Annotated in this window: 199 protein-coding genes and 3 riboswitches; of the genes, 101 read left to right on the top strand and 98 right to left on the bottom strand. The window is 69.3% G+C overall.

The window, feature by feature from the left end; genetic code table 11:
• Together HGG74_RS00995 and HGG74_RS00990 are read right to left on the bottom strand one after the other, a co-directional pair.
• Nucleotides 1–368 (bottom strand): DUF8189 domain-containing protein (locus HGG74_RS00995; protein ID WP_512698799.1); only part of this gene is annotated, 368 nt, incomplete at its 3' end.
• Between the two features lie 133 nt (nucleotides 369–501).
• Nucleotides 502–2,037 carry a GMC family oxidoreductase gene (locus tag HGG74_RS00990; protein WP_168484478.1) on the bottom strand — a complete coding sequence of 512 codons (1,536 nt, stop codon included), beginning with the start codon at nucleotides 2,035–2,037 and terminating at the stop codon, nucleotides 502–504.
• Between the two features lie 260 nt (nucleotides 2,038–2,297).
• Here HGG74_RS00990 and HGG74_RS00985 point away from each other — a divergent pair, with 260 nt between their 5' ends.
• Nucleotides 2,298–2,744 (top strand): UPF0158 family protein, encoded by a 447-nt coding sequence (locus HGG74_RS00985; RefSeq protein ID WP_168484477.1) that lies wholly within the window; start codon nucleotides 2,298–2,300, stop codon nucleotides 2,742–2,744.
• A 2-nt stretch (nucleotides 2,745–2,746) separates the two neighbouring features.
• Here HGG74_RS00985 and HGG74_RS00980 read toward each other — a convergent pair whose 3' ends face one another.
• The 8 genes from HGG74_RS00980 to HGG74_RS00945 all read right to left on the bottom strand — a co-directional run bounded on the left by HGG74_RS00980 (nucleotide 2,747) and on the right by HGG74_RS00945 (nucleotide 11,306).
• Nucleotides 2,747–3,859, bottom strand: coding sequence for an alanine racemase (locus HGG74_RS00980; protein WP_168484476.1), 1,113 nt, complete (start codon nucleotides 3,857–3,859; stop codon nucleotides 2,747–2,749).
• Nucleotides 3,860–3,943: 84 nt separating this feature from the next.
• Nucleotides 3,944–5,512 (bottom strand): amidohydrolase, encoded by a 1,569-nt coding sequence (locus HGG74_RS00975; RefSeq protein ID WP_168484475.1) that lies wholly within the window; start codon nucleotides 5,510–5,512, stop codon nucleotides 3,944–3,946.
• Nucleotides 5,513–5,539: 27 nt separating this feature from the next.
• Nucleotides 5,540–5,965, bottom strand: a complete 426-nt coding sequence (locus HGG74_RS00970; RefSeq protein WP_168484474.1) for a nuclear transport factor 2 family protein — start codon at nucleotides 5,963–5,965, stop codon at nucleotides 5,540–5,542.
• Nucleotides 5,966–5,994: 29 nt separating this feature from the next.
• The gene (locus HGG74_RS00965; RefSeq protein ID WP_168484473.1) at nucleotides 5,995–6,687 is read right to left on the bottom strand and encodes an ABC transporter ATP-binding protein; all 693 of its coding nucleotides are present in this window, start codon (nucleotides 6,685–6,687) and stop codon (nucleotides 5,995–5,997) included.
• On the bottom strand, nucleotides 6,684–8,402 hold the full coding sequence (locus tag HGG74_RS00960; RefSeq protein ID WP_168484472.1) for a branched-chain amino acid ABC transporter ATP-binding protein/permease: 1,719 nt from the start codon (nucleotides 8,400–8,402) through the stop codon (nucleotides 6,684–6,686). Before HGG74_RS00960 ends, HGG74_RS00965 begins: the two co-directional genes overlap by 4 nt.
• Entirely contained in the window at nucleotides 8,389–9,246 is an 858-nt protein-coding gene (locus HGG74_RS00955) for a branched-chain amino acid ABC transporter permease (RefSeq protein ID WP_168484471.1), read from the bottom strand. The genes HGG74_RS00960 and HGG74_RS00955 overlap by 14 nt, the downstream gene beginning before the upstream one ends.
• 22 nt (nucleotides 9,247–9,268) lie before the next feature.
• Complete coding sequence (locus HGG74_RS00950) at nucleotides 9,269–10,438, bottom strand: ABC transporter substrate-binding protein (RefSeq protein WP_168484470.1); 1,170 nt, start codon at nucleotides 10,436–10,438, stop codon at nucleotides 9,269–9,271.
• 256 nt (nucleotides 10,439–10,694) lie between these two features.
• Nucleotides 10,695–11,306, bottom strand: a complete 612-nt coding sequence (locus HGG74_RS00945) for a TetR/AcrR family transcriptional regulator (RefSeq protein WP_168484469.1) — start codon at nucleotides 11,304–11,306, stop codon at nucleotides 10,695–10,697.
• 229 nt (nucleotides 11,307–11,535) lie between these two features.
• On the opposite strand from HGG74_RS00945, the gene HGG74_RS00940 reads away from it, so the two are divergent.
• The 4 genes from HGG74_RS00940 to HGG74_RS00925 all read left to right on the top strand — a co-directional run bounded on the left by HGG74_RS00940 (nucleotide 11,536) and on the right by HGG74_RS00925 (nucleotide 15,617).
• A complete protein-coding gene (locus HGG74_RS00940) occupies nucleotides 11,536–12,984 on the top strand; it encodes an APC family permease (RefSeq protein ID WP_168484468.1) in 1,449 nt (482 codons plus the stop codon).
• A 49-nt stretch (nucleotides 12,985–13,033) separates the two neighbouring features.
• Complete coding sequence (locus HGG74_RS00935; protein WP_168484467.1) at nucleotides 13,034–13,369, top strand: cupin domain-containing protein; 336 nt, start codon at nucleotides 13,034–13,036, stop codon at nucleotides 13,367–13,369.
• Between the two features lie 22 nt (nucleotides 13,370–13,391).
• A complete protein-coding gene (locus tag HGG74_RS00930; RefSeq protein ID WP_168484466.1) occupies nucleotides 13,392–14,684 on the top strand; it encodes a flavin monoamine oxidase family protein in 1,293 nt (430 codons plus the stop codon).
• A gap of 123 nt (nucleotides 14,685–14,807) precedes the next feature.
• On the top strand, nucleotides 14,808–15,617 hold the full coding sequence (locus HGG74_RS00925; RefSeq protein WP_168484465.1) for a MoaF C-terminal domain-containing protein: 810 nt from the start codon (nucleotides 14,808–14,810) through the stop codon (nucleotides 15,615–15,617).
• Nucleotides 15,618–15,733: 116 nt separating this feature from the next.
• On the opposite strand, the gene nhaA is transcribed toward HGG74_RS00925, so the two are convergent.
• A complete protein-coding gene (gene nhaA / locus HGG74_RS00920) occupies nucleotides 15,734–17,074 on the bottom strand; it encodes a Na+/H+ antiporter NhaA (RefSeq protein WP_168484464.1) in 1,341 nt (446 codons plus the stop codon).
• 115 nt (nucleotides 17,075–17,189) lie between these two features.
• Nucleotides 17,190–17,891: a FadR/GntR family transcriptional regulator gene (locus tag HGG74_RS00915; protein WP_168484463.1), complete on the bottom strand. Its 702-nt coding sequence runs from the start codon at nucleotides 17,889–17,891 to the stop codon at nucleotides 17,190–17,192.
• Between the two features lie 135 nt (nucleotides 17,892–18,026).
• Between HGG74_RS00915 and HGG74_RS00910 the strand changes: the two genes are divergently transcribed.
• Genes HGG74_RS00910 through HGG74_RS00895 form a run of 4 tightly spaced genes read left to right on the top strand, consistent with a single transcriptional unit; the run spans nucleotide 18,027 to nucleotide 23,184 of the window.
• Nucleotides 18,027–19,385 (top strand): SLC13 family permease, encoded by a 1,359-nt coding sequence (locus tag HGG74_RS00910; protein WP_168484462.1) that lies wholly within the window; start codon nucleotides 18,027–18,029, stop codon nucleotides 19,383–19,385.
• A 49-nt stretch (nucleotides 19,386–19,434) separates the two neighbouring features.
• A complete protein-coding gene (locus tag HGG74_RS00905) occupies nucleotides 19,435–20,658 on the top strand; it encodes a CaiB/BaiF CoA transferase family protein (RefSeq protein WP_312856681.1) in 1,224 nt (407 codons plus the stop codon).
• Between the two features lies 1 nt (nucleotide 20,659).
• A complete protein-coding gene (locus HGG74_RS00900) occupies nucleotides 20,660–22,177 on the top strand; it encodes a carboxyl transferase domain-containing protein (protein WP_205761115.1) in 1,518 nt (505 codons plus the stop codon).
• A gap of 50 nt (nucleotides 22,178–22,227) precedes the next feature.
• Entirely contained in the window at nucleotides 22,228–23,184 is a 957-nt protein-coding gene (locus HGG74_RS00895; protein WP_168484460.1) for an Lrp/AsnC family transcriptional regulator, read from the top strand.
• Between the two features lie 111 nt (nucleotides 23,185–23,295).
• Here HGG74_RS00895 and HGG74_RS00890 read toward each other — a convergent pair whose 3' ends face one another.
• Nucleotides 23,296–24,729, bottom strand: a complete 1,434-nt coding sequence (locus HGG74_RS00890; protein WP_312856680.1) for an amidase — start codon at nucleotides 24,727–24,729, stop codon at nucleotides 23,296–23,298.
• Nucleotides 24,730–24,966: 237 nt separating this feature from the next.
• Between HGG74_RS00890 and HGG74_RS00885 the strand changes: the two genes are divergently transcribed.
• The 4 genes from HGG74_RS00885 (at nucleotide 24,967) to HGG74_RS00870 (ending at nucleotide 28,341) form a co-directional block, all read left to right on the top strand.
• On the top strand, nucleotides 24,967–25,713 hold the full coding sequence (locus HGG74_RS00885) for a DUF5058 family protein (RefSeq protein WP_168484459.1): 747 nt from the start codon (nucleotides 24,967–24,969) through the stop codon (nucleotides 25,711–25,713).
• A 28-nt stretch (nucleotides 25,714–25,741) separates the two neighbouring features.
• A complete protein-coding gene (locus HGG74_RS00880) occupies nucleotides 25,742–26,503 on the top strand; it encodes a hypothetical protein (protein ID WP_205761113.1) in 762 nt (253 codons plus the stop codon).
• 3 nt (nucleotides 26,504–26,506) lie between these two features.
• Nucleotides 26,507–27,733 (top strand): amidohydrolase, encoded by a 1,227-nt coding sequence (locus tag HGG74_RS00875; protein ID WP_168484458.1) that lies wholly within the window; start codon nucleotides 26,507–26,509, stop codon nucleotides 27,731–27,733.
• A gap of 233 nt (nucleotides 27,734–27,966) precedes the next feature.
• The gene (locus HGG74_RS00870; protein ID WP_168484457.1) at nucleotides 27,967–28,341 is read left to right on the top strand and encodes a DUF1801 domain-containing protein; all 375 of its coding nucleotides are present in this window, start codon (nucleotides 27,967–27,969) and stop codon (nucleotides 28,339–28,341) included.
• A 3-nt stretch (nucleotides 28,342–28,344) separates the two neighbouring features.
• Here the strand turns inward: HGG74_RS00870 and HGG74_RS00865 are convergent, their stop codons facing one another.
• Complete coding sequence (locus HGG74_RS00865; protein WP_168484456.1) at nucleotides 28,345–29,529, bottom strand: RtcB family protein; 1,185 nt, start codon at nucleotides 29,527–29,529, stop codon at nucleotides 28,345–28,347.
• Between the two features lie 197 nt (nucleotides 29,530–29,726).
• On the opposite strand from HGG74_RS00865, the gene HGG74_RS00860 reads away from it, so the two are divergent.
• Nucleotides 29,727–30,944 carry an NAD(P)/FAD-dependent oxidoreductase gene (locus HGG74_RS00860; RefSeq protein ID WP_205761111.1) on the top strand — a complete coding sequence of 406 codons (1,218 nt, stop codon included), beginning with the start codon at nucleotides 29,727–29,729 and terminating at the stop codon, nucleotides 30,942–30,944.
• A 102-nt stretch (nucleotides 30,945–31,046) separates the two neighbouring features.
• Here HGG74_RS00860 and HGG74_RS00855 read toward each other — a convergent pair whose 3' ends face one another.
• Complete coding sequence (locus HGG74_RS00855; protein WP_168484454.1) at nucleotides 31,047–33,521, bottom strand: GcvT family protein; 2,475 nt, start codon at nucleotides 33,519–33,521, stop codon at nucleotides 31,047–31,049.
• Nucleotides 33,522–33,673: 152 nt separating this feature from the next.
• Between HGG74_RS00855 and HGG74_RS00850 the strand changes: the two genes are divergently transcribed.
• The 8 genes from HGG74_RS00850 (at nucleotide 33,674) to HGG74_RS00815 (ending at nucleotide 40,861) form a co-directional block, all read left to right on the top strand.
• Nucleotides 33,674–34,312, top strand: a complete 639-nt coding sequence (locus HGG74_RS00850) for a TetR/AcrR family transcriptional regulator (RefSeq protein WP_168484453.1) — start codon at nucleotides 33,674–33,676, stop codon at nucleotides 34,310–34,312.
• 173 nt (nucleotides 34,313–34,485) lie between these two features.
• Nucleotides 34,486–35,049 (top strand): helix-turn-helix domain-containing protein, encoded by a 564-nt coding sequence (locus HGG74_RS00845; protein WP_168484452.1) that lies wholly within the window; start codon nucleotides 34,486–34,488, stop codon nucleotides 35,047–35,049.
• Between the two features lie 41 nt (nucleotides 35,050–35,090).
• Entirely contained in the window at nucleotides 35,091–36,212 is a 1,122-nt protein-coding gene (locus tag HGG74_RS00840) for an ABC transporter substrate-binding protein (protein ID WP_168484451.1), read from the top strand.
• On the top strand, nucleotides 36,212–37,132 hold the full coding sequence (locus HGG74_RS00835) for an ABC transporter permease (RefSeq protein WP_168484450.1): 921 nt from the start codon (nucleotides 36,212–36,214) through the stop codon (nucleotides 37,130–37,132). The genes HGG74_RS00840 and HGG74_RS00835 overlap by 1 nt, the downstream gene beginning before the upstream one ends.
• On the top strand, nucleotides 37,129–37,923 hold the full coding sequence (locus HGG74_RS00830; RefSeq protein WP_168484449.1) for an ABC transporter permease: 795 nt from the start codon (nucleotides 37,129–37,131) through the stop codon (nucleotides 37,921–37,923). Before HGG74_RS00835 ends, HGG74_RS00830 begins: the two co-directional genes overlap by 4 nt.
• Complete coding sequence (locus HGG74_RS00825) at nucleotides 37,916–39,028, top strand: ABC transporter ATP-binding protein (protein ID WP_168484448.1); 1,113 nt, start codon at nucleotides 37,916–37,918, stop codon at nucleotides 39,026–39,028. Before HGG74_RS00830 ends, HGG74_RS00825 begins: the two co-directional genes overlap by 8 nt.
• Nucleotides 39,029–39,085: 57 nt before the next feature.
• Nucleotides 39,086–40,459 carry an NAD(P)/FAD-dependent oxidoreductase gene (locus HGG74_RS00820; RefSeq protein ID WP_168484447.1) on the top strand — a complete coding sequence of 458 codons (1,374 nt, stop codon included), beginning with the start codon at nucleotides 39,086–39,088 and terminating at the stop codon, nucleotides 40,457–40,459.
• 51 nt (nucleotides 40,460–40,510) lie between these two features.
• Nucleotides 40,511–40,861: a cupin domain-containing protein gene (locus tag HGG74_RS00815; protein ID WP_168484446.1), complete on the top strand. Its 351-nt coding sequence runs from the start codon at nucleotides 40,511–40,513 to the stop codon at nucleotides 40,859–40,861.
• A 49-nt stretch (nucleotides 40,862–40,910) separates the two neighbouring features.
• Here the strand turns inward: HGG74_RS00815 and HGG74_RS00810 are convergent, their stop codons facing one another.
• Nucleotides 40,911–42,701: an NAD(P)/FAD-dependent oxidoreductase gene (locus tag HGG74_RS00810; RefSeq protein ID WP_168484445.1), complete on the bottom strand. Its 1,791-nt coding sequence runs from the start codon at nucleotides 42,699–42,701 to the stop codon at nucleotides 40,911–40,913.
• A 240-nt stretch (nucleotides 42,702–42,941) separates the two neighbouring features.
• On the opposite strand from HGG74_RS00810, the gene HGG74_RS00805 reads away from it, so the two are divergent.
• The gene (locus tag HGG74_RS00805; protein ID WP_168484723.1) at nucleotides 42,942–44,252 is read left to right on the top strand and encodes a GAF domain-containing protein; all 1,311 of its coding nucleotides are present in this window, start codon (nucleotides 42,942–42,944) and stop codon (nucleotides 44,250–44,252) included.
• 107 nt (nucleotides 44,253–44,359) lie between these two features.
• Nucleotides 44,360–44,899: an HtaA domain-containing protein gene (locus HGG74_RS00800; RefSeq protein WP_168484444.1), complete on the top strand. Its 540-nt coding sequence runs from the start codon at nucleotides 44,360–44,362 to the stop codon at nucleotides 44,897–44,899.
• Nucleotides 44,900–44,911: 12 nt separating this feature from the next.
• On the opposite strand, the gene idi is transcribed toward HGG74_RS00800, so the two are convergent.
• From idi to eat, 8 genes are all read right to left on the bottom strand, one after another.
• Nucleotides 44,912–45,433 carry an isopentenyl-diphosphate Delta-isomerase gene (gene idi / locus HGG74_RS00795; RefSeq protein ID WP_168484443.1) on the bottom strand — a complete coding sequence of 174 codons (522 nt, stop codon included), beginning with the start codon at nucleotides 45,431–45,433 and terminating at the stop codon, nucleotides 44,912–44,914.
• A 161-nt stretch (nucleotides 45,434–45,594) separates the two neighbouring features.
• Complete coding sequence (locus HGG74_RS00790; protein ID WP_168484442.1) at nucleotides 45,595–47,103, bottom strand: APC family permease; 1,509 nt, start codon at nucleotides 47,101–47,103, stop codon at nucleotides 45,595–45,597.
• 39 nt (nucleotides 47,104–47,142) lie between these two features.
• A complete protein-coding gene (locus tag HGG74_RS00785; RefSeq protein ID WP_246262495.1) occupies nucleotides 47,143–47,982 on the bottom strand; it encodes an SDR family NAD(P)-dependent oxidoreductase in 840 nt (279 codons plus the stop codon).
• A 202-nt stretch (nucleotides 47,983–48,184) separates the two neighbouring features.
• Nucleotides 48,185–48,964: a 3-oxoacyl-ACP reductase gene (locus HGG74_RS00780; protein ID WP_168484441.1), complete on the bottom strand. Its 780-nt coding sequence runs from the start codon at nucleotides 48,962–48,964 to the stop codon at nucleotides 48,185–48,187.
• Between the two features lie 45 nt (nucleotides 48,965–49,009).
• Complete coding sequence (locus tag HGG74_RS00775) at nucleotides 49,010–50,392, bottom strand: aldehyde dehydrogenase family protein (RefSeq protein ID WP_168484440.1); 1,383 nt, start codon at nucleotides 50,390–50,392, stop codon at nucleotides 49,010–49,012.
• Nucleotides 50,392–51,123 carry a gamma-glutamyl-gamma-aminobutyrate hydrolase family protein gene (locus tag HGG74_RS00770; RefSeq protein ID WP_168484439.1) on the bottom strand — a complete coding sequence of 244 codons (732 nt, stop codon included), beginning with the start codon at nucleotides 51,121–51,123 and terminating at the stop codon, nucleotides 50,392–50,394. The genes HGG74_RS00775 and HGG74_RS00770 overlap by 1 nt, the downstream gene beginning before the upstream one ends.
• On the bottom strand, nucleotides 51,104–52,477 hold the full coding sequence (locus HGG74_RS00765) for a glutamine synthetase family protein (protein WP_168484438.1): 1,374 nt from the start codon (nucleotides 52,475–52,477) through the stop codon (nucleotides 51,104–51,106). Before HGG74_RS00765 ends, HGG74_RS00770 begins: the two co-directional genes overlap by 20 nt.
• Before the next feature lie 48 nt (nucleotides 52,478–52,525).
• Entirely contained in the window at nucleotides 52,526–53,959 is a 1,434-nt protein-coding gene (eat, locus tag HGG74_RS00760) for an ethanolamine permease (protein ID WP_168484437.1), read from the bottom strand.
• Nucleotides 53,960–54,177: 218 nt separating this feature from the next.
• Between eat and HGG74_RS00755 the strand changes: the two genes are divergently transcribed.
• From HGG74_RS00755 to HGG74_RS00745, 3 genes are all read left to right on the top strand, one after another.
• Nucleotides 54,178–54,894: a FadR/GntR family transcriptional regulator gene (locus HGG74_RS00755; RefSeq protein WP_168484436.1), complete on the top strand. Its 717-nt coding sequence runs from the start codon at nucleotides 54,178–54,180 to the stop codon at nucleotides 54,892–54,894.
• Nucleotides 54,895–54,968: 74 nt separating this feature from the next.
• Nucleotides 54,969–56,606 (top strand): ribosomal protection-like ABC-F family protein, encoded by a 1,638-nt coding sequence (abc-f, locus tag HGG74_RS00750; RefSeq protein ID WP_168484435.1) that lies wholly within the window; start codon nucleotides 54,969–54,971, stop codon nucleotides 56,604–56,606.
• 101 nt (nucleotides 56,607–56,707) lie between these two features.
• Complete coding sequence (locus tag HGG74_RS00745) at nucleotides 56,708–58,114, top strand: GAF domain-containing serine/threonine-protein kinase (protein WP_168484434.1); 1,407 nt, start codon at nucleotides 56,708–56,710, stop codon at nucleotides 58,112–58,114.
• Nucleotides 58,115–58,130: 16 nt separating this feature from the next.
• On the opposite strand, the gene HGG74_RS00740 is transcribed toward HGG74_RS00745, so the two are convergent.
• The 10 genes from HGG74_RS00740 to HGG74_RS00695 all read right to left on the bottom strand — a co-directional run bounded on the left by HGG74_RS00740 (nucleotide 58,131) and on the right by HGG74_RS00695 (nucleotide 68,099).
• The gene (locus tag HGG74_RS00740) at nucleotides 58,131–59,054 is read right to left on the bottom strand and encodes a ribokinase (RefSeq protein WP_168484433.1); all 924 of its coding nucleotides are present in this window, start codon (nucleotides 59,052–59,054) and stop codon (nucleotides 58,131–58,133) included.
• Between the two features lie 40 nt (nucleotides 59,055–59,094).
• Nucleotides 59,095–59,925, bottom strand: coding sequence for a DeoR/GlpR family DNA-binding transcription regulator (locus HGG74_RS00735; protein WP_168484432.1), 831 nt, complete (start codon nucleotides 59,923–59,925; stop codon nucleotides 59,095–59,097).
• Between the two features lie 100 nt (nucleotides 59,926–60,025).
• Nucleotides 60,026–60,808: a triose-phosphate isomerase family protein gene (locus tag HGG74_RS00730; RefSeq protein WP_168484301.1), complete on the bottom strand. Its 783-nt coding sequence runs from the start codon at nucleotides 60,806–60,808 to the stop codon at nucleotides 60,026–60,028.
• Nucleotides 60,805–61,311, bottom strand: coding sequence for a ribose-5-phosphate isomerase (locus tag HGG74_RS00725; RefSeq protein ID WP_168484431.1), 507 nt, complete (start codon nucleotides 61,309–61,311; stop codon nucleotides 60,805–60,807). The genes HGG74_RS00730 and HGG74_RS00725 overlap by 4 nt, the downstream gene beginning before the upstream one ends.
• Nucleotides 61,304–63,082 (bottom strand): dihydroxyacetone kinase family protein, encoded by a 1,779-nt coding sequence (locus tag HGG74_RS00720; protein WP_168484430.1) that lies wholly within the window; start codon nucleotides 63,080–63,082, stop codon nucleotides 61,304–61,306. The genes HGG74_RS00725 and HGG74_RS00720 overlap by 8 nt, the downstream gene beginning before the upstream one ends.
• 74 nt (nucleotides 63,083–63,156) lie before the next feature.
• The gene (locus HGG74_RS00715) at nucleotides 63,157–64,164 is read right to left on the bottom strand and encodes a D-ribose ABC transporter substrate-binding protein (protein ID WP_168484429.1); all 1,008 of its coding nucleotides are present in this window, start codon (nucleotides 64,162–64,164) and stop codon (nucleotides 63,157–63,159) included.
• Between the two features lie 34 nt (nucleotides 64,165–64,198).
• Nucleotides 64,199–65,320 (bottom strand): ABC transporter permease, encoded by a 1,122-nt coding sequence (locus tag HGG74_RS00710; protein WP_168484428.1) that lies wholly within the window; start codon nucleotides 65,318–65,320, stop codon nucleotides 64,199–64,201.
• A gap of 16 nt (nucleotides 65,321–65,336) precedes the next feature.
• The gene (locus HGG74_RS00705; protein WP_168484427.1) at nucleotides 65,337–66,857 is read right to left on the bottom strand and encodes a sugar ABC transporter ATP-binding protein; all 1,521 of its coding nucleotides are present in this window, start codon (nucleotides 66,855–66,857) and stop codon (nucleotides 65,337–65,339) included.
• Complete coding sequence (locus tag HGG74_RS00700; RefSeq protein WP_168484426.1) at nucleotides 66,854–67,513, bottom strand: DUF2291 family protein; 660 nt, start codon at nucleotides 67,511–67,513, stop codon at nucleotides 66,854–66,856. The genes HGG74_RS00705 and HGG74_RS00700 overlap by 4 nt, the downstream gene beginning before the upstream one ends.
• A 112-nt stretch (nucleotides 67,514–67,625) precedes the next feature.
• Nucleotides 67,626–68,099, bottom strand: coding sequence for an alcohol dehydrogenase catalytic domain-containing protein (locus HGG74_RS00695; RefSeq protein ID WP_246262493.1), 474 nt, complete (start codon nucleotides 68,097–68,099; stop codon nucleotides 67,626–67,628).
• 240 nt (nucleotides 68,100–68,339) lie between these two features.
• On the opposite strand from HGG74_RS00695, the gene HGG74_RS00690 reads away from it, so the two are divergent.
• A complete protein-coding gene (locus HGG74_RS00690; RefSeq protein WP_168484425.1) occupies nucleotides 68,340–69,467 on the top strand; it encodes an alcohol dehydrogenase catalytic domain-containing protein in 1,128 nt (375 codons plus the stop codon).
• 133 nt (nucleotides 69,468–69,600) lie between these two features.
• Here the strand turns inward: HGG74_RS00690 and HGG74_RS00685 are convergent, their stop codons facing one another.
• Nucleotides 69,601–70,440 carry an aldo/keto reductase gene (locus HGG74_RS00685; RefSeq protein ID WP_168484721.1) on the bottom strand — a complete coding sequence of 280 codons (840 nt, stop codon included), beginning with the start codon at nucleotides 70,438–70,440 and terminating at the stop codon, nucleotides 69,601–69,603.
• A 299-nt stretch (nucleotides 70,441–70,739) separates the two neighbouring features.
• Between HGG74_RS00685 and HGG74_RS00680 the strand changes: the two genes are divergently transcribed.
• From HGG74_RS00680 to HGG74_RS00660, 5 genes are all read left to right on the top strand, one after another.
• Nucleotides 70,740–71,282 carry an RNA polymerase sigma factor gene (locus tag HGG74_RS00680; RefSeq protein ID WP_312856706.1) on the top strand — a complete coding sequence of 181 codons (543 nt, stop codon included), beginning with the start codon at nucleotides 70,740–70,742 and terminating at the stop codon, nucleotides 71,280–71,282.
• Nucleotides 71,279–72,085 (top strand): hypothetical protein, encoded by an 807-nt coding sequence (locus HGG74_RS00675; protein ID WP_168484423.1) that lies wholly within the window; start codon nucleotides 71,279–71,281, stop codon nucleotides 72,083–72,085. Before HGG74_RS00680 ends, HGG74_RS00675 begins: the two co-directional genes overlap by 4 nt.
• A gap of 219 nt (nucleotides 72,086–72,304) precedes the next feature.
• Nucleotides 72,305–72,667 carry an ArsR/SmtB family transcription factor gene (locus HGG74_RS00670; protein ID WP_168484422.1) on the top strand — a complete coding sequence of 121 codons (363 nt, stop codon included), beginning with the start codon at nucleotides 72,305–72,307 and terminating at the stop codon, nucleotides 72,665–72,667.
• A complete protein-coding gene (locus HGG74_RS00665; RefSeq protein ID WP_168484421.1) occupies nucleotides 72,664–73,167 on the top strand; it encodes an SRPBCC family protein in 504 nt (167 codons plus the stop codon). Before HGG74_RS00670 ends, HGG74_RS00665 begins: the two co-directional genes overlap by 4 nt.
• Nucleotides 73,164–73,667, top strand: a complete 504-nt coding sequence (locus HGG74_RS00660) for an SRPBCC family protein (protein ID WP_168484420.1) — start codon at nucleotides 73,164–73,166, stop codon at nucleotides 73,665–73,667. The genes HGG74_RS00665 and HGG74_RS00660 overlap by 4 nt, the downstream gene beginning before the upstream one ends.
• A gap of 60 nt (nucleotides 73,668–73,727) precedes the next feature.
• Here the strand turns inward: HGG74_RS00660 and HGG74_RS00655 are convergent, their stop codons facing one another.
• Nucleotides 73,728–73,937 (bottom strand): hypothetical protein, encoded by a 210-nt coding sequence (locus HGG74_RS00655; protein WP_168484419.1) that lies wholly within the window; start codon nucleotides 73,935–73,937, stop codon nucleotides 73,728–73,730.
• Between the two features lie 220 nt (nucleotides 73,938–74,157).
• Between HGG74_RS00655 and HGG74_RS00650 the strand changes: the two genes are divergently transcribed.
• The 3 genes from HGG74_RS00650 to HGG74_RS00640 all read left to right on the top strand — a co-directional run bounded on the left by HGG74_RS00650 (nucleotide 74,158) and on the right by HGG74_RS00640 (nucleotide 75,770).
• Complete coding sequence (locus tag HGG74_RS00650) at nucleotides 74,158–74,877, top strand: TetR/AcrR family transcriptional regulator C-terminal domain-containing protein (RefSeq protein WP_168484418.1); 720 nt, start codon at nucleotides 74,158–74,160, stop codon at nucleotides 74,875–74,877.
• A gap of 234 nt (nucleotides 74,878–75,111) precedes the next feature.
• A complete protein-coding gene (locus HGG74_RS00645) occupies nucleotides 75,112–75,447 on the top strand; it encodes a GNAT family N-acetyltransferase (RefSeq protein ID WP_168484417.1) in 336 nt (111 codons plus the stop codon).
• Nucleotides 75,444–75,770 carry a hypothetical protein gene (locus HGG74_RS00640; protein ID WP_168484416.1) on the top strand — a complete coding sequence of 109 codons (327 nt, stop codon included), beginning with the start codon at nucleotides 75,444–75,446 and terminating at the stop codon, nucleotides 75,768–75,770. Before HGG74_RS00645 ends, HGG74_RS00640 begins: the two co-directional genes overlap by 4 nt.
• 115 nt (nucleotides 75,771–75,885) lie before the next feature.
• Here HGG74_RS00640 and HGG74_RS00635 read toward each other — a convergent pair whose 3' ends face one another.
• The 3 genes from HGG74_RS00635 to HGG74_RS00625 are packed head-to-tail and all read right to left on the bottom strand — an operon-like array spanning nucleotide 75,886 to nucleotide 78,259.
• A complete protein-coding gene (locus HGG74_RS00635) occupies nucleotides 75,886–76,482 on the bottom strand; it encodes a histidine phosphatase family protein (RefSeq protein WP_312856678.1) in 597 nt (198 codons plus the stop codon).
• 29 nt (nucleotides 76,483–76,511) lie between these two features.
• A complete protein-coding gene (locus HGG74_RS00630; RefSeq protein WP_168484415.1) occupies nucleotides 76,512–77,807 on the bottom strand; it encodes an MFS transporter in 1,296 nt (431 codons plus the stop codon).
• Nucleotides 77,804–78,259, bottom strand: a complete 456-nt coding sequence (locus HGG74_RS00625; protein ID WP_168484414.1) for a MarR family winged helix-turn-helix transcriptional regulator — start codon at nucleotides 78,257–78,259, stop codon at nucleotides 77,804–77,806. The genes HGG74_RS00630 and HGG74_RS00625 overlap by 4 nt, the downstream gene beginning before the upstream one ends.
• Nucleotides 78,260–78,386: 127 nt before the next feature.
• Here HGG74_RS00625 and HGG74_RS00620 point away from each other — a divergent pair, with 127 nt between their 5' ends.
• A complete protein-coding gene (locus HGG74_RS00620; protein WP_168484413.1) occupies nucleotides 78,387–78,902 on the top strand; it encodes a DUF6328 family protein in 516 nt (171 codons plus the stop codon).
• Nucleotides 78,903–78,909: 7 nt separating this feature from the next.
• Here the strand turns inward: HGG74_RS00620 and HGG74_RS00615 are convergent, their stop codons facing one another.
• From HGG74_RS00615 to HGG74_RS00605, 3 genes are all read right to left on the bottom strand, one after another.
• Nucleotides 78,910–79,359, bottom strand: a complete 450-nt coding sequence (locus HGG74_RS00615; protein ID WP_168484412.1) for a TIGR00725 family protein — start codon at nucleotides 79,357–79,359, stop codon at nucleotides 78,910–78,912.
• A gap of 100 nt (nucleotides 79,360–79,459) precedes the next feature.
• The gene (locus tag HGG74_RS00610; RefSeq protein WP_246262491.1) at nucleotides 79,460–79,690 is read right to left on the bottom strand and encodes a hypothetical protein; all 231 of its coding nucleotides are present in this window, start codon (nucleotides 79,688–79,690) and stop codon (nucleotides 79,460–79,462) included.
• A 123-nt stretch (nucleotides 79,691–79,813) separates the two neighbouring features.
• Nucleotides 79,814–82,588 (bottom strand): S8 family serine peptidase, encoded by a 2,775-nt coding sequence (locus HGG74_RS00605; RefSeq protein ID WP_168484410.1) that lies wholly within the window; start codon nucleotides 82,586–82,588, stop codon nucleotides 79,814–79,816.
• Nucleotides 82,589–82,816: 228 nt separating this feature from the next.
• On the opposite strand from HGG74_RS00605, the gene HGG74_RS00600 reads away from it, so the two are divergent.
• From HGG74_RS00600 to HGG74_RS00580, 5 genes are all read left to right on the top strand, one after another.
• Nucleotides 82,817–83,518, top strand: coding sequence for a type 1 glutamine amidotransferase domain-containing protein (locus HGG74_RS00600; RefSeq protein WP_168484409.1), 702 nt, complete (start codon nucleotides 82,817–82,819; stop codon nucleotides 83,516–83,518).
• Between the two features lie 3 nt (nucleotides 83,519–83,521).
• On the top strand, nucleotides 83,522–84,151 hold the full coding sequence (locus tag HGG74_RS00595; protein WP_312856677.1) for a class I SAM-dependent methyltransferase: 630 nt from the start codon (nucleotides 83,522–83,524) through the stop codon (nucleotides 84,149–84,151).
• A 190-nt stretch (nucleotides 84,152–84,341) separates the two neighbouring features.
• On the top strand, nucleotides 84,342–85,700 hold the full coding sequence (locus HGG74_RS00590; protein WP_168484408.1) for an MFS transporter: 1,359 nt from the start codon (nucleotides 84,342–84,344) through the stop codon (nucleotides 85,698–85,700).
• An 86-nt stretch (nucleotides 85,701–85,786) separates the two neighbouring features.
• Entirely contained in the window at nucleotides 85,787–86,506 is a 720-nt protein-coding gene (locus HGG74_RS00585; RefSeq protein ID WP_168484407.1) for an SDR family NAD(P)-dependent oxidoreductase, read from the top strand.
• Nucleotides 86,496–87,266, top strand: a complete 771-nt coding sequence (locus HGG74_RS00580; RefSeq protein ID WP_168484406.1) for an SDR family NAD(P)-dependent oxidoreductase — start codon at nucleotides 86,496–86,498, stop codon at nucleotides 87,264–87,266. Before HGG74_RS00585 ends, HGG74_RS00580 begins: the two co-directional genes overlap by 11 nt.
• Nucleotides 87,267–87,269: 3 nt before the next feature.
• Here the strand turns inward: HGG74_RS00580 and HGG74_RS00575 are convergent, their stop codons facing one another.
• Nucleotides 87,270–89,141 (bottom strand): helix-turn-helix domain-containing protein, encoded by a 1,872-nt coding sequence (locus HGG74_RS00575; protein ID WP_168484405.1) that lies wholly within the window; start codon nucleotides 89,139–89,141, stop codon nucleotides 87,270–87,272.
• A 134-nt stretch (nucleotides 89,142–89,275) separates the two neighbouring features.
• Here HGG74_RS00575 and HGG74_RS00570 point away from each other — a divergent pair, with 134 nt between their 5' ends.
• Genes HGG74_RS00570 through HGG74_RS00560 form a run of 3 tightly spaced genes read left to right on the top strand, consistent with a single transcriptional unit; the run spans nucleotide 89,276 to nucleotide 92,957 of the window.
• Nucleotides 89,276–90,463, top strand: coding sequence for an alcohol dehydrogenase catalytic domain-containing protein (locus HGG74_RS00570; RefSeq protein ID WP_246262489.1), 1,188 nt, complete (start codon nucleotides 89,276–89,278; stop codon nucleotides 90,461–90,463).
• The gene (locus HGG74_RS00565) at nucleotides 90,460–91,959 is read left to right on the top strand and encodes a flavin-containing monooxygenase (protein WP_168484404.1); all 1,500 of its coding nucleotides are present in this window, start codon (nucleotides 90,460–90,462) and stop codon (nucleotides 91,957–91,959) included. The genes HGG74_RS00570 and HGG74_RS00565 overlap by 4 nt, the downstream gene beginning before the upstream one ends.
• The gene (locus HGG74_RS00560; protein WP_205761109.1) at nucleotides 91,956–92,957 is read left to right on the top strand and encodes an alpha/beta hydrolase; all 1,002 of its coding nucleotides are present in this window, start codon (nucleotides 91,956–91,958) and stop codon (nucleotides 92,955–92,957) included. The genes HGG74_RS00565 and HGG74_RS00560 overlap by 4 nt, the downstream gene beginning before the upstream one ends.
• A 71-nt stretch (nucleotides 92,958–93,028) precedes the next feature.
• Here the strand turns inward: HGG74_RS00560 and HGG74_RS00555 are convergent, their stop codons facing one another.
• From HGG74_RS00555 to HGG74_RS00545, 3 genes are read right to left on the bottom strand one after another with little or no spacing between them, the layout of a single operon-like run.
• Nucleotides 93,029–93,220: a hypothetical protein gene (locus HGG74_RS00555; protein WP_168484403.1), complete on the bottom strand. Its 192-nt coding sequence runs from the start codon at nucleotides 93,218–93,220 to the stop codon at nucleotides 93,029–93,031.
• 35 nt (nucleotides 93,221–93,255) lie between these two features.
• On the bottom strand, nucleotides 93,256–93,489 hold the full coding sequence (locus tag HGG74_RS00550; protein ID WP_168484402.1) for a zinc-ribbon domain-containing protein: 234 nt from the start codon (nucleotides 93,487–93,489) through the stop codon (nucleotides 93,256–93,258).
• Nucleotides 93,490–93,510: 21 nt separating this feature from the next.
• Nucleotides 93,511–93,735, bottom strand: coding sequence for a hypothetical protein (locus HGG74_RS00545; RefSeq protein ID WP_168484401.1), 225 nt, complete (start codon nucleotides 93,733–93,735; stop codon nucleotides 93,511–93,513).
• 266 nt (nucleotides 93,736–94,001) lie between these two features.
• On the opposite strand from HGG74_RS00545, the gene HGG74_RS00540 reads away from it, so the two are divergent.
• The 6 genes from HGG74_RS00540 to HGG74_RS00515 all read left to right on the top strand — a co-directional run bounded on the left by HGG74_RS00540 (nucleotide 94,002) and on the right by HGG74_RS00515 (nucleotide 98,347).
• Complete coding sequence (locus HGG74_RS00540; RefSeq protein ID WP_168484400.1) at nucleotides 94,002–95,093, top strand: YihY/virulence factor BrkB family protein; 1,092 nt, start codon at nucleotides 94,002–94,004, stop codon at nucleotides 95,091–95,093.
• A gap of 276 nt (nucleotides 95,094–95,369) precedes the next feature.
• Nucleotides 95,370–96,119, top strand: a complete 750-nt coding sequence (locus HGG74_RS00535) for a hypothetical protein (RefSeq protein ID WP_168484399.1) — start codon at nucleotides 95,370–95,372, stop codon at nucleotides 96,117–96,119.
• Nucleotides 96,116–96,565 carry a phage holin family protein gene (locus tag HGG74_RS00530; RefSeq protein WP_168484398.1) on the top strand — a complete coding sequence of 150 codons (450 nt, stop codon included), beginning with the start codon at nucleotides 96,116–96,118 and terminating at the stop codon, nucleotides 96,563–96,565. The genes HGG74_RS00535 and HGG74_RS00530 overlap by 4 nt, the downstream gene beginning before the upstream one ends.
• Entirely contained in the window at nucleotides 96,562–96,984 is a 423-nt protein-coding gene (locus HGG74_RS00525) for a hypothetical protein (protein ID WP_168484397.1), read from the top strand. Before HGG74_RS00530 ends, HGG74_RS00525 begins: the two co-directional genes overlap by 4 nt.
• Nucleotides 96,985–97,111: 127 nt before the next feature.
• Nucleotides 97,112–97,915 (top strand): DUF2382 domain-containing protein, encoded by an 804-nt coding sequence (locus HGG74_RS00520; RefSeq protein ID WP_168484396.1) that lies wholly within the window; start codon nucleotides 97,112–97,114, stop codon nucleotides 97,913–97,915.
• A gap of 78 nt (nucleotides 97,916–97,993) precedes the next feature.
• Nucleotides 97,994–98,347: a LapA family protein gene (locus HGG74_RS00515; RefSeq protein WP_168484395.1), complete on the top strand. Its 354-nt coding sequence runs from the start codon at nucleotides 97,994–97,996 to the stop codon at nucleotides 98,345–98,347.
• A gap of 58 nt (nucleotides 98,348–98,405) precedes the next feature.
• On the opposite strand, the gene HGG74_RS00510 is transcribed toward HGG74_RS00515, so the two are convergent.
• From HGG74_RS00510 to HGG74_RS00495, 4 genes are all read right to left on the bottom strand, one after another.
• Nucleotides 98,406–99,218 (bottom strand): shikimate 5-dehydrogenase, encoded by an 813-nt coding sequence (locus HGG74_RS00510; protein ID WP_312856676.1) that lies wholly within the window; start codon nucleotides 99,216–99,218, stop codon nucleotides 98,406–98,408.
• Nucleotides 99,219–99,247: 29 nt separating this feature from the next.
• Nucleotides 99,248–99,832, bottom strand: coding sequence for a cupin domain-containing protein (locus HGG74_RS00505; protein WP_168484394.1), 585 nt, complete (start codon nucleotides 99,830–99,832; stop codon nucleotides 99,248–99,250).
• A 202-nt stretch (nucleotides 99,833–100,034) separates the two neighbouring features.
• Nucleotides 100,035–100,835, bottom strand: a complete 801-nt coding sequence (locus tag HGG74_RS21115; protein ID WP_205761108.1) for a hypothetical protein — start codon at nucleotides 100,833–100,835, stop codon at nucleotides 100,035–100,037.
• 239 nt (nucleotides 100,836–101,074) lie between these two features.
• Entirely contained in the window at nucleotides 101,075–102,643 is a 1,569-nt protein-coding gene (locus HGG74_RS00495) for a cation:proton antiporter (RefSeq protein WP_168484393.1), read from the bottom strand.
• 117 nt (nucleotides 102,644–102,760) lie between these two features.
• Between HGG74_RS00495 and HGG74_RS00490 the strand changes: the two genes are divergently transcribed.
• A complete protein-coding gene (locus tag HGG74_RS00490) occupies nucleotides 102,761–103,219 on the top strand; it encodes a hypothetical protein (protein ID WP_168484392.1) in 459 nt (152 codons plus the stop codon).
• 44 nt (nucleotides 103,220–103,263) lie between these two features.
• Here the strand turns inward: HGG74_RS00490 and HGG74_RS00485 are convergent, their stop codons facing one another.
• Both HGG74_RS00485 and HGG74_RS00480 read right to left on the bottom strand, forming a co-directional pair.
• The gene (locus tag HGG74_RS00485) at nucleotides 103,264–106,377 is read right to left on the bottom strand and encodes a DEAD/DEAH box helicase (RefSeq protein ID WP_205761150.1); all 3,114 of its coding nucleotides are present in this window, start codon (nucleotides 106,375–106,377) and stop codon (nucleotides 103,264–103,266) included.
• A gap of 267 nt (nucleotides 106,378–106,644) precedes the next feature.
• A complete protein-coding gene (locus tag HGG74_RS00480; protein WP_168484390.1) occupies nucleotides 106,645–107,748 on the bottom strand; it encodes a type I restriction endonuclease in 1,104 nt (367 codons plus the stop codon).
• A 405-nt stretch (nucleotides 107,749–108,153) separates the two neighbouring features.
• On the opposite strand from HGG74_RS00480, the gene HGG74_RS00475 reads away from it, so the two are divergent.
• Nucleotides 108,154–108,294 (top strand): hypothetical protein, encoded by a 141-nt coding sequence (locus HGG74_RS00475; protein ID WP_168484389.1) that lies wholly within the window; start codon nucleotides 108,154–108,156, stop codon nucleotides 108,292–108,294.
• Between the two features lie 416 nt (nucleotides 108,295–108,710).
• Here HGG74_RS00475 and HGG74_RS00470 read toward each other — a convergent pair whose 3' ends face one another.
• From HGG74_RS00470 to HGG74_RS00460, 3 genes are all read right to left on the bottom strand, one after another.
• Complete coding sequence (locus HGG74_RS00470; protein ID WP_168484388.1) at nucleotides 108,711–109,364, bottom strand: dihydrofolate reductase family protein; 654 nt, start codon at nucleotides 109,362–109,364, stop codon at nucleotides 108,711–108,713.
• 45 nt (nucleotides 109,365–109,409) lie between these two features.
• On the bottom strand, nucleotides 109,410–110,183 hold the full coding sequence (locus HGG74_RS00465) for an alpha/beta fold hydrolase (protein WP_168484387.1): 774 nt from the start codon (nucleotides 110,181–110,183) through the stop codon (nucleotides 109,410–109,412).
• A gap of 83 nt (nucleotides 110,184–110,266) precedes the next feature.
• Nucleotides 110,267–110,995, bottom strand: a complete 729-nt coding sequence (locus HGG74_RS00460; RefSeq protein ID WP_168484386.1) for a TetR/AcrR family transcriptional regulator — start codon at nucleotides 110,993–110,995, stop codon at nucleotides 110,267–110,269.
• Nucleotides 110,996–111,144: 149 nt separating this feature from the next.
• Between HGG74_RS00460 and HGG74_RS00455 the strand changes: the two genes are divergently transcribed.
• From HGG74_RS00455 to HGG74_RS00445, 3 genes are all read left to right on the top strand, one after another.
• Nucleotides 111,145–112,083 carry an NAD-dependent epimerase/dehydratase family protein gene (locus tag HGG74_RS00455; protein WP_168484385.1) on the top strand — a complete coding sequence of 313 codons (939 nt, stop codon included), beginning with the start codon at nucleotides 111,145–111,147 and terminating at the stop codon, nucleotides 112,081–112,083.
• A gap of 174 nt (nucleotides 112,084–112,257) precedes the next feature.
• Nucleotides 112,258–114,924 carry a RecB family exonuclease gene (locus tag HGG74_RS00450; RefSeq protein WP_168484384.1) on the top strand — a complete coding sequence of 889 codons (2,667 nt, stop codon included), beginning with the start codon at nucleotides 112,258–112,260 and terminating at the stop codon, nucleotides 114,922–114,924.
• Entirely contained in the window at nucleotides 114,921–118,067 is a 3,147-nt protein-coding gene (locus HGG74_RS00445) for a UvrD-helicase domain-containing protein (RefSeq protein ID WP_168484383.1), read from the top strand. Before HGG74_RS00450 ends, HGG74_RS00445 begins: the two co-directional genes overlap by 4 nt.
• 21 nt (nucleotides 118,068–118,088) lie before the next feature.
• Here the strand turns inward: HGG74_RS00445 and HGG74_RS00440 are convergent, their stop codons facing one another.
• Together HGG74_RS00440 and HGG74_RS00435 are read right to left on the bottom strand one after the other, a co-directional pair.
• Nucleotides 118,089–118,787, bottom strand: coding sequence for a GNAT family N-acetyltransferase (locus HGG74_RS00440; RefSeq protein WP_168484382.1), 699 nt, complete (start codon nucleotides 118,785–118,787; stop codon nucleotides 118,089–118,091).
• 20 nt (nucleotides 118,788–118,807) lie between these two features.
• Nucleotides 118,808–119,272: a GNAT family N-acetyltransferase gene (locus tag HGG74_RS00435; protein WP_168484381.1), complete on the bottom strand. Its 465-nt coding sequence runs from the start codon at nucleotides 119,270–119,272 to the stop codon at nucleotides 118,808–118,810.
• 156 nt (nucleotides 119,273–119,428) lie between these two features.
• On the opposite strand from HGG74_RS00435, the gene pdxR reads away from it, so the two are divergent.
• Both pdxR and HGG74_RS00425 read left to right on the top strand, forming a co-directional pair.
• On the top strand, nucleotides 119,429–120,877 hold the full coding sequence (gene pdxR / locus HGG74_RS00430) for a MocR-like pyridoxine biosynthesis transcription factor PdxR (RefSeq protein ID WP_168484380.1): 1,449 nt from the start codon (nucleotides 119,429–119,431) through the stop codon (nucleotides 120,875–120,877).
• Between the two features lie 88 nt (nucleotides 120,878–120,965).
• A complete protein-coding gene (locus HGG74_RS00425) occupies nucleotides 120,966–121,601 on the top strand; it encodes a flavin reductase family protein (RefSeq protein ID WP_168484379.1) in 636 nt (211 codons plus the stop codon).
• A gap of 68 nt (nucleotides 121,602–121,669) precedes the next feature.
• Here the strand turns inward: HGG74_RS00425 and HGG74_RS22070 are convergent, their stop codons facing one another.
• Both HGG74_RS22070 and HGG74_RS00415 read right to left on the bottom strand, forming a co-directional pair.
• Complete coding sequence (locus HGG74_RS22070; protein ID WP_168484378.1) at nucleotides 121,670–123,031, bottom strand: SLC13 family permease; 1,362 nt, start codon at nucleotides 123,029–123,031, stop codon at nucleotides 121,670–121,672.
• A gap of 12 nt (nucleotides 123,032–123,043) precedes the next feature.
• A complete protein-coding gene (locus HGG74_RS00415) occupies nucleotides 123,044–123,862 on the bottom strand; it encodes a maleate cis-trans isomerase family protein (protein WP_168484377.1) in 819 nt (272 codons plus the stop codon).
• 207 nt (nucleotides 123,863–124,069) lie between these two features.
• On the opposite strand from HGG74_RS00415, the gene HGG74_RS00410 reads away from it, so the two are divergent.
• Both HGG74_RS00410 and HGG74_RS00405 read left to right on the top strand, forming a co-directional pair.
• Nucleotides 124,070–124,876, top strand: coding sequence for an IclR family transcriptional regulator (locus tag HGG74_RS00410; protein ID WP_168484376.1), 807 nt, complete (start codon nucleotides 124,070–124,072; stop codon nucleotides 124,874–124,876).
• A gap of 55 nt (nucleotides 124,877–124,931) precedes the next feature.
• On the top strand, nucleotides 124,932–125,282 hold the full coding sequence (locus HGG74_RS00405; RefSeq protein WP_168484375.1) for a nuclear transport factor 2 family protein: 351 nt from the start codon (nucleotides 124,932–124,934) through the stop codon (nucleotides 125,280–125,282).
• Between the two features lie 24 nt (nucleotides 125,283–125,306).
• Here the strand turns inward: HGG74_RS00405 and HGG74_RS00400 are convergent, their stop codons facing one another.
• Nucleotides 125,307–126,347, bottom strand: coding sequence for a hypothetical protein (locus HGG74_RS00400; RefSeq protein WP_168484374.1), 1,041 nt, complete (start codon nucleotides 126,345–126,347; stop codon nucleotides 125,307–125,309).
• A 98-nt stretch (nucleotides 126,348–126,445) separates the two neighbouring features.
• Entirely contained in the window at nucleotides 126,446–127,120 is a 675-nt protein-coding gene (locus HGG74_RS00395) for a TetR/AcrR family transcriptional regulator (protein ID WP_168484373.1), read from the bottom strand.
• A gap of 87 nt (nucleotides 127,121–127,207) precedes the next feature.
• On the opposite strand from HGG74_RS00395, the gene HGG74_RS00390 reads away from it, so the two are divergent.
• The 5 genes from HGG74_RS00390 to HGG74_RS00370 all read left to right on the top strand — a co-directional run bounded on the left by HGG74_RS00390 (nucleotide 127,208) and on the right by HGG74_RS00370 (nucleotide 133,478).
• Nucleotides 127,208–128,866, top strand: coding sequence for an amidohydrolase (locus tag HGG74_RS00390; protein WP_168484372.1), 1,659 nt, complete (start codon nucleotides 127,208–127,210; stop codon nucleotides 128,864–128,866).
• A 13-nt stretch (nucleotides 128,867–128,879) separates the two neighbouring features.
• Nucleotides 128,880–130,256 carry an APC family permease gene (locus HGG74_RS00385; RefSeq protein ID WP_168484371.1) on the top strand — a complete coding sequence of 459 codons (1,377 nt, stop codon included), beginning with the start codon at nucleotides 128,880–128,882 and terminating at the stop codon, nucleotides 130,254–130,256.
• Nucleotides 130,257–130,392: 136 nt separating this feature from the next.
• A riboswitch (SAM riboswitch) is annotated at nucleotides 130,393–130,524 on the top strand.
• Between the two features lie 31 nt (nucleotides 130,525–130,555).
• Nucleotides 130,556–130,915 carry a hypothetical protein gene (locus tag HGG74_RS00380; protein ID WP_168484370.1) on the top strand — a complete coding sequence of 120 codons (360 nt, stop codon included), beginning with the start codon at nucleotides 130,556–130,558 and terminating at the stop codon, nucleotides 130,913–130,915.
• Between the two features lie 210 nt (nucleotides 130,916–131,125).
• Nucleotides 131,126–132,790, top strand: a complete 1,665-nt coding sequence (locus HGG74_RS00375) for an HNH endonuclease signature motif containing protein (protein ID WP_168484369.1) — start codon at nucleotides 131,126–131,128, stop codon at nucleotides 132,788–132,790.
• A 181-nt stretch (nucleotides 132,791–132,971) separates the two neighbouring features.
• A complete protein-coding gene (locus HGG74_RS00370) occupies nucleotides 132,972–133,478 on the top strand; it encodes a DUF2231 domain-containing protein (RefSeq protein ID WP_168484368.1) in 507 nt (168 codons plus the stop codon).
• Nucleotides 133,479–133,555: 77 nt separating this feature from the next.
• Here HGG74_RS00370 and HGG74_RS00365 read toward each other — a convergent pair whose 3' ends face one another.
• The 5 genes from HGG74_RS00365 to HGG74_RS00345 all read right to left on the bottom strand — a co-directional run bounded on the left by HGG74_RS00365 (nucleotide 133,556) and on the right by HGG74_RS00345 (nucleotide 137,977).
• Nucleotides 133,556–134,806, bottom strand: a complete 1,251-nt coding sequence (locus HGG74_RS00365) for an amidohydrolase (protein WP_168484367.1) — start codon at nucleotides 134,804–134,806, stop codon at nucleotides 133,556–133,558.
• Between the two features lie 35 nt (nucleotides 134,807–134,841).
• Complete coding sequence (locus tag HGG74_RS00360; RefSeq protein ID WP_168484366.1) at nucleotides 134,842–135,582, bottom strand: hypothetical protein; 741 nt, start codon at nucleotides 135,580–135,582, stop codon at nucleotides 134,842–134,844.
• A gap of 35 nt (nucleotides 135,583–135,617) precedes the next feature.
• A complete protein-coding gene (locus HGG74_RS00355) occupies nucleotides 135,618–136,382 on the bottom strand; it encodes a DUF5058 family protein (RefSeq protein ID WP_168484365.1) in 765 nt (254 codons plus the stop codon).
• A 213-nt stretch (nucleotides 136,383–136,595) separates the two neighbouring features.
• Nucleotides 136,596–137,600 carry an Lrp/AsnC family transcriptional regulator gene (locus HGG74_RS00350; protein WP_312856675.1) on the bottom strand — a complete coding sequence of 335 codons (1,005 nt, stop codon included), beginning with the start codon at nucleotides 137,598–137,600 and terminating at the stop codon, nucleotides 136,596–136,598.
• Nucleotides 137,582–137,977, bottom strand: a complete 396-nt coding sequence (locus HGG74_RS00345; protein ID WP_168484364.1) for a hypothetical protein — start codon at nucleotides 137,975–137,977, stop codon at nucleotides 137,582–137,584. Before HGG74_RS00345 ends, HGG74_RS00350 begins: the two co-directional genes overlap by 19 nt.
• 115 nt (nucleotides 137,978–138,092) lie before the next feature.
• Between HGG74_RS00345 and HGG74_RS00340 the strand changes: the two genes are divergently transcribed.
• Nucleotides 138,093–138,230, top strand: coding sequence for a hypothetical protein (locus HGG74_RS00340; protein ID WP_168484363.1), 138 nt, complete (start codon nucleotides 138,093–138,095; stop codon nucleotides 138,228–138,230).
• Nucleotides 138,231–138,256: 26 nt separating this feature from the next.
• The gene (locus HGG74_RS00335; protein WP_168484362.1) at nucleotides 138,257–138,709 is read left to right on the top strand and encodes a DUF6640 family protein; all 453 of its coding nucleotides are present in this window, start codon (nucleotides 138,257–138,259) and stop codon (nucleotides 138,707–138,709) included.
• 82 nt (nucleotides 138,710–138,791) lie between these two features.
• Here HGG74_RS00335 and HGG74_RS00330 read toward each other — a convergent pair whose 3' ends face one another.
• Entirely contained in the window at nucleotides 138,792–139,421 is a 630-nt protein-coding gene (locus tag HGG74_RS00330) for a trimeric intracellular cation channel family protein (protein ID WP_168484361.1), read from the bottom strand.
• A 94-nt stretch (nucleotides 139,422–139,515) separates the two neighbouring features.
• Between HGG74_RS00330 and HGG74_RS00325 the strand changes: the two genes are divergently transcribed.
• Together HGG74_RS00325 and HGG74_RS00320 are read left to right on the top strand one after the other, a co-directional pair.
• A complete protein-coding gene (locus tag HGG74_RS00325) occupies nucleotides 139,516–140,073 on the top strand; it encodes a gluconokinase (protein ID WP_168484360.1) in 558 nt (185 codons plus the stop codon).
• Between the two features lie 54 nt (nucleotides 140,074–140,127).
• Nucleotides 140,128–141,762 carry a thiamine pyrophosphate-binding protein gene (locus tag HGG74_RS00320; protein WP_168484359.1) on the top strand — a complete coding sequence of 545 codons (1,635 nt, stop codon included), beginning with the start codon at nucleotides 140,128–140,130 and terminating at the stop codon, nucleotides 141,760–141,762.
• An 82-nt stretch (nucleotides 141,763–141,844) separates the two neighbouring features.
• Here the strand turns inward: HGG74_RS00320 and HGG74_RS00315 are convergent, their stop codons facing one another.
• Complete coding sequence (locus HGG74_RS00315) at nucleotides 141,845–142,078, bottom strand: hypothetical protein (RefSeq protein WP_168484358.1); 234 nt, start codon at nucleotides 142,076–142,078, stop codon at nucleotides 141,845–141,847.
• 253 nt (nucleotides 142,079–142,331) lie between these two features.
• Between HGG74_RS00315 and HGG74_RS00310 the strand changes: the two genes are divergently transcribed.
• The 5 genes from HGG74_RS00310 (at nucleotide 142,332) to HGG74_RS00290 (ending at nucleotide 149,097) form a co-directional block, all read left to right on the top strand.
• Nucleotides 142,332–142,976: a GntR family transcriptional regulator gene (locus tag HGG74_RS00310; protein WP_168484357.1), complete on the top strand. Its 645-nt coding sequence runs from the start codon at nucleotides 142,332–142,334 to the stop codon at nucleotides 142,974–142,976.
• Between the two features lie 104 nt (nucleotides 142,977–143,080).
• Nucleotides 143,081–143,464, top strand: coding sequence for a hypothetical protein (locus HGG74_RS00305; protein ID WP_168484356.1), 384 nt, complete (start codon nucleotides 143,081–143,083; stop codon nucleotides 143,462–143,464).
• 115 nt (nucleotides 143,465–143,579) lie between these two features.
• The gene (locus tag HGG74_RS00300) at nucleotides 143,580–145,049 is read left to right on the top strand and encodes a DUF3375 domain-containing protein (RefSeq protein ID WP_168484355.1); all 1,470 of its coding nucleotides are present in this window, start codon (nucleotides 143,580–143,582) and stop codon (nucleotides 145,047–145,049) included.
• Nucleotides 145,046–145,774: a DUF4194 domain-containing protein gene (locus tag HGG74_RS00295; RefSeq protein ID WP_168484354.1), complete on the top strand. Its 729-nt coding sequence runs from the start codon at nucleotides 145,046–145,048 to the stop codon at nucleotides 145,772–145,774. Before HGG74_RS00300 ends, HGG74_RS00295 begins: the two co-directional genes overlap by 4 nt.
• Entirely contained in the window at nucleotides 145,771–149,097 is a 3,327-nt protein-coding gene (locus HGG74_RS00290; protein ID WP_168484353.1) for an ATP-binding protein, read from the top strand. Before HGG74_RS00295 ends, HGG74_RS00290 begins: the two co-directional genes overlap by 4 nt.
• Before the next feature lie 16 nt (nucleotides 149,098–149,113).
• On the opposite strand, the gene HGG74_RS00285 is transcribed toward HGG74_RS00290, so the two are convergent.
• Both HGG74_RS00285 and HGG74_RS00280 read right to left on the bottom strand, forming a co-directional pair.
• On the bottom strand, nucleotides 149,114–150,316 hold the full coding sequence (locus tag HGG74_RS00285; protein ID WP_168484352.1) for a CynX/NimT family MFS transporter: 1,203 nt from the start codon (nucleotides 150,314–150,316) through the stop codon (nucleotides 149,114–149,116).
• Nucleotides 150,313–151,008 carry a FadR/GntR family transcriptional regulator gene (locus HGG74_RS00280; RefSeq protein WP_168484351.1) on the bottom strand — a complete coding sequence of 232 codons (696 nt, stop codon included), beginning with the start codon at nucleotides 151,006–151,008 and terminating at the stop codon, nucleotides 150,313–150,315. The genes HGG74_RS00285 and HGG74_RS00280 overlap by 4 nt, the downstream gene beginning before the upstream one ends.
• Before the next feature lie 125 nt (nucleotides 151,009–151,133).
• Here HGG74_RS00280 and HGG74_RS00275 point away from each other — a divergent pair, with 125 nt between their 5' ends.
• On the top strand, nucleotides 151,134–151,553 hold the full coding sequence (locus tag HGG74_RS00275) for a MarR family winged helix-turn-helix transcriptional regulator (protein WP_168484350.1): 420 nt from the start codon (nucleotides 151,134–151,136) through the stop codon (nucleotides 151,551–151,553).
• A 45-nt stretch (nucleotides 151,554–151,598) separates the two neighbouring features.
• Here HGG74_RS00275 and HGG74_RS00270 read toward each other — a convergent pair whose 3' ends face one another.
• From HGG74_RS00270 to HGG74_RS00260, 3 genes are all read right to left on the bottom strand, one after another.
• On the bottom strand, nucleotides 151,599–152,846 hold the full coding sequence (locus HGG74_RS00270; RefSeq protein WP_168484349.1) for a plasmid pRiA4b ORF-3 family protein: 1,248 nt from the start codon (nucleotides 152,844–152,846) through the stop codon (nucleotides 151,599–151,601).
• A 73-nt stretch (nucleotides 152,847–152,919) separates the two neighbouring features.
• Nucleotides 152,920–153,555 carry a hypothetical protein gene (locus tag HGG74_RS00265; RefSeq protein ID WP_168484348.1) on the bottom strand — a complete coding sequence of 212 codons (636 nt, stop codon included), beginning with the start codon at nucleotides 153,553–153,555 and terminating at the stop codon, nucleotides 152,920–152,922.
• Between the two features lie 32 nt (nucleotides 153,556–153,587).
• Entirely contained in the window at nucleotides 153,588–154,361 is a 774-nt protein-coding gene (locus HGG74_RS00260; RefSeq protein WP_168484347.1) for an SDR family NAD(P)-dependent oxidoreductase, read from the bottom strand.
• An 88-nt stretch (nucleotides 154,362–154,449) separates the two neighbouring features.
• Between HGG74_RS00260 and HGG74_RS00255 the strand changes: the two genes are divergently transcribed.
• Nucleotides 154,450–155,553 carry an alkene reductase gene (locus HGG74_RS00255; protein WP_205761106.1) on the top strand — a complete coding sequence of 368 codons (1,104 nt, stop codon included), beginning with the start codon at nucleotides 154,450–154,452 and terminating at the stop codon, nucleotides 155,551–155,553.
• On the opposite strand, the gene HGG74_RS00250 is transcribed toward HGG74_RS00255, so the two are convergent.
• From HGG74_RS00250 to HGG74_RS00240, 3 genes are all read right to left on the bottom strand, one after another.
• Entirely contained in the window at nucleotides 155,550–156,896 is a 1,347-nt protein-coding gene (locus HGG74_RS00250) for an MBL fold metallo-hydrolase (RefSeq protein ID WP_168484345.1), read from the bottom strand. The genes HGG74_RS00255 and HGG74_RS00250 overlap by 4 nt on opposite strands.
• Nucleotides 156,897–157,113: 217 nt before the next feature.
• On the bottom strand, nucleotides 157,114–157,608 hold the full coding sequence (locus HGG74_RS00245) for an FBP domain-containing protein (protein ID WP_168484344.1): 495 nt from the start codon (nucleotides 157,606–157,608) through the stop codon (nucleotides 157,114–157,116).
• A gap of 328 nt (nucleotides 157,609–157,936) precedes the next feature.
• Nucleotides 157,937–158,710, bottom strand: coding sequence for a M50 family metallopeptidase (locus HGG74_RS00240; RefSeq protein ID WP_168484343.1), 774 nt, complete (start codon nucleotides 158,708–158,710; stop codon nucleotides 157,937–157,939).
• A gap of 203 nt (nucleotides 158,711–158,913) precedes the next feature.
• Here HGG74_RS00240 and HGG74_RS00235 point away from each other — a divergent pair, with 203 nt between their 5' ends.
• The 5 genes from HGG74_RS00235 to HGG74_RS00215 all read left to right on the top strand — a co-directional run bounded on the left by HGG74_RS00235 (nucleotide 158,914) and on the right by HGG74_RS00215 (nucleotide 161,655).
• Nucleotides 158,914–159,348 carry a DoxX family protein gene (locus tag HGG74_RS00235; RefSeq protein WP_168484342.1) on the top strand — a complete coding sequence of 145 codons (435 nt, stop codon included), beginning with the start codon at nucleotides 158,914–158,916 and terminating at the stop codon, nucleotides 159,346–159,348.
• A 57-nt stretch (nucleotides 159,349–159,405) separates the two neighbouring features.
• A complete protein-coding gene (locus tag HGG74_RS21295) occupies nucleotides 159,406–159,726 on the top strand; it encodes a helix-turn-helix domain-containing protein (protein WP_168484341.1) in 321 nt (106 codons plus the stop codon).
• 5 nt (nucleotides 159,727–159,731) lie between these two features.
• Nucleotides 159,732–160,448: a hypothetical protein gene (locus HGG74_RS00225; RefSeq protein WP_168484340.1), complete on the top strand. Its 717-nt coding sequence runs from the start codon at nucleotides 159,732–159,734 to the stop codon at nucleotides 160,446–160,448.
• 74 nt (nucleotides 160,449–160,522) lie between these two features.
• Complete coding sequence (locus HGG74_RS00220) at nucleotides 160,523–160,792, top strand: DUF3072 domain-containing protein (protein ID WP_168484339.1); 270 nt, start codon at nucleotides 160,523–160,525, stop codon at nucleotides 160,790–160,792.
• Nucleotides 160,793–160,848: 56 nt separating this feature from the next.
• A complete protein-coding gene (locus HGG74_RS00215) occupies nucleotides 160,849–161,655 on the top strand; it encodes a methylenetetrahydrofolate reductase (protein WP_168484714.1) in 807 nt (268 codons plus the stop codon).
• A 48-nt stretch (nucleotides 161,656–161,703) separates the two neighbouring features.
• On the opposite strand, the gene ligM is transcribed toward HGG74_RS00215, so the two are convergent.
• Nucleotides 161,704–163,110, bottom strand: coding sequence for a vanillate/3-O-methylgallate O-demethylase (gene ligM, locus HGG74_RS00210; protein ID WP_168484338.1), 1,407 nt, complete (start codon nucleotides 163,108–163,110; stop codon nucleotides 161,704–161,706).
• Nucleotides 163,111–163,535: 425 nt separating this feature from the next.
• Here ligM and HGG74_RS00205 point away from each other — a divergent pair, with 425 nt between their 5' ends.
• The 3 genes from HGG74_RS00205 to HGG74_RS00195 all read left to right on the top strand — a co-directional run bounded on the left by HGG74_RS00205 (nucleotide 163,536) and on the right by HGG74_RS00195 (nucleotide 167,017).
• On the top strand, nucleotides 163,536–165,293 hold the full coding sequence (locus tag HGG74_RS00205; protein ID WP_168484337.1) for a thiamine pyrophosphate-binding protein: 1,758 nt from the start codon (nucleotides 163,536–163,538) through the stop codon (nucleotides 165,291–165,293).
• 229 nt (nucleotides 165,294–165,522) lie between these two features.
• A complete protein-coding gene (locus HGG74_RS00200) occupies nucleotides 165,523–166,467 on the top strand; it encodes a 2-hydroxycarboxylate transporter family protein (protein WP_312856674.1) in 945 nt (314 codons plus the stop codon).
• A 379-nt stretch (nucleotides 166,468–166,846) separates the two neighbouring features.
• Nucleotides 166,847–167,017, top strand: coding sequence for a hypothetical protein (locus HGG74_RS00195; RefSeq protein ID WP_168484336.1), 171 nt, complete (start codon nucleotides 166,847–166,849; stop codon nucleotides 167,015–167,017).
• A gap of 39 nt (nucleotides 167,018–167,056) precedes the next feature.
• On the opposite strand, the gene HGG74_RS00190 is transcribed toward HGG74_RS00195, so the two are convergent.
• Nucleotides 167,057–167,731: a TetR family transcriptional regulator gene (locus HGG74_RS00190; RefSeq protein WP_168484335.1), complete on the bottom strand. Its 675-nt coding sequence runs from the start codon at nucleotides 167,729–167,731 to the stop codon at nucleotides 167,057–167,059.
• Nucleotides 167,732–167,851: 120 nt separating this feature from the next.
• Here HGG74_RS00190 and HGG74_RS00185 point away from each other — a divergent pair, with 120 nt between their 5' ends.
• The 3 genes from HGG74_RS00185 (at nucleotide 167,852) to HGG74_RS00175 (ending at nucleotide 170,599) form a co-directional block, all read left to right on the top strand.
• On the top strand, nucleotides 167,852–168,361 hold the full coding sequence (locus tag HGG74_RS00185; RefSeq protein ID WP_168484334.1) for a CarD family transcriptional regulator: 510 nt from the start codon (nucleotides 167,852–167,854) through the stop codon (nucleotides 168,359–168,361).
• A gap of 116 nt (nucleotides 168,362–168,477) precedes the next feature.
• Complete coding sequence (locus HGG74_RS00180) at nucleotides 168,478–168,831, top strand: hypothetical protein (RefSeq protein ID WP_168484333.1); 354 nt, start codon at nucleotides 168,478–168,480, stop codon at nucleotides 168,829–168,831.
• A gap of 193 nt (nucleotides 168,832–169,024) precedes the next feature.
• On the top strand, nucleotides 169,025–170,599 hold the full coding sequence (locus tag HGG74_RS00175; protein ID WP_246262531.1) for an MFS transporter: 1,575 nt from the start codon (nucleotides 169,025–169,027) through the stop codon (nucleotides 170,597–170,599).
• A gap of 4 nt (nucleotides 170,600–170,603) precedes the next feature.
• Here the strand turns inward: HGG74_RS00175 and HGG74_RS00170 are convergent, their stop codons facing one another.
• From HGG74_RS00170 to HGG74_RS00160, 3 genes are all read right to left on the bottom strand, one after another.
• Nucleotides 170,604–171,662 carry an App1 family protein phosphatidate phosphatase gene (locus HGG74_RS00170; protein WP_168484331.1) on the bottom strand — a complete coding sequence of 353 codons (1,059 nt, stop codon included), beginning with the start codon at nucleotides 171,660–171,662 and terminating at the stop codon, nucleotides 170,604–170,606.
• Between the two features lie 84 nt (nucleotides 171,663–171,746).
• On the bottom strand, nucleotides 171,747–172,325 hold the full coding sequence (locus HGG74_RS00165) for an NADPH-dependent FMN reductase (RefSeq protein WP_168484713.1): 579 nt from the start codon (nucleotides 172,323–172,325) through the stop codon (nucleotides 171,747–171,749).
• 200 nt (nucleotides 172,326–172,525) lie between these two features.
• Nucleotides 172,526–173,065: an Lrp/AsnC family transcriptional regulator gene (locus HGG74_RS00160; protein WP_246262487.1), complete on the bottom strand. Its 540-nt coding sequence runs from the start codon at nucleotides 173,063–173,065 to the stop codon at nucleotides 172,526–172,528.
• Nucleotides 173,066–173,194: 129 nt separating this feature from the next.
• On the opposite strand from HGG74_RS00160, the gene HGG74_RS00155 reads away from it, so the two are divergent.
• Together HGG74_RS00155 and HGG74_RS00150 are read left to right on the top strand one after the other, a co-directional pair.
• Nucleotides 173,195–174,442 carry an NAD(P)/FAD-dependent oxidoreductase gene (locus HGG74_RS00155; protein WP_168484329.1) on the top strand — a complete coding sequence of 416 codons (1,248 nt, stop codon included), beginning with the start codon at nucleotides 173,195–173,197 and terminating at the stop codon, nucleotides 174,440–174,442.
• An 87-nt stretch (nucleotides 174,443–174,529) separates the two neighbouring features.
• Nucleotides 174,530–176,722 carry a caspase family protein gene (locus HGG74_RS00150; protein ID WP_168484328.1) on the top strand — a complete coding sequence of 731 codons (2,193 nt, stop codon included), beginning with the start codon at nucleotides 174,530–174,532 and terminating at the stop codon, nucleotides 176,720–176,722.
• Here HGG74_RS00150 and HGG74_RS00145 read toward each other — a convergent pair.
• Complete coding sequence (locus tag HGG74_RS00145) at nucleotides 176,719–177,654, bottom strand: LysR family transcriptional regulator (RefSeq protein ID WP_168484327.1); 936 nt, start codon at nucleotides 177,652–177,654, stop codon at nucleotides 176,719–176,721. The genes HGG74_RS00150 and HGG74_RS00145 overlap by 4 nt on opposite strands.
• Before the next feature lie 114 nt (nucleotides 177,655–177,768).
• Here HGG74_RS00145 and HGG74_RS00140 point away from each other — a divergent pair, with 114 nt between their 5' ends.
• The gene (locus HGG74_RS00140) at nucleotides 177,769–179,076 is read left to right on the top strand and encodes a cytochrome P450 (RefSeq protein ID WP_168484326.1); all 1,308 of its coding nucleotides are present in this window, start codon (nucleotides 177,769–177,771) and stop codon (nucleotides 179,074–179,076) included.
• Nucleotides 179,077–179,107: 31 nt separating this feature from the next.
• Here HGG74_RS00140 and HGG74_RS00135 read toward each other — a convergent pair whose 3' ends face one another.
• Together HGG74_RS00135 and HGG74_RS00130 are read right to left on the bottom strand one after the other, a co-directional pair.
• Nucleotides 179,108–179,362 carry a hypothetical protein gene (locus HGG74_RS00135; RefSeq protein ID WP_168484300.1) on the bottom strand — a complete coding sequence of 85 codons (255 nt, stop codon included), beginning with the start codon at nucleotides 179,360–179,362 and terminating at the stop codon, nucleotides 179,108–179,110.
• 31 nt (nucleotides 179,363–179,393) lie between these two features.
• The gene (locus HGG74_RS00130) at nucleotides 179,394–179,696 is read right to left on the bottom strand and encodes a hypothetical protein (RefSeq protein WP_168484325.1); all 303 of its coding nucleotides are present in this window, start codon (nucleotides 179,694–179,696) and stop codon (nucleotides 179,394–179,396) included.
• A gap of 187 nt (nucleotides 179,697–179,883) precedes the next feature.
• Between HGG74_RS00130 and HGG74_RS00125 the strand changes: the two genes are divergently transcribed.
• Nucleotides 179,884–183,234, top strand: coding sequence for a DEAD/DEAH box helicase (locus tag HGG74_RS00125; protein WP_168484324.1), 3,351 nt, complete (start codon nucleotides 179,884–179,886; stop codon nucleotides 183,232–183,234).
• Between the two features lie 58 nt (nucleotides 183,235–183,292).
• Here the strand turns inward: HGG74_RS00125 and HGG74_RS00120 are convergent, their stop codons facing one another.
• Nucleotides 183,293–183,709: a YchJ family protein gene (locus tag HGG74_RS00120; protein WP_168484323.1), complete on the bottom strand. Its 417-nt coding sequence runs from the start codon at nucleotides 183,707–183,709 to the stop codon at nucleotides 183,293–183,295.
• Nucleotides 183,710–183,923: 214 nt separating this feature from the next.
• On the opposite strand from HGG74_RS00120, the gene HGG74_RS00115 reads away from it, so the two are divergent.
• Together HGG74_RS00115 and HGG74_RS00110 are read left to right on the top strand one after the other, a co-directional pair.
• Nucleotides 183,924–185,018 carry an MBL fold metallo-hydrolase gene (locus tag HGG74_RS00115; RefSeq protein ID WP_168484322.1) on the top strand — a complete coding sequence of 365 codons (1,095 nt, stop codon included), beginning with the start codon at nucleotides 183,924–183,926 and terminating at the stop codon, nucleotides 185,016–185,018.
• Nucleotides 185,015–186,352, top strand: a complete 1,338-nt coding sequence (locus HGG74_RS00110) for an MFS transporter (protein ID WP_168484321.1) — start codon at nucleotides 185,015–185,017, stop codon at nucleotides 186,350–186,352. The genes HGG74_RS00115 and HGG74_RS00110 overlap by 4 nt, the downstream gene beginning before the upstream one ends.
• A gap of 85 nt (nucleotides 186,353–186,437) precedes the next feature.
• Here the strand turns inward: HGG74_RS00110 and HGG74_RS00105 are convergent, their stop codons facing one another.
• Genes HGG74_RS00105 through HGG74_RS00095 form a run of 3 tightly spaced genes read right to left on the bottom strand, consistent with a single transcriptional unit; the run spans nucleotide 186,438 to nucleotide 187,987 of the window.
• Complete coding sequence (locus HGG74_RS00105; RefSeq protein WP_168484320.1) at nucleotides 186,438–187,349, bottom strand: LysR substrate-binding domain-containing protein; 912 nt, start codon at nucleotides 187,347–187,349, stop codon at nucleotides 186,438–186,440.
• 9 nt (nucleotides 187,350–187,358) lie between these two features.
• Nucleotides 187,359–187,796, bottom strand: coding sequence for a PIN domain-containing protein (locus tag HGG74_RS00100; RefSeq protein ID WP_168484319.1), 438 nt, complete (start codon nucleotides 187,794–187,796; stop codon nucleotides 187,359–187,361).
• Complete coding sequence (locus HGG74_RS00095) at nucleotides 187,793–187,987, bottom strand: hypothetical protein (RefSeq protein WP_168484318.1); 195 nt, start codon at nucleotides 187,985–187,987, stop codon at nucleotides 187,793–187,795. Before HGG74_RS00095 ends, HGG74_RS00100 begins: the two co-directional genes overlap by 4 nt.
• Nucleotides 187,988–188,013: 26 nt before the next feature.
• Nucleotides 188,014–188,138, bottom strand: a riboswitch (SAM riboswitch).
• 186 nt (nucleotides 188,139–188,324) lie between these two features.
• Between HGG74_RS00095 and HGG74_RS00090 the strand changes: the two genes are divergently transcribed.
• Nucleotides 188,325–189,938: a TM0106 family RecB-like putative nuclease gene (locus HGG74_RS00090; protein WP_168484317.1), complete on the top strand. Its 1,614-nt coding sequence runs from the start codon at nucleotides 188,325–188,327 to the stop codon at nucleotides 189,936–189,938.
• 33 nt (nucleotides 189,939–189,971) lie between these two features.
• Here HGG74_RS00090 and HGG74_RS00085 read toward each other — a convergent pair whose 3' ends face one another.
• Nucleotides 189,972–190,592 (bottom strand): FMN reductase, encoded by a 621-nt coding sequence (locus tag HGG74_RS00085; protein ID WP_168484316.1) that lies wholly within the window; start codon nucleotides 190,590–190,592, stop codon nucleotides 189,972–189,974.
• Between the two features lie 236 nt (nucleotides 190,593–190,828).
• Between HGG74_RS00085 and HGG74_RS00080 the strand changes: the two genes are divergently transcribed.
• The 4 genes from HGG74_RS00080 (at nucleotide 190,829) to HGG74_RS00065 (ending at nucleotide 193,845) form a co-directional block, all read left to right on the top strand.
• Nucleotides 190,829–191,458, top strand: a complete 630-nt coding sequence (locus tag HGG74_RS00080) for an HNH endonuclease (protein ID WP_205761104.1) — start codon at nucleotides 190,829–190,831, stop codon at nucleotides 191,456–191,458.
• Between the two features lie 127 nt (nucleotides 191,459–191,585).
• Nucleotides 191,586–191,769: riboswitch (cyclic di-AMP (ydaO/yuaA leader) on the top strand.
• Nucleotides 191,770–191,773: 4 nt separating this feature from the next.
• Nucleotides 191,774–192,553, top strand: a complete 780-nt coding sequence (locus tag HGG74_RS00075) for a M23 family metallopeptidase (RefSeq protein WP_168484315.1) — start codon at nucleotides 191,774–191,776, stop codon at nucleotides 192,551–192,553.
• A 98-nt stretch (nucleotides 192,554–192,651) separates the two neighbouring features.
• On the top strand, nucleotides 192,652–193,119 hold the full coding sequence (locus HGG74_RS00070) for a very short patch repair endonuclease (RefSeq protein WP_168484314.1): 468 nt from the start codon (nucleotides 192,652–192,654) through the stop codon (nucleotides 193,117–193,119).
• Between the two features lie 33 nt (nucleotides 193,120–193,152).
• The gene (locus HGG74_RS00065) at nucleotides 193,153–193,845 is read left to right on the top strand and encodes an HAD family hydrolase (RefSeq protein ID WP_168484313.1); all 693 of its coding nucleotides are present in this window, start codon (nucleotides 193,153–193,155) and stop codon (nucleotides 193,843–193,845) included.
• 6 nt (nucleotides 193,846–193,851) lie between these two features.
• Here the strand turns inward: HGG74_RS00065 and HGG74_RS00060 are convergent, their stop codons facing one another.
• The 4 genes from HGG74_RS00060 to HGG74_RS00045 form a co-directional block, all read right to left on the bottom strand.
• A complete protein-coding gene (locus HGG74_RS00060; RefSeq protein WP_205761102.1) occupies nucleotides 193,852–194,511 on the bottom strand; it encodes a DUF4190 domain-containing protein in 660 nt (219 codons plus the stop codon).
• Nucleotides 194,512–194,581: 70 nt separating this feature from the next.
• A complete protein-coding gene (locus HGG74_RS00055) occupies nucleotides 194,582–196,261 on the bottom strand; it encodes a thiamine pyrophosphate-binding protein (RefSeq protein ID WP_168484311.1) in 1,680 nt (559 codons plus the stop codon).
• Nucleotides 196,258–197,325, bottom strand: coding sequence for an agmatinase (gene speB / locus HGG74_RS00050; RefSeq protein ID WP_168484310.1), 1,068 nt, complete (start codon nucleotides 197,323–197,325; stop codon nucleotides 196,258–196,260). Before speB ends, HGG74_RS00055 begins: the two co-directional genes overlap by 4 nt.
• Before the next feature lie 147 nt (nucleotides 197,326–197,472).
• Nucleotides 197,473–198,048 carry a helix-turn-helix domain-containing protein gene (locus tag HGG74_RS00045; protein WP_168484309.1) on the bottom strand — a complete coding sequence of 192 codons (576 nt, stop codon included), beginning with the start codon at nucleotides 198,046–198,048 and terminating at the stop codon, nucleotides 197,473–197,475.
• Between the two features lie 187 nt (nucleotides 198,049–198,235).
• On the opposite strand from HGG74_RS00045, the gene HGG74_RS00040 reads away from it, so the two are divergent.
• Entirely contained in the window at nucleotides 198,236–199,759 is a 1,524-nt protein-coding gene (locus tag HGG74_RS00040) for a sodium:solute symporter family protein (protein WP_168484308.1), read from the top strand.
• 110 nt (nucleotides 199,760–199,869) lie between these two features.
• Here HGG74_RS00040 and HGG74_RS00035 read toward each other — a convergent pair whose 3' ends face one another.
• Complete coding sequence (locus tag HGG74_RS00035) at nucleotides 199,870–200,223, bottom strand: DUF202 domain-containing protein (protein ID WP_168484307.1); 354 nt, start codon at nucleotides 200,221–200,223, stop codon at nucleotides 199,870–199,872.
• An 18-nt stretch (nucleotides 200,224–200,241) separates the two neighbouring features.
• The gene (locus HGG74_RS00030; protein WP_168484306.1) at nucleotides 200,242–200,643 is read right to left on the bottom strand and encodes a YidH family protein; all 402 of its coding nucleotides are present in this window, start codon (nucleotides 200,641–200,643) and stop codon (nucleotides 200,242–200,244) included.
• Nucleotides 200,644–201,012: 369 nt separating this feature from the next.
• On the opposite strand from HGG74_RS00030, the gene HGG74_RS00025 reads away from it, so the two are divergent.
• Nucleotides 201,013–202,137, top strand: a complete 1,125-nt coding sequence (locus HGG74_RS00025) for a VIT1/CCC1 transporter family protein (RefSeq protein ID WP_312856673.1) — start codon at nucleotides 201,013–201,015, stop codon at nucleotides 202,135–202,137.
• Between the two features lie 57 nt (nucleotides 202,138–202,194).
• The gene (locus tag HGG74_RS00020) at nucleotides 202,195–203,046 is read left to right on the top strand and encodes a peptidase (RefSeq protein ID WP_168484304.1); all 852 of its coding nucleotides are present in this window, start codon (nucleotides 202,195–202,197) and stop codon (nucleotides 203,044–203,046) included.
• 3 nt (nucleotides 203,047–203,049) lie between these two features.
• Here HGG74_RS00020 and HGG74_RS00015 read toward each other — a convergent pair whose 3' ends face one another.
• The 3 genes from HGG74_RS00015 to HGG74_RS00005 all read right to left on the bottom strand — a co-directional run bounded on the left by HGG74_RS00015 (nucleotide 203,050) and on the right by HGG74_RS00005 (nucleotide 206,633).
• On the bottom strand, nucleotides 203,050–204,246 hold the full coding sequence (locus tag HGG74_RS00015) for an LOG family protein (RefSeq protein WP_168484303.1): 1,197 nt from the start codon (nucleotides 204,244–204,246) through the stop codon (nucleotides 203,050–203,052).
• A 69-nt stretch (nucleotides 204,247–204,315) separates the two neighbouring features.
• Entirely contained in the window at nucleotides 204,316–206,010 is a 1,695-nt protein-coding gene (locus HGG74_RS00010; RefSeq protein ID WP_246262485.1) for an MDR family MFS transporter, read from the bottom strand.
• A complete protein-coding gene (locus HGG74_RS00005) occupies nucleotides 206,007–206,633 on the bottom strand; it encodes a TetR family transcriptional regulator (RefSeq protein WP_168484302.1) in 627 nt (208 codons plus the stop codon). The genes HGG74_RS00010 and HGG74_RS00005 overlap by 4 nt, the downstream gene beginning before the upstream one ends.
• Between the last annotated feature and the right edge of the window lie 195 nt (nucleotides 206,634–206,828).

Here is a 206,828-nt window from a genome sequence, read left to right as displayed (position 1 = left end):
TTGTTCCGCGACACGATCGCCGGTCCGCCGGCAAAGCCGCCCGGAGGCGCCCCGTGGTTGGTCCAGCCGCTCCAGCCGCCGGTGCCGGTCCAGGCCTTGGACCACACATTCCCGTCAAAGCCCCGGGCAAACACGTGCTCGTGGTTGGTCCCCATCGAGCCCGGAGCCGGCTCCGAGGCCAGCGAGGCGCCGTCGTTGTGCCGGCCCCAGGGATGCCAGGACCCGGAGAAGAACGCCCGCTGCCAGAGCGCATTGTCATTGCCCCGGACATAGATATTGCACACCGAAGTGTTCCGCGACACGATCGCCGGTCCGCCGGCAAAGCCGCCGGCCGGTGCCCCGTGACTCGTCCAGCCGCTCCAGGACATAACTGTCTCCTTCGAACCCGCGGGCCGCTTTACTACCGGGGACAGTGTGCTCCGGCACCGTTACAGCGCCGTTATGACATGCGCAGGATCCGGCCAGCACGCCGGATCCTGCGCCTCAGGGCAGCCGGATCCCCTATTGGCCGGCCGGAATGCCGGTGATGAATTCGGCGGCTTTTTCGCCGATCAGCACCGAGGGGGCGTTGGTGTTGCCGGTGGGCACCAGCGGCATGACCGAGGCGTCGGCCACGCGCACGCCGGCCAGCCCGTGGACCTTCAGGCTGCGCGGGTCCACCACGGCGAGGGCGTCCAGGCCCATCTTGCAGGTGCCGACCTGGTGGTGGTAAGTCACGGCGGTTTCGCGCACGTAGCGCTCGAGGTCCTCGTCGCTGTCGGAAACCTCCGGGCCGGGGTAGATTTCCTCCGGACCCCAGTCGGCCAGGGCCTGCGTCCGTCCCATTTCCCGGCACTGGCGGACCGAGGCCACCAGCGAATCGACGTCGGCCTGCTCGGCCAGCGCGCCCAGGTCGATGCGCAGTTCGTCCGCCAGCCCGGGCCCGGTGAGGGTGATCTCGCCGCGGCTGAGCGGACGCACGATGCCGCCGATGAGGGAGAAACCGTTCTCCGGCCCGGTCATCGAGTCCAGGAAGTACATCGGAATGGAGAAGTGGATCGGCTGGGTGTCCGGCACGGCCAGGTCCGGGCTGCTCTTCCAGAAGTGGTGGACCTCGGCCGCACCGACCTGCGACGGCGGCACTTCCTTCTTCGTGGTGGTGAAGATGACCGGGGACAGCAGGTGGTCGTGCAGGTTCTTGCCCACCCCTGGCAGGTGGTGCACCGGATCGACGCCGGCTGCGCGCAGCTCCTCGGCCGGACCGACGCCGGAGCGCAGCAGCACCGCCGGGGTGCCGATGGCCCCGCCGGCCAGGATGGTTTCGCCGGCGGTGAGGGTGTGCCGGGCTCCGTCCTTTTCGTATTCGACGCCGGTGACCGTGCCGTCCTCGATCAGCAGCCGGTGCACGTGCGCGCCGGTGACCAGGGTCAGGTCCGCATTCCCCATCACTGGCTTCAGGTAGGCGTGCCAGGTGTTGAACCGCTTGCCGTTGCGCACGGTCAGCTGCATCTTGGACACGCCTTCGACGTCGCCGGAATTGTAGTCCTCGTTGAGCTTGATGCCGACTTCCTGGGCGGCTTCGAGGATGTCCTCCTGCACCGGATTCATCGGGAAGTCCTTCACCACGTCCAGCAGGCCCGCACCGCCGCGGCTGTCCGAGGCGCCGCCATCGTAGTTCTCGATCGCCTTGAATACCGGCAGGACCTCGTCCCAGCTCCAGCCCGGGCAGCCCAGGTAGTTCCAGGTGTCATAGTCCTGCTTCGCCCCGCGGACCCAGATGGTCGCGTTCAGCGCGTGCGAGCCGCCTGTGACCTTCCCGCGCGGCAGGTGCAGGCGCCGTCCGGCGCAGCCTTCCTGCCCGGTGGTGTAGTAGTCCCAGTCCTCCGGCCCGTGCCACAGCGCCCCGGCGGCGAACACATCGGCGATCACCGGGTTGGTATCCTCCCCGCCGGCCTCCAGCACGGCCACCGTCTTGCCGGCGTCGATCAGCCGGCGGGCCACCACGGCGCCGGCCGACCCGGCGCCGACCACAATGAAATCGAACTCTGCTGCTGTCATCCTTGACACTTCTCCTCAACTGCGTGATGTGGGTCACCGCTTGCGCGTCCCTCCAGTCTTGCGGCGGCGGGCGGGGCTGCGCTTGTAAGTTGGTGCAGGCCGCATGGATACCGGTGCACGACGGCGGCGGGGCCGGTGCCGGCACGCCCGACGGTCCCGCGTGTCCCGGCGCCGGTTGCGCACGAACGGCCGGTGCCCTCCGTAGCATTAATTCGTCCGCAGACCGGAGCCGCCTGGCGGCCGGGGACCGAGGAGTGGCAATGCTGAGGCTGGACGACATCGACCTGGACGACCTGGGCAGCGCCCTCGAGTTCCGGGACGGACTCGAGGAAATGTCCTGGTGGTTCGACCCGGCCAGCGGCGAGACCATCTGGTCAGGCGGCGCAGTCGAGGACGCCGGCTCGGAAGAAGATCTGCTCGGACGCGGCGCCATCCAGGTCGAGCCGATCAGCTCGCAGGAGGGCTACCGGCTGATGGAATCCTTCATCGGGAGCGTGGACAATGGCCGGGCCCGGGAACTGCTGTGGCGGGCCATCGACGGCAAGGGGGCGTTCCGGCGCTTCAAGGACACCTTGTATGAATTCCCCGGCCTGATGGAGCGGTGGCTCGCCTTCCACGACGACTGCGTGCGGCGGTACGCCATCGAATGGCTGGTCGACGCCGGCGTCGTGGACCCGGACGAGGCGGACGACGCCCTGGACGGGTAGCCTCAGAAGGCCGGCCGCCAGGTTTCCACCCGGCCCTCCTGTACGGCCGCCACCTCGCGCCAGCGGTCGAAGACCGAGCAGGGATGGGAAATACCCAGGTCCACGACGTCGCCGACCGCCAGGTGAGCGGCCGGAGTGAGCACCGCGTGGTGGTCGAACAGCTTCGCCACCGTGCCCGCCGCCTCCGGCAGCGCCGCCCCGTCCCGGTACGCCGCCACAACCACCGGCAGCCCGGCGTCGTACGCCAGCTCCCGCTTGCCCGCATTCAGCACCGCCATCCCGGGCTCCGGCGCGGAAACCACCAGGGCCCGCACCACCGCGGCGGCCACCAGTCCGGGCACCGGGGACACCCCCGCATAGGTGCCGTGGTCATGCACCACATAGCAGCCCGAGCGCAGCACATTCACCGCCCCGCCGGGCAGGAACGCGGCGGCCCGGTCCTGGAATGCCGAGCCGCCAATGCTGAAGACGGGCCGGCCGGGCCCGAATGCCGGCCGCAGTGCCTCGAAGACCTCCCGGGCCAGGGCACAGTGCGTGTCCACGCGGGCCAGGTTCTCCGCCGTGCGGGTATTGGCAACCACACCCTCGTAGGCGCTCACGCCGGCGGCCAGCAGGCCCGGCGACGCCGCAATCTGCCCCACCAGCGGCAGGGCTTCGGCCACGGTCCGGATGCCGGTGCGCCCGCCCGGCGTGCCGACATCGATGAGCACCCGCAGCGGCCGGGGCGCACCGTCGAAGGCCTCGGCCATCGCGCGCACGCCGGCGGCGGAATCGGCCAGGCAGTAGAGCTCCAGCTGCGCGGCGGCTTCCAGCCAGCGGCGCAGCTGCCCAAGATGGGCACCGTAAATGACCTCGTTGGCGATCAGGATCCGCTCGGCGCCCCACTCGATGGCCCGGCCCGCCTGCGCGACCGTGGCCACGGTGACGCCCCAGGCGCCGGGCAGCTGCCGCCGGACAATTTCGCGAGTCATGGTGGTCTTGATGTGCGGGGCCAGCACCATCTGGTGCTCCCGGGCCCAGGCCTGCTTGACGGCGATATTGTGCTCGACCGCAGCCACGTCCAGCAGCAGCTGCGGCAGCGAGTCCAGCGGCAGGGAGGGAGAGAGTGCTGCCATGCTGCGAGTTTATCCCGCAGGCGAAGCGATCCCGGACAATCCTGCCCGGGACCGCTTCCTTTCAGGGAATGTCGGATCCAGCTATTAGTCGGCCGCGTACACGGTTTCGCCTTCGAAGACGGTGCGGAGCACTGCTGTCGTGCCGATGTCGTCGACTGGAACGTCGAAGAGGTTCCGGTCCAGGACGATGAAGTCCGCGGACTTGCCTACCTCGATACTGCCTTGGCTCTGTTCCCGGTTGACCGCCCGGGCGCCGGCGATGGTGACCGATTGGATGGCGGTGGCCAGGTCCACCGATTCCTCCCCGTGTTGGAGCATGCCCTGCAGGCCGGGGAAGAGGTTGGGGCTTTCGGTGATGATCCAGTCCGATCCGACCGTCATGGCCGCGCCGTGCTTGAGCACCGAGTTGAAGCGGAACCCGTCCTGCAGGCCGTATTCGGGAATGTGCCACAAGGCGGGGGACATTTCCGCCGTGACGTTCAGTTCCGGCAGCCGGCCGTAGTCCTGGTCGCTGATGAATCCGGCGTGGGCGACTTCATGGGAAGGTCCGTCCGGGCCGTTGTGTTCGCGCACGTAGGCGATGGCGTCCAGTGCGGTGCGGATGGCGCCTTCCCCGGCGCAGTGGATCTTGACGGTGAGCCCCTCGGCGTCGAATTTCACAAGAGCCCGGGCAAGTTCATCGCTGGGAATGAGGATCTTCGATTCCTCGACGGCATTGTCTGCGGTGAGGCCCGCCTCGGTCATGTGCGGCGGCAGCGGAGCGCCGTCCAGCCAGATCTTGATGAAGCCGGTGTCCACGTGCGCGCTGCGCCAGGCGTCGCGTGCCTCGATCAGCCGGTCCAGTTCGGCTGCGCTGGCACCGCCGAAGCCTTCCTCCTTCCAGACCAGGTGGGCGGCAATGTGCAGCTTCAGGCCGCCGTCGCCGTCGAGTGTTCGGAAGGCCCGGAGCGCCGGCGGATTCGCCGATGCTTCCTGGACCGAGGTGATGCCGTACTTGTGGCACATGGACACGGCCCAGGCAACGGCTTCGGCGTTGGTCTGGTCCGGGTGGCCGGGCATGGCCCGCATGACCGGCCAGCGTGCCTGCTCGACCAGTTCGCCGGTCAGCTCCCCGGTGCCTTCCCGGCGAATGAAACGCCCGCCGCGGGGATCGTCCACGGAATCGCTGATGCCTGCCAGTTCCAGAGCCCGGCTGTTGGCCAGCCCGTGGTGGATCGAGTAGTCGTAAAGGAAGACCGGCTGCTCCGGGAAGGCTTCATCCAGGAAGCGCCGGTCGACCCCTTCGTCGCCGAAGGCAGGCGGGAAGAATTCACCGCCGATGATCCATTCGTTCCCGGCTGCGTCCTTCGGCCCGTGGCAGTGGCAGGTCTTGAGGTCTTCGATGATCTGCTGCGGGGCCGCTCCCGGGCTCAGGCGGGGTTCGAACCTGAACTTCAGGCCGCTGAAGAGCAGGTGGAGATGGGCATCGTGGATGCCCGGCATGACCATGCGGCCGTCCAGGTCCACGAAATCCGTGCCCTCGGGTGCGGCGTCGCGCACTTCACCCTCGCTACCGACGGCGCTGATTTTCCCGTCTTCCACCAGCAGGGCCTCTGCCCACGGCTGGTCCGGATTAACGGTGTAGATGCTGGCGTTGATGAATGCTGTTTTCATGTCCTGTGTCCTTTCCGTGAACCGTGGTTACAGTCCGAGCTGAGCGGCGGCGCCGGCCAGGTCCCAGTAGCGGTGGGTTTCGGTGATTTTGCCGTCGCGGACGGTGTGCACGTCGCAGAAGGCCAGCGAGGTGGATTTGAAGGTCGGCGCGACCTCCCCCTCGGGTGTCGCCAGCGGCCCTTCATGCACGCCGACGCCGTTGAACTCGGCGACAACGAAACCATCTCCTCCCCGGATGACGAGGTCTTCGCACCTGCCCCGCGGGAACGGGGTGTTCCAGGCAGTGAAGTTATCCTTTTGGCCTTCGGGTCCCACATAGCGTTCCCCGGTGGGGATGTTCAGCCAGAGTGCGTCCTCGGCAAAGCACGACAGCCAGGCGTCCAGGTTCCTGTCGTTGTAGGCCTGGTAGAGCCCCTCGGCGAGTTCGACGGTCTGATGGGTGGTGGGGATCATTCTTTTCCTTCCAGATGGTTAAGCCGGGGCTAAACGGATAGGTAGGCGGCTTCGAGCACTGCCGGGTCTGCCTTGAGCTGCTCGCAGGAGCCGTTGAAGACGATCTGGCCGCGGTTCAGAACGTAGGCGCTGTCGCCGATGGCCAGAGCAAGTGCCGCAAACTGCTCAACCAGCAGGACGGCCAGACCCTCGTCGGCCAGCTTGCGCACCGTAGCCAGCAGCGTCTGGACGATGACAGGGGCCAGGCCCAGGGACAGTTCGTCGAGCAGAAGGACTTTCGGTTTCATGGCCATGGCCCGTGCCACCAGCAGCATCTGCTGCTCCCCTCCCGAGAGGAGACCGGCGCTGAGTGAGCGGCGTTCGGCAAGCCGGGGGAACAGCTCGAAAGCGTCCCTGGCTCCTTGGGGGCCTCCGACAATGAGAATGTTTTCTTCCACGGACAGCTGGGAGAAAACGGCCCTGCCCTGCTCGACGTAGCTTAATCCCATGCGTGCACGGTGGGGCCGCCGCCGGTTGTGCAGCGGCTGTCCGTCCAACTCGATAGTTCCCTTCGAGGTAGCAACGACTCCCGTGATGCCGTCCAGCAGGGAACTCTTGCCTGCGCCGTTTGCACCGAGGAGGACCGATACCTGTCCCGGCCGCACGGTGAGGCTGACGTCCCTGCAGATACGCAGTCCGCCCCTGTCCACGTCCAGATTGCGAACGGCCAAACCTTGGTTCATAGTTCGCTGACCTCCTTGCCCAGATAGGCGCTGATGACCCGTTCATCCGCAAGAACCTCATCGACTTGGCCGGTGGCGATTACCTGGCCAAAGTCCAGGACGGTCACTGCTGATGCGGCCGAGCGGACCAGATGCATGTCGTGTTCAATGAGCAGGACGCTGGCACCGAATACCTTGGGAATGGCGGCGATGCGGCGGGCCAGACCAATGCTGTCTGATTCGTCCAGTCCGGCCGCTGGTTCGTCGAGCAGGAGCAGTGCAGGACGCGCGGCGAGGGCTGCGGCGATTTCCAGAATCCTCCGTGAACCGACATCCAGCAGACTGACCGGTGTGTCCAGCGGGGGCAGGCCGAAGAATTCCTTGAGTGCAGGTCCTGACTCCCTGCTGTGTTCCCGCCCCCCGGCCAGGCGGATATAGTCCCCTATGGTGAGCGAGTCGATGACACGGCTTTGCTGGAACGTCCGGCGGATGCCGGAGGTGACGCGGCGGTGCGCGCTCAAACGGTCGACAGTTGAGCCATTGACCTTGACGCTGCCCCGGTACGAGGCGAGGAAGCCGGTGACGGCGTCGACGAATGTGGACTTTCCGGCGCCGTTCGGGCCGACCAGGGCGTGCACCTGCTGCCGGCCGATACTAAGGGAAACGTTGTCCAGGGCCTTGTTTTGTCCGTAGGTGACCGTCAGCCCGTCCACGGTGAGCACGTCGGCTGCGGTGTCCGGTTTCTGCCAGAACGTGAGGTCGGGGAGTTCCGGTGCCATCGCGCAGGATCTTTGCTTGTCCGCATATTTTCTGCCGGCCATCCTGGCGGCAATCTGGTCCGAGATCCCTCCCTGTCCCCGGCGCAGGGTGTCGATTGCCCCCGCTGCGAAGATCAGGTCGCCCAGGTCAAGAGGCAGGCCGAGTCTGCGGAGCAGTTCGGGAACGAGGGTGATGAGCGCGCCGGCCAGCAGCGCCCCGCTCAGGACCCCGGCGCCCGTGGTGATGGCGACGGCGAAATAGACCATGGAACTGACCGGTGTGAACACGTCGGTGGTGAGCAGCCCGAACTGTCCTGCCATGAGGCCCCCTGCGGTACCGGCCATGAAGGCCGCCGTCCCGAATGCGGAAATCTTGGCCCGTGCGACGTCCACACCCAAAGCTGCGGCTGCACGTTCGCTGGTGCGGACCGCTGCCCATGCCAGGCCCAGGGGCCGGTGACGTGCCCACCACAGCAGGACGCACAGCAGGCCGACCACGGCCCAGGCGAGGAAATAGAACCAGATGCTGTTGGCAAACGGGGCGTCCGGGATAACCGGTTTGCCCTCGCCGGTTCCCGGGAAGCTGCCCCTGCGCAGGTACAGGTCCAGGGCCACGGCAAAGCCCAGTGTCACGACCCCCAGTTCCACCCCGCGCACACGCAGGGCCGGCAGGCCGATGACCAAGCCAAGCGGCAGAGCCACGAGACCGCCGGCGAGCACCATCAGCGGAAAACCCATCTGCCAGCCCAGGTCGTTGATCCCGGCCACGACCCAGCCGCCGACGGCGGCAAAGGACATTTGGCAGATCGAGAGCAGGCCCGCCTGGTTGGTCACGACCCCGACGCTTCGGGCAACAAGCGTCGAAACTGCCATGGTGGTGAAGAGGAAAACCCAGTACTTCGGCAGGATGAACGGTACTGAGCAGACCAGGACTGCGAAAGCAGCCCATAACGCGACGTGTTTCTTATCGGGCCTCATCCCAGACTTCCTTTCTTCTCACCCACACCAGGAGCACCACGATGACCAGGAACGGTATGGCAGCCCGGTAATCCGCAACCGCTTCCATCCGGGACCCGATTCCCTCCAGGGCGCCGATGCCCAGGCCCCCGGCGATGGCCAGCCAGACGCTGGAAAATCCGCCGACAAGACCGGCCGCCATGGCCGGAACGATCAGGAACGAGAGCGTCATAAATGTAGGGCTCTGGGTGGGTGCGACCAGCAGAATGGCCATGCACGACAGGCAGCCGACCACCAGCCAGACAATGATGGACAGGGACCTGGCATTGATCCCCAGGAGTTCGGCAGTGGTTGGGCGTTCCGCGACGGCCCGCAACTGCAGCCCGGTTTTGGTCCGGCGCAGAAAGAGCGTGACCGCGGCGGCCACAGCGACGGCGACACCAATGGAAACGAGCGTTCCGAGGGAAATCCGGACACCGGCGACGTCAAAGGTCAGGGCCGGAACCACCTCGGGAATGGTGCGGGATACGTTGCCGAATGCCCGAAAGCCGGCGGCCAGGAGCAGGATCAGGGTCGCGATGGTGACTGCCGACCTGGTCATGATCCCCGATTCGGAGAACCAGGCCGCCATCCCCATGCCCAGGAGGCAGGCGAGCAGGCCCGAACAGGCGATACCGACCGGCGCCGCCGCCAGGATTGGCCATCCGGCACCAAACAGGACATAGGTCAGGTACGCCCCAAAAGCTCCCACAGCGGCCTGGCTGAAGTCGAGCACGCCGATCAGGCGGAACAGGACAACAGCGCAGACGCCGAGGATTGCATAGGCTGCGCCGGAGACGAGTCCGGCGACAAGTCCTTCCAACATGGAATTCTATTTTTCCGTCGCGTTACGGCAGGCGGATCCAGTCGTCGGACGCGGCTTTCCAGCCTTCGTCCGTCGCCTGCACCATCTTCGAGGCCTGGTTGGAATTGTGGGCGCTTTCCGTACCGAAGGAATACGGGGTTCCCATCAATGGGGTCTCGTAGGATTCCAGTGCGCGCAGCGCCTCCGAAACTGACTCCCTGGTAATTTCCCCGTCGATTCCCTTCAGCACGTCCACCAGAATTGTGGCGGACAGGTATCCTCCCATTGACAACGAGGTCAGCGGCACGTCAGCCTCTGTCAGCGTCTTCCGCCAGTCTTCAAGTTCTTTGGCGTCGGACGTGTACGGAGTAAATTCCGAATTCACGTACAGACCAAGGGTGTCCTGGTTCTGGAGCGCTTTAATGGCGGAATCCGTATAGGCAGCCGTAATTGTCAGCCAGTCCATACTTTCCAGCAGCCCCTGCTGCTTTACGGATTTCATGAAGGATATGGCCGTCGGCTCGGTGGAGTTGAAGACCACGGCGTCGCACCGGGCTTCCTTGGCTGCAAGGATCGCCGGGGTGGGATCGGCCCCGAAGGTGACCGATGTATCGACCAGAGCGGGCTGCTTGCCGGTCATCCGGCTCCAGCGCTCAATTGATTCCCGGTAGCTCTCCGTCAGCCCCGGCAGGCCCAGGATGATGGAGCAGATTTTCTCGTGCTTGAGTTCTTCCGACGCGAAATAAAGCAGCGACGTGTAGCCCTCGAAGGGGCCGGTATTCACCGGCGAGATACTTGCGGACTTGAAGCAGGCCGGGTCCACACCGGTCCCGGCGACCACGCTCACATCGTTCTGGGCGTAATATGCGGCATTGGCGCTGCACTCGACCATACTCGCCGACCCTGCGGAAGCCACGATTCCCTTTTCGTCAACCAGCAGTCGCGCCGCCTGGCTGGCCGCCCCCGGATCCCCCTTATCGTCTTCCAGGATGTACTCAATCTGCCTTCCGTCAATGCCCCCTTCGGCATTTACCCGGTCAAAAACCGCCTTGGCTGCCGCCGGGACTTCCGGGAATGGAACCGGCCCCGTAATCGAGCTGACGGATCCAATCTTGATCGTTCCTTCGCCGCTCTGGGCGGCACTTCCGCAGGCGGAAAATCCGACGGCGACAAGCGCAGCCGCTGTTATAGCGCTGGCTTTCCTAAATTTCATGCGAATCCTCAGTGAAGTCATGAAGTTGGAGGTATGCAGGGTCAAACAAATGTATTGGGCCCGGAATGGTGGGAAACTGCACATGGCTTGGCGACGTCCCCTTGGACGGTGCGAGGCACCATCACTGCGGAAGATTCAAGCATCTGCTTAGTTTTGCCGTCAAGAGCTTATTGAGAACTTCCGGAAAGTTTCACGTCGGCTGCAGGACAGCGGGCAACAAACGCTTGGGCAGCACCCACCCGCGCTGCCGCGAAGGCTAGGACTGGATGCGGGTTGCCGGCCCCGCCGGCTCTGCGTGCTCGAAGTGCGGCTGTGACGCCAGCAGTTCACCCACCCGGACCACGGCCGCGTAGATGCTCTCCGGGTCGGCAACGGTCAACTGCTGGATCACCAGCCCATCCAAGGCTGCAAAGATCGCCCGGGCCAGCGAGGCAGGCGAAGTGTAGCCGCGGCGCATCAAGGCGTTTTCGAGGGAGCCGATGTAACTGTTGTAGAGCTTCAAGACCGCCGGCCGCAGCTCGGGCCTGCGGCGGGACTCGAAGATCATCTCAAACTGGAAGAGTTGCAGGTCAGGGTCGGAGGCCACCATGTCGACCAGGGCGCGGGCGAAGTCCTCATCGACTTCTTCGGTAGCAGACAGATCGCTCAGCTGGATCGACCGCTCGGAGGCCCACTGCATCGCCGCCTCCAGCAGCGCGTCGCGGGAACCGAAGTGGTGGGCAATGAGTGTGTTGTTCACACCCGCACGTTCTGCCACGGCCCGGTAGGTCAACCCGCGCAGCCCCTTATCCGCGACCACGTGCACGACTGCAGCAAGGAGCGCTTCGCGGCCTTCACCGTACCTGCGGGCCTTGTCCGTTTTGGGCATGGAACGAGTCTATCTGGAAGCCGGCACCGCAGCTGCCTGCCGGGTGCCGCCAAGCGAGCCCCTTGACGAATACAACTAAGCAAATGCATAGTTGATGAACGTGCTGCTGGTCACATGAAAAGTGGCCCTGCAGTTCAAAGCTTCCTCCCCTACCGCCGCCATATACCCTGCCTGCCGGGCCTTGAGCCCGCAGCAAACCGTGCGGCGGGTCTTCCCGAAAGGTCATCGGATGACCCACGAACCCCAGACGGTCCCGGCCGAGCACAGCTCCGCGCTGCAGCGTACGCTGCGCTGGCAGGATGCGTTCGCCCTGGCCATGGCCGTCTCCGGCGGCATTTTCGTCTCCTTCGGTGCCACCATGGCCGCCATCGGCGCGCTCTCGGCCCTGGTCCTGTGGGCCTTGGCCTCGGCCATCGGCTGGCTGCAGAACAACCTCTTCGCCGAGATGGCCTCCATGTTCAAGGACAAGCCCGGCGGCGTGCCGACCTATGCCTACGAGGCCTGGCGCGGACGCTTCGCCCCGGCCGGGGCCATCGCCTCCTTCGGCTACTGGTTCGGCTGGGCAGCGGTGCTCTCGATCGTCAGCGTCACCGCCGGCGGCGTGATCCAGGCCCGGTGGTTCCCCGAGCAGACCTGGGCGCTCAACCTCGGCGTAGCCCAGCTGGGCTTGGGACAGCTGCTGGGCATCGGCATCATCCTGGCCATCCTCGTCCCGAACCTGTTCGGCGCCCAGCCGGCCGCATGGGTCAACAAGGTGGTCGGCGCCGCGCTCCTGATTCCGCTGCTGATGTTCATCGCCGCTCCGGCCATCAGCGGGCAGTGGGACGCGGCGAACCTGACCTGGGGCCTGGGCGGACCGGGCGCGGACGCCTGGGGCGGCTGGCAGAACGCCATCGCCTGGCTGTACCTGATCGGCTGGACCGCCTACGGCACCGAAATGTGCGCGGCGTTCACGCCCGAATACCGCTCCACGAAGGACGCCCGCAAGGCGCTGTTCACCTCCGGCGGCTATACCTTCCTGATGTTCGCCCTGGTGCCCCTGGGAGTCGGCGGCCTGGTGGACCAGGAGGCGGCGTCGGCCGACGTCGGCGGCATCTTCGTCAATGCCTTCGCTGCCGTCCTGCCCGTCGGCCCGGTGGCGGACATCATGCTGCTCATCCTGCTCGGCGCCCTGCTGATGGGAGTGAACTCCGGCATGGCCGATGCCTCCCGGGCCCTGTACGGGGCGGCCCTGGACGGGCTGGTCCCGCGCCAGCTCGAAAAGCTCAACCGGCACGGCATCCCGGCCCGGGCGCTGTGGACCGCCGTCGTGATGAACATTGTCCTGATCATCCTGGTCGCCAACCCGATCTCCATCCTGGTCGCCGCCAACCTCGGCTACCTGCTGGCCATCCTGCTGGCCGTGGCCGGCTTCCTGGTGCTCCGCCGCGACCACCCGCGCATGGAGAGGCCCTTCCGTGCCGGTGCCTACGCCGTCCCGCTCGCCGCCGCGCTGACCGTCTACGGCGCCGCCGTCCTGGTCATCGGCGCGCTCTCCTCGGAAATCACTGGCTACGGCGGACCGCTGGAACTGGCCATCGGCGCCGGGATCCTGCTGCTCTCGCTGGTCCTGTTCGTGATCCGCCGCAAGGTCCAGGACAACCTGCCGCTGGTCAGAGATCCCCGGCCGGCCGCCTGACATCTTTCACCTACCGACCGTTACAACCCCAATGAATAAGGAGATTCCCATGTCCGCACCCGTCTTCCACGCCGACCATGACCCGTCCGTGTTCGAGCCCTTCGAGGTTGGCCAGGTCCAGTGGCTGCGCCGGCCCGGCGATGGCGGCAACCAGGCGCTGTCCGCCGGGATCTGGAGCGTGACCCCGGAGGACGCCCCGGAAACCTTCGACCTGCCGATCACCGAGGACGAGACGGTCTACATCGTCTCCGGCCACCTGCGCATCGAGGTCATCGGCGGGGACACCTTCGAACTGAAGGCCGGTTCCATGGCCTCCTTCTCCAAGGGCGCCAAGACCCGCTGGACGGTCGTCGAGCCGACTATCGAGTTCTTCGTCTACAGCTGACCGGACTTAGAGGACAACAACCATGGCAGACATCACCGACGTCATCGTCATCGGCGCCGGCTTCGCCGGCCTGACCTCCGCCCGCGAACTGACCGCCAAGGGCCACACGGTCAGGATCCTGGAGGCCCGGGACCGGATCGCCGGGCGCACCTGGACCGAGCACCGGATGGGCCGGAACCTGGAACTTGGCGGCACCTGGGTGCACTGGGTCCAGCCGCACGTCTGGGCCGAAATGACCCGGTACGGCATCCGTCCCGTGGGCGGCCCGGAGTTCGAAAAGGCCTATTGGTGGGCCGGCGGGCAGCGCCACGAAGGCCCGGCCGAACGAATCCTGCAGATCATCGACGAACCGAACCGGCGCCTGCTGTCCGGCACCCGCGAGCTTGTCCCGCTGCCCTACCAGCCGCTGGCCAATCCGGCGGTCAAGGACGCGGACCAGGACAGCCTCTCGGACCGCATCGATGCGCTCGGCCTGGACAACGAGCAGCGCCAACTGCTGCGCACCTTCTGGTCGCTGAACTTCAACGGCAAGCTGGACGAGGCCGCCTTCACCCAGGCGCTGCGCTGGTGCTCGGCCGCCAGCGGGGACTGGATGTTGATGTTCGAAGCCTGCGCCACATACAAGGTCGAAGGCGGGACCGTGGCCTTGGCCGAGGCCATCCTGGCCGACGCCGGCGCCGAGCTGGAGCTGGACACCGTGGTCACCAAGGTGGAGCAGGACGAGGACGGCGTGCGCGTCACCACCGCGGACGGGCGCACTCACGCGGCCCGCGCCGTCGTCGTCACGCTGCCGCTGAACGCGCTGGATACCGTGGAGTTCTCCCCCGCGCTCTCCGCGGGCAAGCAGGCGGCCGCCGCCCGCGGCCAGGCCGGCCGCGGTGCCAAGCTGTGGATCAAGGTCAGGGGTCGCTGGGACCGCTTCGTGGCCTTCGGCGCCGAGGACTGGCCGCTGCACTTCATCCAGTCCGAGTACTTCGACGAGGACTCGACCACCCTGGTGGCCTTCGGCCCCGACGGCCACGCGGTGGATGTGGAGGATACTGCCGCGGTGCAGGCGGTGCTGGAGCAGCTCATCCCCGGCATCGAGGTCCTCGAGGTCACCGGTCACAACTGGGTGGACGACGGGTTCAGCCGCTCCACCTGGCCGATGCACTACACAGGCTACCTCTCCGAACACCTCGAAGAGATGCAGCGGCCCGAAGGCCGTCTCTTCCTGGCCGGCTCGGACTACGCCAGCGGCTGGGGCGGCTTCATCGACGGCGCCATCGAAAGCGGCTTCACCGCCGCCCGGGCGGTGCATGCCTTGCTGACGTAAACGCCGAAGCAGATACGGCAGCCGCCGTCGTCGTCCGCTCCCTGACAACGACGGCAGCCCAGGCGGCACCTGCCGGTGCCCAACACCCCTCCCTTTTAACTACCCACCTGAGGAGATATCACCATGGCAGCCACCGAACAGTTCCAGGACTTCGTCCCCGTGGATGAATGGCCCACCGTAGCCACCATGCTGGAGGGATTCGGCGACCAGACCCTGCCTGCCTCCACCGCGCTGGCCGGCACCACCGTGTCGCTTCATGCCGAGGACGGACGCGAATTCCGGTTCGTCTTCCATGACGGTTCGTCGCTGGCCTGGACCACCGCGGGTACTGGCGCCGACCAGGAAGTCGACGCCAGCTACAAGGCCATCGAAGCCCGGAACGGCATCTTCATCATCGACATCATCCACGGTGAAAACCGCGCCATGCAGCACACGACCATCGTCTTCAACCGCAACACCGGTGTCGCCACCATCGCCGTTTCCCGGTTTGTGGACGAGGACGGGCGGACCCGCGCCGCCACCGAATTCATTCACGCGAAGACCGAATCCGCCGCCGGCGGACTGCACCAGCGCTCGTCGGGGCTGGTCGGCAAACGCATTTACTACCGGTACAGCGACGTCGAAAGCTATGAACACATCTATTTGAATCCCGGAACCTTCGTCTGGCACTGCATACGCGGCGGCGAAAAGGGACTGGCCGATGTCGAACGCAGCATGGTGTTCGACATCGACCAGGACCTGTTCCTCTTCTTCTGGACGGAGAAGGTCATGACCGTCGAAGCCGTGCTGCTGGTCGACCTGCGCGAACAGCGTTCGATCGGCCGCATGTTCGGCTGGGACGATTCGACGGACGCACCCGTGGTCCTGCCCTTCAACTCCCGGCTCAGCGTACTCAACACCACTGGGTACCCACAGGACCACAACAAGCATTGACCACCAGTAGCAGGGACAGGAACGGGCCCGGCAGGCCGCCGCCCGTCTCCGCCAGGTGATTAACGGCCAATCCGTTTCGCTGCGGTATGGGCGGGGCGCCCCGGGGAACGTATCCCCTACGCGCTGCCGTCCTGCTGGTAGACGTCCGGAATGCCGTCGCGGTCCGCGTCCACCCGCTCCTCGGCCTCGATCCGGTGATAGTGCCGGTTGCGGGCACGCAGGATGACCGCGGCCAGGAGCGCGGCCAGCAGGGACGCGGCCAGGATGGCGACCTTGGCGTGGTCGTTGTGCTCGCTGCCGAGCCCGAAGCTCAGCTCGGCCACCAGCAGCGAGACCGTGAAGCCGATCCCGGCCAGTACCGACATGCCCAGCAGGTCGATCCACTTCAGCGAGGGATCCAGCTCGGCGCGGGTGAACTTGCTCATTAGCCAGGTGGTGCCCACGATGCCAATGGGCTTGCCCAGCACCAGGCCGGCGAGAATGCCCAGGGCCACGGTATCGGTCAGGAGCGAGGCCAGGCCCTCGGCGCCGCCGATGGCCACGCCGGCGGAGAAAAAGGCGAAGACCGGGACGGCGAATCCGGCGGAGACGGGCCGGAACCGGTGTTCGAGGATTTCGGCCAGTCCGGGGCCTGCCTCCGGACCGCCGGAGGCCTTGCTGCGCAGCACCGGGATGGTGAAGCCCAGCACGACGCCGGCAATGGTGGCGTGGATGCCCGAGGCATGCAGCAGGGCCCAGGCCACGATCCCGATGGGCAGCAGGATCAGCCACGCCGCCGCCGGGCGCACGCCGAAGAAGCGGCGGTATTTCTGCGCCAGGAACGCATAGACCGCCACCGGGATGAGCGTCAGCAGCAGCGGGCCGACGTGGATTTCGCTGGTGTAGAAGACGGCGATGATGGCGATGGCGATCAGGTCATCGACCACCGCCAGCGTGAGCAGGAAGATCCGCAGCGCGCTGGGCAGGTGGGAACCGATGACGGCCAGGACCGCGACGGCGAAGGCGATGTCGGTCGCCGTCGGAATCGCCCAGCCCCGCAGCGCTTCGGCGCTGCCCCAGTTCACCGCCGCATAGATCAACGCCGGGACCACCACGCCGCCGGCGGCCGCGGCCACCGGGACCATGGCCTTGGCCGGCTGGCGCAGGTCCCCGGCCACGAACTCGCGCTTGAGTTCCAGCCCGACGAGGAAGAAGAAGATGGCCAGCAGCCCGTCCGCGGCCCAGGCGCCCAGGCTCAGGTCCAGATGCCACGGCTCGTAGCCGACCTTCAAGTCCCGCAGCGCGAAGTAGCTGTCCGCGGCCGGTGAATTGGCCCAGACCAGGGCGACCAGGGCGGCGGCCACCAGCAGGGCGCCGCCGACGGTTTCCTTGCGCAGGATTTCGCCGATGCGCAGGGCTTCGCTGTAGCTGCCCCGGCCCAGGACGGGCGGCTTCGGGCGGTTGGGGATGTTGGCCATCGGGGCTCCTCAGGGGTCGGCAACAGAACACGCCGACCAGACTTCCCGGCACACCGGTAGCCCACTCTACCGGTGCAGGCCGCCCGGCGCATCCGGGGTTCTGCGGGCCGGGCGGCTATTTCAGGAGCGCGACGTCGGAGACCAGGGTGATGTGGGCCTGCATCGCCTCGGCCGCCTCCTCGGCATTGCCGGCGCGGATGGCCTCGGCGATCCTGCGGTGCGAGGCAAGCGACTGCTCGGGCCGGCCGGGCTGGGCCAGGGACTCCAGCCGCGTCTCCAGCACCATTTCGGCGATGAAGGCCATCAGCTGGGCCAGCACCGGCGAGTGCGCCGCGGCCGTGACCGCCTGGTGGAAGAGCTCGTCGCCGCGCGCCCCGCGGTCCCCGGAACCGATTTCCTCCGCCATTACCTCCAGGGCGGCGTCGATGCCCGCCATGTCCTCCTCGGTCCGCCGGGCGGCCGCGAGCGCGGCGAGCTTGACCTCGAGGGTGCTGCGCGCCTCGACGATTTCCGGCAGCCGGTTCTGGTGCTCGCGCAGTCCCCTGAGCACCGCGGCGATGCTGGGCCGGTAGACCAGCACGGCGCCGGTGCCGTGCTGCACGTCGATGACGCCGAGCACTTCCAGCGCCACCAGGGCCTGGGCCAGGGTGGCGCGCGAGACACCCAGGCGTTCGGCCAGGTCGCGCTCGGCAGGCAGATGGTCCCCCGGGCCCAGCTGCTCGGCCTCGATATAGCCGAGGATCTGCTTCATCAGCTGCTCATACAGCCGGGGCCTCGCCACCCTTGCCAGTGACGGGCCGGCGGCATTTACTCGCATGGTTACCTCCAGGTTCGGCGGTCCTGCTGCACAGCGTACCGCTACGCTCATTGACAAAGTCGCCTGCTGTGTAGGAGGCTAGGCCAGTGAGCCAGTGACACAACTCACAATACCAGCTTCACCGGAGGAACGCCGATGTCCGCTCCCATACTCTCGATCATCGTCCTGGCGGCGATGTTCCTACTTGCCACCGTCCTGCCGATCAACATGGGCGCCCTCGCCTTCGTGGGAGCCTTCCTGCTGGGCGCGGTGTTCCTTGGCATGGATACCGACGCCATCCTGGCCAACTTCCCGGGCGGACTGTTCCTGACCCTGGTCGGGGTCACCTACCTGTTTGCCATCGCGCAGAACAACGGGACCATCGACCTGCTGATCAGCAAGGCGGTCAGGCTGGTCAACAACCGGGTGGCCCTCATTCCGTGGGTCATGTTCGTCATCACGGCAGGCATCACCGCCGTCGGCGCCCTCGGCCCCGCCGCCGTCGCCATCATGGCTCCGATCGCCCTTGGTTTCGCCGCGAAATACAAAATCAACCCGCTGATGATGGGCATGCTCGTGGTCCACGGGGCCCAGGCCGGCAGCTTCTCCCCGATCGCCGTCTACGGTGTCATCGTCAACGGCCTGATCACCGATGCCGGCTTCGCCTTCAGCGCCATGGCGCTGTTCCTGACCAGCCTGTTCTTCAATCTCGCCATCGCCCTGGTGCTGTTCTTCGTCCTCGGCGGACGGAAACTGGCGGCATCGCGCGCCGGCCGCCTCGCCGAGCAGGTCGCCAAGGCCCGGATGTCCCTGAGCGTCGGCAGCCGCGCCTCGGATGTGGACTACAAGGGTACCGGCAGCGGCACGTACGGACCGCGCGACCCGGCCGGCGACGGCCCGAGCGCGCCGTCCCCGGAGCGCTTCCCGCAGGTCATGACCATCCTCGGGCTCGTAGCGCTGGCCGTCATCGCCCTCGGCTTCAAGGTCGACGTCGGCTTCGTCTCCATCACCATTGCCGTCATCCTCGCGCTGGTCTCCCCCAAGGCGCAGAAGGGTGCCGTGAACAAGATCAGCTGGTCGACCGTGCTGCTGATCTGCGGCATGCTCACCTTCGTCGGCGTGCTCGAGGAAGCCGGCACCATCGACTACGTCTCGAACGGCGTGGCCAATCTTGGCGCCCCGCTGCTGGCCGCACTGCTGATCTGCTACATCGGCGCCGTCGTTTCCGCCTTCGCGTCCTCCACCGCCATCCTCGCGGCCCTGATCCCGCTGGCCATCCCGTTCCTGGACTCCGGCGCGGTCAGCGCCGTCGGCGTGGTCTGCGCCCTGGCCATCGCCTCGACCATCGTGGACGTCTCGCCGTTCTCCACCAACGGGGCGCTGGTGCTGGCCAACGCCCCCGAGGGTACGGACAAGGACCGTTTCTACCGGCAGATCCTCGCCTACGGCGGCCTCGTCGTCGTCGCCGGACCGCCGCTGGCCTGGCTGACCCTGGTCCTGCCCGGCTGGCTCTGACCGCCCCCCTACGCAAGCCACCATCCAGATTCCAATGCAAGGAGCAGCAGTGACTACCGAAACCACCACCAGCACGGACACCGACCGGCAGCAGGCTGCCGCAGGTCCGCTGGCCGGCTACACGGTCGTGGACCTGAGCCGGGCCCTGGCCGGGCCGCACGCCGGCATGATGCTGGCCGACCTGGGGGCGCGGGTGATCAAGGTCGAGTCCCCGGGGCACGGCGACGACACCCGCGGCTGGGGCCCGCCCTTCGTCGGGCCGGAGGACAACCGGCAGGCCACCTACTTCCTCTCCTGCAACCGCAACAAGGAATCCATCGCCTTGGATCTGAAGAGCGCCGACGGCGCCGAGGTCCTGGCCGGCCTCATCCGGCGCGCCGATGTGCTGGTGGAGAACTTCCGCCCCGGCGTGCTGGACCGGCTCGGCTTTTCCACGGCGCGCCTGCACGAGCTCAACCCCCGGCTGGTCATCCTCTCGATCAGCGGGTTCGGCCATGACGGCCCGGAGTCCCAGCGCAGCGGCTACGACCAGATCCTGCAGGGCGAGGCCGGCCTGATGTCGCTGACCGGCTCCGGCCCCGAGGACCCGCAGCGGGTGGGGGTGCCGATCGCGGACCTGCTCTCGGGCATGTACGGGGCCTACGGCGTGCTGGCGGCCCTGCTCGAGCGTGAGCGTACCGGCCGCGGGCAGGTGGTGCGCACCTCGCTGCTGGCCGCCATGGTCGGCGTGCACGCCTTCCAGGGCACCCGGGCCACCGTGGCCGGCGAGGTCCCGCGCGCGCAGGGCAACCACCATCCCTCGATCGCCCCCTACGGGCTCTTCAGCTGCCAGGACGGCAAGGTGCAGATCAGCGTGGGCAGCGAAAAGCTCTGGGCCACCTTCAGCCAGGCCTTCGCCATCGACGGCACGCGCCCGGAATTCGCCACCAATGCGGACCGGGTCAGGCACCGGGACCTGCTGATCAAGGAAGTGGAGCGCGCCTTCGCCGGGTACGGCTCCGAGGCCCTGCTGGAGAAGCTCAACGAGGCCGGCATCCCGGCCGGCCGGGTCAGGACCCTGGACGAGGTTTATGCCTGGGAACAGGTCAAGTCCCAGGGCCTGCTGGTCGACGTCGAGCACCCGGTGCTGGGTCAGGTGCAGCTGCCCGGCCCGCCGCTGCGCTTCTTCGACGCCGCGGACGAAACCGAGACCACCCGCACCGCGCACCAGGCCCCGCCGCTGCTGGATGCCGACGGCGGCGCCATCCGCGCCTGGCTTGCCGAGGAGGCCTGAGATGGCCGCGGCAAGCCCCACCGTGAACAAAGTGCGGCGCCTGAACGCCGCCGAGCTGATCGACACCGTGCTCGACGCCGGTTCGTTCCGCTCCTGGGATGCCCCGGCCGCGGCGCCGGCTGCGGACGACGGCGGCTACCGCCGGGAGCTCGCCGCGGCCGCCGGCCGGAGCGGGACCGACGAATCGGTCGTCACCGGGGAGGGACTGATCCGGGGCCGGCGGGTGGCGGTCATCGTCTCCGAATTCACGTTCCTGGCCGGTTCCATCGGGCAGGCGGCCGCGGACCGGATCACCGCCGCCATCGAACGCGCCACCACCGAGCGGCTCCCCCTGCTGGCCGGGCCCGCCTCCGGCGGCACCCGGATGCAGGAGGGCACCCTGGCCTTCCTGGGCATGGTGAAGATCACCGCGGCGGTGCGCCGCCACCGGCAGGCGGGTCTGCCCTACCTGGTCTACCTGCGCCACCCGACCACCGGCGGGGTGATGGCCTCCTGGGGTTCGCTGGGCCATGTGACCGTGGCCGAGCCCGGCGCCCTGCTCGGCTTCCTGGGGCCGCGGGTCTTCGAGGCCCTGAACGGCCGGCCGTTCCCGGAGAACGTCCAGGTCGCCGAGAACCTCTTCGACAAGGGCCTGGTCGACGCCGTGGTCCCGCCGGAGCAGCTCTCCGAGATCCTGGACCGCGCCCTGGCCATCCTGCTGCCGGAACCGGCCGGGCCGGTACCTGCCCCGGAAACGACGGCGGCGGCACCGGCGTCGGACGAGGCCTGGGCCTCCATCGAAATCTCCCGGAACCCGCGCCGGCCCGACCTGCGCTACCTGCTGGCTGCCGCGGACGACGCACTGCCGCTCAACGGCACCGGCCAGGGCGAAAACGACCCCGGCCTGCTGCTGGCCCTGGCCCGCTTCGGCAGCCAGTCCTGTATCGTGCTGGGCCACCACCGTCCGCGCCACCCCGACGCGCCGGCCATGGGACCGGGCTCGCTGCGCGAGGCACGGCGCGGCATGCGCCTGGCCGAAGAACTCGGACTGCCGCTGCTGACCGTCATCGACACCCCCGGCGCCGACCTGTCCAAGGAAGCCGAGGAAGCCGGGCTGGCCGGGGAAATCGCCCGCTCGCTGCAGGACCTGATCGGCCTGGGCTCCCCCAGCGTCTCGGTGCTGCTGGGCCAGGGCTCCGGCGGCGGTGCCCTAGCGCTGCTGCCGGCGGACCGGACCATCGCCGCGCAGCACGCGTGGCTCTCACCGCTGCCGCCGGAAGGCGCCAGCGCGATCCTGTACCGGACCACCGAACACGCGCCGTCGATCGCCGCCGCCCAGGGCGTGAACGTGGCCTCGCTGCACCGGATCGGACTGGTGGACCACATCGTCGACGAACGCCCCGACGCGGCAGCGGAGCCCAAGGACTTCTGCCGCCGGATGGCACGGGCGATCGAGTACGAGCTGTCCGAGGCGGCGGCACAGCCGGCAACCGCACGGCTGGAGCAGCGCTGGGAGAAGTTCGCCCGGCTGGGTACCTGACCGGCGTAGGATCGGACCGACACCCCGTCCTGCCAAGGAGGCCCCGATCCATGCCGCGCATCCTGGATGAGCTGGAGCAGCGCATTGCCGCTGCACTCCAGGTCGATGGCCGGGCACCGTGGCGGAAAATCGCCACGGTGCTCGGCGAACCCGAACGCACGGTGGCCCGGCGCGGGGCGGAGCTGCTCGCCTCCGGGGACGTGGCAGTGGTCGGGCTGCGGACCAGGGCGGCATCGGCCCTGCTGCGGCTCGAATGCATGCCGGGGACCAGCCGGGCCGCGGTCGAAGCCGTGGCGCAGCGCAAGGACTCCACCTTCAGCTACCTGATGACCGGCGGGGCCGACTGCGTGGCCGAACTCATGGTGGACCCGCCCCAGCTGGGCACTGTGCTGGGCACCGAAGTGCCGTCCACCGTCGGGCTGGTCCGGGCCGCAAGCTATCCGGTGCTGAAGTATTTCCGCTCGATCCGGGGCTGGCGCTCAGGCCTGCTCACCGACGCCCAAACGGCGGCGCTTCAGTCGGAACTGACCGCCGACCCCAAGCCGATGGCCAGATCCGAGACGCTCTCGGCCCAGGACCTGCGCCTGGTAGAGGCGCTGGTCGAGGACGGCCGGGCCAGCCTGGACGCGCTGGCGCGCCGGGCCGGCGTCTCGGAGACCACGGCGCGGCGGCGCGGCGAATGGCTGCTGCGCAACAATTACGTGAGCATCCGCGCGATCGTGGAGCCGGCCTCCGTCGGCCTGCCCGTCGAGGCCTTCCTGTGGATCAAGTGTGCCCCCGGCAAGGTGGAACCGATCGGCCGCGCGCTGGGCGGTCTGCCGGCGGTGCGCTACGCCGCCGCCCTCGCCGGCGGCTGGCAGCTGGTGGCGGATGTGACGGTGGCGGACCAGGAGGCGCTCTACCGGTTCATCACCGAGGCCGCCTGGGCCGATGACGCGGACTGGATCGAAACCACCCTGCTGCTGCAGGCCCGCAAGCGCGGCGGCCGGCTGCTCCCCTCCCCCTGAGCTGCTTCCCTCCCCCTGCCGGTCCCCCGCCCAAACGACGGTGCAGGACACGCCCGTTTCCGAATGGAAAACGGGCGTGTCCTGCACCGTCGATGGGAAGGAAGGGCGGGGTCAGGGGGCTGTGGGGGCGGCGGCGGGCAGAGCAGGGCGCACGTCCGCGCAGCGGGTGCGGTCCTCGAAGGCCTTCGCGTAGCGCAGCAGGTCCGCGTCCCGGTAGTGGTTGACTGCCAGCTGGAAGCCCACCGGCAGCCCGGCGGGGGTGAAGCCTGCGGGCAGGGCGAGCACCGGCAGGCTCGTGGCCGAGAGCACGCAGGCCGAGCGCATCCAGTCCAGGTACGTCTCCGAGGCGACGCCGTTGACCTCCTGCGGGTAGCGCAGGGAGGCATCGAACGGCAGCACCTGGGCGGCCGGGCTGAGGAAGAGGTCGTACCGGCCGAAGAAGTCCTGCACGGAAGCCTCCAGCCGGGTGCGGGCGGCCGTGGCTTCAATCAGGTCCTCGGCGCTGAGCGACCAGCCGAGCTCCACGTTCCAGACGACCTCGGGCTTGATCAGGTCCCGGTGCGCGCGCACCAGCGGCCCCAGCCCGGCGGCGAAGTCGGTGGCACGGGTGGCCTGGAAAACCTTGTCCGCCTCGGAGAAGTCGGGGGTGGCTTCCTCGATGACCGCGCCGGCCTCCTCGAACACCCGCAGCTGGCGCCGGAGCACCTCAAGCACGCCCGGTTCCACCGGGATCCCGATCCCGAAGTCCTCGCTCCAGCCGATCCGCACCCCGCGCAGGTCCCCGGTGAGCGGGCCGGCGAACGCTTCCCCGCCGATCGGCGCCGGCGTCGGCAGCAGCGGCGAGGGGCCGGCGACGGCGGACATGAACAGCGCGATGTCGGACACTTCCCGGGCCATCGGGCCGGTGCGGCCCAGCCAGGCCCAGGCATTGACCGGCGACGGCATCGGGATGACCCCGTAGGAGGGGCGGAAGCCGGCCACATTGCAGAAGGAGGCCGGGATGCGCAGCGAGCCGCCCATGTCCGAGCCTTCGCCCAGCGGCTGGATGCCGGATGCGATGGCCGCGGCGACACCACCGGAGGACCCGCCGGCGCTGAGCGTAGGGGCGTACGGGTTGGTGGTGGTGCCGAACACCTCGTTGAAGGTGTGCGAGCCGGCACCGAACTCCGGCACGTTCGTCTTGCCGGTGGCCACCACGCCGGCCGCGCGCAGCCGGGCGATGATCAGGTCATCCTCCTCCGGCACGGCGTCCTTGAGCACCAGCGACCCCTGCGTGGTGCGCATGCCGCGCGTGCTGTGCGTGTCCTTGTGCGTCATTGGCAGCCCGTGCAGCGGCGGCAGCTCCGCCCCGCTCATGGTCAGCTCGTCGGCCGCCGTGGCGGCGGCGCGGGCGCCGTCCGGGTCCAGGGTGACGACGGCGTTGATCACCGGATTGACCTCCTCGATCCGCGCCAGGTGGGCGTCGACGGCCTCGCGGGCCGAAAACTCCTTGCGGCGGATGCCGGCCACCGTCTCGGCGGCGGACAGGTTCAGAATGTCGCTCACTGTTGCTACTTCCTCGCGCTCGGGTTGCGGACTGTCCTCCACAGTGTGGACCGCGGCCCGGAGCCGGGGAAGCCGATCCGGAAAATCTGCTTCCAGTGGAGGAAACGGCCAAAATTGTGGCCGTTCCGGGCAAGTGTTGCCACCAGGAGCACAGAAGCGCATGGTTATGGCTAGCACTTCCGGGTTTGTAATCCAGGTCACACTGATGAATCCCCTGATGAAGGAGTCCGAGGAACCATGCAGTCTTTGAGTGTCCAGGTCCTGGCGGAAGCCGGTTCCACCGATATCCTCGCGGTGGCGAATTCACCCCTGGTCTGGGTCTGTGCCCTGGGTGTCTTCGCCGTGATCTTCGTGCAGACCTTGATCTATGTGAAGGCCGCCCGCAAGGCCGGCCCCGACGCCGGCATGAGCTCGCAGGAACTGACCCGGTCCTACCGCGCCGGAGCCATCGCCTCGGTCGGCCCGTCCCTGGCCGTGGTGCTCGTGGCCATCGCCCTGCTGGCCCTCTTCGGCACCCCGGCGGTGCTGGTGCGGATCGGCCTGATCGGCTCCGCGGCCACCGAAACCGCCTCCGCCGGCATTGCCGCCACCACCATGGGCGCCACCCTCGGCGGCCCCGACTACACCCAGCAGATCTTCGCCATCGCCTTCATGGCCATGAGCCTCAGCGGCGGCATGTGGATGCTGGCCACCCTTATCCTGACCCCGATCCTCAAGCGCGGCGGCCACCGCCTCTCGGCCATGAACCCGGCGGCTATGGCCATCATCCCCTGCGCCGCGCTGCTCGGTGCCTTCAGCATGCTCGCCGTCGCGGAGGCGCCCAAGTCCAGCGTCCACCTGGTCACCCTTGGCGTCTCGGCCGTGGTCATGGCCGGCTGCCTGTTCCTGGCCAAAAAGCTCGGCGCCGGCTGGCTGAAGGAATGGGCCCTGGGCTTCGCGATCATCACCGCCCTCGCCGTCGCCTTCGTCGCCCACACCGCTTGAGCCCCTACCGCACGAAAGGAATACCGCAATGACTACGCAGATCCCCACCCGTGCGGGCGCCGGCATGGCAGGCTTCGAGGCCACCACCTCCCGCTGGGGCCGCATCACCATGCTCGCCGGCCTGGTCCTGTCGCTGATCGGCCCGTGCTACCTCGTCTTCTTCGGCGGCCTGGACATCACGGCCGGCCATGTCTGGCTCGCCTTCCTCGCGGTCGCCGCCACCTTCGGCATCTTCTGGATCATGGAACCGCTGACCTACTTCCCGATCCTGGGTTCGGCGGCCATGTACCAGGCCTTCATGATCGGCAACATCTCCAACAAGCTGCTGCCGGCCGCGATCGTCGCCCAGTCCACCGTCAATGCCCGGCCCGGCACCAAGCGCGGCGACCTGGCCGCCGTCATGGCGATCTGCGGGGCGGCCACGGTCCACCTGGTTTCCCTGCTGCTCTTCGTGGGCGTGCTCGGAACCTGGCTGATTTCGATCATCCCGATGGAACTGATCGACGTCGCCCGCCTGTACATCCTGCCCGCCGTCATGGGCGCCGTCCTGGTACAGATCATCGCGACCATGAAGCAGCTGCGTCCGACGCTCTTCGCCATCGCCATCGCACTGCTGGTCCAGTTCGTCCTGGTCCCGCTGGTGCCGCAGCTGGCGATGGGCGCCACGGCCATCGGCGTCGCCGCCACCATCGCGCTGGCCTGGTTCGGCCGGGACCGCACCGTTACCCACCACGCCCACCTCGCCGACGACGGCGAGGGCGAGGGCACCGCACCGAAGGAGGAGATCTAGGCCATGACGGAAACCAGTCTGCTGCCGGCCCTGACCGACGCCGACCGCGAGCAGATGCACGCGGACTACCGGCACCTGCACACCCACCCCGAGCTGTCCATGCAGGAGCACCGGACTGCCGAATTCATCGCCGCGGAACTGGCGGCCCTGGGCGTGGAACACTTCCGCTGCGGAGGCACCGGCGTCGTCGGCATCCTGCGCAACGGCGACGGACCCGTGGTCGCCTTCCGGGCGGACACCGACGGGCTGCCGATCGCCGAGGACACCGGGCTGGACTACGCCAGCCGCGACACCGGCACCTTGGCCGACGGCACCATCGTTCCGGTCATGCACGGCTGTGGCCATGACACCCACGTCGCGGCCCTGCTGGCCGCCGCCCGGGTGCTGGCCCGGCACACGAACGCCTGGTCCGGCACCGTGGTGCTGCTCTTCCAGCCCGGCGAGGAGACCGCCGCCGGCGCCGCGGCCATGGTCGAGGACGGGCTCTGGGACCGCGCTCCGCGCCCGGAGGTGGTGCTCGGCCAGCACGTCATGCCGCTGCAGGCCGGCACGATCAACATCAGCACCGGCACCGCCATGGCCATGGCCGACGCCCTGAGGGTGACCGTCTACGGCAAGCAGTCGCACGGCTCCCAGCCGCAGGCCGGCATCGACCCGATCGTGCTCGGCGCGCACATCATTACCCGGCTGCAGACCATCGTCTCGCGCGAACTGGATCCGACGACGCCGGCGGTCGTCACCTCCGGCACCTTCCATGCCGGGCTGAAGGAGAACATCATCCCGGACCGGGCCGAGTTCACGCTCAACATCCGCACCTTCGAACAGGAGACCCGGGACCAGGTGCTCGCCGCCATCCGGCGCATCGTCTCGGCCGAGGCCGCCGCCTCGGCCGCGCCGGAGCCAACGGTGGAGGAAATCTACACCTTCCCGCGCTGCTACAACGACCCCCAAACCACCGCCGGCATTGCCGCGGCACTGCGCGCCGAGCTCGGCCAGGACAACGTCGTCGACGCCCCGCCGCTGATGGGCAGCGAGGACTTCGGGCACCTGGCCGATTCGATCGGCGTGCCTTCGGTGTACTGGATGTTCGGCGGCTTCGACCTGGCCGCGGGCCCGGCCCCGATGAACCATTCGCCGTTCTTCGGCCCGGTCATGGAACCGACGCTCTCCACCGGTGCCCGCGCCGCCGTGGCCGCCCTGCTCTCCCGGCTGGGGCCGGCGCGCACCTAGCGTTCAGCGGGCCGGCCCGGCCCTCGCAAGCTCGGGACGGTGCCCCTGCTGCCTCCCTTAGGCACGGACGACGGCGGCGGGCGGCACTTCGGTGCCCGTCCGCCGCCGTCGTCATTCCGCGGCGCGGCCCGGAACCCCGGGACGCCCGGAACCGGCCGCTGGCGGGCACCGCCGGATCGGGGCTAGACTCCCCGCAGACTGTCAGTGCCGCCGCGGAAAGGGAAGGTCCTGCCATGGCCGGAGGAAAACCCGCAGTTACTCCCGAACACATCCTCACCGGCCACACCCCGGAGATCGTGGACCTGGCCAACCAGCTGCGCGGGCTGGTCCGGGCCGCCGCCGCGGAGCTGGCCGAAACCGCCTACCCGGTCTGGCACGCCATCGGCTACCGCCACCCGGCGGCCGGCTACGTCTGCGGGATCTTTCCCTACGCGGACCATCTGAAGGTGTACTTCGAGCACGGGCGCTTCCTGCCCGATCCCGCAGGAGTCCTGGAGGGCGACGGCCAGCAAACCCGCTATGTGCGCATCCAGGATGAGGACGAGCTCGCGGCGAAAGCCCCGGCACTGGCGGACCTGGTGACGGCAGGCATCGGCTTCAAAAACTGAGCGTCAGCCCTTCACGCAGAGCACGGTGCGCAGGTGCTGGACGACTTCGACCAGGTCCTGCTGCGCGTCGATGACCGAGTGCAGGTCCTTGTACGCTGCCGGGATTTCGTCCACGATGCCCTGGTCCTTGCGCGACTCGACCCCTTTAGTCTGGGCGACCAGGTCGGCCACCGTGTAGGTCCGGGTCGCCGCATGCCGGGACATCCGCCGTCCGGCCCCGTGGGCGGCGGACTGGAAGGACGCTTCGCTGCCGCGCCCGCGCACCACATAGGAGCCGGTGCCCATCGACCCGGGAATCAGGGCCAGCTCGCCCTTGCCGGCCCGGATGGCGCCCTTGCGGGTGACGAGCATTTGCTGCCCGTCGACGATCTCCTCGGCCACGTAGTTGTGGTGGACGTTGATTGTTTCGCCGAAGGTAGGTTTCGCCGCGGCGAAGTGCCTGGCCACCTGCTCCTTAACCAGGCCCATCATCACCGCGCGCGAGCGGGCGGCGTAGTCCTGGGCCCACCACAGGTCCCGCCGGTAGGCCTCCATCTGCGGCGTGCCGGCCAGGAACACCGCCAGGTCGCGGTCCACCAGCCCGCGGTTGTGCGGCAGGCTCCGGGCGACCTCGATGTGCCGCTCGGCCAGCTCCTTGCCGATGTTCCGCGAACCCGAGTGCAGGGTCAGCCACACGAAGCCGTCCTGGTCCACGCACACCTCGATGAAATGGTTCCCGCTGCCGAGCGTGCCCAGCTGGGCATGGGCGCGGGACTCGAGCTTCTGCACGCCGGGATGCAGGTCCTTGAAGCCGTTCCAGAAGGCCTTCATCCCGTGCTCGAGGCCGAGGCGCGACAGGTCCACGTCCCTGCGGTGTGAGGCGGTCCCCACGGGGATGGCCGATTCGATGGCGCGCCGCAGCCGGTGCAGGTCGAACAGGTCGGCCTCGGTCAGCGACGTCCGGACGCCGACGACGCCGCAGCCCAGGTCCACGCCAACCGCGGCCGGGCAGACCGCGTTCGGCATGGCGATGACCGAGCCGACCGTCGCGCCCTTGCCGAGATGGACATCGGGCATCACCCGCACACCGTAGACCCACGGCAGGGAGCCCATGTTGCGCAGTTGCTGCAGGGCCGCCGGCTCGATCTCGCGCTCATTGGCCCACATCAGGACCTGATGGTCCGTGCCGCGGAGCTCTACCGGAAACATGGCCGCCCTTCCCTCCTCCCCTCTTCCAGTATCCCGCGGCAGGGGCCGGCGGAACCGGCCGCGGCCCGAAATGACCGGTAGTTGAGGAGACCTGCCCCGCCTGCGGACCCAGGGGCGTTCCGGCAGCCTCCAACACGCCGTCCAGGGGCAAAAACGCGGCGGCAGCCATGACGTACAACACACTTGAGGTGGTGCCCGTGCGGCGCAGGCCCTGCCGAGCCTGCCGGCGCGCCGGCGGAGGTCGTTTCCGGATCAGGGGGGGTCCCACGTTGAGGATTATCGTTGTCGGCGCCGGTGCCTGGGGGTTGCCTTCGGCAGCGGAGCTCGCCACCCGAGGCCATCAGGTCACGTTGATCGACCGGTTCGGCGTGGCGAACACCCTGTCGTCCTCGTACGGCCCGACACGGATGTGGCGGATACCTGATCCCGATCCCGGACGAGTACGGCTTTCCCGGCTGGGACTGGAGGCGATGAAGCGGCTCTCGAGCCGGGCCGGAACACCGGTCTTCCGGCAGAAAGGCATATTGTGGCGCGACACGAAGTCACTTCCGCGCCTGCGATCGACGCTTCTGGCGGAGGGTGTGGATTTCACGGAGGTCGAGTCGAACCGGGTTGCAGAGTATCTGCCCGGCCTGGCGGCGGACGGCCGGGACGCCATCTGGCAGAAGGACGCCGGCGTCGTGCTTGCCGAGGCCAGCCTGCAGGCGCAGCTCCGGCTGTTTTCCACGGCCGGCGGGACCTTCCTGGAGGGCCGGAGCGTGGTGGACCTTGCCGCGACTTCCGGGAGCGCCCGGGCTACCCTGGCCGACGGCACGAAGATTGAGGCCGACGTCGTCGTGCTCGCCGCCGGGCCGGGAAGCAATTTCCTGCTCCCGATGCTGGGCCTGTCGGCGCCGCTGCGGCCCTACCTGGAGCAGGTCGTCCACTTCGGAGACGCTGACCGGCGCAACGCCACGGAGAACTACCCTTGCTTCTTTGACGGTCCCCACGAAGGAGTGCCCGGCATCTACGCCATGAGTAGTCCCGGCATAGGTTACAAGGTCGGTCTTGACCGTCCGCTTCGGGACTATCTCGAGGGTGACCCGGACCGGACGCCGGACGAAGGGCGGACGAACGCGATTCGGGAGAGGGTGCGGGCAAACCTGACCTCGCTGGATCCGGACGGCCTCGATGCACAGGTCTGCGTCTGGACCGACACTCCCGACGGCCAGTTCATCATCGATTCCCCGATCCCCGGCGTTGTGGTCGCCTGCGGCGACGCCGGCGAAGGCTTCAAGTATTCGGCCCTGATGGGGATCATTGCCGCCGACCTGGCTGAGAACAAGCAGCCGGAGGCCGACATCAGCCCGTACCGGATGAGCCGGTTCGAACAGCACGGTGTCGATTGGGGAGCCCCGACAGCCTTGGGCCGTTGAGCGGGCAGCCGCTGGCCGGGTAGCGGGGAACGAGCGTACCGGGACCTGGCGATCGCATCACCAGGTCCCGGCACGGCCGCGGGCGGCCTGCCCGGCCAGCGGTTACCCGCGCAGGCGCCCGCCCTGCGGGTCGTAGAACGGACGCCGGGAGACCTGGGCCGGGACGAGGCGGCCCCTGCACTCCACGGTGAAGGCTCCGGACAGGTTCGTATCGGCTGCGACGGAGGCGATGCCGACGGCGCTGCCCAGCGTGTACCCGTAGCTGCCGCTCGTGATGCGGCCAACCGGCTCGCCGTCGCAGAACACCGTCTCATCGTGGACGAACAGCGGTTCCGGGTCCTCCAGGCGCACGTACAGGACCCGCCGGTCCGGGGCGGCAGGGTCGAGCTTGGCCAGCGCGTCCCGTCCCACGAAGCCGCCCGGCTTGTCCAGTGCCACGGTGAAGCCGAGGCCCGCCGAATACGGATCGTCCGCCGGGCCGATGTCGTGGCCCAGATGGCGGAACCCCTTCTCGCTGCGCAGGGAGTCGAGCGCGTGGTACCCGGCCATCCGGACGCCGAGGTCCTGGCCGGCCTCCCACAAAGCGTCGAAGACATTGACGGCCAGGTCGGCGCTGGGGTACAGCTCGTACCCCAGCTCCCCCACGAAACTCACCCGGAGGGCGTACGCGAAGCCGTCGGCCACCTCCACGGTCCGGCCCTCGGTGTAGCCCTGCGCGGCGTCGGACCAGTCATCCGGTGAGACGCGGCTGAGCAGCTCCCGGCTCTTCGGACCCATGACGCCGATGGTGGCCAGGCCGGCCGTCGCGTCGAACACGGCGGCTGCCCGGCCCTGGGCCAGGCGCCGCAGGTGCCAGAGCGTCTTGTCCTGGCTGAAGGCGGGGGTCACCACCAGGAACCTGTCCCCGGCCAGCCGCGTGACCGTGCCGTCCAGCTCGATCCCGCCGGCCTCGTTGAGCAGCAGGGTGTACACGGCCTTGCCGACGCGGACGTCGACGTCGGCGGTGCAGGCCTGCTGGCAGACCGCCAGCGCGTCCGGGCCGGCCACCTCGATCTTCGCGAAGGAGCTCAGGTCGAACAGCACCACGCCTTCCCGGGCGGCCCGGTGCTCCTGGCCCACCCTGTCGAACCAGTTCTGCCGGCCGTAGCTGTACTCGTACGCCGGCGTGCTGCCGGGCTCGCCGTACCAGTTCGCCCGCTCCCAGCCATTGAGCTCGCCGAAGCAGGCGCCCAGCTCCGCAAGCCGCGAGTGCAGCGGCGAACGCCGGACGTTGCGGGCGGTCGCGGGCTGCAGCTGCGGCCAGTGCATGGCGTAGAGGCGTCCGAGCCCTTCCTTGGTCCGGGCGTGGAGGTAGCGGCGGTTGCTTTGGTGGCGGGAGAAGCGCTGGACGTCCACGGACGAGGCGTCGAAGCCCGGGGTTCCGGAGATCACCCACTCGGCCAGTTCCTTGCCGGCGCCGGGCGCGAAGATGATGCCCTGCGAGTTGAAGCCGGCCGCCACGAACAGGTTGGCCACCTCGGAGGTCTCCCCGAGGGCGAAGTTGGCGTCCGGGGTGAAGCTCTCCGGGGCGTTGAGGAAGCGTTCGTACCTGGTCCAGGCGAGGGCAGGCACGGCGGCCTCGGCCTTGCCGCGGATCGGCGCGAAGTGCTCCCAATCGGCCGGGAACTCCGCGAAACCGCCCCGGGAAACCTCACTGACCGTCCGCGGCAGCCCGTCCGGCTCGAAGGCCCCCACCAGCAGGCGCCCCAGCTCGTGGCGGATGTAGTAGCTGTTGTCCAGGTCCCGGAACACGGGCAGCCCTGGCACGGCGCCGTCGATCTCCGCGGTCCGCACATGCACGTGCTCGGCGGCGTAGAGCGGGACGTGGGCGCCTGCGCCCGCCGCCAGGTCCCGGGTCCACAGCCCGCAGGCCAGCACCGCCCGCTCACACTCGATGGCCCCCTGGTCCGTGACAACGCCGGTGACACGCCCCCCGGACTGGATGACCCCCGTGACGGATACGTTTTCCCGGATGCCGACGCCGAGCCCGGCGGCGCACTTGGCGAACGCCAGGGCGGCATAGCCGGGATTGATATGCCCGTCGCCGGGCAGGAAGAGGGCGCCGAGCACGCCCTCGGTGCGCGCCATTGGCCACAGCCGCCCGAAGCCGGCCGGGTCCAGGATCTCCGCCACCGTGCCCTGCCGGCGGGCGACGTCGCACGCATAGTGCATCTCATCCACCCGCCCGGGAGTCCGGGCCACCATCAGCGAGCCGCACTGCTGGAAGGACACGTCAAGTCCCGAGCGCTCCTGCAGGCCGGCGTAGGTCTCGAGGCCGTACTGCGCCAACTTGGTCAGTGCCGCCGTCGTCCTCCCGCCGGTGACCAGGCCTGCCGCGTGCCAGGTGGTGCCGCTGCCCAGGACGTTGGCCTCCAGCAGCAGGACGTCCCTCTCGCCGGCCGCGGCCAGATGGTAGGCGATGCTGGCGCCGACGATTCCGCCGCCGACGACGACGGTGCGCGCCCGGGCGGGCAGCGGCCCGCGGGCTTCATCGGTGAAGGCTGACGCGCTGATGGTGCGGTCGACGAGACGGTCCATGGGTCCTCGCTTCTGTCGTGGGAAAACCGGTGTAAGGACGGGCTGAAAGGATGCGGGGCAATTCTCTCCGGTTGCGGGGATTGGCCCTCATGCTATCCTCCAATAATAAGGCATTATTGTGAACCGTATCACACCGGATCCGAAGGGAAATCATGCCCACACCTGCCAGCCCGACCACGGCCCCGCCGGGATCCGGGGCGGCCCTGCCGGAAGACCACCCCCGCCGCAGGCTGATCCTCGATGCCGCTGAGCGCCTCCTGGCGGCGCACGGTTACGACGGGATCCGTCTCCGGGACATCGCCAAGGAAGCCGGGATCTCGATTGGCCTGATCCAGCACTACTTCGAAACGCGCGACGACGTTGTCCACGAAATGCTGGTGACCGCCTGCGAACGCAGGGCACGGGACTGGCAGCAGCTCGCCCTGCGGAAGCAGGACCCTTCGGCCAAGGTCCGCGCGCTCCTCGAGGGAGCGGTAACCAACCACGAGCACTGCACGGTGTGGCTGGAATCCTGCGCAGCGGCGAGCCGCCACAAGGAAGTGCAGCCGGTGGTGGCCAGTACCAACAACACCTGGCGCGACGCGCTCATGGCAGCCATCACCGAAGGCGTGGCCGCCGGCGATTTCGAGCCGGCAGCTCCCGTGGAACAGATCGTCGACATCTTCGTGGCACTCATCGACGGCCTGATCCTGGCCGTGGCGACGCGGGACCCGAAGATCACCCCGGACTACACGGCAACCCTCCTGCTGGCCACTGCCCGCGCCCAACTCCGCTCCGATCTGGGCGGCTGATCCGGCACCCGCCGCAGGGACCGCCGCGGGTGCCGGAGGGTTTCCGGATGTTGCCGAAATGAAAACTGTTCGTAAACCCCTTGCCCCTGCTTCCGCTCCCCGGCTAGGGTCTGACTTAACAAAGTGATTAGTGATACAAATCACTTATTTGGCACAGCTAAAGGGGATGTTCGATGACGGCCATCATGGAAAACGAGCAGCCCATTGGCGGCCGCATCCGGGCGGCCCGCGAGCTGCGCGGGATCTCGCTGCGCCGGCTGGCGCAGGCCACCGGCCTCAGCTCCGGCTTCCTGAGCCAGCTGGAGAACGGCCGGTCGAACGCCAGCGTGGCCACGCTCAAGAAGCTCGCCGCCGCCCTGGGCGCCACGACCGCGGAACTCATCGACGGCACCTCCCCGGAAGGCAGGGTGCTGCGCAAGGCGGACCGGCCGGCTTTCCACGACGGCGACGGCCTGGTCAAGTACCTGCTCACCCGCACGCCGCAGCGGAACCTGGAGGTGTACGCCGGCGAGATCGAACCCGGCGGCGGCACCGGCGAAGAGCTCTACGTCCACGGCAATGCCCAGGAGGTACTGGTCTGCCTTACCGGGCAGGTCGAAGTGCGGCTGGCCGCCGAAACCTACGTGCTCGACGGCGGCGACAGCATCGAGTACCTCTCCTCGACTCCGCACGGCCTGCGGAACATCGCGGGCACCCGGTCCGAAGTCATGTGGATCATCAGCCCGCCCACTCCCTGAACCATCGACAGTCAGCCCGTTCAACACTCAAAGGAGACACCATGTCAGCAAGCACCCGGCGCCGCGCCAAAGTCCTCCCGGTGGGCATCGCAGCCACCGCGGCCCTGCTCCTGTCCGCCTGCGGGGGCGGCGCCGGCGGGGCAGCTCCCGCCGAGGTCGACCTGGGCAGCGGACCGGCGCAGGCGGGCACCGTCAAGGCCGGCGCCCTCGAGGGCGTGAACATGACCTTCGCCTCCTACGGCGGCATCTACCAGGACGGCCAGATGGCCGCCGCGATCACCCCGTTCGCCGAGGAGTCCGGCGCCCGCGTCCTTTCCGACGGGCCGATGGAGTACGCCAAGATCCAGGCCCAGGTCGAGTCCAACAATGTCACCTGGGACGTGGTGGACACCGACTCGAACTGGGCAGCCGGCCAGTGCGGCAAGCTGCTGCAGAAGCTGGACTACAGCATCATCGACAAGTCCAACATCCCCGAAGGCCTGGCCAGCGACTGCTACGTGCCGGCCATGCAGTATGCCACGGTGATGGTCTACAACACCGAGAAGTACAGCGACGCCCCCACCACCTGGAAGGACTTCTTCGACACGAAGAAGTACCCGGGCAAGCGCGCGATCCAGGGCAACGACGCCGGCGCGGGCATCTTCGAAGGGGCCCTGATCGCAGACGGTGTGGCACCGGAGGACCTGTACCCGCTCGACATCGACCGGGCGCTGGCCAAGCTGGACACAATCAAGGACAGCCTCGTGTACTGGAGCACGGGCGCCCAGGCGCAGCAGATGCTCGAAGCCAAGGAAGCCGACATGGCCGTCGTCTGGTCCGGCCGGGCCTTCGGCGCGGTGGAGAACGGTGCACCGTTCGAGCCGGCCTGGGACACCGGCGTGGTCGTGATGGACGTGCTCGCCGTGCCGACCAACGCGAAGAACCCCAAGGCCTCCATGGCGCTGATCAACTACTACCTGGGCAAGGAACAGCAGGAGAAGCTGACCGAGGAAACCTCGTACTCGCCCGTCCATCTCGAGGCCAAGCCCGAGGTCAATGAGAACGGCCGCAAGTTCCTGATCACCGAGCCGGAGATCGCCGAAAAGGTCATCGTCTCCGACTTCGCCTGGTGGGGCGAGAACTACGCCGACGTGCTCGAGAAGTACACGGCCTGGGTCTCCTGATGAGCGTTTCGCTGAAAGATCCGGTGCGGCAGGCCGGCCAGGCCCGCCGCACCGGCGGCGCGGCGGCGGCCTCCGGCCGCCGTCCGCTGCGGCTCAGCCCGGTCCTGCTGCTGCTGCCGGCCCTGGCCCTGATGGCGGGGGTGTTCGCCTACCCGCTGGCCGAGGCCATGTGGCGCAGCGTGGCGTACCCGGCGCCCGGGCCGCAGAACTACCAGTGGTTCGCTGCCGACGCCGGCAACTGGGCGGTGCTCGGCCGGACCCTGTGGGTGGCCCTGCTGTCCGCCGCGATCTGCCTGGTGCTGGCCTACCCCTATGCGTACTTCATGGTCATTTCCGGGCCGAAGCTGCGTGCGGCGCTGATGGTGATCGTGCTGATTCCGTTCTGGACCTCGCTGATGATCCGCAGCTTCGCCTGGATCATCCTGCTGCAGGACAACGGGCTGGTCAACGGCCTGCTGGCAGTCCTGGGCCTGGGCCCGTTCGAGCTGATCCGCAACACCACCGGCGTCCTGGTCGGCATGGTCCAGGTGCTGCTGCCGTTCATGGTGCTGCCGCTGTATGCGTCCATGAACAATGTGGACCTGCGGCTGATGCAGGCCTCCAGCAGCCTCGGCGCCCGGCCGTTCGTGTCCTTTACCCGGATCTTCATGCCGCTGGCCATGCCCGGCGTGGTCTCCGGGTCCCTGCTGGTCTTCATCCAGGCGCTGGGCTTCTACATCACCCCGGCCCTGCTGGGCTCGCCCGCGGAGATGATGATCTCGCAGTACATCTACATGCAGGTCAACGGCCAGCTCCAGTGGGGCCGCGGCAGCGTGCTCGGGGTCATCCTGCTGGTGGCGACCCTGGCGCTGCTGGGGCTGCTGGCCCTGCTGATGAAGAAGAGCAAGCGCGCCGCCGGCGACGAAGGAGGCCTGCTGTGAAGCATTCGGTCCTGACCCGCTCGCTGCTGTGGGTGTACGCCGGCCTGGTCGCGTTCGTGCTGATCGCCCCGACCGCCGTCGTCATTCCGCTCAGCTTCACCGACAAGGCATCGCTGAACTTCCCGCCCGCGGGCTGGTCGCTGCGCTGGTACGAGAACTTCTTCCAGGACCCGGCCTGGATGTCCGCCTTCGGCAATTCGGTGCTGGTCGCCGTCGTCGTCGCCGCCCTGGCCACGGCGGTCGGCACCGCCGCGTCCGTCGGCCTGCAGAAGTGGACGCGGCGGCGGGCGGCCAAGTCCCTGCAGGCGCTGCTGCTGGCTCCGATCGTGGTGCCCGCGATCATCCTGGCGATCGGCGTGTACGCGATCTTCCTGCAGGCACAGATGCTGGGCACCTTCGCCGGCTTCGTGCTGGCCCACACCGTGCTCGCGGTGCCGTTCGTCGTCGTCTCCGTCACCGCCGCGCTGGCCGGTTTCGACCAGCGGCTGGCGACGGCGGCGGCGAGCCTGGGAGCCAACCGCTGGACCACCTTCCTGAAGGTCACGCTGCCGGGCATCCTGCCCGGCGTGGTCTCCGGGGCGCTGTTCGCGTTCGTGACCTCGTTCGACGAGGTGGTCCTGTCCATCTTTATCAAGAGCCCGTACCTGGAAACCCTGCCGGTGAAGATGTACGCCTCGGTCACCAGGGACACGGACCCGACCATTGCCGCCGCCGCAACCATGATCATGCTGCTGACCACCGTCATCATCGCGGTGGGGCTGCTCAGCATGCGCAGGAGGAAAAATGTCTAGTCAGCTGGCCGGGGCCGGAACCCGGATCGACATCCAGAACGTCACCAAGCGCTACGCCAAATCCGTCGCCGTGGACGACGTCTCGCTGACCGTCGAGCCCGGCGAATTCATCACCCTGCTGGGCCCGTCCGGATCCGGCAAGACCACCACGCTGAACCTGGTCGCCGGCTTCACCGACCTGACCAGCGGGTCGATCGAAATCGACGGCCAGCGGGTGGACAATGTGCCCGCGCACAAGCGCGGCCTCGGCGTCGTCTTCCAGCACTACGCGCTGTTCCCGCACATGACGGTGGCGGAAAACATCGCCTTCCCGCTGCAGCAGCGCAGGACGCCGAAGGCCGAGCAGAAGACGCTGATCGAGGACGCGCTGCGGACCGTGGGCCTGTCCGGCTACGGGGACCGCTATCCGCGCCAGCTCTCCGGCGGCCAGCAGCAGCGCGTGGCCTTCGCCCGCGCCATGGTCTTCAGCCCCCGGGCGCTGCTGATGGACGAGCCCCTGGGCGCCCTGGACAAGAACCTGCGCGAAAAGCTGCAGCTGGAGATCAAGCGGATCCACCAGGAAGTTGGCAGGACCTTCGTCTTCGTCACCCACGACCAGGAAGAGGCTTTGATCCTCAGCGACCGCATCGCCATCTTCAACAACGGCCGGATCGAACAGGTAGGCACCAGTGCCGAACTCTACGAACGGCCCGCGAGCCTGTTCGTGGCCCGGTTCATGGGCGAGTCCACGGTGTTCCGCGCCCCGGTCGAGGCAGCCGGCCCGGACTGGTCCATGGACTTCCACGGCACCAGGCTCCGCGGCCCGGCAGCCGGGCAGGTCCCGGGCCGGGGAGCCCTGGTCCTGCGGCCCGAACAGCTGCGCGTGGCACCGCGGGCCGGCGACGCACCCGGCGGCGCCGTGAAGGTCCCGGTGAAGGTGGTGCAGAACATCTACCTCGGTTCCGGGCACAAGTACGAGCTGCGCCTGCCCGACGGTTCCACCGGCATCGTGCGCACGCCCCTGGCCGAAAGCAACGGCCTGCGGCCCGGCGACGACGCCGTCGTCTACTGGTCCGACCGCGACGGCGTGCTGCTGGAAGACTCCGACCTGGTCTCCACCACCTGACCGTACCGGCCGCGCCCCACCCCACCCGATGACCACCGAGCACAGCAAAGGAACACCATGACCATCAACGGCAACGTCTCCTTCTGGTACGCCGCGGACGGGCTGCCCGTACCCCGGCCCGCACTGGCAGGAAATGCGACGGCGGACGTCGCCATCGTCGGCGCCGGCTATACCGGCCTGTGGACGGCCTACTACCTGAAGAAGGCGCAGCCGAAGCTGGATATCGTCGTGCTGGAAAGCCGGTTCGCCGGCTTCGGTGCCTCGGGCCGCAACGGCGGCTGGCTGACCAACAGCATCACCGGCGGCCGGGAGCAGTACGTCAGGAGCCACGGCCGCCAGCTGGTGGGCCGGTTCCAGACGCTGCTGAACGAGACGGTGGACGAGGTCATCGCCGTCGCCGGGGCCGAAGGGATCGACGCCGGCATCCGCAAGGGCGGCGAGCTGGTGGTGGCCAGGAACCCCGCCCAGCTGCACCGCCTGCAGGCCCAGGCTGCGGCCGAAGCCGGCTGGCCCGAGGCCGGCGCCCGGCTGCTGAGCGCGCAGGAATCCAACGACCAGGTGCGGATCGCCGGCACCCTCGGCGGGCTCCACCACCCGCACTGCGCCCGCATCCAGCCGGCCAGGCTGGTGCGCGGCCTGGCCGCCGCCGCCGAACGCCTCGGCGTGCGCATCTACGAAAACACCACCGTCACCGAGATCCGGCCGCGGCAGGCGGTCACGGCCGCCGGCACCGTCCAGGCCACCTGGGTGCTGCGGGCCACCGAAGGGTTCACTGCCAACCTCAAGGGCGCCCACCGCGAGTGGCTGCCGATGAACTCCTCCATGATCGCCACCGAGCCGCTGCCCGCCGAGGTGTGGGACGAGATCGGCTGGGACGGCTTCGAGACCGTTGGCGACATGGCCCATGCCTACATGTACGCCCAGCGCACGGCGGATGACCGGATCGCCCTCGGCGGCCGCGGCGTGCCCTACCGGTTCGGCTCGAAGACCGATACCGACGGCGCCACCCAGCCGCAGACCATCACCTCGCTCACGGCGATCCTGCACGACATGTTCCCGGCCACCCGCGGCGCCCGCATCGACCATGCCTGGGCCGGGGTGCTCGGCGTGCCCCGGGACTGGAAAGCCACCGTCGGGCTGGACCGGGAGACCGGACTCGGCTGGGCCGGCGGCTATGTCGGCACCGGGGTCGCCGCCACCAACCTGGCCGGACGGACGCTGCGCGATTTGATCCTCGAGCCCGGCAGCGAACTGACCACCATGCCGTGGGTGAACCGGCGGGTGCGCCGCTGGGAAATCGAGCCGGCCCGCTGGCTCGCCGTCAAGGCGCTCTACACCGCCTACCACGCGGCGGACCGGGCCGAAAACGCCGGCCGCGGCTCGACGTCGCCGATCGCCAAGGCCGCGGACCTCGTCTCCGGCCGCGCCTGACTTACCGCCGCCCGACCAGCCCGCGCCGGCACCGGCGCAGGAAAGGAAGCCATGTCCACCGCCACCATCCACCTCGCCGCCGCTCCGCAGACCGACCTCGGCACACCGGCGCCGAAGCCGACGTCGCTGACCGCGCAGACCGAGGCCGCCCAGGAAATCTGGACCGCCGACCAGCTCTCGGTCGGTGTGTGGGAGTGCTCGCCCGGCACGTTCACCGCCGTGCGCGACGGCTACCACGAGGTCTGCCAGCTCCTCGCCGGCCGGGTGACCATCACCGCGGACGGGCAGGCCCCGGTCCAGGCCCGGGCCGGGGACACCATTGTCATGCCCGCCGGCTGGCAGGGCACCTGGGAGGTTCATGAGACGGTCCGCAAGACCTACGTGACCCTGGACCTCGCCTGATGGCTGCCGGTGTCCCTGCCGCAGTTCCGACAGGGACACCGGCAGCGGGCTACCGGGGGTGGTGGGAGGGCTGCAGACCGTACACCGGGGTGTCCAGCCCCTCCATCCGGGCCTTGAGCTGCAGGGCCAGGTACAGCGAGTAGTGCCGGCTCTGGTGCAGGTTCCCGCCGTGGATCCAGAGGTTCTCCACATTGGTCGGCTTCCACATATTGCGCAGCTCGCCCTCCCAGGGACCCGGGTCCTTGGGCGTATCCGACCCGTAGCCCCAGCACTTGCCCACCCGGTCGGCCACCTCCGGCGAGACCAGGTCGGCCAGCCAGGAATTCATGGAACCGTACCCAGTGGCGTAGACAATCAGGTCCGCCTCCAGCTCGGTCCCGTCCTCGAGCACGACGGCACTGCCGGTGATCTTCTCCACTTCGCCGCGGGCCAGCTTGACCCGGCCGTCGATGATCAGCTGCGAGGCACCGACGTCGATGTAATACCCGGAGCCGCGGCGCAGGTATTTCAGGAACAACCCGGAGCCGTCGGCGCCGAAGTCCAGCTCGAACCCGGCGGCCTTCAGCTGCGCGTAAAACTCCGCGTCCTGCTCGGCCATCTTCCGGTACACCGGGATCTGCGCCTCGGGCAGGATCCGGTAAGGCAACGAGGCAAAGAGCATGTCCGCCTTCTCCGTGGTCACGCCGCTGGCCAGCGCGCGCTCGGAATACAGGTCCCCCAGGGCCAGGTCCATCAGCGATTCGCTGCGGGCAATGTGCGTGGAGGACCGCTGGACCATGGTCACCTCCGCGCCGTGCTCCCAGAGGTCGGCGCAGATATCGTGTGCCGAATTGTTCGAGCCGATGACCACTGCCTTCTTGCCCGTCCAGTCGCCGCCGCCGGGATGCCGGGAGGAATGGTGCTGCTGGCCGAGGAAGGAAGCGGCGCCGTCGAACGCCGGAATGTTCGGGTAGCCGGACACCCCGAGCGCGAACACCAGCTGCCTGGGCCGCAGGGTGACCGGTTCGCCGTTGCGCACCACGTCCACCACCCACTCCCCCGCGGCCTCGTCGAAGCTGGCCTTGGTGCATTCGGTGCCTGACCAGTAGTTCAGTTCCATGATCCGGGTGTACTGCTCCAGCCAGTCACCGATCTTGTCCTTGGCAGCAAAGACGGGCCAGTCGTCCGGGAACTTCAGGTAGGGCAGGTGGTCGTACCAGACCGGATCGTGCAGGTGCAGGGACTTGTACCGGTTGCGCCAGGAATCCCCCGGCCTGGCGTTCTTTTCGACGACGATGGTCGGCACGCCCAGCCGGCGCAGCCGCGCGGCCAGGCCGATGCCGCCCTGCCCGCCGCCGATAATCACGCAGTAGGGCTGCTCCTCGTAGCCCAGCCGGGCCTCGGCCTCCTGCTTGAGCTCGAGCCACGACCGGCGGCCCCTGGTGATTTCGTGTGCCACGCCCTGCTCGCGGTTGGGTCCCTTCTTCTCCTCGAACCCCTTCAGCTCCTGCATGGTGGTCAGCAGGGTCCAGCATTTGCCGTCCCGCAGCCGCAGGTGCGCCCAGCCGCGGGCCGCCCCGGTCTCGAAACCGGCCCAGGCCTGCACGGCATCCCCGTCCCCGGATGCGTCCTCGGTCAGGTGCCAGCCGGAAGGCTTCACGTCCTCCAGCCTGCCGGCGAGCATGCTCCGGATCTCGTCCCTGCCTTCGAGCGTCTTCAGGTTCCAGGTGAAGGAGACGAAGTCCCGCCAGTAGCATTCCTCGCCGAAGAGCGCCAGGGCGCCGTCGAGGTCCCGGGCCTGCAGGGCCCGGTCGAACTCCGCCAGCCAAGCCTCGGCGGCGGCAGTGGGTGAAGCAGTCATGTGCACTCCTTTGTGTCCAAGGGTCGGTCCCGTTCGGGCTCGCACCGGCAGGGGCGCAGCGCGTATGCTGATGCGGACGTGACCGGCGTCACTGGTAGGGACGCGACCAGTACAGCGCCGCAGGGGTTGCAGCGGCGTTGCATGGGCGCTGCCGGGCGGTCCCGCGGGGCGGGACAAAGCGGCGACCGAGCGGCAGGAAGGACGTGATACGTGCCTGGCTACCAGCGCGGACGGGGCAGGATGGCTGTGCCCGTGCCCGAACCCGGGCTGCGCTTCACGGCGCCGCACGACTATGCCAGGCTGCTGCGCCGGGCGCACGAACTGGTGATCGCCGGCGCGTCCCGGCCCGAAATCCCCGCCCGCCTGGTGGCCTCCTGGCAGCGCTCGATGGCGCTGGGCATCAGCCCGGACCAGCACAGCCCCCGGCACCTGCACGAACCCGCCGAGGTGCCCGTCCTGCGCCGGAGCCACCGCCTGCAGGCAGTCCTGCCCGCGCTGACCGACCTGCTGGCCGATGACGGGCCGGCCGGGCGGCACCTGCTGATCGTCACCGACGCCCGCGGCGAGGTGCTCTGGCGGATCGGCAGCCGGCCGGCGCTGCGGCGGGCCGACTCACTCGAATTCGTCGAAGGGGCCGACTGGTCCGAGGCAGGCATCGGCACCAATGCGATCAGCGAAGCGCTGGCCACCGGCGGGCCGGTCCAGCTGTTTTCCGCCGAGCACCTGGTGCGTACCCACCACGACTGGGCGTGTACCGCCGCCCCCATCCGGGATCCGCTCAACGGCGAGGTGCTGGGCGTCCTGGACGTTTCCGGCCCGCTGGAGACCGTGACCGCCGACAGCCTGCGCATGGTCCGGTGCGGGGTCCGGGTGGCCGAGGAACTGCTGGCCAGGCAGCCCGCCCCGGCTGCCGCGAACAGGCTGGCGGACCCCGTCCGGCCCGCTGCCGGTTCCGGCGCCGCCCGGGACGCCGTCGCTGCCCTCGAGCTGCTCGGCGAGCAGCCGGCGGTGCTGCTGGCGGACGGATCCAGAAAGCCGCTGACCCTGCGCCGGGCCGAAATCCTGGTCCTGCTCCAGTCGCGCCGGCAGGGCTTCAGCGCGGACGAACTGGCCTATGAACTGTACGGGGAGGCCGGCTCGCCGGCGACCGTGCGGATCGAGATGCACCGCATCCGCTCCGCCCTGGGCAGCTTCATCGACTCCCATCCGTACCGGCTGAATCCGCGGGCCGCATCCGATGCCGGCCGCATCCTGGAACTGCTGCGTGCCGGGCACGTCGGCGACGCCGTGGCCGCCTACACTGCCCCGCTGCTGAGCCGGTCCACGGCACTGGCCGTGGAGCAGCTGCGCGAAGAGCTCAACAGCGCCGTCGGCGCGGCTGTGCGGGCCAGCGGGTCCGCCGATGCGCTGGCCCGCTGGCTCGCCACCGACATGGGCGCCGGCGATACCGACGCCGTCGCCGCACTCGGCCGGGTGCTCGGCACCGGCGATCCCCGGTACCTGGCCTTCCGTGCCCGGGCGGACCGGCTGGACCGCGCGCTGCGCGGGTAGGGCGGGCCCTCCCCTGCCGCGGGCGCGCCACACAAGGACACTTCCGCCCCGCAGCCGCCCGGCTCCGGTTAAGCTCAAGGAAAACGAACCGAGGTCAGGAGCACGCCGTGAACGAGCACGCCGAGGCAGAACCCGCCGCCCGGGCCGCGGACGCCCTTCCGCCGGAGGGGCTGACCTGGGGTGTCAAGCGCAGCTTCGTCAACTACCTGACCAGCCTGCCCGACGGCGACATCTCCGCGGCCGAGGGCGCCTCCCAGGTTGCTCCGGGCCTGTTCAACTTCCTGCCCGGCGGCGGCAGCTTCGACCCGGCAGCCGGGACCGGGGTCCTGCGTTTCCGCGGCGATGTGCGCCTCTCCGGCCACTACGGCATGATGTTCGTGCAGATTGCCAGCCCGTGGATCGAGTTCGGTCCGGACGGCGGCACCCTGACCACCGCCATCGGCGAACCGGACACCGAGGCCTCGGAGCGGATCGCGCTGGTGGCCTTCGACGCCGCCGCGCCGCAGCTGGTGGCCGGCAGCCTCGTCTGGCCGGCGCTCGAGACCCGCCTGACCCGCGAGGGCAGCGACGTCTTCAACCACCAGTACGGGACCAACCAGCCCATGGACCCGCTGTCCATCCGGGTTCCGGCGCCCACGATGCGGTAGCCGGACCGCAGTTCAGTCCAGGTGCTCCAGCTGCAGCACCAGCCAGGGGCTGAACGCCCACGGCGCGGCATTGACCGCAGTGCGCAGCCGGGAAGGGCTGACCCAGCGGTATTCGATGACCTCGTCCGGGCGCGGATCCGGGGTATCGGAGGTCAGGGCGGTGAAGACCGGGCAGAACTCGTTCTCCACGATCCCGGAGGCGTCCACGGCCCGGTACCTGAAGTCCGGCAGCGCCAGCTGCAGCTCTTCCAGCCGCAGGCCCAGCTCGTAGCGGACGCGGCGGCGCACGGCATCCTCGAGGCGCTCGCCCGGCGCCGGGTGGCCGCAGGCGGAATTGGTCCACACCCCCGGCCAGGTCTTCTTGGCCAGGGACCGCCGGGTCACCAGGAGGCGGCCGGCGGGATCGGAGATGTGGCAGGAGAAGGCCAGGTGCAGCGGCGTGTCCCCGGTGTGCACGGACGCCTTGTCCGCCACGCCGACCGGATGGAAGGCATCATCGAGCAGGACCACCTGCTCCGGGTTCCCGGTGTTCATTGCCGTTCATCGCCGCCTGTTCCGCCGGCTGTTGCCCGGCGGAACGATCCTACCAACAGCCTCCGGCGCCGGCCCCGGCAGTGCGCACCGGCCGGCCACCACACAGCGGGGCGCCGGCCGGCCGCAAGGACCGGCCGGCGCCCGCCGGCGGAGCCTGGGGATCAGGCCAGCGGTCCGGACGCCGCAGGCTCGGCCTGCCCGCGTCCGGCAGCGGCTTCGGCCTGGTCGTAGCGTTCCATGTCCCGCAGCAGCTCGTCGTAGACCTGCGGCCTGCGGGTCTTCAGCCAGTGCGCAGTGGCCAGGCCGGCCACCGTGGCCACGGCCAGCAGCCACGGCAGCATGCCGATGACCGGGCTGTCAGATCCGGCCAGGGTACCGAAGTTGGCAATCGCCAGCAGCACGATCGCGGCCAGGCCCAGGGCGCCGATGCCCGGCGCCACGAGGGTCTTCCAGATCCGGGTGTCCCGGCTGCGGCGGAAGTGGACGACGACGGCGATGGCGGCGAGCATCTGCAGCGCCAGGATGCCCAGGGTGCCGAACCCGGTCATCGAGGCGGTCAGCGCCGCGATCGGGTCCAGGCCGGCGACGAAGTAGATGAATGCCACCAGCGTGCCGAAGACCAGCTGGGCGGCGCTGGCGTTCTGCGGGGCGCCGTTGGCGCTGCGGGTGCGGCCCAGCGCGGCGGGCAGGATACCCACCCGGCCGTAGGCGTAGATGTAGCGGGCGGCGGAATTGTGCAGGGCCAGCAGGGCCGCGAAGAGCGAGACGAGCAGCAGTACCATCATGACCTTGGTCAGGAAGTCGCCCAGGTACTGGCTGGAGAGCATGAAGACGAGGTCGCCGGTGGGCAGGTGCTCGAGCGCGGTCCCCTGGGCCTGGGCCACCCCAAGGGCGCTGACGATGGCCCAGGTGGTGAAGGCGGCGAAAATGCCGATGAACAGGATGGCGATATAGGTGGCCCGCGGGATGGTCCGGCGCGGGTCCTTGGCTTCCTCGCTGAACAGGCCGGTGGCCTCGAAGCCGACGAAGCAGTTGGCGGCGAAGAGCAGGGCCAGGCCCACGGAGCCGGAGAGCACGGTCTGCGGCAGCAGCGCCTCGGCGGAAAAGCCGTGGCTGAACAGGATCCGGAAGTCCAGCAGCACCAGGATGGAGACCTCCAGGACCAGGCAGACGCCCAGCACCTTGGCGCTGACGTCGATGCCGCGGCGGGTCAGCAGGAAGACCAGCGCGACCGAGACCAGGCTCCAGGCGAACCACGGCAGGTCGATCCCGGTCAGCTCCTTCATCACCGTGGCGGTGAAGAAGCCGGAGGTGCCGATCGCCCCGGCGACGAAGCAGTTGTAGCCGAGCATGGCAATGAAGCCGGCCACCACGCCCATCGGCCGGCCCAGGCCCTTGACCACGAACGCGTAGAAGCCGCCGGCGCTGACCAGCTTCTTGGACATCTGGGCGTAGCCGACGGCGAAGAGCAGCAGGATCACCGTGGCGATCAGGAAGGCGCCGGCCATACCGCCGCCGTTGCCCAGGGCGATGCCCAGGGTGGCGATGACGATGATGCCGGTCAGCGGCGCCACGGCGGCCAGCACCAGGAAGACGATGCCCCCGACACCGAGGGTGTTGGCGGACAGTCGGGTGCTCTGCGCCGCTGTTTCAGGCAAGCGAGGCTGCATGGGTACTCCTTGGACGGGGCAACGGTGGATTGCCGGTGGTCAGTTGAGGACTTCGAACGGCACGGTGGGCAGGTCGACAATGTGGGCGCCGCCGTCGGCGACGATGGTGGCCCCGGTGATGTAGGAGGATTCGTCGGAGACCAGGAACCTGACGATCGACGCCATCTCCTCCGGCTGCGCGGGCCGGCGCAGCGGCACGTGCTCGGTGACCTTCCCGTACGCTTCGTCGCGGCTGGCGATGCCGGCCGCCTGGGCGAATTCGTCCATTTCGGCATCGGCCATCGGGGTGCGCACCCAGCCCGGGCACAGGGCGTTGACCCGGACGTTGGCCGGCCCGTAGTCGCGGGCCAGGGTCTTGGTCAGGCCGATCAGCGCGTGCTTGCCCACGGTGTAGCCGGCCACGCCCGGGCCGGCGAAGAGCCCGGCGAGCGAGGACACGATGACCACCGAACCGCGGTTGCGGGTCAGTTCCGGCAGCGCCGCGCGGACGGTCTTGAACGCGGTGGTGAGGTTGGCGTTGATGCTCCCGGCCCAGGACTGGTCGTCCGTTTCGCCGACCGGGGAGAAGCCGTGGCCGCCGGCATTGGCGACGACGGCGTCGAGCCGGCCGTAGTGGTCGACGACGCGCCGGACGGTCTCCGCGGCGTCGTCGGAATCAGCCATGTCCCCGGGAACGGCCAGCCCGCCGATCCGTCCGGCGACCTCCTTCAGCGGCGCTTCCCGGCGTCCAGCGACGGCAACGCGCATGCCGTCCTGCGCCAGCCGTGCCGCCACGGCAGCACCGATTCCGGTGCCGCCTCCGGTGACCAGGACCGTCTTTCCCGCGGCTTGTCCTTCGGCGCCGTTCATCCAGCCGTCCTCCCCTTCAGCAGCAGTCAATGTGATGGCTGCCATCATTCTGTCCGGCGGAGGGTGGGCAAGACTTGTTGCCCAGTGAACAGCGGTTGACTATTGGGGCACTCTTGACATCGCCCTCTTACCTGCTGCCTGCGAAAAAGCGGCAGGCACGACGACGGCGGGGGCCACCGGAATCGGTAGCCCCCGCCACTGCGCTGTCCGCCCGGCAGGGCCGGGCGCCGGCTTAGACCGGGGTTACGTAGGCCCCGGAAATCCCGCCGTCCACCAGGAACGTCGAGGCGGTCATGAAGGAGGAGTCGTCGCTGGCCAGGAAGGCCACCGCGGCGGCGAGTTCCTCCGGCTCGGCGAAGCGGCCCAGCGGCACGTGCACCAGCCGGCGGGCGGCCTTCTCCGGGTCCTTGGCGAAGAGTTCCTTCAGCAGCGGGGTGTTCACCGGCCCCGGACACAGGGCGTTGACCCGGATCCCCTGGCGGGCGAATTCAACCCCCAGCTCCCGGCTCATGGCCAGCACCCCGCCCTTGGACGCGCTGTAGGAGATCTGCGAGGTGGCCGCCCCCATGACGGCGACAAAGGAGGCGGTGTTGATAATGGATCCCTTGCCCTGCTCCTGCATGTACGGGATGGCGTACTTGCAGCAGTAGTAGACCGAGGTCAGGTTCACTTCCTGGACCTTGCGCCAGGCATCGATGCCGGTCACCAGGATCGAGTCGTCATCGGGCGGGGAAATGCCGGCGTTGTTGAATGTGATGTCCACGCTGCCGTAGGTCTGCTTGGTGACTTCGTAGAGGTTCTTCACGTCCTCCTCGTTGGTCACATCCACGGGGACGAACAGGCCGCCCACTTCATCGGCTGCCTTCTTGCCGGTGGCCGGGTCGATGTCGGCGATGACGACCCTGGCCCCTTCGGCTGCCAGCCGGCGGGCGCTGGCCAGGCCGATGCCGCTGGCACCGCCGGTGATGACTGCGCTGCGGTCCCTGAGCCGGTTCGAGATAACCTCAACCATTGTCTTTCTCCTTGCTGTTCTGTCTTTTGTCTTGCCGCTGCTGGTTCACTCGCCGGTGGCGATGAACACGTTCTTGGTTTCGGTAAAGGCATCCAGGGCGTCCGGGCCGAGTTCGCGGCCCAGGCCGGATTGCTTGAACCCGCCGAACGGGGTCGAATACCTGACGGAGGAGTGGGAGTTGACGGACAGGTTGCCCGATTCGACGCCGCGGGCCACCCGCAGGGCACGGCCCACGTCCCGGGTCCAGATGGAGCCGGAGAGCCCGTAGTCCGAGTTGTTGGCGATCCTGATCGCGTCGGCCTCGTCCCGGAAGGGAACCACTGCCAGCACGGGGCCGAAAATCTCCTCCTGCATGACCCGGTCGCCGGGGCCGGGGGTCAGCACCGTGGGCGGGAACCAGAAGCCCTTGCCTTCCGGCGCCGAGCCGCGGAAGGCCACGGCACGCTCGTCCACGAAGCCGGCGACGCTGCGGCGCTGGGCGGCGGAGATCAGCGGGCCCATGGCCGAGGATTCGTCCGCCGGGTCCCCGACCTTCAGCGACCGCACGGCCGGCTCCAGCAGCTCGAGGAACTTCTCATACACCGTGTGCTGGACCAGCACCCGGGAACGGGCGCAGCAGTCCTGGCCGGCGTTGTCGAAGGCTCCGCCCGGTGCCGCGGCGGCCACCATTTCCAGGTCCACGTCGTCGAAGATGATGTTGGCGCTCTTGCCGCCCAGCTCCAGGGTCAGCCGCTTGACCTGGTCCGCGCAGCCGGCCATGATCCGCTTGCCCACCCCGGTCGAACCGGTGAAGACCACCTTCCGCACGGCCGGGTGCGTGACGAAGCGCTCCCCCACCACCGAGCCCTTGCCCGGGATGATCTGCAGCACGCCCTCGGGAAGGCCCGCTTCCAGGGCCAGCTGCCCCAGCCGGATGGCGGTCAGCGGCGTCAGCTCGGCAGGCTTGAGCACCACCGTGTTGCCGGCCGCCAATGCCGGGGCGAAGCCCCAGCCGGCGATCGGCATCGGGAAGTTCCAGGGCACGATCACCCCGACGACGCCGAGCGGCTCGTGGAAGGTGATGTTCACCCCGCCGGCGACGGGGATCTGGGCGCCGGTGTGGCGTTCCGGGGCGGCGGCATAGTAGGTGAGGACGTCGCGGACATTGCCTGCTTCCCAGCGGGCATTGCCAATGGTGTGGCCGGCATTGAGCACTTCCAGCCGGGCCAGGTTCTCCAGGTCCGCATCGACGGCGTCGGCGAACCGGCGCAGCAGCCGGGCCCGGTCCGCCGGTGCCACCTGGCGCCAGTGCTCGAAGGCGGCGGCGGCCCGGGCGATCGCCGCGTCGGTTTCTGCCAGCGAGGCCAGCCGGACCGTGTCCAGCACTTCCTCCGTGGCCGGGTTCAGGACCTCGCAGGTCGAGGTGTCCTCGTAGGTGCCCAGGGTCATCAGGATGCTCCTCCGTTGAGTTCTTTGCGGTAGTTGCGGGCCACTTCCACGAAGCCGTTGAAAAGCCGCAGGTCAGCGGGGTTCTGCTCGGGGTGGAACTGGACGCCCAGGGCCCAGCCGCCCGACGTCGTTTCCACTGCCTCGACGGTCCCGTCGGCCGCTGCCGCCGTGACCTGCAGCCCGGGTGCCACGGTCTCCAGCGCCTGGTGGTGGTAGCAGGGCGCGCTGGCCCGCCCGCCCAGGAACTGTTCGGCGATGCTGCCGGACACGGTGGTGAATTCGACCTCGCCGAAGACCCCGGGGGCCGGCTGGTAGCGGGAATCCTCGATGTGCTGGAGCAGTGATCCGCCCAGGGCGACGTTCAGGATCTGGGCGCCGCGGCAGATGGCGAACAGCGGAACCCGCCGCTGCAGCGCGGCCCGGGTCAGCGCCAGGTCATGGGCGTCGCGCAGCGGCTGGCTGCGGGTCAGTTCGTGGGCCTCGGCCCCGTAGTTGGCCGGATCCACGTCCGCGCCCCCGGCCACAATCAGCCCGTCCAGCACGTCGAGCACGGAGACGTCGGTGCCCAGCGGCGGCAGCAGCAGCGGCACGCCGCCGGCGGCCACCACCGCCTCGACATAGGTTCCGGGCAGCAGGGCCGCCGGGGCGTTCCAGACGCCCCAGGAGGCGTCCTGGTAGTAGGTGGTCAGCCCGATGCGCGGGCGGTACGGTTCAGAGACGTTCGAAGCCACGTACCCGCTCCCAGTCCGTCACGGCGCTCTCGAAGGCCTTCAGTTCGACGTCGGCCGCATGCACGTAGTGGTTGACCACCTCGTCGCCGAACGCCTTCCGGGCGATTTCGCTGCCGGCCAGCAGGTTCCGGGCCTCCCGCAGCGTGGTCGGCAGCCGGTCCGCGTCGGACAGGTAGGCGTTGCCGGCGGTGATCGGTTCGAGCGGCAGCTCGTTCTGCAGGCCGTGGATGGCTCCGGCGACCAGCGCGGCCACCGCCAGGTACGGGTTGAGGTCCCCGCCGCCGACGCGGTTCTCGGTCCGCAGGCCCTGGCCGCGTCCGACGACGCGCAGGGCGCAGCTGCGGTTGTCCATCCCCCAGGCAATGGCCGTCGGGGCGAAGCTGCCCTCGACGAAGCGCTTGTAGGAATTCACGTTCGGTGCCAGGAAGTACGCCAGGTCCTTCAGGGCGGCCAGCTGGCCGGCGATGAAGTGCTCCATGACCTTGCTGAAGCCGTGTTCGCCGTCGCCGGGCAGCACCGGGTTGCCGTCCAGGTCCCGCAGGCTGAAGTGGATGTGGCAGGAGCTGCCTTCGCGCTCGTTGAACTTGGCCATGAAGGTGATGCTCTTGCCCTGCTGGTCGGCGATTTCCTTGGCGCCGTTCTTGTAGAAGGCGTGGTTGTCGCAGGCGGCCAGGGCCTGGTCGTACCGGAAGGTGATTTCCTGCTGCCCGTAGTTGCATTCGCCCTTGGAGGACTCCACCACCAGCCCCGCCGCCTGCATGCCGTTGCGGATGCTGCGGATGACCGGCTCCACCCGGGCGGTGCCCAGCAGCGAGTAGTCCACGTTGTACCGGCTGGAGGGGGTCAGGTCCGCGTAGTGCCGGTCCCAGGCCTGCTCGTAGCTGTCATTGAACAGGATGAATTCGAGTTCGGTGCCGACGTAGGCGCGGTAGCCGAGCTTCTCCAGCCGCTCGACCTGGGCCCGCAGGATCTGCCGCGGCGAGGGCGCCACCGGGGTCCCGTCCAGCCAGAGCACGTCGCACAGGATCAGGGCGGTGCCTTCCTGCCACGGCACCAGGCGCAGGGTGGAGACGTCCGGGCGCATGACCAGGTCCCCGTAGCCGTTGCCCCAGGAGGAGACGGCGTAGCCGTCCACGGTATTCATCTCCACGTCCACGGCCAGCAGGTAGTTGCAGCCTTCGGCACCGTGGTCCAGCACGTCTTCGAGGAAGGACCGGGCCCCGCAGCGCTTGCCCTGCAGCCGGCCCAGGTGGTCGGTGATGGCCACCACCACGGTATCGATGGTGCCGGCGGCCACCATGGCGCGCAGCTGGTCGATGCTGAGCTGGCCGTCGCTGGTCTCAAGGTTGTTCATCGTTGCTTTTCTCCAAGCCTGTTGCACTGTTTGTTGGTCGGCGTCTGTTTACTTGATTTCCGCTTCCGCCCGGGCAAGCTGGGCAAATTCCTCCTCAGGTGCGCTGGCCACCAGATGGTGCCGGCTGTAGAACCAGAAGTACGCCAGGGCCGCGGCAAAGATCAGCGCGGTGATGGAGGCAGCGAAGATGTCCACCACGAAGGTGGCCGCGACGGCCACCAGGGCCAGGACCAGCGCCACCGAGGTCGTCACGATGCCGCCGGGGGTCCGGTAGCCGCGCGGCAGCTCCGGCTCCTTCTTCCGCAGCACAATGTGGGACAGGTTCAGCAGCACGTAGGACACGGTGGCGCCGAAGACCGCGATGTTGATCAGCAGGGCGCCGTCCCGGGTCAGCGCGGCCAGGATGAAGCCGATGGTCCCGGGCACCAGCAGCGCCACGTAGGGGGTGTGCCACCTGGTGGTCAGGGACATCCAGCGCGGCAGGTAGCCGGCCCGGGACAGGGCGAACAGCTGGCGCGAGTAGGCGTAGACGATCGAGAAGAAGCTGGCCACCAGCCCCGCCAGCCCGGCGTAGTTGACGATGTCGGCCACGAGCGTGTTGCCGCCGTAGGCAATCCGCAGCGCCTCCGGCAGCGGGTTGTCCGAGGTGCTCATGGCCCCGGCGCCCGCGGCGCCGGGCACCAGCACCAGCATCAGCGCGCCGGAGACCAGCAGCACCAGCATGGCCACGATGATCCCCCGCGGCAGGTCCTTCTTCGGGTTGGCCGTCTCCTCGGCGGCCAGCGGCACGCCTTCGACGGCGAGGAAGAACCAGATCCCGTAGACCAGGGCCGCCACCGCACCGCCAACGCCCATGGGCAGGAAGGCACTGGCCCCGGCGGCGCCGTTCGGGACGATGTCGAAGAGGTTGGCGGCGTCGAACCTGGGCAGCAGGCCGGCCGCAGTAATGATGAGCGCGACGACGGCCACCGCGGTAATGGCGAACATCAGTTTCAGGGCTTCGCCCACGCCGCGGATGTGGATGCCGATGAACACCACGTACGTGACCAGGTACACGGGCCAGGAGTTCGTCATGCCGAACAGTCCGAGCGCCTCGATGTAGCCGCCAATGAACGTAGCGATCGCGGCCGGGGCGACGGCGTACTCGATCAGCACCGCCATGCCGGTGGCGAAGCCGCCCAGCGGCCCGAGCGCCCGCCGGGCGAAACCGTAGCCGGCCCCGGCCGTGGGCAGCGTGGAGGACAGTTCGGCCAGGCCGAAGACCATGCAGGTGTACATGATGCCCATCAGCACGAAGGCGATCAGCAGGCCGCCCCAGCCGCCCTGGGCCAGGCCCAGGTTCCAGCCGGAAAAGTCCCCCGAAATCACGTATGCGACGCCCAGGCCGGCCAGCAGCACCCAGCCGGCCGCCCCGCGCTTGAGCTGGCGGTGTTCCAGGTAGCTGCTGTCGACCTTGGCGTAGTCAACCTTGGATGATGACATACCGGCTTCCTTCTCGAGGACGGTTGGGGAATCTAAAGGACTGTTTTTAGTCCAAATAGCTCGATACAAGTGTGTTGGCGCTCACGCCGGGCGTCAAGGCCTTGGGGAAAATTTCTTGATATTCCTTGGAGCCAGGCACGGAAGGGCGGTCCGGACGGAAAGCTAAATATCCTTCGGGCAGACCATTAGTTTGAAAGGATGTGGTCTAGAATGGCCCCATGGAACAGCTCCAGTTCGAGGCCCGCCACCTCGTGCCGCGCGCCGCCCGGCACGGCAACGCGTTCGAGGAAACCATCGAGCGCCTGCTGACGAGCATCAAGCTGGGCATCTTCGCCGTCGGCCAGAAACTGCCGCCGGAACGCGAACTGGCCGAGATGCTCGGCGTCTCCCGGGCCACGCTGCGCGATGCCCTCGCGGAACTGCAGAAGGCCAACTACATCGAGGTCAAGCGCGGACGCTACGGCGGCACCGTCGTCGCCAGCAACGCGCCGGCGGCCCAGGGCCCGAACACCAAACCGGATCCGGCGGAACTGGAGGACGTGCTGACCTTCCGCCAGGTCGTGGAGCCGGCGGCCGCGGCCCTGGCTGCCGAGGCCAGCTTGTCCCCTGCCGCGCGCAACCACCTGCTGACCGCCCTGGCCGAGGTCAGCGCGGCCCCGGCGGAGCACTTCCGCCCCAAGGACGCCCGCTTCCACATCGCCATCGCCGAACTGACCGGATCGCCCAGCCTCGTGGCGGCCGTGGCGGATGTGCGCGCCCGGGTGAGCAACCTGCTGGACCTTATCCCGCTGCTGCCGCCCAACCTCGAGCATTCCAACGAGCAGCACAAGGAGATCGCCGACGCCATCCTGCGCGGGGACAGCGAGGCGGCCCGCCGGGCTGCCTCGCACCACATCGAGGGCACGGCGAACCTGCTGCGCGGCTTCCTGGCCTGATCACGCCACCGCCCGGGGCCGGCCGGCGGCCCGGTAAGGCGAGGTATGGGGCAGTTCCTCCTTAAGCTGGACCAATGACCGCAACACTCGTGGCCAAGGATCTCTCCGGCGGCCACGCCCACCGCACCCTGTTCGCCCACCTGGACCTGACCGTGACAGCCGGGGACGTCGTCGGCGTCGTCGGCGCCAACGGTGCCGGCAAATCCACCCTGCTGCGGATCCTGGCCGGGGCCGCCCGGCCGCTGGCCGGCACCGTGCAGACGGCGCCGCGCGATGCCTTCGTCGGCTGGCTGCCGCAGGAGCACGAGCGGATCCCCGGGGAGACCATCGCCGGCTACCTTGGCCGGCGCACCGGAACCGCCGCTGCCACCGCAGCCATGGAAGCGGCCGCGGAGGCGCTGGGCTCCGGGACTGCCCAGGCCGAGGACGCCTACGCCGCCGCCCTGGACCACTGGCTCGCCTGCGGCGCCGCGGACCTGGACGAGCGCATCCCCGCCGTCCTGGCCGAACTGGGCCTGGATGCAGGCCCGGACGCGCTCATGACGGGCCTGTCCGGCGGGCAGGCCGCACGCGTGGCGCTGGCCGCGCTGCTGCTGAGCCGGTTCGACATCGTGCTGCTGGACGAGCCCACCAACGACCTGGACCTGGCCGGCCTGGCCCGGCTGGAGGACTTCGTCCGGAACCTGCGCGCCGGCGTCGTCCTGGTCTCGCACGACCGCGAGTTCCTGGCCCGCTGCGTCACCACGGTGGTGGAACTGGACCTGGCGCAGAACCAGGTGGCGGTGTACGACGGCGGCTACGATTCCTTCCTGGCCGAGCGCGCCGTCGCCCGCCGCCATGCCCGCGAAGCCTACGAGGAGTTCGCGGAGCAGAAGGCCGAGCTCGTCGGGCGGGCCCGGACCATGCGCGAGTGGAGCTCGCAGGGCGTGCGCAACGCGCTGCGCAAGAGCCCCGACAATGACAAGATCCGCCGCCGGGCCAACACCGAATCGGCGGAAAAGCAGGCGCAGAAGGTCCGCCAGATGGAATCGCGCATTGCCCGGCTGGCGGAGGTCGAGGAGCCCCACAAGGAGTGGCAGCTGCAGTTCAGCATCGGTGCCGCGCCGCGCTCCAGCTCCGTGGTGGCCACGCTGAACCAGGCGGTGGCCCGGCGCGGGGACTTCACGCTCGGACCGGTCTCGCTGCAGGTCAATGCCGGCGAGCGGATCGGCATCACCGGCCCCAACGGTGCGGGCAAGTCCACGCTGCTGCGGCTGCTGCTTGGCCATGAGCGGCCCGACGACGGCGGCGCCAGCCTGGGTGCCTCCGTCGCCGTCGGCGAAATCGACCAGGCCCGCGGCCAGCTAGCGCCGGAGAAGCCGCTGGCGGCGGCCTTCGAGGCCCAGGTGCCCGAGCTCAGCCAGGCCGAGGTGCGCACCCTGCTGGCCAAGTTCGGCCTCAAGGCGGACCAGGTGTCCAGTACCGTGGGCAGCCTCTCCCCCGGCGAGCGCACCCGGGCCGCGCTGGCGCTGCTGCAGGCCCGCGGGGTGAACCTGCTGGTGCTGGACGAACCCACCAACCATCTGGACCTGCCCGCCATCGAACAGTTGGAACAGGCGCTGGATTCCTACGACGGCGCCCTGCTGCTGGTCTCGCACGACCGCCGGCTGCTTGAAAACGTCCGGCTGGACACCCGGTGGGAGGTGGACCGGGGACAGGTCGCCGTCCGGTAGCCGGCGCCGGGCCGCAACCAGGACGCTGCCGGGATTCGGGCACCCGTCCCATAAGATAACTAAGCACGCTGTTTAAACAGCCCATTGGAAGGCAGGAACATGTGACTGACGATCTCGCCCGCGGTTCAGCCGGCAGTTTCATCGGCGGAAGGTACCGCCTGCTGGAAAAGCTGGGGAACGGCGCCAACGGGACCGTCTTCCGTGCCCTCGATGAGTTCCTGGACCGCCAGGTGGCCATCAAGGTCCTCCGCAAACCCGCAGGAGCCGGCGAGCCCCTCCGCGGCGATGACGAGGTCAAGCTGCTGGCCCGCCTGAACCATTCCAGCCTCGTCACCCTGCTGGATGCGGGCATTGACCGCATCGATCCGGAGCAGCCGCGGGTCTACCTGGTCATGGAACTCGCGCAGGGCCCCGACCTCCGGCAACGGCTCGCGGAGGGTCCGCTGTCCCGGCGCCACATCGCCCAGGCCGGCCAGGACCTGGCCGAGGGACTGGACTATATCCATCACCACGGAGTGGTCCACCGGGACGTCAAACCTGCGAACATCATGCTCTTCGACTACCGCCAGGACTCCTCGAGGATATGGGCGAAGCTCGCCGACTTCGGCGTAGCGTTCATGGTGGGCGACCGGCAGGTGCCAACGACGACGGGCGTCCATGGCACGGCAGGCTACCTGAGCCCGGAACAGGCCAGGGCGGAACCCGTCGGCCCGCCCAGCGATGTCTACTCCCTGGGTCTGGTGCTGCTGGAATGCCTCACCGGGGAGCACCCGTTCCCCGGACCTCCGCTGGAGAGCGCCGTGGCGCGCCTGCTGCGGGACCCGCACATCCCCGAGGAGCTTGACCCGCAGTGGAGCGTCCTGCTGAAAGCCATGACGGCAGCCGACCCCGGCGCCAGACCGTCCGCGCACGAGACCGCGCTGACGTTGTCGGACATCTTTGCCTCCCTGCGGGGCCGGCACAAGGTGGATCCGGTGATCGTTCCGGACGATGAACAGCAGCGGATGGAAGCCGTCCACCGCTACCAGATCCTCGATACCCCGGCTGACGGTGCGTTCGACAGGATCACCGCGCTGGCTGCCAGGTTGTTCAAAACCCCGATTGCCATTGTGAGCGTTGTGGACCATGACCGGATCTGGTTCAAGTCCCACCATGGCCTGGACGTTGGACAGATCGACCGGGATCCCGGCCTGTGCGCCTCGGCCATTTTGCAGGACGATCCGTGGATCGTTAACAACGCTCCCGTTGATCCGCGCACCCTGGCCAATCCGTTGGTCGCCGGGGACTTGGGACTGGGGTTCTATGCGGGCGTTCCGCTGCGCACGCGCGATGGCTACAAGCTGGGAACCCTCTGCGTCCTGGACTACGAGCCCCGGGAGTTCGGCCAGGAAGACGTTAAGACGCTCGAGGACCTGGCCGCGGTGGTGATGAACGACTTGGAACTGCGGCTGCAAAGCAGGCAGCTGCCGGGCGCGTTGGCGGCATGGCAGCAGGGCCCGGAGAACTGAGGCGGAGGGGCGGCAGTCACTGTACGTTTTCCGCCCACGGATAGGACTGCTGGGCGCCGTGGGCGGTGACGGTTTGGGCTGCCACCGCGGTGGCCAGGGTGCAGGCCTCGTACAGTCCGGCTCCCCGTGACAGTGCCGCCGCCGCGGCACCGACGAAGGCATCCCCGGCTCCGGTGGTATCCACCGCGGCGACCTCGGGTGCAGGCACGTGGACCGGCTGCCCGCCGTCGGCCAGTACGGCGCCCCGGGCGCCGAGCGTGACCACCGCCGCCCCCAGGCCGGCGGCGACCAGTGCCGCCACGAGCGCGCCCCCGTCCGCGACCGGATCGCCGGTCAATCCCGAGGGTGCGGCGGAGAGGATGGCGAGCGCTTCCGCTGCCTCGTGTTCGTTGACAATCAGCACGTCCGCAGCCAGCATGGCTTCGGCCGCCACCGGGATGACCGGCGCCAGGTTCAGCACCGTCCGCACGGCCGGCCCGGCGAGCGCCCGGAGGGCGAATTCGACGGTGCCGGGAGGGACCTCGCCCTGCAGGACGACGACGTCGCAGCCGGCCAGGCGCGGCAGCGCCGCCTCCACCAGCGCCGTGTCCACCTCGCGGTTGGCCCCGGGAACCACCACAATGCTGTTCTCGCCCTTCCGGTCCACGGTGACCACGGCCAGTCCCGTCGGCCCGCCGACCTCGGCGACCAGGCCAAGGTCGACCCCGCTCTGCCGCAGCAGCTCCGTGGCAGCGGCCGCGTTGGCGTCCCGGCCCACCGCCCCGACCATCAGGACTGCCGCCCCCTGCCGGGCGGCGGCCACGGCCTGATTGGCGCCCTTGCCGCCCGGCGACAGGGTGCCGCCGGCGCCCAGCAGGGTCTCGCCGGGGCCCGGGAGTCTGTCCACGAGCAAGTGCAGGTCGACATTAATGGAACCGATGACTGCCACTGTGCCTGGCATAACGGGCTATTCCTTTCCGGGCCGGGCACCGCGGGGTACCTCAGCGCTTCTTCGCCGCAACCTCTGACCTGCCGTGGCCGCGCGCCACCACCACGCGGATGTTTTGGGCTTCCAGCCGCGCAATATCGTCCTTCCTGGTCCGCGAATCCACGACGACGGCGTCGAACCCGGACAACGGGGCCAGCGCGTGCAGCGCCCGCTTGCCGAATTTGGTGTGGTCCACCAGCAGTATCCGCTTGGCGGAGGCCTCGAACATCGCGCGTTTGATGTCGACCGTTTCCTGGTTCTGGTGGAAACAGGCGTCGTCGGTGACGGCGGCGGCGGACATCACGAACAGGTCGGCACGGAGGTTGCGGATGGCGCTGGTGGTCATGCCGCCCATGAAGGAACTGCACCAGTTGTAATAGGTGCCGCCGAGCGCCACCAGGGTGATTCCGCGGACTCCTTTGAGCTCGTTGATGACCGTCAGGACATTGGTCAGCACTGTCAGCGGGGCGCGGGAGTGGAGCATTTTCGCCAGTTCGAGCACGGTCGTGGAATCGTCGAGGAAGATCGCCTGTCCCGGTTCGATGAGTTCCACGGCGGCCTTGGCGATTTCCTGCTTTTCCTCCTGCTGCTGGCCGGCCCGGAAGACGTCGCTGGATTCCACCAGGCTGGATGACAACGCGGTGGCCACTCCCCGCGACTTGCGCAGCAGTCCCCTGGCCTCGAGTTCGTCCAGGTCCCGGTGGACGGTCATCTGGCTCGTGCCGAAGCGCTCGGCCAGTTCATCAATGCGTACAGCCCCTTCGGCCATCACCATCTCCGAGATGATGCGCTGCCGTTCGAGCTGCCGAGACAGCCGCTGCGTGCTGCCACCCGCGGCCTTCATGCTTCCTCCTGACCTGTTGTCCCCGTCGCCCTGCCTGATCGTTCCATCACCATACGTCCATACGGCCGGCGGTCCGTTGCCACGGCCGTGGCCCCGGCCGCTACTGCAGCCGCGCGGCAGCTTCGTCGACGATCCCGGCCAGGGCCTGGACGTCGTGGGCGAACCGTCCGAGGAAGAGTCCGTCCACCTCCTGCCCCAGCCGGGCCAGCAGGCCCGGCCCGGCGCTGCCGCCGTAGATCACCCGGTAGTGCGGGAAGGTGTCCTGGGTTCCCAGCCAGTCCTGCAGGTACGCACAGACTCCCCGGATGTGTTCGGTGGACGCCGGTTCGGCGGCGCCGATCGCCCACACCGGCTCGTAGGCGACAACGATTGGCGCACTGCCGTCCCCCTGCGCCATGGCGGTCCCCATGGCCACCGCCAGCTGCCCGGTGCAGACGGCTGCCGCCGCCTGCACCGGCATCTGCTGCTGCTCACCGACGCAGATCACCGGGGTCAGTCCGTTGCGCACTGCGGCCGCCGTCTTGGCGGCGACATCCAGGTCGCTTTCGGCAAAGAGCCGGCGCCGCTCGGCGTGGCCAACCTCGACGAACCGGCATCCTGCCTCCCGCAGCTGCGGACCGCTGACCTCCCCGGTGAACGGGCCGCTGTCCTGCCAGTAGAGGTCCTGCGCGCCCAGCTGTACCGGGCTGTCGGCGAAAGCCTGCAGCGCGGGCACCAGCGCGGGGAAGCTGGGCAGGACGAACAGCGTGACCTTCCCGCCGGCCAGGGCAGGATGGCCGGCTGCCATCCGGGCCACCTCCTGGCACCAGCTGACCGTCTGCCGGTGGCCGAAGTACATCTTCAGACTCACGCCCAGCAGCGTGGAGGCCGGCGCTTTGCTCACGTGGCCGGCTGGGTCTCGGGGCCGGCCGGGGGTGCGGTCATATTCCTGGTTTCGTAGTCGGTCATGATCTGCACCTTCCTGGCCGAGGGCGAGGATTCGTCGAACTCGTAGCTGAGCCATTCCTGCGCCAGCCGCCGGGCCAGTTCAATGCCGACGACACGCTGCCCGAAGGTCAGTACCTGGGCATTGTTACTGAGTACCGAGCGCTCCACCGAGTAGCTGTCGTGGGCCGTGACGGCGCGGATGCCCGGAACCTTGTTGGCAGCGATGGCCACGCCCAGGCCCGTGCCGCACACCAGCAGCGCGCGGTCGGCTTCACCCTTGGCGATCATTTCGGCTGCCGCGATGGCAATGCTCGGGTAGGCGGTGTTTTCCTCGTCGCCGACCCCGACGTCGACCACCGACTCCACCCGGTCGCTGGACTTCAGGTCTTCCTTGATCTTGTTCTTGTAGGCCAGACCTGCGTCGTCGCTGCCGACGACGAGGCGAAGTTTCTTAGGCATGGGGGTCTCCTTCGCTTTCCTGTGTTGCTGGTGTGGTCCGGGCGGCAAGCTGGCGTTCCACCGTGCGCGCCACCATGGCCATGGAGACGGCCCCGGGGTCCGGAGTGCCCAGGCTTTTTTCCGCCAGTGGACGGGCCCGTCCCATCCTGGGCAGCATGTGCGCGGTGGCTTCGGCGGATTTTTCCGCGACCTCGGCCGCATGGGCCCAGGCGGCCCGCAGCGGAACCCCGGCGCCCACCTGCTCGCTCAGCGCGTCGCTGAACGGCAGCAGGACGTCCAGCAGGGTCTTGTCGCCCAGGCTGGCCTTGCCGAACTGCATGATTTTCTGCCCTGCCTCGACAATACCGGCCGAGACGGCGGCTGCGTCGGGCGCTGCATCGTTGCCCACGCGGGCACCGATGGTGTTCAGCAGCATTCCCCAGAGGGCACCGGAGGTGCCGCCGGCCTTGTCGGCCCAGGCGTCGCCGGCCAGCTGCAGCAGGGTCCCTGCTCCGGCGCCGGCGGCCAGGGCTTCCCGGCCGGCCGCGGCGGCCGCGGTGGCCCCGCGCTGCATGCCGATGCCGTGGTCGCCGTCGCCGGCAATGGAATCGAGCCGCCCCAGCTCGGCGGCCTTGTCGTCCAGCAGCGTTTTCACCGCGTCCAGGATCGCCTGGATCCGGCCGGCCGCTTCCTGCGAGGCGGCCGCTGCCGCCGGCAGTTCCGCAGTGTGGTAGTCCACGTGCTCGCCGACGGCCACGCCCTGTTCCGCCTCGGCGACGGCACCCTTGCGGTAGGCCGGGGTGCTGGCCGGAGCGGTCCAGTAGCGTTCCAGTTCCTCGTCGAGCCAGAACAAGGTCAGTGATGCCCCGGCCATCTGGAAGCTGGTGACCAGTTCACCGATTTCTGGCTCGACGACGGTGATTCCTGCCTCGTCCATCAGCTGGCTGATCCGCCGGTACACCACGAACAGCTCCTCGGTCTTGACCGCGCCCAGCCCGTTAAGGATCAGGCCGACCCGGCTGCCGCGCAGGTCGCCGGCTGCCGCCACCTCCTCGGGCAGGTCCGCCAGCAGGGTGCTGACGAAGAGTTCGGCGGCCTCGTCGGCGCTGGGCATGGCCTGTTCGCTGATCCCAGGTTCACCGTGGATGCCCAGGCCGACGGCCATCCGGCCGGCGGGCACCGTGAACAACGGCTCCTTCGAGCCGGGCAGTGTGCACCCGGCGAAGGCCACCCCGAAGGAACGGGTCCGGTCATTGGCGCGGGCTGCGAGCCTGGCCACTTCGTCGAGGTCGGCGCCGGCGTCGGCGCAGGCACCGGCGACCTTGAACACCGTGAGGTCCCCGGCGATCCCGCGCCGCTTGGCTGCCTGCTCCGGAGGGGCACTGGAAATGTCGTCGGTTACCGTGACCGTGCGGGCGGGGATGCCCTCGGCGTTGAGCCGGTCCTGCGCCTGGGTGAAGTTGAGGACATCGCCGGCATAGTTGCCGTAGCTGAACAGGACCCCGCCGCCGGTCTGGGCAGCCTTGGCCACCGAATAGACCTGCTGGGCGGAGGGCGAGGCGAAAATATTTCCCATCGCCGCGCCGTGGGCCAGCCCGGGTCCGACGAGTCCGGCGAAGGCCGGGTAGTGGCCGGATCCGCCGCCGATCACCACTGCCACCCGGCCCGGGGCCGGCCGGCTGCTGCGCACGACGCCGCCAGGCACCCGGCGGACCCACTGCGGGTAGGCGGCGGCGAATCCCTCGGTCAGCTCGTCGGTGAAGTCCTCGGGATTATTGAACAGGTACGCCATGGCAAAAAACAGTCTCCTAGGCCGGAAAAATGGGACACGAGGCGGGCCGGCGGCCGGCCCGCCCCGTGGGTGTGCTACTCGCTGAGCGTGAAGGCGGAGGTGTACTTATCGACGTTCTCCTTGGTGATCAGCGTGCAGTCGAACGCCTGCTTCTCGGTTTCGGCACCGGTTTCGCCGGTCTTCAGGTAGGAGTCGATCTCCTCCACGACTTTCTTGGAGAATTGCGCCACCGGCTGCAGGACCGTGTAGGCCATCGAGCCATCCTTGACAGCTTCCACAGCATCCGGGGAGCCGTCGAAGCCACCGACCACGACATCCTTCAGCTTGCCGGCCTCCTTCAGGGCAGCGATCGCGCCCAGTGCCATCTGGTCATTGCCCGCCAGGACGCCCTGGATGTCGGGGTTGGCCTGGAGCATCGACTGCATCTTGTCGTGGCCCTGCTTCTGGTCCCAGTTCGCCACCTGGGCATCTGCGCGCTTCAGGTCCGGGTACTGCGACAGCACGGTCGCATAACCATTCGAGCGGGTCGCAGCATTGTTGTCCGACGGCGCCCCGAGCAGTTCGACATAGGTGCCCTTGCCATCCATCGCCTTGACGAATTCCTGCGCCCCCAGGGCCGCGCCCTGGGCGTTGTCCGAGACCAACTGGGCCTTGGCCAGGCCCTGCTGGTTGATTTCGGCGTTGACCAGGAAGACCGGAATGTCGGCGTCGGTGGCCTTCTGCACAGCGCCCACCGAACCGTCCGCATTGGCCGGATCGAGCACAATGGCCGCTGCCTTGTTGGTGATGGCCGTGTCGATCAGGTCGCTTTCGGCCTTGGTGTCGCCCTTGTGGGCGGTGACGTTGACCGTGTAGCCGAGCTTGGTGCCCTCTTCCTTGACGGTGTCGCCTTCGGTCTTCCAGTAGGGGTTGGCCGGATCATTGACAATCACCGTGATGAGCTTGCTGCCGCTGCCACCGCCCGCGGTGCCCGTGGCTTCTCCGGTTTCGGCGCCCCCGCCGGTACCGCCGCCTCCACCGCAGCCGGTCAGGGCCGCAATGGTCATGCATGCAGCCAGGGCTGCAATCGCCTTACGTTTCATGGACATACCTTTCATAGTTAATTCGGTTGGCAGTTCACGGATTGGCGGTATTGATCGCCGGCGGGGTGCCCGACGCCGCCTGGCCGGGCGGCGCGGCAGTCGGGGTCTCTACCTGCTTGATCCGCTTGGAGCGGTACTCGACCCGGTTGAGCATGACGGCCACGACGATCACTGCGCCTTTGAAGACCATCTGCCAGTACTCGGAGACACCGATGATCACCAGGCCGTCGGAGAGGAAGCCGATCACGAAGGCACCGAGCAGGGTGCCCCGGATGTTGCCGCGGCCGCCCGAGAGGGCGGCCCCGCCGATGACGACGGCGGCGATCGCCGTCAGTTCGAAGGAGGTACCGGCAGTGGGGTTGGCGGAGGTCAGTTCGGAGGCGATGATGACACCGGCAATCGCTGCGCATACCCCGGAGGCCACGTAGATGCGGACCTGGACCTTCTTCACCGGGATGCCGGAGAGCTCGGCAGCGCGGGCGTTGCCGCCGGAGGCGTAGAGCCAGCGGCCGAAGGCAGTGCGGTTGAGCAGGAAGCTGCCCAGCAGGGCGATGACCACCATGACCAGGACCCCGGTGGGAATCCCGAGGATCCGGTTGAAGCCCAAGGCGTCGAACCCGGTGTTGCCCAGGGCGGGGTCGCCACGCAGGTTCGGGTAGGTCAGGCCGCCGGTGATCAACAGCGCGGCGCCGCGGACCACGTAGAGCGTGCCCAGAGTGGCCACGAACGGGGCGACGCCGAATCTGGCGACCAGCGTGCCGTTGATCCAGCCGACGAAGGCGCCCACGGCGATGGCGCAGACGGCGCAGACCCAGACCGCGGGATAAAGCGTGGCGCCCCCGATCGTCACACCCTGCATCAGGAAGCCGGCGACCACGCCGGCCAGCCCCACGGTGGAACCCACTGACAGGTCGATGCCGCCGTTGAGGATCACCAGCAGCATGCCGACCGCCAGGATGGCGTAGACCGCCACATGGGCCGACATGGTCAGCAGGTTGTTGACGCTGAAGTAGTTCGGCGAGAGGAAAGAGAAGATGACAATGATGACGATCAGGGCGATAAACGCGCGTCCTTCCAGCAGGAGCGCAGGAATATCAAGCCCTCGCGCCGGCCGGACCGCCCCGGCTGGAGCGTCCGCGGTCTTTGTTTGGCTCATATCCAGTTCCGTTCAGCTAAATGGCGACGGCAGCTTCTCCCGAAGCCGCCATAATCTGCTCTTTGGTGGTCGTCGCCGCATCGAATTCGGCAGAGATGCGGCCCTTGCTCATCACGATGACGCGGTGTGCGATGCTCAGGCACTCGCCGACCTCGGACGTCGAGTAGATGACCGCCAGGCCCTTTTCGGCCAGCTCGCTGAGCAGGCCGAAAACTTCGGATTTGGCGCCGATATCGATGCCCCGGCTGGGTTCGTCCAGCAGGATGACCTTGGGGTTGGTCGCCAGCATCTTGCCGATGACCACCTTCTGCTGGTTGCCGCCGCTGAGGGATCCAATGGCGGCGCCCGGCCCGGCGGTTTTGACCCGCACATTCCGGATCATCTGCTGGACCAGATCCTTCTCCTCAGGCCGGGAGAGCACCAGGCCCTTGAGGAATTTCATCAGGCTGGCGAGCGAGAGGTTCCCGCCCACGGACATGGTCTGCACCAGGCCGTCCCGCTGCCGGTCCTCGGGCACCAGGCCGAGACCGACCTGGATGCGTTCGGCGATGGACAGCCCCGCAACGTCCCGGCCCAGAAGCAGCACCCTGCCTCCGGCAAGCGGGACGCGGCCGGCGACGGCCTCGAGCAGTTCGGTCCGGCCTGCCCCCATCAGACCGTAGATGCAGACGATTTCGCCTTCGCGCACGTCGATGGAGACGCCGTTCACCGCGAGCCGTTCCGGATTCGACGGATCCGCCACCATGGCCTGTTCGATCCGCAGGGCCACCTCGCCGAAGTTCTCCCGGCTGGGCGGGCTGCCCAGGTCGAACCCGCGGCCGACCATATTGCCCACGATCCAGTCCAGATCCACATCGGCTATTTCGGCCTGCGCCACGATCAGCCCGTCCCGCAGCACCACGGCGTGGTCGGAGATCTCGATCGCCTCCTCGAGGTGGTGCGAGATGTAGACGATGGACACCCCGGAGGCCGTCAGGTCGCGGATCACCTTGAACAGGACCTCCACCTCCGAGGCGCTGAGCGCCGACGTCGGCTCGTCCATGATCAGAATGCGCGCATTTACCGACAGGGCCCGGGCAATTTCGACGATCTGCTGCTGGCCCAGGCGCAGGTCCGCAACCTTGGTGTCCGGATCGATGGGCTCCTCGAGCCGCTCCATCAGTTCCTGGGTCTGCCTGCGTTCCTCGGCGTAGTCGACCATGCCGCCCTTGCCGATGATCTCCCGGCCCATGAAGATGTTGTCCCGGACGCTCAGGTTCGGGCTCAGGCTCAGTTCCTGGTGGATGATCGAGATCCCGCGGTCCCGGGCCTCCACGGTGTTGGCGAACTCGACCGGCTCCCCATAGAGCTCCAGGCTGCCCGAGGTCGGCTGCTCGATTCCGGAGAGGATCTTCATCAGCGTGGACTTGCCGGCGCCGTTCTCGCCGAACAGTGCCGTGACCCGGCCCTTGAGGACCTCGAAATCCACGCCCTTGAGGGCCTGGGTCCCGCCGTAGCGCTTCGTGACGTTCAGTGCCCGCAGAACGACCTCGCTCATGGCGCCACGTCAATCTTCACCGGGGTGATGATGTAGGCCTGGGGGTTGACCAGGGTGAAGGCGCCCGTCACGGACACCTCCTTGCCGGCCAGCGTGGCCATATCCACCTGGGCGAGCACGGTGTCCCTCACCTGCTTGTTCAGTTCCGCTCCCACATTCTGGTAGTCGATCTGGTTCTTGAATTGCGAGAACTGCACCTTGCCGGTGGCGTCACGGATGGAAGTGCCGTTGATCGCCGGTCCCATCTGCACCAGGACCGCGACGTCGGAAGGCATGCCTTCCACTTCGACGGGCATCTGCCCGTTGGCGTCCGGCTGCGCCGCCGTCCCGGTGAACTTGACGGAATAGACCGGTGAGGTGCCGGAGACGACGCCGTACTGCTCGGCCGCCGCGTCCGGGTCCTTGGCGATGGCCTCATGCACGGTCACGAGGTCGGTGGCCCGCTGTTCGATGTCCGGTACGATTTCGGACGCGAACTTCTCCTGCGCAAAGGACGCCGGACTGAAGCTGCCCGGGACCGCGTTGGTGGCCTCGTCGCCGGTGAGGATCTTCGTGCTGAGGAGCATGAGGATCAGGAGCACCAGGACGGCCGCCGCAGTGATGAGCCGGGCGGGCGTGAAACGGGTTTTTTTCGGTGTACTGGTCGCTGTGCTCATTGAAGGACCTTGGATTCGGTGTCGTTGGGGCGGATTTGCAGCTTGCGTCCCGAGCCTTGGCGGAACATGTCCAGGGCGTCGGGGTAATCATCAAGGGTGAAGGAGTGGCTGATCATCGGCACGCTCCTGATGGCGCCGGCCTCGAACATCTCCGCGGCGCGGCCGAAGGTGTTGAGCACCGCCATGCTGCCGACGATGTTGAGTTCGTCGCGGTAGGCCCGGAACGGGGAGTAGCCGCGCCGTCGCTGGCCACGCCCCCGAGCCCGTTCCAGCTCCGGCACAGGTTGGATTTGCCGTTGAGGCAGAATTCGCACTCGCCGCAGGTGGTGCTCGGGTTGACCACCACCTGGTCCCCGACCGACAGGCTGGAGACGTCGGAGCCGGCCTCGACCACCACCCCGGATGCTTCACGGCCGGGGATCAGCGGGAAGACGGTCCCCTCGAACTCGCCGTCGAAGACGTGCGTGTCGGTGCCGCAGATGCCCACGGCAGCCACCTCGATGACGACTTCGCGGGGACCCGGGGCCGGATCCGCCACGTCGCGGAGGGCCAGCTCCCCCGGGGCTTCGAAAACAATGGCTCGCATTCAGTAACGCTCCATCCAAGGACTAGTCACAGGCAGCGCAGCTGGCGGGCCTTTCCCGTCAGTGGCAGAGAGGTGGTGCAGAGCAGCAGGTCTGTTATCTTGTGACCTTTTCGTGTGATAATCACAATGTAGCTGTGGTATAAATCACCTGTCAACGGATCGATCGGGGTTCTCCGGAAACCGCTCCCAGCTCTTCCGGACCGGTCTTTACCGACGCCCCACCACTTCCCAGGAGGACCAATGTCCACCACCACCCCGGCCGCACAGGCCGCAGGTTCCGGACTGCCGGAGAGCATGCAGGCCGTGATCTGCCATGGCCCGGAGAACTACACCCTTGAAGAAGTGCCCGTCCCCACGCCGGGACCCGGCGAAATGCTCATGAAGGTCGAGGCCGTGGGGGTCTGCGCCAGCGACCTGAAGTGCTACCACGGCGCCGCCAAATTCTGGGGCGACGAGAACCGGCCGGCCTGGGCACAAAAGGAGATAACGCCCGGGCATGAATTCACCGGCACGATCATCCAGGCGGACGACGAAGCAACCTCGCACCACGGGGTCTCCGTCGGCGACCGCATCGTCTGCGAGCAGATCGTTCCCTGCGGGCAGTGCCGCTACTGCATGCGCGGGGAGTACTGGATGTGCGGGCCGCACGACATGTTCGGCTTCAGGAATTTCCACGGGGCCATGGCCGAATACCTGGTGGTGCCGAAGCGGGCCCGCGCGCACCGGATCTCCAAGGAGCTGCCGCCGCAGCACGCCGCCTTCGCGGAGCCGCTCTCCTGCTCCCTGCACGCCGTCGAGCGTGCCCGGATCACCTTCGACGACGTCGTCGTCATCGCCGGCTGCGGCCCGATCGGCCTGGGCATGGTGGCGGGCGCAAAGGCCAAGAACCCGCTGCAGGTGGTGGCGCTGGACATGTCGGACGACAAACTGGCGCTGGCCCGCAAATGCGGCGCCGACGTGACCATCAACGTGGGCAAGGAAGACGCGGTCCAGATGATCAAGGACATGACCGACGGCTACGGCGCCGACGTGTACATTGAGGGGACCGGGCATCCCTCCGCCGTGGGCCAGGGCCTGAACCTGCTGCGAAAGCTGGGCAGGTACGTCGAATACTCGGTCTTCGGCTCGGATGTGACGGTGGACTGGTCCATCATCAGCGACGACAAGGAACTCGACGTGCTCGGGGCGCACCTGGGACCGTTCTGCTGGCCGGCGGCCATCAAGATGCTCGAGTCCGGCATCCTCCCGATGGATGAAATCTGCACGGACCAGTTCCCGCTCAAGGACTTCCAGGCGGCACTGGACCTGGTGGCCGACACCGCAGGTGCCTCGGTGAAAGTATCCATCCTCCCCGGCGGGACCCCGTAGCACCCCTGCACCGGGAAACTGGCCGTTACAGCTGCCCTTAAACAGGAAGGTGTCCCGCGGCGTGCAGCCGCGGGACACCTTCCTGGAAAAGCCAGCTACTTACCTTCGGAAAGCCCGGGTGTCTCTCCCAAACCTACGCGAAGTCCGCCGTCGCCGGGTCCGCCCCGATCCGGCCATCCGCCCCCTTGTCCAGGGCGTTGATGGCCTCGAGGTCCTCCTCCTCCAGTACCACGCCGAGCGCGTTCCAGTTCTCCTGGATCCGGGACGGGGTGACCGACTTGGGGATCACCACGTTGCCCAGCGCCAGGTGCCAGGCCAGCACCACCTGCGCCGGGGTGGCACCGCGCCTGGCGGCGATCTCCAGCAGCACCGGATCCTCGAGCAGTTCCCGGCCCTGCCCCAGCGGGGACCAGGACTGGTGCAGGATGCCCTGTTCCGCCTCGAAGGCGCGCAGCCGGGCCTGGTTGAAGTACGGGTGCGTCTCCACCTGGTTGATGGCCGGGACCACGCCGGTTTCGCCGATGATTTCCTGCAGGGCCTCCACGGTGAAGTTGGACACCCCGATGCTCTTGACCCGTCCCTGCCGCTGCAGTTCGATCAAGGCCTTCCAGGTCTGGAGGTACTTGCCCTGCTTCGGCTGCAGCCAGTGGATCAGGTACAGGTCCAGGGTCTCCAGTTGCAGCCGGGCCATCGAGTCGTCGAAGGCCTTCAGCGTGCTGTCGTAGCCCTGGTCGGCGTTCCACAGCTTGGTGGTGATGAACACGTCCTCGCGGGCGAGGCCGGAGGCAGCGACCGCGCGTCCCACGCCTGCTTCGTTGCCGTAGATCCGTGCGGTATCGATGTGGCGGTAGCCGGCCTCGAAGGCCTTGCCGACCACTTCTTCGGCCAGTGCCTCCTCGACTTGCCAGACGCCGTAGCCCAGCTGGGGAATCGTGTTGCCGTCGTTGAATGCCAGTTCCGGGGATTCGATGATCAGATCTTCAGATGTAGTCACAGAGAGCAGAACCGGAGCACCGGGAAAATTATTTCCCCAGGCAAGAAAATCCCGTCCGGCGGTCCGGCCGGAACCGGCGCTCCCGGCCGCGCCGCAGGTGCCGGCCGCCAGCGGGAAGGCCCGGGCCCGGATCGAAGCCGCCAAGGCCCGCGCCGAGGCCCGCCTCGGCGTTTCCGTGCCGGCAGCAGGCGGACAGTAGACTCTTGAGGCGATGTGCGGCGGCCGCTGATCCGGGCGCCGCACCCGGCCCCAACCCGGAGGAAGAGATCTTGGCCCACGTGCTCCCCGACGAGGTGATGTCCGCCGCGCAGGCCGGCGATCCGGAAGCCTTCAGCCGGATCTACGCGGCACTGGCCCCCGCCGTCGCCGGCTACCTGCAGGCCAGAGGCGCCGAGGATCCCGAAGCGTGCGTCCAGGAAGTCTTCCTCACCGTCTTCTCCCGCATCGGTACCGTACGGGGCGGGTACCAGGGACTGCGCACCCTGGCCTTCTCGGTGGCGCATGCCCGGTACGTCGACGAAGTCCGCCGGCGCGCCCGCCGGCCCCGGCTGGCCGAATACGACCCGGACACCGATACCCGCACCGCCGACTCGGCCGAGAGCCTGGTCCTGGGCTCGCTGGCCGGAAGCGAGGTGGGACAGCAGCTGCAGGCGCTGAACCCGGAGCAGCGCGAGGTGCTGCTCCTGCGCGTCGTGGCCGACCTCTCCCTGGAGCAGGTCGCGGACATCATGGGCAAATCCACAGGCTCCATCAAGCAGATGCAGCGGAGGGGCCTGCTGAAACTGAAGTCGCTGGTCGAACGACAGGAGGTGCTGGTGTGAACACGGTTCCGCACCTGACACGGGACGACGACGTCATCGGCCGCCTGCTGGACGAATCCGGGGTGGACCCCTCGCCGGCCCTGCGCGCCTCATTGCTGGAACTGCGGACGGCAGGCACAGGCCCCGCCCCGGCGCCATCGGCCGAACTGGCGGCATTCCTGGCCCCCGCCACCTCCCCGCCGCGGCCCCGGCGCAGGCTGGCCAAGGGAGCCATGATCGGCCTCGCCGCCGCCGCCGCCACGGGCCTTGGCGTTTCCGGCGTAGCCGCCGCCAATCCCCAGTTCCCGGAGACCACCGGCCACGTGGTCCGGCAGGTCATCGGGTTCTTCGACCCGGCGCCCGGCGGCGTCCCGGCACCACAGGCGCCGGAGGAACCGGCCGTCCCCTCCGGCGGGACAACCGGCCAGGCAGAGCCAGCTTCCCCCGCCGCCGGCACCTCCGGATCCGGGACGCCGGGGCCGGCGCATTCCCCCGGCGGCGGCTCCAAGGGAAAGCCGGCAGCAGACCGGTCCGGTGCGAAGGATTCCGCCCACCGGCCCGGACACCGGGCCCCGGATCCGGCCGGCGCGCTTCCACTGCCCGGTGTCCCGGCACCGCCGGCTGTTCCCGGCCGGGACGGCGGGCGTCCAGGCGGGCAGGGCTCCGGCGCGGCGGCGCCGGACAGCACGGGCCCCGGACGGCCGGCGCCCGATGGAAGCGTGCCCGGCAGGCCGGACCTGAAGCTGCCGCCGGGTCCCGGACGGCCCGGCTCTGCCGATCTGCCGGCGGTTCCGGCCCTGCCCGGCGCGGCAAGCGGACGCTAAGCCGCGCTCCCCCACCGCCTCGGCCCCGCCGTCGTCAGCCGTATCAGCCCCGCTGCCGCGCCCGATAACGGCCAGCACGCCGCATCTTTCAGGTGCGCCTGCCGTTTCGGGGTGCAGCCGCGCCTGCCCCGGTCCGGGAAAACCCCTTGACCTCCGCCGGGCAGAGGCGTAGCGTTTTAGTCAACCGAAAGGTTGATAAAGAGAGAAGTTGAATAAGCGATGGACTCCGGCGACGACGAACTGCTCGACAAGGCCTTTCTGGCCCTGGCCGACCCCGTCCGCCGCCGCATCATCGCCCGGCTCAGCCGCGGCCCGGCCACGGTCAATGAGCTGGCCGAACCCTTCCAGATCACCAAGCAGGCGGTCTCGAAGCATATCCAGGTCCTCGAGCAGGCGGAACTGGTCACGCGCAGCCGCGACGCCCAGCGCCGGCCCGTCCACCTGAACCCCGCACGGCTGGAGGCACTGACCGCGTGGATCGACCAGTACCGGCTGGTCCGCGAACGGCAGTTCCGCACCCTCGACGCCGTGCTCCGCACCCAGGCCGCCACCGGCGGCCCCCGGCCCCAGGAAGAACCATGAGCAACTCCCTGCGCCTCACCGTCCCGGACGGTGTCCCGTTCATCGATTTCGAGCGCGAATTCGACTACCCCGTCGCCGACGTCTTCCGCGCCCATGCCGACCCCGCCCTGGTCGCCCAATGGCTCGGACCCCGCGGCACCAATATCGAGATTGACCACTACGATTTCCGCACCGGCGGCAGCTACCTCTACCACCACACCGGCCCGGACGGCGTCTCCTACGCGTTCAGCGGCATCTTCCACACCGTGCGCAAGGACGACTTCGCCCTCCAGACCTTCGAGTTCGGCGGCTATCCGGATGTGGTCAGCATGGAGTTCCTTACCTTCGAGGATCTCGGCGGCGGGCGGAGCCGGCTGCGCGCGCACTGCGTGTACCCCAGCCTCGAGGCCCGGGACGGCATGGCCTCCTCCGGGATGGAATCCGGCCTGTCCGAGGGCTACGAGCGGCTCGAGGAACTGCTCGCCAGCACCGCCAAGGCTTCCGAAGGAGCAACGCTGTGAGCACCGGGCTGAAACTGGACAATCCGGCAGGCCTGCCGTACACCGACTACGAGCGGGAGTTCGATTTCCCCGCCGCGGCAGTCTTCCGCGCCCACGCGGACGCGGAGCTGTACCGGCAGTGGATCGGGCCGCGCGGACTGACCACCCGCGTCGAGGAGCTGGACTGCCGCAGCGGCGGCTCCTTCCGCTTCGTCCAGCACGGGGACGACGGCGTGGAGCACGCCTTCCGCGGCGTCTTCCACACCGTGCGGGCGGACGAATTCATCCTGATGACCTTCGAGTACGCCGGCTTCCCCGACGTCGTCACCCTGGAGTTCACGAGGTTCGAGGACCTGCCCGGCGGGCGCTGCCGGCTGACCGGCCGCTCCGTCTATCCGGATCTGGAGGCACGCGAACGCTACGTCGCCGGCGGCATGGAATCCGGCATGTCCGAAGGCTACGAGCGCCTGGAGGAACTGCTGGCGGGCGGGCCCGCCCAGCGCCCCGCTGCGGACGGCTGAGCTGCGGGGCGGGAATGAAGTTGTCCGGTCCGGGGCACTGCCGGACCGGACACCCTGCGCTCAGACGGGTTCGGCGGAAATGTTCTGCACGCGCTCGTCGAGTTCGGCAGGTGTCAGGTTCGCCGCGTCGCCGATCTCTTCCGGAGCCGCGCCGGCCTTCACGGCCACGTCGATCGCCTCATCCAGGAACGTCTGTGCCTGGTCGATTTCGCTCTGCAGCGTTTCGATGACCGCCGAGGCGGCCCACACCTGCTTCAGTTCCTCTTCCATCGTTCACTTCCCATCTGCGCTGCGAAAGCGACGTTATGCCCTCGTAATTTACAGCGTAAGCCATCCAGCGTACTGCTGCGGGAACGCCGGATGAACGTTTTCCGCGCCGTTTCCCTCTCAGCGCAGGACCGCTCCCGGCCAGGAACCGGACAGGGCCGGCAGCGGCGCATTCCGGCGGTGCGGCGTAGGGTGGAAGGCAGACTGCAGGGAGGAGAGAACCATGTTCGAATCCGAACCAGAGTCCGCGGCGGACCCGGAGGACGCCGACCCCACCACCGCGAAACCCCGTCTGGAGCGCCAGCGCATCCTCAAGGCGGGCGCGGACTTCATTGAACAGTTCGGTGTCCGCCAGCTGACCATGCGCCGGCTGGGCACGGAGCTGGGGGTCGAGGCGATGTCGCTGTACCGCTACGTCCCCTCCCGGGAGAGCCTGCTCGACGGGATTGTCGAGACGGTGATCGACCAGCTGTACGAGGACCCGGAAGTCTACGTCGAGCCGCGCCACGGCTGGCAGGACTACCTGCTGCGGCTGGCCCACGGGCTGCGCCGGCTGGCCCTGGCCCATCCCCAGGTGTTCCCGCTGATCGCCACCCGGCCCGCCGAAGCCCCCTGGGTGCGCCCGCCGCTGCGCAGCCTGCGCTGGGTGGAGTCGTTCCTCAAGGCCCTGACCTCCACCGGCTTCTCCGAGAAGGCCGCCGTGGACGCCTACCGGGCCTTCAGCAGCTTTCTGATCGGCCACCTGCTCCTGGAAGTGGCGGCCATGGGCGCCGACGTCGGACCGGTCGAGGAAGCCGAGCCGCATCCGCCGAAGGAGGCGGACCTGGGCGGCTACCCGCTGCTGCAGCGGCTGCAGAAGCTGCTCTCCGAGGACCACTCCGCGCAGGAGTTCGAGGAGTCGCTGGAGAACCTGCTGGACCGGCTCGAGAACCTCGCCGGCTGAAGCCTGCGTCCGCCGGCGCCGCGGGAATTTCCCTGCCCCGACCCGCCGAAACGTCATGATGATTTGTCACCTGAATACTAAGCATGCTTTGCTTACGTCGTAAGCAAGATCCGATTGCAGTCCCGGGCCGGCAGGCCCGGGACTGCAGATCGCCCGGACCAGGAGAGGATCACCCGGCCCCCCAGCCGGAACGGCAGCGCCGCGCTCCCGGGCGTGACAGATGAGGAGAAATGCATGCACGCAATCCGCAACAACTTCGACGCCTCGCAGTTCGATGCCTATGTCGACGGAATGGTCGCCGGATCCCTGCAGTACCGGATCCAGGACGGCCAGATGTGGCTGCTGGACATGGACGTGGACCGCAACTACCGCAGCCGGAAGCTGAAGGACGGGCTCGTCCGCAACGCCCTGGTCGAAGCGCACCGCCGGCGCCTGTCGGTTTTGCCCTTCTGCCCCGAGACGCGCCAGCATGTGTTTTCCCACCCGGTGTTCATGCGGCTGGTGCCGGAGGCCGAGCGCGCACGCTTCAGCAAGAGCCTCACCCGGACCCGGAAGGCAGGCAAGCGGTGAACGGCAAACTCAAGGTCCTGGTGCGGGTGGACCTGGAAGGATCCGCCGCCTGCATCAGCGTCGGGGGCCCGGTCACCAGCCGGAACGTCCATGCCCTCTATTCCCTGGCCAAGCGGGCCAATTCCCTGGCCGCGGGTCTGGAAATCACCATCGACCTGAGTGCTGCGCAGGTCGAACCCGCGGTCCTGGACGAACTGCAGGCCTGCGCCGGCGCCCAGCGCCTGCCCGCGAGCGCGGACCCGGCCCAGGCCGGCTGCCGGCTGCGGGTCGTGGCCGGCGCAGCATCCGGCAGCCGCACGGCCGTGCCGGCCCTGGCCGGCTGAGCCTGAAGCCCACCCGGGCACCACGACGGCGGGAGGCCACCTGAGGGTGGCCTCCCGCCGTGCGTCCCGGTCCTCCGTCAGCCGCGCAGCGCCGTCCCTGCCCGGCAGAAGGTTGTTACGACGCCGTGACGGGCACGGCCGCGGCCGGTTCCCGGCCGCCCTCCTGCAGCAGGTCCAGGTCCACCGCCACGGCCTGGCCGTTCAGCACCCGCGGGTGCGCCGTCCCGCGCAGGGCCGAAACCGTCAGCCGGATCAGGGTCCCGTGCGCGACGGCGATGATTCGCCGGCCGGGATGCTCCCCCACCAGCCGGCGCAGGGCCGCGGTGCCGCGGGCGGCCACGGCGTGTTCGGCTTCGGCCACCCCGAAGATCCTCGCCAGTTCCGCCTCGGCCAGGCCGTTCAGGTATTCGCCCTCGGCCGTGCCGTAGTCGCGCTCCAGCAGCCCCGGCTCGTGCCGCTCCAGTTCCAGGCCCGTGCATTCGCCGATGATCCGGGCGGTCTCGGCGGCGCGGCCCAGCGGGGAGGAGACCAGCAGGTCCCAGCCGCCGCCGGCCAGCGCGCGGCCGGCGGCCCGGGCCTGGCCGCGGCCGACGTCGTTGAGCGGGATATCCGTCCGGCCCTGCAGCCGGCCGGCGGCGTTCCAGTCCGTCTGGCCGTGGCGCACCAGCACCAGCGCGCCGCCTGCGGCAGGATCATCGGAAAAACGGGGCACGGTCTCCTCCTTGGAGTGTCCCGGACATCCTACCGTGGCGTGCCCGCCCCGCGGCCGGACCGGTCCGCGCCCCGGCCGGCCGGACGCCGCAGCGGCAGGCGGCGCGCCCGGGCCCGGAGGCTGACCCCGCTGCGCCGGCTGAGCAGGAGCAGGGCACACACTCCGGCCAGCAGCGGTACGGTCCCGCCGATGGCCACCGCCCAGCGGGCCCCGAACTCGGTCCCGATCCAGCCGATCAGCGGCGCGCCGAGCGGCGTACCGCCCTGCATTACCACCATGTAGAGCGCCAGCACCCGCCCGCGGAACTGCGGCTCCACGGACAGCTGGATGCTGGTATTGGCGCTGTTGAGCATGGTCAGCGAGGCCAGGCCCACCGGCACCAGCATCAGCATGTACAGCCAGAACCCGGGCATCAGGCTGGCGGCAACCGCGGATATCCCGAACGCGATGGACCCGCCGACCAGGTACGGCATTCGCGAGCCCTGGCGCCGGGCGGCCAGCAGGGCCGCCGCCAGCGTGCCCACCGCCATGACCGAGCCCAGCAGCCCGTACTCCTCGGCCCCCTTGCCGAACACGGAGGTGGCCATCATGGCATTGGTGATCTGGGAGTTCATCCCGAAGGTGCCCATTACCCCCACCAGGACCAGGATCAGCACCAGGTCCGGGCGGCCGCGCACGTACCGGAGCCCCTCCCGGATCTGGTGCTTGCCCCGTCCGGCGCGCACGGCCGGGGACAGTTCGGTGCTGCGCATCCGCCACAGGGCCAGGATGACGGCGGCGAAGCTGGCCGAGTTCACCAGGAAGGCCAGGCCGGTGCCCAGCCAGGCGATCAGCAGGCCGGCCAGGCCCGGACCCGCCAGCCGGGCGGTGTTGAAGGAGGCGCTGTTCAGGGCGACGGCGTTGGGCACGTCGTCCTGGCCGACCACCTCGGAGACAAACGCCTGCCGGGCCGGCGCGTCAAAGGCGCTGCCTATGCCCAGGGCCAGCGCGATGGCGTAGACGTGCCACAGCTGCACCGTGCCGGTGACCACCAGCAGCCCCAGCACCAGCGCGCACAGGCCCATGGCCGTCTGGGTGAGCAGCAGCAGCCGCCGTTTGCGGTGCCGGTCCGCGATCAGGCCGGCGTAGGGGCCCAGGAAGAGGATCGGCAGGAACTGCAGCCCGGTGGTGATGCCCACGGCCGTGCCGGAGTGCTCGGTCAGGCTGGTCAGCACCAGCCAGTCCTGCGCCACCCGCTGCATCCAGGTGCCCACGTTGGACACCAGCGCCCCGGCGAACCAGAGCCGGTAGTTGGGCACGGCCAGGGCCCGGAACATGCTGCTCATCGGGCGCTCATCTCCTGCATCAGGTGCGCCGCCCGGCCCAGGATCCGGCGGTCGTCCTCCCCCAGCTCCGCCAGGCGCTGCGCCAGCCAGGCGGTGCGGTGGCTGCGGGCCTCCGCCAGGACCGCCTCGCCGGCTTCGGTGATGCGGACCAGCACCTGCCGCCCGTCCTCGGGGTGCGTCTGGCGGGCGACCAGGCCCTGCTCCGCCAGGCCGTTGACAATCCGGGTCATCGACGGGGCCTGCACCTGCTCCCGGTCGGCCAGTTCGCGCAGCGTGCGCGGACCGCCGGTGAGGTGGGCCAGCACCGTGTACTGCCCGGCGGGAATGATGTCGCCGCTGGCCTCGGTGCGCAGCCGGCGCGAGGTGCGCATCACGGCAATCCGCAGTTCCACCGCCAACGCATCAGGGCTGAGCGCCTGCTCCGGGCCGGCAGGTTTGGACTGGACGTTCATCGGGCCTCCGGATTTCGTTAGCAAAGCTCATTAGCAATGCTAACGAAATACCGGGCGGCGGTCCAACCGGCCGCGCCCTGTCCCAACTTCGACACTTCGTTCCCCGGCCATCGGGTAGATTGGCAAGATGTCCACCGAAGACCAGGTCTATGAGGAATCGCACGGCCGGCGGGAGTCCTTCGAGGAAAAGCTCGACCGCAACTGGAACGATCTGCTGCAGGAACTGCGCGTCATGCAGACCGGCGCCCAGATCATCACCGCGTTCCTGATGACCCTGCCCTTCCAGAACCGCTTCGACGACCTGGAGGACTACCAGGTCGGCCTGTACATCGCGCTGCTGGTGTTCTCCGCCCTGATGACCGGACTGATCCTGGCGCCGGTCGCCATCCACCGCAAGCTCTTCGGCCTGCACGTCAAGGATGCCACCGTGGCCCAGGGACACCGCATCGTGAAGGCAGCCGTCCTGGGCATCGGCGTGATGGCCACCGGCTGCGTGGCCTTCATCGTGGACGTCGTCGCCGGTGACCGGCTGGCCCTGATCATCGGCGGCGCGGTCCTGGTGGTCATGGTCGGCCTGCTCTGGATCCTGCCCCGGGTCCTCAAGCACAGCGCCGTCACCCGGAACCCGAACCCCAGGACCTGACCGGCGGCTACCTCCCGGCCAGCAGCCTGCGGACCGCCTCCTCCGCCGAGGCCACCGGCACCGGGCCGGCGGCGTCGAACCGCCAGCCGCCGATCGTGTAGACCGGCACGCCGGTGCGGCAGGCCAGCGCGATCTCGCTCGCCGTGCCCCAGCTGCCGCCCACGGCAACCAGCGCGTCGCACGAGCGCACCAGCAGGGCATTGCGCAGCTGCCCCATTCCGGTCGGCAGCGAGACCGTCAGGTACGGATTCGCCGCCGCCCGGTCGGCGCCGGGCAGGATCCCGACGGTCACCCCGCCGTGCTCGAACGCGCCCCGGCTGGCCGCTGCCATGACGCCGTCCAGGCCGCCGGTGACGACGACGGCGCCGGCCTGGGCGAGCAGCCGGCCCACCTCGTAGGCGGCGGCGCACTCGCCGTCGGCCGCCTCCTCGCCGGGCCCCACCACGCCTGCATACATGCCCGCCCCTCACTGGCACCCGGGCACGGAGCCCGGGTGCCGCCGTCGTCCCCGTCCCGGGCAGTCTAGACCGGGGAGGCCGGCCCGGCCGAGGGCAGGCTCACTCCGGATCCCCGCCGAGCGCAGGCAGCCGGTAGATGCTGTACTCGTCGGCCGGCAAGGCCCGGCGGATTCCCCGGCCGTGTTCGCGGATCCAGACGAGCCCCACTCCGGGTGCGGTGTCCTTGACCCGGCCCCGGTAGCACGTGGTGCCGCGCCGGGCTTCGATGTGGTCGCCGCGGCTGATGAGCGAGATGTCCCTGACGGGTGCGCCCAAGTGTGAGGTGTTCATGGAGTCCTCCATCCATCGATCCTGGAAGCGATCTAGCTGGAGTCGTCATTGACCATCTCCATCATGGCCCGCACAGGTTGCCCGCACGTTTCATCCGGGTGATCATCCGGCAAAACCGCTGGCTCAGAGCCGGCTGGTCTCCGGGGAGTAGCGCTGGACGGTGGTGTAGCCGGCCTTCGTCCCGGTCACGCGCACCTTGAGCCGGTGGCCGCGGTCGGCGGAGACCACCGTGTAGGTCTTGCCGGTGGCGCCCGTGACGGGCGTGCCCGAGCGGTACCACTGGTACGTGAAGCTGGTCCCCCAGGTCCAGGTGCCGGTCAGGGCGGTCAGGGTGCTGCCGACCTTCACCGTGCCGGAGATGGTGGGCGCGGTGGACTGCAGGGTTCCCTTCACCACCGCCGCGGTGGCGGCGGAGGTCCTGGCCACCGGGGTGTAGCCGGTCCTGGTGCCGGTGACCCGGACCGCCAGCCTGGCCCCGACGTCGGCCGCGGACGGCTTGTAGGTGCTGGCGGTGGCCCCGGCGACCGGGGTCCCGTTGCGCAGCCACTGGTAGGCGAAGGAGGTGCCCCAGGACCAGGTGCCCTTGGAGGCGGTCAGGGTCTGGCCGACCTGGGCCGTGCCGGAGATGGTCGGAACGGAGGACTGCAGCGTGCCGGGGGCGACCGCCGGGGTGTTCGCGGAGTCGCGGAATGCCGTGGTGTAGCCGGCCAGGGACCCGGTGACCCGGACCTTGATGAGCTTGCCGGCGTCCGTACCGGTGAGCTGGTAGGACTTCGCCGTGGCGCCGGTGATGGCCGTCCCCGAGCGGTACCACTGGTACTTCAGGCTGGTGCCCGAGGTCCAGGTGCCCGGGGCCGCGGTGAGGGTGTACCCCACCTTCACCGTACCGGAGATGGTCGGAGCGGAGGTCTGCAGGGTGCCGGGGGCGACCGCCGGGGTGCCTGCCGAGACCCGGGATGCGGCGGTGTAGCCGGCCTTGGTGCCGGTGACCCGCACCGTGATGGTCTTGCCGGCGTCGGCGGCCGTGAGCGCGTACTTCGGGCCGGTGGCCCCCAGCACTGCGGAGCCGGAGCGGTACCACTGGTAGGCCAAGGTGGTGCCCGCGGTCCACGTGCCAGGGGCCGCGGTCAGGGTGTACCCCACCTTCACCGTGCCTGAGATGGTCGGAGCGGAGGTCTGCAGGGTGCCTGCGGCCACGGGCACGGTGGCCGCGGAGGTGGCGGACGCCGGGGCGTAGCCGTCCTGGCTTCCGGTCACGGTGACGGTGAGGGTGGCGCCGGCATCGTCCGGGACCGGGGTGTAGCTCTTCGCCGCCGCGCCCGGGATGGCGGTCCCGTTCCGGTTCCACTGGTAGGCCAAGGTGGTGCCCGGGGTCCAGGTGCCGGGGTCGGCGGTCAGCGTGGCACCGACGGCCGCGGTGCCGGTGATGGCCGGGCTGCCGGCGGACAGGGTGGGTTCGGCCGGTTCCGCTGCCGGCGAGGGAGCCGGTTCGGACACGGGGCCAGCGGCGCCGACGGCCGCGGCGGCGTCCACCAGTCCGGCCCCGCAGCCGGCGCTGCAGGAGGTGATGGGCCGGGCGGTGGCCTTCAGCTGCGCTTCGAGATCCGCCGGGGCCAGGCCCGGGCCGGCGGAGAGCATCAGCGCGGCCAGCCCGGCGACATGCGGGGCGGCCATGGAGGTGCCCTCGGAGTAGGCATAGCTTTCGCCCGACGGCGTGGTGGTGCCGTCGTTCATGGTGGAGGCGATGCCGCCCTTCCAGGAGTCGGTCATGTCCCCGCCGGGGGCGGTCACGTCCACGGACGAACCGTAGTTCGAGTAGGGGGCGCGGCTTCCGTCGGGGCCCGAGGAGGCCACGGTGATGACGTTGGCGCAGTTGGCGGGTGCGACGTTCGCCGCCGGCTGGTTCTCGTTGCCGGCAGCGACCACCACGGAGGCACCGGTGCCGGTGGCAAAGTCGATGGCGCTCTGCATGCCGGTGGTGCAGGCAGCCTGGGCCCCCAGGCTCAGGTTGATCACGTCGGCCGGGTTCGGGTTGGCCGGCGCACCCGGCACGCTGCCCCCGGCCGCCCAGATCACCGAGTCGGAGATGTCGGACAGGTAGCCGCCGCACGCTCCCAGGGCGCGGACCGGCAGGATCCTGGCGTCGTAGGCGACGCCGGTGACGCCCTTGCCGTTGTTGGCGACGGCGGCGATGGTCCCGGCGACGTGGGTGCCGTGCCAGGAGGAGGCCTCGGCCTCGCACCAGTCGCCTTCGTCCCGGGCCGAGGGATCCCGGCCGTTGCCGTCCCGGGAGACGCCGGCATCGGAGATCATGTCGTAGCCGGGCAGGACATTGACATCGAGGTCGCTGTGGGCGGTGATGCCGGTGTCGACGACGGCCACGACCGTGCCGGCACCGGTGGCCAGGTCCCAGGCCGCGGGCATCCGCATCCCGGCCTGGTCCCCGGACAGGTCCCACTGCAGTCCGTAGTGGGTGTCATTGGGGGTCATGACCGGCCGGAACAGGATGTCCGGCTCGGCGTACTCGACGTCGGCGCGGGCTTCGAGGGCGCCGGCGAGCTTGCCGGCATCGGCGGCGCTGAGCTCCCGGCCGGTTTCGATCACCTTCGCCCCGTCGGCGGTGGTGCGCTTCTCCTCCGCCGCGGTGCCGACGGCGCCGGCGGCCCGGTCGTAGGCGCGGTCCCGCTCGGCCGGGCTGCGCCGGGACGCATCGCTGAACTTGACGATGAACCGGTCCGTGACTGAACCTTCGGGGGCTTCGCGGACCTCGTGGGCGGCCGGTTCGGGCAGCTCGGCGGCAGCGGCTGCGGCAGCTGCCGGAAGCTGGATGACCGGGCCGAACAGCAGGGACAGGCAGGCGGCAGCCGCTGTGGCGGCGGTGCTCCGGAATATGGACATCGGGATCCTCGGGTGCGGGTCTGGAAGGACCGGACGCTGGCTGGGAGTCCGGGGTCGAGGGATATAACAACGCCGCAGGTTAAACCATTCCCCAACCCGCTGCCGGCTCAGGCCCGCGCCTCCACGATCCGATCACCGGGGCCTTGGCCCGGCGCATCGGCCCGAGGCATTGGCCCGCCGGGGCGGCGCTACTAGACTCGCAGGCAGCCCCAAGGACAGGAGCACAGCATGGCCAGAATCCTGATGGTGGTCTCCGCCGCGGACTCCCTGCTGATGAAGGACGGCTCGCGGCACCCCACCGGCTACTGGGCCGAGGAACTCGTGACCGCCCACCGGATGCTCACGGAGGCCGGGCACAGCATCGACATCGCCACCCCCGGCGGCGCCAAACCCACCGCCGACCTGGCCAGCCTGAGCCCGCAGGGCGCCGGCGGCCTGGAGAGGGCCGACGAACTGGCCGGCTACCTGCACGACATCGAGGACGAACTGCGCGCGCCGCTGGCCCTGGCCGACGTGGACGCCGGGGACTACGACGCCGTGGTCCTGCCCGGCGGGCACGGCCCGATGGCGGACCTCTTCGAGGATCCGGACCTGCGCCGGATCCTGCTCAAGGCCCAGGCGGACGGCAAAATCATCGCGCCGTTCTGCCACGGCCCCGCCGGCCTGCTCAGCGCCATCGACGACGGCGGCCGCTTCGCCTTCGCCGGCCGCCGGCTGGCCGTCTTCACCAACGAAGAGGAACTGGCCGGCGGCACCGGGGAGAACACGCCCTGGCTGCTCGAGTCCGCCCTGCGCGAGAAGGGCGCGGACGTGCAGACCGGGCCGGCCTGGCAGAGCCACGTGGTGGTGGACGGCAACCTGATCAGCGGGCAGAACCCGCAGTCCAGCACCGACGTCGCCCGCACGGTGCTCGAGGCGCTGGAAAGGTAGCCCGTGGGCCTTGGGAGCGCCCTGTTCGCCTACCTGTACGACCCCTCGATGCGCCGGGCCGAGGCCACGGAGCTGGGCTGGCGGCGTGCCGCGCTGCTGTCCGGACTCAGCGGGAACGTGGTTGACGTCGGCGCGGGCACCGGAGCGAACCTGCCGCACTTCCCGGCCGCATGTACGGTGACCGCGGTGGAACCGGATCCGAACATGCGCCGGCGGCTGGCGGCGAAGCTGGCGGCCGCGTCCTCCGGTGCGGCCGCCCGGGCCACCGTCGCGGCCGGCAGCGCCGAGGCCCTGCCCGTGGACGATGCGGCCGCCGACGCCGTCGTCTTCACCCTGGTGCTGTGCACGGTCCCGGACCAGGCCGCCGCCCTGGCCGAGGCCCGGCGTGTGCTCAAGCCCGGCGGCAGCCTGCTCTTCCTCGAACACGTCCGCGGCACCGGCCGGCACGCCAGGATCCAGGACGCCGTCCAGCCGCTGTGGTCCTTCGCGGCCCAGGGCTGCCACCCCAACCGGGACACCGTGGCCGCCCTCCGGGCAGCCGGCTTCAGCGTGGAGGTGGACGAGGAGTTCACCCTCGGACCGGGATGGAACCCGGCGAACCCGCTGGTGCGCGGCTCGGCCACGGCCGGGTAGGCCGGCGGCCGCCGGGAACTGCCGCCCGCGGTCGACTAGGCGCGCGGTCGAACAGGTGATCGAAGCAGCTGACGCATATCTACACCCGCCGGGTGAATGTGTGTGAACTCCTCCATAGCCGCTGTTGCCCGGAGCAGGAATGCTGGCATGAGCGTGATCGTCATCACCCAAGCAGCGAGGAGTTTTTACGATGGCACAAGCCCTGAACCAGGCCGGCGTGCGGAACCGGCAGCAGCCGCCTCAGTCGCGCATCAAGCGCGTGGTGGCCGCCTCCATGGCCGGCACCGTCGCCGAATGGTACGAGTTCTTCATCTACGGCACCGCCTCGACGCTGGTCTTCGGGGCACTGTTCTTCCCCAAGACCGGGAACCCGCTGGACGGCATCATCGCCGCCTTCGCCACCTACGCCGTCGGCTTCGTGGCCCGCCCGCTCGGGGGCCTGGTCTTCGGACACTTCGGCGACCGTTACGGACGCAAGAAGCTGCTGCAGTTCAGCCTGCTGCTGGTCGGCGCAGCCACCTTCCTGATGGGCTGCCTGCCCGGCTTCCAGACCATCGGCTACTGGGCCCCGGTCCTGCTGGTGCTCCTGCGGTTCCTCCAGGGTTTCGCGGTCGGCGGCGAATGGGGCGGCGCGGTCCTGCTGGTCAGCGAGCACAGCCCCGAACACCAGCGCGGTTTCTGGGCCAGCTTCCCGCAGGCCGCCGCCCCGGTCGGCAACGTGCTGGCAACCGTCGTCATGCTGGGCCTGTCCTGGATCCTCGAGGAGTCCGCTTTCATGTCCTGGGGCTGGCGTGTTGCCTTCTGGCTCTCCGCCCTGATCATCTTCATCGGCTACATGATCCGCCGCACCGTCGAAGACGCTCCGGTGTATCTCGAGGCGATGCGCAGGCAGCGCGAGGCCCAGCAGGAAGCGGCAACGCTCCGCGAAGTTCTGGGTACCTACCCCGGCCGCATCACCAAGGCCCTGATCATGCGCATCGGCGAGAACTCGTCCTACTACCTGATGATCGTCTTCTCGATCTCCTACCTGACCGTCCAGGTCAAGGCCGATTACTCGATGATTCTGCTGGTGCTCTTCCTGGCCAACGTCGTGCAGATCTTCGCCATGCTCGGCGGTGGCTGGCTCTCCGACAAGATCGGCCGCAAGGGTGCGATCGGCATCGGCTACGCGGGCCTGTTTGTCTGGGCCGTGACGTTCTTTCCTGCACTGAACACGGGCAACTTCTGGGCAATCTTCGCCAGCACCGCTTTCGGCCTCACCGTCCAGGCCGCGGCCTACGCACCTCAGGCCGCCCTGATGTCGGAGATCTTCCCGACTCGCATGCGCTATTCGGGCTCCTCCTTCACCTACCAGATCGCCACGATCTTCGCCGGTTCCATCGCGCCGATGATCGCCACCATGCTGATGAATAAGTTCGACAGCACGCTGCCGATCGTGGTCTACGTGCTGGCCGTCCTCGCCATCTCGGCCATTGCGCTCTCCATGCTCAAGGAAACCCGCGGACTCGACCTGTCCACGCTGGACGGGGAGCGGGAGCCGATCCGCTAGGGATGGGGGCAGGCCCCACACCATCACCGGAAAAGCCGCGGGTCCGCCCTTCAGGGCGGGCCCGCGGCCGTAGATAAGGAGAAATTGTGGCCGTCCAGGACCACCAGCGGACAGCCGTCGTCACCGGCGGTGAAGGATCGATCGGCCAGGCCGTCGCCAGGCTGCTGCTGGCCCGCGGCGTCCGCGTGGTGTCCGCGGACCTGGCACCCGCGCACCGGCGGCTGCCGGCCGGGGATGCGGAAAACTTCAGCTACACCGGCTACGACGCGCAGGATCCGGAGTCGGCCCGCGCTACCGTTGCCGCGGCCGGCGAAAGGATCGACTATCTGGTCCTCGCTGCCGGCATCTATCCGGCCCGCGGCTTCGCCGACATCAGCGAGGACGAGTGGCAGGGCTGCCTCGAGATCAACCTCACTGCGGTGTACCGGATGATCAACGCGGCGCTGCCCCGGCTGGCTCCGGACGCCTCCATCGTCCTGGTCAGCTCCATCGCGGGACTGCGCGGGAGCAAGGGCCATGCGCACTACGCGGCGAGCAAGGCCGGACTGCTGGGCCTGATGCGCTCGCTCATGTGGGAGCTCGGCGGGCAGCGGCGCATCAACGCGGTGTCCCCGGGCATCATCGACAACCCCATGACCCGGCCGCTGCGGGAGGCCGCCGGGGACACGATCCTGCGCAGCACACCGCTGGGCCGCTACGGGACCGCGGACGAAGTGGCTGCGGTGATCGGATTCCTGTGCAGCCCGGCGGCCTCGTTCATTCACGGTGAGAACATCAGCATCAACGGAGGCTTCTATGTCAACTGAAAACCACCGACAGCCCCTCGGCGCCGTCATCACCGGCGGACGCTCCGGCATCGGCCGCGCCTGCGCCGAGGCGCTGCTCGGGCGGGGACACCGCGTGGCCGTCCTGGACCTGCCGGACGGCCCCGGCACCGCCACCGGGTCCGGGACCCAGGGGCGGTTCCTCCAGCTGGGCTGCGATGTCAGCGACCGCGAGGCCGTCGCCGAGGCCTTGGCCACGGTCCACGACCGGTGGGGAGGATTCGATGTCCTGATCAATTCGGCCGGAATCGCCCGGCCCGGCCCCAGCCAGACGCTCCCGGCACAGGACTGGGAACTAATGGTCAATGTCCATCTCAGCGGCACCATGTGGGCCTGCCAGGCGGCCTTTCCCGCGCTGTCCGCCAGCGGCCGGGCAGCAATCGTCAACCTGTCCTCCGTCGCCGGACGCATGGGCATGCCCCACCGGGCCAGCTACAACGCGGCCAAGGCGGGCATCGAGGGGCTCACCCGGTCGCTCGCGGTCGAATGGGCGCCCCACGGCATCCGCTGCAACGCGGTGGCCCCGGGCTACGTCGAGACTTCCTTCACCGAAGCTCTGGCGGAAGCGGGCCAGCTCGACAAGCGGCCGATCATCCAGCGCACCCCGCTGCGCCGCTTCGCCCGGCCGGCGGAGATCGCCGAAGCCATCCTGTTCCTGGCCTCCCCGGCAGCGTCCTTCGTCACCGGCCACACCCTGGTCGCGGACGGCGGGCTGACCGTCGACGGCGCCTGGTACGGCTAAGCCTCAGCGCCTGGCCGGCGTACCTGCCAGCAGCCTGGCCACCACCAGCAGCACGTGGTGGTCGAGCGCCCGGCGTCCGGCATTCCAGTCGGATCCGAGCAGGGAGTCGATGCGCTCCAGGCGCTGGCGCACCGTGTTCTGGTGCACCACGAGTGCCGCGGCCGTACGGGCGATGTTGCGCCCCTCGTCCAGGTAGCACAGCGCCGTGTCGCAGAGCTGGGTCCCGTGCGCGGCGTCGTAGTCGAGCAGAGGGCCCAGACTGCTGCGCAGCGCACTTTGGGTCACCTGCGAGTCCGCATTGGCCAGGAAGATCCCGATCGTACCCAGCGAGCGCCAGCCGACAACGTTGCCGGCCTGCGGCAGCGACCGCGAGGCTGTCAGGATGCGCTCGGCCAGGGCGAATTCGGCACCGATCGCGGCGAGGGAATCCAGGGTCTCCGAATGGGCCATCCGCACCCCGCCCCACTGGCGGGCGCCGCGCCGGCCCAGGAAGTCAGCCATCCAGCCAAACACCCGCTCGGGCGCGGCCAGGTAGAGGCGGTCGTTGAAGTGGGCCCGCAGCAGCTGCTCGCCCAGGTTCGCTTCCAGGGACTCCTCGAAGTCCACCAGCGAGCGCGGAGCCCCGTCGACGAGGGCGACGCGGAACGGCGATCCGTCCTCGACGCCGTAGGCGGCTGCCGCCGTCGCCGTATGCCGGCGCAGCCCGTCCGAGGGCGGGCTGATCAGCGTGGCCAGGAGCTCGGCGCGCTGGCGCTCGCGTTCGCGCCGTGAGGCGTTGGAGTGGGAAATGAACGTCCCGAGGACCAGGGCCGCCCGCCGGAGGATCGAATCGTCGTCGGCCGAGAGTTCACCCTCCACCAGCACCCCGCCCAGGGTCTCGCCCTCGATCACGGAAGCCATGACGACGACGGCGGTGCCGTCCTCCAGCGTTCCGGTCACCGGGGCGTTCGTGTGCCGGGAGGCGGGGATCAGCGCGCGTGCGGCGTGCAGCCGCTCGCCGCCGACGTCTCCGGCGTCGATGCGCACCGTCAGGTTCAGCAGCCGGGTCTGGCGTCCGAGGATGCTGCTCAGCCGCGCCGCCAGCCCGGGCAGCCCCTCGGCGGAGCTGAGGGCGGCGAAGAGCTCCTCGTCCGCAGCCGCCAGGCGCTCCAGCCGGCCGATGGAGGACTGCTTGTCCCGGTTCGCCGTCTCCAGCCGCGTCATCGAATCCGTCAGCTCGGCCAGCCGCTCGAGGTTGTCCAGCGCGACGGCGGCCTGGTTGGCCAGGGCCTCGACGGCGAAGATCTGGTCCTGGCTGAATTCGTGGGACCATCTGTCCGCCACCAGGAGCGCTCCGATGATGTCCCCGCCGATGCGCATCGGCGCCCCGAGGATGGCCTTGACCCCCTCCTTGGCCACCGCCGCGTCGATATGCTCGAGGTGCTCCACGGACATGGCCGCCAGATAGTCGGAGACCTGGATCGGGCCGTCGGCGCGGGCCACCCGGCCCAGGACACCGGTGTTGAAGGGCATGCGGATGTCCCGGTAGGCCTGCGTCCAGACGCCGTCGGTCTCGGTGATCCGGGTTTCACCCCGCCCCGGATCGTTCAGGCTGATGTACGCCATGTCCGTGCCGACGATGGCCCGGGTGCGGGTGACGATTTCGCGCAGCGCGTTGTCCCCTTCCCGCAGGGAGGAAATCGCCGCGGCCGTATCGGACAGGGCCAGGGTGAGCATCCGCTGCCGCCGCGCCCCGGCTGCCAGGTTCCGCACCGAGCGCAGCCCCTCGCGCATCCGCAGTCCCCGGGCATCCGCCGGCAGGCGGTCCAGACGGGCGGAGAATTCGGCGGTGGCAGGATCCAGGGCCTGCTCCAGCAGGTCCAGCACATGGTCCACGACAGCTCCTTGTAGGGGTCCACACAGATTGGTTCCAAGTATGTCACTTTCTACATGGCCCCGTACGGTACCGGCTGCCAGACTCGTACCAGCAATGTCCGCCACGTCACACCGGTGACAGAAAGGGGAACCGCATGAGCATCACCGCAGACCCCAGCGACGCCACGGCAGCCGGGCCGCGGCCCCCGCTGACCATCCGCGGCGCGGTCCTGAACTCCATCGGGGCCCCGGCCCCCTACGCACAGAGCCGGCCCATCAGCGTCGACGAGCTGACACTTGGCGGCCCCGGCCGCGGCGAAGTCCTGGTCCGCGTCGAGGCCGCGGGCCTGTGCCACTCGGACCTGTCGGTGGTCAACGGCTCGCGGCCGCGGCCGGTCCCCATGCTCCTGGGCCACGAGGCCGCCGGCATCGTCGAGGCCGTCGGCCCGGGCGTCGGCTCCGTCCGGCCCGGCCAGCGGGTGGTCATGACTTTCCTGCCGCGCTGCGGCGAGTGCCAGGCCTGCGCCACCGAGGGCAAGCTGCCCTGCACGGCCGGCAGCAAGAGCAACGAACAGGGCATCCTGCTCACCGGTTCCTCCCGGCTGATGCGCGGCGGCGAGCCCGTGGCCCACCACCTGGGCGTCTCCGGCTTTGCCACCCACGCGGTCGTCGACGAGCGGTCGGTGGTCCCGGTGGGCCTGGACGTTCCGCCGACCGTGGCCGCCCTGCTCGGCTGCGCCGTGCTGACCGGCGGCGGGGCCCTGCTCAACGCCGGGCGGATCGACGCCTCCTCCACCGTCGCCGTCGTCGGCCTCGGCGGCGTCGGCATGGCCGGGCTGCTGACCGCCCTGGCCACCGGCTGCCGCAAGGTCATTGCCGTCGATGCCCAGACCGCCAAGCTTCAGACCGCCCGCCAGTGGGGCGCCACCGAGGCCTACACTCCCGAGGAGGCGCTGGGACGCTCCGTCACCGCCGACGTCGTGCTCGAAGCGGTGGGGCACCCCGGCGCGTTCGAGACCGCCTACCAGCTGCTCGGCATGGGCGGGACCCTGGTGACGGTCGGCCTGCCGGCACCCGGGGCCAAGGCGTCGATCGAGCCGCTGCCGCTGACCGCCCGGGCGCAGTCGATCGTGGGCAGCTACCTCGGCTCCGCCGTGCCCAAGCGCGACATCCCGGTCTTCGAACAGCTCTGGCGCGAGGGCAGGCTTCCGCTCGAGCGCCTGGTCTCGCGCGAGATCGTGCTCGACGACATCAATGAGGGCATGGACGCCCTGGCCTCGGGCAGCGTGATCCGGCAGGTCGTGATCTTTGGGAACAACGACGAAGGACGGGACAACCAATGAGCAAGCAGACCACCCACCACGACGTGGTCATCCTGGGCGCCGGCTTCGGCGGCCTGGGCATGGGCGCCCGGCTGAAGCAGGCAGGCATCGAGGACTTCGCCATCTTCGACAAGGGCCCGGGCCTGGGCGGGGTATGGCGCGAAAACAGCTACCCGGGGGCCGCCTGCGACACCGAAGCGCACCTCTACTGCTACAGCTTCTTCCCGCACCTGAGGGTCAGCCGGATGTACGCCGGCCGCGACGAGCTGATGGGCTACCTCGAGCGCCTCGCCGACCACTTCGGGCTGCGGCCGCACCTGAGCCTCAACAGCGAAGTCACCTCGGCCGTGTGGGACGGCGGCAGCGCACTCTGGCGGCTGCAGGTGGCCGGCTCCGGCGAGCACACCGCACGCGTCTTCATCCCTGCCTGGGGCCAGCTGAACACTCCCCTGATTCCGGACTTCCCGGGGCTGGCCGACTTCCACGGAGAGGCCTTCCATTCCGCCCGCTGGGACCACGGCGTCGATCTGGCCGGCAAAAAGGTCATCAGCATCGGCTCTGCCGCCAGCGCCGTCCAGTACGTGCCCGAGGTGGCCAAGGCCGCCGGATCGCTGGAGGTCTTCCAGCGCAGTGCCAACTGGATCATGCCGCGGAACCAGGTGATCTTCAGCGACGAGCAGCTCGATGCCTTCGAGGCGGACCCGGGCACGTTCGAGCAGAGCCGGCGCCACCTGCACGACTTCCGCGAGAACGGTTTCGAGCGCACCCGCCGGGACACCGACGCCCAGCGGGCCGGCGTCGAGCAGGCGCTGGCCCACCTGGCAGCGCAGGTGCCCGATCCGGAACTGCGGCGCAAGCTGACCCCCGACTACGAGTTCGGCTGCAAGCGCATCCTGCGCACCGATGACTACTACCCGGCGCTGATGCGCCCGAACGTGCACCTGGTCACCGAAGCCATCGACGCCATCGTCCCCGAGGGGATCCGCACCACGGACGGGCAGGTCCACGAGGCGGACGTCATCATCTTCGGCACCGGCTTCAGCAGCCAGGCCTTCCAGGGCGACCTGCGGATCATCGGCGCCTCCGGGGAGGACCTCAAGGAACGCTGGGCCGCCGGCGCCGAGGCCTACCTGGGCATGAGCGTGGACGGCTTCCCGAACCTGTTCATGATCTACGGGCCGAACACCAACCTGAACCACAACTCGATCATCACCATGCTCGAGATCCAGCAGGGCTACATCCTCGAGGTGCTCGAGCGCCTGCTGCCGGAGCCTGGGGCCTCGGTGGAGGTGCGCGGACGCGTCCTGGCCGGCTACAACGCGAACCTGCAGAACGAGATGGAAGGCTCGGCCTTCTCCTCCGACTGCTCCAGCTGGTACAAGAACGCCGCCGGCAAGGTCATCAACAACTGGTCCGGCACCGTCGAGGAGTACCGCACCCTGGCCGGCAGCTGGAACCCTGCCGACTACGTGCTCTCCGGCTCGGTGCTGCCCCTGCGGGACATGGTAAAGGCGTGAGCGCCGCGGCAGCCCTGGCCGGCACAGCCGCGGTGCCGCTCGAGCAGGTGGCGCCCGACGCCGTCGAACTCATCCGCGCGTTCCGCGAGCGCGGCGCCGCCGGCTTCCAGGACCTGCCGCTGGCCGATTCCCGGGCCGCCTACGAGCTGGGCTGCGCCGCCAACGGCGTGCCCTCGGAGCCCATGGAGCGGGTCGAGGACCTGTACTGCCCGGTCGACGGCGGTGCCATCCGGCTGCGGCACTACCTGCCCCGCGACCCGGGAACCGGGACCGGGCGCGCCGTCGTGCTGTTTTTGCACGGCGGCGGCTGGGTGATCGGCTCGCTTCAGACCCACGACCGGCTCTGCCGGCGCCTGGCCGCCGTCAGCGGGCTCGACGTCGTCGCCGTCGACTACCGGCTGGCGCCCGAGCATCCGTTCCCGACCCCGCTTGAGGACTGCAGGGCCGCCCTCGGGTTCGTCCGCGCACAAGCGGCCGGGCGCGGCTGGGATCCGCACCGCGTGGTGGTCGCCGGCGACAGCGCCGGCGGCAACCTCGCCACGGTCCTGGCCACGGATCCGGGCTGTGCGGTGGAGGGGACCACCCTCCTCGGGCAGCTCCTGCTGTACCCGGTGGCCAACCTCCTGCAGGAATCGCCCTCCTACGCCCGGATCACCGAAGGATTCCCCCTGACGGCGGACTCGATGCGGTGGTTCCGGAACCTGTACCTGCCCGACGGCGATGCCGCCGGGGACCTGCGGGTCTCCCCGGGCCTGCGCAGTGCCGCCGAACTGGCCAGGCTCGGCGCGCCGCCTGCCTTTGTGGTCACCGTCGGCCTGGACCCGCTGGCGGACGAGGGCATCGAATACGCGGGCCTGCTCGCGCGGGCCGGGGTGCCGGTGGAACACCACCACCTCCCCCGGCATGCCCACGGCCTGTTCACCTCGGCCGGCAGGATTCCCACCGGCGCCCGACTGCTGGACCGGGCCGCTGCCTGGGCGGCGATCCTGGCCAGCTGACGTGTGCGGGGCCGGTCCCCGGACACGTTCCGGAAACCGGCCCCGCAACCGTGGATGCAGGCGGACCGGGCTCAGAAGCCGTAACCGCCGGTTTCCTTGGCGTTTTCCCCCTCGGCCTCGCCGTCCACATTCTCCGACGACGGCCCGCCGCCGGACTGAAGCGGGTTCTGCCCCGGCGGGCTGGTTTCGTCCGCGGGCTCGGGATCCTTCGGATGCACCGAGTCGTCGGCCGGTTCGGTTGGTTCGTTGCCTTCAGTGGTCACCGGGACCTCCTCCTCTTATTAAGGTCACACAACGCCTACGCCGCCGCCAGGGCATCCTTCTGCTGCCGCGAGAGTGCGGTCTGCTGCCCGCAGTTCCAGCACTCCGAGTAGTAGCTCCGGCGTGTGGTCAGCAGCGGAATGAAAAAGACGGTCAGCTTCGAGGCCCGCTCCATGATCCGCTGCGGCCCGTGCACCCCGCAGCGCGGGCACGTGCCGGGACGGGTGAACAGCAGCCGCAGCTTCTGCGTGAAGCCGAAAATGATCAGCACTGGTGCCTGCCAGCGGCCTGATCAGGCGAAGCCGCCGAATGAGTCCTTCAGCCCGCCCAGCTTCTCGCCCAGGCCCCCGGGCAGCCGGCCGAGCAGGTCGTTGACGTCGATGCCGAGGTTGGAAAGCAGCCCCGAATCCCGCTCGGTGTCCACCTGGTCGGGCAGGTCCGACTGCGCCTGGGAGGCCTGGTCGTTCTTGCCCATGGACTGGAGGATGTCGATGATCTGCTGCTTGTCGATCTGCATGGTGCTTCTTCCGTTCCGTTGAGTTCCGTTCCGGCTCCGGTGCCCTGCACCGCCGAGGGCACCGTCCCGGGAATCCGGCCGACGGCCGTCCCGGAGTGCTTACCACTCTCCCCGGATCCGCCCCGGCGGACAACCCCTTGACAGATCCGCCGACGCGCCGCGGCCAGCATTGCCCCCCGGATGCTAAGCATGCTTTGCTTACAGCCAACAAGGAGCTAAGGCAGCCTTTCCACGGGCCCATCCACCACCAGCAACCGGAGAGTTCCATGCCGAGCAGCAACCATCCAGCCAGCACCAACAACCCCGGGGACGACACCACCACTACCCGCAATGCCCCCGATCCCGAGGACAGCAGGAAACCGGACAGCCCGGCCGAGGTGAAGAAACCGTCGTGGAAGTACGTCCTCAAGCGCACCATCCGGGAATTCTCCCGGGACCAGTGCACGGACCTGGCCGCGGCCCTGACCTACTTCGGCGTCCTGTCCCTCTTCCCCGCCCTGCTGGCCCTGGTCTCCCTACTCGGGGTCGTGGGCCAGGCCGAGCAGACCACCCAGATCATGCTCCAGGTGGTGGAGGGCGTGGCCAGCCCCGAAGTGGTCAACACCCTGCGCCAGCCGATCCAGCGCCTGACCAACGTGCCGACCGCAGGCCTGGCCCTGATCGTCGGCCTTGCCGGCGCCATCTGGTCCGCCTCCGGCTACGTGGGCGCCTTTGGCCGGGCGATGAACCGGATCTACGAGGTCGAGGAGGGCAGGCCCTTCTGGAAGCTGCGGCCGGTCACCCTGCTCGTCACCGTGGTGATGCTGGTGATGGCGGCGATCGCGGCCATCCTGCTGATCGTCTCGGGCCCGCTGGCCGAAGCCATCGGGAACGCCGTCGGCCTCGGCGGACCGGCAGTGGCCATCTGGAACATCGCCAAATGGCCCGCCCTGGTGGCCTTCGCCATCCTGATGATCGCCGTGCTCTACTACGCCACCCCGAACGTGAAGCAGCCCAAGTTCCGCTGGATGAGCATGGGATCGGCCATCGCCCTGGTGGTCCTGGCCCTGGCCACCGCCGGGTTCTTCTTCTACGTGTCCAACTTCGGCAACTACAACCGCACCTACGGGGCCATCGGCGGGGTCATCGTGCTGCTGCTGTGGCTGTGGATCGCCAACATGTCCCTGCTCTTCGGCGCCGAGTTCGACGCCGAAATGGAACGTGGCCGCCAGCTGCAGGCCGGGATCGAGGCCGAGGATTCCATCCAGCTGCCGGCCCGGGACACCAAGGCCAGCGACAAGCGGCTGGAGAAGGAAAAGGAGGACATCCACCACGGGCGCCGGCTTCGGGAAGGGCACGGACGCCCGGACCGGGAATAAGGCCCCCGGCTCCACACCGGGAACGACGGCGGCGGCACCTGCCGCCGTCGTCGTCGTTTCCGGAGGGATGGGCAGGAATTTCGGGCAATTTCCGCCCTGCCCCCGCACCGCCCCGAACCCCTGCCCCACTAGGGAAAACGGCGGGCGGACCGCCCGGCCGGGACCCCGACCAGAGCCGCTGATCGCCCGGCCGGCGCCTTGCCCCGGAGTACCCGGCATGTTTGGGTCGAAATGTCGGCAGGTTGTCCGACGCATCCCGGAAGAGGAGGTACGACCATGACCATCCAGAACCGGCAGGACCGGGCAGTACTCGAGCCCGAGACCATCGACGTCCCGCAGACCCGGCCGGCAGCCAGCCCGTCGACGGCCGGAACGGCCAAAGAGGCAGCCACAGCGGAAGCCAAGGACGTAGCACGGGAAGGCGCAGGTGCCGTACAGCAGGTGGCCGGCACCGCCGCCGCGGAAGCCGGGCACGTTGCCCGGCAGGCCGGAGCCGAAGCCCGGAACCTGGCCGGCCAGCTCGGATCGGACCTGAAGAGCCAGGCCGGAGCGCAGCAGCAGCGGGTCGCCGAGGGCCTGCGGTCCGTTGGCGGCGAACTGCGCACCATGGCCCGGAATTCCCAGGCCCAGGGCGCGGTGGCCGGCCTGGTCGAGCAGGCCGCCGGGCGCACCGAGCAGGTGGCCGGCTGGCTCGAGGCCCGGGATCCGGGATCGCTGCTGGCCGAAGCCACAGGATTCGCCCGCCAGCGCCCCGGCACCTTCCTCGCCATCGCCGCCGGCGCAGGCCTGCTGGCCGGCCGCCTTACCCGTGGCATCGCCGGAGGCCAGCATTCCGCCCAGCCGACCTTGGCACCGCGCACACCCGCGCAGCCCGTGACGACGGCGGGCAGGACCCCGGCCGGCACCACCGGCAGCCCGGCAGCAGGCGCAGGACCGGCCGCCGACCCGTGGACGGCAGAGCCCACGATCGCCCCCGGCACGCCGCCGCAGAGCCTTGACCCCGTCGACCGGCTGCCGCGCTCATGACCCGCACCCAGTCCCCCGCGGCCCGCGCCTACCAGCCGCCGCAGACCGAGGCCGAGGCGAAGGCCCGCCACCAGTCGCTGGGCGACCTGATGGGCGACCTGACCCGGGATCTGTCCACGCTGATGCGCCAGGAAGTCGAGCTGGCCAAGGCCGAGCTGAAGGAATCCGCCGGCAAGGCGTCCAAGGGCGCCGGCATGTTCGGCGGTGCCGGCATCGCAGGCCACTTCGTGCTGCTCTTCCTCTCCCTGGCCCTGATGTGGGCCCTGGGCAGCCTGATCGGCCTCGGCTGGTCGGCCCTGGTGGTCGCCCTCCTCTGGGCCGTTGCCGCAGCGGTCCTGGCCGCCAAGGGCAAAAAGGACCTGCAGCAGGTCCGCGGACTGCCGCAGACCGCCGAAACACTTCAGGAAATCCCTCCGACCCTCAAACCTCATGAGGTGAGCCGATGACACACACTCCCGCAACACTCCGCGAAGACATCGACCACACCCCCGCCGGCCTCGGCGGCGTCCCGCAGCAGGCGGCCGCCAAGGCCCAGGGAAATCCCCTGGCCGCCGGGCTGATTGCCTTCGGCGCCGGCCTGCTGACCGCCTCCCTGGTACCGGCCAGTGACAAGGAAAAGCACGCAGCCGCCGCGCTGCAGGACAAGGCCGGACCGCTGAAGGCCGAAGCCGCCGGCGCCGCCCGGGAACTGGCGCAGGACATGAAGGCTTCCGCGCAGGATGCGGTGCAGTCGGTGAAGGACACCGCCGCAGACGCCGCCGGGCACGTGCAGCAGGAAGGCAGCGTGGCCGCGGCCGAGGTCAGGGACCGGGCACAGGACGCCAAGGCCCACGTGCAGGATGCCTCCGCCGGCACCCGCACCTGACCCGGTTGTCCGGGCAGCGCCCGGCACAGCCCTCCCCCACAAACCGGCCGGCGGCGCCGGAAAGGCACCGCCGGAACCTAACCGGGCACGGTTCATCCCCGCCCGGCGGAAACAAAGGAGATGACGCATGATCACCTTGGAACACATCAACCGCCTCGCCGGAAGCAACGCCAACATCGTCGACCCCGAGGGCAGGAAGATCGGCTCGCTCGGGGAGCTCTACCTCGATGACGGCACGCAGGAGCCGAACTGGGCCACCGTCAAGACCGGCCTGTTCGGCACCTCCGAAACCTTCGTCCCGCTCGACGGCGCCAGCATCGACGGTGACGACATCCGCGTCCCCTACACCAAGGACCAGGTTAAGGACGCCCCGCGCATCGACCCGGACGGGCAGCTGAGCGAGGACGAGGAGGACCGGCTGTACCGGCACTACGGCCTGGCCGGGACGGGCACCTACGGTGGCGGCTATGCCGGGACCGAAGGGACCGCAGGCACCGCCGGTTACGCGGACACCGCCGCCGGCACCCCGGGCTATGACACCTCCGGTCCCACCACCGATGACGCGATGACCCGCTCCGAGGAGCAGCTGCACGTCGGCACCGAATCCCGGGAAACCGGCCGGGCCCGGCTGCGCAAGTACATCGTGACCGAGAACGTCACGAAAACGGTGCCGGTCCAGCGCGAGGAGGTCCGCCTCGAGCGCGAGCCCATCACCGACGCCAACCGGGACGCGGCCCTCTCCGGCCCCGACCTGACCGAGGCCGAACACGAGGTCACCCTGCACGAGGAACGCCCCGTGGTGCAGAAGGAAACCGTCCCGGTCGAACGGGTCCGGCTGGAGACCGACACCGTCACCGACCAGGAGACCGTCTCCGCGGACGTGCGCAAGGAACAGATCGAGGCCGACGACGACACCCGCCGCCGGCGCTGACCTCGAAGGTGCTTACTGGGAGAGGAAGGGCGGGTGCCCTTCCTCTCCCAGCCGCACTCCCTCCAGAAGGATGCATCCATGGCGCAAGATCCGACCGCACCCGACACCCCGCCGCGTGAAACCCCTGAGCCCAAGACGGCAGGGCCTGCCGGCACCCCAAGCCCAGCTACACGACGGGCCACGCGCGCCGGGATGCTCTGGACTGCCACCGTCGGCGCGCTGGTGCTGCTGATTCTGCTCATTGTCTTCATTGCCCAGAACCAGCACACCGTCCCGCTGCACTATTTCGCCTTCGATGGTCAGGTCTCCCTCGGCCTGGCCCTGTTCATTGCCGCCGTCATCGGCGGCGTCCTGGTTGCCATCGCGGGGGCGGCACGGATCATCCAGCTGCGCCTGCAGGCGCGGTTCGAACAGCACCGGCGGGCGCGGTAGGCAGCCGCATGCGGCCCTGAAAGCCGTTGGAGCCGCAGATTCCGGCGGACCCCGGGCCTTATGCCCGGGAGAACTCGCTCGCCGCTGCGACCTGTTCCGGGCTCGGGCGCATGCCCGTGTAGAGCACGAACTGTTCTGCTGCCTGCAGCGCGATGACCTCGGCACCGGTGATCACCGGCTTGCCGGCGGCCCGGGCGGCCGTGATCAGCGGAGTTTCGGCGGGGAACGCGACGACGTCGAACACGGTCTGCGCGCCGGCTACCGTTTCCAGGTCAAAGGACAGCGCGTCCTCCTCCGCGCCGGCCATGCCCAGCGGGGTGACATTGATCAGCAGCTCCGCTGCGGCTTCCCCGGCGCCGGGCTGCCAGTCGAAGCCGTAAAGGTCGGCCAGCCTGCGGCCGGTCCCCTCGTTGCGGGCAACAACGGTCACCTCGCTGAACCCGGCGTCCTTCAGCGCCGCCGCCACCGCCTTGGCCATGCCGCCGGAACCGCGCAGCATCACCGTCGAATCGGCAGGCACCCCATGCTGTTCCAGCAGGCTGGCGACCGCCAGGTAGTCGGTGTTGTACGCGGTCAGCACGCCGTCGTCGTTGACAATCGTGTTCACCGAGTCGATCGCGGCAGCGGAGGCATCCATCCGGTCCACCAGCGCGATCACGTCATCCTTGAACGGCATGGACACCGAGCAGCCGCGGATCCCCAGCGCCCGCACGCCCCCGATCGCCGCCGGCAGGTCAGTGGTGGTGAAGGCCTTGTAGATGAAGTTCAGGCCCAGCTCGTCATAGAGGTAGTTGTGGAAGCGCGTGCCGATGTTGCTCGGGCGTCCGGCGAGCGAAATGCACAGGGTCATGTCTTTGTTCAGGATCGGCACGGTCCAAGGCTACACGCGGCGCCGTCCCCTCAGCTGGGGCGGTAGTACCGGTCCAGGAGCTGCCGGTCGATGCCCTTGCGGCGCGCCTGGCGGGCCAGCAGCGTCAGGAGCGGTGCCATCAGCCGGGACCGGCCGGCAGGATGGATGTCGGACTCCACGAGGATCAGCGCGCCGTGGAAAAGGTTCTTCGGCCGCCCGTCCGGGTGGGTCAGCCCGGCGGTGGCCATGTTTTGGAGCGTGACCAGCCACTTCTCGAAACCGGGATGGGCGGGACGGACTTCCAGGAGGAACTGCAGGGTCCGCGACCCGGCGCTCAGCCACTGGTGCACCACTTTCGGCGGCACCAGGACGTCCTCACCGGCCTCGACCCGGACGTCCCGGCCACCGACCCGACCGGTGAGGGTGCCCTCGAGCATGTGGATGCTCTCGGAGTAGAGCGTGTGGTAGTGCGGGAAAACCTCGATCCCCGGCTCATACTCGGCGTACAGCAGGCTGTACTCCCCGCCGGTCTCCTGGCCGGTACGGAGCCAGGTCAGCGCCGTACCCTGTCCGGTGTCCCGGTAGGTCGACCGGCCCGTGCGCATCTCGGCGATCTGGTCTGCAGTCCATTTCATGGCTACCACCCCGGCAGCATGCTACTCCCGGCGGCCCGGAATGTCCCGCATCCGTGTGGCCGTCAGTCCGGCATCACCAGCGTGCGCAGGTCCAGCTGCCGCAGCACCCGGCCCGCCACCTCCGGATTCATGTCCCGCTCGTTCCGCGCCGCCAGCACCTCGTGACGGGCCGCTGAAATCAGGCATATCGCCGCAAGTTCGATCAGTGAGTCCAGATCTCCAGCGCAAATAACAAGCACAGTCCTGCAGCCGCGGCGAGACAAAAAGACGCGTTCGTAACCCGACTAAGCGCCGTTGATGACCGAGGACTGCTGGGGGCGGTTGATACCTGAAGGCTGCCGGACGCTGTTGATACCTGCAGCCCACTGGTCGAGGGGGCCAGATACCGGGCCTCCAACGGGCCAAATGCGGCCCGCGTTGATTTCACGATTGCATAACCCATGGCAAAGTTGACGCCACCGCGGATAGCAGCACCAACCCCAAAGGGGATCACGCGGCCCAGCACTGTGATGCCTTGCCTGGTTCCATATCGGGTGACGAAATCGACGCCGAGGACTTTGTTGATCTGTCTGATGGTGGACAAAGGAACGGAATTCACCGCTGCCCTTGCCCAATGCTTCCCCGTACGGCCAGCCACACTGCCGACAACCCTGTCTGCGCTCCGACCCAGAAGAATTCCCAGCACAAGGGTGCGCTTTCGCTCGAGTTCCTGAATCTTGATTTGATGGACTTCTGCTGTTGCAAGGATGTAGAAGACGGCGGCACCGAGGGCGGCGAGAGATTCTCCAGCAGTCAGCGCCATACCGATTCCCGTTCCAGCACCCGGGGCAGCCGCGCTGCCGCCCACGGCTGTACCGGTGGAGGTTGTCATGGCCAGAAAGCGCTTCTCAAGCTTCGTCAGGAGCTCCTGAGGCGAGGCATCAGGGTCCTTCGTCCGTAGTCGTTGAACGAAGTCGGCAGCTGCAGGAGCCTGAATACGGAGCGCCGTATCTATGGCAGCCAAGATGGAATTCTGCTTAATTGCCTTGGTCCCATCTCCCACGTCTGTGGATTGATCCGCAGGCCCTCGCTTCCGCATCATAGACCCCCATCCAGATTCGGCAACTTACGATCGCCCTACTGTAATTCCGAGAGCTTGGACATTTCTGGCAACAGCTCCGAATGCTCCATCAGTGACATTGTTTCGGCCAAAATAGGACGCAGGCGGTCGTTTGGGGTGAACGGCTGCCGTCCCTAAGCGGCTTAGTCCGGCATCACCAGCGTGCGCAGGTCCAGCTGCCGCAGCACCCGGTCCGCCACCTCAGGATCCGTGTCCGGCTCGTTCCGCGCCGCCAGCACCTCCTGGCGCGCCGCCGCCAGCGCGATCGTCTGCACCGCCGCCAGCAGTTCCCGCTCTTCATCGCGCGGCTTCCGCCTGGGCCCGGCCGGCACCGCGCCCAGCAGTTCTGCCCTCAGCCGCTTCATCCGGGCCTTGACCAGCTCCACCTTGTCCTCGGGCAGGTCCTGGAGCACATCCGAATCCTGCAGCGCCGCCACGGCCGCCTCCTGCGCCCGGCCGGCCAGCACCACCGCGGCCTCCCGCTCCTCCGCCCCGGTGGCCTGGGCCCCGAGCACCTTCATCAGCCACGGCAGGGTCAGCCCCGGCAGCACCAGCGTCACCAGCAGCACCGCGCAAGCAATCACCGTGATCTCCTGCCGCGGCGCGAATTCCGCGCCGTCGGCCAGCGTCGCAGGCATGGACAGCGCCAGCGCCAGCGTGGCCAGCCCGCGCATCCCGCACCAGGACAGGATCAGCACGTCCTTCCACGACGTCGGCGGCAACACCCCTTCCCGCCGGCGCCCGATCCACATCGCCAGCGCCATCCAGCCGAACCGCACCGCGACGACGATCGCGCACACCGCCGCGGCCATGCCCGCCATGCCGAAGACGGCAGTGCCCTCTTCCTGGATCACCTCGCGCATCTCCAGCCCCATCAGGCCGAACGCCAGACCCGTGGCCAGCATCTCCACCACGTCCCAGAACGCCGTGCGCGTGATCCGCTCCCCCGCGTCCTGCGGCCGCGCCCGGCGCTTGATTTCCAGCGCCGTGACGACGACGGCGACGACGCCGGAGGCGTGCAGCTGCTCGGCCAGGATGTAGACGGCGAACGGCATCACCAGCGTGATGGCGCTGCGCGCCACCAGCGAATGGACAAAGTGCGTGACCATCCCGGTCAGCCAGCCCATCCCGTAGCCCAGCGCGGCCGCGATGACAGCCCCGACTAGGAACTGCAGCAGCAGTCCGCTGCCCACCTCGGTCTCGGTGACCGCGGCGGCCGCCGCCGCCTGGAAGATCACGATCGCCGCGGCGTCGTTGAACAGGCCCTCGCTCTGCAGCGTGGTCAGCAGCCGGCGCGGCATGTGCACTCGGCCCGCCACCGACTCCACCGCCACCGGGTCCGGCGGCGCCACCATCGCCCCCAGCGCGATCGCCGCCGGAATCCCGATCCCCGGGATCAACAGCCACGCGGCACCGGCCACCAGGGCCACCGTCACCACCACCAGCGCGACGGCGAACATCACGATGGTGCGCCAGCGGATCCGGAACACCGCCCAGGAACTGCGCTGCGCCGTGGCGAACAGCAGCGGCGGCAGGAACAGCGGCAGGATCAGCTCCGGCTCAATGTGGGCCTGCGGGAACCCCGGAATGAACGTCAGCGCCACCGCCAGCAGCAGCATCAGCACCGGATACGGCAGCCGCAGCCGCTCCCCCAGGCCCACGGCCAGCACGGTGGAAAAGAGCAGTCCGACGATGAGCGCAAGCTGGTCCATAGGCATGGCCTCCTAGGGGTGTGGCAGGGGGTGCCTTCTAGGGTATCGGGGGTGGCTGGGAGGTTGCTGCAGAAGTCAGATGAATGCCGAACTGCCACACCCACTTAGTATCAGTGCATGGAACTGAACACGATAATTCCGCCAGCACTTTCGGTCATCGGGGTCGCCATAGGAGCCTTGGTTGGGCTGATTGGGGTGAACATGACTCAGAAACACACCTCAGCACGGGAATTCCGCTTACGCCTGTGGGAACTAAGGTCCCAGACATATGTCGATTTACTGGGATGGACGGGCTGGGTAGAACACTGGTATATCGCAGGACGTCCCGACAAATATGAACGCCCTCATACTGTTGATATGGCCCGGATCGCTGCGCGCCTACGTGCCTTTGACGACAAAGCAACTGGGGACAAAGCAAGCAGGCTACTAGAAGAACTAATTCCTTACGTTAGTCGACAAGATATTTCCGACCATCAGCCGCCTCCAGTTAGAATACGCGAACTGGCTCGGGAACTGACGGAACGTGCGCGCTGGCGACTTGCGTCAGAATCGTTCGACAGTGCGCAGAATTTCTAGAAAACCGTACACATGCTCAGGCGATTGATTACTATAGCAGGTCATTACCTAGCCACAGCTGCTGAATCTGAATAAATGTCAGTCGGCATTGGTCGATGCAGCTTCCAGTGAATCGCAATCGGTTTCTCACCCGAGTGCTGTACGTAATCGACTTGTCCCAAGCAGATGAATGGCATAGTCACCCCGAAGTCGTTCTCAGCTCTTTCTCGAGTGAGCAGAATGATCCGGGAACCGTGACCCTTGCGATCCAGGTAACGCCGGCCTACAGGGCTCTTTGGCGATGTAGCGTTCTGGGACTCCCAGTGAAATAGATCTGTGCTTACTGCATAGTCCCGGTAATTAGTCGTAATCGAATGACGCTTCTGATCTTTCTTGATCGTCACGAAGAGCGCGTCCGTCTGTTCCGGGGCACACCATGCAACGCCTCCTGTGAGTATGAACTTTCTATCAGCGTCTCGTTCAAGTGATTTGCGTCCCAACGCTGCCAGCACTTCGTTCGGCCCGTACGTCCCATGTGAGTAGAGCGGAACATGGTTCAATCCTTGCCCCAGCCCCTTAGGCATATGCCGGGCAGCCTGGAGGCCGAGCTTCATCAGCTGACTGATCTCGGAGCAGGCATAGGGATAGGCACGCAACTGCTCGAAACCGTGGTCGTACTTTTCAAATCCTCCCCCCTCAGGCCACAGGGTAAAGAACAGCATCCGCGCCAGGATCTTCTGCCGCTCCCCCAAGTTCTCATAGGACGGAGCATCCGGGGAAACGAGCGATGTATACACTTCAGCCCGTTCCGGATCATCTACGTGCAGCAGCGCTGTCATCTTCTTGAGTACCAGTTGCTCCTCGAAAATTGACCGGTCCTCGCGCAGGACGGAGGGCATACCGGTCTCAATCAGCCCTGCCTCGCGGATCAGCGAAGTCCAGGAGTCACCGGTCTTCCGATATACCTCGGTGAGGTCCCGCCCGGACTCGCGCAGGTAGTCCTCCAGCAGCACCTCAGCGTGCGAGCGCACATCGGCGACCAGTTGTTTACGGTTGAAGCGAAGCTGCGTCTTGATGTTGTCCAGCACGGTCTGCTGTGCCACCCGGTCCAGGATGACCTGGCAGCCGGAGGGCAGCAGCGGGAACTCATCCTCGATCTGCTTGACTAGTCCCGCCCGGCTGGTTCCCGTCAGCGCACGGAACTTCGGGTCAAAACGGAATTCGCGGCGCTGCTGGCCGATGAAATCCAGAACGGTGAGCACTGCCTTGTCCTCAGCCCGCCGAAGGCCGCGGCCGAGCTGCTGCAGGAAGATCGTTGAGCTCTGCGTCGGACGCAGCAACAGGATCGTGTCCACTTCCGGCACGTCCAGGCCTTCGTTGAATAGGTCGACGGCGAAGATGCAGCTGATCTCCTTGCTGCGCAGCCTAGCCAGGGCCGCAGCCCGGTCGTCGCTGTTCGTATCGCCCGAGACGGCCACGGACGTGATGCCGGCACGGTTGAACACTTCGGACATGTAGCGCGCATGCTGGACCGAGACGCAGAAGCCGATGGCCCGCATTTCCCTGGTACTGAGCACCTTGTCGCGCAGTTCCTTGATCACCTTGGCCGCACGGGCGTGGTTGCCCGTGTACAAGATGCTCAAGGCCTCGACGTCGTAGTTGCCGCGTTTCCATTCCACCTGGCTTAGGTCAACGTCGTCGGCCAGTCCGAAGTAGTGGAACGGCACCAGCAGATCCGCGTCGAGCGCATCCCAAAGCCGCAGCTCGCTGGCCGTTCGGCCACCGAAAAACTCGTCGGCAACATTGACGCCGTCGCCGCGCTCCGGCGTGGCTGTCAGACCGAGCAATTCCTGCGGGCGGAGATGGTCGATGATCTTCCGGTAGGTCGGAGCATCGGCGTGGTGGAACTCGTCGATGACGACGACGTCGAAATGGTCCGGTTCGATTTGCTCAATGCCCTTCGACGCCAGCGACTGGACGCTGGCGAAGACGTGGTTCCACCGGGTTGGCTTGTGCTCGCCGACATACAACTCACCGAACGAACCGCTCTGCATGACCGCGCGATAGGTTCGTAGGGACTGTTCCAGAATCTCCTTGCGATGAGCGACGAACAGGAGTCTCAGCTGATGTCCGGCGTCGTCGCACAGCCGCTTGTAATCCAGGGCTGCCAACACAGTCTTGCCGGTGCCCGTGGCGGCGACGATCAAGTTTCGATGGTGTCCCTGGACTGCCCGGGCCGCTTCCAGTTCCTCAAGCATCTCCGCCTGGTGCAGATGCGGCTGCACCTCGAGGCCGGTCTCCCCCATCGGCTGCATGGCGGTAGTGCCGCCGTTACGCTCCAGGGCGGCGTCGAGCCGTTCCCAGTCCGTGTCCGGGTTGTAGGGAACGAAAGCGCGCTGTTCCCAATAGCTGTCGAAAGTCACCTGGAACTTGTTCAACAGCGCGGGAGTAGCCACTGAGGACAGCCGGACGTTCCATTCCAGACCGTCCACGAGCGCTGATCTGCTGAGGTTCGAGCTTCCGACATAAGCGGTGTTGAAACCCGTGTTGCGGCGGAACAGCCAGGCCTTTGCGTGGAGGCGCGTGGATTGGGTTTCATAGTTGATCCGAACCTCAGCTCCGTAGCGGCGGACCAGTTCGTCCACGGCGCGCCGTTCCGTCGCACCCATGTACGTCGTGGTGATCACCCGAATCCGGGCCCCACGTTCCTTCAGTTCCTCGAGGGCGCTTTCCAGCAGACGCAGGCCGTTCCAACGGATAAACGCGCAGAGCAGGTCGACCGTGTTGGCCGAGGCCATCTCCGCACGCAGTTCAGCCGCAAGGTTTGGATCGTCTTTGCCGTTCGTCAGCAGCGCCGAGTCCGAAAGCGCCGTCGTCGGCCGGCGGAGGTTTCGGCCCCGCAGCTTCTCCGGCGCGTGAAGCGAGAGTAGCTGCTGCGGGCCGTCCTTGATGGAGTCTCCGGCCTGGATGGCCTGCAGCATCCTGTTGGCCACAGCCAGGCGATCTTCCGGCTTAGCCGAGGAAAGCGTGATCCTGACCATATCGGCGATATGCCTGGCCAGGATCTCGGCGGCCTCCTCCGGATCCACCTTCTCGAAGTTCGCCTGATACTCCGGCGCCTGCTCCAGACGCCGCTCAAGTGACTCCGTATGCAGAGACTCGTACAGACCTTCAGGCAGCGAGCCTGTTGCTTCTCCCCCAATGAAAGCGTTCACCAGGCCAGGCTAATTGAGGTGAAGGACATTATTAGCCACCGACCCGGCTGATTCCCTTCGCCATCAACGATGTTGATGGCGGCTCAGGTTGGGTGGAGTGCCGCGTACTCCACCCAACCTAAGCTAGCTCCACGGCTTCAGTACTCAGCGACACTAGTCGCGGTCTTGGCTTTCCAGCATTTAGCGGCATGAAGACTTCACCCGGTTGGACCGACGACCACGCCCTCTGAATTAGTTCCCCGTCGAGAGGTAGTTCCGGACGCTTGCCCGCAGCGTCTCGGTGTGCTCGTAGATTTCCTCCAGGGAGTTGATGGGAACCCGGGTTTCGGCCTTGTTCTCGTCGAACAGTCCGATGTACTTCTGGGTCCGGTTGAAGTGCAGGCGGGCAATGGGCTTGCGGTTGTTGTCATCGAGCAGGACCGCGAAGTAGCTCTTGGCGTCACGCTGCGCGATCCGGGAGGGCTTCACTTCGCTGCACACGATAGCGCGGACGATCTGGTAGCCCTCCAGTTCCTCCAGGGTGGTTTCAAGGGCCTCCGCCTCCTCCAGGTCGCTTTCCACCACCGGCTCGCTGGTAACGGCGGCAGCGGCAACGGCATCGTCGCTGTGGGGGTAGGCCGGACCGCCGAGGGCGGTCTTCAGGCGCTCGTTCACCTGGTCGTTCAGAAACTGCTTCGTGGCCTTGGCCACCAGGGTGGTGAACTGCTCGCGGACCCGCTGGGTGAAGGCGCCCTCGTAGACCCGTGAGGTGAAGAACTTGACCCACTCGTCCTCCGGTTCCTTGAACTGCGCGGCGAGCGTCCTCTTGATCTGGCCGATGTACTTGAGCTCGCCGGCGGCGCTGATGATCGAGTCGAGGTCGAACACATCCTTGGAAAGCTTCTGCAGTTCCGGGATGAGGGTTTCGTCAATGTCGTTCAGGTCCAGGACCAGGAAGGGCTTGGCATCCATGCGATTCGGTGCGTCCAGATCGGTGAAGAACTGGTAGACCTCGCCGTTGGTCAGGATCGCAATCCGGGCGTTGGTGACGGCGAAGTAGCGGAACAGCTGCGAGGCGTGCTCGATCTTGACCGGTTCCTTGGACTTCTTGCACTCGATCAGGATCTGGACCTCGCCATTGTGCATGATGGCGTAATCGACCTTCTCGCCCTTCTTAACTCCGACGTCGGCGGTGAATTCGGGGACGACCTCCAGCGGGTTGAACACGTCGTAGCCGAGGATGGTCGAGATGAACGGCATGACGAACGCGTTCTTCGTCGCCTCCTCGGTCTCGATCGATGCCCGCTGCTGGCGCACCTTTGCCGCCAGAGCCATCAGTCTTTCCGCAAACTCCATTTGTTCCCCCTTCGTCTTTGGTTATACGCGCAACCATATCGCTGGCCAAGCCACCGTTCGTACATTGCAGTCCGGGTCGAGCAAAATGCTTTCTGCGCTGCACTGCGCCCCGGGTGGAAAGTCGCACGCGCACGGTTACGGCGTTACACAGAGCGCTGTTTTCCGGGATGACACCACTGGAGAAGAAGGTCTGGACTGTGCTGCCGAACCCACTGCTCAAGGGGATCCCGTGCCGGTTCGGGGAGGAATGATGACGCCGCACCGAGACCGTGCCTGCCCGTAGGCCATTCCGGCAAAAAGTGTCAGACCCGTCTGATATCCCTAATGTTGTCCGGTCCGGAAGTCCCTTGCCGGCCCGGACAACCCGTGGGTCATCCCCATTTCTCGGTAGCCGAGGAGGAAAAGATGGACGCAATGCCGGATCGCGCCACACTGCTAGAACTGCGTCGTCTAGGGCTGTGGCTGGAGGAGATCGCAAGGAAATACGGTGTCGAAGAGTCTGTCATCCGGGCTGCGCTCATGGCGCAGCCCGGCCAAGATGCCTGAAGTTGTAAAACCGCCCGGGAAGGAGCCGAATTCCTGACCTAAGAAATCATCCCTTCATGTGGCCTTTGCTATCAGAGATACGGCAAGCCGGGGTTTTGATAGAGAAAGCCACCCCGTACAGCGGACTCCCTGAGGCGGCATCTCGAAGCCTTCGGAGGTTAGACAGCAGGAGAAAAAGACCACCCGGTCGTCGGCGAGGACAGTACCGCTATCTGCCCACAGTGCAGCCAGGAAGCTTGCCCGTTGTCTTCGGGATGTGGGTCCCGGACCCGGACAATCGGGCGCCGAACGCCTTCATGGCAGGCTGCGTTGCCGGAGGCGATGGCCCCGTGTGACAGTGTTCTAATGGCGACTGCGGCTACGCAGGGCCGATACAGGCATAAGCCAAGAGCGTCCCCACCCGTTCCAGGACTTTGTCATGCCCCACCCGCCCGAACAAACCGCACGTGCGCCACGGCGTCGGACGGAGTGAACTCGGCCAGCTCCAGCCCCTCCGGTCCGCCGTCGAGGTTCTCGAACAGCTGCTCCCCGCCGCCCAGCAGGATCGGCACCACGGCCAGGTGCAGGTCATCGACCAGCCCGGCCTTAAGGTACTGCTGGACGGTCGCCGCCCCGCCGCCGAGCCTCACGTCCTGCCCGCCCGCCGCGGCGAAGGCCTGTTCGAGCGCGACTTGGATGCCGTCGGTGACGAAGTTGAAGACCGTCCCGCCCTCCATCGTGACCGGGGACCGCGGGAACCGGGTGAGGACGAACACCGGATGGTGGAAGGGCGGGTTGTCTCCCCACCAGCCCTTCCATTCGCTGCCGTTCCACGCGCCACGGACGGGACCGAACATGTTGCGCCCCATGATTGTGGCGCCGATTCCCTGCTCCCCGCGCTCCAGGAAGTCGTTGTCGACGCCGGTGCTGCCACCGTCTTCGCCCATCATGCGACGGCCGAAGGCGGTGGTGAAGATCCAGTCGTGCAGGCTTTCCCCGCCCACGCCCAGCGGATTCTCGACGCTCTGATGTGGACCGGCTCCGTAACCGTCGATGGACACGGCGAAATTGTGGACCCGCAACTTAGGCATCCAGTACCCCTCTCCTACGGTCCGGCGGTGGGCCGAACCTGACAGTCATTCGTGGAAGAACCCGATGAGGAACGGCACGAGGGCCTCGGGCGGCACGTCGTGGCCGTGCCCGGGAATGACGCCCTGGTGACCGTCCTTGACCGAGGTAGCCACGGCCGCCGCCGAGGCTACTGCCCAGTCCGGGCTGGCGTCCCCGTACAGGGCGAGCACCGGGGCGGTGATGCTGCCAAAACGTTCCTCCGGCACGACGCCGTCCGCCTCCAAGGTCAGGTCGTAGTGCAGCGTCGGGGCCAGGGCCACCACTGCCGGCCACCACGGCTCCTGCTTCACCCGCTCGTCGAAGCGGACGCCGGCGTGCCGCATGAAGGCCTCCACCGCCTGGTCCCCGTGGCCGGTGTCCGCCAAGGTCTTGACCTTGTTGGCGAAGACCTCCCACGGTTCGTCCCTGACGTGGTGGGTGAAGTACGGCGGCTCGTAGACGGCGATCTTGCGGACCGAGACGCCCGCCGCGGCAGCTTCCAGGCACAGGATGGCGCCCGAGGAGTGCCCGTAGAGGTGCACCGGTCCGCCGGCGGCGTCGGCGAGCGCCCGCAGGTCCTCGATCTCGCGGTCGACGGCGTAGGGCGGGGTATCGGTGCTGTCGCCGCGTCCGCGGCGGTCGTAGGTGATGACCGTGAAGTCCCCGGCCAGCGGCGGCACCAAGGCCGCTGCCGACTGGCGGTTGTTCAGCGCCCCGCCCACGATGACGAGCGGGGCGCCGCTGCCGGCCTGCTCGTAGGCGATGGTGGTGCCGTCGGCTGACTGGACGGTCTGGACCATGGCGTTCTCCTGCAGGCTCGGAGCCGGTGGATGTTCCCCTTGTACTCCGGGACGGTCCGCCCTGCAAGGGTCCGGGGCCAGGTTCAGCCCGGGCCCTCCGGTATTCCAACCTGCGCGGCGAGTTGCCGGATCACGAGCTCGAAGTATGCGGCCGGGTCGGTGAACGTGCCCCGCCCATACTGGCCGAAGACTTCGAAATTGACGGCGCCGAACAGGCCCGACCAGACCGTGATCCCGCGGGCGAGCAGCTGCACCGGAATAGTGAGTCCGTACTCGCGGCGTATGGTCTCCAGGTCCGCGGCCAATTGGGCCGGCAGCCTGCCCCCGGGCCCCGCCCCGTCGTCGTCCGCGGAGCCTCCGCCCTGGACGGCCCAGGCCTGCTCGAGGATCCCGGCCAGCCGCGCCACCACGCGGGTTCCGGGGGCGGTGGTCTGCTCGGCGGGTGCGTGGTAGCCGGGCACGGGTGCACCGAACAGCAGCCCGTACCGCGCCGGCTCGGCCAGGGCCCACTCGCGCACGGCGCGGGCGAGCGCGGCGAAGCGTTCGAACGGCGTCCCGGGGGCAGCGTCGACGGCGGCATCCACCCGGTCGCCCAGTTCGGTGTAGGCCTCGACCACCAGCAGGGTCAGCAGCTCGTCGCGGCTGGCGACATACCGGTAGACGGCGGAGGACACCACGCCCAGTTCGCGGGCGACGGCGCGCAGGGACAGCGCGGCCGCCCCCTCCTTGGCGAGCTGCTCCCGACCGATCCGCAGGATTTCGGCGATCGTGCGTTGCCGGGCCTGTTCGCGCGGGGTCGGTGTCTTTGCCATGGGTCCATCACACACCCCGAAGAGAGCAGCGTCAACTTTTGTGAGCAGTGCTCTTGACAGGCAGGGCCGTCAGTCTCAGACTCATATTCGAGAGCACCGCTCACGATTTACCGAAATCTCGGACCCCACCCAGCCCAAAGGAGGACGTCATGTCCCAGCACTACCTCGTCACCGGAGCCGGCCCAGTCGGTTCCACCGTCGCCCTCCAGCTCGTCGACACCGGGCACACCGTCACCCTGGCCAGCCGTTCCGGCAGCGGCCCGGACCATCCCCGCATCCACCGGATCCAGGCCGACGCCATGGACGCAGCCCGGCTGGAAGCCGCAATGGATGATGCAGCAGCCGTCTTCCACTGCATCCACGCTCCCTACACCGCCAAGGCCTGGCGGGAGGTCCTGCCACGCGCCGAGCAACTGGTCCTGGACGCGGCCGGACGCCAGGGCATTCCCGTGGTCTTCCCCGAGAGCCTCTACTCCTACTCGGAGCCGCAGCTGACCATGCGCGAGGATTCACCGCGCCGGGCCTCCGGGGGCAAGCGGGGCGTGCGCACCGCCCTGCTCGAGGCGCGGGCCGCTGCGGCCGCGGACACGGTCAGTGTGGTCGCCGCGGATTTCTACGGACCGTTCGCGATGAACGCCCACGCCGGCGAGCACATGCTCAGTGCCGTCTTCGGCGGCCGGCGCCTGGCCGCCGTCGGCAATCCCGATGCGCCGCATTCCTTTACCTACGTCCCGGACCTCGCGGCCGCGATGATCCGCGCGGCCCAGCGGCCGGAGCTGTGGAACCGGGTGCTGCACGCCCCCACCGCCCCGACCACGCAGCGGGCGATGGTGGAAGCCTACGCCCGCGCCGCCGGCCTGCCGGCGCCTAAGGTTTCGGGCATCCCGGGCTGGGTGCTGCGCGTCCTGGGAGCTGCCAGCCGCGACATGCGCGAGCTGGCCGAGGTTGCCTACCAGTTCGACGCCCCGTTCGTGATGGACTCGACGCGCAGCGAGGCCGAGCTCGGCCTCTCCCCCACGCCGCTGGCCGAGGGCGCTGCCGCCACGGTCGCCTGGTGGCGGAACCGCCAGCCCGTCCCGGCAGCCTGAGTCCTGCCGCCGCCACTGCGCGCCGGCCGGGATCTGCCATTTCCGCCGGGCCGTCACTCCGGTGCCACCCGGTGAAACATCCGGATCCTGTCACCTGCCCGTGGTACAACCGAACCAGTGGCCCACCTGCTTCCGGAGCACCGCCGCACCGGGAACTCATCGTTTGGGGGATGAATGAGAGTTGAATTCGGCTGGTTCCTGGACCGTGCTCCGTGGGCCTTCCAGTCCCCCGGGCTGAACGCGGTCCGGGTGGGGCGGGAAGGGCTGACCAAGCTGCTCCAGACCCGTCTGGGCACCACCCGGCCCGAACTGCCGGATTCCTACGTGACACGCGTACAGCAGTACCTGGCACGGCTGCAGGCGGCGGACACCCCCGATTCGTGGTTCCACGGCTCGTTCGAGGTGGATCCGTGGTCCACGGCGCAGGAACTGCTGCGGGCCCGCGACGAACTGGTGGCCAACGGCTGGGACGGGACCCTGCCGGACGGGAAAGTCTCCGAACTGATGCGCTGCCTGGCGGAGCTGGAACGGGCCGGGCTGCCGCTGGACCCGGCCCTGGTGGATGATATTGCCGCGCTGCCCGACGCGCTGGACTCGCCGCTGCCGCTGGGCATCGAGGTGATCGAGCTGCAGCATCCCCTCGGCACGCTGCCGGAGATCTGGCGGCGGATCCTGGCGAAGCTGGAGTCCCGGGGCGTGCGGATCATCGAACCTGAGAACGGATTCCGGCAGCCTCCGCGGATCACGGTGCTGGAGGCCGAGACCGAGTGGGAGGCGGCCGAGCACGCCGCCCGCTGGCTGGCGGCCGGCGGCGCCGAAAGAGCGGCAGTAAGCGCCGGCACCGCCGTCGTCGCTTCGCAGCCGACCGGCGTGCTGGACCAGCATCTGGCCGGGCACGGCCTGCCGCGGCTCGGCGTGGGCAGCAAGTCCGCATGGCGGGCGCAGGACCAGATCATCCCGCTGTTCCTGGAGGTCATCTGGGGCCCGGTCAATGTGCAGCTGCTGGGCGAGTTCCTCTCCCTGCCGGTGTACCCGGGCCCGGTGCGGGCCAAGGCGGCCCGGGCGCTCCAGAAGGCGCTGGCCGAGGAGCCGGGCACCGGCGGCCCGGCCTGGCAGCAGGCCCTCCAGGAGATCGCCGGGGAAGCCGAGCTTGGTCCGGAGCTGGCCGCTGAGCTGGACGGCCTGTTCTCCACCGGCCTGCTGCTGGAGGACAGCAACGTTTCCGGCGCCGAGCTCGCCGGCAAATGCGAATGGCTGGCCGGGCGCCTCGCGGCCCTGGTCCCGGTCAACGAACCGCTGGCCACGACGGCGGACCAGCTGAAGACGCTGCTCACACTGGTCTCCGGCCTGCCGCGGGTCTCCCGACGGGACCTGCGCCGGATGGCCGCCTCCGTGGTCGCGGAGACCTCCAGCCCGCTGGCCGCGGCCGAGGCGGCGCCGTGGCTGCGGCTGAACCACCTCAACGAACTGATGGACGACGTCGAGGACGTGCTGTGGTGGGGTTTCCAGGCCGGCACCATCTCCCCCGGCCGCCGCTGGGACGACGGCGACCGGCAGGCGCTGGCGGGCATCGGCGTCGAGCTTCCCTCGGCCGAAAGCCTCGCGGCCCTCACCGTGGCCCAGACGCTGGCCGCCGCGCGCCGCTGCCGGAACCTGCTGATCGTCCAGGTCCGCCAGCAGGACGGCGAGCGCGTGGACGGCAATCCGCTGCTCGAGGCCCTGGTCGCCGACCAGCCCGGGCAGACCGGCGAGGACGGCACGCCGCTGTCCATCGCGGACCGGGTCAAGGCCCGCAAGGTAGCGCCGGAGACCCTGCTCGAGGGTGATACCTGGCAGCTGGCCGGCCGGCAGGCCCGGCTGGTGCCGGTGCCAGCCTGTGAAACCACGGTGCCGCCGTCGTCCTTCGATCTTGGCCCGCGCCCGGACCTGGCCCCGGAGAAGCTCTCCTTCAGCCAGCTGTCCACCCTGATCGGCTGTGCGCTGGCCTGGGTGCTGGAGAAGAAGGCCAGGCTCCGGGTGGCGGAGGCGGACGAGGTGCCCACGGGCAACCGGATGATCGGTACCTTCACCCACAAGGTGGTCGAGGAGCTGCACCGGGACCTGCAGCAGGCGCACCGGGCGGTGCCGGTGCCCGAGGAGATCGACGCGAAGATCGACCTGCTGCTGCCGCGGATGGCCTCGGAGCTGCTGCTGCCGGGCCAGCAGAGCCGGCTGAAGCACCTGCGCGTCATTGTGCAGGAGTCGGTGCTGAAGTTCTTCAGCACGCTGAGCAAGGCCGGTGTCGCCATCCAGGCGATGGAGCAGGACTTCGAGAAGCCGCTGGTCCTGGACGTGGACGGCACCGAAGTGACCGTCCCCGTGACCGGCAAGGCCGACGTCGTCGGGATCGATACCGAGGGCCGGCGCGTGGTGGTGGACCTGAAGTGGAGCAACCGGGACAAGTACCGGGTGGCCGAGGTGCGCGAGGGCAAGGCCGTGCAGCTGGCGCTGTACCAGTGGGCGCTCGACGACGACGGCGCGGCACCGGAGGCGCCGACCGCCTACTACCTGCTCAAGCAGGGAACGTTCGCCTCCACGCATGCCGCCTTCGGCAATCCGCTGGAGGCGGCCCAGCCGCCGGCGATGCTGTGGCAGAAGACCGTGGCGGCGGCGTCGTTCACGGTCACCGAAGTGGTCAACGGCCGGATCACCGCCGGTCCGCGGCTCGATGCCGAACTGGCCGCCGCGGGCGAGCCGTACGGTGAGGAACTGGCCGAAGCGGAGGGCCGGCACTACGGGAAACCGCCGTGCAATTTCTGCAACTTCACCACGCTGTGCGGACTCAAGGGGGACTTTTCGTGAACGCGCTGGAGAACGTCACCATGGTGTCCGCCAGCGCGGGCACTGGCAAGACCTACACCCTGACCCGGATCATCGCCGAAAAGATCGCCGCAGGCGTGCCGGCCTCGGGCATCATGGCCACCACCTTCACCAAAAAGGCCGCCGGCGAGCTGCGCGAGCGCATTGCCGCCAAGCTGCTGGACGCCCCGGACGGCAGCCAGGACCCGGTCCGGCTGCGCAATGCCGCGCAGCAGCTGTCCGTGAGCCTGATCGGCACGGTCAACAGCGTCTGCGGCCGGCTGCTGACCGAATACGCGATCGATGCCGGCCTCTCCCCCGCCCTGGACGTGATCGCCGAGGAGGAGCAGGCGGCCCTGTTCCGGCTGGCCACCGACGGGGTGCTCGCCGAGTACTCGGACCGGATCCTGCCGGCCGCCCGGCGGCTGAGCCAGCTCGACGACGACGGCGGCTGGGACGCCACCGTGCGCCGGATCTGCGACGCGGCACGGAACAACATGCTTTCCCCGGCGGATTTGGCTGGCTGCGGGGAGCGGTCCTGGGAAGGGTTCCGCCAGCTGCTGGACGAGCCGGCGGAGACCGACGAGCGGGCGGAGTGGCTGCGGCAGTTCAGGCAGCTGCTGCCCGGACTGGTCTCCGCGGCACGGACCGGGGTGGACGCTGACGGCAAGGCGGTCAAGACCACCGCCGCCAACTTCGCGGCCAAGTGGCCGGTAGTCAACGACAGGATCTCCGCCCTCGGCGCGCCCGACAGCATTGCCTGGGAGCAGTGGCGCGGCCTGGTCCCCTCGGACAGTTCCGCCTGGATCAAGCGGCACTTCGAAGGCCCCGTCACCGCGGTCAAGGAAAACCTGCTGGCCAACCCGGCCTTCCACCACGACGTCGAGCAGTTCATTCGGCTGGTCTTCGAGTGCGCCGCCGAATGCCTGGAAACTTACAAAAATTTCAAGCGCCGGCACGGGCTGATGGACTTCGTGGACCAGGAAACCCTGGTCGTCGGGCTGGCCCGGAACAACCAGGCCTTCCGCGATTCCTTCCGGCAGCGGGTGAAGTTCCTGGTAGTGGACGAGTTCCAGGACACCAGCCCGCTCCAGCTGGAGCTGTTCCTGCAACTGGGCCGGCTGGTGGACGAATGCGTGTGGGTGGGCGATCCCAAGCAGGCGATCTACGAGTTCCGCGGCACCGACCCGGAGCTGATGAACGCCGTCGTCGCCAACGTCGACAAGACCGAGCGGCTGCACGAGTCCTGGCGCTCACAGCAGGCGGTGGTGGACCTGTCCAACGCCGTGTTCGAACCGGTGTTCGCCGCCGTGGGCATGCCCCGGGAAGCCGTGCACCTGGACCTGCCCTCCGCCCATGCGCACTGGCCGCAGGGCAGCCTTGAAGCCTGGCTGCGGGAGCAGCGCAAGGACGGGGACCGGCTCGCCGCCACGGCCGCCGGCGTCGCCGACCTGCTCACCCGCCGCCCGGAACTGCGGCCCGCCGACGTCGCCGTCCTGGCCCGCTCCAACGACGACGTCGCCAACCTCGCCGCCGCGCTGGACGCCCTGGGCATCCGCACCAGCCTCAATCCGAATCCGCTCTTCGCCGCCCGCGAGATCCAGCTGGCCCGGGCCGCCATGGCCTTCGTGGCCGACGCCCGGGACACCGTGGCGCTGACCGAAATCGTGGCCCTGCATCCCGGGCACGGCGCACACGCGGACTGGCAGCCCACGCTGCTCGGCGCCACCGTGCCCGACGGCATCCTCGAGACTTGGGCCCAGGACCCGGTCGCCGCCGTCCTGGCCGGGCTGCGCGAGCGCGCCGGCCGGGCCACACCCACCGAGGTGTTCGAGGAGGCTGTCAGCCTGCTGGGACTGCCCGAGCTGATCAAGTCCTGGACCATGCCGGCCACCCGGCTGCGGAACCTGGACGCCTTCCGCGCCTGCCTGAACACCTACTACGAAGCCTGCAAGGCGCTGAAGACGCCGGCCACCCTGCGCGGCTGCCTGCGCTTCCTGGCCGACGAGGAGGCGCAGGGCGCCGAGAACTCCGGCGACGACGTCGTCCACGTGATGACCTACCACAAGGCCAAGGGGCTGGAATGGCCGGTGGTGGTGCTGGAAAGCCTGGACAAAGGCCCCGGGGCCGGCGCCTTCGGCACTGCTGTTGAGCAGTCCGGCAGCTTCGACGTCAACCACCCGCTGGCCGGGCGCTGGATAAGGTTCTGGCCCAAGCCCTTCCCCTACGGCGGCTCGCCGCTGGACGAACGGGCGAAAGCCTCGGACGTGCACGCCCGCGCCGAGGAGCGCGAACGCCGGAACCTGTCCCGGCTGATGTACGTGGGCATGACCCGCTCCATCCAGACCACCGTACTGACCGCCCAGACGCCGGCGCCGAAGGGGCTGAACCTGCTGGGCGTCCCGGACCTGATCTCCTGGTCCGGCTCGGATGATGACGGCGCCATCCATGTCGCCGGCAGCGAGTCCCTGCCCGCCGGCGTCTACTCCTACGAGCCAGGCCAGCCGGCCGGCGGAGCCGGGGACACCGCCGTCGTCCGCTACACAGACGCCGCCCCGCGCATCACCGGCGTCGAATACCCGCCCGCGCGGATCCGGGCCAGCAAGGCCTCCGACGCCCCGGACGCCGCGGTCCTGGAGAAAACCCATCTCGGCGAGCGGCTCATCGAGCACGGCGCCGCCGGCTGGGACACCGTCGGCTCCGCCATCCATACCTACCTCGGCACCGCCTACGAAACCCTCTCCCCCGATGCCCAACTCGGCCTGGCCAAGCAGATCATCGACCGCTGGAACGTCGGCGAACACGTCACCGCGGACCTGCTCGTCACCGCCGGCGGGCGGCTGGCAGGGTTCCTCGCGGCCGCCTATCCCGGCGCTCCCCTGCTTCGGGAAGTGCCCATCGGCTGGCGCAATGACGCCAACCAGGTCATGGAAGGCTGGATCGACCTGCTCGTGGACACGGCGGACGGCTACGTGCTGATCGACCACAAGAGCTACCCCGGCACCGATCCCGCCGGGCACATCAAGGACAGGTACCTGGGCCAGATGGCGGCCTACCGCGAAGCGGTCCTCGCCACGACCGGCACGCCGGTGGTCGAGACGCTGATCCATCTGCCGGCGCTGGGAAAGATCTACGCACTGGCTTAGAGGTGGTTTCAATAGGGCCGGTCAGCGCGTCCGCAGAGGATCGCGTTGGCGGCCGTCGGTGTCGAAGTTGGCGGGGTCGAGCCACTTCTCGAACGCGTCGCGCACGGGCGGCCAGTCGTGGTCGGTGAGGGCGTACCAGGCGGTGTCGCGGTTGCGGCCCTTGTAGACGACCACTTGGCGGAATGTGCCTTCGTAGGTGAAGCCGAGGCGTTCGGCGGCCTTGCGGGAGGGTTCGTTGAGGCTGTCGCATTTCCACTCGTACCGGCGGTACCCGAGATCGTCGAAGGCGTACCGCATGAGCAGGAACTGCGCTTCGGTGGAGGCCGGGGTGCGCTGAAGGGCGCGGGAGAAGACGACGTACCCGACCTCGATGACCCCGTTGGCAGGGTCGTGCCGCATCAGCGAAAGGGTGCCGAGTGCACGGCCGGTGGCGTTGTCAATGACGGCGTAGTGCCGGGGGTCGCGGGTCTTCGCCGCGGCAATCGCCCAGTCGCGGTAGGACCGCGGCGTGGGGAACGGCCCGACCGGCAGGTACGTCCAGTCGCGGGCGTCGGGCGCGGCCGCGTAGGCGGCATAAAGGTCCTCGGCGTGCCGGTCGGGATCGAGAAGTTCAAGCGTGCAGTACCGTCCCGGAACCGTCACCGCATCCGGGAGCCCAGCCGGTGCCCAGTCCGGGACCGGATCACCGAGGGGCTGCCCGTACGCGTTCGTCGTCGTCATCGGGGTTCCTTCCCCGCGGCTCACGAGCTGGCCGGTGCGGCGTCGTAGGTGACCCAGTGGGTGCGGGCCGCGACCTGGTCGTAGAGCGCCTGGGCCTGGTGGTTGTCGTCCGCGGTGATCCACCGCACGACCGAGCGCCCTTCCGATCCTGCGATCCCGGTGAGCCGCTGGATCAGCGCACGCGCGGCTCCCCTGCCCCGGGCTTCGGGTGCGGTGAAGAGGTCATCGAGCCAGATGCCGACAGTGCCGGTGGAGGGGCGCGGGAAGCGGCGGTAGTGGCCGATCGCCACGATGCCGTCCGCGGACTCGGCAACCAGAGCCTGGCATTCGTGCCCGGGGTCCATGAGCCAGCCCCACACCCGCGAGACGACGTCCTCGGATTCGTCCAGGCGGTAGAAGTCGCGGTAGCCGCGGAACAGCTCGCGCCAGCGAGGTTCGTCGGAGGGATCGAGCGGACGGACGGAAACGGTCGGGGTATCAGTCATGAGCGGTGTGGATCTTTCTGGACTCTCGTAGTGGCATGCGGCGTGGGCAGCGGGGCCTGACCGGCCTTGTGCTGCCGCGCTTCCACGGTACGAACGTTTCCGGTCCGGCAGCAATGCCGGAAAAAGACCAAAAAGTTAGACCAGTAAGATGAGGATATGCGCCATGCGTTCCCGATGAACCTCGTGCTCCAGACCGCGCGGCGACCCGGGCACACCGCGCGCGAACATCTGACTGAACAGTTGCGGGCCGCGCTGCTGTCGGGGCAGGTGGCCGCACGCGATCCGCTGCCCTCAACCCGGGCCCTTGCGGCGGCGATGGGGGTCTCACGCGGCACCGCCGTCTCGGTGTACGAGGACCTGGCCGGGGAAGGGTACGTCGTCAGCGTGCCAGGCTCCGGCACCTTCGTGGCGGACGACCTCCCCGCCACCGGAGCGCAGCCCGCACCTGTCCAGCCGAAGCGGGCACGGAGGGACCACAATGCTTCCCCGCCTGACCGCGCTTCCGAGATGATCAATCTGTCGCCGGGGAGCCCGTCGACCAGCTTTCAGACGAATCGCGACTGGGTGGCGGCCTGGCGCAACGCGGTCAAACGCGAGATGCCCTCCCTTCCGCCGGCGCCTGCGGGCGATGAGGGTCTGCGTTCGCTGATCGCCGATCATCTGCGCGCCGCCCGAGGCGTGCAGTGCAGTGCCGGCGACATCGTGGTGACCGCCGGCACCAGCGACGGCCTCGGACTGCTGCTTCACGGCCTGCGCGCGGAAGGTCCGGCAGGTGCGCGTATCGCAACCGAGAACCCCGGCTATCCCACGGCGCGAAAGGTGATCACCCACCTCGGAGCAACCCCGGTCCCGATCCCGGTCAAAGACGGCGGCATGGACCCGGACGCGCTCGCCCGGGAACCGGGACCGTTCGCCGCAGTGCTGCTCACCCCGAGCCACCAGTACCCACTGGGTGGCAGGCTGCCGGTCGCGGCACGTCTGGCAATGCTCGCATGGGCGAACGACACGGGCGCAATCATCCTCGAGGACGACTACGACAGCGAGTTCCGGCACGGCGCACCATCGCTGCCCGCCATCGCCTCCCTCGACGGCGGGCACCAGGTCGCGCTGATCGGCAGCTACTCCAAGACACTCACCCCCTGGCTGCGCTGCGGCTACCTCGTGATCCCGGACCCCGGTCTGCGCGCACGGGTCCTCGATGTCCGCAAGACCCTCGGGCAGCCCGTGTCCGGTCTCATCCAGACGGCCCTCGCAGAGTTTCTGCGCAATGGCGGCCTGCGTCGTCATCTGGTCCGCGTCGGGCGGGAGTACGCACACCGGCGTTCCCTCGTCATCGCCGCTACCGCCAACCTCGCCCCGCACATCCGGCTGGACGCGATCGAGGGCGGCCTGCACGCCGCCCTCTCCTGGGAGGACGGGAAACCCGCCGAACACATCGTCACGCTCCTCGCCGAACGCGGCATCCAGGTCGCCCCACTCGGGACCTACTACCACCCCGGCACCCAGCCACGGCGGAACGGCATCGTGTTCGGCTATGGCGCTCCGACCGACCTGCAGCTGCGGCTCGCCCTGCAGGAGATCGCCACCGTCCTCAACACCGGTTAGCCACCGGGTGTCCAATGGCGACATCGACGGAGACTGGCCCGCCCCCTTCCCGGGGCGGGCCATCGCCGCACAGGGCTAGGGTGGACGTATGCGTACGGATTTCAGTCCCGAAGAACTCCCCTCCCGCGACTTCTACCGGCTGCTGACCGCCGTCGTCGTGCCCCGCCCCATCGCCTGGGTCTCGAGCACCTCCGCCGACGGCGTGGACAACCTGGCGCCGCACTCGTTCTTCACCGTGTCCTCGGTGAATCCACCGATCGTGCAGTTCACCTCCGTGGGCGAAAAGGACTCCCTGCGCAATATCGTGGCCACGGGCGAGTTCGTAGTGAACCTGGCTCCGGCCGGCCTGATCGAGGAGGTCAACGCGACGGGGACGAACTTCCCGCCGCACGTGAGCGAGTTCGACGCCGCCGGGCTGACCCGTGAGCCCAGTGCCACAGTGAAGCCGCCGCGGGTGAAGGAATCCCCCGTGGCGCTGGAGTGCAGGCTCCACCAGACGCTGGCCATGGGCGACTGCACCCTGGTGTTCGGCGTCGTCACCCATGCCGCCGTCGCCACGGAGGTGCTGGACGGCAGCCACCCGCGCATCGACCAACTGGAGCCGCTGTCGCGGCTGGGCCTGGATGAGTGGGCCACGCTGGGCGACATCCATGAGCTCCAGCGCATCCGGCAGGCCGACTGGCCGGGCCCGTTCAAGCCGAAGACCGGCGAGCAGGACTCCTAGGACAAAGAAAGCGGGTGTCCGGACAGATTGTCCGGACACCCGCTTTCTCCGCATTAAGTTCCCGGCGCTTAGCCGATGCCCAGCTGGACGAAGACGAACCAGACGAGCAGCGGAACGATGCCGATCATGGCGATCGCCCAGAGCAGCAGCGCCCGGAAGAACAGGCGCTCGTCCTTCGGCTGCGCGCTGGCCATGAGCAGGGCGCCGCTGGTGGACATCGGGCTGACGTCCACCACGGAGGAGCTGATGGCGATGGCGGTCACGACGCCGATGGGCGTCAGCAGCGGATCCATGGCGATCGGGGTGACGATCGGGCTGATCACGCCCAGGGTCCCGGTGGTGGAGGCAAAGGCGGAGACGATACCGACGACGTAGCTGGTGATCAGGGCGGCCACGGAGCTGTTGCCCAGGCTCGCGATGCCGGCCTGCAGTTCTTCCAGCGCGCCCATCGCCTCGAGCATGCCCACATAAGTGACGATGCCGGTGACCAGGATGATGGCCGACCAGGGCATGCTCTCCACGGCGGGCTTCTGCACGCCGGGATCGACGATGATCAGGGCCAGGGCGATGACCAGGGACGCCACGCCGACATCCAGGCCCGCAACGGTGGTCAGGACCAGGAGCGCGCCCAGACCTGCCAGGGTCAGCAGCCGGATCGGCGTGACGGCGACCTTCTCCGGCGCCGTCTTGACCACGGTGGCGGGCGGCGCCGGTGCCGTGGCCACCGCCGTCGCGGTGCCGCCGCCGGTGTGGGGCACGCCGGCGCCGCCCAGGGAGGGGGCCGTCCCCGCAGGACCGGTTTTGGTCCCCTCCTGCCGCGCTGCCCGCCGCTTCATGATGGCTTGGACCAGGACGTAGGCGACGATGGCGAGCACCGCGTTGAAAACAAAGCAGTACACGTACAGCTTCAACGAATCCTGCGAGGCACCGGCGTCGTCGAGCATGACGTTCGCCAGCACGCCGAACGGGTTCACCGGCGAGAACGCACCGGCGTTGGCGCCCTGGACGATCACCAGGCCCATGGCCAGGGTGCTGATGCCGAACCGGGTTCCCAGGGCCAGGGCCACGGGGGCCACGATCGCGATGGCGGCCGGGGTGAAGGCACCGGCCGAGGCCAGGGCGGCCGTGAGCAGGAACATCAGCACGGGCACCAGGAATTTCCGGTTCCCGGCCAGCCGTTCAGCCCAGTAGGCCAGCAGGTCGATCGTGCCATTGATCCGAACGATCGCGAAGAGCAGGGTCGCGCCGACGAGGATGAAGAACAGTCCGGCGGGGAACTGCCCGATGACCTCCTTGATCGGCATCCCCGCGACCAGGGTTCCGACGCCGAAGGCCGCCACCGTGGCCATGAGCCCGGCGTTGATCCGGGTGAAGGAGCCTATCGCGAAGGCCGCGATGAGGACGATGAAAGCGATGAGGGAAAGCGACACAACGGCACCCCTTTAGATCCGGGTGGGCAGCTTGCTGCCGGCACCGGCCAGCAGGCTGCCGGCGCCGGGGATGGACGGTTCGTGGTCGAGCGACTTCAGGATTTCGTAGGCCGTGGCAGTCGCGGCGGTGATGACCGGCAGACCCAGCTCGTCCTCGACGGCCTGGACGGCCGGCAGCGAGGGCATCTGCACGCAGGCGGACAGGACGATTGCCTCGGCCCCTTCGCGCTGCAGGTTCCGGGCGATTTCCGGCAGGTTCTGCGGGTCCAGGCAGCCGACGGCGAGATTGTCGGCGACCTCGAGGCTGACGGCGTCGAGGACCTCGATGCCGGCGCCTTCGATGTATTCGCGGACCATCTGGGTCAGCGGCTTCATGTATGGGGTGACCATGGCAATCCGGCGGACGCCCATTTCCTGCAGGGTCCGGACCAGAGCGCCGGCGCTGCTGGTGACCGCTGCCGGGTGGCCGTTGTCCTCGGCTGCCTTCGCGATCACGGCTTCGGAGTCCACGTGGGCGTTCGGGCCCTGCGCCATGACTGCCACCAGGCAGGCGTAGGCGATGGCGTCGACGTCGGCATCCGAGACGGCCGCCGCGCAGTCCGCGGCCTTGCCCACCATGGCCAGCAGTTCTTCCTTGTTCACGTTCTTCATGCCGGCCCGCGCCGAATGGAAGGTGTAGCGGTGGCCGGTGGCCTCGGACTGGCGGCGGAACAGCTCGGGCAGCTCGGTCTCCATGGTGGTGTTCGAGCTGGGAACGATCAGGCCGATCCTGGACAGGCCTTCCGGCTTCCGGACAGGGGCGGTTTCGCATGCAAGTTCAGGGGTGCTCATCAATCTCTCCACGGGCGTGTGACGGTGCCGTCACTACTGAAGTTCAAAACCCACTTTGTGGGATCGCCACCCATAATGCGGGTTTCTCCGGTAGCATGTCAACTGGATCACATGCGGCGGCCGCTGGCAGGCCGCCCGGTGGCAGGGACGGGCAATGGCTAAACTAGCGACGCACTCAGAGTGGAATCGAAAGGCAGGGGCAGCGCCGTGACGGCCGAAAACAGCAGTGGGGCAGCACCGATCCTGGTCCTGCACAAGGTCACGGAAATCCTCAACTGCTTTTCCATCGAGGCACCGGATCCGACCTTGCAGCAGATCATCCGCAAGACCGGGCTGCCGTCCAGCACCTGCCAGCGGCTGGTGCAGAACATGGTCCGGGAAGGGTTCCTGGACCGCGACGGCGACAGGTACCGCATCGGCATCGGCCTGGTCCGCTGGGCGGCGCCGGGAACGGTGGGGCTGGATGTGGCCCGGCTGGTCAAGCCCATCCTGCAGCAGCTGCGGGACGAGACCGGGGAGAGCGCCTGCTTCTACGTCCGGGACGGCGCCTTCCGGACGATTGTCGCCGTGGCCGAAACCCGCCACGTGGTAATGCGGCCCTTCATGGTCGGACAGGTCATGCCGATCCATGCCGGCGCCCCGGGAAAGATCTTCCTGGCCTTCGACCCGGAGGCGCGGAAAGTCCTCGAAGGCTCGGAGCTTCCGGCCTTCACCAACTTTACGCCCAGCACTTTGGCACAGCTTGATGCCCAGATCGAGGAAGCCAGGGCCCAGGGCTACTTCGCGGCCTTCGGTGAACGCCACGAAGACGTCGGCTCGATCAGCGCCCCGGTGTTCGACCACAAGGGGAACCTGGCCGGCGCCCTGGGCCTGGGCTTCCCCACCCAGCGCGTACGGCCCGCGGACGTGCAGCGCCTCGGCCCGAGGGTGGCCCAGGCCGCCTACGAAGCCAGCACAGCCCTGGGCTACGACGCCCACGCGGCCGCGCTGGAACATGCGCGCCGGACGAAATAAGCCGAAAGCCGCCGCTGCTGCTGACCGGAACAACCCGGGCGGCTAGGATTGCCGCATGTCCCCCCGCAAAGACGTCGTCGAAGCCTACATCGAAGGGTTCCGGCGCGGCGACCATGAGCTGATCCTCTCCTGCCTGACCGAGGACGTGGTCTGGGTGCTGCACGGCTACACCACGCTGACCGGCAAGGACGCGTTCGACAAGGAGATCGAGAACGCCGCCTTCACCGGCAAGCCCACGCTGACCATCGACCAGCTGATCGAGGAGGGCGACACCGTGGTCGCCGTCGGCAGCGGGCAGGCCGACCGGCGCGAGGGCGGGACGCTGAACTTCGTGTTCAGCGACGTCTTTACCTTCACCGGCCACAAGATCAGCCGGCTCGAAACCTTCCAGGTCAACCTGGACTGACAGGCGGGGCCACAAGCCGCCGGTTCAGCTGCCCGTGTCCAGCCGGAGGATCCGGGCCAGGCGCAGGCGTTCGGCGGCCGAGGCCCATGACTGCCTCCGGTCCAGCTTCTTCACCGTCGCGCCGTTGAAATCCGGGTAGCGGGACTTTCCGGCCAGGATGCTGTTCAGGAAGAAGGCCAGATTGGCATTCCCCGGCGAGCCGGCCGGGGCGGAGCCGGGCCCCAGGAAGGCCTCGCCGAAGCTGCTCAGCGGCACCATGCTCCCTGGCAGGACGTTGCCGGTGGAGGTGGTCAGGCGCTGGTTCCCGCGGCCGTCCCTGGTGTTCAGCAGGGCAACCAGCCCCGTGTTCAGCCGCCGGGAAAGTTCCGTGCGGCTCGCCGCCAGCTTCGGATCCTCCAGCACCAGCCGCCCGTACAAAGCCGATACGAGCGCCGAGGCAATCACCTCCTCGGCAACGACCACCTCCGGCCCCTGGTGCAGAGTCTCATGGGCCAGGGCCACCCCGAGCAGGCGGAAGTTTTCGAAACGGTACCGCTCGTTGACCACAATCATCGGACGGCCGCGGCCGTCGGTGACCACCTGGGCGACGGCGCTTGGCTCCGGTGTCCTGCCAAAACAGACCTTCCGGAAGACTCCCCGGCGGATGGCGGCAATGCTCCCCTGCCCCGGAGTCCCCGCGAGCGAGGTGAGTGCCGCCCGCAATACCGGCTCCTGGACGACGGTGGAGACATCCAGGTCCCTGAACACCTGCAGCCTGTGGTCCATGGCCACGCCTCCGCGGGTCTGCAGGAGCCGGCGGAGCGAGGCTGCCAGCTGCTGTGCGGTGCACCAGTGCGGAGCCTCCGGGACCATCGCGGGTCCCTGCGGGTAGGAGCGGGTATCCAGCAGTCCGACGTCGGTGGGCGCGAACGGCGGCCGGCGCAGCTGCCGGAGCGCCGTACGTTCCTTCCGGAACGGACTGTCAACGGTGTACGCAGCGGCCGGCGGCCAGCCCGTGGTGGCCGCCGGCTGTCCTGTTGCTGCCGGCGCCATGCACAGGGCAGTGCTGGACAGATGCTGGAACATACGCCCATCCCCTTTTGCTGGTCAGGTATTTCGCGTCTGTACCTATGGGACCAGTCCGGTCTTGGGAAATCCTGACCCGCTGCCGCGGCCGGGGCCGCCTACTCTCCCGCCGCCAGCGCCTTCCGCCGGGCCTCCAGCCCCTCGACCATCGCGGCCAGCCCGAGTTCGAAGGCCTGTTCCGCGGCCGACCCGGCAGTGCCGGCCGCCGAATGCCGGACCCGCACGGCGGCGTCGAACACCGGCACCTGGTCAGCGAAACCGCCGGTGTCGAACATGTCCTCCGGCGCCACGGCATCCAGCGCGGAGCCGAGGATGAAGTTCTCCAGCGCCACGATGGTGTTGACCACGTCCTCCTCGGGCCAGCCGGCCCCGCGGAACCCGCGCGCGGTCCGCTCGTACATCTGCAGCGTCTGCTCCGCCCCGGTGACCGGCAGGGTGGCCAGCAGCGCAATCGCATACGGGTGCGCGGCGAACGCGCTACGGTAGGACCGCGCCCAGGACATGACGGCCTCGGGCCACGGCAGCACACCGAACGCGGAGGTATCGATCCCCTGCGTCACGTACTCGCGCATCCCGGCCAGGATGTCACTCTTGCCGCCCACGTGGTGGTACAGCGCCGGAGTCTTGACCCCGAGTTCGTCGGCGAGCGCGGCCAGGGTGAATTTGTCCGGCCCCAGCCGGTTCAGCACCTTCAGGGCGGTCACCAGGATCAGCTCGCGGGTCAGTACCCCCTCACTCGGCCGGCCGGCCCGGCGGCGCAGCGCTGCTGGCATTTTTCGCCTCCCTCTTGCGTGTTGCCTCCATCACACCATAGAGTTTCCTGCAGCAAATTTAATTACCTTAAATTTATCGGAGCTTCCATGACCTTGACCATCTTCCATTCCGGCACCATCGCCGCCGATCCTGCCACCGGGCAGGAGGGGCCGACGGCGCTCGCGGTCGCCGACGGCGAGATCGTCGCCGTGGGCGAGGCCGCCCTGACACTGCTGGCCGAGGCGGACGAAACGGTGGATCTGGACGGCGGCTACCTCTCGCCGTCCTTCGCCGACGGCCACGCCCACCCGCTCTTCGGCGGGCTGGAGGACCTCGGCCCGCAGATCCGTTCCTGCCACTCGGTGGAGCAGATCGTCGAGTCCGTCCGGGCCTGGGCGCAGGAAAACCCCGACGCCGAGTGGATCATCGGCGCCAGCTACGACGCCACGCTGGCCCCGGACGGACTGTTCGACGCCGCGTGGCTGGATGCCGCGGTGCCGGAGAGGCCGGTACTGCTGCGCTCCTGGGACTACCACACCATCTGGGTGAACTCAGCGGCGCTGGCCGCCGCCGGCATCGACGCCGAAACGCCGGAACCGGCGCTGGGCCGGATTGTCCGCCGGGCAGACGGCTCCCCGCTGGGCACGCTGATGGAGCCGGGGGCAATCGACCTGGTGCTGGCCGTGACGCCCGGCTTCAGCCTGGAGCAGCGGGTCTCCGCGCTGCAGACCGCCACCGCGAAATACGCCGCGGCCGGGCTGACCTGGATCCAGGACGCCTGGGTGGAGCCGGACAACGTCGAGGCGTACCTGACCGCCGCGGCGCAGGGCCGCCTGAATGCCCGGATCAACCTGGCCTTCCGCGCCGATCCGGTCACCTGGCGGGACCAGCCGGAGGCGTTCGAGGCCGCCCGCCGCCAGGTTGCCGAACTGGACAGCCCGCTGCTGACCGCCGGCACGGTGAAGTTCTTCCTCGACGGCATTATCGAAAGCCGCACCGCCTGCATGCTCTCCCCCTACACGGACGCCCCGGACGACTCGGGCCTGCCGAACTGGGCCACGGACGAGCTGCATGACGCGATGGCGACCTTCGACCGGCTGGGCTTCCAGCTGCACCTGCACGCCATCGGCGACGCCGCGGTGCGCATGGCCCTGGACGGGCTCGAGGAGGTGCAGCGGCGCAACGGCGCACGCGACCGCCGCCCGGTGATCGCCCACCTGCAGGTCATCGACCCGGCCGACATCCCCCGCTTCGCCGAGCTGGGCGTCGTGGCCAACTTCGAACCGCTCTGGGCCTGCGCCGACGACGTCATGCGCCTGCTGACCATCCCCCGGCTGGGCGAGAAGCGCGCGGAACTGCAGTACCCGATCGCCTCGCTGACCCGCGCCGGCGTCCAGGTCTCCTTCGGCAGCGACTGGCCGGTCACCGGACACCATCCGGTGCCCGGACTGGCGACGGCCGTGACCCGGCAGACTCCCGACCACGCCCCCGACGGCGGCTGGCTGCCGAACGAGCGGATCGACGTCGAAACCGCGCTCGCCGCCTACACCTCCGGCGTGGCCTGGCAGGCCTTCGCCGAGGACCGCTGGGGCGCCCTGCGGCCGGGCATGAGCGCGGACCTGGTCTGGCTCGCGCAGGATCCGCGCACCGTCCCGGCAGGCGAGCTCTCCGCCGTCGAAATCCGCGGCACCTGGCTCGCCGGCCGCCCCACCTGGCAGCACAGCTCCTCCCCCATCTCCTCGCCGCGGCCGCTGGCCGCCCGGTAACAGAAAGACGACGATGTCCCTGAACCCCACCCCTGCCGGCACCACCGGCCCCGCCCCCGCCGCGGCGGCCAGCCAGCCGCCGCAGCTCAAGCGCGTGCTCGGCCTCTGGGTCCTGGTCCTGTTCGGCCTGACCTACATGGCGCCGGTGACCGTGTTCACCACCTACGGCCTGGTCACCGACATGACCGGCGGCCATCTGGCGGCCGCCTACGTGGTGGCGCTGGCCACGATGATCTTCACCGCCGTCAGCTACGCCCGGATGTCCCAGGCGGTGCCGGCAGCCGGTTCGGCCTATTCCTACACCCAGCAGACCTTCGGCGGGCATGTCGGCTTCATGACCGGCTGGACGCTCATGCTGGACTACCTGTTCCTGCCGATGATCAACTTCTTGCTGATCGGCATCTACATGAACACGCAGTTCCCGTCCGTGCCCGCCTGGGTCTTCTCCCTCGCCGGCCTGCTGCTGGTGCTGGTCATGAACGCCCTAGGGATCAACTTCGTGGGCAAGTTCAGCGGGGCCATCGTGGCGGTCTCGATGGTCCTGATCGTGGTGTTCGTGGCGCTGTCGGTGAACCAGCTGGCCTCGGCCGGGGCGCCGTCGCTGCTGGAGCCCTTCTCCTTCGCCGACGGCTACGGCCCGATCTTCGCCGGCGCCGCGGTGCTCGCGCTCTCCTTCCTGGGCTTCGACGCCGTGTCCACCCTGGCCGAGGACGCCAAGGATGCCCGGCGCAACGTCCCGCGCGCCATCGTGCTGGCCACCGTCTTCGGCGGCCTGATCTTCATCCTCGTCGCCTGGGTCGGCGCCCTGGTCTTCCCGGACTGGCAGAACTTCACCAACCTGGACTCGGCCGGCGTCGAACTCATGGCCCACGTGGGCGGCACCCTGCTGACCTCGCTCTTCGTGGCCATCTACGTGGCCGGCTGCATCGGCTCCGGCATGACCAGCCAGGTCAGCGTCACCCGCATCATCTACGCAATGGGCCGGGACGGGCTGCTGCCGCAGATCTTCGGCAGGCTCCACCCAAAGTTCGGGACGCCGATGGCGGCGGCGCTGGCGGTGTCCGCCATCTCCCTGCTGTGCCTGGTCATGACGCTGGAGACGGCGGCCTCGATGATCAGCTTCGGTGCGCTCTTCGCGTTCTCGATGGTGAACCTCTCGGTGGTCAAGCACTTCGTCGTCGACCAGCGGCGCCGCTCGGGAGCGGACCTGGTCAAGTTCCTGCTGCTGCCGCTGGTCGGCTTCGGCCTGACCATCTGGCTCTGGACTTCCCTGGCGCCGTCCTCGTTCACGGTCGGCCTGGTGTGGATGGCCGCCGGGCTGCTGTTCCTGGCGTTCCGGACCAAGGGTTTCAGAAAGGCGCCGCCGAAGCTGACCTTCAGCGAGGCGTAGGCGGAATAGGTGAGGTGCCGGGGTGCCGGCAGCGGCTTCGGGCCGCTGCCGGCACCCTTTTGTGTTGCGGCTGCGTGTTGCGGCCCCGCGCGCATTGCCGGAAACTGTCCGGGCCCGCTGCTAAGCTCCTAGACAGCTTCACGAGATGTGGCCGGCCTCCGCGCACCGCGGCGGCAATGCTCCGACACGGCACACACCAACCCCAGACTCACGGGTGGTTCGGATGACGAAGCGGCCCGCGGCCAGCCGGTCCGGGCAAGAGTGGCCCGCCGCGCCGGGCCGTGACGAAGGGAGCTGGCATGCCCAGCAACAACGCCATCCCGCACCACCTGATCTTCGGACAGTCCTCCGGTTGCTCCACCTTCCGACCCGGACACCAGGTCCACTGGATCCAGGCTCAGAAGGCCCTGCGGGACGAGTCCCGACTGCCGGTCGACGTCCATGTTGAACCGGAGCTTGGCCTCGTCCAGTTCGCTGCCCAGGGCGAACCGCGGCTGTTCTGGCACCACAGGGCTGCCCGGCTCGTGGAGATCTTCCAAGGACAGGACGGCGAGGGGATCTGGAGCCCGGAGTTCCGGGCGCTGTCCGTGGCGAGCAACCACGGCAGCCTCGTCTTCAACCTCGCCGGGCTGGAGCAAGTCCGGCCCTGCACCGGCTGACCGGGCTCAGGCTTCTGCGCAGGGCCGGCTTCGCCATGAAGCCGGCCCCTGCTGCTGCCGGTATGCTCCCATGAAACGTATTTCCCCATCAATATCCGGGCGAATTCCGGAATTCCTCCTCGGCTATTGCTGCGTATTTCCCACGCCACTATTCCTACACAAGGGAAAATATTTGCTGACATTAGAACATATGATCGATAGAATAACTGCATGGCCGTCGCCCCGTACGAACCGTCGCAGGAAGCAGCAGACTTCCTCCGTTCGTTGCGGCGCGAATTGCAGGAATTCAGCGAACATTTCCGGAAGGACTGCCTGCTGCTTTCCATCCGGGAATTGGCAGATACCGTGGCCGCAGTGGAAGAACTGTCGACGACGGTAGACCAATTGCAGGTCATTGGCGCACACGCCTTGGAAAAGCAGAACATCGCCGCCGTAGGTGAAACCGGCCGCCGCTTCACCTGGGCCGATCCGGCCGAAGATCATGAGGACAACGGCAGGCGCAGGCAGACCGAGTTCAGGGACACCGCCGAGTACCTGCGCAAGCGCCTGAAGATCAGCCTCGGCGAGGCGCGGCGGCGGCTGCGGCTGGGCGAGAGCACCCTGCCCGCCACCCTGATGAGCGGAGAAGAGGCACCGGCCAGGCTGCCGCAGCTTGGCGCGGCGCTGGCCGGAGGGCACGTCGGCGGGCAGGCAGCCACGCTCATCCGTGACGCCGTCGAGCGGGTCCGGCCTGTGGCCCAGACCGGGGACCTGCAGGCCATGGAACAGATGCTGACCTTGCAGGCCGCCGAGGCCGACGTGGACATCCTCCGTACGGTGATCAAGCGCTGGGAAACAGGCCTGGACCCGGACGGCAAGGAACCCAGCGAGGAATTGCTCCGGGCCAGGCAAGGCGTATTCATCCGGGGAAAACGGAACGGACTGCACCGGCTGGAAATCGCGGCCACGGACGAGCAGTACGAATACCTGGTCACGGTCATGAATACCGCGGCCAATCCGCGGCTGCGCCACACGTTCTCCCCGGAAACCGGAGGCGAAAGCGGCGGCCAGGAGGACAATGCGGGCGGGGGCGGCACCGGTGCGGAAGAGCTGCCGGCTGGAACCGGGGCCCGGGAAGCCCGCGCCGCCGTCGCCGTGGATGCAGCCGGCAATCTACTGCCGGTGCCGGCCGAGCCCACCCGCGCCCAGAAACTGCTCGACGGCCTGGTCGGCGCCTGCCGGATCGCCCTGGCCGCGGACAAACTCCCGGCCACGGGCGGCCACCGCCCGCAGGTCATGATCACCATCGGCTACGAGGACCTGGAGAAGCAGCTCGGTGGGACCGGCCAGGCCGTCTTCGGCGGCCTCGTCAGCGCCAAGACCGTCCGGAAGATCGCCTGCGACGCGGACCTCATTCCGGTGGTCCTCGGCGGCAGGGGCGAAGTGCTCGACGTCGGACGCGCCCAGCGGCTGTTCACCCCGGCCATGCGCCGGGCCCTGGTCGCCCGCGACGGTGGCTGCATCTTCCCCGCCTGCCCGGTCCCGGCCATGTGGACCGAGGCCCACCACGCCAAATGGTGGGAAAAGGGTGGCCGTACCTGCACGGGCAATGGCTGCCTGCTCTGCCCGTTCCACCACCACCTGATCCACGAAGGTGACTGGCAGATCGTCATGCGGGACGGCGTCCCCTGGGTTATTCCGCCTGCCTACGTCGACCCGGAGCGAAAACCCCTGCGGAACAGGTACCGGGACGCCGGCCTGCCTGCGTCCGCCGAACTGCACGTAGCCTGCGAGGCAACCGGTGGCACACTGCCAGCGCCTGAGGTTCCCGCGGAGACCAGCCAGGATCCCCTCCCGGTACCACAGCCGCCGCCCCGGCCCAATCCGCCAGGCTAGGTACGTCCCGTCCGGTGAAGCGCACGCCGCCCGGTCCGAGCCGGTGCCGCCCGGACGCCGTCGCCCTATCTGCCGCCATAAGTACCCGCGGCAACAATCCGCCCGTGACAGGCCCCGGCCCAGGTGGAAGCATGTGGGGCAACGGGGCACTCCGCCGGCACCGAGTGAAAGGGGAATACCAATGAACGAGTCATCCCTGCAGCGCGCCAAGCGGCCCCGGACCGCCCTGGCCGGCCCCTACGGCCACCCCTTCCATGCGATGCTGATCCCCATCCCCCTCGGCGCCTGGATCGCCAGCCTGGTCTTCGACCTGGTGGCCATCTTCACCGGCGAGGTGGCCGTCTTCGAACGCGGCGCGCTGTGGCTGATCGGCATCGGCATCATCGGTGCCCTGGCCGCTGCCGTCTTCGGCTTCCTCGACTTCTCGCAGCTGGAGCGCGGCACCAGGGCCCACAAGACGGGACTGACCCACATGGCGCTCAATCTGGCGGTGACCGCCTTGTTCGTGGCCGGTTTCCTGGTCCGCTCCGGCGCAGGTTTCGACGAGATCAGCATCGCCGGGTTCATCATCAGCCTCGTCGCCCTGGCGCTGCTCGGGGTATCGGGCTATCTCGGCGGGGAGCTGGCCTACCGCTACGGGGTGCGGGTGGCCGACGAGCAGACCCAGCGCGAGGGCTTCACCCGGTAGGCGGTTTCTCCGGTGAGCCGCCGGTTAAACGCCGGTGCGCCGCAGGGAAGTCCCTGCGGCGCACCGGCGAAGCAGCGTCAGCGGCCCAGCCGCGCCATCAGCGCTGCCACGGCGGCGTTGACCCCGGTGGTGAGGGTGGGCTCCATGACGGGGGCGAAGAACGGCGAGTGGTTCACCGGCACGGGCCCCTCGCCGTCGAGCACCTCGGCGGAATGTCCGCCGAAGCACCAGTACACGGCGGGCACGCCGATGGCCGCGGCGAGGTGGCCGAAGTCCTCGCTGCCCATCACCGGCGGCACCACGGAGACGGCCTCCTCCCCCAGCGCGGCGCGCAGCACCTCGGCCACGGCCTCGGCCTCGGCCGGCTCGTTGTAGCAGGCGGGGAAGGTGTAGAGCTCCTCGATCTCCGGATCCGGGGCGCCGGAGGCGGCGGCCTCGGCCGCGATGATGCGCCGCACGGCGGCGAGCACGCGGGCCCGGACGTCGTCGTCGAAGGTGCGGATGTTCAGCGTGAACTCGGCGGATGCCGGAATAATGTTTTCCTTCAGCCCGCCGTGGAAGGTTCCCACGGTGACGACGGCAGCCTGCCGCGGGTCCAGTTCGCGCGAGACGATGGTCTGCAGCCGGACCACCATGTGCGCGCCGAGGACCAGCGGGTCGATGGCGTCCTGCGGCTGGGAGCCGTGGGACTGCCGGCCGTGGACGGTGACCTTGAGCGAATCGGCCATGGCCATGGCGGTGCCCACGGACAGGGACGCGGTGCCGGCGAGGCCGGGCATCACGTGCTGGCCGTAGACGATTTCCGGCTTCGGGGCACGGTCCCAGAGCCCGTCGGCCACCATGGCCGCGGCACCGGCGCCGGTTTCCTCGCCGGGCTGGAAGATCAGCACCAGGGTGCCGGCCCAGGCGCCGGGGTTTTCGACGAACATGCGGGCGACGGTCAGCAGCACCGAGGTGTGGGTGTCGTGGCCGCAGCCGTGCATGACCGGGACCTCGGTGCCGTCCGGCAGGATGCCGGTGTCGGTGCTGGCATATTCCAGGCCGGTGTCTTCCAGGATCGGCAGGGCGTCGGTGTCGGCGCGGAAACCGACCACGGGACCCTCGCCGTTGCGCAGCACCCCCACCACGCCGGTTCCGCCGCAGCGGAAGTTCTCGATCCCCAGGCCGGTCAGGTGCTCTTCGATCAGCTCCGCGGTGTTGTGCTCCTGCATGGACAGCTCCGGGTGCGCGTGCAGGTGCTTGTAGAGCTCGTGCAGTCCGGCGCGCAGCTGGTCGGTCAGCACCGGCCGGGTGGCCGCCTCGAGGTCGGTGAGGGCGTTGAGGGTCATCGTATCGGTCTCTCCTGTCGGTTCCGTGCGGGGTCTTACTTGGCTGCGGCCGCGGTGGCGGCCTTGCGGTCCCGGGCCAGCCACGAGACCGCAATGGTCGCGATCACGGCGATGCCGGTGGTCAGGAAGGCGATGCCCGGCGCCAGCGGCAGCAGGACGAACTGGACCAGCACGGCCATGGCGACGGCGATCAGGGTGATTCGCGGCTGCTTGATGGTCAGGATGGACTGCACGATGACCGCGCCCATGACCGAGGGCAGGATGTACAGCCGGGCCACGTCGATGATCTGGGGCGGGATCATGCTGATCAGCCAGGTGCCGAGGATGCCGACGAACACCGTCAGCGACAGCAGGTGGATGGCGGCTGCGCCGCAGATGGCGGCGACGGCGGCGAAGTCGCCGCGGCGGGTGCCGGGCTGGGCGCCGATCCGGTTCTGCGCGACCAGGGCGGAGGGCAGGAGCTTGCTGGAGATGTTGCCGATCATGAATGCCTGGTACATGGCGGCCGGACCCAGGATCGGGAAGTAGGTGACCGGTTCGACGATCCAGATGATCGCGAACACCGCAGCCACTGCGGCGAAGGCGGTCCACAGCTGGCCTGCGCTGATGTCCAGGCCGGTGAAGAAGATCAGGTACAGCGGCCCGGCCATGGAGATGGCCAGGCCGGCGAGCATGGTCGCCCGGCCCCAGCGGGAGGTGGTGCGGTCGAATTCGGCGAGCTGCTGCTCGGACCCGGCTGCCGTGCCGGTAGCGGAAACAGAGGTGCTGACAGACATGGTGCGTTCCTTAGGGGTGCGTTCCGGCAGGCGGATCAGGCGGCGGGGGCGGCGGCGGTGTGGGCCATGAAGGCCACCACCAGGCCGGCGACGATGGCGAAGCCCAGGCCCCATTCGCGCAGCCAGGTGTGCTTCGGGTTGCGTCCGACGAAGGCGCACAGGCCCATGACCGCGGCGGAGGTGGCCAGCGCATAGACGTGAACCATGGACTTGGGCACCTCGGCGATGCCCAGGGCCATGAAGGCACCCAGCAGGGCTGCGCCGGGGACGATCGCCATGGCCACGGGGTTGACCTTGGCCAGCTTGGTGCCGCCGCGCTTCATCAGCGGGGTGAGCAGCAGGGTGGCAAGCATCCACATGGCTCCGCCCATGCTCATGGCGAAGAAGGCGATGGCGAAGATGTTCTGCGTGTAGCTCGGTCCGCCGAGCTCGGCCCCGGCGGTACCGGCGGCAATGCTGGCGGCGCCGGTCTCGTAGGCGGCGGAGCCGATCAGGCCGATGCGGACCAGCACGGCCGGGGTGCCGAAGACGGCCAGCAGGGCGATGGCCACCATGACGACGGCGAGGGAGGGGCCGATGGCGGCCACCGCACCGGAGCGGAAGGAGATGCCGATTTCGGCCGACGTGATCCCGGCGGCCGGGGCTGCCTTGCGGGCGGCCTTCATGTAGATCACGGACTGGACGATGATCACGGCGAAGACGCCGGCGGCGCAGATCCAGAGCACGGGCAGGTTGGCTGCGGCGAGCACATCCGTGGAGTCTCCGGCGGCGGAGACTGCCCGGGAAAGGGTGAGTGGCATGGGAGTCCTTCGGCTACAGCGGGTCGAGGGTGACATCGTGAGACGTCGGTCACAGTCCACTCTGAAGGTTTGCGCCCCATGCAGGCAATATCTGACGGAATCAGCCAAGATTCTGCTGCATTCCGTCAGCACGCCCCCTGTACGGCGGCACTGCTGGCGCAAAGCGTCGTCCCGGAAACGCGGCGGTAACAGCGAAACAGCGCGGAAACGTGGTCAGTAGCTGGCGGGCTTGAGCCGTCCGCCGCGCTTGCGGGCGTCCAGCAGCAGGGACACACTGATCTGGGCCACGTCGCCGGCCCAGGTGCTGCTGGTGGTGAAGTCGTACAGGGCCCGGTTGTTGGCCACCGTGACGTCCGCGAGGATCTGGTAGTCCCCCGTTATCGCCGCCACGTAGCGGGTCTGCGGCTGCTCCGCCAGCCGCCGGCCCAGATCCTCCAGCTGCGCCGGGGTGGTCTTGATCCACAGCAGGGCCTCGACCGGCAGGCCCAGCGCCGCCGGTTCCACGAGCGCGCGCAGGTTCAGGTAGTTGGTCTCCAGCAGCCAGTCGGTACGCCGCCGCACCGTCGCCTCGGAGACGCCCACCCGCCGGGCGACGGCCTCGAAGGGCATCCGGCCGTCCTGGCAGAGGGCGTCGACGATCTGCTCGTCCGTGGTGCTCAGCTGCGGGTAGTCGTCGAGGATCGCCGGATCCGCCAGCGGGACGGGGCGCAGCGCGCTGCGCTGTTCGTCGGAGAGCGGCCCGGGCTGCCAGGCCCGCAGCGTCTTGAAGTACCGCAGCACCGGATAGGTGTTCACGTGCTTAAGCCCGGCGATGCCGGGCAGTTCATCGGTCAGTACCGTATGCAGCCGCTGCCGGTCGGTCAGGATTTCGGCCAGGCAGTCCCCCGTCCCGGTGACGGTGTAGACGAAGGAGGTGTCCGGCCGCTGGGCGAGTGCCTGGACGGCCACCGCGGAGGTACCGGGGGCGCATTGCATTTCCACCAGCACCGGCGTCGGCCGCAGGCGGATCCCGAGCACGCCGACGATGCCGGATTCGAGCAGTTCGCTGCCCCGGCGGGCCACTGTCCGCTCAGGTTCGCGCAGTACCGCGGCGATTTTCCGCCAGGAGGCGCGCGGGTCCACCTGCAGCGCGGCGACGATCTGCTTCTCCAGCGGCCCCAGTTCCTGCACGTTGCCCCCGGGGTACTGCGGCCGCGTCGTCAGCCAGCGCTGCTGCACGCGTCCTGCAGGGCCCGGACGGAGTCTGCGGGGACCTCGTCGCTTTCCCGGGCCACGGCCTTCAGCGGGGTGGTGAACTCGGCGGGCACGCCGGCGGCTTCGGCGCCGGCCAGCAGGCCGGAGAGCAGCTGCTGGTCCGAGGCGCTGATGGCGCCGTCCTTGACCGGCCGGCAGATCTGGCGGACCAGTTCCTCGGTGCCTGCCCTGGCGATGTCCGCGGCGGCCTGGCTGGCAACGTCCTTGCCGGCCTGGGTGAGCTCCGAGGCGGCCTCGTTCGCCGCGTTCTCGGCGGCCTGTTCCACCGTCGCGCAGCCGGAAACCAGCAGCACGGCGGAGACGAGCGGGGCAAGGGCCAGGGCAGCAAGACGACGGCGCATTGCTCCAGTCTAGCGTGGTGGCCCCGCCCCGCCCCGGGGTTCCTCCCGCCGGCGGTGCCCTCTACGCTGGGAAGCACAACCGGATCCGCCGGGATGGGACGCGAAGGGAACCGCCATGACAGAGGAACGGCCGGAGCTTGACCCGCAGATCGACCAGCGTGAAGACGGTGTCGTGATCGAACCGGGAGCCGAGATCGACGAGGATCTGGAGCGGCACACCGGGAATCCCGACCAACCCGGGGAAACCTCGTGAACGGCCACGGGAGCGGGTAAAGCCTGATGAAACGGCCGGGGAGGTCCCTGCTGCGTTCGGTCGCCGTTCTGACGGCGGCGGGGGGCTTCGCTGCGGATTGGAACCGTACCCACCTGTTCAATCCGGCGTGGCCGCCGCACGCGAAGTTCCATGATGCCCAGACCATCGCCCTGGGCGCCCTGCTCGGCGGAGCAGGGCTGTACTTCCTGGGCCGGGACCGGCGCGGACCGGACAATTCCGGCGGCGATCTCCTGCTGGGCGCTCTGCTGCCGGCGCTTTTCTGGCTGGCCCAGGGGGCCAGCTTCGCCTTTCCCAACGCCAAGGGGCTCGAGGCGGAGTTCCCGCACCTTGTTCCCCGGATCAAGGGCGTCTGGATCAATGAGCGCTTCAGCAGCGGGACCATGCTGGCGCTCTCGGTGTCCGGATACCTCCTGGAGCGGCGGGCAGCTGCCGTGGACCGGCGCCATCGACTGCGTTGAGCCCGGTGCGCATCAGCACGACGCCGCACACCGCGGACACACTGGAGATAATCCGGCCGATGACGCGGCGCCCTCTTGCCGGTCATTCCCGCCGGCTGCCGTGCCAGGTGCCGGCAGCCCGCGGAATGTGCCAGCCGTAGTGCAGCGAGAGCACGCGCAGGCCGAAGACCACCGCGGCGACGCCGAGGGCCGCCGCGGTGCCGAACATCCCGGCATGCCACAGCACGGTGACCAGGCCGGCGCCCAGCATGGCCGGCACCGCGTAGAGATCCCGCCGGTTGAACAGCTGCGGTTCCCGGTTGGCCACAACGTCGCGCAGCAGGCCGCCGCCCACCGCCGTCGTGACCCCCAGCAGCGCCGAGGCGGCCGGGTTCATGCCCGCCTCCAGGGCCTTGACCGTGCCGGTGATGCAGAACAGCGCCAGCCCGCCGGCGTCGAACACCAGCAGCAGGCGGCGGAAGCGCTCGACGCTGCCCAGCAGGAAAAACACCACCAGCGCCGCGGCCAGCGGCGGGATGAGGTACACCGGCCGGTCGAAGGCGCTGGGCACCTGGCCGAGGACCAGGTCGCGGATCACCCCGCCGCCCAGGCCCGCCACCGAGCCAAGGAACAGCGAGCCCACGATGTCGAACTGCCGGCGGGCCGCCAGCAGGGATCCGGAAACGGCGAAGAAGAACGTCCCGAAAAGATCCAGCACCAAGGCCAAACTCATTGCCGCAGTCCCCTCCGTCCGATCTGCCGTCCTGATGACGGTACCGGACCGGCGGGAGGTTTCCGGCCCGGCATGCGGATGCCATGATGAACGCATGAGCCCGGCACGTCCGGAACACCCGGAGCACTCGGAAGAGCCGGCCCGGCAGGCCCGGGTGCTGGTTCTCATGGGCGTGACCGGGTGCGGCAAGTCCACCGTCGCCGAGCAGCTGGCCGGCGAGCTGGGCTGGAAATTCGAGGAGGGGGACGCGCTGCACCCGCCTGAAAACCTGGCGAAGATGCAGTCCGGCCACCCGCTCACGGACGAGGACCGCTGGCCTTGGCTGGAGAAGATCGCGGACTGGATCGAGGCCCAGCTCGATACCGGACAGAACGGGATCGTGACCTGCTCGGCGCTGAAGCGCGCCTACCGCGACCGGCTCAACCGCCGCGGCTCCGGCGTCGTCTTCATCTACCTGCACGGCAGTCCGGAAACCATTGCCGCGCGGCTGGCCGCCCGCCGCGGCCACTTCATGCCGCCGGCCCTGCTGGCCAGCCAGTTCGAGACGCTGGAGGAGCCGCAGCCGGACGAGCCGCACCTGACCGTGGACATCCGGCAGACCCCGCAGCAGCTCGTGCGCGACATCGTCGACACGCTCAGCCTGAACGTCTGACCGGGCGTCACGGTAGCCTGTGCCCAGGACAAGCCCGCCGACCGAGGAGATGCCATGCCCACAGTGTCCGACGCCGTCGCGGACGTCATTGCCGAGCACAGCGAGGTGGTCTTCGGACTGATGGGCAACGGCAATGCCTGGGTGGTCGGCAACCTGACCGCCCGCGGCGTCCGCTATGTCGGGGCCAAGCACGAGGCCGGGACGGTGGCCATGGCCGATGCCTACTACCGGGCCACCGGCAGGATGGCGACGGCGACGGTCACCTACGGGGCCGGCTTCACCAATGCGCTCACCGCCCTGGCCGAGGCGCGGATGGCCCGGATCCCGCTGGTCCTGGTGGCCGGGGACGCGCCCAGCACGGGGCTGCGGCCGTGGGACATCGAGCAGGAAACGGCGGCGCGCGCCCTGGACGTGCTGACCCTGACGGTGGATGCGGCCAGTGCCGACGTGCTCGCCGCGCGGGCCTTCGACCTGGCCGAGCAGGAGCGGACGCCGGTCGTCCTCGCCATTCCGCACGACCTGGCCGGGGCGGAACTGGAGGGGCAGGTGGCCCTGCAGCCGCTGGCCGAACCTGTCCCGGCCGCGCCCGCGGCCCAGGCGGTGGCCAGGGCAGCCGCAGCCCTGCAGGCCGCGCAGCGTCCGCTGATCGTGGCCGGCCGCGGGGCCGTGCTGGCCGGTGCCGGCCCCGCCCTGCGCGCGGCTGGGGACCGGATCGGCGCGCTCTTTGCCACCTCGGCGATGGCCCGCAACCTCTTCGGCTCCCCGTGGGACCTGGGCGTGGCCGGCGGGTTCGGCCGGCTGGGCCCGGTCCAGCTGATGCGGCAGGCTGACGTGGTGCTGTTCGCCGGCTGCAGCCTGAACATGTTCCAGACGCGCTACGGCACGCTCACCGCCGGCGCGCACACCGTGATCCAGGTCGACGAACTGCCGGCCCCGACCCACGAGGCGGTCACCGACTTCATCCAGGCCGACGCCGGACGCTTCGCCGAGGCGCTGCTCGGCGCGCTGGCACCGGCCGGCGGGCCGACTTGGCGGGACGCGGTGCCGCAGGTGGCCGGCGGCAGCCTCCTGGCCGAACCGGAGGTGCCGGAAACCGGGCCCGACGGGCGGCTGGACCCGCGGCCCTTCGCCCGCGCGCTGGATGCGGTCCTGCCCCAGGACCGCACGGTGGTCCAGGACGGCGGGCATTTCTCCGGCTGGATGCCGATGTACGCACGGATTCCGGATCCGCAGGCCCTGCTGCTGGTGGGCACCGCCTTCCAGACCATCGGCCTGGGCTTCGCGGCCGCCGCCGGTGCCGCGGTGGGCCGGCCGGAGCGGACCACCGTGCTGGTCACCGGCGACGGCGGCGGGCTCATGGCGCTGGCCGACCTGCCCACGCTCGTGCAGCACGCGGCCAGCGCCGTCGTGGTGGTCTTCAACGACGCCGCGTACGGTGCGGAACTGCACCAGTACGCGGTGCGCGGGGTGGACCCGGCGGCGATGTACATCGAGGAGGTGGACTTCGCCGCCCTGGGCCGGGCGCTCGGCGCCGAGGGCGTCAAGGCCCGGTCGCTGGCGGACCTGGACGCGCTGCGGGCCTGGGTGGACGCCGGGGCGCGCGGCACCTTCGTGCTGGACCTGCCGGTCTCGCGCGAAGTGGTGGCGGAGTACATGCAGGAGAGCATGTCCGCGGTGCCGCGCAAGTAGGGGCGGAGCCTTCGCGCAAGGTTCAGGCCGAGGGCCCCGCGGCGAGCTTGCGAGCCGTGGGGCGGCCTGGACCGGCCGGCACCTACGGCTCCGGCAGGATCCGGATCTCCCATTCCTGCAGATCCAGCATCCGGCGGGTTCCCAGTCCGGAACCCACGATCCACACCACTCCCAGGTGGGGTGCGACCATGTCGACCCGGCCTCTTTCCCGGACAACACCGCCCTGCCGTGCCTCGATGAGCTCGCCCTGGCGCAGGCCGGGGAGGCTGTCGATCCCGATGCCGGCGGTGTTATCGGTCAGGGTTGTATCCGTCACGCGGTGCCTCCTTTGGGTCCCGAATTGCCAAGCAGGCTTTCAGTATGCCCTGACATGGTTGCCGGGAGGTGTACCCGGCGTTTCATTTGGGCTGCGGCTCTTGGGCAGCGGGCCGGAGGAGTGTATCCAGCAGCACGTTTGCCCCATTGACGACATCCTGCGGCATGCGGATGCAGGGACCCCCGCCGCCGGAACACCAGCAGCCGGCATGGGCCCTGCGTGCAAGAATTGGACAGGAGAGCGGAGGAGCAACATGAGTGCCTTGCCCCACGACGTGCGGCCGCTGGCCGTGCGGGTCCACGAGCAGCTCAGCGCGGACATCATCCGCGGCGTGGTCAAGCCCGGCACGGCGCTGGCCCAGGAGCAGGTGGCGGCCCAGTACGGTGTCTCGCGCACTCCCGTGCGCGACGCGCTCACCCAGCTGACGATGGAGGGACTGACCACGCTGGTGCCGGGCAAGGGCTATATCGTCAATGCGCTGGACGAGCGCGAGGTCGAGAACGTCTTCGAGGTCAGGTACGCCCTGGAGACACTTGCCGTGAAGCGGGCCAGCGGCTCCTACACCCCGCAGCAGCTGCTCCGGCTGGGCAGCCTCGTCGACGAGACCGAGATCGTCGACCCGGCCGACAGTGCGGAGATGTTCCGCCTCGGCCAGGCCTTCCACCTGGACCTGGTCGCCCCCTGCGGCAACGACTTCCTGGTCGGGGTGCTCCGGTCCATCTGGAAGCACCCGATCCAGCAGCGCATCACCATGACGTACCGCCACGGCGCCGACCACCAGGCCAAGGTGGTCGGCGACCACCGCAGCATCCTGCAGGCCATCCGGGACAATGACCCGGACAAGGCGGTGGAGGTCCTGGGCCGCTGCCACGACGCCCGCGATCCGAACCGGGCCTGACCCGGTTCCCCGCGGCACGGCCCGCGGCGGGGCCCACGGCAGAGAGCAGCCAGGGGTCCCCGTGCGCGAAGCGTGCGGGAGGCTGCGAGCGCTACGCTGGGACCATGCGGTTCGACGGGCCCCGGAACCATCCGGACGATGACCAGGACGGCTCGGCGGATCCGCTGTGGCCGGAGCGGGACCTGGCGGCAGCGGTGGATGTGGCGGAGCTGTTCTGCGGCGCGCTCGCGGACCGGCAGCGCTACCGCAAAACCCTGGAAACCCTCGTGGCCCCGGCCACCCGGATGGCCTGGGGCGACTTCCATGCCGCCGCCTGGATCCTGCAGTCCATCCCGGCCTACCGGGTCACCGACGTCCACTCCCCGCCGGGGAACCCGGACGTGGCCCATGTGGACCTCGGCTCGGCCACCAACCCGCTGGCCGTGGCAGTGCTGAAGCTGGTGTGGAGCCGGCAGCTGCAGGCCTGGCTGGTGGACTCGCTGCACTAGAGCCTGGGGCGGGCCAGCTTCCGGCGCCGCGGCCGATTCCGTGACACGCCCGAACGTCGCCTAACATCGTAGGGTCCCCGCCAGCCGTCCAGGGAAAGACCCGGGTTAGTCCAGCATGCGCTCCACCGAACTTGCCGTGTCCAACTGGCATGCCCAGCAGGAATTCAAGCTCGGTCCGGCCTGGAAGCTGCTCTCCGCGGCCCCATGGGTCATCGCCTTCTTCCGCGCCGAGTTCACGCCCAACCGGCCGCGCATCCGGCTCGAGCAGTTCCACGCCGCCCTGGATGCGTTCCTGAAGGAACTGCGCCGGCACCAGGTGCCGCTGAATACCCAGTGGCAGGCTGCCCAGTACGCCGATTCCTGGGTGCGCAGCCAGTTCCTGGCCCGGCCGATGGTGGACGGCCGGTTCGTCTACGAGCCCACCGCCGCCAGTGCCCGGGTGATCACGTTCATCGACGCGCTCACCGACGAGCGCACCAACCTCAACAGCTCGCGGCTGAACACCCTGCTGACCAGCATCGAATCCCTCGCGCACGAGACGGACCCGGATCCGGAGGCCAGGATCCGGCAGCTGGAGGCCGAAATCGCCGAACGCCAGGCGCAGATCCGGGCGCTCGAATCGGGACAGGCCCCGGAACTGCTCTCCCGCGAGTCCGCCGTCGCCGCTGCCCGCAGCGTGCTGGACCTGGCCGCCAGCCTGCCGGCGGACTTCAAGCGCATGCGGGACGGGGTGGAGGCGATGCTGCACACCATCCGGGCCGAAATCATGGAATCCTCCGTGGCCAAGGGCGTGGCCGTGGGCCAGGTGCTCGAAGGCGACCGGCAGCTGCGCAGCACCGCCGAGGGTGAGACCTTCCGCGGCTTCACCGAGTTCCTGAACGACCCGCAGCAGCAGGCCCGCTTCCGGCAGGCGGTCACCGAGGTGCTGGAACGGGACTTCGTCGACGCCCTCTCCGCCGGCGAGCGCGCGACCCTGTCCAACCTGGTGCGCGAGCTGCGCCGGCAGGCCTCCGAGGTCCACGCCATCTACGGCCGGCTCTCCGAGAGCCTGCACACCTATGTGCAAAGCGACGAGTTCCGCGAGTCCCTGCTGCTGCGCAAGGCCATCCGCACCGCGGAGCTGGCGGTGGCCGCCTCCCCCGCGCTGAAGGCGCGCACACCGGTGGCGCAGCTGGAACTGTTCAAGCCGCGCCTGAAGACGCTGGCCGGGCTGGGCATCTTCGACCCGGCCGAGCACGTCCCGCCGCCGAAGCTGGCCGATCCCCCGGCGCTGACCGAGGCGGACATCCACCGCACGCCCAGCACCCCGAAGGCCGACTTCGCCGCGCTGCGCTCCGCCGTCGCCTCCGCCCGCCGGAAAGCAGCCGGCAGCAGCGGCGCCGCGCCCACGCTCGGGAACGTGCTGGCCCAGCTGCCGCCGGGACAGCGGCACATCAACAGCATCCGCGGGCTGGTGCTCACCGCCCGCAACACTGGGCAGCAGCTCGATGCCGCCCGCTGGGAGGCCGTCTCCTTCGGCCAGGTCGACGGCACCGAGCGCACCGCCTACCTTCCGCTGATCACCTTCACCGAGGACCTGCCATGACCGAAACCACCGACACGCTGTCCGCAGGACAGGATCCGTCCGTCCCGGAGGACGACGGCGATGCCGGCTACCGTGACGAGCGGAGCCTGTTCGACGGCGACACCGGCAGCTTCCCGCTGGCGATCCGGCAGGCGCTGGTGCGGCTGCTGCGCGGGCCGTACATCGACGGCGTGGCCGAGCCCCGGCTGTGGTCGCTGATCCTGGACAACCGCGCGGTGCTCTCGGACTACCTGTGCGAGATCTTCCTGCTGCTCACGGTGGACCCCGAGCGCAAGATCGCCATGCTCACCCCGGCCCAGGTCGATGCCCCGCACACGGCCCCGATCCAGCCGCGCAAGCCGCTGCGGCGGGAGGAAACCCTGCTGGCGCTGCGGCTGCGGCTGCTGCTGGACCGGCACGCGGGGACCGGCACCGAGCCGGTCATTTCACGCGCCGGCGCCCGGGAGATCCTCGAGGAGCACCGGCATCCGGGCCTGGTGGACGACAAGCGGCTCGAGGAGCTCACCGACTCCTCGCTCGCCCGGCTGGCGGCGCTGAAGCTGCTGCTGCCCACCGAGCTGCCGGACGAGTACCGGGTCTCCAGCGCGCTGGCACTGGCCCTGCCGTTCGACACGATCGACGAGATCCCGGCCTACCTGGCGGCCCTGGACCGCAGCGCCGAGCACGATGCCGGCACCCAGCTGCCGCTGGAGTCCGGGGATGACGACGGAGAGGATCAGCTGTGAGCATTGCCCTCACGCTCCCGCTGGGGGAAGCCATCAACGCGGGCCAGCACCGGCTCAGCACCATCCAGGTGATCAACTGGGGCACCTTCCACGGCCGGCACACCATGTACGTGGACCGCGCCGGCACGCTGCTGACCGGGCACCCGGGCGTGGGCAAGTCGACCCTGTTCGACGGCATCGCGCACATCTTCGCCGCCGCACCGCGGCTGAACGAGTCCGCGCACGACGCCAGCAACCGCAAGGACCGGCGCACCACCTACAGCTACATGCGCGGCCGGCGCTTCAAGACCGCCGCGGGCACCAGCTACCAGCGCCCGGGCGCGACCTGGTCGGCCATCGCGCTGGTCTACGAGGACGGCCTGGGCCACAGCACCTGCATCGCCGCCCTGTTCGACCTGCCGGTCAACGGGCTGGAGGGCACGGTGGGCAAGCACTACGTGATCCACAACGGGCCGCTGGACACCGAGGCCCTCGAGGCCCACGGCAGCCGGCGCTTCTCCCCCAGCTCGCTGCACAAGGCGCTGCCCGGCTGCGAGGCCTTCGATACGCACAAGACCTTCGCCGAACGCTTCCGGCGCCGGCTGGGCATCGACAACGACAAGGCGTTCAGCCTGCTGCGCACGCTGCAGAGCGGCAAGGGCCTGGACAAAGGCGTCAACCAGTTCTTCCGCTACGAAGTGCTGGAAATCCCCTCCACGCTCCAAGCCGCCGCCGGCGCCGTGGAGGACTTCAGCCACCTGCGCGGGATCTACCGGCAGCTGGAGGACGCCCGCGGCCAGCGCGACGCCCTGGCCCAGGTGCCCGCGCAGTACCGCCGCTACCGCGAGCTGCAGGAGCTGCTGGGCCGCAACGCCGAGCTGGCCCGGGAGCAGCTGCCGCTGATCCGCCGGCAGCGCTCGGCAGCGCTGCTGCGCCGCGAGGCGGAGCGGCTCGGGCAGGTGCGCGCCGCGGCCGCGGAGCAGCTCGAGGCCGAGGCGGCCGCCAAGGACGAGCTCGCCGCCCGGGTGCGGCTGCTGGAGGAACAGCACGAGAACCACGGCGGCAAGGCGATCGACGCCCTGGAACGGGAGATCCGCGCCGCGCAGCTGGAACTGGCCGAGCGCGAGCGCATCGCCCAGCAGCTGCGCAAGGACCTCGACGACGCCGGACTGGAGGCGCAGTGGTCCGCCGACGGCCTGTCGGCCGCCCGGCGCGAGGCCGCCGACGCCGTCGGCCGGCTCACCGAGGAAGCCGCCGCCGCCCGCACCCTGGAGTACGAGGCCGTGGCCGCCAGCATGAACGCGCGCCAGCGCGAGGCGAAGCTGCGGACCGAGATCGAGTCCTATACCCGGCGCGGCAGCAATATCGACGGCGCCAGTGCCGCCGCCCGGCGCCAGATCAGCGCCGCGACCGGCATCGACGCCGCGGACATGCCCTTCGCCGGCGAGCTGGCGGACATCGCCGGCGAGCACCAGCGCTGGCGGCCGGCGGCCGAGAAGGCGCTGCGCACGCTGGCCACCACCCTGCTGGTACGCGGCGAGCACCTGCGCGCGGTCACCGCCGCCATCGACGCCCTGGACGGCTACGGCCGGCTGCGCTGGATCAATATCGGCACCGGCGCCTTCGGGAAGAAGGCTGCCGAAGCCGGCCCTGCCGACCTGGTGGGCAAGCTGGAGTTCCAGAACTCCGAGGCCGGGAACTGGCTGCGGGCCAAGATCGCCGCCGACTACCCCTTCGTGTGCGTGGACTCGGACGCGGACCTGCACCGGCACGAGAAGGCGATCAGCCTGGCCGGCACGATCAAGCTCAACGCCGGCACCTTCGAGCGGGATACCCGCACGATCAGTCCCGGCGACTACCTGCTCGGCTTCAGCAACACCGAGAAGATCGTCCAGCTGCAGGCCGAGGCGGACCGCATCCGCGCCGAGCACGAGCGGGCCAGCGAGCTCGCGGACGAGCGCAGCAAGGCCAAGGACGCCCTCGCCGGCCGGCTCGAGGCGCTGCAGCGCGTGGCCGCCGACACCCGGCCCTTCGCCGAGCTGGACTCCGCCGCCCGGCGCGGCGCCGTCGAGGCCCTGCAGCAGCGCCTGCGCGCCCTGATGGAGGACAGCACCACCCTGGCCCGGATCCGCGCCGAGCTCGAGGAGGCCAAGTCCTCCCTGGAGGCGGCGGTGGGCCGGGTGGCGGTGCTGCGCAGCGAACTCGACGCCGCCGGCCGGCAGGCCGCGAAGGTGGCCGCGGAGCTGGCGGACACCGGGCGGCGCGCGGCGGAGAAGCCGCCGGCGGACTGGGCGGTGGAAGCACTGGCCGAATTCCTCGATCCGGGTGACGGCGAGGGCGGCGAGGCCGCGGCGCTGGAGCGGCTGGAGGCCGCCTTCCATGCCGCCCAGCTGAAGCTGGGCGAGGCCGCGGCGGCGCTGAAGGACGAACTGCACCGGACCGGGACCGCGCTGACGGATACCTTCAAGTCCTTCGCCCGCGAATGGGGCCCGCAGCTGAACGCCTCCTTCGGCACCGGCGTCGAGAGCGCCCCGCACTACGAGGCGCTCTACCACAGCATCATCGACGAGGGCCTGCCCCAGCGCGAGGACGAATTCCGCGAGTACTTCAACAACCGCTCCTACGAACGGTTCTCGGACCTGCTGCAGCTGCTGGAAGAGGAACGCCGGGCCATCGAGGAACGCATCCTGCCGCTGAACCAGATCCTGGACGAGGTGCCCTTCGACAACGGCAGCCACCTGCGCCTGGAGGTCAGGACTGCCATTCCGGAGGAGGCGCGCGTGTTCCGGAACAGCCTGAAGAACGCCCTGGGCAACGCGTACGTGAAGCAGAGCGCCGAGCAGATGGCCGACAGCTACAAGGCGCTCGAGAAGCTGGTGGACGACCTGAACGACCAGGCCAAGCTGCCCTGGCGCAACACCGTGCTGGACGTGCGCCAGCACGTGACCATCAGCTGCAACGAGCACCGGCCCGGCGGCGAGGTGGAGACCGGGCTGGAGCCGGGCACCCTCTCCGGCGGCGAGGGCCAGCGCTTCACCTCGTTCATTATGGGCGCCGCGCTGGCCTACCAGCTGGGCTTCGAGACCCAGGGCTTCACCACCTACGGCACGGTGATGATCGACGAGGCGTTCATCCAGGCCAACTCCGAGTACGCCGGCGCCGGCATCAACGCACTGCAGGAATTCGGCTTCCAGCTGCTGCTGGCCGCCCCGGAGGACAAGGTGGACCTCTCCCGGCACCTGGGCTCGATCACCGACATCATCAAGCACCCGGATTCCAACGTCTCCGGGTTCGTCGAAAGCGGCATCTCCCCGGCCACCGCCACCGAGATCGTGCTGCGCTAGCGGGACCGGCCGGGGATCAGTCGATGTAGCGGCGGCGGCCGGCCAGGACCGCAAAGACGCCCATGAACACCATGAGCACGGCGGTCAGTCCGAGCGGCAGCGTCCAGCCGCCGGTGAGGTCGTAGAGCGCGCCGAAGCCGATCGGGGCGGCGGCCGCCAGCAGGTAGCCCACGGACTGGGCCATCCCGGACAGGGCCGCCGCCTGCTGGTGGTGCCGCGTGCGCAGGCTGAAGAGCGAGAGGGCCACGACGATGGAGCTGCCGCAGGCCAGCCCCAGCAGCACCGTCCACAGCAGGGACATCCCGGGGGCGAGCATCAGGCCCAGGTAGGCGGCCAGGGCCAGCAGGCTGGCGGCCGCTCCCGGCAGCCGCTGGTCCGGCAGCCGGTGCAGCACCGCGGGCATGCTCAGGCTGCCCAGCACGCCGCAGACCTGGAACCAGAACAGGTGCCAGCCGCTGGTCACGGCATCGACGCCGTAGCTGGCCTCGATGCTGGGCAGCCAGGTGGCCAGCACGAAGAACGGCAGGGACTGCAGCCCCATGAACAGGGTGACCTGCCAGCCCAGCGCCGAGGTCCAGGGCGAACGGTACTCCGGCGCCTGCCCGGCGTCTTCCGCGGCCGCCGCGGCGCGCCGCCGCAGCCGGGGCAGGAACCAGGCCAGCGCCAGCAGGCCCAGTCCGGCCCAGACGCCCAGGGCCAGCCGCCATCCGTTCGGTGCGTCCCCGGCAATGGGCACCACCAGCCCCGAGCCCAGGGCGGCCACAATGGTGGTCAGGGCGAAATAGATGCCGGTCACTCCGCCCACCCGGTGCGGGAAGTCCCGCTTGACCAGCCCGGGCAGCAGCACGTTCAGGAAGGCGATGGCCAGGCCCAGCAGGCCGGTGCCGATCCAGACCGCGCCCGGCAGCGCCGCCGAGCGCAGCAGGATGCCGCCGGAGAGCACGGCCAGGGCCACCCACAGGGTCCGGTCCAGGCCCAGCCGCCGGGCGGCGGCCGGGGCCAGCGGCGAGAACAGGGCGAAGCCGACCAGGGGCAGGCTGGTCAGCAGGCCCGCCGCGGCCGCGCCCAGCCCCAGGTCGGCGCGCAGCTGCCCCAGCAGGGGGCCGACGCTGACGAACGAGACCCGCAGGTTGACCGCGATCAGCAGGATGCCGACCAGTGCCAGGCCTACGCGGGCGGGCCTGCCGACGTCGGTGGGTGCGGCGGTGGGTGCGCTCATGCCTGCTCCTGCAGCCGCCGGCCGAGCTGCCGGGACTCCTCGACCAGCGCCGCCGCGATCTCCTGGGCCTCCGCCGGCTGCCGCCGCTCGATGGCGCCCAGCAGCTCGTGGTGCCGGGGGTCCAGGGAGGAGCGTGTGTCCGCGTCCAGGGTCCGGGCGATGCCTGCCGTCACGGCATCATGCAGGTGCGCGTAGAGCTCCGCCAGCAGGGAGTTGCCGCCGGCCTCGACCACCCCCCGGTGGAAGGCGAGGTCTTCGGCGACATAGGCGGCCTCGTCCCCCTGGTCCCGGGCGGCATCGCGCCGCCGGAGCACCTCGTGCAGCGCGGAGAGCTGCTCGGCGGTGGCCCGCTGCGCGGCCAGGGCGGCCCCGCCCTGCTCGAGCATGGAGCGGACCTCGTAGGCTTCCTCCGCGTCCCCGGCACCAACCCGCCGGTGCAGCGTCACCCCGAGCTCGCTGGCGGCACGCACGTAGGTGCCGTCGCCCGGGCGCGCCTCGAGCAGCCCGGCATGGACCAGTGACCGCAGCGCCTCCCGGACGCTGTTGCGGCTGATGCCCAGCTGGTTGCTGAGCTCGAGTTCGCCCGGGATCTTTTCGCCGACCGGCCAGGCGCCGGACGCGATGAGGGCTTTCAGCTGCCCGGCCACCTGCAGGGCCAGCGGCACGTTGCGGGCAGGGCGGACCAGCTGCACGGATACCTCCAGGTCAAATGTTGGACATTTGGACCTTACAGGGGTGCGGGAGCCCGTGCAAGCTGGTGGCGCGGCCGCAGCCTGGGTGGGCAGCCCGGCCTTGACCCTCTTTGTATGGTGGGAGCATGGCAGAAGATCGACCCATCGGATTCTGGTTGCGGCTGGTCGACGGACTGATCGGAGAGCAGTTCGAAGCGACGGTCGAGGAACACGGCATTACCCGCCGGCAGTGGCAGATCATGAACGTGCTGGCCGAACGTCCGGCCACGGCGTCTGACCTGGAGGATTCCCTCCGGCCGTTTTTCAAGCAGACCGCGGAAGAGTCCTCTACCGAGCGCCTGGACGAACTGGTCGAGAGCGGCTGGGTGGCCGAAAACGCCGGCAGGTTCGAACTGACCGGGCTCGGGCATAACAGCCTGGCGGCCTTGGGCGAGGTGGTGGACCGGAACCGGCAGCAGGCCACCCAGGGCATTGCCGCCGAAGAATACGACGCCGCGCTGGATGTGCTGCAGCGCATGGCGCGCAACCTGGGCTGGGAAGGCTGAGCACACCGCGCCTGCGCACCTGTCCGCCCTGCCCGGTGGGCCGGGCTACCGGGACTGCTCCGGACCTGCATCCTGCCGGCGGCGCAGGTCGATCAGGAACTTGGCGCCCGCCACGCTGGCTTCCTCGGCCTGGAGCAGATCCCGTCCGGGCAGGAAGATATTGAGCACCCGGAACGTCCACTCCAACTCCTGGACCAGGTCCGCGCCCACGTCCTCGGTCACGGGCCGGCCGCTGGGCAGCCGGTAGCCTGCCGTGTGCAGGGCCTCGGTCAGCACCTGACCGCGCCGCTGCCAGGCCGGCAGGGTACCGGCGAGCAGCCAGTGGGCGAAGAGTCCGTTGAGGAAGGACGCCGGGTCCGAGCCCGGGTGGGCCAGCCGGTCCGCCAGATAGTCCCACAGCCTGCCCTCGTCGCCGGCGCCGGCCAGGGCGCGCCCGGCCGGGGTCAGCACCAGCCTGCCCTTGAACCGGCGCAGCAGGCCCCAGTCCTGCAGCCGCGTCCGCAACTGGAAGACCGGCCGGGTGCGCACCTCCCGGTTGGCCTTGCCGTAGAGCCGGTCCGCCCAGCCCAGCGCCTCGGCGGCTTCGCGGACGACGGCCGGTTTCAGGTAGCCGTCCTTGGTCAGTTCCAGCCCGTCCGTGCCCGCCCGCTCAAGCAGCCATTTCACCGGCCGCACGATCTCGGCCTGCTCGTCGGGGCAGGCCCGGGCCCCGGTCAGCTGCGCGCTCAGGCGGGCCAGGCGCAGGTTGACCCGGTCGCGGTCGAACCCTGCCGGGCCGGAATCCGGCACCGGGCCCCCGGCGCCCTCCTCGACCCAGCGCCCGGCGGCGCCGTCGTCCGGCTCCACGGACAGTGCATACCCGCCCGGGGGGACGCCCGGGCCGCCGGGAGCCTCGGCCGGCCCCCGGCTGGCCCCGCCCAGGCAGCCCAGGTAGCCGGCGGGCATGACGGCGTGGCCGGTTACGGTGATTTCGTGGGTCCAGCCGCCGCCATACTCGTAGCGCAGCGTGGATTTTTTGCCGTGCAGGGCGTCCGCAAGGGTGAAGTCCGCGGCCAGGTCGGTGCCCATTGCCAGCGCCGTTTCCTCGTCGCCGGCCAGGATGCGCCGGCCGGCAAAGGCGCCGGCCAGGCTGAACAGGTGCGCCTGGCTGTCTTCCCAGCCGAAGGAGAGCTTGATGGCCCGGTGCAGGTCCGGCAGGCCGATGCCCGCGGGGACGCGCAGGTCCCGCCACATGTGCGGATCGCTTTCCAGCAGTTCGATATGGAGGTCAAGGGCCTTTTCGGCGTCTCCCATGCAGCCATTGTGCCAAGCCGGCCGGGCTCCTGCGCAATGTATGGCAGAACAAGTCGCCCGCCGGCAGCGCCGGTCAGCTGGCCTGGGCGTCCTGGCGGAATTCGCCCTGGGCCGCTTGGGAAAATACGACCCGCAGGTCGAAGGCCTCCTGGGGAAAGGTACCAAAGTAGGCGGCTACATCCTGCAGCTCGCTGTCCACCCCGCGGTAGTTGAAGAGTTTGTAGGCGGCCTCGTCCATCTTCGAACTCAGCTCATCATTGGCCTGGGCCACGGCGTCCGAGCCGATCACCCGGATAGCCCAGGCGGCAGTGACATAGGCCTTGAACGCCGTGTGGAGCTCCGCGAGCGCGGTGTCCAGGGCCGGCTGCGTATAGGACTGCCGGTACTGGAGCATGTAGGCGTAGCTGGTGCAGGCGTCGGTGAGCCGCTGGCTCGTGGCCAGCACCTCTTCATAGTGCTTCAGCCGTTCGCTCCGGAGGAAGTCCGCCCGTGCTCGCTGCGCCTCGGCGGCATGGCCCTGCCGGGCAGTGTCGGCGGCACGCTCTGCCGACACCGCGACCCCGATCAGGGAGAAGGTGCCCGTGACCACGCCGCCGAGCAGAGCTCCTGCCAGGCCCCAGACAGCAGGGTTCCTGGCGGCCGGCGGCTTCCGGGCCGACGCCGCTTCCGGCGGGGAGTCGGGCCCCGCCCCCTCCGGTGTGGTGCCCATGGCCGGATTTTACTCCCGACCGGGCCCGGGAGTCAGTCCCGGCCGCGGGCGACGATGGCGGCGACCAGCGTCGGCGGTAGAGTCCTGGCCAGGACGGCCAGCGCCTTATAGCGCCTGCTGGGAATGGAGACTGCCTTGCCGGCGGCGGTATCCCGCAGCCCCTCGCGGACCACCTGTCCGGCATCCAGCCACATCCAGCCGGGAATGTGCCCCGTGTCCAGATGCATCCGCTCGTGGAACTCCGTATGCGTGTAGCCGGGGCAGAGCGCGGTAACGGTGATGCCCTCGCGGCGGTATTCGATGTTCGCCCAGCGGCTGAAGTGGATCATGGCGGCCTTGGCGGCCGAATAGCTGCCGCGCGGGGTGAAGCCGGCCATGCTCGCGACGTTGATGATGTACCCCCGGCCGCGGGCGCGCATGCCCTGCAGCGCGGCGTGCGCCAGCGCCATCGGCACGGTGACGTGGATGCGCAGGTGGTCCAGCTCGGCAATCAGGGTGCTGTCCGCGAAGGAGGTCGGCAATCCGTGGCCGGCGTTGTTGACCAGCGTGCCGACCGGCCGCGACTGGTCGGCAAGCCGGGCCAGCACCCGGGCCAGGCCGTCATCCTCGAGCAGGTTCGCGGTAATGGTCTCCACCTGGACACCGGCCTGGCCGTGCAGCCGCGCGGCGGATTCCTGCAGCCGGTCCTCGTCCCGGGCCACCAGCACCAGGCTGGCGCCGCGTCCGGCCAGCTGCCGGGCGAATTCGGCGCCCAGGCCCGCCGTGCCGCCGGTGATCAGGACACTCTCGGCAGTCGTTTCACTCATGCCTGCACCCTGCCGCAGATACATGCCTGTGGCAAGCAAGTACCGCAGGTTCGGGAATAACGGCGGCGGCGGCCCGGGTTGGCACCTGATGTTCCCAACCTTTCAAGGAGTGCCTTTCGTGACGTTGTTTTCCCCGCTGACCCTGGGTGACCTGGACCTGCCCAACCGCCTGGTGATGGCCCCATTGACCCGCTCGCGTTCGGGAGTCGACGGGGTGCCCGGCGACCTCGTCGTCGAGTACTACCGCCAGCGGGCCTCGCTCGGGCTGATCGTCAGCGAAGGCGTCTACCCGTCCTTCGCCGGGCAGGCCTTCGTCCGCCAGCCCGGGCTCGTGACCGCCGAACAGGTCGAGGGCTGGCGCCGGGTGGCCGAGGCCGTGCACGCCGAGGGCGGCCGGATCGTCGCCCAGGTGATGCACTCGGGCCGGGTGACCCACCCGGAGACCAACGGCGGGCGCGAGGTGGTGGCGCCCAGCGCGGTCGCCATCAACGGCCGGACCCGCACCTACACGGGCAAGTACCCGCTGCCGGTGCCGCGGGCCCTGGAGACCGGGGAGCTGCCCGGGATCATCGAGGAGTTCGTCGAGGCCGCCCGCAACGCCGTCGCCGCCGGGCTCGACGGCGTGGAACTGCACGCGGCCAACGGCTACCTGCTGCACGAGTTCCTCTCCCCGGCCTCGAACCGGCGCACGGATGCCTACGGCGGCTCCCCCGCCAACCGCGCGCGCTTCGTGGCCGAAACTGCCGCCGCGGTGGCCGAAGCCATAGGCGCCGGCCGGGTGGGCATCCGCATTTCCCCCGAACACAATGTCCAGGATGCCCTCGAAACGGACCCGGAGGATGTCCTGGCCACCTACGGCGCGCTGGTGGACAGTCTGGCACCGCTGGGCCTGGCCTACCTGAGCGTGCTGCACCAGGACCCGGCCGGCCCGCTGGTCCAGGACCTGCGCGCCCGCTTCGGCGGCAAGGTGCTGGCCAACAACGGCTTCGCCGAGGTGACCACCCGCCAGGAAGCGCTCGCGCTGCTGGAGGACGGCCAGGCCGACGCCGTCGTCGTCGGACGGCCGGCGATTGCCAACCCGGACCTGCTGCGCCGCTGGCACGAGGACCTGCCGCTGAACGCCCCGGACTCCTCCACCTTCTACACCGACGGCCCGGAAGGCTACACGGACTACCCCTGCTGGCAAAACTAGGCCGGCTTCCTCCGGTCCCCGGCATCCTTGTAGTTCGCGTCGATCAGGACCACGTCCCGGCCGGCGCGCTGCAGCAGGCTCGCGGCCACGCCGGCCCGGTAGCCGGAGGCGCAGTGCACCCAGAGCCGGCCGGCCGGGAGCTCCTGCATCCGGGAGAGCAGCTCGTGCACCGGGATGTTCACCGCCCCGTCCAGGTGGGAGCGGGAATACTCGTCGGTGCGCCGCACGTCCAGCAGCACCTCGCCGCTGCCGAAGGTGCGGGGCACCCCGTCCCAGCCCACCCGGGGATAGTCCGCCGTCGGCGCGCCCGGCGCCCATTCGCCGGGCCCGGCGCCGATGCCTGCCTCCGGGGACTCGAAGCCGATCCGGGAGAGGTCGCGGATGGCCTTCTCCACGTCCTCGCGGGAGCCCAGCAGCGTCAGCTGCCGGTTCCACGGCAGCACCCAGCCCACGTAGGAGGTGAAGCTGGAACCGCTGCCGTACTCGAAGCTGACCGACCCGCGCAGGTGGCTGCCGGCATAGGCGACGCGGTTGCGCAGGTCCACCACCCACTCGCCCGCCAGCAGCCGGCGCTGCAGTTCGGCCGGCTCCAGCGGCCCGGGAACCGCGAGCACCGCCGGGCCGGCGCCGCGGCGGTTCACCGGCGCCATGTGGGCGTAGTAGGAGGGGTAGGCGCTGAGGTTGGCCATCAGCTCGGCCACGAAGTGCTCCACGTCCGGGTCCGTCAGGGCGTGGTTGCCGTGCTGCTGCTCGCCGATGGTTGAGGCCGCCGTGCGCGCGGCGGGTCCAACCGAGCAGAAGGAGCCGAAGCCGTGCGTGGGGTAGAGCGCGGCCTCCGGGCCGGCTTCGGCGGCCAGCCGGCGGGCGGAAGCGTACTGGTTCCGGGCCAGCCCCTCGGTGTCCTCGGGGCTGACCAGGTCGGTCCGGCCCACCGAACCGTAGAGCAGGCTGCCGCCGGAGAAGACCGCCTGCTCGCCGCCGTCGTCCACAATGTACGCCAGGTGGGTGTGGGTGTGGCCCGGGGTGGCGACCACCCTGACCCGCAGGCGGCCGACGGCGATCACGTCCCCGTCGTGCACCGGGGTGCGCTCGAAGGCCACCTCGTCGGCGGCGTTGACCAGGTAGGCCGCGCCGTGCGCCCGGGCCAGCTGCAGCCCGCCGCTGAGGTAGTCGTTGTGGATGTGGGTCTCGGCCACGTGCGTGATCCGCACGCCGGCCTCGCGCACCGCGGCCTCCAGCCGATCGGTGTCCCGCTGCGGGTCGACCACCAGGGCCACGCTGCCGTCATGCACCAGGTAGCTGCGGTCCCCCAGCGGCGGGGTTTCGATAACGACGACGTCCACGGCGCCACTCCTTCGTGAACTTTCCTTTGGCCGGCGGGAGGAGGGGCTTTGTCGGGCTCCTGCCCGGCCGGCCTTCCTCCATTGTGCGGAACTTCCTGCCGGAAGCGTAGACCCCCGGGGGCCGAGTCCGGACCCGGCAGGTCCGCGCGGCCGTACCCGGCGGGCAGATGCGGGCCGGAGGGGCCGCCGCAGGCGGACGGTCCCTCCGGCGGTGCGCCTACTTGCCGAGCACCCGCTGCAGGAACAGCGCGGTGCGCTGGCGCAGGCCGGCGATCCGTCCGGCCGTGACCACCTCCGGGTCCGGATGGATCGGCGTGGCCGGCACCTGGAGCCGGACATTGGCCGAGCAGAAGAAGTCGGCGCAGATCAGCGTGCCGACGGTATTGCCGTCGCGCCCGGGCTGCCCGGCCCGGCGCGCCACATAGAGGTAGACATCCTCCTCCGAGTGCACGTCCTGGCACAGGGCGCAGAGCACCCGCTTGTTGCCCGGGGTGGAGGTTTCCGGCGCGCGCAGCAGCACGCCGACCGGCCTGCCGGCCAGCGGGGTGACCAGGTAGCCGCGCTGGGGCATCTTCGGATCCCGCCAGCCCAGGTAGTCCAGGTTGTCCCAGTCCAGCTCCGCGAAGCCGGCGGGCAGGTTCAGCGCCGAGACTTCGGAGCGGGTGGCATTGATGAAGGACTTGCGGATGGCGGACTCGGTGAGTTGTTCCATGGTTGATGCTTCCTGACGAAAAACGGGAAAGACTGGCAGCTGCAGGGTGGCCAGCGGTTTCCGGGCACGCCAAAGCACCGCTGCCGACATGGGCAGCAGGGATACCGGAAGGGTTCAGGCGGTGGCGTCCGGAGAGGCCGGCGGCACAGGAGCAGCTCTGCAGGCCATTGCGGCCACCTCGCTCCCCGCGGCAGCGGTATGCATGCTCACCATTCCTGTTCCCTGGGTCAGATCCGCCCGCCGGTCGCGGGCGCGTCTGGATTCTAGCGGTTTCCGCCGACGGCTTCCACGGGACCGTACCGCGCCGCCGGCGCCTGCCCCGGCGTCGTCAGCTGAAGCTGCCGGCCACCGCCCCAGCGCCGGCCAGGCAGGAGGCGGTGATGACGGCGGCAAAGCCGCCGAGCCAGATGCCGGCGGGCACCCCGGTGCGCCGGGACAGGATGTAGGCATCCGAATTGGCCAGCGCGTGCCGGCGCCGGGTGTGCACCCCGAGGACCTTGAACCAGTCCCGGACCGCACCCACCAGCAGCGCCACCCCGACGGCCAGGGTGAAGTAGCCCAGGAACACCGGGGTGGCGTACCAGACCAGCAGCACCGCGGCGGCGGCGCAGGACACCGCGATCACCGCCCCCTGCCAGTTGCGGATGAACAGCAGCGTGGCCAGCAGCAGCAGCGCGCTGACCGAGAGCGCCAGCCCTGACCAGCCGGCGTAGGCGGCCCAGACCAGCGCGGCGCCGGTGACGGCGGGGGCCGGGTAGCCCCAGAATCCGGCCCACGCCGCCCCGGCGGCGCCGGATCCCCTGGCCAGGCTGTGCATGGCCCCGGAATGGTCGAACCGCAGATGGATGCCCTTGACGACCTGGCCGGTCATCAGTGCCGCGAAGGCATGGCCGAGCTCGTGCACCACGGTGACGAAGAGGCCGAACCAGCGCCAGCCGGCCCGCGGCACGGATACGGCCACGGCGCCGGCGAGGATGAGCACCAGCACCAGCGGAGCCGGATCCAGCGGCGCCCCGCGCTCGAATCCGGCGAGCAGCTTGTCCCACCACTGGGCAGCAACCTCCCGTGCCGTGCCTGCTGCGGCGTCTGCGGCGGTGCTCATGCTTGCTGGATCTCCTGATCTTCGCGGGGTGCCTGACGCCGCCACGCTAGCAGGCCATGCCGGGCGGCGACCGTGACCTTCGTCTCGATACTTGACAGTTCAAGCAATCCCGGGCACCATTTTAGTTGAAGCCTCAATAAAAGGCGCCTGCCGCCGGCCGAGGCGGCCAAGTGATTGACCTCCAAGACCACCGAAGGATCCAGATGAACAACCCCGCCCTGACCACCATCGCCCGCACCGTGCTGCGCGTCGTCGCCGGCTTCCTCTTCGCCGCCCACGGCTGGCAGAAGTTCAACCAGTTCACCATTGCCGGCACCCAGGGCGCCTTCGCCCAGATGGGCGTGCCCGCAGCGGACCTCGTGGCCCCGGTGGTCGCCACCCTGGAACTGGCCGGCGGGATCGCTCTGATCCTGGGCCTCTTCGCCCGCCCGGTCGCCCTGTTGCTGACCCTGAACATGCTCGGCGCCCTGTTCCTGGTCCACGCCCCGGCCGGCGTGTTCGTCGAGGCCGGCGGCTTCGAACTGGTGCTCCTGCTCGCCGCCGCGGCCCTGGCCGTCGCCCTGGTGGGCCCGGGCCGGCTGTCCGTGGACAATCTGCTGTTCGGCCGCACCTCCTCCAAGCTGGCCGTGCTGGCCTGACCGCACACCCCGCGGTCCTGACGGCTCCGGCCCCAAGGCGCGCACCTCCCACAGGAGGTGCGCGCCTTTTTATGTACCTCCTTAGCTTCTGTCAATGTCGATAACATTCCCAACTATGAGAGCGAAGCCGCTGGCGAAGGCCGAGGTGATCTGCATCCGCAGTCCATCGCGATCCTACGCGCGCTCATTCCCCCAGCCTGGACGGCCAAGCAGCTGGCGGTCACGCTCCCCCAGGCCGCGCTGTACCGGCACCTCAACACACTGCTGGGGGTCGGCTTGGTGGACATCGCCCATGAGCGGCAGGCCCGCGGCAGCGTCGAGCGAACCGCCCACGGAAACAGCACCAACTACCGAAGCACCGACCCCCGGCAAGGATGAGCGCCATGGCTGAGACGACCGCACCCGATTTCGCCCCGCTGGCCGCCCGCACCCGGATCAATGCCCTGGTCCTGCCGGTGGCGGTGGTTACGTCCTGCACGGTCCTGGTCCTTGCCTTCGGTACCCCGCTGCCGGTGCCGCTCCTGCTCGGCGCGGCCGGCTGGATCCTTGCCCTGGTGCTGCGCCAGCCCGTCGCGCTGGCTGCCTCCCGTTTCGCCGGCCGGGAGCGCGCGGCCACCATCGTGGGCTGGTGCTCCGGACCGGCGGAGGAACTGGTCCGGCTGGGCCTGGTCCTGCTGGCCCTGCACAGCTTCGAGGCGGCACTCTGGGCCGGTTTCGGCTGGGCGGCGGTGGAGGTGCTGCTGGTGGCCGTGAACACGCTCGTCATCGCGGACCTGGTGACCAAGGACGACCCGAAGTCCCGGCAGGCCCGGCAGCTGCTCGCGGACCAGGGCATGACCACCCCGCAGCACCCGCTGTGGGGACTGCTCGAACGCTTCAGCGCGACGGCGCTGCATCTGGGCTTCACACTGCTGCTGTTCGCGCAGCCCTGGCTGGTGCTGCTGACCCTCCCGGCCCATTCGCTGACCAATATGCTCGCCGTCCGTTTTGCCAAAACCCATCTGGGCCGCACCGAGGCCGCCCTCGCCGCAGCCGGCGCCCTAGCCCTGGCCGCGGGCCTGGCCCTGGCCCTGGCCCTGGCCCTGCCCGCGCAGCGCTGAGACGCTGGCCCGTCCATGGCGGAGGGGATAGGTTGGAGCCGTAACCGGCGCTACTGGCGAAGGAGCACACGATCATGACCGACGAACAGCCCGAGACCCTCGGCAGCCCGACCCCGGAATCGGGCTCCGGCCTCAAACGGGACCCCGAGGACTGGGTCACCGGCGACGAGCCGATGACCGATGCCCAGCGCAGCTACCTGGACACGCTGGCCCGCGAGGCCGGCGAGGAGCTGCCGGCGGATCTGACCAAGGCGCAGGCGTCGGAGCACATCGAGCGGCTGCAGGGCAAGAGCGGGCGGCTCCGCGGCAGCTCCGGCAACGCAGGCGACGGCGGCGATACGTGAGCCCGGCGCAGGAGTCCGGCGGCGCCGAGGCCCTGCTGGGCAATTTTTCGCTGGAGATGACCGGCAAGGACGTGCCGGCCCTGGAAGAGGCAGCCCCGGTCATCCCGCCGGGAACCCGGATCAACGTCACGTTCCTAGGCAACGAGGACCTGCGGATGCGGGTCGCCGCCGCCACCGCCGTACGGAGGCTGGGCTTTGTCCCAGTCCCCCACATTTCGGCCCGCCGCCTGGCCTCCCGGCAGGAACTGGAGGAATTCCTCGACGCCCTGGCCACCGAGGCGGCGCCCAAGGATGTGTTCGCGGTCGCCGGGGACCCGGCGAAGCCGTTGGGGCCCTTCGAGGATTCCTATGCCCTGATCCGGTCCGGGCTGCTGGGCAACTACGGCATCGAGCACGTCAGCATCAGCGGTTACCCCGAAGGGCACCCGGACATCAGCGACGCGACCCTCTGGCAGGCGCTGACCGACAAGTACGCGGCGCTGAAGGACCTGGGCCTGGAGTCGAGCATCATCACCCAGTTCGGGTTCGACGTGGATCCGGTACTGTCCTGGCTGGCCGAACTGCGGCAGCGGGGCATCTGGGCGCCGGTGCGCCTGGGCGTGCCGGGACCGGCAGGCGTCAAGCGCCTGCTCAGCTATGCCCGCCGCTTCGGCGTCGCCTCCTCGGCGGGGATCGCGCACAAGTACGGGTTCTCGCTCACCAACCTGCTGGGCACTGCCGGACCGGACAAGTTCCTCCACGAGTTTGCCCGCCGCTACGAGGCGGCCGGGCACGGGGCGGTGCTGCTGCACTTCTACACCTTCGGCGGACTCAAGGCCACCGCCGAGTGGGTGCGGGACTTCCGGCAGGCCGCGGCCGGCTGAGCCCGCCCGGCAGGCGGCAGGTGCCCGGGGCACCTGCCGCCTGCCGGTTCAGCCGCGGCGTCCGGTCCGCCAGCCGCCGTGGTAGTCCTTGCGTACCGTCTCGGCGTACGGGACAGGACTGACGACGGCGCGCACCTCGATCTGCCGGTGGGGCTCCACGGTGGTCTTGCGGGTGCCGCCGTCGGGCTCGCCCCAGACCACCGTCAGCTCCGTGCCTTCGGGCACGTCCGGGGCGACGGTGGCCAGCGACAGCGCGCGCCGCTCGTTGGCGCTGTAGCCGGTGAACATGGACAACCCCACGGTGGTGCCGTCGGCGTCCACGACAGCGTCGTAGTTCGAGGAACCGTAGTTGGCCAGCGGCAGGTCGAAGTACTTGTACGGCAGGCCCTCGGTCTCGAACAGCGAGGCGAAGATCCTGGCTACGTCCTCGCCGTTCCAGGCCAGGGTGACCTTCCGGCGCTGGCTGGCCGGGTCGATCTTCTCCAGCACCTCGCGGCCGATGAAGTCGTGGTCGAACTTCACGAAGGACCCGTAGCCCAGCTCCCACGGGGTCAGGTAGTAATCCTCGATGTTCCCGGAGACGAAGCTGCCGGCCACCGCGTTGGTGGCCTCGTAGCTGTCCGCGCCCAGCCATTCGCGGTAGGGGCGCAGTTCCTCGCCGGTGTAGATCGCCGGCAGCGGCGACGGGATCCAGCCCGACTCCAGAGTGTTGGAGGGGTAGGCCCGGGCGCCCACGGCCAGCAGGCCGAACTCCTGCCCGGCTTCCAGGATGGTGTCGCGGACCTTGTCGTAGGACTCGTACGGCCCCCACAATTCCAGGCCGGGGGCGCCGGCCATGCCGTGGCGCAGCGTGCGCACGGATTCGCCGGCGATGCCCATCTGGTCCATGTTGAAGAACTTCAACTGCTCTACCGGGCCGCCGTTGAGCTTTTCGATGATCTGCCAGGCGTTTGGGCCTTGGATCTGGAAGCGCCAGTACTTGCGCTGCACCGGCTTGCCCATCGGGCGCGACGGCGAACGCCGGTCAACCTCGATCTCGACGTCGTAGCCGCCGGTGGTGCCGTGGAAGAGCAGCCAGTTGGCCGCCGGCGCACGCCCGACGTAGACATATTCATCCTCGGCCTCATGGAAGAGGATGCCGTCGCCGATCACGTGCCCGGCGGGGGTGGTGGGCACGTACTGCTTGGCCTTGTTGACCGGGAACTGCGCAACGCTGTTAATGGCGGTATCCGAAATCAGCTTCAGCGCATCGGGGCCCTTAATGAACAGGTTGTCCATGTGGTGCGACTGGTCGAACAGCACCGCGGACTCGCGCCAGGCGCGCTGCTCGCTGCGCCAGTTCGTGAATTCCGGGGCGACGACGGGGTAGATGTAGGCGCCAAGCTGGGAATTGCGCAGCAGGTCGACGGTATTGCCGGAAGCGTCCAGGACTTCCTGCAGGTTCTTTGCGCTCATTGATTCTTGTCCTCCCTGGTCGGGGCCGGGTGTGATCCAGTGCACAGGTCTGCAAAGCGACTCTAGGCCTATGGACGTAGATATGTCGACCGTGGCCGGCGGGCCCGCCGGTTCCTGCCCTGCCAGTCTCCGGCGCCGGCGAACCACGAAATATAGTGCGGTGACCGGCAACGCGCCCGCGGGGAAGAACGGCACGGTGAAACTCAGCGGTGCGCCCTCGCGCTGCGCACCCACGAGCAGGGCCGGACGCTGCCGCTGCGGCACACGGCATTGACTAGTCAGTCTGCATAGCCATTTCGTGTATTAGCAGGTCAAGATGCACAGACTGCCCACTCCATCGGGGACTGATTGCGCAGTGGCTGCGGCTCGGGCCACACTCCTTGCCAAGAGACCATGACGTCCCGAAAGCACTGAGGAGTCCCGCCATGACCGCCGTCGCAGACCGCCCCGCGAACACCGCCGCCACCACCGCCGCTACCGAGGCCACCGCCACCGTCCCCCAGGCCGTGGCACGGGTCGTGCGCGAGCGCGCCACCGTCCTCTTCGGGCTGATGGGCAACGGCAACGCCCATCTGATCAGCGAGCTGACCAGCACCGGCTTCCCCTTCGTCACCGTGCGCCATGAGGCCGGCGCGGTGGCCGCGGCGGACGCGTATTTCCGCGCGTCGGGGAAGCCGGCCACGGCCACCGTCACCTACGGCGCCGGGTTCACGAACACCCTCACCGCCCTGTCCGAGGCCGCCATCGCCCGCATCCCGCTGATCCTGATCGTCGGCGACGCACCCGCCTCCGGGCCGCGCTTCTTCGATATCGACCAGGTCGGCATGGCCGCCGCTGCCGGCGTCGAGACGGTGTGCCTGGACGCCCAGGACCCGGCCGCCCAGGTCCGTGACGCCTACGACCGCGCCGCGGCGGAGTCCCGGCCGATCGTCGTCGCCATCCCGTATGACCTGGTGGAGGTCCCGGTACAGGCCGTCACGCAGCCGGCCGAAGCACTGCACCTCACGACGCCGGCCCCCGCCACGCCGGCGGCCGCGGAACTGGAGCCGCTGGTCGCCGCGCTGCGCGGCGCCGAGAGGCCGCTAATCATTGCCGGCCGCGGCGTCGTCGACTCCGCCGGGGCCCCCGAGGCCCTGCGCCGGCTGGCCGACGGGCTGGGTGCCTTCATCGCCACCACCGTGATGGCCCGCAATGTGGCCGGCCCCGAGGGCGATCTGGGCATCGCCGGCGGCTTCGCCCGGCTCGAGCGCGTGGAGATCATGCGCCAGGCCGACGTCGTGCTGGTGGTCGGAGCGGGCATGAACCCGTTCCAGATGCGCTACGGCACCCTGGTGTCCGGGGACGCCACCGTGCTCCAGGTGGACCGCCGCGCCGGCCAGCGCCATGAGCGCACGGACCGCTTCCTCGTCGCGGACGCCGGTGCCGTACTGGCGGCCCTGGCGGCGGCGTTCGGCGCCACCCCGCAGGAGAACGGCCGTCCCGACGGCGGCTGGCGCGGCCGCCAGCCCCTGCCGGCGGCTCCGCGTGTGGAGGACATGCGCGAGGATGGCTCCGTGGAGGACGGGCTGGCCCCGGACGGCCGGCTGAACCCGCGGACGATGGCGCTGGCGCTGGAGGGCATCCTGCCCCGCGAGCGGACGTTCGTGCAGGACGGCGGACACTTCATTGGCTGGATCCCGCTGATGTGCTCGGTGCCGGATGCGCGTTCCCACCTGTTCGTCGGCACGGCGTTCCAGTCGATCGGGCTGGGCTTCCCCTCGGCCGTGGGTGCCGCGGTGGCCCGCCCCGAGCGGACCACCGTGCTGGTGACCGGCGATGGCGGCGGGCTGATGGCCCTGGCCGACTTCGAGAGCTTCGTGCGCCAGGCGCGCAGCGGCGTGGTGGTCGTGTTCAACGACGCTGCCTATGGTGCCGAGCTGCACCAGTACGCCGCCCGCGGACTGGACGAGGCGGCCATGCTCATCGAGGAGGTGGACTTCGCCGCCCTGGGCCGGGCCTTCGGTGCCGAGGGCGTCAAGGCCCGCAGCCTGCAGGACCTGGACGCGCTCAAGGACTGGGTGTCCCGCGGTGCCGAGGGCGTGTTCGTGCTGGACCTGCCCATCTCCCAGGACGTGGTCGCCGAGTACATGGCCGAGTCGATGGCCGGCGCCCAGCCCGCGCCGCGTCCGCTGCCGGTGGGCTGAGGCGCAGTTTCCCCCGCCATCGGGTGCAGGGGCGCGTCACCCACTGCCCACCATCTGGCGGTCAATGGATGCCTTCGGAAAGGGGTTTCAGCCCGATCCGCATCATCCATCGACCGCCAGTTGCCTGCGAAGGGTGAGGCCCCGGTGCGTGGGGGGCGAAGCACTTCGTGTGCGGGGCGGGGAATGCGAGCCCCGGTCGCGTGGGATGTGAGGCCCGGGTGCACAGGACGTGAGCGCGCGTGCCGTGATTGGAGACGCCCGGCCTTCCCTGGGCCCCGACGCCGGCTCCATCCTCGGCATGCCGCGGGCGCTGCTGGTGAAGGCCGGCCCGCACTTCGCGGTCCCGGTGCTGGGCACCATCGCCGCGACCATCATGGCCGGCGGCCTGGGCCTGGGCGCGCTGCCGATGTCCGGGATGTACGCGGCCCACACCGGCCAGGACGCCTCCGCCGTCATGGGCGACCTGATGTCCGCCGTCGTGCTGGCCAACGTCTTCTGCATCATCTTCGCCGGCCTGCTCAACGGCCTGGGCAAGAACCGGCCGGCCCTGTTCGCCGGGTTCAACGGCAACGGCGACCTGATCCGGGTCAAGGGCGACCGCCGGGACCTGTCGATGCCGAAGAAGGCCGCCCACTCCACGCACATCACCCTCGGCAAGGGCCTGCTCTTCGCCGCCGTGATCTTCGTGGTCGGCGAGCTGGTGGGGGCACACCTGACTTTCCTGCACCCCTACGCCTGGGCCATCATCATGGTGATCCTCAAGCTGACCGGCTGGCTGCCCAAGGACCTCGAGGAGTCCGCCACCGACTGGGGCGACCTCATCAACGCCGTGCCGGTCCCGGCCCTGCTGGTAGGCGTCTCCCTGGCCTACATCAAGATCGACGAGGTCCTCGTCTCCCTGGCCGACCCGGCCTTCATCATCCTGACCTTCCTGTGCGTGCTCGTGGCCGGCCTGTCCTCCGGCATCATCGGCTGGCTGGTGAAGTTCAACTTCGTGGAAGTGGCGATTGTCCCCGGACTCGTCATGGCGGACATCGGCGGATCCGGCGACGTCTCGGTCCTCAACGCCTCCGAGCGCATGCACCTGATGCCGTTCGCCGCGATCACCAACCGCATCGGCTGCACCCTGGTGCTGTTCCTGACCTCCCTGATGGTGCCGATGCTGGCCCTCTGACACGGTGAGGACCTGATTTTCCTCCCAATACCAAATACGAAACCGGTGATCACGAGGGAATGGCTTCCTGCTGACCGCTGCGGTCCGGGACGGGCGCAGGCGCCACACCCTGAACGTGGATGTGGAGGGACGGGGTTGTGGCACCGTGGTCGAGGGGACTGCCCACGGACCGCAGGAGCCGGCGTGGCCGGTGCCCAGGCCGCGCCGGGGCGTGACACGAGCATGTTCAACAAACTGATCCGCTGGGCGGACAACTGGCCGGTGACTACGTCCGCGGACAACTGAAGCAGCGCACCGGGGCCCGGAATGGCGCGGTCGTAGTAAGATTCTTGCTCTGCCCGGTGACCTGGATGTCACGGCACAGGCGGTGGAACGGGCCGTGCGGGGCCCGCTGCGTGCCGTCGGCCCGCAGGCGGCCCTGGTCAACGCCGACGGACGGGCGATCACCGCCGTCGCTTACGGGCTTGAGGCCGGGGACCTGACCACCGGCGGTGACGGCGCGCCGGCCGGCCGCAGCTTCCGCATCCTTCAGACCGCCCGGCCGCGCTGAACCGGCGCGGGGCCGGTTCAGCGCCGGGCCCGCGAAGCCTTAGGGTACCGCGGGCAGGTGCCCGCTGCGCCCCCGCTGCGCCAGGAGCTGCGCGTCGGCGAAGATGTCCGGCAGGACGGCCTCGCGCCCGGCTTCGAGCCGTTCGGCCCACGTTTCGACGGCGGCCCGGGCCAGCGAGGTGCACAGTTCCACGGCCACCCGCAGCTGCAGGTCAGCCGCCCCGGAAGGGCCGAACCGGGCCTGAAGCGCCTGCAGCAGCCGGGAGTTGCGGGCTGCCCCGTGCCGTACCAGCGCCGAACGCAGCAGCGGTTCGCGCCGCACCAGCCGGCTTACCCGGAGCATCCGCTGTGCGGCCGGGCAGGCGTGGTCCGCGAAGTCCTGCAGGACGCGCAGGTAGACCGTTGCCAGCTCCGTGCAGGGGTCCGCGTCCGGGTCGGCCTGCTGCACTGCCGCTTCGACCGCATCCTCGAACTCCCGGTGCACCGGGAGTGCGGCATCCTCCTTGGTGGCGAAGTAGCGGAAGAAGGTGCGCTGCGAGACTCCCGCCGCTGCGGCAATCTCCTCCACGGTGGCTGCCTCCAGCCCCCGGTCCTCGAACAGCTGCAGGGCGGCCTCGCTGATTTCCGCCATCGTCTGTCGGCGGCGCCGCTCGCGCAGCCCGGACGCGGCTCCTGCCGCCGCCGTCGTTGGATCTCCTGCCCCGCTCGCAGCCATGCAGCCGTCCCCCCGCTTGCCCCTGTGTTCGCCTTCGGAGATCAAGGCTACCGCACGTTTGTCATGGGCGTGCCAATATGGCAGTATCTGCCATATTGGCACGAAAGGGCAATTATAAGCATGAAACTGAACGTTGGCGACACCCTTGTCTACCCCCACCACGGCGCAGTCACTGTCATCGAACTGAAAACCCGTCCCTTCAATTCCGTCGAGACCAAATTCGTCAGGCTCCAGGTACACCACAACGGGCTGATGATCGAACTGCCCGCCGCGAACGCGGACAAGGTGGGCATCCGGCGCGCCATCGGCAGCCGCGGTGTCAAGCGTGTGCTCGGCATCCTGGGCTCGCCTGTCCCGGCCGCGGCGCCCAAGGAAATCTGGTCCCAGCGGTTCAAGACCAATCAGGCGAAGGTCACCACCGGCGACGTCTTCCAGGTCAGCGAAGTGGTCCGCGACCTGACCCGCCGCGCCCAGGCGGGGCACCTCTCGGCCGGCGAGAAGCACCAGCGCGAGGAGGCCATGCAGATCCTGGTGTCCGAACTGGCCGTCTCACTGAAGACCGACGAGGTTGCGGCCCGCGCCCTGATCGAGGGCATCTTCGAGCCGGCGGAACAGCGCGCCGCCAGCTGAGCGGGGCGCCGGCCCGATCCGCCGTCCGAGATTGGCCTTGTGTTCACCTTTTGGATTTCTGTGTCCTGCACCATATAGTGGGAACGCGTCACACCATGTGATCTACAACACAGCGGATGAAGATGATTAACACAGTCTCAAATGATTACGGCACTCCGGCCACACCCGACCGGTCCGCACGGCTGGGGGCCGCGGACAGTCCCTTCGAGGAATGGGTGGATGTCAGCCTCCATCTGGAGCCGGCGCTGGGCATCATCCAGCTCAGCGTCCCGGACCAGCCCGGGGAGGCACCGGCACTGCTGATGTACTCCGACGACTTCGAGGCGGTGCTCCGGGCCGCCGCCGAGTCGGATGGACGGGGTGTCTGGTGCGCCAAGTACTCGAAGCTGCTCATTCCCAGCACGCATGCCGGCGCCGGCAACCGGTTCTTCACCTTGTTCCAGGACGATCCCGCCGAATCCCGGAACTGACCCGGGAGCGCCCTGGCGCCGGCACACCTCTTGTCCGGAATGGGGCTCCGGAGGATGATGTTGGCTATCCAACCCTGCAGCGGCCGCTGCGGCCGGAAACTGCCTGGGACCTACGGGGAAGGCCAGGGATCAGTTGAGCTCACGAACGGCAGCAGGAATCCGATCCGACCGGCGCGGATGGCTGCCGTTGGCCATGGTCTGCCTGGGCAGCTTCGCCATTGTCCTGAACTTCGCGGTCCTGAGCATCGGCGTGGGGGACATCGTCCGGGACCTGCGGGTACCGCTGGCCATCGTCCAGCTGGCCCTGGTGACCTACTCCGTGCTGGCGGCCGCCCTGGCCATGGCTGGCGCAAAGCTCAGCTCGCTGCTCTCCCCCGTGCGGATCCAGCTGCTCGGCCTGAATCTCTATGCCGTGGGCATGCTCATCACCGCGGCGGCCATCAATGGCCCGGTCCTGGTCGCCGGCCAGATGGTCGCCGGCGTGGGGGCGGCCCTGCTGGTGCCCAACGGGCTGGCCATCCTGGAGGCCGCCTACGACGGCAGGCGGCGCAGCACCGCCGTCGCCATCCAGGCGGCCACCACCGGTTTTGCCGCCACCCTAGGACTGCTGCTCGGCGGGCTGCTGATCAGCACCCTCGGCTGGCGCGCCCCGTTCCTGCTGCTCGGGGTGCTGGCCGTCGCGGCGCTGCTGTGCGGCAGCCTGGTCCGGCTGCCGCTGCCGCAGGAAACCGACAGCATCGACGCCGCCAGCGTGCTGCTGCCCTGCCTGGGCGTGGTCCTGGTCATCGGCGCCGTCAACCAGATGGGTGTGTGGGGGTTCGTGGCCGCGACCCACGATGCCCCGTTCAGTTTCCTGGGCCTCTCCCCGGCTCCGCCGATGCTGCTGGCCGGCCTGCTGGTGCTGCAGCTGTTCGTGGCGCGCCAGCAGGCGATCCGGCAGGCGGCCCAGCTTCCGGGCGGGGCCCGGATCCGGGCCCCGCTGCTGGCCCCGTCCGTGCTCGCCTCTCCCGAGCGCAGGGCCCTGCTGGTCTGCCTGGTCGCAGTGAACCTGCTCTTCGGGGGCATCAGCTTCCTGCTGCTGCTGTACGCGCAGACGGTGCTCGGCTACGACGCCGTGCAGGCGGCCCTGCTGCTGATGCCGCTGGCGATGGCGACCTTCCTGGCGGCGGCAGCCTCCGGCACGGCGGTGCGGTATGTTCCGCCCAGATCCCTGCTGACCTGCGTTTACCTGCTCGGCTGCGGCGGCACGGTGCTGCTGGCCTACGCGGCCGCCGTGGACTGGGGCGGTCCGGCGTTGGCGGCGGGGCAGGTGGCCACCGGAGTGGCCGTCGGGTTGGGACTCTCGCTCGGCAGTGCGTTCCTGGCCGTGTCGGCCGAGCCGGAACTGGCCGGGGAAATCGGCAGTGTCCGCGGCCTGGCGTCCTTTCTGGGCACGGCCCTGGGCACCGCGCTGGGCGGGACCGTCCTGCTCGCCGGCCTGGACAATATCGGGAACCTGGTGGCCCGGCAGGGCTTCACGCTGCCACCGGATGTGACCCTGGATCCTGCCACGGCCGCCTTCGTCCCCAACGGTGCGCTGCACACGTTCTTCTCCGGGTCGGCCTGGAACCTCACGCCGGAGCAGGTCTCCTCCGCCGTCAACATCAGCGTGCAGGCCAGGCTGGACGCGCTGCAGACGTCCCTGGTGGTGCTGGCCCTGGCCTCGCTGGCCGGCGTAGCCACCGCGCGCCTGCTGCCGGGCCGGCGGCAGCTTCTCCCCCGGCGTTAGCGGCCTAGTCTGCGAGGATTCCCAGTTCGCGCAGCTGCTGGGCGATGCCCGCCCCGTCGGGTGCATAGATCCATGGCACTTCCGGCATCTTGGCCGGTTCATGCGAGCGCCCGCCGGCCAGCACGGCCTCCCGGGTGGAGAGCTGCCGGATGGCAATGGCCGCCACATGCTCCGGGAAGCGCCGGGCGAACCCCGCATAGATGGCCTCGTCGTGCTGGCCGTCGTCGCCGATCAGCAGCCACTTCACCTGCGGGAACTCCTGGGCCAGCCGGACGAGCTCGTCCTGCTTGTGCTGCTGGCCGCTGCGGAACCAGCGGTCATGGGTGGGTCCCCAGTCCGTCAGCAGCAGGGCACCATCCGGATACAGGTTGCGGGAGAGGAACCGGGTCAGGGTCTGCGCCACGTTCCAGGCCCCGGTGGACAGGTACAGCACAGGGCAGCCCGGATTGCTCCGGGCGATCCGGTCCATCAGCACCGCCATGCCTGGCGTGGCCGTGCGCGCGTGCTCGTCCAGGACGAAGGTGTTCCAAGCGGCCAGGAACGGACGCGGCAGCGCCGTCACCATGACGGTGTCGTCCACGTCGGAGACCACGCCGAAGCGGATGTCCCGGGGAAAAATATGCACCACTGCCTCGGACGGATCCGAGTCCTCGCAGGTGAGCACCACGGTGTTCCGGCCCTCGGGCAGTTCCACCTGGATCCGCGCATCCACCACTCCGCCGCGGTCCGCGACGGCTTCATGGCGCACGCCGTTGACTTCCACCGTCACTTTCGCGTTGGCCACCGGCGGACTGATGAAATTGCGCCACCCGCGGATGCCGTCCGCCACCAGCTTCGAGGAGACCAGGCCGCGCTCGAAGGCTCCCTCGCGGGCCACCACCACGCGCCCGAGGACCCGGATCCAGCCGGCCGTGCCGTAGCCGGTGAACGGCAGGACATGGGCCACATCCCCGCGCCCGCGGGCCCGCCGCTCCCGGAAGGCCTGCCAGCGGTCTTCGAGGCGCATCCCGATATGTGCGGCCTTCTCCAGGACCTCGGTCTCTTTTCCTGCACTGCCTGCCATGGCCCAAGTCTGGCACGTCCGGGTGTGGTGCAGGAAACATGTCCCGCCCGAAGGCCGGTCCGGCCCCCCGGACGGGCGTCCGGATCAGACGCTGACGGCGGCGGATTCGCGGCGGACCGCAGCGAAGCCCTTGGCCCAGGGCACGAGCTGGTCCAGCATCGGGGCCAGGGTGCCGGCGTTCTGTTCGGTCGGGCTGAATTCGGTGAAGTTCTCGAAGTCGGTGAACAGGCTGAACATGACCTGGCTGCGCACGTGGGCGACCTGCAGCTCGGACAGGACCCCGCGCAGGTGCTCGGCGGCGCGGGCACCGCCCATGGAACCGTAGGAAACGATGCCGGCGGCCTTGTTGGTGAACTCGGCGTTCAGGAAGGACAGCGCATTGGTCAGGGCCGGTCCGACGGAGTGGTTGTACTCGCTGGTGACGAAGACGAAGCCGTCGAAGGCGCTGATCCGGGCGGAGAAGGCCCGGGTGTGTTCGTTCCGGTAGTCCTGGTAGGCGGCCGGGGACGGCTCGTCCAGCAGCGGCAGATTGAAGCTGCTGATGTCCACCAGTTCGAAGCTGGCGTCCTGGCGGGCGGAGGCCTGGGCGAGGACCCATTCGGCCACCGAACTGCTTACCCGGCCCGGGCGGGTGCTGCCGGTGACAATGGCGATCCTGGGCAGGGGCCGCTCCGCCGGGGCGGCAGCATGCCGGGGGGTGCGGGCCGGATCGGCGCAGGCAGCGGACGGTGCGGGCACAGCAGTGCGGGACTTGCGGAAGAGATTCTTGAACCAGGACATGGCTGCCTTCGGTCGGAAACTTGATGTTTCAACTATTCTAGGGCCAGTTATATGACGTGTCAACAAGCAGGCCGGCGGTGGCATTACTGCTGTACCGATGCCTGTCCCGCGGAGTGTCCGCTGGCCGGGCGAACATAGTCGAAGATCACCGTGGTGTTGGTGCCGGCCACCTCCGGCCGCACGCTCAGGTTGTTGGCCACCAGATCCCGCAGCGCCGAAGAGTCCGGCACGGCCACATGGATCATGAAGTCCCGGTCCCCGGTGACGAAGAAAATGGCCTCCACCTGCGGCAGTCCGGCCAGATAGTCCTCGAACCGGCCCAGGTTCGACCGTGCGTGGGCCTGCAGCCGGATGGAGATCAGGGCCTGCAGGCCCCGGCCCACCGCCGCGGGGTCCACGTCCGCATGGAAGCCCCGGATGACGCCCCGCTCCCGCAGCGCCCGGATGCGGCTGTGGCAGGTGGAGGGGGCGATGCCGGCTGCGGCTGCGATGGCGTTGTTGGGCGTGCGGGCGTCGGCCTGCAGGATCTCGAGGATGAGCCGGTCGGTGGCATCCAGTCCGGGACGCCGAATTTCCTTCGGTCCGACCGGCCCGTACGGCATCCTTTCCGAATCTTCAGTCATGTCTTTCATGCTAGGCAGAATCTTCGGCGATGTGATTGCCCCCGCGGTTAATAATGTTCACCATGGGCTCAAGTGGTTCCTTGGGGGATTCCGGGCTGCAGCCCGCCCGGCGGACAGGAGGAAAACGGAATGTACGCTCGTTTGGCAGCCCCGCGCACCGCCGTCGTCGTCGGCGCAGGAATGGTAGGCCTGGCCACCGCCTGGCACCTGCAGGAGCGCGGCGTCGAGGTCACCGTGCTGGACCGCTCGGGCGTGGCAGCGGGTGCATCCTGGGGCAACGCCGGCTGGCTGACCCCGGGCATGGCCATGCCGCTGGCGGAGCCGGCGCTGTGGTCCTACGCACCGAAGGCGCTGCTCGATGCCACCGCGCCGCTGCATATTCCGGCCCGGCTGGATCCGCGGCTATGGCTGTTCCTGGCCCGTTTCGGACTCAATGCCACCGCCAAGGCCTGGACCCGCACCATGGCCGCGCTGACGCCGATCGACCAGATGGCGCTCGATGCCTTCGACGAACTGACCGAGGCCGGGGTCAGGGCCTGGACCAAGAAGGGTCCGTTCATCATCGGCTTCGAGCAGGAGAAGGAAAGCGGCCCCTTCGTCCACGAGATCGGGCAGGTGGAGAAGGCCGGCCAGCGCGTGCCGCTGCACCGGCTGGAGAACCCCCGGCTCAAGGTACCCCAGCTCTCCGTGGGCGTGTCCACCGTCTTCGAAATGGAGGGCCAGCGCTTCATCGAGCCCGGGCCGTTCGTCGAAGCCCTGGCCGAGGCCGTCCGGGCCCGCGGCGCGACGATCGTGGCCGGCGCAGAGGTCCGCGGGCTGCGGCACGGCCCGTCCGGGATCGCCGTGGATGCCTATGGGCACGAGCCGGTGGCCGCCGACGTCGTTGTACTCGCCACCGGGGCCTGGCTGCCGAAGCTGGCCAGGCCCCTGGGGGTGCGCACCATGATCCAGGCCGGCCGCGGCTATTCCTTCAGCGTCGCCACCGAAGACCCGGCCGAGTTCCCGATCTACTTCCCCGCCCGGCGCGTGGCCTGCACCCCCTACGAGGGCCGGCTGCGGATCGCCGGCACGATGGAATTCCGCGGCCCCGACGAGCCGCTGCAGACCGGCCGGATCGATGCGATCCTGGCCTCGGTGCGTCCGCTGTTCACCGGGATGGATCTGGAGAACCTGGAGGATATCTGGGTAGGGCCGCGGCCGGTCACCCCGGACGGGCTGCCGGTGGTGGGCGCCACCCGCTCCCCCGGAGTGTTCGTCGCCGGCGGCCACGGCATGTGGGGCATCGTGCTCGGGCCGGCCACCGGCAAGCTGCTGGCCGAGCAGATCGTCACCGGCACGGTGCCCGGGCAGATCAGGGCCTTCGACCCGCTGCGGTAGCCGGCGCCCTTCCCTGCCGCCGCAGGTGGTGCCACGATGTTCCTGTCCGCGCCGGGCGGACGGCACCACCCCTTGGGAGGCATCCCCATGAGCACTCTTTCCCCGGAACAGCTGGCGGCGCTGAAACCGCACGTCGTCAACCTCCGCGACGGCAAGGTGGCCGACCGCGGCGGCGGGGCCGGCCTCACCACTACCGCCGATGACGTGCGCGCCATCTTCGCCGAGCACCTGCCGCGCTTTGCTGCGGCGCACGGGCCCGGACCGGTGCCGCTGGTCATCTATGCCCACGGCGGGCTGGTGGACAAGGACGCCGGGCTGCGCATCGCCCAGGACCAGGTTGCCTGGTGGCAGCAGAACGGCGCCTACCCCATCCATTTCGTCTGGGAAACCGGCCTGGCCGGGTCGATCTGGGATGCCTTGAAGGACTGGGTCACCGGCGGCCGGCGCGGCTGGCTGGACGAGGCCCGGGACCGCGTATTGGAGCTTGCCGCCCGGTTCGGCCAAGGCCAGGCCGTCTGGGAGCAGATGAAGAACGATGCCGCGGCCGCCTCCGCGGACGACGGTGGCGCCCGCCTGTTCGCTGCGGAGCTGGGCAGGTACTGCACGGCCCAGCCGGGCCGGCTGAGCGTGCACGCCGTCGGCCACAGCGCGGGGTCGATCTTCCATGCCCACTTCATTCCGGCCGCCCTGGCCTCCGGCGTCCCGGAGTTCGCCACGGTCAGCCTGCTCGCCCCCGCGGTGCGCACGGACCTGTTCAAGGACACGCTCCAGCCGGAGGTGGGCCGCGGAATCAAGTCCCTGGCAATGTTCACCATGAACCAGGAGCTGGAACGGGAGGACAACTGCGTGGGCCTGTACGGGAAGTCCCTGCTCTACCTGGTCCGCGCCTCCTTCGAGCCGGAGGAGCCGGCCCCGATCCTCGGGCTGCAGGAAAGCGTGCGCTCCGATGCCGGACTGGCAGGGTTCTTCGGCGCCCCGGGCACCGGTGCCCGGGCCGAGGTCGTTTGGTCGCTGGCCACCGGCGGCGGGCGCAACGGCTGCCTGGCCACCACACATGGCGGTTTCGACAACGACGTGGCCACCATGGACAGCGTGGCCCGGCGCGTGCTGGGCACGGACACCATCACCTCCTACCCGGCCCGCCGGGCGGCGCCGCAGCTGTGGCCCTCCCCGGCCGAGGTCCGGACCGCCGCGCTCCCGGCCCTGCGCCCCGGGAGCCGCCGGCGCGCCCTGTGCATCGGCATCGATGAGTATCCCGGCGCCGACCGGCTCTACGGCTGCGTCGCCGACGCCGCCGCCTGGCGGGCCCAGCTCGAGACCGCAGGCTTCGAAGTACGGACGCTGCTCAACGGCGAAGCCACCCGGCAGAATATTCTGCTGGCCATCCTGGGGCTCGTCTCCACCAGCATGCCGGGCGACGTGCTCGCCGTGCAGTATGCCGGGCACGGCACGTACGTCGATGACCTGGACCAGGACGAGCAGGAAGCCGGCAACGCCGAGCAGCTCAAGGATGAAGCGCTGTGCCCGGTCGACTTCCGCGAAGGCCGCCTGGTGATCGACGACGACCTGGCCAAGATCTGGGAAGTGCTGCCCGAAGGGGTCAGCCTGACGGCCTTCTTCGACTCCTGCCATTCCGGCGATGCCCAGCGCCGGATCCAGCCGCTCAGCGCCCCGGCACTGGCGGGGCTGCGGCAGACGGCCGGCGAGCACGGCCGCCGCGCCCGCTTTGTGGTGCTGGACCAACAGACCACCGAACGCTACCGGGCCCTGCGCGGCAACCAGCGTACCTCCGGGGCGCGGGCCCGGGCGCGGGAAGTGCTGTTCAGTGCGTGCCGCCCCACCGAGGTCGCGTACGAGACCGGGGGCCGCGGCGACTTCAGTTCCGCGGCAGTCCCGCTGGTGGGCCAGGGCATCGGGCAACTGACCAACGAGCAGTTCCATGCCCGGGTCATGGCGGCCTTCGCCCAGCAGCCGCGGCAGAACCCGGAGCTGCACTCGGCGGAGCTGCTGCGCCGGCGGACCTTCCTGGCGCCGGTGCCCGGCATCATTCCGTCCGTGCCCGCAGCCGGGACAGACAGCCAGGCCGCGGGCACGGACGGTCCGCAGGCCACGGAGACGGACAGCCAGCAGGCCGGCACGGCCGGGGTGCTGCCCGGCACCGGCTTGGCCGCCGCGGCAGGTCCGGCCGGCGCGAGGCCGGAGCGCACCGGGACCGATCCGGCCCGGCAGCGGGCGCTCGTGGCGTTCCTGCGCGCCGCCGCCGACCTGCTGGACAGCTAGCTGTACTGACCATTCACGTTGGTGCCCTCCGGCGCGGCGAAGCAGGACGTGGCGAAATCCAGCACTGCGGCGGTGCGCCGGCTGGGTGCGACCTGTTCCGGCCACACGGCCGTGACCGAGGTGATCCCGGACCGCGGTGCAAGCGGCCGGACCACCACGCGTCGGCCTTCCGTGGTGGTGTCCTGCGAATTCGGCCGGGACATCAGCAGACTGTAGCCCAGCCCGCGGCCGACGAGGGCACGGACCAGCTCGATCACCGGCACGGACATCAGCAGGTTCGGGTTCAGGCCCCGTTCGGCGAACATCAGCCGGGTGTTCAGCGTGCTGGGGGTGGACTCGAGCATGATCAGCGGTTCCGGCGCCAGCTCGGTCAGGTCCACGGCCGCCTCGCCGGCCAGCCGGTGGTCCGCGGCGAGGATCGCCACCACCTCGGTCTCGTAGATGTTCCGGCGCTGCAGCCCGGGCGGCAGCTGCAGGTCGTAGACGATGGCCGCGTCCAGGCGCCCGGCATCCAGGGCGGACAGCAGCTCGTCCTGGCTGCCCACTTCGATCTCCAGCACCACCTCCGGGTGCAGGGCCGGGAAGCCCGCCAGCACCGGAGGCAGGACATTGCTGGCCAGGCCCGTGTAGCAGCCGAGCCGCACCGGCCCCTTGAGCCGCCCATTCACCTCCGCCAGCTCGCTGGCCAGCTCACCGGCCTCCCGCAGCAGGCGGCGCGCCCGCTCGGCAAAGAACTGGCCCGCCGGTGTCAGCTGCAGGCCCTTGGCCTTGCGCCGCACGCACAGCTGCTCCCCAACCGACTTCTCCAGGCCGGTAATGGCCTGGGACAGCGCCGGTTCCGAAATGTGCAGGGCCACGGCCGCGGCGCTGAGCGTGGGATGGTCCGGCAGGGCGGCAAACAGCTCAAGCTGCCGCAAGGTGAACTCAACCATAGATCTTCCATCTGCTCAAAGAAGTTTGGTTATTTTCCGAAGTTTACCCTATGAATAGCCCCGTGTGACACTGGTAACACTTCACCCGTGTCCGCAAGCTTTCAGGAGCCGACGATGACCACCGACACCACCGGAACGTGCCCCTTCGGGTTCAGGGCAGCGGAGCCGCCGCGCCAGGTTCCCCACGGCGCGCCGGAAGCCGCCGCCGTCGTACCGGCTGCCTCCCCTCCCGCTGCCGCGTCCGGATCGGCGCCCGTGGCCGACTGGGTCGACCCTGCCCGGCTGATGGCCGACCCCTACCCCATCTATGAACGGCTGCGGGCCGAGTCGCCGGTGGCCTGGGTGCCGGTGCTGAACAAGTACCTGGTGACCACCTTTGCCGACTGCCACGCGGTGGAACAGGACCAGGAAACCTTCAGCGCCAATGTCAGCGGCGCCACCATGAACCGGGCCCTCGGAGCGCGGCCGATGCTGCGCAAGGACGATCCGGAACACGCCGCGGACCGTGCCGCGGTGAATCCAACCCTGCGGCCGAAGAACATCAAGGACACCTGGGCGCCGGTGTTCGAACGGAACGCGCGGACCTGGCTGGACGTGCTGGCGGACATGGGCCCGGAGGAGGCGGACCTGAACCGGGACTATGCAGCCCCGGTGGCCTCGCAGAACCTGATCGACCTGCTCGGGCTCAAGGACGTGGCGGTGGAGGACATGCGCCGCTGGTCGCACGCCTTCATTGCCGGGGCGGGGAACCTGCTCGACGATGCGGAAATCTGGGCCCGCTGCGATGCCGCGCAGGAGGAACTGGACACGCTGCTGGCCGGACTCATCCCCTACTACCGGCAGCACCCGGACGGCTCGATCACCTCCGCGCTGGCCAACAGCGGCCTGCCCCGGGACAACGTCGCCTCGAACGTGAAGCTGACCATTTCCGGCGGGATGAACGAGCCGCAGCACATGGTCACCAACATGGTCTGGGCGCTCAGCCGGCACCCGGAGCAGCGGGCCAAGGTACTGGCGGATCCGTCCCTCTGGCCGGCGGTCTTTGACGAGGCCGTGCGCTGGATCTCGCCGATCGGCATGTACCCCCGGGAAACCACCCGCGCCGTGGTGCTCGGCGGCGTCGAACTGCCGGCCGGCGCTCCGCTCGGGGTCGTCGTCGGGTCGGCCAACCGGGACGAGGCCCGCTTCACGGACGCGGCAGCCTTCGATATCTTCCGGCCCAAACAGGCGCACCTGGCCTTCGGCTCCGGCGTGCACCTGTGCGCAGGCCACTGGGCGGCCAAAACCTCGATCGGGCAGATCGCCGTGCCGCTGCTCTACCGGAGGTTCCCCGGGCTGCGCACGAACGAACGCCGGGCCGAGGCCTGGGATGGCTGGGTCTTCCGCGGCCTGACCAGCCTCCCGGTCACCTGGCAGGACTGAACGGCTCCCGGCCGCGGCGGCACCGGGCGGGTCAGTCGCTCGGCGTGATGTTGGTGGTCAGCCCGCGGTCGTCCGGCTCCTGCCGGTCCTGCTGCTCGGCCGGTCCCGAAGCTTCATCCGGGGCGGGCACATTCCCCCCCTGGGCCTTGCCGGGAGTGTCCTCTTCCGGCTCGAAGGTGTTGGGCTCCTGCCCGGCCCCGATGCCCACGCCGTCGGGGCTGTCCGGAACGGTGCCGCCCGGGCCCGTGCCGCCGGGGTGTTCGCTGCGCTGGCCTTCGGTGCTCATGGATAGTCTCCTTTGTCTCCTGTCGGTCCGGTCAGCGCCGCCGCCGGAAGAGGCGCCAGGGCCAGCGGCCTTCCCGCCGGCCGCCGTCCCTCCCGGCGAGCTGGTGCCCTTGTTTTTCCACCGGGTCCGCCGCCTCATTCGGGATCGCCGCGGTTTCCCCGGCGATGATATGGGCAGTGCCCGGGCCAGGAATCTGCGCGGCCGCCAGGTTCGGCATCGCCGGCGCGGAAGCGGAACCGTGCACCGGCAGCGGCCCCACGCCCTCGTCCCGGCGCTCTTCCCGGGGGACGGGCCTGTTGTGGTCCTCGTGCGGACGTTCGGTTCCCTTGGCCATGACCTTAGCTCCTTGCGCTTCCTGTGCCGACTGCGCTTCCTGCTCTTCGCGGCTGCCGCCTGAAGTCCACCATATTCCCGCATTGGCGGATTGGTAAGGGCTTTTGTCCCCGGCCACTGCCCTGCCGGCCCGCTGGCGGACCCATCGGCGGGCAGGCTTGTCGGTGAGGCATGGAAAAATAAGCCGCATGCCCGAACAACCCCTCCCCATGGTCGATTCGTCGGAGATCATCCGCCAGGTGGGCGGCGGGGCCTTCGCGCGCGGGCAGGGGTATGCACGGGCCTCGTTCGTGCTCGACATGGACTGGGATCCGCAGGCCCGCACGCTGCACAGCCGGGTCAACGGGACCGCCGCCGTTCCCTACCGCTGCCGGATCCGGCTGGCGCCGGCTGCCGGCGACGGCGGCTACCGGCTGGCGGAAAGCTCCTGCAGCTGCCCGGTGGGCTCCTCCTGCAAGCATGTGGCGGCCACCCTGCTGTATGCCAACAGCCTGCGGCTGCGTACTGCCGGTGAACCCCAGGCGCCCGCGGCGCCTGCCCCCGCAGACAGGCCCCAAGCCGGCCCGGCCTGGCAGCGGTCGCTGGACGAACTGCTCGGCAGCGGTGCCCCCGGCCCTGGCACCGGGCCGGGTCAGCGCCCCATGCCGCTGGGACTGCAGTTCGAGCTCCGCGAGCAGCCCGGCCCGGTGCACCCGCCCGGCCCGGCCAAACCCTGGCGGCCGGCCGCCCGGCAGCGGCGCGGACCGCAGCAGCACCGGCCCCGGCTCGGCGTACGCCCGGTGGTGCTCAATGCCAGGGGCCGCTGGGTGAAGAACCAGCTGCGCTGGAACACCATCAGCTACAAGACCTACGGACTGGACCTGGACCCCGAACAGCACCGCTGGTTCGCCCAGTTCGTCCCGCTGCACCGGGCCAACGGCCAGCTGTATTTCGGCGAGGACAATGAGTGGCTGTACCTGGAGGACTTCAGCAGCCCGCTGCTGTGGCAGCTCTTCGACGAGGCCCGGCGGCTGGGGATCGAACTGCTCGGCGTCAAGCAGGACATCACGGTGGTGGTCGGCGGTTCCGCCGTCCTAGCACTGGAGGCGCGGGGCGGCGGGTCCGGGTTCCGCCTGGAGCCGGTGCTGACCATCGACGGCGAGGCGCATCCGGTGGACCTGGCCGGCGCCATCGGCTCGCACGGCCTCTACAGCTGCACCGGGGACGGCCGGCGGATCACGCTGGCGCCGGCCGCCGCGCCGCTGAACGACGTCGGACGGCAGCTGCTGCTGGAGGGCACCGGACTGCAGATCCCGGCGCCGGATGCGGACGATTTCTTCGAACGCTACTATCCGGTGCTGAGCCGGGCCGTCACGGTCGCGTGCAGCGACGGGTCGGTGCAGCTGCCGCAGATCCTGCCCCCGGTGCTCGTGCTCACAGCCGCCTACGGCCCGGAGCATACGCTGCGGCTGCGCTGGGAGTTCGAGTACGGCATCGGCGGGCGCGCGGTCCGCGTGCCGCTGGCGGCCGGCCCCGGCCGGGATGGCCACCGGGATGGCGCGGCCGAAGCCGCGCTGCTCGCCGCCGCCGCGTCAGTGCCGGGCATCGGCCGGCTGGCCCCCGACCCGGCCGGGCCGGAGGCCACGCTGCAGGACCTGGACACGCTGGAGTTCACCCGCGGCGTGCTGCCGCTGCTGCAGGTTCTGGACGGTGTCCGGGTGGACGCCACCGGCGGCCCCCCGGACTACCGGGAGCTGACCGAGGCACCGGAGCTGTCCGTGAGCACCGTCGAATCCGAGCAGGCGGACTGGTTCGACCTGGGGCTGATGGTCAAGGTGGCCGGGCGGGTTATCCCCTTCGGCAACATTTTCAAGGCCCTGTCCCTCGGACAGCGGAAGCTGCTGCTGGTGGACAAGACCTACCTGTCCCTGGACCAGCCGGTGTTCGACCGCCTCCGGCGGCTGGTGGAGGAGGCCCGCCAGCTGCAGGAGCGGGATTCCGGGCCGCTGAGGCTCAGCCGCTACCAGGCCGGGCTCTGGGCCGAGCTGGCCGAACTGGCCACGGACACGGAGCAGGCGGGGAACTGGCGTGCGTCCGTCTCGGGGCTGCTGGAGCTGGGCACGGCCGGGCCGGTGCCGGTCCCGGCCGGGCTGCAGGCGGTGCTGCGGCCGTACCAGCAGGAGGGCTTCAACTGGCTTGCGTTCCTGTGGCAGCACCGGCTCGGCGGGATCCTGGCCGACGACATGGGGCTGGGCAAGACGCTGCAGGCACTGGCGCTGGTCTGCCACGCCCGCCAGGCCGGGGCCACCGGCCCGGACGGCGGTCCCTTCCTCGTCGTCGCCCCCACCTCGGTGGTGCCCAACTGGGTCCTGGAGGCCCGCCGCTTCGCCCCGGAGCTGAAGGTTGCCGCCGTGACCGACACCCGGGCGCACAGCGGCAGGCCGCTGGCCGGCAGCGCGGCCGGGGCCGACATCGTCGTCACCTCCTACGCGGTCTTCCGCCTGGACGCCGCCGCCTACCGGGAACTGCCGTGGGCCGGGCTCATCCTGGACGAGGCGCAGTTCGTCAAGAACCGGAACACCAAGGCGCACCAGGCGGCCCGGGAGCTGCCGGCCCCGTTCAAGCTGGCGATCACCGGCACGCCGCTGGAGAACAACCTGATGGAGCTGTGGTCCATCCTCGCCATCGTGGCGCCCGGACTGTTCCCCTCGCCGCAGAAGTTCGCCGACCACTACCAGCGGCCGATCGAGCGCAGCGGCCATCCCGAGCTGCTGGCCCGGCTGCGGCGCCGGATCCGGCCGCTGATGATGCGCCGGACCAAGGAGTCGGTGGCTCCCGAGCTGCCGCCCAAGCAGGAACAGGTCCTCGAGGTGGAGCTGGAGCCTCGGCACCGCCGGATCTACGACACCCATCTGCAGCGCGAACGCCAGAAGATCCTGCGCCTGGTGGAGGACATGGACCGTAACCGGTTCACCATCTTCCAGTCCCTGACCTTGCTGCGCCAGCTCTCGCTGGACGCCGCCCTGGTGGACGAGAAGTACGACGGCGTGGCCTCGGCGAAGCTGGACGTGCTGCTCGAGCAGCTGCAGGATGTGATCGCCGAGGGGCACCGCGCGCTGGTCTTCAGCCAGTTCACCCGTTTCCTCGCGCGCGCCGCCGCCCGGCTCGATGCCGCGGGCATCCGGTACGCCTATCTGGACGGCAGCACCCGGGACCGGGCCGGGACCATCGGGGACTTCAAGGACGGCTCGGCCCCGGTGTTCCTGATCAGCCTCAAGGCCGGCGGCTTCGGGCTGAACCTGACGGAGGCGGACTACTGCTTCCTGCTGGATCCGTGGTGGAATCCGGCCAGCGAGGCGCAGGCGGTGGACCGCGTGCACCGGATCGGGCAGGGGCGCAATGTGATGGTGTACCGGCTGGTCTCCCGGGGCACCATCGAGGAAAAAGTCATGGCCCTGAAGGAGGGCAAGACCCGGTTGTTCTCCTCGGTGCTGGACGCGGGCACCCCGTTCTCGGCAGCGCTGACGGCCGAAGACATCCGCGGGCTGCTGGAGGGCTGAGCCGGGCGCGGCACGGGCACGGCTCAGCCCGGCGCCGCAGCCGCCGTGCGTGCCGGGCCTAGCGGAGGTCGAGGGCCTCCCGGTAGACCCAGCGGCCCTCCTCGCGCACGAAGGTGCTGACCTCCCGGTGTTCCCCGTCCCGGCCCTGGTAGCGGTAGCCTGCACGGAACTCGACAGTGCCCAGCGCGTCCTGTGCCCGGCCGCGGACGGTGCGCAGAATCTCCAGGCCGGTCCAGCGCTGCCGCGGGTCCAGCTCGAGGGACGCGGGCCGGGTCTGCCCGGACCAGGTCCGCAGCAGATAGTCCTCGTCCCCGGTGCAGAACGCCGCGTAGCGCGAGCGCATCAGAGCCTCGGCCGTGGGCGCCTCCGCCTCGCCGCGGTGGAACGGGGCGCAGCAGCTGCGGTAGCTGCCACCGCTGCCGCAGGGGCAGGGGGCGGCGGGATCGGCGGCACGGAATCCGGGGGCTGGGCTCACCGGCCCATTATCCCCCGCCTGTTCCCCTGCTATTCACCGGCTGTTCGCCGGCACCGCCCTGCTGCTCTCCGGCGGCAGGCCCGCCATCGTGCGGATTACGCGCCAAACATAAGTAAAACCAGTATCTATTCCAAGTTTTCACAGTTTTACATTGGTTGCCCCTCTGCCTTTTCATGGAGGGAACGTGAGTAGCAACACAAGGAGCTTTCCCTACATGAACCCCGCCCATCCCAGCGACCTGCAGCCACGCGTGGTCACCCTCGGCACCGCCGGCGGCCCGCGCTGGTGGACCGGCGCCAACGCCGGCCAGCGTGCAGGCATTGCCACGGCCGTCGTCGTCGGACCGCACACCTACCTGGTCGACGCCGGCCACGGCGTGGGCCGCCAGCTGATGCTGGCCGGCCTGCCGATCAGCTCGCTGCGCGGCATCTTCGTCACGCACCTGCATTCGGACCACACCATCGACCTGGGCAGCCTGGCGATCTTCGGCATGTTCGCCTTCCGCCAGGACCAGCACCGGATCAAGATCATCGGCCCGGGCGACCGCGGCGAGCTGCCCCCGGTGTCCCCGCGCGCGGCCGTGCCGCCGGCGCCGGTCTTCCCGGAGCAGCCCACCCCGGGTACCGCCGCCATGTTCCGGCACCTCATGGCCGCCTACGCCACCGACCTGAACGACCGGATCCTGGACGCGCTGCGCCCCTCCCCCTTCGATTACTTCGACGCCGAGGACATCGTGATCCCGGCGGCCAGCGGCTATCATCCGAACGCCAATCCGACCCCGGAGGGCATGGAGCCGTTCGAAATCTACCGGGACGAACTGGTGACCGTCACCGCCACCCTGGTCAAGCACCCGCCGATGGCTCCGGCTTTCGCGTTCCGCTTCGACACGGCCGCCGGCTCGGTGACCATTTCCGGGGACACCGCCCCCTGCACCAACCTGGTCCGGCTGGCCCGCGGCACCGACCTGCTGCTGCACGAGGCCATCGACTTCGACTGGGTCCACCGCACCTACGGCGGGGGTGCCGACGGGACGCCCGACGAAACCGCTCAGGCCTCCATCGACCACCACCGCAAGTCGCACACCAGCCCCGCGGAAGCGGTGGAGCTGGCCAACCAGGCCGGGGCCAAGGCCCTGGCCCTGCACCACCTCGTTCCGGGCACCACACCCCAGCATGTCTGGGAAGCGACAGCGAAAGCCTTCAGCGGCAGCTTCCATGTGCCCAACGACCTGGATGTCATCCCCTTCGGCACCGCCAGCTCCGGTGATGCCGGTGCCCCGACCTCGGAAGAATTGGTTTCCGCACCATGACCAGTACCGTCAATCGTCCGGAGCAGGCGCCCGCCGCCCGCCAGGACAGCCTCAACACGAAGCACATGCGCCGCATCCTGGCCTCGAGCTTCATCGGCAGCGCCATCGAGTTCTACGACTTCATCCTCTACGCCACGGCTGCGAGCATCGTCTTCAACCACGTGTTCTTCGCCGACGTCCCGCCCGCGGTCGGCCTGTTCGCCTCCTTCGGCACGCTCGCCGTCGGCTACGTGGCCCGCCCGCTCGGTGGTGCCATCTTCGGCCACTTTGGGGACCGCATCGGCCGCAAGGGCGTGCTGATTATCTCCATGGTGATGATGGGTGCGGCCACGACGGCGATCGGCCTGCTGCCGACCACGGCGCAGATCGGCATCGCCGCCCCGATCCTGCTGGTCACCCTGCGCATCATCCAGGGCCTGGCGGTCGGCGGCGAGTGGGGCGGGGCGATGCTCGTAGCCCTGGAGCACGCTCCGGCCAAGCGCCGCGGCTTTGCCGCCAGCTTCGCCAACATGGGCGGCCCGGCCGGCGCCGTGCTGGCCACCCTGGCGGTCTCGGCGTTCTCCACCCTGCCGGACGAAGCGTTCATCAGCTGGGGCTGGCGCATCCCGTTCCTGCTCAGCCTGGTGCTGATCATTATCGGCCTGGTCATCCGGCTGCAGGTGTCCGAAACCCCGCTCTTCCTCGAACTCGAGGACAAGGCGGAAAAGAAGAAGATCCCGGTGGTGGAGGTCTTCACCAAGTACCCGAAGAACCTGGTGCTGGGCACCATCGCCGGCATGAGCTCCTACACCGTCCAGGGCCTGATGACCGTCTGGGCCGTCTCCTACGCCGTCGGCCTGGGCGTGGACCGCACCGGTGTGCTCAACGTCAAGGCCGTCGGCGCCACCCTGACCATCGTGGCCATCTGGTTCGCCTCGCGGCTGAGCGACAAGTACGGCCGCAAGCCGGTGATGCTCTGGGGCATGATCGCCGGTGCCGTGCTGGCCTTCCCGATCATCTGGCTGCTGCAGACCGGGACGCTGTGGGGCTTCGCCATCGGTTTGTTCCTGGCCAACGGCATCATCCAGGGAGTCATCTTCGGCCCGTTCGGCGCCTTCGTGGCCGAACTGTTCCCCACCCGGATGCGCTACACCGGCGCCTCGCTGACCTACCAGAGCTCCTCCACGCTGGGCGCCGGCTTCACGCCGATGATCGCCAGCGGCCTGGTCCTGGCGGCCGGCGGGGAGTTGTGGCTGGTGGCCGCAGCCTGGGCGGTTTCCTTCCTGGTATGTGCCGCCTGCGTGCTGGCCACCAAGGAAGGCAAGGACCAGGACCTCAGCAGCGAGATGAGGTAGGTACCGCCCCCGGGCAGGAGACGGCGGCGGTGCCCTTCCGGAGCGTTCCGGAAGGGCACCGCCGCCGCGTGCTGCCGCGGCGGCCTCAGCCGGTGCCCGGCCGGCCCGCTTCGGCGGCGCAGAAATCCATCAGCGCCTGCAGCCGCATGGTCAGCCGCTGCCCGCCCGGATAGGCGAAGCAGATGTCGCTGCGGCCGATCTCGCCGTCGATCTCGACACAGACCAGCGGCAGGCCTTCATAGCTGACATTCAGCGGCGGGCGCTGGACCAGCACGGTATAACCAAGCCCTCGGGCCACCATGCCGCGGACGGCCTCGAAGCTGGTGGAGCGCCAGGCGATCTTCGGCTCCAGTCCGGACGCGCGCAGGTTCGGCAGCTGGTTGTCCCGCACCGACGGAATATCCAGCAGCACCATGTCCTCCTCGGCCAGCTCGCGCAGTGCCACCTTCTGCCGCCCGGCCAGGCGGTGCCCTGCCCCGAGCAGGACGTACGGGCGGCCTTCCTTGATCACACGCATCTGCAGTCCGCCGACCACGTGCCGCGTGTGCGTCAGCACGGCGTCCAGCCGGCCCTCGAGCAGCTGCTCCTGCAGTTCGCCCGGCGCCCCTTCGGTGATGGCCAGCGTCAGCTTCGGGTTCGGAGCCGCGAACCCGGCCGTGATGGCGGGAATCCAGAAGGCCGAGAGCGTCGTGTAGCAGCCGATGGCCAGCGGGCCGGCCAGCTCATCCTGGCGCTCGGTGATGGTGGACTGCAGTTCCTCGGCCTGGCGCAGCAGGGCGCGGGCGTCGGAGAGGAACCGCCGGCCGGCGCTGGTCAGGGTGGCGCCCTTGGCCTTGTGCCGGACCACCAGCTGCGTGCCGACCGCCTTCTCCAGTTCCGTCACGGCCAGGGACAGGCCCGCCTGGGAGACCCGGCAGACGTCCGCGGCCGCGCTGAGCGAGCCGTGGTCGGCGACCGCCACAAAGTACTCGACTTGGCGCAGGGTGTACCGGAACATAAGGAAATCTTAGGTGCGGACTGCTCCGTCCGGCTCGGGTTCCCCCTGCCAGGGGTCGACCGCAGGCACCGCCAGCTTCCGGTAGTCCTCCGCATGGCGCGACACCACGGTGAGGTGCTTGTGCAGCGCCGTGGCGGCAACCAGGGACCGGACCGCAGGCACCTCGGCCCGTGCCGACACCGGCCCCCAGAGCGCTGCCACTTCGGCGTCCACCGGCAGGATGTTGTCGGCAAAGCGCTGCTTCAGTTCCTCCAGCCAGCCGCCGACCTCCGGGAGCTGCCCGTCCGGCAGCCCCGGCCGGGACAGCTCGCCGAAGGTCAGCGCGGACAGATAGACCCGCAGGTGCCGCCGGCGGCGGAGGAATTCGACGACGGCGGGGTGCGGGCCGCTGCCCCGCAGCTCGGTCACCACGCAGCTGTCGAGCAGCAGGCCTGACTGCGGGCTCATCCGCCGGTACCGTCCCGGCGCGGCTGGAGCGCGGCCGAACCCGGGGAGGGCGCCAGCAGGAAGTCCACGAAGGCTTCGCGCGCGGAGGCCAGCACCTCATAATCCTGGATGCTGACCGCCAGGAACGGTCCGCGCGGTCGTGCGGCATCGGCCGGACCGGAGGAGGGGACTGCGGGCGGGAATGTATTCATGGCGGACGGCGGCTGCCGCGTCCTTTCGCGAGCTCTTGCCCGCACCGGTTACCTCCAGGGCGAATGCGGGCCGCTTCTTCATCCGAACCACCCAACGAGCGCAGGGTTGGTATGCGGCCTAGTCGGAGCTTGGCGACCGCAATTCTTGAAGCTGGATTTGAGTATAGCCAGCCGGCTTCACACAAGGGACCGAAGGCGTTAAAAAACGTGTAACGTGGCGGTTCCGCGTAACCCGGAGCAACACCGCGTAACCGGCAGGTGGTCCTGGCTGTCGGCAGCAACTGGTAGGACTGGACGTGTCGGGAACAAAACACTCGTCGGAACCAATGGAGGCACAGTGTTCCTCGTGGACGCCGAGACCGCCGGGGCGGAACCGGACCTGGTCTACACGGCCAGCGACCTGGTCGCCGCCGCCGGCTGTGAGTACCAGGTCCTGCGGAAGCTGGACGAGAAACTGGGCCGCCGTCCGGTGGCCGAGTTCCCCGTGGACGACATGCTCGCCCGCGCCGCGGCGCTCGGCGACGCGCACGAACAGCGCACCCTGCAGGGTTTCCGGAACCGCTTCGGCGCCGGCGTCGTCGAAATCCAGCCCGCCCCGGACTATACCCGCCGGACATTGGCCGCCAAGCGCGAGGAGTCCCTGGCCGCCCTCCGGTCCGGCGCGGATGTGGTCTTCCAGGCCAGTTTCTTCGACGGTTCCTTCCACGGCCGCGCGGATTTCCTCGTCAAGGAGGCCGGTGCCGGGGTGCGCTACGCGGTCTACGACACCAAGCTGGCCCGCCACGCCAAGGCCGGCGCGCTGCTCCAGCTGGCCGCCTACGCCCAGCAGCTGCTCCAGGCCGGGATCCCCACCTCGCCCACGGTGTCCCTGGTCCTGGGTGACGGCGAGCGCAGCGACCACAGCCTGGCCGAACTGCTGCCGGAACTGAGGCAGCGCCGGGAGAGGTTCCTGCAGATCACCGCGGAGCACCGGGCGCAGGAGGCTGCCGTGCGCTGGGGCGACGACCGCTACACCGCCTGCGGCCGCTGCGACTACTGTTCGGAGCAGGTCCGGGAGCACCGGGACCTGCTGTTGGTGGCCAGGATGAACCCGGCCCGGCGGCGGAAGCTGATCCAGGCCGGGATCGGCACCATCGACGAGCTGGCCGCCATGGAGCTTCCCGCCTCCGCCGACGGCGTGCTGGCCGGGCTGCGGGACCAGGCCCGGATGCAGACAGGCCTGCAGCACCCGGATGGTGCCGCCACCTTCACGGACCCCTACGGCCACATGCGCACGGTCGGTTACCGGCTGCTGCCCGGCCACAGCCTGGCCTCGCTCCCCGAGCCTGATCCCGGGGACATCTTCTTCGACCTCGAGTCGGACCCGCTCTGGCAGGACCCGGCCGGCGGGTGGGGGCTCGAATACCTGTTCGGCGTCGTCGAGAACCCTGCCGGGCCCGGGGACCGCCCGCCGTTCAGGCCGTTCTGGGCGCACTCCCGCGCCGGGGAAGGCCAGGCCCTGGCCGCGTTCCTGGACTATGTGGCCCAGCGCCGCCGGCAGTTCCCGCACCTGCGCATCTACCACTACGCCAACTACGAGAAGACCGCCCTGCGGCGGCTCTCCCGCCAGCATGGCATCGGCCAGGACGCCGTGGAGGACCTGCTCGCCGGGGACGTCCTGGTGGACCTCTTCGACACTGTCCGGCGCAGCCTGCTGATCTCGGAGAACTCCTACAGCCTCAAGAAGCTCGAACCGCTGTACATGGGCACGAACCTGCGCACCGGGGACGTGACCGATGCCGGTGCCTCCGTGCTGGCCTATGCCCGCTACTGCCAGGCCCGGGATGCCGGCCGGCCCGAGGAGGCGGAGCGGATCCTGGCCGGCATCCGCAGCTACAACGAGTACGACTGCCTCTCCACGCGGGAACTGCGCAACTGGCTGCTGGGCCTGGCCGCCCGGCCTTCGGGATAGGCTCCGCGGGGTCTGCGCCCCGGTGTACCGGAATTAATGTCCGACCCGGGCCAGGATCTCCTCAAAGCTCAGGGATTCGATGCCTCCGCGCCCCTGCCCGGCGTCCGGGACCTGCCCGGCCAAGGCCACCAGTTCGGCAGCGGCACGGTCCGAGCGCCGGACCAGGTTGGTGCCGCCGTCGCCGGCACCCCAGTCCTCCGGGGCCGCGAAGACCGATGTGGGCACGGTGCGCGCCCGCAGGTAGCTGAACAGCGGCCTGATCGCGAACTCCAGTGCCAGCGAGTGCCGGGCCGATCCGCCGGTGGCCCCGAGCAGCACCGGCTTGCCCGCCAGGGCATCCTTGTCGATCACATCGAAGAAGGACTTGAACAGCCCGCTGTAGGAGGCGCTGAAGACCGGGGTGACCGCGATCAGTGCGTCGGCGGCGGCCACGGTGTCGATCATCTCCTGCAGCCGCGGCGCGGCGTAGCCGGCAACCATATTGTTGGCGATGTCCACCGCATACTCGCGCAGCTCAAAGGTCTTCAGCTGCACGGGAATCCCTGCCGTCTGGAACCCGGCGGCAGCGGACCTGGCCAGCTGGTCGGCCAGCAGCCGGCTCGACGACGGCACGCCCAGCCCCGCGGACAAGACAACGATCGTATGCTCGGACATTCAGCAACCTCTCCACAGTCAGTTTCCGGTCAATGCAGCGTATGCATATGCATATATATCGGAAACCGCCCCTGCCCGGGGATTATTCCGGGTCCCCGGCACCGATGGCGCGCGGTACCGGAGCAGAGGTTATCCACACCCCTCCCCGCTCCCTAGTCACGGCTGCACGCCCCGGTCTAGCGTGGGTCCTGTCGGGGAGCCCGCCGGCCCATCCGGAGAATCCGCAGCAGCCGGCGGTGCCAGAACAGCAGGTGGAACTGGGGGGAACCATGGGCGAACTTGGACGGATCTACTGGTGGCGGCTGGCCTGCCGCTGGACGGCGGTCCTGGCACTGGTCTGGCTGGCCTCCGCCATGCTGGCCGAACTGGCCCAAGGCCGGCTCGGCGCAGTCCTGGCCGGCAGTTCCGGCACCCAGATCGCGAGTGAACCCGCCGCACTGGCAGCCGGGATGGCGGCACCGGCCCTGATGCTGGCCGGACTCGGCATCGCAGCCGTGAAGCAACGCTCGCGGGACCGGCTGCGCAGGGACCCGCGGCGGCAGTTCAGCCCGGAGCAGTGCCGCGAAGGGCTGGACCGGGCCGGCGGCATCTGCGAACTGGAAACAGCGCGTGGCCGCCGCTGCACCCGGGCCGCCACCCACGGCCTCCACTTCTATCCGTGGTCCGGCGGCGGATCCACCACGATGCAGAACTTCGTGGCCGTCTGCGCACGCTGCACACGGTTCCGGAAACCGCGCTTCCCCTCCCCCCGGGCCCAACGCCGGCTTGAGGAGCGGCGCCGGAAGTATTTCCCGCCGGGAACAGCGGTGCTGGCCGGCGAACGCAATCCGGTTTCGGGCCGGACTCCGGCCTGGCTGCGGGAGTAACAGCCCCCTTTCCCGGCGGGTGTGACGAAAAACACGCATTCCAAATTTGTAACGATTCGTGTCGTTTCGGTAGATTTGCTTGCGCTGAGACTCTGTAAAGAGTAGCAGCCTGGCCCGCCCGCCGAACCCTGTCAGCGCGCCAGTCCAACAGACATACCAGACAGGGGTGGAGGAACCACCGCCGGCGCCCTCGGCGCCTTGGGGTGAAGCCCGTCAGTCCGGATGCGGCATGCTCGCCGCCAGCTGACCATGGCCGAGACGACTCTCTCTCGAATCCGACAGCTAACTTCGCAGGCGTCCAGAGAGGAAAATCCCTTGAACACAGCTTCATCCGGGCGCGGGCGCCGCCGCGCCGAAGGCCGTCCTTCATCCCTGCTGCTGCCGGCCCAGTCCGCCAAGCAGGACGGGCTGCCGTCCCTCGGCCGCCGCCGTGCCGCCGGTCAGGCTTCCCCGCTGACCCGGCTGGGCCGGGTCGCCGGGCTGGCTGCCGCCGCGGCCAGCATGGTGGCCGCGGCTGCCCTGCCGGCCGCAACAGCGCAGAACCAAGCCCTGCCCGCCGCGGCGGACCGCGCCGCCGTCACCACCCCGGTGGACGTCGGGGTCCCCACCGGCGAAAAGCTGATGTTTAAGCGCTCCACGGTCACCAGCCAGGCCGCCCCTGCCGCCAAGAAGGCTGCCGCGGCCAAAAAAACTTCTGCGGCCGGGGCCCGGCTGGCGGCGCCGGTGAAGAACATGAAAACCAGTTCGGGATTCGGCTACCGGGTGAATCCGGTGACCGGCGCAGCCGGTGAATTCCACAACGGCCTGGACTTCGCCCACCCCTGCGGCACGCCGGTCAGGGCAGCCAGGCCCGGAAAGGTCACGGAGGCCTCTTCCACCCCCTACGGCTACGGCAACCGCATCGTGGTGGACCACGGCAACGGCGTGAAGACCACCTACAACCACCTGCAGACCATCAGTGTCCGGCAGGGGCAGCAGGTCTCGGCGGGCCAGAAGATCGCCGGCCTGGGCACCACCGGCAACTCCACCGGCTGCCACCTGCATTTCGAAGTGATGGTCAAGGGCAAGGCAGTCGACCCGAAGGGCTGGCTGTAGCCGGCACCTAGCATGCGGGGCAGGCAGCGGACGCTACCGCTCCGCGGCACCCTCGCCCTCGCGAGCTCGGGCGGGGCCCCTGCCGCTACGCTGGGAACATGGCCGATGTGTTCACGCGGGAGCAGCGCAGCGCGAATATGTCCCGGATTCGCGGCAAGGACACGAAGCCGGAACTAATGGTGCGCCGGCTGCTGCATGCCCGGGGCTTCCGCTACCGCCTGCACGGCAGGGCCGCCGGAGGCCAGCTGCCGGGCAAACCCGATCTGGTTTTCGCCAGCCGCCGCAAGGTCATCTTCGTCAACGGCTGTTTCTGGCACTCGCACCACTGCAAGGTGGGCCGGCACGGCCCCAGCTCCAACGTCGAGTTCTGGGAGGCCAAGCGGGCCCGGACCGTCGAACGCGATGCCGCCGCCGCTGCAGCCTTGCAGCAGGCGGGCTGGGAGGTGCTGACCGTGTGGGAATGCGAACTGAAGAAAGCCTCCGGCCTGGCCGCGCTGCAGGACCGGCTCGTTGCGTTCCTTGACGGGCCGCAGGATCCGGATGACGGCGCGCAGGACGCCCAGTAGTTCCGCAGGACAGCCGCAGGGAAGGATGCACGGATGGCACAGCTGGACAACCGCAGGTACGGAGTGCTCTTCGACGTCGACGGAACGCTGGTGGATTCGAACTACCTGCACACGCTGGCCTGGTGGCAGGCCTTCCGGCGGCGCGGCCACGACGTTCCCATGGCCTCGATCCACCGCGCCGTGGGCATGGGCGGCCGGCGGCTGATCGCCCACCTGCTGGGAGATCAGCGCCCTGCGGAGCAGGACCAGCTGCTGGAAGAGACCCATGCGGCCGTCTTTTCCACCTTCTGGCCGTCCCTGCGCCGGTTCGACGGTGCGCGCGAGCTGGTCCGGCGCTGCGCCGAAACCGGGCTCGGCGCGGTCCTGGCGACCTCGGCCAGGGAGGAAGAACTGCAGGTGCTGCGCCAGGTAATCGATGCCGACAGTTGGCTGGAGGCGGCGACCAGTTCCTCCGATGCCAAGCGGAGCAAACCCGCTCCGGACATCCTGGAGGCCGCCCTCAAGTCGGGAGGCCTGCAGGCCGCGGACACTGTCTTCGTCGGCGACACCGTCTGGGATATCCAGGCCGCCGCCGCGCTGCAGATGCCGACCATCGCCCTGACCTGCGGCGGCACCAGCGAGGCCGAGCTGCGGGAAGCCGGCGCCGTCGAAATCTATGCCGGACCCAAGGCGCTGCTGGACGCCTTCGACTCCAGCAGGCTCGGCCGGCTCACCCGCCGCACCTGAGCCGGGCTACAGCTGCAGGAACCGGCGCTGCCAGTACTCCATGTTTCCGGACGCGCAGTCGGCCCGCCCGACTCCGGAGTTCTTCGAGACGGACGAGCCATCCATGAAGATCTCGCAGCTTACGGTCCCTGCATCCCCCGCTTCGACGGTCAGGCCGGCGATCGGCAGGCCGCTGTAAGTGATTTCCTTCTCCCACGTGCCGTCGACCCGTTCCTGTACCGAGTCGCCGCCATTGAAGTAGCTGACGGAGACGGGCCCGTCCGAGGCCACCACATACCGCACGGTATGCTCGCCGGTAGCCTGGGCCCAAAGGAAGGCCACAATGGCGGTGACGACGGCAGCGACGACCACTGCCACCGCCCCAAGCACCAGGCCGGTCACGGCCAGCGCCTTCCTCTGCTTCCTCCGCAGGGCGATGATGCCGAAAACGATGGCGGCCGGACCGAGCAGGAAACTGACGATACCGATGACGGGAATCTCCGCCACGAAGAAGGCCACGATGCCCAGTACCAGGGCGGTAATGGCCAGGCCGGTTGGCGGGTCTGCCCGGTTGCCGCCCTGCCCGGCATCCCGGGCAGGGCGGTCCTGGACGGGAGGCTGCGGCCCAGGATGACCGGATCCATCCTGCGTCGACGGGTCCTGCGAACGAGGCATCTGGTCAGGCATGATTCCCCCCGCTGCTCGTGAAGGAGACGGAACGTGTGCCGCCGGCTTCCTTGGAGTGTAGCGGCGGATCTTACGGCTGAATATGCGTGGGAGCAAACATTTTCAGCAGCGTGTTGACCACGACGACGTTCGGTCCCTCCGCGGCGAGCGCTTCGCGCAGCGCCTCCCCGACATCCTCCGGCTTCACCCGCCGGGCTGGGACGCCAAAGGACTCGGCGAGCCGGACAAAGTCCGGCCGCGCCAGCTCGGTGGCGGTGGCCTTGCCGAAGGCGTGCTCCATGTATTCGCGCAGGATGCCATAGCCGCCGTCGTCAACAATCAGCCAGGTGACAGGCAGGTTGTGCTGGCGGACGGTAGCCAGCTCGCTGATCGAGTACATGGCCGACCCGTCGCCGGAAACCGCCAGCACTCGGGCCGGCAGGCCTTGGGTGGCCAGTCCGACCGCGCCGCCGATAGCCCCGGGGAAGCCGAAGCCCAGTCCGCCGGCACCCTGGGCGGAGTGGAACTGGCCGCTGCGCGCGTCCCAGCAGCTCCAGGCCCAGTAGGCGGAGATGGTCATGTCCCAGAAGGTCTGCATGTCGTCGGGCACGGCCTCGCGGACGTCGGCCATGAACTTCCGTTCGAGGGCCAGGTCCTGGGCGTCGAGGCGGGCCTGGATCCTGGCCAGGGTTTGCTTGACCAGCGCCTCCGGAGGGACGCCGTGCCAGTCCGGCACGGCGCCGTCAGGCGCCGCCGGAAGCGCTGCGTCCAGCGCCTGCAGCGCCTGGCCGGCGTCGGCCCGGATGCCCAGCGCCGGCCGGTTGGACTCCAGCACCCGCGGCTCGGCGTCGATCTGGATGATCCGCCCGCGCGGCTCCATGGTGAAGTAGTTGCTGGTGACCTCGCCCAGCGAGGAGCCGACCACCAGCAGCACGTCGGCGTCTTCCAGGACCTCGGTGGTGTACCGGTCCTCGATCCAGGACTGCAGCGACAGCTCGTGGTTCCAGGGGAAGGCGCCCTTGCCGCCGGGGGTGCAGACCACCGGGGCCCGCAGCTTCTCGGCCAGCGACAGCAGCCACGGCTCGGCCCTGCCCCGCCGGGTACCGCCGCCGGCGATGATCGCCGGGCGTTCGGCGGCGGTGAGCCACCTGACCGCTTCCTTGACCAGTTCGGTGCGCGGCGGGTTGTCGGCGGCCTCGGCGAGCGCATCCTCGACCGGCGGCACGATGACCGGGTCCAGCAGCACGTTCTGCGGAATTTCGATCCAGACCGGGCCGGCCGGGGAGGAGATGGCCTCGGTCCAGGCGTCCTGGATGGCCGAGGGGATGCCGGAGGCGTGCTGGATCAGCCGCTGGCTCTTGGTGACGTTCGCGGCCGAGGCCTTCTGGTCATCGAGCTGGTGCAGCATGCCCTTGCGCCGGGCGCCCAGCCCTTCCAGCGGGACCTGGCTGGCCACCACCACCATGGGCACGCCGGTGGCATAGGCCTCCTGCAGCCCGGCCAGCGAGGTCAGCGCCCCGGGGCCGGTGGACAGGAACAGCACGCCCACCTCGCCGGTGGCCCGGGAAAACCCGTCCGCGGCGAAGGCGGAGTTGTTCTCCACCCGGGAGGAGACAAAGCGCAGTGCCGAACGCGACAGCGCGTCGAACAGCCCCAGCGCGTGCTGGCCGGGGATGCCGAAGACGGTGGTGGCGCCCAGGGCGGCCAGGGTTTCGACGACGAGGTCGCCGCCGTTGCGCCGCGGCCGCGCGCCGGACCCGGGCCCGGTCACTCGAAGCTCTCCTGCGCTTCCTGGCCGGCGGACACCGCTGCGGCCTCACGCCCGCGGGCCAGTGACTGGCGGGCGTAGCCGTTGCGGGCCTGGCCGCCGGCGGCGTTGTCGGCCAGCAGGGTGACCAGCTCGAAGGCCGCGTGGCTGCCGGCCACGCCGGTCAGCTCGGCGTGGTCGTACGCGGGGGCCACCTCCACCACGTCGGCACCGGCCAGGTTCATCCCGCGCAGCCCGCGGATGATCTCCAGCAGTTCGCGGCTGGTGATGCCGCCGGCCTCGGGGGTGCCGGTGCCCGGGGCGTGGGCCGGGTCCAGCACGTCGATGTCGATGGAGACGTACAGCGGCCGGTTCCCGATCCGCTCGCGCAGCCTGGCCACGGTCTCGGCCACGCCCTGGTAGTAGACGTCGGCGCTGGTGACGATGCCGAAACCGAAGCGGTGGTCGTCGTCCAGGTCCTTCTTCCCGTACAGCGGGCCGCGGGTGCCGACGTGGCAGATCGCCTCGGTGTCCAGGATGCCTTCCTCGACGGCGCGGCGGAACGGGGTGCCGTGCGTGTATTCGGCGCCGAAGTAGGTGTCCCAAGTGTCCAGGTGCGCGTCGAAGTGCAGCATGGCTACCGGCTCGCCCGCGCGCTGGGCGGCCGCGCGCAGCAGCGGCAGGGCGATGGTGTGGTCCCCGCCCAGGGTCACCAGCTTGGTGCCGGAAGCGGTCAGGTCCAGCGCGTTCTGCTGGACGGTCTCGATCGCTTCATTGATGTTGAAGGGGTTCACCGCCATGTCCCCGGCGTCGGCGACCTGGATGTTCTCGAACGGGGAGACATCCCAGGCCGGGTTGTAGGGGCGCAGCAGCCGCGAGGCCTCGCGGACATGGTTGGCACCGAACCGCGCGCCCGGACGGTAGGAGACCCCGGCGTCGAACGGGACGCCGACGACGGCGACGTCCGCGTGCTGCACCTGGTCCAGCCGCGGCAGCCGGGCGAAGGTGGCGGCGCCGGCGAAGCGCGGCACGCGCGAGGAATCGATGGGGCCGAGGTTTCCGTTGGCCTGGATCCGGAGTTCTTCCATGGGGCGTCTCCCTGTCAAAAGTTGCCTAATATGCATCAACTGTTGTTGAACAGGCTAATTGCGCCCGCAGGACCAGTCAAGCAAAAGGCTGCCCCGGCCGGACCGGAAGGTCCAGAGGGGCAGCCTGCGGGTGCGGAGGAAGGGAGCTCAGCGCGAGGCGGCCGGCACCAGGGTCCACAGCACCACCGCCTCCCGGCCCGATTCATTGATCCAGGTGTGCGGCTCGCGCCCGGGAAAGGTCAGGGTGTCGCCGGCTTCGAGCTCATACCGCTCGGAAGTGAACACGACGGTGATGCAGCCGGAGAGCACGTGCATCACGTCCACGTCGCAGTCCACCGCGTACAGCTCGGACTCGCCGCGGCCGTGCGGCTCGATCACGGCCCGGATCACCTGCAGCCGGCGCTCGTGCCGCGGCGTCAGCAGCTGCTCGCGGATTCCTTCGCCCCCGAGGTTGATCCGCGGCCCTTCGCCACGGCGGGTCAGGTGCGTCTCCGGGTCCACGAACAGGTCCCCGATCGGAATCGACAGCACCTGGCACAGCGTGACCAGCGAGGCCACCGACGGCGAGGTCAGGTCCCGCTCCACGCGGCTGAGGAAGCCCTTGGTCAGGCCGGTGGACTCCGCGACCTGCTCGATCGTCATCCGCTGCCCCTGGCGGGCGGCGCGGATCCGGGAACCAATGGCCACCGGCGTATTGCTCGGCTCAATCGGCAGTGCCTTCACAACATGTCCCCATTTCTCGCAAAACTTCCCGCGCCGCCGCGCAGCCAGGCGCCCGCAGGCCACTACGAGCTTATCCGGGTGAGGCGCGCAGTTGACCTGTGCGACACAACACAATTATCCTACCACTCAACACTTGTTGCCTCTCAGGCAAACATACTTCCTGAAGTCTTGAAAGCGGGAGTTCTCCATGGATGGACATATCCTCAACGCCGGGATCGTGGTCGCGTACCTGGTCTCGATGCTGCTCTTCGGCTGGTGGGGCAAGTCCCGCACCAAGGACAACAGCGACTACCTGGTCGCCGGACGCCGGCTGGGCAGCATGCTGTACACCGGCACGATGGCCGCCGTCGTCCTGGGCGGGGCCTCCACCGTCGGCGGCGTCGGCCTGGGCTACGAATACGGCCTCTCCGGCATGTGGCTGGTGGTGGCCATCGGCACCGGTGTGCTGGTGCTGAGCCTGTTCTTCGCCCCCACGCTGCAGCGGCTGAAGATCTACACGGTGGCCCAGATGCTCACCCTGCGCTACGGGGTCAGCGCCACCAAGGTCTCCGGCATCGTCATGCTGGCCTACACGCTCATGCTCTGCGCCACCTCCACCGGCGCCTACGCCACCATCCTGGTGGTGCTCTTCGGCTGGGAGCGCTGGCTGGCCATCGCCGTGGGCGGGGCGATTGTGCTGATCTACTCCACCATCGGCGGCATGTGGTCGATCACCCTGGCCGACATGGCCCAGTTCGTGATCAAGACCGTCGGCGTGTTCCTGCTGATGCTGCCCTTCTCCTGGAGCCAGGCCGGCGGGCTGGAGGGGATCCGCCAGCGCGTGGACGAGTCCTTCTTCGACATCAACGGCATCGGCCTGCAGACGATCATCACCTACTTCGTGGTCTACACCCTTGGCCTGCTGATCGGCCAGGACATCTGGCAGCGCGTCTTCACCGCCCGCACCCCGGCCGTGGCGCGCTGGGGCGGGACCACCGCCGGCGTCTACTGCATCCTCTACGGCGTGGCCGGCGCCCTGATCGGCATGGCCGCCTCGGTGGTGCTGCCCAACATCGAGGTCAAGGACGACGTTTACGCGGACGTGGCGATCAACATCCTGCCGATCGGCATCGGCGGCATCGTGCTGGCCGCCGCGGTCGCGGCGATGATGTCCACCGCCTCCGGCGCCCTGATCGCCGCGGCCACCGTGGCCAAGGCCGACGTCGTGCCGTTCGTGCGCACCTGGTTCGGCAAGCCGGCCCACCACGAGCACAGCCAGAACCCGGAGCACGACGTGCAGGGCAGCCGCTGGTACGTGCTGGGCCTGGGCGTGCTGGTGATCGCGCTGGCCATCGTGGTCCAGGACGTGGTGGCCGCGCTGACCATCGCCTACGACATCCTGGTCGGCGGCCTGCTCATCCCGATCCTCGGCGGCCTGCTCTGGAAGCGCGGCACCGGCCTGGGCGCCGCGGCCGCCATGGCCGCGGGCACCGTGGTCACGCTGGCCACCATGATCGTCCTCGAGGTCAACGCCGAGAACCAGTACGACGGAATCTACGCCAACGAGCCGATCTACTACGGCCTGCTCGCCGCGCTGGCGGCCTACGTCGCGGTCTCGCTGCTGAGCAGGCCCACGGACCGGGTGGTCATGGAGGCCTGGAACCAGCGGGTGGCCGGCGCGGTCACCGAAGAGGTCCCGGTCGAAGGGCCCAAGGACGTCCACGCCCGGTAACCGCCGGCAACCCGCCGTTGAAGCACAAGCCGCTCCCGGCAGCGCCTCCCAGGCGCTGCCGGGAGCGGCTTTTCAGCTGTTAACTGCCGGTGCCGGCTCAGCTACTGGTATCAGCCGGCCGGCAGGAACAGCACGGTCCAGAGGCCCAGCACCCCCAGCACCACCACGCTGGCGGCCGTCCACAGCGCCGCCATGACATCCGCCCGGACGGATTCGGCGGCGATGCCCCTGACCGCCCGGTGGTAGCGGCGCTTCTGCGTGAGGTTGATCGCCAGTGCGGCCGCGAGGGTGACGGCAATCAGAGTGCCCACGAACCAGCCGTGCTGCGGGGCCCAGCGCAGGAAGATGGCCGCCGCCACCACCATCGCCAGGGTGGTCCGCCCCCAGGCCAGGCTCGTGCGCTCGGGCTGCAGTCCGGCGTCGTAATGCACCGGGCCCGGCTCGCGGCGCCGGGGACGGCTCATGGACGGCCCCTGCCCGGCTCAGACACCCCGGAACACCACGAACACCACCAGCACGGCGGCCACCAGCGCCCCGCCCACGGCCAGCAGCGGGGCCAGCAGCGGCAGCGGCAGCGGGGCCTTCTGGCGCATGGCCCGCTCCACCCCCAGCCAGCGGAAGAACGCGCCTGCTCCCAGGGCCATGGCCAGCAGAAGCAGCAGCACCGCCACGGTCTTGCGGATTTCCGGGATGAACAGGTCCGCGGTGAAAGCCTCGACGGCGATCCCGCCGGCCAGCAGCGCCAGCGAGGTCCGGATCCAGGCCAGGAAGGTCCGTTCGTTGGCCAGGGTGAAACGGGGGTCGGGCTCCGTGCCGCCACGCAGCAGTTTCGCCGCGAAGGGCCCGCGCCCGGGTTCCGGCTGCGGGGTCTCTGAGGTAGTCACCGATCCATCCTAGACCCCGCCCGTTCCCAAAAATCGGCCCCTCGCAGTTCCCCCGCCGCGGAAAGCAGCCACTGGATGTCCCCCTCCGGAAATTTCCGGCCTGACGGGGACCAGGCGCCGGGACCGGGCCGGGCGCGGGGACAGGGAGGCGGCGTCCGGTATGATGGACGCTGCGAAGGGGAGTAGCTCCAGCGCCGACGGCATCGGGTCCGCAGGACCGGCCGCCCGCACGGAGGCCTGTCGACATACTGGCCCGCACAGATGCGGCCCGGCAGTCCACCCGGCACCGTCCGGGCGAGCGAGACCTTCGGTCAGTTACCGTACGCTGGCCGGAGCCTCCCTGTGCTTCCGGCCCCGACCAGGAGTCCCGTGGCCCATCACCCCATCTCCCCCGGACCATCCAGATCCCCCCGGCCCGCGCCGTCGCCCGCGGACCTGCGCAAATGGCGCCGCTACCTGGCTGACGAGCGTGCCGAGGCGGCCATCTACCGCAACCTCGCCCACCGCCGCAGCGGCGAGGAGCGCGAGATCCTGCTCAAGCTGGCCGAGGCCGAGGGCCGCCACGAGCAGCACTGGCTCGACCTGCTGGGCGGGCACGCGGACCAGCCGGCACGCCCCTCGGCCCGGCGTGTCCTGCTGCGCCTGATGGCCCGCTGCTTCGGCTCGGTCTTTGTGCTGGCCCTGGCCCAGCGCGCCGAAGGCCGCTCCCCCTACAGCTCCGAGCCGGCGGCCACCAGTGCCATGGCCGCGGACGAACTGATCCACGAGGAAGTCATCCGCGGCCTGGCCACCCGCGGCCGGGCCCGGCTCTCGGGCAGCTTCCGCGCCGCCGTCTTTGGCGCCAACGACGGGCTGGTCTCCAACCTGGCGCTGATCATGGGCATCGGCGCCACCGGCGTGGCCAGCAGCTTCGTGCTCTTCAGCGGCATGGCCGGCCTGCTGGCCGGAGCCCTGTCGATGGGTGCCGGCGAATACGTCTCCGTCCGGTCGCAGCGTGAGCTGCTCAACGCCACCAAGCCCACGCAGATCTCGCTGGCGGCGGCGCCGGATCTGGACCTGAATGCCAACGAACTGGTGCTGCTCTACCGGGCGCGCGGAATGAGCCAGGAGGCCGCCGAGCACCGGGCCGCCGAGCGGATGGGCCATCTGGACTGCGACTGCGACCCGAGCCTGTCCCTGCAGCCCCCGGAATTCTACGAGCACGAATACGAGGAAATCGGCACCGGCTGGAAGGCAGCGGTGTCCAGCTTCTGCTTCTTCGCCACCGGGGCGCTGGTGCCGATCCTGCCGTACCTGTTCGGCCTGGAGGGGCCGGCGGCGGTGGTAGTGTCGCTGCTGCTGGTGGGCCTGGCACTGCTGGGCACCGGCGCCGTCGTCGGCCTGCTCTCGGGGGCTTCCCCGGGCCGGCGTGCCCTTCGCCAACTGGGTATCGGCTTCGGGGCGGCGCTGGCGACCTACCTGCTCGGACTGGCCTTCGGCACCAGCATAGGGTGACGACGGCGGCGGCTGCGGTTACGCTGAAGCAACCCGCTTCCGGTCCGAGGGGGCACGATGGGCAGTCCGCCGGTTCCTGCCGCCAGGCTCCTGGCCGCCGTGCTGCTGGCGCTCGCCGCCGGCGCGGTCTTCTGGCTGGTCCACCCGCAGGCCGGCTCCCGCCTCCTGCCCGGCGGCGGCCCGGCCGGCCCGGTGCCGTTCAGCGACCCGGGCGGCCAGGCGGGCCCGGCCGGGCGGAACCATCCACCGCCGGGGACCGGCAGCTATCCTGCCCGGCTGGCCGTGCCCGAACCGCTGCGCGTGCGCAACCAGAGCTACCGCCTGCTCGACGGCGGCATCCGGGGCCAGGAGTATGTGGCCTATGACCCGTGCCGGCCGATCCGCTATGTCATCCGCGAGGAAGGGGCCCCGCCGGACGGAAACATCCTCATCCACCAGGCCGCGCGCCGGGTGGCCGGAGCCACCGGACTGCAGTTCGTCTACGAGGGCAGCACCGGTGAGCCGCCGCACCCCGACCGGCCGGCCTACCAGCCGCAGCGCTACGGGGACCGCTGGGCACCGGTGCTGATCGCCTGGAGCACGCCCCGGGAGAACCCTGCCCTGGACGGGGACACCATCGGCCTGGGCGGCAGCACCTGGGCCTCGCACGGGGGCACCGCGGCCTACGTCTCGGGGCAGGTGGAGCTGGACGGACCGCAGTTCCGGAAAGTACTGGCCACCGCCGGCGGCCAGGCGGCCGCGGCGGCGATCATCATGCACGAACTGGCCCATTTAGTGGGTCTGGACCATGTCGAGGACCCGGCGCAGCTGATGAACGCCGAGGCCCGGGCCGGGGTGACGGAGTTCGGCGACGGCGACTTGACCGGCCTGCGGATGCTCGGCCAGGGCCCGTGCGTGCCCGAACTTTGAACCTTAGAGATTGGGGCGCTCCCGCAGTGTCGGCTTCGCCGCCGCAGCGGGTCCCCCGCGCCCCACTCTTTGCCCCATAAGGGCGGCGGCCTCCTCGACCGAGTCCACCAGGTGGATGGCTCCGGCCATCGCCCGGCCCTCCCCCAGCGAGCACAGCAGCGGCCACACCGGCAGCTGCTCGGTCCAGTACCGCCGGCCCACCAGGATCATCGGCGAGAGCAGTTCCTCGGTGGCGTAGTAGTTCTCGCAGGCATCCTGGAAGATCTCCTGCACGGTGCCGCCGGCCCCGGGCAGGAACACGATGCCTGCGGTGCACCGCTGCAGCAGCACCGCCTCGCGGATCGAGTTGGCGAAGTACTTGGCAATGTGCGTGGCGAACAGGTTGGGCGGCTCGTGCCCGTAGTGCCAGGTGGGAATGCCCAGGCTGGCACCGCCGCCGGGAAATTCGGCCAGCACGGCGGCCGCGGCCCGCGCCCAGCCGGTGATGGAGGGGCGGAACTCCGGCACCTGCGCCAGGGTGGCCAGCGCCCGCTCGAAGCCGGCGTCGTCGGCCGCGGCCAGGTAGGCACCCAGGTTCGCCGCTTCCATGGCACCGGGGCCGCCGCCGGTGGCGACCGTGCAGCCCTGCCGGCTCAGCAGCCGGCCGAGCCGGGCCGCGTCCGCGTAGACCGGGCCCCCGCGCAGCGCGGCGTGGCCACCCATCACCCCGGCCAGCTTCCGGGTGGCGCCGTCGGGCCCGGCACAAAAGCTGTCCAGGGCATCGCCGATGGCATGGTCGTGCAGGCTCACGGCCAGCGTGGCGTCCAGGCTCGTGCGGGCCGGGCCCGCGGAGGCCCAGGCATAGATCCTGGCATCGGGGGTCGTCTCGTATTCGCCGGTGTCCAGGCCCTGGTACAGCTCCGCGGCGGTATACAGCTGGCTGCGGTAGGCGTCGAACGGGATGCCGGGCAGGGCGGGGAAAATCAGCGCGCCGCCGGCGTGCAGCCAGGCCTCCACCCCGGGGGCGAAGCTGCAGCCGAGGAAGACGGCGCCGGAAGGGTTGAGGGCCTTCAGCTGCGCGCTGCGGCCGGTCAGGTCCACCGACTGGAAGTGCCAGCCGCTCATCGACGTGGCGCCGCGGGCGACCATGGCATCGAAGTCCTCGAGGCTTTCAACCTCCAGGACCCGGGCCTGCTTCATCAGGGACGGCGATGCGCTCATACCTAAGCGTAGGCACCGTGCGCGCCAGGTCCAGAGGTGCCGGCCCCGGGCCGGCAGCCCCGGGCGTGGTCAGCGGGAGCGGGCGCCGGCCTGCCCGACGCCGGCGCTGCCGCGCAGGTCCGGGCCCGCTGCGGGATCATCGCCGGGACCGGCATCGGCCCCGGCACCGGCCAGCGGGTTCCCCTCCGACAATGCCTCCGGCATCACCTCGGGCTCCAGCGTGGTGGCCAGCGGCTTTTCCGCAATGAACAGGCACAGCACGGTGGCCAGCACCGCCAGCGGGATCATCAGCAGGAACAGCGGCATCATCGCTTCGTTGTAGGACTGGACAATGACCGCCTGGACCGGCGCCGGCATGGTGTGCAGCAGGTCCGGGGTGAGCGAGTTGCCCCCGCCGGTGGAGGACGCCGCGGACGCCGGCAGGCGCTGGACCAGCAGGTCCGTGAGCCGGTGGGCGAAGAGGCTGCCGACCACCGCCGAACCCAGGGTCGCGCCAATCTGGCGGAAGAAGTTGTGGGCGGCGGTGGCGGTACCCACCTGGCGCAGCGGGAAGGAATTCTGCACCACCAGCACCAGGATCTGCATGTTCAGCCCCATGCCCACACCCAGCAGGCCCAGGACCAGGCAGATCTGCCAGAGCGCGGTGTCCGCGTGGACCAGGCCCAGCAGCACCAGGGCCCCGGCCGTCACAGCCGACCCGGCGACCGGCATCCACTTGTACCGGCCGGTGCGCGAGACCAGCATGCCGGCGGTCAGGGAGGCCAGCAGCATGGCGCCCATCATCGGAATCATCAGCAGCCCGGCCCCGGTGGCCGTGGCTCCGCTGGCCATCTGCAGGTAGGTGGGCATGTAGCCCAGGGCGCCGAACATGGCCACCGCGGTGAGCAGGCCGGCGACGGTGGCAAGGTTGAAGTTCCGGTCCCGGAACAGCCCCAGCGGCATGATCGGCTCGGCGGTGCGCCGCTGGACCAGCACGAAGGCCGCAGCGGCGGCGACGGTGCCGCCGAACAGGGACAGGATCACCGGGTGGTGCCAGGGATAGCTGCTGCCGGCCCAGCTGGCGGCGAGCACCAGGCAGGTGGTGGCGGCAGCCAGCAGGCCCATCCCCCACACGTCCAGCTTCGGCCGTGCGGTGATGGCGCGGGGCTTGAGGAAGAGCAGGGCTCCCAGCAGCGCCAGCACGCCCACCGGCAGGTTGAACCAGAAGGTCCAGCGCCAGCCCGGTCCCTCGGTGAGCCAGCCGCCGACCAGCGGGCCCACCACGGAGGAAAACGCGAACACGCCGCCGATCGCGCCCATGTACTTGCCCCGGTCGCGGGCCGGGACCACGTCGGCGATGATCGCCTGCGAGAGGATCATCAGTCCCCCGCCGCCAATGCCCTGGAGCACGCGGGCGGCGATCAGCCAGGCCATGTCCGGGGCCAGCGCCCCGACCACCGAACCGGCCAGGAAGACCAGGATGGCCGCCACCAGCAGGTACTTGCGCCCGATCAGGTCCCCGAGCTTGCCGTAGATGGGCATCATGATGGTGGAAGCCAGGATGAAGGCGGTCACCACCCAGAGCATCAGGCTCGCCCCGTTGAGCTCGCCGACGATGGTCGGCAGCGCGGTGGCCAGGATCGTCTGGTTCAGGGCCGACAGCAGCATCGCCAGCACCAGGGCCACGAACACCAGGGCCAGCCGGGGCTTCCTCCCCGCCGGCGCCTGGCCGGCGGCGGCCGGCATGCCGGACCCTGTGGAAGAACCAGTGGAAGTCTGTGTCATTGGAGCTCCTTCAGGACGCCGCGCAGCAGCCGCAGTCCGTCGTCGAGGGCGGCGAACTGGGCTGCACGGGTGGGGTGGGCAAAAGTGGTCCACATGACGTAGCGGACACCGGTGCCGACAACCAGCACGATCATCCGCGCGGTTTCCTCCACGTCGAATTCCTGCGGCATGGCCTGCCAGCGGGCCGAGGCCGCCAGCCGTTCGGCCACCAGGCCGGTCAGCAGCTGCTCCACTTTGGTTACGTACTGGAAGCGCCGGTGCAAAAGGTGCGGGTATTTGGCGAAAAGCTCGCCGCGGTCGCCGGCCTCGTCGTCGCCGCCGCCCTGAATCGAGCGCATCACGCTGAGCATCAGGCGGCCGGTCTCCTCCAGCAGGTCCCCGTCCACGTCGTAGGCGGCCAGGACCTCCTCGTCCACCGCGGGCTCCTGCAGCCCGAGCACGGCATCTTCCTTGGTGGCGAAGTAGTTGAAGAAGGTGCGGCAGGACACGCCGGCGGCCGCGGCCACCGCCTCCACCGTCACCTGCTCCAGGCCCTGGGACAGTGCGGCCTGCGCGGCGGCCCGGTGCAGCGCGTTCCAGGTTTCGGCGCGCTTCCGGTCCCGCAGGGAAGTTGGTTGACTCACCGAACTATCATGGCAGAAGGGAAGAAATTACACAACTGCAAATTTTCAGCTCCGCAATTTGTCCCGGTTTCCCACCTGTATTTCCCCCGAATTGGGAATCTGCTCCGGGTACAACCCTCTGTGTCAGCCTGACGTGTGACAGTTCTTGTCGGCATCGGGCTGGCGCAGGGGCGGGGATCGGAGAAGTTCATGGAA

Origin of the sequence: Arthrobacter mobilis (assembly GCF_012395835.1) — a bacterium.
GTDB lineage: Bacteria > Actinomycetota > Actinomycetes > Actinomycetales > Micrococcaceae > Crystallibacter > Crystallibacter mobilis.
The sequence above is the reverse complement of the archived record's forward strand: the minus strand, read 5'-3'. Positions and strand labels throughout refer to the sequence as shown.

Excerpts from the sequence above, each read along its gene's own strand:
- HGG74_RS00990 (WP_168484478.1), bottom strand. The coding sequence starts at position 2,037 with ATGACAGCAGCAGAGTTCGATTTCATTGTGGTCGGCGCCGGGTCGGCC.
- HGG74_RS00985 (WP_168484477.1), top strand. The coding sequence starts at position 2,298 with ATGCTGAGGCTGGACGACATCGACCTGGACGACCTGGGCAGCGCCCTC.
- HGG74_RS00980 (WP_168484476.1), bottom strand. The coding sequence starts at position 3,859 with ATGGCAGCACTCTCTCCCTCCCTGCCGCTGGACTCGCTGCCGCAGCTG.
- HGG74_RS00975 (WP_168484475.1), bottom strand. The coding sequence starts at position 5,512 with ATGAAAACAGCATTCATCAACGCCAGCATCTACACCGTTAATCCGGAC.
- HGG74_RS00970 (WP_168484474.1), bottom strand. The coding sequence starts at position 5,965 with ATGATCCCCACCACCCATCAGACCGTCGAACTCGCCGAGGGGCTCTAC.
- HGG74_RS00965 (WP_168484473.1), bottom strand. The coding sequence starts at position 6,687 with ATGAACCAAGGTTTGGCCGTTCGCAATCTGGACGTGGACAGGGGCGGA.
- HGG74_RS00960 (WP_168484472.1), bottom strand. The coding sequence starts at position 8,402 with ATGAGGCCCGATAAGAAACACGTCGCGTTATGGGCTGCTTTCGCAGTC.
- HGG74_RS00955 (WP_168484471.1), bottom strand. The coding sequence starts at position 9,246 with ATGTTGGAAGGACTTGTCGCCGGACTCGTCTCCGGCGCAGCCTATGCA.
- HGG74_RS00950 (WP_168484470.1), bottom strand. The coding sequence starts at position 10,438 with ATGAAATTTAGGAAAGCCAGCGCTATAACAGCGGCTGCGCTTGTCGCC.
- HGG74_RS00945 (WP_168484469.1), bottom strand. The coding sequence starts at position 11,306 with ATGCCCAAAACGGACAAGGCCCGCAGGTACGGTGAAGGCCGCGAAGCG.
- HGG74_RS00940 (WP_168484468.1), top strand. The coding sequence starts at position 11,536 with ATGACCCACGAACCCCAGACGGTCCCGGCCGAGCACAGCTCCGCGCTG.
- HGG74_RS00935 (WP_168484467.1), top strand. The coding sequence starts at position 13,034 with ATGTCCGCACCCGTCTTCCACGCCGACCATGACCCGTCCGTGTTCGAG.
- HGG74_RS00930 (WP_168484466.1), top strand. The coding sequence starts at position 13,392 with ATGGCAGACATCACCGACGTCATCGTCATCGGCGCCGGCTTCGCCGGC.
- HGG74_RS00925 (WP_168484465.1), top strand. The coding sequence starts at position 14,808 with ATGGCAGCCACCGAACAGTTCCAGGACTTCGTCCCCGTGGATGAATGG.
- nhaA (WP_168484464.1), bottom strand. The coding sequence starts at position 17,074 with ATGGCCAACATCCCCAACCGCCCGAAGCCGCCCGTCCTGGGCCGGGGC.
- HGG74_RS00915 (WP_168484463.1), bottom strand. The coding sequence starts at position 17,891 with ATGCGAGTAAATGCCGCCGGCCCGTCACTGGCAAGGGTGGCGAGGCCC.
- HGG74_RS00910 (WP_168484462.1), top strand. The coding sequence starts at position 18,027 with ATGTCCGCTCCCATACTCTCGATCATCGTCCTGGCGGCGATGTTCCTA.
- HGG74_RS00900 (WP_205761115.1), top strand. The coding sequence starts at position 20,660 with ATGGCCGCGGCAAGCCCCACCGTGAACAAAGTGCGGCGCCTGAACGCC.
- HGG74_RS00895 (WP_168484460.1), top strand. The coding sequence starts at position 22,228 with ATGCCGCGCATCCTGGATGAGCTGGAGCAGCGCATTGCCGCTGCACTC.
- HGG74_RS00885 (WP_168484459.1), top strand. The coding sequence starts at position 24,967 with ATGCAGTCTTTGAGTGTCCAGGTCCTGGCGGAAGCCGGTTCCACCGAT.
- HGG74_RS00880 (WP_205761113.1), top strand. The coding sequence starts at position 25,742 with ATGACTACGCAGATCCCCACCCGTGCGGGCGCCGGCATGGCAGGCTTC.
- HGG74_RS00875 (WP_168484458.1), top strand. The coding sequence starts at position 26,507 with ATGACGGAAACCAGTCTGCTGCCGGCCCTGACCGACGCCGACCGCGAG.
- HGG74_RS00870 (WP_168484457.1), top strand. The coding sequence starts at position 27,967 with ATGGCCGGAGGAAAACCCGCAGTTACTCCCGAACACATCCTCACCGGC.
- HGG74_RS00865 (WP_168484456.1), bottom strand. The coding sequence starts at position 29,529 with ATGTTTCCGGTAGAGCTCCGCGGCACGGACCATCAGGTCCTGATGTGG.
- HGG74_RS00855 (WP_168484454.1), bottom strand. The coding sequence starts at position 33,521 with ATGGACCGTCTCGTCGACCGCACCATCAGCGCGTCAGCCTTCACCGAT.
- HGG74_RS00850 (WP_168484453.1), top strand. The coding sequence starts at position 33,674 with ATGCCCACACCTGCCAGCCCGACCACGGCCCCGCCGGGATCCGGGGCG.
- HGG74_RS00845 (WP_168484452.1), top strand. The coding sequence starts at position 34,486 with ATGACGGCCATCATGGAAAACGAGCAGCCCATTGGCGGCCGCATCCGG.
- HGG74_RS00840 (WP_168484451.1), top strand. The coding sequence starts at position 35,091 with ATGTCAGCAAGCACCCGGCGCCGCGCCAAAGTCCTCCCGGTGGGCATC.
- HGG74_RS00835 (WP_168484450.1), top strand. The coding sequence starts at position 36,212 with ATGAGCGTTTCGCTGAAAGATCCGGTGCGGCAGGCCGGCCAGGCCCGC.
- HGG74_RS00825 (WP_168484448.1), top strand. The coding sequence starts at position 37,916 with ATGTCTAGTCAGCTGGCCGGGGCCGGAACCCGGATCGACATCCAGAAC.
- HGG74_RS00820 (WP_168484447.1), top strand. The coding sequence starts at position 39,086 with ATGACCATCAACGGCAACGTCTCCTTCTGGTACGCCGCGGACGGGCTG.
- HGG74_RS00815 (WP_168484446.1), top strand. The coding sequence starts at position 40,511 with ATGTCCACCGCCACCATCCACCTCGCCGCCGCTCCGCAGACCGACCTC.
- HGG74_RS00810 (WP_168484445.1), bottom strand. The coding sequence starts at position 42,701 with ATGACTGCTTCACCCACTGCCGCCGCCGAGGCTTGGCTGGCGGAGTTC.
- HGG74_RS00805 (WP_168484723.1), top strand. The coding sequence starts at position 42,942 with ATGGCTGTGCCCGTGCCCGAACCCGGGCTGCGCTTCACGGCGCCGCAC.
- idi (WP_168484443.1), bottom strand. The coding sequence starts at position 45,433 with ATGAACACCGGGAACCCGGAGCAGGTGGTCCTGCTCGATGATGCCTTC.
- HGG74_RS00790 (WP_168484442.1), bottom strand. The coding sequence starts at position 47,103 with ATGCAGCCTCGCTTGCCTGAAACAGCGGCGCAGAGCACCCGACTGTCC.
- HGG74_RS00780 (WP_168484441.1), bottom strand. The coding sequence starts at position 48,964 with ATGGTTGAGGTTATCTCGAACCGGCTCAGGGACCGCAGCGCAGTCATC.
- HGG74_RS00775 (WP_168484440.1), bottom strand. The coding sequence starts at position 50,392 with ATGACCCTGGGCACCTACGAGGACACCTCGACCTGCGAGGTCCTGAAC.
- HGG74_RS00765 (WP_168484438.1), bottom strand. The coding sequence starts at position 52,477 with ATGAACAACCTTGAGACCAGCGACGGCCAGCTCAGCATCGACCAGCTG.
- eat (WP_168484437.1), bottom strand. The coding sequence starts at position 53,959 with ATGTCATCATCCAAGGTTGACTACGCCAAGGTCGACAGCAGCTACCTG.
- HGG74_RS00755 (WP_168484436.1), top strand. The coding sequence starts at position 54,178 with ATGGAACAGCTCCAGTTCGAGGCCCGCCACCTCGTGCCGCGCGCCGCC.
- abc-f (WP_168484435.1), top strand. The coding sequence starts at position 54,969 with ATGACCGCAACACTCGTGGCCAAGGATCTCTCCGGCGGCCACGCCCAC.
- HGG74_RS00740 (WP_168484433.1), bottom strand. The coding sequence starts at position 59,054 with ATGCCAGGCACAGTGGCAGTCATCGGTTCCATTAATGTCGACCTGCAC.
- HGG74_RS00735 (WP_168484432.1), bottom strand. The coding sequence starts at position 59,925 with ATGAAGGCCGCGGGTGGCAGCACGCAGCGGCTGTCTCGGCAGCTCGAA.
- HGG74_RS00725 (WP_168484431.1), bottom strand. The coding sequence starts at position 61,311 with ATGCCTAAGAAACTTCGCCTCGTCGTCGGCAGCGACGACGCAGGTCTG.
- HGG74_RS00720 (WP_168484430.1), bottom strand. The coding sequence starts at position 63,082 with ATGGCGTACCTGTTCAATAATCCCGAGGACTTCACCGACGAGCTGACC.
- HGG74_RS00715 (WP_168484429.1), bottom strand. The coding sequence starts at position 64,164 with ATGAAACGTAAGGCGATTGCAGCCCTGGCTGCATGCATGACCATTGCG.
- HGG74_RS00710 (WP_168484428.1), bottom strand. The coding sequence starts at position 65,320 with ATGAGCCAAACAAAGACCGCGGACGCTCCAGCCGGGGCGGTCCGGCCG.
- HGG74_RS00705 (WP_168484427.1), bottom strand. The coding sequence starts at position 66,857 with ATGAGCGAGGTCGTTCTGCGGGCACTGAACGTCACGAAGCGCTACGGC.
- HGG74_RS00700 (WP_168484426.1), bottom strand. The coding sequence starts at position 67,513 with ATGAGCACAGCGACCAGTACACCGAAAAAAACCCGTTTCACGCCCGCC.
- HGG74_RS00695 (WP_246262493.1), bottom strand. The coding sequence starts at position 68,099 with ATGCGAGCCATTGTTTTCGAAGCCCCGGGGGAGCTGGCCCTCCGCGAC.
- HGG74_RS00690 (WP_168484425.1), top strand. The coding sequence starts at position 68,340 with ATGTCCACCACCACCCCGGCCGCACAGGCCGCAGGTTCCGGACTGCCG.
- HGG74_RS00670 (WP_168484422.1), top strand. The coding sequence starts at position 72,305 with ATGGACTCCGGCGACGACGAACTGCTCGACAAGGCCTTTCTGGCCCTG.
- HGG74_RS00665 (WP_168484421.1), top strand. The coding sequence starts at position 72,664 with ATGAGCAACTCCCTGCGCCTCACCGTCCCGGACGGTGTCCCGTTCATC.
- HGG74_RS00655 (WP_168484419.1), bottom strand. The coding sequence starts at position 73,937 with ATGGAAGAGGAACTGAAGCAGGTGTGGGCCGCCTCGGCGGTCATCGAA.
- HGG74_RS00650 (WP_168484418.1), top strand. The coding sequence starts at position 74,158 with ATGTTCGAATCCGAACCAGAGTCCGCGGCGGACCCGGAGGACGCCGAC.
- HGG74_RS00645 (WP_168484417.1), top strand. The coding sequence starts at position 75,112 with ATGCACGCAATCCGCAACAACTTCGACGCCTCGCAGTTCGATGCCTAT.
- HGG74_RS00630 (WP_168484415.1), bottom strand. The coding sequence starts at position 77,807 with ATGAGCAGCATGTTCCGGGCCCTGGCCGTGCCCAACTACCGGCTCTGG.
- HGG74_RS00625 (WP_168484414.1), bottom strand. The coding sequence starts at position 78,259 with ATGAACGTCCAGTCCAAACCTGCCGGCCCGGAGCAGGCGCTCAGCCCT.
- HGG74_RS00620 (WP_168484413.1), top strand. The coding sequence starts at position 78,387 with ATGTCCACCGAAGACCAGGTCTATGAGGAATCGCACGGCCGGCGGGAG.
- HGG74_RS00615 (WP_168484412.1), bottom strand. The coding sequence starts at position 79,359 with ATGTATGCAGGCGTGGTGGGGCCCGGCGAGGAGGCGGCCGACGGCGAG.
- HGG74_RS00610 (WP_246262491.1), bottom strand. The coding sequence starts at position 79,690 with ATGAACACCTCACACTTGGGCGCACCCGTCAGGGACATCTCGCTCATC.
- HGG74_RS00605 (WP_168484410.1), bottom strand. The coding sequence starts at position 82,588 with ATGTCCATATTCCGGAGCACCGCCGCCACAGCGGCTGCCGCCTGCCTG.
- HGG74_RS00600 (WP_168484409.1), top strand. The coding sequence starts at position 82,817 with ATGGCCAGAATCCTGATGGTGGTCTCCGCCGCGGACTCCCTGCTGATG.
- HGG74_RS00590 (WP_168484408.1), top strand. The coding sequence starts at position 84,342 with ATGGCACAAGCCCTGAACCAGGCCGGCGTGCGGAACCGGCAGCAGCCG.
- HGG74_RS00580 (WP_168484406.1), top strand. The coding sequence starts at position 86,496 with ATGTCAACTGAAAACCACCGACAGCCCCTCGGCGCCGTCATCACCGGC.
- HGG74_RS00570 (WP_246262489.1), top strand. The coding sequence starts at position 89,276 with ATGAGCATCACCGCAGACCCCAGCGACGCCACGGCAGCCGGGCCGCGG.
- HGG74_RS00565 (WP_168484404.1), top strand. The coding sequence starts at position 90,460 with ATGAGCAAGCAGACCACCCACCACGACGTGGTCATCCTGGGCGCCGGC.
- HGG74_RS00545 (WP_168484401.1), bottom strand. The coding sequence starts at position 93,735 with ATGCAGATCGACAAGCAGCAGATCATCGACATCCTCCAGTCCATGGGC.
- HGG74_RS00540 (WP_168484400.1), top strand. The coding sequence starts at position 94,002 with ATGCCGAGCAGCAACCATCCAGCCAGCACCAACAACCCCGGGGACGAC.
- HGG74_RS00535 (WP_168484399.1), top strand. The coding sequence starts at position 95,370 with ATGACCATCCAGAACCGGCAGGACCGGGCAGTACTCGAGCCCGAGACC.
- HGG74_RS00530 (WP_168484398.1), top strand. The coding sequence starts at position 96,116 with ATGACCCGCACCCAGTCCCCCGCGGCCCGCGCCTACCAGCCGCCGCAG.
- HGG74_RS00525 (WP_168484397.1), top strand. The coding sequence starts at position 96,562 with ATGACACACACTCCCGCAACACTCCGCGAAGACATCGACCACACCCCC.
- HGG74_RS00520 (WP_168484396.1), top strand. The coding sequence starts at position 97,112 with ATGATCACCTTGGAACACATCAACCGCCTCGCCGGAAGCAACGCCAAC.
- HGG74_RS00515 (WP_168484395.1), top strand. The coding sequence starts at position 97,994 with ATGGCGCAAGATCCGACCGCACCCGACACCCCGCCGCGTGAAACCCCT.
- HGG74_RS00505 (WP_168484394.1), bottom strand. The coding sequence starts at position 99,832 with ATGAAATGGACTGCAGACCAGATCGCCGAGATGCGCACGGGCCGGTCG.
- HGG74_RS00495 (WP_168484393.1), bottom strand. The coding sequence starts at position 102,643 with ATGGACCAGCTTGCGCTCATCGTCGGACTGCTCTTTTCCACCGTGCTG.
- HGG74_RS00490 (WP_168484392.1), top strand. The coding sequence starts at position 102,761 with ATGGAACTGAACACGATAATTCCGCCAGCACTTTCGGTCATCGGGGTC.
- HGG74_RS00480 (WP_168484390.1), bottom strand. The coding sequence starts at position 107,748 with ATGGAGTTTGCGGAAAGACTGATGGCTCTGGCGGCAAAGGTGCGCCAG.
- HGG74_RS00475 (WP_168484389.1), top strand. The coding sequence starts at position 108,154 with ATGGACGCAATGCCGGATCGCGCCACACTGCTAGAACTGCGTCGTCTA.
- HGG74_RS00470 (WP_168484388.1), bottom strand. The coding sequence starts at position 109,364 with ATGCCTAAGTTGCGGGTCCACAATTTCGCCGTGTCCATCGACGGTTAC.
- HGG74_RS00465 (WP_168484387.1), bottom strand. The coding sequence starts at position 110,183 with ATGGTCCAGACCGTCCAGTCAGCCGACGGCACCACCATCGCCTACGAG.
- HGG74_RS00460 (WP_168484386.1), bottom strand. The coding sequence starts at position 110,995 with ATGGCAAAGACACCGACCCCGCGCGAACAGGCCCGGCAACGCACGATC.
- HGG74_RS00455 (WP_168484385.1), top strand. The coding sequence starts at position 111,145 with ATGTCCCAGCACTACCTCGTCACCGGAGCCGGCCCAGTCGGTTCCACC.
- HGG74_RS00450 (WP_168484384.1), top strand. The coding sequence starts at position 112,258 with ATGAGAGTTGAATTCGGCTGGTTCCTGGACCGTGCTCCGTGGGCCTTC.
- HGG74_RS00440 (WP_168484382.1), bottom strand. The coding sequence starts at position 118,787 with ATGACGACGACGAACGCGTACGGGCAGCCCCTCGGTGATCCGGTCCCG.
- HGG74_RS00435 (WP_168484381.1), bottom strand. The coding sequence starts at position 119,272 with ATGACTGATACCCCGACCGTTTCCGTCCGTCCGCTCGATCCCTCCGAC.
- pdxR (WP_168484380.1), top strand. The coding sequence starts at position 119,429 with ATGCGCCATGCGTTCCCGATGAACCTCGTGCTCCAGACCGCGCGGCGA.
- HGG74_RS00425 (WP_168484379.1), top strand. The coding sequence starts at position 120,966 with ATGCGTACGGATTTCAGTCCCGAAGAACTCCCCTCCCGCGACTTCTAC.
- HGG74_RS00415 (WP_168484377.1), bottom strand. The coding sequence starts at position 123,862 with ATGAGCACCCCTGAACTTGCATGCGAAACCGCCCCTGTCCGGAAGCCG.
- HGG74_RS00405 (WP_168484375.1), top strand. The coding sequence starts at position 124,932 with ATGTCCCCCCGCAAAGACGTCGTCGAAGCCTACATCGAAGGGTTCCGG.
- HGG74_RS00400 (WP_168484374.1), bottom strand. The coding sequence starts at position 126,347 with ATGTTCCAGCATCTGTCCAGCACTGCCCTGTGCATGGCGCCGGCAGCA.
- HGG74_RS00395 (WP_168484373.1), bottom strand. The coding sequence starts at position 127,120 with ATGCCAGCAGCGCTGCGCCGCCGGGCCGGCCGGCCGAGTGAGGGGGTA.
- HGG74_RS00390 (WP_168484372.1), top strand. The coding sequence starts at position 127,208 with ATGACCTTGACCATCTTCCATTCCGGCACCATCGCCGCCGATCCTGCC.
- HGG74_RS00385 (WP_168484371.1), top strand. The coding sequence starts at position 128,880 with ATGTCCCTGAACCCCACCCCTGCCGGCACCACCGGCCCCGCCCCCGCC.
- HGG74_RS00380 (WP_168484370.1), top strand. The coding sequence starts at position 130,556 with ATGCCCAGCAACAACGCCATCCCGCACCACCTGATCTTCGGACAGTCC.
- HGG74_RS00375 (WP_168484369.1), top strand. The coding sequence starts at position 131,126 with ATGGCCGTCGCCCCGTACGAACCGTCGCAGGAAGCAGCAGACTTCCTC.
- HGG74_RS00370 (WP_168484368.1), top strand. The coding sequence starts at position 132,972 with ATGAACGAGTCATCCCTGCAGCGCGCCAAGCGGCCCCGGACCGCCCTG.
- HGG74_RS00365 (WP_168484367.1), bottom strand. The coding sequence starts at position 134,806 with ATGACCCTCAACGCCCTCACCGACCTCGAGGCGGCCACCCGGCCGGTG.
- HGG74_RS00360 (WP_168484366.1), bottom strand. The coding sequence starts at position 135,582 with ATGTCTGTCAGCACCTCTGTTTCCGCTACCGGCACGGCAGCCGGGTCC.
- HGG74_RS00355 (WP_168484365.1), bottom strand. The coding sequence starts at position 136,382 with ATGCCACTCACCCTTTCCCGGGCAGTCTCCGCCGCCGGAGACTCCACG.
- HGG74_RS00345 (WP_168484364.1), bottom strand. The coding sequence starts at position 137,977 with ATGCGCCGTCGTCTTGCTGCCCTGGCCCTTGCCCCGCTCGTCTCCGCC.
- HGG74_RS00340 (WP_168484363.1), top strand. The coding sequence starts at position 138,093 with ATGACAGAGGAACGGCCGGAGCTTGACCCGCAGATCGACCAGCGTGAA.
- HGG74_RS00335 (WP_168484362.1), top strand. The coding sequence starts at position 138,257 with ATGAAACGGCCGGGGAGGTCCCTGCTGCGTTCGGTCGCCGTTCTGACG.
- HGG74_RS00330 (WP_168484361.1), bottom strand. The coding sequence starts at position 139,421 with ATGAGTTTGGCCTTGGTGCTGGATCTTTTCGGGACGTTCTTCTTCGCC.
- HGG74_RS00325 (WP_168484360.1), top strand. The coding sequence starts at position 139,516 with ATGAGCCCGGCACGTCCGGAACACCCGGAGCACTCGGAAGAGCCGGCC.
- HGG74_RS00320 (WP_168484359.1), top strand. The coding sequence starts at position 140,128 with ATGCCCACAGTGTCCGACGCCGTCGCGGACGTCATTGCCGAGCACAGC.
- HGG74_RS00310 (WP_168484357.1), top strand. The coding sequence starts at position 142,332 with ATGAGTGCCTTGCCCCACGACGTGCGGCCGCTGGCCGTGCGGGTCCAC.
- HGG74_RS00305 (WP_168484356.1), top strand. The coding sequence starts at position 143,081 with ATGCGGTTCGACGGGCCCCGGAACCATCCGGACGATGACCAGGACGGC.
- HGG74_RS00300 (WP_168484355.1), top strand. The coding sequence starts at position 143,580 with ATGCGCTCCACCGAACTTGCCGTGTCCAACTGGCATGCCCAGCAGGAA.
- HGG74_RS00295 (WP_168484354.1), top strand. The coding sequence starts at position 145,046 with ATGACCGAAACCACCGACACGCTGTCCGCAGGACAGGATCCGTCCGTC.
- HGG74_RS00285 (WP_168484352.1), bottom strand. The coding sequence starts at position 150,316 with ATGAGCGCACCCACCGCCGCACCCACCGACGTCGGCAGGCCCGCCCGC.
- HGG74_RS00275 (WP_168484350.1), top strand. The coding sequence starts at position 151,134 with ATGGCAGAAGATCGACCCATCGGATTCTGGTTGCGGCTGGTCGACGGA.
- HGG74_RS00270 (WP_168484349.1), bottom strand. The coding sequence starts at position 152,846 with ATGGGAGACGCCGAAAAGGCCCTTGACCTCCATATCGAACTGCTGGAA.
- HGG74_RS00265 (WP_168484348.1), bottom strand. The coding sequence starts at position 153,555 with ATGGGCACCACACCGGAGGGGGCGGGGCCCGACTCCCCGCCGGAAGCG.
- HGG74_RS00260 (WP_168484347.1), bottom strand. The coding sequence starts at position 154,361 with ATGAGTGAAACGACTGCCGAGAGTGTCCTGATCACCGGCGGCACGGCG.
- HGG74_RS00255 (WP_205761106.1), top strand. The coding sequence starts at position 154,450 with ATGTTCCCAACCTTTCAAGGAGTGCCTTTCGTGACGTTGTTTTCCCCG.
- HGG74_RS00245 (WP_168484344.1), bottom strand. The coding sequence starts at position 157,608 with ATGGAACAACTCACCGAGTCCGCCATCCGCAAGTCCTTCATCAATGCC.
- HGG74_RS00240 (WP_168484343.1), bottom strand. The coding sequence starts at position 158,710 with ATGAGCACCGCCGCAGACGCCGCAGCAGGCACGGCACGGGAGGTTGCT.
- HGG74_RS00235 (WP_168484342.1), top strand. The coding sequence starts at position 158,914 with ATGAACAACCCCGCCCTGACCACCATCGCCCGCACCGTGCTGCGCGTC.
- HGG74_RS00225 (WP_168484340.1), top strand. The coding sequence starts at position 159,732 with ATGGCTGAGACGACCGCACCCGATTTCGCCCCGCTGGCCGCCCGCACC.
- HGG74_RS00220 (WP_168484339.1), top strand. The coding sequence starts at position 160,523 with ATGACCGACGAACAGCCCGAGACCCTCGGCAGCCCGACCCCGGAATCG.
- HGG74_RS00215 (WP_168484714.1), top strand. The coding sequence starts at position 160,849 with ATGACCGGCAAGGACGTGCCGGCCCTGGAAGAGGCAGCCCCGGTCATC.
- ligM (WP_168484338.1), bottom strand. The coding sequence starts at position 163,110 with ATGAGCGCAAAGAACCTGCAGGAAGTCCTGGACGCTTCCGGCAATACC.
- HGG74_RS00205 (WP_168484337.1), top strand. The coding sequence starts at position 163,536 with ATGACCGCCGTCGCAGACCGCCCCGCGAACACCGCCGCCACCACCGCC.
- HGG74_RS00190 (WP_168484335.1), bottom strand. The coding sequence starts at position 167,731 with ATGGCTGCGAGCGGGGCAGGAGATCCAACGACGGCGGCGGCAGGAGCC.
- HGG74_RS00185 (WP_168484334.1), top strand. The coding sequence starts at position 167,852 with ATGAAACTGAACGTTGGCGACACCCTTGTCTACCCCCACCACGGCGCA.
- HGG74_RS00180 (WP_168484333.1), top strand. The coding sequence starts at position 168,478 with ATGAAGATGATTAACACAGTCTCAAATGATTACGGCACTCCGGCCACA.
- HGG74_RS00175 (WP_246262531.1), top strand. The coding sequence starts at position 169,025 with ATGGTCTGCCTGGGCAGCTTCGCCATTGTCCTGAACTTCGCGGTCCTG.
- HGG74_RS00170 (WP_168484331.1), bottom strand. The coding sequence starts at position 171,662 with ATGGCAGGCAGTGCAGGAAAAGAGACCGAGGTCCTGGAGAAGGCCGCA.
- HGG74_RS00160 (WP_246262487.1), bottom strand. The coding sequence starts at position 173,065 with ATGACTGAAGATTCGGAAAGGATGCCGTACGGGCCGGTCGGACCGAAG.
- HGG74_RS00155 (WP_168484329.1), top strand. The coding sequence starts at position 173,195 with ATGTACGCTCGTTTGGCAGCCCCGCGCACCGCCGTCGTCGTCGGCGCA.
- HGG74_RS00150 (WP_168484328.1), top strand. The coding sequence starts at position 174,530 with ATGAGCACTCTTTCCCCGGAACAGCTGGCGGCGCTGAAACCGCACGTC.
- HGG74_RS00145 (WP_168484327.1), bottom strand. The coding sequence starts at position 177,654 with ATGGTTGAGTTCACCTTGCGGCAGCTTGAGCTGTTTGCCGCCCTGCCG.
- HGG74_RS00140 (WP_168484326.1), top strand. The coding sequence starts at position 177,769 with ATGACCACCGACACCACCGGAACGTGCCCCTTCGGGTTCAGGGCAGCG.
- HGG74_RS00135 (WP_168484300.1), bottom strand. The coding sequence starts at position 179,362 with ATGAGCACCGAAGGCCAGCGCAGCGAACACCCCGGCGGCACGGGCCCG.
- HGG74_RS00130 (WP_168484325.1), bottom strand. The coding sequence starts at position 179,696 with ATGGCCAAGGGAACCGAACGTCCGCACGAGGACCACAACAGGCCCGTC.
- HGG74_RS00125 (WP_168484324.1), top strand. The coding sequence starts at position 179,884 with ATGCCCGAACAACCCCTCCCCATGGTCGATTCGTCGGAGATCATCCGC.
- HGG74_RS00115 (WP_168484322.1), top strand. The coding sequence starts at position 183,924 with ATGAACCCCGCCCATCCCAGCGACCTGCAGCCACGCGTGGTCACCCTC.
- HGG74_RS00110 (WP_168484321.1), top strand. The coding sequence starts at position 185,015 with ATGACCAGTACCGTCAATCGTCCGGAGCAGGCGCCCGCCGCCCGCCAG.
- HGG74_RS00105 (WP_168484320.1), bottom strand. The coding sequence starts at position 187,349 with ATGTTCCGGTACACCCTGCGCCAAGTCGAGTACTTTGTGGCGGTCGCC.
- HGG74_RS00100 (WP_168484319.1), bottom strand. The coding sequence starts at position 187,796 with ATGAGCCCGCAGTCAGGCCTGCTGCTCGACAGCTGCGTGGTGACCGAG.
- HGG74_RS00095 (WP_168484318.1), bottom strand. The coding sequence starts at position 187,987 with ATGAATACATTCCCGCCCGCAGTCCCCTCCTCCGGTCCGGCCGATGCC.
- HGG74_RS00085 (WP_168484316.1), bottom strand. The coding sequence starts at position 190,592 with ATGTCCGAGCATACGATCGTTGTCTTGTCCGCGGGGCTGGGCGTGCCG.
- HGG74_RS00070 (WP_168484314.1), top strand. The coding sequence starts at position 192,652 with ATGGCCGATGTGTTCACGCGGGAGCAGCGCAGCGCGAATATGTCCCGG.
- HGG74_RS00065 (WP_168484313.1), top strand. The coding sequence starts at position 193,153 with ATGGCACAGCTGGACAACCGCAGGTACGGAGTGCTCTTCGACGTCGAC.
- HGG74_RS00060 (WP_205761102.1), bottom strand. The coding sequence starts at position 194,511 with ATGCCTGACCAGATGCCTCGTTCGCAGGACCCGTCGACGCAGGATGGA.
- speB (WP_168484310.1), bottom strand. The coding sequence starts at position 197,325 with ATGGAAGAACTCCGGATCCAGGCCAACGGAAACCTCGGCCCCATCGAT.
- HGG74_RS00040 (WP_168484308.1), top strand. The coding sequence starts at position 198,236 with ATGGATGGACATATCCTCAACGCCGGGATCGTGGTCGCGTACCTGGTC.
- HGG74_RS00035 (WP_168484307.1), bottom strand. The coding sequence starts at position 200,223 with ATGAGCCGTCCCCGGCGCCGCGAGCCGGGCCCGGTGCATTACGACGCC.
- HGG74_RS00020 (WP_168484304.1), top strand. The coding sequence starts at position 202,195 with ATGGGCAGTCCGCCGGTTCCTGCCGCCAGGCTCCTGGCCGCCGTGCTG.
- HGG74_RS00015 (WP_168484303.1), bottom strand. The coding sequence starts at position 204,246 with ATGAGCGCATCGCCGTCCCTGATGAAGCAGGCCCGGGTCCTGGAGGTT.
- HGG74_RS00010 (WP_246262485.1), bottom strand. The coding sequence starts at position 206,010 with ATGACACAGACTTCCACTGGTTCTTCCACAGGGTCCGGCATGCCGGCC.